This window comes from Serinicoccus hydrothermalis (assembly GCF_001685415.1).
Lineage (GTDB): Bacteria > Actinomycetota > Actinomycetes > Actinomycetales > Dermatophilaceae > Ornithinicoccus > Ornithinicoccus hydrothermalis.
Genome location: NZ_CP014989.1, coordinates 511,058 through 735,810 on the forward strand (window position 1 = coordinate 511,058; position 224,753 = coordinate 735,810).

The window sequence follows — 224,753 nt, forward strand, 5'->3', positions numbered from 1 at the left end:
CGGCGCTGTCGAACGGGGTGTCACCTGGCGCGACCCGGCTCGCGACCACGAGCTCCTGCAGGTCCTGCTCCCCCAGCTCCCCCAGGTCCGCGCCCCAGTGGCGCACCACGGGCAGCAGGTCGTCGGCGAGGTCCAGGACGAGGGAGGTCCCTGCGGAGCGCAGGTGCAGCAGCTGGGTCACCCCACCACCCCACTGCACCGGCCGGTCCGATGTCCAGTCGGGGTGCGGACCGCCTTCGGCCGGACCCACGCACCGGCGCACCATTGCGCGTCTTAAACGATTTAGATACAGTGTTGGCACCCTACGGACGGAGCGAGCAATGACGCACTCGGCCCCCCGCACCAGGACCGCCCTCTGGGTGGGCGCCCTCGGAGCGAGCCTGACACTGGTCGGTCCCCCGGCCCTGGCCGCCGACACCACCGGGACTCCACCCTCCGACTCCGGTGGGTGCGCCGCGCCGGAGGTCGTCGGCCACCGGGGCTCGGGCGGCACCAGCCCGGAGAACACCGTCGCCAGCATCCGCGACGCCCGCCGCAGCCACGCCGCCTCGATCGAGATCGACGTGCAGCTGTCCGCCGACGGCACCCCCTTCATCTTCCACGACGCCACCGGGACCCGGACGACGGACGTCGGCGAGGTCTACCCCGACCGTGCGAGCTCCCCGATCGTCGACTTCACCTGGGCCGAGCTGCAGCAGCTGGACGCGGGCAGCTACTTCTCGCCGCGCTACGCGGGCGAGGGCATACCGCACCTCGACGACGCCGCGAGGGCGCTCGGGGGCGGCCGGACGACGCTCAACATCGAGATCAAGAGCCCGGAGGACTCCCCCGGCGTCGAGGCGGTGCTCGCCGAGGCACTCACGCAGGACCGCCGCTGGCAGCGCCTCGTCGCCCGGGACCGGGTCGTCGTGAGCTCCTTCGACGAGGCGTCGCTGACCGCCTTCCACGAGCTGGCGCCCCAGATCCCGGTCCTGCAGATCGGCGACATCCCGGCCGACGACGCCACCCTGGACCGGTGGGCAGGCTTCGCCGACGGCGTGGTGACCAACTACCGCATCCTCGACCCCGCCGACATCGACCGGGTCCGCGCCCGCGACCTGGAGCTCGGCCTCTACACGCTGAACTCGCCGGAGGCCGTCGACGCGGCCGCCGACCTGTGCGTCGACGAGGTCATCACCGACTTCCCCACCGAGATGGTCCGGCTGCTGCGCGGGCGCGACCCGCTCCCGCGCGCGAACGGCATCGAGGTCAGCGAGGTCGTGGCGAACCCCGACGGCGACGACCTCCAGCCCGAGACCGGCGAGCACGTCGTCCTCACCAACACCTCCCGGCGCACCATCGACGTGAGCGGCTACCAGCTGCAGGACGCCGTCATCAACCGGCTCGTGGTCGGCGAGGGCTACACCCTGGCGCCCGGCGCCGAGCTGCGCGTCTACACCGGTCCCGGCACGGACACGCCGGACCGGTTCTACAACGACCTGGGCCGCAACGTCCTCAACAACACCGGTGACTCGGTGGCCGTGCTCGCCCCCCGGCTCCGCCTGCTGGACCTGTATGCCTACTGATCTCCGGGCCGGCCGGTGAGCTGGCCCCTGCTCGTGGCCGCGGTGGCCTTCGCCCTCGTCAACGGCGCCAACACCGGCGCCACGCTGCTGTCGGTCACGCACACCCTGGACTCCGTCGGGCACCTGCTGGCGCTGCTGCTCCTCGCCCTGGGCGTCATGGCCGGCCCGTGGCTCTTCGGCACCGCGGTGGCCGCGCGCTTCGCCCAGAAGCTCCTGCCCGGGGGCGGCGGCGAGCGCTCGGAGCTGAGCATGCTGGTGGCTGTCGTCACCACGCTGGTGGTCGTCCTGGCGCTGACCAGGATGAGCGTGCCCACCGGACTCACCCTCGCCTTCGTCGGCTCGCTGGCCGGCGTCGGCGCCGCCTCGGGCGCCGGCGTGCCCTGGGGCTCGGTCCTCGTCGTCCTCGGGACCATGGCCCTGGCGCCGGTGCTCGGTGCCCTCATCGCCGCAGCGGTCGTCGCGGGACTCGCGCGGCGGCTGCACTCGCGCCACGTCAGCCGCAGCCTGGGGCGGGTGCACGCCGTCTGCTTCCCGGCCCTGGCCCTGGGCTACGGCGCCAGCGACGGGCAGAAGATGCTCGCCATCGCGGCCGTGGCCCTGGGGCTGAGCAGCAGCGCCGGCGGCGACGCCGTCCCCGCACCGGCACCGCTGCTCGTGGCGACCGGAGTGCTCTTCGCCCTGGGCAGCGCGATCGGGCACCGCCGCATGTCGCGGCGGCTGGGTCGCGGGCTGCTCCCGGTGCGGCCCCTGTATGCCGTCACCTCGGAGATCGCCACCACCGGCGCCCTGCTCGGGTCGGCCGGCGTGGGGGCGCCGGCGGGGGTCGCCCAGACCCTCACCGGCTCTCTCGTCGGCGCCGGGGCGAGCCAGGGCCTGGGGCGGGTGCGCTGGCCGCAGGTCTCCGCGATCGCCGTGGCCTGGCTGGTGACCCTGCCCACCACCTTCGGGCTGTCCGCCGCCGTCACCGGTGGCCTGCGGGTCGGAGGTGTCTGGTGAGGCTGTCCCGGGTCCTCAACCGCCGGCCGGACCGGGCGCTGGTCGACCTCCTGGTGGCCCAGGTGGGCAGCGCCATCGCCGGGGTGCAGGTGGCGCGGCAGGCCGTGACCCAGAAGCTGACCCCGGAGCAGGCGCGACCGCTCATGGCCGAGGTGGAGCACGAGGGCGACCGGCGTCGGTCGGCCACGGTGACCAGGCTGGCCAACGCCTTCGCGAACCCGATCGACCGCGAGGACCTCTTCCGGCTCTCGCGCTCCATCGACGACATCCTCGACAACCTGCAGGACTTCGTCCGCGAGCTCGACCTCTTCGCGGTGACCCCGGACCCCGGGCTGGACACGGTGCTCCAGGCCGTCGGGGAGGGCCTCGCCGACCTCGAGGTGGCGATCAGCGCCATCGCGGACAACCCGCTGCAGATCCGCGCCCGCTCCCTGGCCGTCCGCAAGAACGAGATCCGCCGGCGCTACCAGGTCGCGGTCGCCGAGACCCTCAGCGGCGCACCGGACGAGACCACGTTGAAGAACCGGGAGCTGCTCCGCCGCCTCGACGTCGTCGGGCTGCGCCTGGGCGAGGCCGCCGACGCCCTGGCCGACGGCGCGGTCAAGCGCAGCCACTGACCGAGCACCGACCACACCGACCCTTGGGAGCCTCATGAACGCCGACGCCGCCGACGCCCACGGCCTCGACCACCGCGGCCCCCTGGACCGCCCGGTGGTCCGCGGGGAGGTCCTCACCCAGGGCAGCCGCGCCGCCTTCCACGGCCTGTCCGCCGGGGCGCGCGAGCACCACGTCGTGCGGACCGACCTCACGAGCGGGACCCTGTCCTCGCGTCCGCGCAGCCTGTGGCACGTCGCCCACCTCACCGACGTCCAGCTCATCGACGCCCAGTCCCCCTCCCGGCTGGAGGCGGTGCACGCGCTGGGTCGGCGCCCGGAGACCCGGCTCATGCTGCCGATGCAGCGCCCGCAGGAGCTGCTCGCCGCCCACGCCACCGAGATGCTCGTGCGCCGCATCAACGAGCACCACGGCTCCCCCGTCACCGGTGCACCGCTGCAGGCCGTGATGACCACCGGCGACAACGTGGACAACATGCAGCACAACGAGCTGGTCGCCTTCCTCCGGCTGCTCAGCGGCGGCACGGTCGACCTCGACTCCGGGGGTGCGGCATACCAGGGCGCCCAGGACGGCAGCGTCGACTGGGCGTGGGCGCCGGAGGACCCGCACAACCGCTGGGGCCGGGACCACGGCTTCCCCACCGTCCCCGGCCTGCTGGCCCGCGGCCTCGAACCGTTGGCGGCCAGCGGTCTCGAGATCCCGTGGCTCACCTGCTTCGGCAACCACGACGGCCTCATCCAGGGTCGGGTCCCGGCGAGCCCGGAGCTGCGGCAGATCACCCTGGGTCACCGGAAGGTGAGCAGCGTCCGGGCCGAGGACGTCGCCGACTTCACCGGGGACCCGCTGCCGGCCTTCACCTCCCTGACCTGGCCGGTCGAGGCCGACCCGGAGCGGCGCCCGTTCAGCCGCGAGGAGTACGTCGCCGCGCACTGGGACCGGGGCCTGCCCGACGGGCACGGCTTCACCCGGCGCAACGTCGAGGACGGGACCGCCTACTACTCCTACGACGGCTTCGAGGGGCTGCGCCTCGTCGTGCTCGACACGACCAACCCGGCGGGCGTCTTCGAGGGGAGCATCGACCGGGAGCAGCTCTCCTGGCTGCGCGAGCAGCTCGACCAGGCGGCGGCGCAGGACCTCCTGGTGGTCGTCGCCTCGCACCACCCGCGCACCTCGATGACCAACGACCTGCTCGCCCCCGGCGCGGACCCGCAGCAGGAGGCCAGGGTGCTCGGCGAGGAGGTCGCCGACCTGCTCCTGGGCCACCCCCACGTCATCGCCTGGTTCAGCGGGCACATCCACCGCAACCGGGTCGCGGCCCACGTGGGCGCGGACGGCCGGGGCTTCTGGGAGGTGAGCACCTCCTCGGTCATGGACTGGCCGACCCAGGGTCGGCTGGTCGAGCTGGTCGACCACGGGGCGGGTCTGCTCTCGCTCCGGCTGACGATCCTCGACCACGACGGCCCGCTGCGTCCCCGCTCGGTGGAGACGGTGGCCGACCTGGCCGGCTGGCACCGTGCCCTGGCCGCCAACGACCCGTACGGGGTGGGCGGCTTCGAGGCGCACGGGTCCACGGTCGACCGCAACGTCGAGCTGCTGCTGCCCGACCCCCGGCGCGGCACCTCAGGGGCCGCCGGGTGAGCGGGTCAGCGCGGCGGAGCCGTCGAGGAGCGCACCACCAGCTCGACCGGCTCCACGTGGTCGGAGGTGTCGGCGCCAGGCCGGAGGCGCTGCACGATGGCCCGTCCGAGCTGGAACCGGTCCAGCCGCACCGTGGTCAACGGCGGGTCCAGGAGCTGGGAGGTCGCCAGGTCGTCGTGCCCCACCACCGACAGGTCGGGTCCGACCCGCACCCCGTGGTCGCGCGCCGCGCGGTAGACGGCGTGGGCGGTGAAGTCGGAGTTGGTGACGATGGCCTGCGGCGGGTGGGGGCCGCGGAGCAGGTCCGTCGTCACGCGGTATGCCTCGTCCAGGTTGAGCGCCGTCTCCACCGGGTGGGGCGTGACGCCACGCTCCCCGCAGCGCTGGAGGAAGCGCTCCAGGCGGTCGTGGTCGGCCATGACGCCCGCCGGTGCGGAGTAGAAGGTGATGTGCCGGTGGCCGAGGTCGTGCAGGTGGTCGACCGCCAGGTCCACCGCCGCGACGTTGTCCGGGCCCACCCTGGTCACCCCGTCCTGGTGCGCGACGGCGTTGACCACGACCGTGGGGCGACCGGGGCACAGCTCGTGCCACAGGTCCACGGCGTCGCCGGAGCCCACGGGCGCGATGGCGAGGCCGTCCACCCGCTGCTGTGCCAGCCGGCGCACGTGCTCGCGCTCGCGCTCCACCGAGTAGGCGGAGTCCACGGCGAAGACCGTGCCGCCGCTCTCGGAGGCGGCGTCCTGGGCGCCCCGCAGCACCTCGAGGAAGTAGGGGTTCTGCATGTTGCGGACCAGGACCCCGTAGCTCCCGCTCAGCCCGGTCCGCAGGGCCCGTGCGGTGGGGTCCGGCCGGTAGCCCAGCTCGGCGGCCACCTTGAGGATCCGCGCCTTGGTCTCCTCCGCGACCCCGTCGCGGTCGTTGAGCGCGAAGCTCGCCAGGGCCGACGACACCCCCGCCTGCTCCGCCACGTCGCGGATGCTCGGTCGTCCAGGGCCCATCGCCGCTCCTCCACCGTGTCCTGCCCGACTGTCGTCCCTACGTGGCACCAGGATGCCCTGTTGACGATCTTAATCGATTTAGATAGCGTGCGTCCATCGGCGGCGTGCACCGGCGCGCGACTCCCCCGACGGCTGAGCATGGAGGCCTGATGTCCGAGGTGCAACTGAGCGGCGTGACCAAGTCCTTCCCGGACGGGCACGGGGGTCGCACCGACGTCCTCCACGGCGTGGACATCCTCGCCCCCTCCGGCGAGTTCGTGGTCCTCCTCGGTCCCTCGGGGTGCGGCAAGTCCACCTCGCTGCGCATCATCGCCGGCCTCGAGTCCGCCACGGGCGGCGACGTCCTCATCGACGGCGAGCGGGTCAACGACGTCCCGGCGGCGAAGCGCTCCATCGCGATGGTCTTCCAGAACTACGCGCTCTACCCGCACCTCAGCGTCATGGAGAACATCGTCTTCGGGCTGCGGGTGCGCCGGGTGGGGCGGGCCGAGCGCCAGGAGCGCGGCCTGGAGGCCGCCCGCAAGGTCGGGCTCGAGGCCTACCTCGACCGCAAGCCGAGCCAGCTCTCCGGCGGGCAGCGGCAGCGGGCCGCCCTCGCCCGGGCCCTGGTCTCCGACGCCAAGGTCGTGCTGATGGACGAGCCGCTGTCCAACCTCGACGCCAAGCTGCGCCACCAGATGCGGATCGAGCTGCGCACGCTGCAGCGCGAGCTCGGTCTCACCGTGATCTACGTGACCCACGACCAGGTCGAGGCGATGACGATGGCCGACCACGTGGTGGTCATGCGCGACGGCTTCGTGGCCCAGGCGGCCGCCCCGGTCGACCTCTACACCGAGCCGGCCGACACCGACGTCGCCTCCTTCATCGGCTCGCCCCCGATGAACCTTCTACCCGCCCGCGGGAGCGACGCGGGGCTCACCGTGTCCGGCCACCCCCGGCCGTGGTCGCTGGACGCCCCGGTGGACACTGACGTCGTCGTCGGCATCCGGCCCGAGTCCCTGGCCCTCGACGGCACCGGGCCGCTGGAGGTGCTGGGCCGGGTGCGCACCGCGGAGGTCCTGGGCGCCGAGACGCTGCTCACCCTCGAGGGGCCGGGGGGCGACACCTTCGTGGCCCGCCTGCCCGGCATCTCGCGCATCGGCACCGGCACCGACGTCCGGCTCACCACGACGCCCGACGACCTCCGCTTCTTCGACCCGCGCACGGGCCGGAGCCTGACCACCCCGGCATCCGCCTAACCCCAGAGAGGTACCTGTCATGTCTGCTCCTCGCCGCACCCTCGCCCTGGCCGCCACCCTGTCCGCCGGCGCGCTCGTCCTCACCGCCTGCGGCGGTGGCGGTGGCGCCGGCTCGGACGGCTCGGTGGACCTGACGATGTACTACCCCGTGGCCGTCGGCGGGCCCCTGACCGACGTCGTCGACGACCTCATCGCCTCCTGCACCGAGGAGAACGAGGGCATCAGCGTCGAGGCGGTCTACAGCGGCACCTACGCCGACACCATGACCAAGGCCCAGACCGCCTCCCGCAGCAACCAGGGCCCGGACCTCGCGGTGCTGCTGACGACCGACCTCTACACGCTCATGGACGGCGAGCTCATCGTCCCGCTCAGCACGCTCGACGACGACCTCTCCTGGACCGAGGACCGCTTCTACCCGGCATACCTCGCCTCCGGGCAGGCGGAGGACGAGCTGTGGAGCCTGCCCTTCCAGCGGTCGACGATCGTGCAGTACCACAACAAGGACGTCTTCGAGGAGGCCGGGCTGGACCCCGAGGCCCCGCCCACCACCTGGGACGAGCTGGAGGAGCAGGCGGCCACGATCCAGGACTCGGGGGCGGCGGAGTACGGCCTGGAGATCCCCTCGACCCAGTTCGGCAACTGGATGTTCCAGGCCATGGCCATCCAGAGCGGGGTGGAGGACACCGCGGGCGTGGACGGCATCGTCGACTACCTGGACGCACCCGGGTCGGTCGAGGCGCTGGAGTGGTGGCGGTCCATGACCGAGAGCGGCATCATGCCCAGCGGCACGACCGAGTGGGCCTCGACGCCGGAGGACTTCCTCCAGGGCAGGACCGGCATCATGTGGCACACCACCGGCAACCTCACCAACGTCCGCAGCAACGCCGACTTCGACTTCGGGGTCTCGATCCTGCCGGCCAACACCCAGCCCGGCTCGCCCACCGGCGGCGGCAACCTCTACGTCTTCGACCGCGGCGACGAGGAGACGCGGGCGGCGGCCTACACGATCGCGCGGTGCCTCACCGAGCCCGAGCGCGCGGCCGAGTGGTCGATGCGCTCAGGGTACGTCGCGACCGGCCCCGAGGCGTGGGAGACCGACACGATGGTCGACTACGCCGAGGAGTTCCCGCAGGCCGCGGTCGCCCGGGACCAGCTGGAGGTGGCGGTCGGCGAGACGACGTCGCACGAGAACGGCCGCGTCTCGCAGATGATCAACGACACCATCGCGGCGGTGCTGACCGGCCAGGCCGAGCCGGAGCCGGCGCTGACGCAGCTGCAGAGCGACATCGACGGCGTCCTGGCCCCCTACCAGGGACGATGACGGCGACGACCCCCGCCGCCCGCCGGGGCGGGCGGCGGCTGGGCGACCAGGCCTTCGCCTGGGCTCTGCTGGCGCCCGCCTTCGTCGTGCTGATCGCGTTCACCCACTACCCCATCATCCGGTCGGCGTGGTCCTCGGCCCACGGCCGCAACGGGGACCTGGGGACGGCGCAGTACGAGCGGCTGGTGCAGGACCCCGTCTTCTGGCAGGTGTTGCGCAACAACCTGTGGTTCGCCGTGGGAACGGTGCCGACGTCCATGGCGCTGGCGATCCTCATGGCGGTGTGGGTCAACAACAAGCTGGTGGGCAAGTCCTTCGTCCGGCTGGCCTACTTCACCCCCACCATCCTGCCCATGGTCGCGGTCGCCAGCATCTGGCTCTTCTTCTACTCCCCCGGCATCGGGCCGATCGACCAGGTGCTCTCGGCGCTCGACATACCCACGAGGAACTGGTTGGGCAACCCCGACACGGTCCTGCCTGCGCTCATGGTGATGATGATCTGGAAGCAGGCCGGCTTCTTCATGATCTTCTACCTCGCCGGGCTGCAGAACCTCTCGCCCGAGCTGGAGGAGGCCTCGAAGCTCGAGGGCGCCTCCCGGTGGTACCACTTCCGGCGGGTCACCTTCCCGCTGCTCATGCCGACGACCCTCTTCGTCTTCGTGGTGGCCCTGACCGACGCCTTCAAGATCATCGACCACCTGTTCATCATGACCGGCGGCGGACCCAACAACGCCTCCAACCTGCTGCTCTTCTACATCTACGACACCGCCTTCTCCTTCTTCGACCCCAACTACGCGGGCGCGCTGACGATGGCCCTCGTGGTCATCCTCGGGCTGGCGGCGATCCTGCAGTTCACCGTGCTCGAGAGGCGGGTGCACTACCGATGAGTGCCGACGTGGACACCGTGCCCGGCCGGGGCGGCCTGCGGATCGGTCGCGGCCTGGAGACCCTCGGGGCCTGGCTCCTGGGCATCCTGTGGCTGCTGCCCCTGCTGTATGCCCTCTGGGCCTCCGTGCACCAGCGCGAGGCGGCGACGACCTTCGACCTCACGGCCCCGCTGACCTTCGACAACTTCGTCTCGGTCTGGCAGGGGGCGCCCTTCGGTCGCTACTACGTCAACACGATCCTGCTCGTCAGCGGGATCCTCGTGGGCCAGCTGGTGCTCGGCGTGCTGGCTGCCTACGCCTTCGCCCGGTTCCGCTTCGTCGGCAGCAACATCGCCTTCGCCCTGGTGCTCGTTCAGCTCATGATCGCCCCGGACATCCTCATCTCGGAGAACTACACGACGATGGCCTCGCTGCAGCTGGTGGACACCATCCCGGCCATCGGCCTGCCCTACATCGCCAGCGCCTTCGGCATCTTCCTGCTCCGGCAGACCTTCAAGTCGATGCCCATCGAGCTGGACGAGGCCGCCGAGATCGAGGGAGCCGGACGACTCGGACGGTTGTGGCGGGTCTACGTTCCCCTCGCCAAGCCGACGCTGGTCGCCTACGGGCTGGTCTCGGTGAGCACCCACTGGAACAACTTCCTGTGGCCCCTGGTCATCACCAACAGCGTCAACGCCCGACCGCTCACGGTGGGGCTGGCCGTCTACAACGGCACGGAGTCGGGCATCGACTGGACGTTGCTGTCCGCGGCCACGATCCTCGTGGTGGCACCCCTGCTGGTCGCCTTCCTCATCTTCCAGCGCCAGTTCGTCCAGAGCTTCATGCGCGCGGGCATCCGCTGACGTTCACGTCGCGTCCACCCCGCTGTCACCCGGGCGGACTACGTTCGGCCGGGTGGCCAAGGAGCTGGAGTTCATCAAGGGCGTCGACAAGCTGCACGCGTTCTACACCGAGCACGTGCGGATGCTGGCGCACGCCTACGACCTGAGCGACGAGGACGCGGCGCGGATCCTGGACCGCTTCGACTTCAAGAACGTCTCCCGCTCGATCCTCGCCCCGGCGCGCGTGGACCTCTTCGCGGCGCCGCCCGAGCTCTGAGCGGGCGGGCTCAGAGGGAGGGCTCGACCAGCTCGACGTAGCGCCGGGCCATCGTGGCGACGACGTCGGCACCTGGTGCGGCCCACACGTCCGCGTGGAAGATCTCGACCTCGACGTCGCCGGTGTAGCCGGCGGCGCTCACCTGGGCGGTGATCCCGGGGAAGTCGATGTGCCCGTCGCCCATCATCCCGCGGCTGAGCAGGGCGTCAGCGGGGAAGGGCGTGATCCAGTCGCACACCTGGTAGCTCGCGATCCGTCCGGCGGCGCGCGCGATCTGTTGCTCGAGGCCCGGCTCCCACCACACGTGGAAGGTGTCGACCACGACGCCGACGGTGGCGGGGTCGAACTCCTCGGCGATGTCCAGCGCCTGCCCGAGGGTGGACACGACACCGCGGTCCGCGGCGAAGATCGGGTGCATCGGCTCGATGGCGAGCAGGACGCCGTGGTCGGCAGCCACCGGCGCGAGCGCGGCGATCGCCTCCACGGCGCGCTCCCGGGCCGCCGGCAGGTCCTTGTCGCCCTCGGGCAGGCCACCCGGCACGAGGACCAGGGTGGCGGCCCCGAGGGCGGCCGTCTCCCGGACCGCCTCGACGTTGGACGCGTGCGCGGCCGCGAAGGCGTGCGGGTCGCTGACGGTGAAGAAGCCGCCCCGGCAGACCGAGGACACCCGCAGGCCGGCCTCCCGGACCCAGCGCACGGCCGTGTCCAGGCCGACCTCGGCCACCGGCTCGCGCCAGACGCCGATCGAGCCCAGCCCGGCCGCCACGCACCCGTCGACCGCCTCGCGCAACGACCACCCGGCGCACGTCCGCTGGTTGAGCGAGAGCCGCCGGAGGCGCGGGTCCCCCGGCTCCGGGGTGGGGATCGTTGCCGGCCGGCCGGACGGGACGTCGAGGGCGGGCGCGGCCTGCGCGACCGAGGTCATGGGCGCAGCCCTGCTCCCGCGAGCCAGGTGAGCATCCGCTCCGCGGCGAGGTCCGGGTCCGGCAGCAGGCGGGCCTCGTTCGCCAGCTCGAAGACCCGGGCGAGGTGAACCGGGCTGCGGGCGGACTGCATACCCCCGACCATGACGAAGCCGGGCTGCTGGCCGGTGAGCCAGGAGAGGAAGGCGATGCCCGTCTTGTAGTGGAAGGTCGGGCTCTCGAAGATGTGCCGGGACAGCGCCACGGTCGGCGCCATCTCCCGGTCGTAGGTCCCCAGGTCGCCCTCGTCCAGCGCGGTCAGCGCCGCCGACGCGGCCGGCGTGATGGCTGCGAAGGCCCCCAGAAGCGCGTCCGAGTGGTGCTCCCCGTCGCCCCTGATGAGCTCGGGGTAGTTGAAGTCGTCGCCGGTGTAGAGCCGGACCCCCTCGGGCAGCGCTGCCCGCAGACCGACCTCGTGCTCGGCCGAGAGCAGGGACACCTTGACCCCGTCGATGTCCTCGGAACGCTCGTGCACGAGGCGCAGGAAGGCCTCGGTCGCGGCCGGGACGTCGGGGCTCCCCCAGTAGCCGGCCAGCGCGGGGTCGAACATCTCCCCCAGCCAGTGCAGGATCACCGGCTGCTCGGCGCGGTCCAGCACGGGGTCGAGGACGGCGCGGTAGTCCGCCTCGCCCGAGGCGGTCGCCGCGAGCTGGCGCGAGGCCATGACGATGACCTGCGAGCCGGTGCCCTGCACGAAGTCCACCTCCTCGAGGTAGGCGTCGCGCACCGCCCCGAGGCTCGAGGCGTGCGGGGCGTGGTCGGTCCCGGCGCCGCTGGCGATCCGGGCGCCGAGCTCAGCCGCTTGGGCCGCGCTGCGCGAGACCAGCTGCTGCACCGCGACCCAGTCCAGGCCCATGTTGCGCTGGGCGGTGTCCATGGCCTCGGCGACGCCGAAGCCGTAGCGGAACAGCCCCCGACGGAAGGCCAGGGTGGAGTCCCAGTCGACACCGGCCGGCGACCCCGGCGTGTTGTCGGCATACGGGTCGGCCACGACGTGCGCCGCGGCGAAGGCGACCCGGCTGGAATAGGGCTCCGGGTGGTCGGCCCAGTCCCGGGGCTCGTGCAGCCGCACCGGGCGCCACCGTCCGTCCGCGCCGGGGAGCCGGATCGCGGTCGAGGTCGTGCCCGCCGGCGCGGTCTGCGCCGTCGCCGTGCTCACGCGACCGGCTCCGGGGTGCGCACCGGCTCGGGTGCGGGGGCCGCGACCTCGGCCAGGTCGACGGTGCGACGCTCCTGCGAGGAGCGCAGACCGGCCTCGACCAGCTGCAGGCCCCGCACGCCCGCCGCGAAGTCGTAGGGGTGCGGGCGACCGGCGTGCACGTCGGCGAGGAACTGCTCCCACTGGGCGCGGAAGCCGTTGCCGAACTCGGTGTTGTCGGGGATCTGCTCCCACTGGGCGCGGAAGTCCTCCTCGGTCGGCAGGTCCGGGTTCCAGACCGGCTTGGGCGTGCTCACGCTGGGCTGGATGCGGCACCCGAACAACCCGGCGACAGCCGATCCCCGGGTGCCGTCCACCTGGAACTCGACGAGCTCCCCGCGGTCCACGCGCACCGCCCAGGAGGAGTTGACCTGGGCGATGACGCCGCCCTCGAGCTCGAAGATGGCGTAGGCCGCGTCGTCCGCCGTCGCGCGGTACTCCCGGCCCTGCTCGTCCCAGCGGGTCGGGATGTGGGTCACGGCGCGCGCCGTGACCGCCTCGACCGCGCCGAAGAGGTTCTCCAGCACGTAGTTCCAGTGGCAGAACATGTCGAGCACCATGCCCCCGCCGTCCTCGGCCCGGTAGTTCCAGCTCGGGCGCTGGGCGGGCAGCAGGTCGCCCTCGAAGACCCAGTAGCCGAACTCCCCCCGGACCGAGAGGATGTCCCCGAAGAAGCCGGAGTCGATGAGCCGCTTGAGCTTCATGAGGCCGGGCAGGTAGAGCTTGTCGTGCACGACGCCGTTGATGACGCCCGCCGCGGCGGCCGCGTCCACCATCTCCTGGCCGTCGGCGACGCTCTCGGCGATGGGCTTCTCGGTGTAGATGTGCTTGCCGGCGGCCATGGCCTTCAGGATCGCGTCCTTGCGCCGGCTGGTGACCTGCGCGTCGAAGTAGACGGTGGCGCTGTCGTCGGCGAGGGCGGCGTCGAGGTCGGTGGTCCACTCGGCGACGTCGTGCCGGCGGGCCAGCTCCTCCAGCTTCTCGGCGTTGCGGCCCACGAGGATCGGCTCGACCTGGAGGCGGTCGCCGGAGGGCAGCTCGACCCCCCCGGCGTCGCGGATCGCGAGGATGGACCGCACCAGGTGCTGGCGGTAGCCCATGCGGCCGGTCACGCCGTTCATGACGATGCGGATGAGATGGGTGGCCATGGTGTCAGGTCCTTTCGGGGGCGGTCGTGGTGAGCTGGTCCGGACGCCTGTCGTCGCTGTCCGGGGTGGGGTCCGAGGGACCGGTGTCGCGCTGGCCGCCGCCGAGGTAGAGCTCGGCCAGCTGGGGGTCCCGGAGCAGCTCCGGCGCGGGACCGGTGATGTGGACCCGTCCCAGGTCGAGGACGCAGCCGATGTCGGCGGTCTCCAGGGCGCGGCGGGCGTTCTGCTCCACGAGCAGCACGGCGATGCCGGCCTCGCGCATGCGCACGACCTGCTCGAAGACGACCGACGTGGTCTTGGGGTCCAGCCCCATGCTCGGCTCGTCCAGCAGCACCACCTTCGGGCTCACCATGAGCGAGCGCGCGAACTCGACCTGCTTCTGCTGCCCGCCGGACAGGGCACCGGCCAGGGCGGCCCAGCGGTCGGCGACGACGGGGAAGAGGTTCTTGACGAACTCGGTGCGCTCCTGGACGGTCGCCCTGTCCTTGACTGTGTAGGCCCCGAGCGCGACGTTCTCCGCGACCGTCATCTCCTTGAAGACGCTGTGCCCCTGGAGCACGTGCGAGAGACCGTGCCGGATCATCATCTGCGGCCCGGAGCCGGTCACCTCCTCGCCGTCGACGACGATCGACCCCGAGCGCGGGGTGAGCATGCCGCTCGCGACCTTGAGGACGGTGGACTTGCCGGCCCCGTTGGGGCCGACAAGGCAGACGACGGAGCCGGCCGGCACCTTGACCGTGAGCCCGCGCAGCACCAGCGCCGCGCGGCCGTAGCCGGCCTCGATGTCGTTGAGCTCGAGAAGGTTGTCAGACGCCAAGGTAGGCCTCCAGCACTCGGGGGTCCTGCTGGACCTCGGACGGCGTGCCCTCCGCGATGGGGGCACCTCGGTCGAAGACGACGATGTGGTCGGACAGGCTCATGACCATGTCCATGTTGTGCTCGACGATGATGAAGGTCCGACCCTCGGCGTTGAGCTCCTGCACCAGCGTGCCGATCCGGCCGATGAGGGCCGGGTTGACGCCGCCCGCCGGCTCGTCGAGCAGGATGGTGTCGGGGTCGCCCATGAGCACGCCGGCCAGCTCCAGCAGCTTCTGCTGCCCGTAGGAGATGTCCTGCGCGAGGGAGTCCTCCAGGTGGTCGATGCCGACGCGTCGCAGCAGCTCGCGGGCCCTGGCCACCTGGGCGCGGTTCATGCTGGAGCCGACCAGCTGGCCCCACCCGGTGGGGCGGACCGCGACCAGGAGGTTCTCCAGGACGGTCATCCGCGGGAAGGTCCGGCACAGCTGGAAGCTGCGTCCGATGCCGGCCGCGCAGATCCGGTGCGGCGCCCGGCGGGTGATGTCCCGGCCCCGGAAGCTGACCCTGCCGGAGTCCGGGGCGATCATGCCGGTGACGATGTTGAAGAACGTCGACTTGCCGGACCCGTTCGGGCCGATGAGGGCGTTGACCTTGCCGTCGTGGAAGGTCACGCTCGCGCCGTTGACCGCCTGCACGCCGCCGAAGGCCTTGGAGAGCCCCTCGGTCTGCAGGCTGGGGCGCACGTCCTGCTGCACGCTCATGCTCGTCCCTTCCCGGTGCTCGCGTGGGGCACCTCGCGGTCGCCCGCATCGGTGCCTGAGTCGGTATGCCCGTCCGCGGCCTCGTCGGTCGCGGCCCGGCGCTGGGCGTCGATCGCGCGGTTGCGCTCGAGCAGGTCCGCGGCGGTCTCCTCCCGGATGGAGGTGGACGCGGGCCGGAAGCGGTGCACCAGCCCGAGGAGCGCGGGCACCACGCCCTCGGGCATGAAGAGCACGACGACGGCCAGCAGCAGCCCGAGCGCGACCAGGTGGAACTGGCTGTCGCCGTACTGCGCCTTGAAGACCTCCATGGCGTAGCCGACGACGACCGCACCCACCACCGGCCCGACCAGCGAGCGGATGCCGCCGAAGAGGGACATGAGCACCATGTAGGAGCCGGTGAGGATGGAGAACTGGAAGACCGGGTCGAGGTTGCCGAACCACAGCGCGTACAGGCCTCCGGCGAGGCCGGTGAAGAAGGCGGAGATGACGAAGACCACCAGCTTGTAGCGGAACGTCGGCACCCCGAGCGCCTCGGCCTTGTCCTCGTCCTCGCGGATCGCCTTGAGGCCGGCCCCGAACTGGGAGCGGTCGATGAGCCACCACACGAGCAGCGCGAGGCCGATGAGGACGAGGAAGAGGAAGTAGAAGCGGGTGTGCTGCTCCGGGCGGAGCACCGAGCTGTCGAACGGACGCGGCACGCGCAGCCCCTCCGACCCGCCGGTCACCGACGCCCAGCTCTGGAAGACCAGCAGCAGGATGAGGACCAGCGCGATGGAGACGATGACGAAGGACGCGCCGCGGACCCGCAGCGAGGCGATGCCGATGGGGATCGCGAGCAGCGCCACCGCCACGGCCCCGAGCACCAGCGCGACCCAGGGGTTGACCCCGGTGTGCGTGGTGAGCAGCGCGACGGCATACCCGCCGAGGCCGGAGTAGGAGGCGTGGCCGAGGGACATGTAGCCGGTGAATCCGCCGACGAAGTTCCAGCCGACGGCGAGCGCCGCGTAGCTGGCGATGACGACGGCCACCGAGAGGATGAAGGCGTCCGGGGCCAGCCAGGGCACCATGAGCGCGAGGACGAGGGCCACGACCCCGAGCCCCACCTTGGCCCAGCGCAGCCGGGTGTCGAAGCGTCGGCCGGCGCTGTCGTCCGGGCGGGACGGCGCGGCGGGCTGGCTGGTGGCGGTGGTCGAGGACGTCGACGCGGACGATGACGCGGACGTCGCGAGGTCAGAAGCGTTGGGCAAGGCGACCTCCGAAGAACCCCTGCGGGCGGACCATCAGGGTGAGGAACAGGGCGACGTAGAAGACCGTCTGGGCCCAGGTGGTGCCCATCGGGATCTGGAGCAGGCTCTGGCCCAGGCCGAGGACCATCGCCGCGATCGCGGCACCCGGGATGCTCCCGAGACCGCCGACCACGATGATCGCCATGAGCGGACCGATCCAGTGCCAGTGCAGGGACGGGTAGATGGTGGAGTCCAGGGCCAGCGCCGTCCCGCCGACCGCAGCGGTCGCCAGGCCGAGCCCGAAGCCGTAGCCGGCGACCTTCTCGGTGTCGATCCCGAGCAGCGCCGCGGCCTCCTTGTGCTGGATCGTCGCGCGCAGCGCCTGCCCGAAGCTCGTCGCCTTCATGAGCAGGTAGAGCGCCAGCAGGCTGACCGCCGCGAGCCCGAAGACCACGAGCTTGACCACCGCGACGTTGGCCCCGAGGACCTCGAAGCTGGCGGTCGAGTAGCTCAGGCTGATGCGCCGCTGGGTGCCGGTCCAGACGAAGCCGAGCATCCCCTCGATGATGAGGGCGATGGCGAAGGTGAGCAGCACCGACATCATCGTGAGCGTCGCCGGCTTGAGCCGGGAGAGCAGGAAGCGCTGCATCACCACGCCGAGCACGAAGAACAGCGGCACGCTCGCGACGAGCGAGAACAACGGGTCGATGCCGGTGGCCCGGTGGAAGGCCCAGGCCAGGTAGGCGGCCAGGATGAGGAACGCCGAGTGGGCGATCATCACCACCCGCATGACCCCGAAGTAGAGGGTCAGTCCGGCGGCGAGGAGGGCATACAGGCCCCCCAGCAGGATCCCGAGGATCACCGCCTGGGTGATCAGAGCCGTCACGGGGTCATCCCTTCTGTGGTGGGGTGGGGCAGGTGGTCATCGGTGGTGCTCACCAGTCCTGCTTGGGGTAGCTGAGCTCGGCGTCGCTGGTGTCCTCGGGCAGCACGATCCGGATCTCCCCGTCCTGCCACTGCTGGATGAGGTGGGCGGCCTGCGGGCGGCCCTCGGCGTCCCAGGAGAGCGGGCCCACGACGGTGTCGACCGTGTTCTCGCGCAGCCAGTCGATCATCGACTGCTGGCACTCGGGGCTGGGGTCGGCGCACTCGTTGGCCTCGGCGGCGGCCGCGACCACCTGCATCGTGGTCCAGGCGTTGGCCTCGTCCTCGTTGGGGGCGTTGCCGTGTTTGTCCGTGTAGAACTCGACGAACTCGGCGTTGGTCGGGTACTCCGCCTCCGGGGTGTAGCCGGTCGGCGAGATGATCCCCTCCGTCTGGTCCCCGATCGCCTCCGGGAACTCCGGGTTGGTCGGGGCGGTGGAGAAGGCGGCCAGCTGCGGCTGGTAGTCCAGCTGCTGCAGGGCCACGATGAGGTTGACCGCGTCCTGGTACTGCGTGCCGCCGACGAGGATGTCGGCGTCGCTCGCCGCGATCTTGTTGGCGATGCTGGAGAAGTCGGTCGTGTTGGGCGGGTAGACCTCGTCGGCCACCGTCTCGATGCCACCCTCCTCGAGCTTCTCCTTGAGCCCGTATGCCGTGCCCTGGGCGAAGGGGTCGTCCATCGAGGCGTAGGCCGCGGTCGTGGGCCGCTCGTCCTCGGGCATGGCGAGGATGTAGTCGGCCAGGTAGTTGTAGTGGTCGTTGGCGATGGCCGGCGCGGCGTAGAAGAGGTTGTCGAAGCCCTGGGTGAAGACCTCCTCGGCGGCACCGGCCGGCTCGACGAAGAGGAAGCCGTAGTCCTGGGCCACCTGGGCCGCGGGCACCACCAGACGCGTGGAGAAGGGACCGACGACGATGTCGACCTGGTCCTGGTTGATGAGCTTCTCGTAGTCCGAGGCGACCCGGTCGGCGTTGGACTGGTCGTCGTAGATGGTGAGCTCGACGTCGCGCCCGAGCAGCCCGCCGTTGGCGTTGGTGTACTCCGCCCAGGCCTCGTAGCCGCGCTGCACGCCTTTGCCGGGCTCGGAGAAGTCGCCGGTCAGCGGCAGCGAGATGCCGATGGTGACGGGACCCTCATCCTCGCCCCCCTCGCCTCCGCCGCCGCCGGCGGAGGCGCCACCACCGCCGCCGAGCCCGCAGGCGCTGAGCGTGAGCGTCCCGGCGGCGGCCAGGGCGACCGCTGCGCGGCGCGGTGCAGGGCGGGGTCCGTGGGGCCGGACCCCGGTGACCCGGTCGGCTCCGGACGTCGTGACGGATGTGCGGCTGCTGTGCTTCATCTGGCGGCTCCTTTGCGGCCCACGGGTCTGGGTCACCGTTTACGCAAACGTTTGCACAAACGATTGCGCTGTACGATAACGTCCTCCTGCGCCGTTGACAAGTGACGGCCCGCCGCGAGTCCTCCGGGCCCGCGGCGCAGGTAGGTTGAGCGCCGGAGGTCTCGGGAGACGAGCCCTCGGGGAGGAGTCGAGGATGACCGGAGCCGCACCACGGTTGGTGGACATCGCCGAGTCCGCGGGCGTCTCCGTGGCCACGGCGTCCCGGGCGCTGAGCGGTCGTGAGGGCGTGAGCGCCGCCGTCGCCGAGCGGGTCAAGCAGATCGCCGAGTCCCTGGGCTACATCGCCAACGTGCACGCCCGGTCGCTGGCGGGGGGCACCACCTCCAGCGTCGGCCTGGTCATCCACGAGGTCGCCGACCCCTACTTCTCCGAGATCGCGAGCGGCGTCATGCGCGTGGCCGGCCGACAGGGGCTGTCGGTGCAGATGTGCCACAGCGGCCGCGACCCCCAGATCGAGCTGCGCCAGCTGCGCACCCTCATCGCCAACCGGGTCGGCGTCATCGTCGTGGCCGGCTCGGGATACCTCGACCAGGAGGCCGAGCGCAGCATCCACCGCGAGCTCACCCGCTTCACCCAGGCCGGGGGCCGGGTCGTCGCCATCGGGCGGCACCAGCACGCGACCGACGCGGTGCTGCCGGCCAACACCGACGGCGGGCACGCCGTGACCCGGCACCTGCTCGAGCTGGGGCACCGGCGCATCGCCGTCATCGCGGGGTCCCTGGGGCTGACCACCGTCGCCGACCGCCTCACCGGGGTGCACCGCGCCCTGAGCGCCGCCGGGCTGGGCGAGCAGGATGTCCCGGTCGTGGAGGCGCCCTTCACCCGGGAGGGCGGCAAGGCCGCGACCCTCGAGCTGCTGGAACGCTACCCCGACCGCACCGCCGTGCTCGCGCTCAACGACGACATGGCCATCGGGGCGCTGTCGGTCCTGCGGTCCCGGTCGTTGCGGGTGCCGGACGACATGTCGGTCACGGGCTTCGACGACGTCCCGGTGGCCGCGGACCTCTCCCCCTCGCTGACGACCGTCCGGCTGCCGATGCAGCAGATGGGCGAGAAGGCGCTGGAGCTCGCGCTGCGCCCGCCCGCCAAGCGCCCCCGGCGGGTCGTCATGCCCGCGACCCTCGTGGAGCGCGGCTCCAGCGGTCCCCCGCGCTCCTCCTGACCCGGACTGCGGTCAGCCTCCTGCAACCTCCATCGCGCTGTAGGGCGATGGAGGTTGCAGGATGGCGACCGCACTCCGGGTCAGGGGCGGGCGAGGGTCAGGGGCGGGCCAGGGTCAGGAGCAGCTCACCGCCTCGTGCTCCACCTGGTAGCGCTGGTAGTGCCCGACGCCGTCGTAGAAGGCGTAGCCCGCCACGGTGAGGGTGCCGGCCTCGACGTCCGCGCTTCCGGAGCGGAAGCCGTGGTAGACGGCCTGGCCGTCGGCCACACCGCTCCACTTCTTGTCGGCGAGCGAGGTCGTCGCGCGGATGTCGGCGCGGTGACCGTCCTGGTTCACGACGTGGACGGCCACCACGGCCTCCTCGCCCCAGCACTGGGCGCGGGCCGAGACGCGCAGGTCCACCCGGTCGGTCACCGGCGGTGACACGACCCGCACCGACTCGGTGTCCGAGGCGTTGCCGTGGCCCTTCGAGCGCACCGACACCTTGATCGTGTAGTCACCGGGCTCGAAGGCCGAGACGTCGAAGGACGTCGCGAAGGTGCCGTCGGTGACCGGGACCTCGCGCCCGACGACCTTGCGACCCTCGGAGTTCTGCAGCTCGGCATACACCGCCTCGACGTCCTTGCGCCACCCGGTGCTTCCGGGGTCGGCCTCACCGGTGACGTCGACCGTCTCCTCGGTGGTGACCTCGCCACCACCGCCGGTGATCGTCACGCTCGGCTGCACCACGGGCTCCTGCGCCGGGTCGCCGGTGACCGTGACGCCGCGGATCCGGCCGGTGTTGTCGAAGGAGCCGAAGCCCGCCCGGCCGGAGTCGCGGTTGTGGTCGTAGGCCGCCACCGGGTAGGTGAAGAACTGCTCGGCGTCGTCCTCGGGCAGCGGGAAGATCTGCCGGTTCTGCGCCACGAACGGTCCCTCGCGGTCGGACCAGCCGAAGTTGTCGCCCGGCTCCACGGCATACACCGACTCGACCTGTCACTCGCCGATGTGGCCGAGGTACATCGTGTGGTCGCCCTCGGGGTCCCAGCTGATGCGGTGCGGGTCGCGCATCCCGACGGCATAGATCTCGCCGAGCGCGCCCTCCGTGCCGACGAACGGGTTGTCGGCCGGGATGCCGTACTGGCCGTTGTCGCTGTCGTCGCCCAGCGGGTCGATCCGGAAGATCTTGCCGTGCGGCGTCGCGAGGTCCTGCGGGTTGTCGTTGCCGACCCCGTTGCCACCGTCGCCGGACAGGATGTAGAGCATCCCGTAGTCGGGGTCGCCGGGGCTGACGGTCAGGTTGAACGCGATCTGCTGCAGGGTGTGTACGCGACCCGCGAACGGCACCCGCATGAGCTCGCGGCTGGTGCCGGAGAAGACCTCGGCCGCGGGGTCGTCGGCGGTCCACTCGGTGACGACGCTGTGGTAGTTCACGCCACCGTAGGCGGGGAAGTGCGGCTCGTCCTCGGTGAGCGCGCTGCCGGCCTCGGTGTGGACCGTGTAGAAGATCCCGTTCTCGGCGTACTCCGGGTGGTGCTCGACGAAGCCGAACCCGGTGCCGAGCCCCGCGTGGTTGTGGAAGTTGTCGACGAAGCGCTCACGGACGTCGAGGTACGGGGTGTAGTCCCCGGTCTCCTTGTCCACCATGTAGAGCATCGCCTTCATGTCCGGGACCGCGAGACGACCGGAGCCGTCCGGGACCTCGTCGAGGTGGGTGATGCGGTTGTGCCGGATGAGCCGCTGGTCGCTCGCGGCCGGGGTGGTCGAGGACTCCGGGAGCTGGACGAGCTCCTCCACCTCGATGCCGAGGGTGGAGGGCTCCGGGTCGGGCAGCGGGTTCAGCAGCGGCTGCTCGGGGATCTCCCCGGCCTCGCAGTCGGCGGGGTTGCCGCTGGGGATGGCGAGGTTCTTCCCCGCGGTGTCGATGCCCACGTCGTCCAGGTAGAGGTCGCCGGGGCTGCGCGAGCCGTTGATCCAGAAGAAGCGGTCCAGGCCGCGGGAGACCGGCACCCGGAAGTCGAACTGCTCCTCGGCGCCGTCCGGGAGCCGGGTCTGCTCCTCGTAGGGACCCCCCTGGCTGTAGACGCTGACCTGGTCGCTCGCGTTGTCCGCGACGATCCAGACGCACTGCCACGAGTCCTTCCCCCACGTTGCCGATCGACGCGAACGCGCCGCCGTCGCGGGCCCGCAGGATGTCGTCGTTCTGGTTGTTCACGTAGGCCCGGCTGTCCGTGTAGGTGCCGCGGACGTCCACGTCGGTGATGCCGAACGAGGTGTCGACGGTCTCGGTGCGCAGGAACCGGAAGAACAGCGTCCCCGTGTCCCCGTCCTCGATCGCCGGGATCTCCCAGTATGCCTTCTCCCCCGGGCCGTTGAGCTGGCCGACGAAGTTGTTCTGGTTGAGCGGGTCCTGCACGACGGCCGCGGCGGCCGAGCCGACCCACCCGTCCTGGCCGTCCAGGCCCCCCAGGGTGTAGGTCTCGAAGTCGAGCAGGGTGGTGAAGTCGGCGGCGGCCTCCTGGGCGAGGTCGTCACCGCCCTCGTCCGGGGCGGCCGGGGCCGCGACCGCGGCGGGCGCGAGCCCGGTGATGCCGAGCGTCGTCGCGAGCGTGAGGGCTGTCCATCTCCGGGACCGGTGTGGTCGGAGCCGTGACATCATTGTCTCTCCTCAAGATGCGTCAACGTTCGCGTGCCTGGCCAGGTGAAGGTCAACGTGGAGGGGCCTCACAAGGGTTTGCGTGAAATTACGTCCGGGAAGGCCGCGGGGAGTCCCTCACCGGGGCGGCGTCGCACCGGCCGGGCGGGCCCCTGCACGCAGGAGGAGGACCACCCCGACCGTGGCAGCCCCGAGCGCCACGAAAGCGCTGGCCAGGCCCCGTCCTTGGGCCAGGAGCCCCAGCACGAGCGGGCCCGCCCCGAGACCGACGTCCACGAGCACCCCGAAGGTCGCACCGACCGCACCGGGCCGCCCGTCGGGCAGGCGTTCGGTGAGCAGCCGGAAGAAGGCGGGGGTGAGCAGGACGGCCCCGAGGGCCAGCACGACGGTCCCGGCCGCGAAGGCCCACGCGCCTCCCGCAAGGCCGAGCAGCACCAGCCCTGCCCCGCTCAGGACCAGGGCGGCCGCGGAGAGCCGCGTCGCGGCATACCGGTCGGTGAGGCGTGCCAGGAGCAGGCGGCCGGCCACGACGACGCCGCCGTAGAGGGCCAGCGGCCACCCGGCCCCGTCGAGACCGACCTCCCGGGCCCGCAGGGCCGCGAAGGCGAGGAAACCCGCCGACCCCACCATCCCCACCACGAACGCCAGCCCGGGCAGCCGCACCGCGCGGGGGAAGAGCGGCGCGGCGCCGTCCGGCGGCTCCTCCGGCCGGGCGCCCGGCAGCGCCGTGCCGACGGCCGCGGCCAGCACGCCGAGGGCGGCGACGCCGAGCCAGGCGGTGCGGTAGCCGCCGAGGTCCACCAGCCGCTCACCGAGCGCAGGACCCAGCGCGATGCCGACGAAGAGCGACAGCGAGCTGTAGCTGAGCGCCTCACCGCGGCGCTGCCGCGGCGCGACGTGGAGCAGAACTGCCATGCCGGCGACGAAGACGATCGCCTCGGCGACCCCGGTGAGCGCCCGGAGCAGCAGCAGCACCGGCACGCTGCCGGCCTGGGTGTGCGCGACCAGCACGACCGCCAGCAGCAGCGAGGCCCCGACGAAGGGACGCCGCGGTCCCCACCGGTCCACCACCCGGCCGGCGGCCGGTCGCAGCACCAGCGCGGTGAGGCTGAAGGTGGCGACCGTGAGGCCCACCACGAGGGGGCCGGCTGCCAGGCGGTCGGCCGCGTAGACCGGGACGAGGGGGATGAGCGCGCCGATGCCCACGAAGTAGGCCAGCTCGGCGAGGACCAGGGCGAGGAAGGGCCCCGTCAGGAGGCGAGCACCCGACGGCGGGCCGTCCCCTGGCGCCGCAGCCACCCGGCGATGGTAGCAGCGGGACGCCGCGCGGAGCCGGTGTCGACCGGTGGGCCTGCGACCCCGCCCAGGGCCGGTCGGGCACCCGGCCCTGGGTAGGCTCGCTGGGTGGAGACCGCCCGCCGCCTCGTCGAGGACGCCCGGACCCTGCTCGTCGACTTCGACGGGCCCCTCGCCCGGCTCTTCCCTGGGGCCCGGTGGGCCGAGCTGGGCGACCGGCTGCGGGCGGAGGCACGCAGGCTCGGCGGCTCCGAGCTGGCGCAGCGGCTGGAGGGCGAGGCGGACCACGTGCAGTGCCTGAGGCTGGTCGGTGACCACTCGCCCCGGCTGCTGGAGGCCCTGGAGGCCCTCGTCACCGAGCTCGAGCTGGAGGCCGCCGCCCGGGTGTCCCCCCGGACCGGGGCGGTGGCTCTCGTCGAGCACACCCTGGGTCGAGGTGCCTCCGTCGCCGTGGTCACCAACAACACCCCCGCCGTCGTGGCGGGCGTGCTGGACCGCGCCCGCCACGGCGTCACCGCGCGCCTGCATGTCGTGGGCCGGTCGGCGGGGCAGGTGGCCGACCTCAAGCCGCGGCCCGACCTCCTGGTGCGGGCGCTGGGGCTGACCGGATCGCGCCCCGAGGAGTCGGTCTTCCTGGGGGACTCGGTGACCGACGTGCAGGCGGGCCGTGCGGCGGGAATGGCCGTCGTCGGGGTCGCCGAGGAGGAGGGCCGACGCCACGAGCTGCTCGCCGCCGGCGCGGTGGGTGCGGTGGACGGGGTCGACGCCCTCGTGCCCCCGCGGTAGGACGGGCGTTCAGCCGGACGCCACCGCGACGACCACCAGCAGGACCAGCACGGCGACCGGGACCGGGGCGGTCTCGACCCGGTCGAGGAGGAGCATCGTGCGGCGACGGGCAGGGCCGCGACCACCCCCAGGACCGTCGAGGCCACCCGCAGGCCCAGGGCCAGCACCACCCCCACGAACGGGTGCGGGTTCCTTGCGGCTCCGACCCTCGGAGGCCCGACGGACCCATTCTGTCACCTGTCTCACCTCCAGCACTCCTCGTCGACACGCTGCTCGCCCCTCCGCAGGAGAAGATCGCCGGTCACGACCATAATGTGGAGGATGGCTGAGCAGGCGAGAACCGCACCGCGGCAGGTCGAACGGGTGGCCGACACCCGGCTCCCGACCGACCACGCGACCTTCCGGATGACGGCATACCGCGACGACACGGGGACGGACCACGTCGTCCTCAGCCTCGGGGTCAGCGACGACGACGGCCCGGACCTTCCGCCGCCGCTCGTGCGCGTGCACTCCGAGTGCCTCACCGGCGACGCGCTGGGGTCGCGGCGCTGCGACTGCGGGGAGCAGCTGCAGCATGCGCTGCAGCTGGTCGCGCGGACGGGGCGCGGGGCCGTGGTCTACGCCCGCGGTCACGAGGGGCGGGCGATCGGCCTGGCCGAGAAGCTGCGTGCCTACGCCCTGCAGGACCGCGGCGTCGACACCGTCGACGCCAACCTGGCCCTGGGCCACCCCGCCGACGCCCGCACCTACGACCACTGCGCCGCCATGCTGCTCGACCTGGGGATGCGACGCGTCCGGCTCCTGTCCTCCAACCCGGCCAAGGAGCTGGCATTGAGCGCGCTCGGCATCGAGGTCGTAGAGCGCGTGCCGCTGGTCGTGCCGGACCGGGAGGAGAATGCCTTCTACCTCGCCACCAAGCGCGCCCGCATGGGCCACGACGAGGCCGACCAGGACGAGTGGGACCAGCTGCTGGCCGGGCGCATCCCGGCGGCTGGTGAGCTGGCCCAGCGCTACGGCGACCTGAACCGTGCGGACGGGCCGCGCGTGCTGGCCCAGCTCGGGCAGAGCCTGGACGGCTTCATCGCGAGCCGGACCGGCGACGCGGCCTTCGTCACCGGTGAGCTCGACCGTGAGCACCTGCACCGCCTGCGGGCGCTGGTGGACGCCGTGGTCGTCGGCGGGGCGACGGTGGCCTGCGACGACCCGCAGCTGACCGTCCGCGCGGTGGACGGCCCGCACCCGACCCGGGTCGTCCTCGACCCGCGCGGGACCACACCGGCGGACGCCGTGGTGCTCACCGACGCCACCTCCCCCACCCTGTGGGTCGTCGGGGCCGACGCCCGGGTCCGTCCGGTCGGCGACCACGTGGAGGTCGTCCGGTGGCCGGACGCGGGCCCGATGGAGCCCCGCGCCGTCCTCGACCTGCTGGCGGCCCGCGGGCTGCACCGGGTGCTCGTCGAGGGCGGCGGACGGCTGGTGTCGGCCTTCGTCCGGGCCGAGGCCGTGGACCGTCTCTACCTCACGACCGCGCCGGTGCTCATCGGCGACGGGGTGCCCGGGCTGCGGGTCGACGGTCAGGACCGGCTCACCGACGCCCTGCGTCCTACCGCCCGCCGCTACCGCCTCGGCGACGACGTCGTCACCGAGCTGGACCTGCGGCCGCTCACCGCCACGGCGCCGACCCTCGCCGACGACGTGCAGGACGCCAGCTGATGGCGGCGCCGTCGAGGACCCCATGACACCGACGCGCACCGTCGGTCCGCTTGACGCACGGCGCGGATCCACGGGTGGGGTCGAGTCCGCGGTCGTGCTGCTGCCGATCGGGGTGTGCATCGGCCTCCTCGCCCTCGTCTGGCCCTCGCCCGGCGTCACCACCCTCGCGCTCGCAGCGGGCCTCCTCGTGCCGGGCGTGGCGACCGCGGCCCTGCTCCGCCGACGCCCGCGTCCGGTCACCGCGGCGGATGTGGTCACCCTCGGACGGGTGGCGCTGACGGGGGTCGTCGCCACGGCGACCGTGCTCGTCCTGGCCGGGGAGCTCCCCGGCCGCGGCTGGGCCCTGGCGGCCGCGGTCGGGCTGGCCCTGGCGCTCGACGCCGCCGACGGGTACGTCGCCCGTCGGACCGGGACCGCGAGTGAGGCAGGGGCACGGTTGGACATGGAGTCCGACGCCGCGCTGCTGCTGGTGCTGTCCGTGCTCGCCGGCCCGACGCTCGGGTGGTGGGTGATCGCGATCGGGGCGATGCGCTATCTCTTCGTCCTCGCGTCGTGGGTCCGGCCGGCGCTGCGCGGGCCGCTCGCGCCGCGAGGGTGGCGCCGGGTCGTCGCGGCGCTGCAGGGGATCGCCCTCGTCACCGTCCTCGTGCCGGTCGTGCCGGTCGCCCTGGCCGGCACCGCCTGCGTGGTCGCGCTCCTGCTCCTGGCCGGCTCCTTCACGCGGGACGTCGTGGACCTGGAGACACGAGCGTGAGCACCGCAGCCCCCGGGACGGCGCAGGCATACTGGGCCACCGCGCCGGGCGAGGGCGAGGTGCGCACCGAGCCGCTGCGCGCCCCGGGACCCGACGAGGCGCTCGTGCGGGCGCTGGTCAGTGGCATCAGCCGCGGGACCGAGCTGCTCGTCCGTCGCGGCGGGGTGCCGCCCTCCCAGGCGAGGAGGATGCGCGCGCCGTTCCAGACGGGCGACTTCCCCTTCCCGGTGAAGTACGGCTACCTGTCGGTCGGCGTCGTCGAGCAGGGCCCCCACGACTGGACCGGGGCCCGCGTCTTCTGCCTGCACCCGCACCAGGACCGGTATGTCGTGCCCGTCACCGCGCTGACCCGGGTCCCGGATGCCGTCCCCACCGCCCGCGCCGTGCTGACCGGCCCGGTCGAGACCGCGCTCAACGCCCTGTGGGACGCACCGCCGTGTGCGGGCGACCGGGTGGCGGTCGTCGGGGGCGGGCTCATCGGCGGCGCCCTCGCGCTGCTGCTGCGGCGGTTCCCGCTGTCGCGGCTGCAGGTGGTCGAGGCCGACCCCGATCGACGCGACCGCCTCGTCGCCGCCGGTCTCGACGCCGTGGACCCCGACGTGGCCCAGGGCGACTGCGACCTGGTCCTCCACGCCTCGACGACGGCACCTGGCCTGGCGCTCGCCCTGCGGCTGGCCGGCGACGACGCCCAGGTGGTCGAGCTGTCCTGGTTCGGCTCGGCGGCACCGCAGGTGCCGCTCGGCGAGGACTTCCACTCCCGTCGCCTCACCCTCGTCGGGAGCCAGGTCGGACGGGTGGGCGCCGCCCGGCGACACCGCCGCGACCCGGCGGAGCGGCTGCGGGTCACCCTGGACCTGCTCGCCGACCCCGCCTTCGACCTGCTCCTCGGCGCGCAGCGCCCGTTCACGGGCGTCGTGGCCGCCGTCGAGGAGCTGGCTCGACGGCCCGACCTCACCGGGTGCGTCGTGCTGACCTACCCCGAGCCGGGCGACCCCCGGCCCTGACCCTCGAAGGAGCACGATGTTCGGACTCACCGTCACCGATCACGTCATGGTGGCGCACAGCCTGCCCGACCCGTTCTTCGGCCCGGCCCAGGGTCTGCACGGGGCGACGCTGGTGGTCGAGGCCACCTGGCGGCGGCGCGAGCTCGACGCGCACGGCGTCGTCGTCGACATCGGGGCCGCGTCGCAGGCCCTGTCAGAGGTGCTGGACCCGCTGCGCTACGCCAACCTCGACGAGCATCCCGACTTCGCGGGCCGGTTGAGCACCACCGAGGCGGTGGCCGCGCACGTGGCCCACGCCCTGGCCGAGCGGGTCCGGGCCGACCCGGACGCCGACCTCGACGGCCTCGGCGTCGTCGTGCGGGAGCACCCCGGGGCGTGGGTGACCTATGACCTGGACCTGCGAGCGTGACCGTGGCCGGTCGCCCGCCCTGGTCGTCCCGGCCGACCTGGCGGGCCCCAGCGGGGGCACCCGCTACGACGAGCGCATGATCACCGAGCTGGCCGAGACCGGTCTCGACGTCACCGCCGAGCCGGTGCCCGGCGCCTGGCCGTCCCCCACGGAGGACGACCGCGCGGCCCTGCGGCACGCGCTCGGGCGGCACGACGAGGTGCTCGTCGACGGCCTGATCGGCTCGGCCGCACCGGAGGAGATCGAGCAGGCGCGGGCGCGGGGTGCGCGGGTCGGGGTGCTCGTGCACCTGCCGTTGCCCGCCGAGGGCGGTCTCGACGAGCGGGAGCGGGCACGCCTCGCCGCCCTCGAACGGCGGGCCCTGCACGCGGCGGGCACGGTGGTCGCGACCAGCGGCTGGGCCGACGCCGACCTGCGGGAGCGCTACGGCCTCACCCATGTCCACGCGGTCGCCCCCGGCACGGACCGGGCCGAGACCGCGACCGGCAGCACGCCACCGCACCTGCTGGCCCTGGGCTCGATCACCCCGCGCAAGAACCCGCTCGGCCTGCTGGAGGCGCTCGGCGGGCTGCAGGACCGCCACTGGAACTTGTCGCTGGTCGGACCACGAGGGTCCGACGAGGGGTATGTCCGTGCCGTGACCGCGCGGGCGGAGGCCCTGCAGGGTCGGGTCCGGATGCCGGGGAGCCTCGAGGGCGACGCGCTCGAGGCGCTGTGGCGCACCGTCGACCTGCTCGTCCTGCCCTCCCAGACCGAGACCTACGGGATGGTCGTCACCGAGGCGCTGGCGCACGGCATACCAGCTCTGGTGCCTTCCGGGACCGGCGCCGTCGAGGCGCTGCACGGCTCGGGCGAGCGGGACGGCCTGCCCGGGGCCGGGGCGGTCGTGGCGGGGACGCGCGAGGAAGGATGGGCGGAGGCCCTGCGGGGTTGGCTCGACGACCCCGGGCTGCGGGACCGGTGGCGCCGTGCCGCCGCCGGGCACCGGGACCGGCTCCGCGGGTGGGACACCGCCGCGGCCGAGCTCCGGGCGGTGCTGCGGTGGTGAGCCGCCCTGTGCCCGCCGACTGGCTGGCGCTGCGCCGCGCCGCCGACCACCGGGCCCGGGAGCGCGCCGCCGGGCTGCTGCGCCGGCTCGGCGACCACGTCGGCGAGCGGACGGGTCAGGAGCTCGTCGTGCTCGACATCGGCGCGGGCACCGGCTCCAACCAGGCCTGGCTGGCGCCACGGCTCCCGGGGCCGCAGCGCTGGGTCCTGGTCGACCACGACCCCGACCTCCTCGGGCAGGCGGGCGCTGCCGTGCCCGGCGCGGACGTCACGACCCGCCGCGCCGTCGCCACGGTGGAGGAGGTCCACTCGCTCGTGCCCTCCGGCGGGGAGGTGCTGGTCACCTGCGCCGCGCTGCTCGACCTGCTCACCGTGGCGCAGCTCAACGCGCTCGCCGACGTCATCGCTCCAACGGGCCGACCCGGGGTGGCCGCGCTCCTGAGCCTCACGGTGACCGGCGACGTCGAGATCTCCCCGCCCCACCAGGCGGACGCCGCCGTCACGGCGGCCTTCGACGACCACCAGCGCCGTGAGGACCGGCCCGGGCCCAAGGCGACGGAGGCGATGGCCGCCGCGCTGCGCCGCCGGGGCGCGGACGTCGAGCTGGCCGCGACCGACTGGGAGCTGGACGCCTCGGACGAGTCGCTGGTGCGCCGCTACCTCCAGGACCGGGCGGCCGTGGCGGTGGAGCAGGACGCCACGCTGGCACCCCTCGCCCGCGAGTGGTTGGCCGCGCGCGAGGGCTCGCTGATGGACGGCTCGCTGCGGGTCAGGGTCGGCCACCTCGACCTGCTCAGCCTGCCCAGCGAGCCGGGGAGCGGGTCGGGTGGCTGAGACGGCGGTGGGGCCCCGGCCCAGGGTCGCGTCCTCCTCGCGAGGTCTGCAGGTGGTGTTGGTCGCCTCGCTGCAGGTGCTCGTCACCGTCGGGGTGCTGGGCTTCGTCGTCGCGCGGTGGGGGCTGGAGCCCATCACCACCGCCCTCGGCTCGCTGCCCTGGTGGGCGCTCGCGGGAGGGCTCGTGCTCGGGGCCGCGGGCGTGCTGGTCCAGGCGCTGCGCTGGCGGCTGGTCGCCCACCACCACGGCATCCGGCTCCCGGTCGGACCCGCCGTCGCCCGCTGCTGGCAGGCGTCCTTCCTCAACAGCCTGCTGCCCGGCGGGCTCGCGGGAGACGTCCTGCGGGCCGCGGACGACAGCAGCGACGCCGAGGTGAGCGCTGGTCGCCGGGCTCTGGCCAGCGGCTTCGCGGCCGTGGCCGCCGAGCGCCTGTGCGGCACGACCGTCGTCCTGGTCGCCGCCTCGGCCGCCCTCGCGCCGCACCGGCCGCTGCTGGCGGCGCTCTGCCTCGCCGGTGGCGTCGTCACGGCTGCCGTCGCGTGGCGCTGGCTGCGCCGGCTGCCCGCGCGGGACCTGCTCGGTGTCGGGATGCTGTCGGTGGTGGGGTGGGTGGCCTTCGCCGGCATCTTCGCGCTCGCCCTGGTCGCGGTGGCGCCCTCGACCGACCCGCGGCTCGCGCCGGGTCTCGCCGCCGTCTCGATCGCGGGCATGTCGGTGCCGGTCGGCGTCGGCGGCTGGGGAACGCGGGAGGCGGCCACCGCCTGGGTCTTCTCGGTCGTCGGGCTCGACCCGGCCGCCGGGGTGGGGGTTTCGGTGGGGTATGGCGTCCTCGCCCTGGTCTCCACGCTGCCTGGTGCCGTGGTGCTGGCGGCGCGGCTCGCCCCACGGGTGCGGGAGGTAGGTCGCTCCCGCGACCGACGCCATGCCCGGGCCGGGCGCGAGCACGCCGGCGCGTAGGCCGGCCGCGCGGCTCAGATCACGAGCGTGATCCGGGCGCTCCCCTCACCCGGGACCAGCACCGTGCACCGGCCGGACCCAGCCTCGCCGTGGGCGGTGACGGCATACTCCCCCGCACGGGGGACGTCGAGCGAGAAGGTGCCGTCCTCGCCGGTCAGCAGCGCAATGTCGGGCAGCGGCACGGGCCCCGCCTCCAGCGCCACGCGAGCGCCGGGGACGGGGCTGCCGTCGGCATCGGTGACGATGCCGTGGATGCGTGCCGTCATGCGGTGCGCTCAGCCCTTCCAGAGCTTGAGGTTGTCGAACACCGGCTTGTTGATGCGGGTGCCGCTGTTGCTGCCGGACCCACCGTAGGCGTGGATCGCCACGGCATACCGTCCGCCATCCTTGATGACGTAGACCCCGCCGCCGCTCTGGCCGCCGGCGGTGTCCAGCGTGTAGTAGACCTTCCGCGCGCTGAGCGAGGCGACGCCGCTCCAGTGATACCACTGGGTGCCGGTGGGCTTGTCGCCCGGGTAGCCGGACATGTTGAGGGTCGTGCCGTCGAGCGTGGCGTCGGACCAGTTGGCGAAGCCGAGCCAGCCCGTCTGGTTGCCCTTGGGCTCGGTCAGCACCATCGCGCCGTAGTCGTACTCGTGGTTCGGGCTGCTGGTCCAGCCGTGCACGCTGCGCAGCTGGGCACGGGGCACGACGAACTTGCCGTAGGGCAGGCTCGCGCCGTTGCGACCGGGCATGACCTCGACGCTGCGCACCCAGCCGTGCCGCTGCGTGCCCGGGTTGTGGATGAAGACGCAGTGGCCGGCGGTGATGATGCTCTTCGGGCCGTTGAACCAGCCGGTGCCGATCCACTTGCTGCCGTCGTTGGCGGTGATGAGCAGCGAGCAGTGGACCCGCCACGGGTAGCTGCTCGTCGCGGTGATCTGGATCCGGTTGTCCGGGCCCTGGACCGACTCGGTCGAGGGGTCCGGCGGACCGTAGGTGGCCTCGCCGACCGGCCGCAGGCCGGAGGTGTCCGGGGCGGTCTCCTCGACCGCGAAGGCCTCCGTCATCGCGGCGGCAACCGGCTCGATGTCCCCGTCGACGCCCTGCTCGGTGCTTCCCTCGCCCGCCTGCGGCGCCTCGGTGAGCTCCTCGGTGCCGACCTCGTCGGCGGCTTCCGGCTCGGGGCCGACCGGCTCGTGGGGGTTGGTGGTGTCGTGCGACATGTGCTTCTCCTCTGTGCTGCGCACCGGCCCCTGCGCCGGTGCGTCGAGGAGGGAGAGGCGCGGGTATGCCCTCAGATACCTTCGCGCTGCTCCAGCACGACCATGGCGTCGAGGAAGCGCGGGCCGGGGCCCTGCGCGGCCAGCACTCAACGCCGGACGGAGCCTGGGCGGCTCCTTCCTCGACACCGACATCGAGGGCGAGCTGGCCAGGATCTCGCTCAACATCACCTCCCAGGTCCTGCTCGCCAAGCACGTCAGCGCCGCCATGGCCGAGCAGGACCAAGGCCGGATCCTCATCACGTCCTCGCTGTCCGCGCTCACCCCGACCCCGTACGAGTCGATCTACGGCACGACGACGGCCTTCATGCTGAGCTTCGCCCAGGGCCTGCGCGAGGAGATGCGCGAGTACGGCGTCTCGGTCACGGCGCTGCTGCCCGGTGCGAGGGCGACCGACTTCCACCAGTCGGCGGGGATGGGCAACACGGTGTTCGGCTCCAACGACTGGAAGAACGATCCGGCACAGGTGGCGCGCCAGGCGTGCAGGCGCTGATGCGGGGCAGGGCCCAGGTGGTGGGTGGCGACCTGGCGACCCGTAGGGGTGCTGCCCTTAACGCGGTGCTCCCCGGCGAGGGGAAGGCACGTCGGATCGCCCGGAGCAGCAGGCCCGACTGAGGTCGCGCACGCTTGTCTTACGCGGCCACGGAGCGTGCCCGCAGGACGCACGACAAAGCCCCTGACCGGCATACCTGCAGGTCAGGGGCTTGCTGTGCTGGTGGACGATACTGGGATCGAACCAGTGACCTCTTCCGTGTCAAGGAAGCGCGCTACCGCTGCGCCAATCGTCCCTGCGCGATGAAGATCGCGAGTGCGAGGTGGAGACGGGATTCGAACCCGTGTATACGGCTTTGCAGGCCGCTGCCTCGCCTCTCGGCCACTCCACCGTGAGGCATCTGGTGGTGGTGCCTCAGAGCGGATGACCGGGCTCGAACCGGCGACCTCAACCTTGGCAAGGTTGCGCTCTACCAACTGAGCTACATCCGCCTGCTCCGCTGCTACCAGCGGCGCGAGGCAAAACACTAGCCGACGGCGGCGGGCGTTTCCAAATCACCCCCACGGCGCGTCACCCGCCCCTCAGCGCGGCCCCGGTATGCCGTCCATCGCCACCAGCCGCCGCTCCTCCTCGTCCACGGACTCCGCGTCCCGGGCCCGCAGCTCCTCCTGCTCAGCCCGGCGCAGCTCGCGGTGCGCACGGCGCTCCTCCCACCACTCGTTGACCCGCGCCGTGGGACCGCGGTACTCCGGCGGCGGCCACAGGCGGCGGATCCCCGCGTTGAGCGAGGCGCCGACCAGGACGGCGAAGGAGAGGAAGTAGAGGTAGACCATGAGGATGATCGGGGCGGTGAGCGGGCCGAAGACGGAGAACCCGCCGGCCGCCAGCTCGGCCCAGCGCCGGATGAGGACCGAGCTCACCACCCAGAGGACGACGGTGAGCAGGGCGCCGGGCAGGTCCCGCCAGAACGGCGAGCGAGCCGGCGTCGCGACGTGGAAGAGCCCGGTGAGGCTCATGATCCCGAGCACGCCGACCAGCGGCCAGTAGAGCTCGACGAGCATGTCCATGCGCTCAGGCAGCCAGCGCAGGAGATAGCCCGGTCCGATGAGCAGCAGCGGCAGCGTGAGCCCCATGACCACCACCGAGGCGAAGTATGCCGTGAGCGACAGTACGCGCGCACCCACCGGACCGCGGTCCCCGCCCTGGCCGTACATGATCGAGATCGCGTCGAGGAAGATGTGCAGCGCCCGCGAGCCGGACCACAGGGCGATGATGAAGCCGACCGACAGGTAGTCACCCCGACGGGCCGTGAGGGTCTGCTCGAAGGTCGGCATGATGACGCCGTCGACCGCCTCCGGGGTGAGGAAGGTCAGCGACCACCGCTCCAGAGCGCTGCTCATCCGCATGAGCGTCTCCGGCCCGAGCCACTCCGAGGCGAAGCCCGCCCCGGCGACCAGGGCCACGAGCAGCGGTGGCAACGAGAGCAGCGTGAAGAAGGCCGCCTCCGCCGCGAGCCCGGTGGCGCGGTAGCGGAAGGCCACGACGGCCGTCTCGGCGGTCAGCCGGACCAGCGGGACCGCCCCCGGGACCGGCGCCAGCACCCGGCGCAGGCTGCGCCGGAAGGTGGGTGCCGTGGTCACACCTTCGACGGTAGCCCCGCCCGGGCCGCGCACCGGCGCGACGTGCCGGGAGGTGCCGAACCCTGCGGCGGCGAGGGCACGGCATACACTGAGATGTTGGTGACACCGCGGTCAGCCTTCCGTGAACCCCTGACAGAAAGGCCCGCACCCCCCATGGAACTCTGGCCCGGATCGGCCTATCCCCTCGGCGCGACCTTCGACGGCCGAGGCACGAACTTCGCCCTCTTCTCCGAGCACGCGACCGGCGTGGACCTCTGCCTCATCAACGACCGCGCGATCGAGACGACGGTGCCGCTCACCGAGGTCGACGCCCACGTCTGGCACGGCTACGTCCCCAACTGCCAGCCGGGTCAGCGCTACGGCTTCCGGGTGCACGGGCCCTACGAGCCGTCCGAGGGCCACCGGTTCAACCCGCACAAGCTGCTCATGGACCCTTACGCGAAGGCGGTCGCCGGCCAGATCCGCGGCCACCAGGGTCTGTTCGCCTACGACTTCGGCGACCCCAGCTCCTACAACACCGACGACTCGGCGCTGCACACCATGACCTCGGTCGTCATCAACCCCTTCTTCGACTGGGGCCACGACCGGCCGCCCCAGCACGCCTACCACGACAGCGTCATCTACGAGGCGCACATCAAGGGCCTGACGATGAACCACCCCGAGGTGCCGCCGGAGATCCGCGGCACGTATGCCGGCGTCGCGCACCCGGCCGTGGTCGACCACCTCGTCAAGCTCGGGGTGACCGCGGTGGAGCTGCTGCCGGTGCACCAGTTCGTCGACGACCCCCACCTGCAGGACCAGGGGCTGTCGAACTACTGGGGCTACAACACCATCGGCTTCCTCGCCCCGCACAACGGCTACTCCGCCTACGGCCACCGCGGCCAGCAGGTGACCGAGTTCAAGTCGATGGTCAAGACGCTGCACGAGGCGGGCATCGAGGTCATCCTCGACGTGGTCTACAACCACACGGCGGAGGGCAACCACCTCGGCCCGACGCTGTCCTTCCGCGGCATCGACAACGCCAGCTACTACCGGCTCGTCGACTTCGACAAGGCGCACTACTACGACACGACGGGCACCGGCAACAGCCTGCTCATGCGCAGCCCGCACGTGCTGCAGCTCATCATGGACAGCCTGCGCTACTGGGTCACCGAGATGCACGTCGACGGCTTCCGCTTCGACCTCGCCGCCACTCTGGCCCGGCAGTTCCACGAGGTCGACAAGCTCTCGGCCTTCTTCGACATCGTCCAGCAGGACCCGGTGATCTCGCAGGTCAAGCTCATCGCCGAGCCGTGGGACCTCGGCGACGGGGGCTACCAGGTCGGCAACTTCCCGCCGTTGTGGACCGAGTGGAACGGCAAGTACCGCGACGTCGTCCGCGACTACTGGCGCGGCGCCCCGGCGACGATGGGCGAGTTCGCCTCCCGCATCACCGGCTCCAGCGACCTCTACGAGCAGAGCGGCCGCCGCCCGTATGCCTCGATCAACTTCGTCGTCGCGCACGACGGCTTCACCCTCGCCGACCTCGTGACCTACAACGAGAAGCACAACGAGGCCAACGGCGAGGGCGGCAACGACGGCGAGGACCACAACCGCTCGTGGAACTGCGGCGTCGAGGGGCCGACCGACGACCCGCAGGTCCGGGCGCTGCGGCTGCGGCAGCAGAAGAACTTCCTGGCCACGCTCATGCTCAGCCAGGGGGTCCCGATGCTCGCGCACGGCGACGAGATGGGGCGCACCCAGGACGGCAACAACAACGTCTACGCCCAGGACAACGAGCTCGCCTGGATGGACTGGGACCTGGACCCGGACCAGGCCGAGCTGCTGGAGTTCACCTCACGGCTCATCGAGCTGCGTCGCGAGCACCCCGCCTTCCGGCGTCGTCGCTTCTTCGCCGGGGACGCCGGGCACGGTGGTCAGAGCGAGCTCGGTGACATCCAGTGGTACGCCCCCGGCGGCGAGGTCATGACCGAGGAGCGCTGGCACAGCCGCGAGCAGGCGGTCATGGTCTTCCTCAACGGCGAGGCCATCAGCGAGCGGGACGAGACCGGCCGCCCGGTCACCGACGACCACTTCCTGCTGCTCTTCAACGGCCACCACGAGGCGGTCGACTTCACCGTGCCGGACGGGATGAACACCCCGACCTGGCAGGTCGTCGTCGACACCAGCGGCGACGACCTGGACGACGAGGTGCCCTGGGAGACCGGCGGCACCCACCAGATGCCGGCCCGGGCCGTGGTGGTCCTGCAGGCCACGCCGCAGCCCGGGCTCTCCGGGGACTGATTCCCCGGGCTCAGAGGTCGGCCAGGCGCTCCTGCTGCTCGGCGACGTCGAAGTCGGCCTCCGGCCAGGCGAGGTCGAGCCCGCGCAGGTGCTCCAGGAGCAGCTGCTGGACGGCGAGCCGGGCATACCACTTGCGGTCGGCGGGCACGACGAACCACGGTGCGTGCCCGGTGCTGCACCGCTCCAGCAGCACCTGGTATGCCTCCTGGTAGTCCTCCCAGTGGGCCCGCTCGTCGAGGTCGCCGGGGTTGAACTTCCAGTGCTTGTCCGGGCGGTCGAGCCGCTCGGCGAGGCGCTCCTTCTGTTCCTGCGGCGAGATGTGCAGCATGACCTTGATGACGGTCACGCCGTCGGCGGCGAGCTTCTCCTCGAAGGAGTTGATCGTGGCGTAGCGCCGCTTCCACTGCCCCGGCGGCACGAGATCGTGCACCCGGACGACGAGGACGTCCTCGTAGTGCGAGCGGTCGAAGACGCCGATCATCCCCGGCCCGGGGAGGGCCTTGCGGATGCGCCAGAGGAACGGGTGCTTCTTCTCCTCCGCGGTCGGCACCTTGAAGGCGGTCAGCTCCAGGCCCTGGGGGTCGACGGCCCCGACGACGTGCCGCATGATGCCGCCCTTGCCGGAGGTGTCCATCCCCTGGACCACGAGAAGCACCCGCTTGCGCCCGCCCGCCCTGGACTCGGCGTAGAGCTTCTCCTGCAGCGCGTCCAGCTCGTCGTCGGCGGCGGCCAGCGCGTCCTTGCCGGCCTGCTTGTCACCGGAGAAGTGGGGCGTGGAGCGCGGGTCGACGTCGGCGAGGACGAAGCCGTCGGTGACCTGGAGCGCCTCGGTGAAGGACGAGGTCGACGACGACGAACCCTTCCTCGCCTTGTCCTTCTGCTTCTTCTTGTCCTTGTCCTTCTTGCCTGCGGACTTCTTCGACTTCTTCGCCATCGCCGCAGTCTGTCACGCCCCCAACCGCAGCCGCAGCAGCAGATCGCCCTCCCACTCCAGCAGGTGCGTGGCCCGGCCCAGGAGCTCGGGCAGCCTCACGTCGGCCGGGAGCAGCGAGGGACCCTCCCCGCCGGCGATCACCGGCCGGACGGTGAGGCAGAGCTCGTCGACGGCCCCCGCCGCGACCCAGGCCCCGAAGAGCGCCGGGCCGCCGTCGACCACCACCCGGTGCAGGCCCCGCTCCCCGACCGCCTCCAGCACCCGCGCCGGGGTCACCTCGTCGCCGTCGCCGCCGACCACGAGGACGTCGGGGTGGTCGCGCAAGGACTCCGGCACCTTCCCCGAGCGGGTGACGACGACGAGCAGGCACCCCTCGAGCGGCCCGTAGCCCTCGCTGCGCGCGGTGCCGGCCCCCACCACCACCGCCTGCGCCCAGCGACGCTGCGTCCCGAAGGCGGCGTGGTCCCCCGCCGAGCCCTCGTTGAGCCCGCCGCTGAGACCGTCCGGTCCGGTGACCCTGCCGTCCAGCGTGGCGATGAAGCTGCCGCGCACCCAGCGGGCACCGGGATCCGCGTCGTCCGGCACGGCATACCAGTCGTCCAGCTCGCCCTCGGTGAGCGGCCCGCGGGCGAGCTCGAGGGCGGTCATCGCTGCTCCCGTCGTCAGCGCACGAAGGAGGCGACGAGGTCCTCCCAGAGCGAGGGGTTGGTGTTCCACTCCTGGCAGTGCCGGGCCTGCGGCCAGACGAAGGTCTGGACGAGCCCCGGGCGGCGCCGGGCCAGGTCCTGCGAGGGCCCGTAGGGGACCGTCTCGTCGGTCATCGAGTGGATGATGAAGATCCGGTGGCTGACCTCGTCGGCCCGGTCCACCCAGTTGGTCGCGGCCACGTCGACAGGCTCCGCGACGCGCAGCAGGTGGCGGGAGGCCTTGCTGCGCAGCAAGCTGCGCGCGAGCTGCTCGATCGGGCGGGGGATGAAGTGCAGGTCCGCCTGGTGCGCGAGCACCGAGCCCCAGTCGATGACCGGGCCGTTGAGCACGACCCGCTGCACCCGGTGCGCGACGTCCGAGCGGTTGAGCGCCTGCAGCACGATCGCGCCGCCCATCGACCACCCGAGGAGCACGAGGCGGCGGGCGCCGTGGGCGAGGGCATACCGCATCGCGGCGTCGATGTCGCGCCACTCCGAGAGCCCGAGGCTGTAGCGGCCGTCGGACGACGGCGGTGCCCCGATGTCGTTGCGGTACATCGGGATCAGGCAGGTGTAGCCCAGCCGGTGCAGGACCGGAACGGCACGCAACGTCTCGCCGCGCTGGGCGCTGCGCCCGTGCACGAGGATCGCCCAGTCCTCGCCGTGGGCGCCCGCCGGGTCACCGGGCACCCGCCACGCCGGCAGGTCGCCGATGTCGGAGGCGACCAGCACGTCCTCGTGCTCCAGCCCGAGCGAGCTGCCGGGGTCGCCGCAGTAGAAGTACTTGTTCCACCGCGCGGGGCCGGGCACCATCTCGCCGGCGTCGACCCCCAGCAGCCGGCGGGTCACGACGGTATGCCGCCGCTGCCCCCGGCCGTGCTCCTCCGGCTCGGTGCGGGCCGGCCCGACCACCTCGCCGAGCCGGGCGTGCCCGCGCCCGTGGTCCAGCCACAGCCCGTAGCGCCCGGCCGAGGTCGTCTGCGGGTCGGCCCGCAGGGTCACCGTGCCCGCATCAGCGTCCACCGACACGACGGTGACGTCGTCCTTCTTCTCGTGCTCCGGGGTGATGATGCGGTGGGCGAAATAGGTCGCGGTGCCCATCGACACCGCCCCGCCCAGGGCCGCTCCCCCGGCGACGGCCGTCCCCACCGCCGCCGCGCGGCTCGCGGTGCTCGTCATCCGCGTCACGTCAGGCCCCCTCACTCCCCCACCACGGGCGCGCCCAGCACCTGCGCCAGCGGGTAGTCGACCGGCTGGTCCAGCTGGTCGTAGGTGCAGCTGCGCGGCTCACGGTCCTCCCGCCACCGCAGGAACTGCGCGGTATGCCGGAACCGGTCACCCTCGAGGTAGTCGTACTTGACCTCGACCACCCGCTCGGGCCGCAGCGGGGTGAAGGACAGGTCCTTGCCCGCCGCCCAGCGCGAGCCCTCGCTCTTGCGCGGCGTGTCCGCCTGGAGCTGGGCGGCCCAGTCCCACGGGTGACCCTCGAAGTCGGTCACGAGCGGCTGCAGCTCGGTGAAGAGCTCCCGGCGCCGGGCCATGGTGAACGAGGACGAGACGCCCACGTGCGCCAGCCGACCCTCGTCGGTGTAGATCCCCAGCAGCAGCGAGCCGATCGCGTCGTCGCCCGACTTGTGCGTGCGGTAGCCGGCGACCACGGTGTCGGCGGTGCGGGTGTGCTTGAGCTTGGTGAGGACGCGCTTGTTGGGCTGGTAGGTGGCCTCCGGGTCCTTGCCGATGATGCCGTCCAGGCCGGCGCCCTCGAAGTCGGTGAACCACCGCATCGCTTCCTCCGCGTCGTCGGTGAGCGGCGACAGGTGCACCGAGCCCTCCGAGACGGCCGGCAGGATCGACTCCAGGCGCGCGCGGCGCTCGCGGAAGGGCATACCGGTGAGGTCGTCGTCACCCAGGGCGAGCAGGTCGAAGGCGACGAAGGCGGCCGGGGTGCTCTCGCTGAGCATGCGCACCCGCGAGGCGGCCGGGTGGATGCGCTGCCCGAGCGCCTCGAAGTCCAGGCGGGAGCCGTCCGGCGAGGCGAGGACGATCTCGCCGTCCACGACGCACCGCTCCGGCAGCTCGGCGAGGGCCGCCACCACGAGCTCGGGGAAGTAGCGGGTCATCGGTTTCTCGTTGCGCGAGCCCAGCTCGACCTCGTCGCCGTCCCGGAAGACGATCGAGCGGAAGCCGTCCCACTTCGGGTCGTAGCTCCATCCCGCGGGCAGCGTGGCGGCCGGCTTGGCCAGCATCGGCTTGACCGGGGGCATCACGGGCAGGTCCACGGCGTCAGTCTGCCTGATCCCACCGACAGGCGTCCGCAGCACCGACGTCTGTCGGAGGGGGAAGGCATACTGGCGGGCCAGACCGGGAGGACCGGTCGGGACCGCACGACCGACCCCAGGACCGCACGACGAAGGACGGTGGCATGTCGGAGGACCTCATCCGCCGGCTCGAGGAGCAGAGCGGGGCCGCCTCGTGACCGGGGCGCGGGTGCTGCCGCTGACCGGGGTGGTGAGGGACTACGCCTGGGGCCGGGTCGGGGGGATCTCCGCCGCGCTCGGGCAGGAGCCCGGCGACGGGCCCGAGGCCGAGCTGTGGCTCGGCGCGCACTCCGGCGCCCCGGCCAAGGTCGTGGACGGCTCTGGGCAGTGGGACGACCTCGCGCAGTGGCAGGAGAGCAACGGGGAGGACCTGCCCTACCTCATGAAGCTGCTCGCGGCCGCCTCCCCGCTGTCGCTCCAGGCGCACCCGAGCACCGAGCAGGCCCGCGCCGGGTATGCCCGGGAGGAGGAGCGCGGTCCCGCCCGGGACGCCCCGGACCGCAGCTACAAGGACCCGCACGCCAAGCCGGAGGTCGTCGTCGCGGTCGAGGACGGCTTCGACGCGCTGTGCGGCTTCCGCCCGGTCGAGGAGGTGCTCGCGCTGCTCGACGCCCTGGGCGGCCAGGTCGACGCGCAGGGCCTGGAGACCTGGCGGTCGAGGCTCACGGGCAGCGCCGACCCCGCCACGGGCGTGCGTGACGCCGTGGCCTGGCTGCTCTCCGGCGACCCCGCCGTCGAGGAGCTGGTCCGCGCCCTCGGGGAGGCGGACCTGACCGGGCCGGCCGGAGGTGAGGCGGAGCTGGTGCGGCTGCTGGCCGGGCACCATCCCGGCGACGCCGGCATCGCGGTCGCCTTCATGCTCAACCGGGTCACGCTGCGGGCCGGGGAGGCGCTGTGGCTGCCGGCGGGCAACGTGCACGCCTACCTCTCCGGCCTCGGGGTCGAGGTCATGGATCCCAGCGACAACGTACTGCGCGGCGGCCTGACCGGCAAGCACGTCGACGTCCCCGAGCTGTTGCGCGTGCTCGACTTCACGCCGGGGCCACCGCCACGGCTGGTGCCGGTCGAGGTCGCCGCGGGGGTGCGGGCCTACCGTCCGAGCACCCAGGCGAGCGGCGCGGACGTGCCCTGGCAGCTGCTGGAGGTGACCGGCCCCGCCGAGGTGGGGACCGGCAGCCCGTCGATCGCCCTGGTGCTGGGCGGGGAGTTCACCGTGGCGGCGGGCGCCGACGACGCGGAGGACGCCACCCTCACCCTCGGCCGGGGCGGGACCTGCTTCGTGGACCGGCCGGCGAGCCTGCGGATCGAGGGTCAGGGAAGGCTCTTCCTCGCCACGACTCCTCCCTGACCTGCGGCGTCAGCCCTTCTCGACCCGGTTGCCGTGCTCGTCCCAGTGCTCGGCCACCTTCTTGCTCGGCTGCACCCGGGGCGGCTCCCCCGGCATCTTGGGGTGGTCGGGCGGGAAGTTGAGCTCACCCAGGCCACGCTCCAGGTCGGCCTCCCACAGCGCGTAGGCCCCGTCGATCGTGCCGGGCTCCTCGTGCAGGCCCGCCCACGCGTCGCCGTGCTCGGCCAGGAAGTCCGGCACCGTGTGCAGGGTCAGCGCAGCCGGGTCGACCTCGCCCAACTGCTCCCAGGTCAGCGGCACCGACACGGGAGCGCCGGGCAGGATCCGGGTGCTCCAGGCCGCCGCGAGCGTGCGGTCGCGGGTGGCCTGGTTGAAGTCGACGAAGATCCGCTCCCCCCGCTCCTCCTTCCACCACGCCGTCGTCACCAGCTCAGGCATCCGCCGCTCCAGCTCGCGGGCGATCCCGATGACCGCGTGCCGCACCTCGAGGAACTCCAGCCGCGGCTCGATCGCGGCGAAGACGTGCACGCCGCGGTTGCCCGTGGTCTTGACGAAGGGCGTGAGCCCGACGTCGCTCATCACCTCGCGCAGCCCCCGCGCCGCCTCGACGACGTCGCCGAATCCGCGTCCCGGCTGTGGGTCCAGGTCGATCCGCAGCTCGTCCGGGTGGTCGTTGTCGCCGCTGCGCACCGGCCACGGGTGCCATGTCACGGTGCCCATCTGCGCGGTCCACAGCAGGGTGGCGAGGTCGATCTCGTCGATGACGAGCTGCGGGTGGCTGCGGCCGGAGGGGTACGTGCACACGGTCGTCCGGGACCACTCGGGCACGCCCTTGGGCGGGTTCTTGGAGTAGAACTCCTCCCCCTCGATGCCGCCCCGCACGCGCTGCAGGGTCACCGGGCGGTCCGCGAGGGCGCGCAGCATGGGCTCGGCCACGGCCTGCAGGTATGCCGCCAGGTCGGCCTTGGTGATCGCCGCACCCGCGTCCGTGGCCGGCCACACCACCTTGTCCGGGCTGGACAGGCGCACCTGCCGCTCCTGCCCGTCGGGGCCGGGGGCGGTCAGCGTCTGGGCGTCGGCGGGCATACCGCGAATCTAGCGCGACCCTGCGTGTCAGGGGCGAGGTCAGGAAGCATCAGGGGCGTTCGGTCGTTGTCCTGTGCATGAGGCATCACAGCACCCCCGCGACCGACGCGACCCAGCCCGACGCCACGGCATACCAGAGCGCCAAGAGCGAGCAGGAGTGGCGCGACCAGCTCTCCCCCGCGGAGTACAACGTGCTGCGCGAGGCCGGCACCGAGCGGCCTTTCGTCGGGGAGTACACCAACACCACGACCGAGGGCGTCTACGCCTGCCGCGCCTGCGGCGCGGAGCTCTTCCGCAGCGAGACGAAGTTCGAGAGCCACTGCGGCTGGCCGAGCTTCTACTCCCCGCTGGCCGAGGACCGGGTGGAGTACCTCCGCGACGACTCCCTCGGCGCGAGCCGCATCGAGGTGCGCTGCGCGTCCTGCGGCTCCCACCTCGGGCACGTCTTCGAGGGCGAGGGCTACGACACCCCCACCGACCAGCGCTTCTGCATCAACAGCATCGCGATGACGCTGGAGCCCAAGGCCGGCTGAGGCTTCCGCCCCGCTGACCCTGGAGCTCGGGGCCCGCTGAGGCTTCCACCCCGAATTCGACCTCTCGAAACGTCGCCATGGCGACGTTTCGAGAGGTCGAATTCATGCGTGGCTCAGCCGTCGGAACTATCTGCCTCGTAGGCGCCGCCGGTCTGCCGGCGGAAGATCTCGTCGAGGCCGGCCCGGGTCGCCTCCGGCACCCCCGCCTGGCGCAGCAGCGTCGCGAGCTGCTCGTTGCCTCCGCCCGGGGTGGCATGGCCGCGCAGGAGCTCCTGCATGTCGAGGCCGTCCTGCGCCAGCGGCGCCGCGACGTGGGCGAAGCTCTGGCCGAGCAGCCGGTCGGCGTCAGCCTGCGGCATACCGTGGTCGACGAGGAAGCGCGCCACGGTGGCGAGGTAGTCGAAGAAGGGGGCGACCGTCCCGAGCGCCGTGGCGACGGCATCGAACTGCTCGTCGCTGCCGACGGCCACGACCCCGCCCGTGCGCTCGAAGACCTCGCGCGCAGCCGGCAGGTCCGGACGCAGCGGCGTGGCCCAGGCCCGTTGCGCCGTCGCGACCATCGGGACGGCCCGGGCGACCTGCGACGCGGGCGCGACAGCGGCAGCCAGATCCGCGCCGGTCAGCCCGGCGACCGCGCTGACGACGGTCTGCCCGGGGCGCCAGTCGAGGTCCGCCAGCAGGTCCGCGTCCCGCAGCCGCAGGCAGACCAGCACCACGTCGGCCCGGTCGAGGACCTCCTGGTTGTCGCCCGCCACCACGACGGAGGGGTATGCCTGCGTCAGCCGGGCGCCCGCCTCCGCGCCGCGGGGCGAGAGCACGACCGGTGGCGCGTCGTCCACGCCCTCGCACAGGCCGGTGACGACGGCGGAGGCGAGGGCGCCGACGCCGAGGACGCCGATGGTGAGTGGGGGCATACCCCTAGGGTGGTCGTCCATCGGGACCTGGGCAAACTTGTGCACCGGACGCGGCGTCGAGAGAGCTGCATCAGGTGCACAACCTTGCCCAGGTCGCCCAGGTGGGCTGCCGGTCGGGTAGGCCTTCCCCCGGCCCTCCCCTCAGGGGAGCGAAGCGACGATCTGCTCCACGCCGACGCGCGGGCCGGTGAAGAAGGGGATCTCCTCACGGACGTGCAGCCGCGCCTCGGTGTTGCGCAGCTCGCGCATGAGGTCGACGATCCGGTGCAGCTCGTCGGCCTCGAAGGCCAGCAGGAACTCGTAGTCGCCCAGCGCGAAGCTCGCGAGCGTGTTGGCCAGCACGTCCTTGTAGTCCCGCGCCGCCATCCCGTGCTCGCGCAGCATCCGGGAGCGGTCGTCGGCGTCCATGACGTACCAGTCGTAGGACCTCACGAACGGATAGACGCAGAGGTATGCCTTGGGCTCGGCCCCGGAGAGGAAGGCCGGCACGTGCCCCCGGTTGAACTCCGCGGGCCGGTGGATCGCGACGTTGCTCCACACCGGAGCCAGGTGCTGGCCGAGGTCGGTCTGGCGGAAGCGCTGGTAGGCCCGCTGCACCGTCTCGACCCGCTCGGCGTGCCACCAGATCATCAGGTCGGCGTCGGCGCGCAGCGCGGACACGTCGTAGACGCCGCGGACCACCAGGCCCTCATGCTCCATCTCCCGGAAGACCTGCTCGACCTGCGCCACGAGGCTCGCCCGTGCCTTGCCCTGCGGCAGTGGCGCGGCGGAGCGGAAGACGGAGTAGGCGGCATACCGGATCGAGGCGTTGATCTCCTCGGCCTGCTCGGGGGTGGGGTGGGTGTAGTCGGCCATGCCCCTCATTGTGCTGGGTGCAGCTGCGCGACGGCACGGCGGGCCGAGGCGATGCAGGCCGGCACCCCGACCCCGTCGTAGGTCGCGCCGCAGACCGCGAGGCCCGGCACCTGCGCGACCGACGCGCGCACGTCCGCGACCAGGTCGACGTGGCCCACGGCATACTGAGGCAACGCCCCGCCCCAGCGCTGGACGTGGGCGTCCACCGGCTCCGGCAGCCGCCGCCCGAGGATGCCGCCGAGGTCGTCGAGGGCGGTGGCGAGGAGGTCCTCGTCGGCCCGCTGCAGGGCGGTCTCCTCCCGGTGCCGGCCCACGGACGCGCGCAGCAGCGTGAGGTCGGACCCGCCCGGCCCGGCGCCGTGCCCGAGCTCACGCACCCAATCCCACTTGGTGGCGCTGAAGGTGGCGGCCTTGATCGTGCGCCCCTCGACCGGCGGCACGAGGACGCCGGAGCCGCTCAGCTCCCCCAGCTCGGCGGTGTCGAGGGCGAAGGTCAGGACGGCGGTCGACGCCGTCTCGACCGAGGCGAGGCGACCGGCGGCGTCGGGGGCGACCTCGCGCAGCAGCCGGGCGGTCGCCGCGGCCGGGGTCGCGAGCACCACCCGGTCGGCGCGGTATGCCGTCGGCCCGGGCCGCGGGCCGGTCACCACCTCGAAACCCCCGTCCGTATGGTGGCGCAGCTCGCGCGTCAGGGTGCCGGTGCGCACCTGTCCCCCGGCGGCGCGGATCCGCTCGGCGGCGGCCTGCGGCAGCCGGTGCAGCCCGCCCGACACCGTCGCGAAGACGGGGGCGCTGCCCTGCGACTGGGTGCCGTCCGAAGGTGCGGGCAGCGCCCGGGCGGCGGCGTCCTGGAGTCGCTCACCGGCCTGCGCGGCCCGCAGCAGCGCGGGCAGGGCCGCCCGGGCCGAGATGAGGTCGGCGTGACCCGCGTAGACCCCGCCGAGCAGCGGCTCCACGAGCCGCTCGGTGACGGCACGGCCGAGCCGGTCGCTGACGAGGTCCCCGATGCTGGCGTCCTCCGCCGCGAGGGTCTCGGCCCGCTCGTCGAGCGCCCGCGCGACCTCCTCGGCCGTGAGCAGACCCCCGAGCGCGGCCGGGTCGGCCGGCACCCCCATGAGGGTGCGGCGCGGGAGCGGGTGCACCACGCCGCGGCTCCACACCTGGGCCGCAGCCCGCGTGGGGTGGACGATGCTCTCGGCCAGCCCGACCTCGCGCACGAGGTTCACCGCCTCCGGCCGGCGCGCGAGCACCGCCTCGGCCCCCACGTCGACCTCGCACCCCGCGACCCGGGCACCGCGCAGCTTGCCCCCGGCCCGGTCGCTGCCCTCCAGCACCGTCACCGCCGCGCCGGGGTCCTGCTCGAGCACCGCCAGCGCCGCCGCGAGACCGCTGATGCCGCCACCGATGACCAGCCAGGACGTCATACCGCCCAGCGTCTCATCACTCGTACGTCACCACGTCGTGACCCCGGCCCGGCCATCGTGACGCGATCGTGACCCGAGGGGTGGAACGTCCCGCCAGGACGATGCCGTCGCAGGGGCAGTGCCGCAACGGCCAGCGTGCGGGCGAGACGGAGGGAAGGCGGGACCATGAGGACCAGGACGATCACGGCGATGGTGCTGGTGCTGCTGATGCTGCTCGTGGGCGGTTGCAGCATGAGCGGGGGCACCGACTCAGCAGGGGGTGACGCCGCGGATCAGGCTCCCGCCGGGGACGAGGCGGTCGGGGAAGAGGCGGCCGGCGACGACGGTGGGGGCGAGGCCGGCAGCGAGGCCGCTGAAGCCGCCGCGCAGATCGGCGAGGGATCGGTCGCCGCCGACAGTGAAGCACCGCTCATGGTGCGTCGCGTCGAGCTGGAGGTCGTCGTCGAGGACGTCGGTGCCGCCGTCACCCGGGCCCGCGCCACCGCGACCGGGGTGGGTGGCTACGTCTCCTCCGAGGACGTGCGACCCGGGACGCCGGAGCGCGACGGCTACGGATCGGTGGTGCTCCGGGTGCCCTCGGCCGAACTCGACGCGGTCGTGACCAGCCTCGGCGAGCTCGGCGAGGTGCAGTCGACGAGCAGCAACGCCGAGGACGTCACCACGGAGTACCGCGACGTCGAGGCCCGGATCGCCACCCTGGAGGCCGGAGCGACCCGGCTGCGCGACCTCGTCGAGGAGGCCCCCGACGTCGAGTCGATCGCCGCCCTGGAACGCGAGCTGTCCACCCGCGACTCCGAGCTGGACGCGCTCAAGGCGCGGATGCAGGTGCTCTCGGACGACGTGGCCCGATCCACCATCACCCTGCACCTGGCGGAGGGGTCCGCGGACCTGGCCGAGGTCGCTTCCGACTCCGGCTTCGTCGCCGGGCTGGCCCAGGGGTGGTCGGCCTTCACCACCTCGGTCACCGTACTGCTCACGGCGCTCGGGGCGCTGCTCCCCTTCCTGGTCCTCGCCTCCGTCGTCCTCCTCCCGGTGCTGGTGTGGCGCCGTCGTCGCAAGGCCGGCGCCGTCCCCGACCGTGGGACAATCGAGGGGTGACCTCACCCTCGACCCCCACGCTCGACCCGCACCGCGCCACCTCCGACAGCACCCTGGTGCGGGCCGCCCGGCAGCTCCCCACGACGCACACCCCGGTGTGGTTCATGCGGCAGGCGGGACGGTCGCTGCCGGAGTACCGCGAGGTGCGCCGGGACGTGCCCATGCTCACCGCCTGCCGCACGCCGGAGCTGGTCACCGAGATCACGCTGCAGCCGGTCCGGCGGCACGGCGTCGACGCGGCGATCTTCTTCAGCGACATCGTCGTGCCGCTCATGGCGGTGGGCGTCGACCTCGACATCGTCGCCGGCACGGGGCCGGTCATCGCCGAGCCGATCCGCACCCGCGCCGACCTCGACCGCCTGCCGGAGCTGACCCCGGAGCACGTCCCCGACATCGCGGAGTCGGTGCGGCTGCTCGTCGGCGAGCTGGGGCATACCCCGCTCATCGGGTTCGCCGGCGCCCCCTTCACCCTCGCGTCCTACCTCGTCGAGGGCGGCCCGTCGAAGAACCACGAGCGCACCAAGGCGCTCATGCACGGCGACCCGCAGCTGTGGAGCGACCTGTGCGCGCGGCTGGCGCAGATCTCGGGCGCGTTCCTGCGGGTGCAGGCCGAGGCGGGCGCGAGCGCGGTGCAGCTCTTCGACTCCTGGGCGGGGCACCTGTCGCGCGCGGACTACCTGCGCCACGTCGAGCCGCACAGCCGCACCGTCCTCGAGGGCGTCGGCGACCTCGGGGTGCCGCGCATCCACTTCGGGGTCGGCACCGGCGAGCTGCTGCCGGCGATGGCCGACGCGGGCGCCGACGTCATCGGGATCGACTACCGCGTCAGCCTCGCCGACGGCGCGCAGCGGGCCGGCGGGCGGTATGCCGTCCAGGGCAACCTCGACCCCGCCCTCCTCTTCGCCCCCTGGGAGCCGCTGGCCGCCCGGGTGCGCGAGATCGTCGACGAGGGGCGGGAGGCACCGGGTCACATCTTCAACCTGGGCCACGGCGTGCTGCCGGACACCGATCCCACCGTGCTGACCCGGGTGGTCGAGCTGGTGCACGAGCACTCCGCTCGCTGAGGGCCACCATTCCGGACGTCCGGTGCGGGTCGCGGCCACCAGAACGGACGTCCGGTGCGGGTCGCGGCCGCCAGGACGGACGTCCGGTGGGCTCAGGGGTGCGCGGCGAGCGCCTCGACGAGGATCGGGACCACGAGCTCGCGCTGCCACGGGCGGGCACCGAGCTCGGCGGTCGCGGCGTCGACCGCCTGCGCGTCCCGCTCGTCCGGCGTCCGCCACAGGACGCGCCTGACGACGTCGGGGGTCATGAGGTTCTCGACCGGGATCTCGAGGCGCTCGGAGAGCTCGGCCAGGCCGGCCCGCACCCGGGTGAGCCGCTCGGCGGCGGCGGGCTCCCGCTCGGCCCAGGCGCGTGGCGGCGGCGGGGTGTCACCGCGACGGGCGGGCTCGGGTAGCTCCTCCTCGGGCAGCTCGGCGGCGGTCCTGACCGCGGCCAGCCAAGCCCTCTGGTGGCGCAGCAGCCCCTGCTCGGCCCGTCGCTGCCGGGTCCGCGAGCTCTCCTTGCGGCCCGAGGCCAGCCCCGAGGCCTGCGTCGGCATCCGGTGCGCGAGGTCGACGAGGGTCCCGTCCGGCAGCACCCGCCCCGGGGGCACGTCGCGCTCCCGGGCGATCTCGTCCCGGGTCTCCCACAGCTCGCGCAGCGCCGCGAGGGAGCGCGGCTTGCGCACCCGGTGGATGCCGGTGGTGCGCCGCCAGGCGTCCGGGTCCTCGGGCCCGGGAGGGCCGGTGAAGTCGCACAGCGCGGCGAACTCCTGCTCGGCCCACTCCAGCTTGCCCTGCTCACGCAGGTCCCGCTCCATCCGCTCGCGCAGCTCGACGAGCAGCTCGACGTCGAGCGCCGCATACCGCAGCCAGGGCTCCGGCAGCGGCCGGGTGGACCAGTCCACCGCCGAGTGCTCCTTGGCGAGCGTGACCCCGAGGTAGTACTCGAGCACCGCCGACAGCCCGACCCGGGGGAGCCCGGCCAGGCGCGCGCCCAGCTCGGTGTCGAAGAGCGCCCGTGGGCGCATCCCGACCTCGGCCAGGCACGGTATGTCCTGGGTCGCCGCGTGGATCACCCACTCGGCCTCGGCGAGCGCGGTGTCGACCCGGGCCAGGTCACCGAAGGGGACCGGGTCGACGAGCCAGGTCCCGGCGCCGCCGCGCCGCAGCTGGATGAGGTAGGCCTTCTGGCCGTAGCGGTAGCCCGAGGCCCGCTCGGCGTCGACGGCGACCGGGCCCTCGCCCGAGCGGAGCGCGGAGAGCAGCTCCTCCAGGCCCGCCTCGGTGTCCACGACGACGGGGACGCCACCGGGCGGGGTCTCCAGACGGTCGAAGTCGCTGCTGGGGTCCTCCTCGCTCACACCGCTCATCGTCAGCGGCGGACCCCGGAGAGCGCCACGACACCGTCGGGCAGGGGCGGCAGCCCGGCGAGGGTGCAGAGCAGGTCGCCCCAGGCACCGAGGTGCGCCGCGAGCTCGCGGGCCTCGTCCCCCTCGCTGAGCACCGGCGTCCAGGACGCGCGGATCTCCAGCTCGACGGTCGGCTCCCGGTCGGCCAGCGCACCGAAGCTCTCCGAGGTGACGCAGGTGACGGTGCCCGCGGCGGCGGCCCAGCCCAGCTGCGCCTCGTCGAGGGCGTCCGTCAGCCACGACCACCCGGCCTGCCCGGCCAGCGGGTCGTGACCCACCTCCGGCTCCATCTGCGCCTTGGCGTAGGTCACCGCGCGCCACGTGCCCTCCCACGGCTCGGGCGCGTCGGGGTCGTGCAGCACGACGAAGCGGCCGGTGGCGATCGGGTCCTCGTCCTCCACCCGGGACGGGACGACCTCGCCGGACAGCGCCACGGCGTGCGGCGCCAGCCGGGTCGGGGCCGGCACCTCCTCGAGGACGAGCTCGGGCCGGACCTGCGCGGCGCGTATGCCCTGCAGGCCGCGCGCGAAGGCACCCGGCTCGGGCGCACCCTGGCCGGCCGCGGAGCGCTGCCGCGGTCGCTGGTCGGAGATCCGGCTCACCACAACGTCCAGCCTAGGACGCGCTAGCCTGTCCAGGAAGGAACGCAACGCCGCGAGCGGCGCAGCAGTCCTCATCCGGACCCTCCCGACACCCCGGCCATCCACCCAGACTTATCTCATATATGTGATCTACAGTGGCGGGATGACCGAGAGCTACCTCTCCCGCATCGGCGGGCTCATCCGTGATGCCCGTCGCCACAAGGACCTCACCCAGGCCGAGCTGGCCGAGCTGCTGAGCACGAGCCAGAGCGCCGTCGCCCGCATCGAGCAGGGCAAGCAGAACCTCTCCCTGGAGATGATCGCCCGCATCGGCGAGAAGCTGGACTCCGAGATCGTCCAGGTCTCCTCGGGCATACCCCAGAACCTGCGGATCGAGGGCGGCACCAAGCTGTCCGGCGGCATCGACGTGCGCACCTCCAAGAACGCCGCCGTCGCCCTCCTCTGCGCCTCCCTGCTCAACAAGGGCCGCACGACGCTGCGCAACCTCGCGCGGATCGAGGAGGTCAACCGCATCACCGAGGTGCTGACGAGCATCGGCTACAAGATCCGCTGGCTCCCCGACTCCTCCGACCTCGAGATCGTGCCGCCGGAGAAGATCGACCTCGCCTCGATGGACGAGGCGGCGGCACGGCGCACCCGCACGATCATCATGTTCCTCGGCCCGCTCATGCACGAGTTCGGCACCTTCGAGCTCCCGTATGCCGGGGGCTGCGACCTCGGCACCCGCACCGTCGAGCCGCACATGATCGCGCTGCGCCACTTCGGCCTCGACGTCACCGCGACCACCGGCAGCTACCACGCGACCGTGGACGACGCCGTCTCCCCCGACAAGCCGATCGTGCTCACCGAGCGCGGCGACACCGTCACCGAGAACGTCCTGCTCGCCGCGGCCCGGCACACCGGCACCACGGTCATCCGCAACGCCAGCTCCAACTACATGGTCCAGGACCTGTGCGTCTTCCTGCAGCAGCTCGGCGTGCGGATCGAGGGCCTGGGCACCACCACCCTCACGGTGACCGGCGTCGAGGAGATCGACACCGACATCGAGTACGCCCCCTCCGAGGACCCCATCGAGGCGATGAGCCTGCTGGCGGCCGCGGTCGTCACCGGCAGCGAGATCACCATCCGCCGGGTGCCGATCGAGTTCATGGAGATCGAGCTGGCCGTCCTCGGCACGATGGGTTTCGAGTGCGAGCTGTCGGACGAGTACGCCAGCGCGAACGGGCATACCCGGCTGGTCGACCTCACCACCTCCCCCGGCCCGCTCAAGGCGCCGCTGGACAAGATCCACCCGCTGCCCTTCCCCGGGCTCAACATCGACAACCTGCCGTTCTTCGCGATCATCGCGGCCTGCGCGCAGGGGTCGACGCTCATCCACGACTGGGTCTACGAGAACCGCGCGATCTACCTCACCGAGCTCACCACCCTCGGTGCCAAGGTGCACCTCATGGACCCGCACCGGGTGATGATCGAGGGGCCGACGCGGTGGCGCGCCGGCGAGATCATGTGCCCGCCCGCGCTGCGCCCCGGCGTCGTCATCCTGCTGGCGATGCTCGCGGCGCCCGGCACCTCGGTGCTGCGCAACGTCTACGTCATCAACCGCGGCTACGAGGACCTCGCGACCCGGCTCAACGCCCTCGGCGCGCAGATCCAGACCTTCCGCGACATCTGAGGTGGAGATCGTCCGGGACGAGCGCGGTGGCGCCACGGTCGTCCGGGACGGCCACCCGCAGTCCTACGTCGACCTCGACGACCCCGAGCTGCTCGTCTTCGAGTACGTCGAGCACCTGGCGCTCGTGCTGGGCGCGCTGCGCCCCGACCCGGCACCGCTGGCGGTGACGCACGTCGGCGGCGCGGGTATGACGCTGGCCCGCTGGGTGCACCGCACCCACCCCGGCTCGCCCCAGATCGTGCTGGAGCCGGACGCCGCGCTCACCGAGCTGGTCCGTCGGGAGCTGCCGCTGCCCCGTGGCCACCGCATCCGGGTGCGACCGCAGCGCGGCGAGGAGGGTGTGACCGGGCTGCGCGACGGGTCGGCCGACGTCGTCGTGGTGGACGCCTACGACGAGGGCCGGGTGCCCGGCGCCCTCGCGGGGCAGGCCTTCGCCGCCGAGCTGGCCCGGGTCGTGGCGCCCGACGGGCTCGTCCTCGTCAACGGCGCCGACCTGCCCGGGCTGCGCTGGGCCGCACGGCTGGGCGCCACGCTGCGCACCGTGCTGCCGCACGTCGGGCAGCTCGTGCTGCGCGAGGTGGCCACCGGCAAGCGCTACGGCAACGTCGTGCTCGTGGCCTCCCCCCGCCCGCTGGACGACGTGACGCTCACCCGGCACGCCGCACGCGCCACCTTCCCCACCCGCTGGCGGACCAGCGCAGAGCTCGCCCGCGCCGAGCGCGGGGTCCGGCCCTTCGGGGACGTCGGGGAGCCCTCACCCCCTCCCCCGGACTCCGGGCCGCTGCGGCTGCGCTGAGCCCCACGCCCCCGGGGAAACCTCGCCGTCATCTGCCGGGCCTAGCCTTGGACCATGCGGACCCGCGACGACATCGACGCCTGGCTGACCGACATGGACGGCGTCCTGGTGCACGAGAACCGCGCGCTGCCCGGCGCGCGCGACCTCATCGACCACTGGGAGACGACCCACACGCCCTACCTCGTCCTCACCAACAACTCGATCTTCACCGCCCGGGACCTCGCCGCGCGGCTGCACCACTCCGGCCTGCCGGTGCCCGAGGAGCGCATCTGGACCAGCGCCCTGGCGACGGCCGACTTCCTCGCCACGCAGAAGCCGGGCGGCTCGGCATACGTCGTCGGGCAGGCCGGCATCATCACGGCCCTGCACGAGGCCGGCTTCACCATGACCGAGAAGGACCCCGACTTCGTCGTCATCGGCGAGACCCGGCAGTACTCCTTCGAGGCCATCACCACCGCGGTCCGCCTCGTCGACGACGGCGCCCGCTTCATCGCCACCAACCCGGACGCCACCGGGCCGAGCGCCGACGGGATCCTCCCGGCGACCGGGGCGATCAGCGCGCTCGTCACCAAGGCGACCGGCCGTGAGCCGTATGTCGTGGGCAAGCCCAACCCCATGATGTTCCGGTCCGCGCTCAACACCATCGGCGCGCACAGCGAGACCACCGGCATGATCGGCGACCGCATGGACACCGACATCGTCGCCGGGATGGAGGCCGGGCTGCACACCGTGCTCGTCATGACCGGCATCAGCAGCGCCGACACCCTCGCGGCCTACCCCTTCCGGCCCGACGAGATCCTGCAGGGCGTCGGTGAGCTGGTGCCCCGGGACCCGGAGACCACCGTCTTCGAGCAGCCGCGCAGCGACGTCTGAGCCCCCAGCCCTCCGGAGTGCGGTCACCTTCCTGCAACCTCCATCGCGCTAGAGGGTGATGGAGGTTGCTGGAAGGTGACCGCACTCCCGGGCCGCAGGGAGGGCCGCAGCGGCTAGGCTCGACGGGTGCGGACGGCATACCTGGACCACCCCGGCCCGATCCCGATGGCCCACCGCGGGTTCGACCGGGAGCGCGTGGGCCTGGAGAACTCCCTGGCCGCCTTCCAGGCGGCTGTCGACCTCGGCTACCGCTACGTCGAGACCGACGTGCACGCGACGCGGGACGGCGTGGTCGTGGCCTTCCACGACGAGACCCTGGACCGGGTCACCGACCGGCGCGGCGCGATCCCCGAGCTGTCCTGGCGGGAGGTGTCCCGGGCCAGGATCGGCGGGCAGGAGCCGGTCCCGCGTCTCGAGGAGCTGCTGGCGAGCTTCCCCGACCTGCGGGTCAACATCGACATCAAGACCCCGGGTGCGATCGTGCCGCTGGTGCGCGTCATCGAGCGCGCCCGCGCCCACGAGCGGGTCTGCGTGACCAGCTTCTCCGACCAGCGCCGGGACGCGGCCGTCATGCGGCTGACCCGGCCGGTGGCCACCTCGGCGGGGCAGCGCAGCACCGCCTCGTTCCGGGCCGCCGCCGAGCTCCCGCCGCTCATCCGGGCCTCGGTCGCCGCGCGGGCCCTGCGCTCGGTCGACGCGCTGCAGGTGCCGCCGCAGCACCACGGCATCGAGGTGGTGACCCCCAAGGCGCTCGCAGCGGCGCACGAGATCGGCAAGTCCGTGCACGTCTGGACGATCGACGACCCGGTCGAGATGCATCGCCTGCTCGACCTCGGTGTCGACGGGATCATGACCGACCGGGCCGACGTCCTCAAGGACGTGCTCACCCAGCGCGGCCAGTGGGTCGCGGCCTGACGATCTCTCGGCGGCCCCCTCTCCCCACCAGTCACGACCTGCCGGGATATCCCGATCCGCGCAGGCTATGGCGTGGGCGGATCGGGATGTCGTGGCATCGAGGGACGCGTGGGGCGTCTGGGGTTGGAGGGGTGCGCACGGACCCGCGAGCGCCGGCGGCCGACGGCCGGAACCAGGACCGGCGAGGACGGGGCCTGACTCAGTAGACGTCGCGCTGGTAGCGCCGGTCGTCGCGCAGCGCGGACAGGTAGTCCTCGGCCGCCTCGGCGTCCATCCGCCCGTGCTCGGCGACCACCTCGACCAGCGCCGCGTGCACGTCCTTGGCCATGCGGTTGGCATCGCCGCAGACGTAGACGTGCGCCCCGCGCTCGAGCCAGTCGAAGACCTCGGCGCCGTGCTGGGTGATCCGGTGCTGGACATACACCTTCTCCGCCTGGTCCCGGCTGAAGGCGACGTCCATCCGGGTCAGCAGCCCCGACTTCAAGTAGGCCTGCATCTCGACCTGGTAGAGGAAGTCCTGGGTGAAGTGCGGGTTGCCGAAGAGCAGCCAGTTGTCACCGTCGGCCCCCTGCGCCTCGCGCTCCTGCAGGAAGGCACGGAAGGGCGCGATGCCCGTCCCGGGGCCGATCATGATCGTCGGCACGCCGGGGTCGGGCGGCAGCCGGAAGTGGTCCCCCGGCTCGACGTAGACCCGCACCTCGTCGCCCTCCTGGGCACGCCGGACGTGGCCCGAGCACCCGCCGAGGTGGGCGCGGCCGAAGCCGTGCCACTCGACGACGCCGACGGTGAGGTGCACCTCGTCCTCCACCTCGCTCTGGCTGGAGGCGATGGAGTAGAGCCGCGGCTGCATCTTGCGCAGCGAGTCGACGAGCTGCTGCCCGGTGATCCGCGCGGGGTGCTCGTGCACGACGTCGTAGATCTGCCGCTCCTCGAGGAAGGCGCGCAGGGCCGGCTTGTCCTCGACCAGCTCGGCCAGCGCCTCGACCGGCTCGGCCGCGGCACCGACGTACTTCTCGACGAAGCCGGGGTAGGACTGGGTGAGCTCCAGGTCCTCGGTCAGGGCGGCGCGCAGCGTCTTGGTCTGCTCCCCGAGGGTGACCTCCGCTCCCCCGTCGAGGCCGAGTGCGTCCAGCATGGCCTGGACCGCCTCGGCGTCGTTGTGGAAGAAGACGCCGAGCGAGTCGCCGGGCCGGTAGGTCAGCCCGGAGCCCTCGAGCGAGATCTCCACGTGCCGGACGTCCTTGGAGCTGTCCCGGCCGGTGATCTTCTGCACCTCGGAGATCTCCGCGGTGAACGGGTTCCGCTTGGAGTATGCCGTCGGCGCGGCCGCCGAGAGTCCCGGCAGCTGCACGACGGTGCCCCCGGCGGGGCTCACGGCGTTGAGCTCGGGCTCGAAGACGTCGAGCGTGGACTCCACCCACCCGGGGACCTGGTCCTCGTAGTCGACGTCCAGCAGGAGGCGGTCGGCGACGACGCTCGCGCCGAGCGCGCGCAGCCGGTCCTCGAAGTCGACGGCGGCCTGGCAGTAGAACTCGTAGCTGGAGTCCCCGAGGCCGAGGACGCTCACCTGCGTGCCGGTGAGGTCGGGCGCCTTCTTCGAGGCGAGGAAGGCGTGAAGCTTCTCCGCGCTCTCGGGCGGGTCGCCCTCGCCGTGGGTGGAGACGACGACGGTGAGGAACTTCTCGTGCTTGAGCTGGGTGGGCTTGAGGTCGGCCATGTCGGTCAGCGCGACGGTGAGGCCGCGGGCCGAAGCGGCCGAGGCCAGCTCGCCGGCGACGTGCTTGGCGTTGCCGGTCTGCGAGCCGTAGAGCACGGTCAGGGTGGCCGGCTCCGCCGCGGCCGCCGGGGCGGCGCCGGCCGGCGCTCCCGCCTCCGCGCTGCCGGCGAGGTAGCCGCTGAGCCACACCTTCTGCATCGGCGTCAGCGAGGCCGCCAGCTCGAAGAACTTCTGGTGCTGGTCCGGCGAGAGCGGGCTGGTGCCCTGGGACAGGTCGGTGCTGGTGATCGTCATGTCAGCCCTGCTCCACGTGCAGGCCGCACTCCCGGACGAGCCCGAAGAAGCGGGTGCTCTCCTCGCTGAGCTCGTCCGTGGCCCGGCGCGTCGTGTGCGTGTCGCCGATGCTCAGGTAGCCCTCGTGGAAGAGCGGGTGGTAGGGCAGGTCGTGCTCGGTGAGGTAGCGGTGCACGTCGCGGCTGCTCCAGTCGACGATGGGGTGCACCTTGGCCCGGCCGTTCTGCAGCTCGACCACCTCGCGGTCGGCCCGGCCGTCGGACTGCTCGCGGCGCAGCCCGCTGAACCACGTGCTGATCCCGAGATCCGTCATGGCCCGCTGCATCGGCTCGACCTTGTTCATGCGGTTGTACTCGGTGATGCCGTCCACGCCCTGCTCCCAGAGCCGGCCGAACCTCGCCTCCTGCCACGCTGCGGACATCTCGGGGCGGTAGACGTGCAGGTTGAGTCCCAGCCGCTCGGTCAGCTCGTCCACGAAGCGGTAGGTCTCCGGGAAGAGGTAACCGGTGTCGAAGAGTAGGACCGGGATGTCCGGGACCGCACGCGTCACCAGGTGCAGCATGACGGCGGACTGGACCCCGAAGCTTGAGGTGACGGCATACCCACCGGGCAGACGCTCCATCGCCCAGGCGACGCGCTCCTGCGCGCTGCGCCCGTCGAGCCACGCGCTCGCCGCGCCCAGGTCGTGCGGCATGAGCGGGGTCGGGGTGCAGCAGTCGTCGTTCCTGGCCAGAGCCGTCATGATTCGTCCTCTCGGCTGGTCATGCATGGAAGTCGGTGCGGGAGATCTTGACCTCGGCCACGACCCCGGTGCGGATGAGGAAGTCGCCGAAGCCCTCGCCCTCCTCGCGCCCGGAGACCCACAACCCGATGAGGTGGTCGAGCTCCTCGAGGATGACCTCGGGGCTGACGTTCTCGCGGTAGAGCTTGGGCACCCGGGTCCCGATCCGGTCGCCCCCGAGGTGCAGGTTGTACTTCCCCGGGCCCTTGCCGACGAGGCCGACCTCGGCGAGCATCGCCCGGGAGCACCCGTTGGGGCAGCCGGACACCCGGAGCACGATGTGGTCATCGGGTATGCCGTGGCCCGCCAGGAGCTGCTCCACCTGCTCGACGAAGCCGGGCAGGAAGCGCTCGGACTCGGCCATCGCCAGCGGGCAGGTGGGGAAGGACACGCACGCCATCGAGTTGCGCAGCTGCGGCGTCGTCGTGTCGTCGACGAGGCCGTGCTCGCGGGCGAGCCGGTCGATGACCCGCTTCTGCCGCGGGGGGACGCCGGCGATGACGAGGTTCTGGTTCGCGGTGAGCCGGAAGTCGCCCTGGTGGACCTCGGCGATCTTGCGCAGGCCGGTCTTGATCGGCGCCTCGGGCCGGTCCTTGATCCGGCCGTTGAGGATGAAGACCGTGAGGTGCCAGTTGCCGTCGTGGCCCTTGACCCAGCCGAAGCGGTCGCCGCGAGAGGTGAACTCGTAGGGCCGGGAGGGCTCGAAGGTGACGCCGGCGCGGCGCTCCACCTCGGCCTTGAAGACGTCGGTGCCGACCCGGTCCAGGGTGTACTTCGTCTTGGCGTTCTTGCGGTCGACCCGGTTGCCCCAGTCCCGCTGCACGGTGACGACGTGCTCGGCGACGGCGAGGGTGTGCTCCAGGGGGACGAAGCCGAAGTCGTCGGCCCGGCGCGGGTAGGTCGCGGTGTCGCCGTGGGTCATCGCCAGGCCGCCGCCGACGAGGACGTTCCACCCCACGAGCTCGCCGTCCTCGACGATCCCCACGAAGTTGAGGTCGTTGGCGTGCACGTCGACCTCGTTGTTGGGCGGCAGCGAGACCGTGGTCTTGAACTTGCGGGGCAGGTAGGTGCTGCCCAGGATCGGCTCCTGCGTGCTCTTGGCCTTCTCGCCGTCGAGGAAGATCTCGACGTAGGCCCGGGTCCGCGGCAGCAGGTGCTCGCTGATCCGGGTGGACCACTCGTAGACCTCGGCGTGCAGCTGGGACTCCAGCGGGTTGCTGGTGCAGAGCACGTTGCGGTTGACGTCGCCGGCGGTCGCGATGGAGTCGATGCCCGCGGCGTTGATCGCCTGGTGGGTGTCCTTGATGTCCGGCTTGAGCACCCCGTGGTACTGGAACGTCTGCCGGGTCGTGAGCCGCACCGAGCCGTACATCGTGTGCTGCTCGGCCCAGTCCTCGACGACGAGCCACTGCTCGGGGGTGATGACGCCGCCGGGCATCCGCGCGCGGAGCATGACGTTGATGAGCGGCTCGAGCTTCTGCTGGGAGCGCTCGGAGCGCAGGTCGCGGTCGTCCTGCTGGTACATCCCGTGGAAGCGGATGAGCTGGAAGTTGTCCGGCCCGAAGCCCCCGGTGATCTGGTCGCGCAGGTCCTCCTCGATCGTCCCGCGCAGGAAGTTGCTCTCGCGCTTGAGACGCTCGTTGTCGGACAACGGCCCGTCGACGATCAGCGGGGCGTCCTGCTGGCTCTGCGTCATCTGGTGCGGCTTTCCGTCCGGTCACAAGGGTGAGCAGGCACCCACGTCGGTGTGCCTGCTCATCGGTAAGCAAGGATTATGCCTAACCTTATTCCCTGGCATGGTTGATGCGTCAAACCGGCGCGCCCGTCCGGCGTGGCTTCGGGCGTCCTGCCCGCCGGCCGCACGGTATGCGGGCGCGACCGGCCCGGAGGAGGGATCCTCCTGCGCGGGTGGTCAGCCGAGGGGGACGTTGCGCTCCAGCTCGGCCAGCCAGACCCGGGCGTTGGCGTCGGAGGGTGCGCGCCAGTCCCCGCGCGGCGAGAGCGCGCCGGCGGAGGAGACCTTCGGGCCGTTGGGCAGCGCGGACCGCTTGAACTGGCTGAACGCGAAGAAGCGCTCGACGAAGAGGACCAGCCAGCGCCGGATGGTGGGCAGGTCGTAGGCGTGCCGCCCCTCCTCCGGGAACCCGGGGGGCCACGGGCCGTGCTCCACGTCCCGCCACGCGTGCCAGGCGAGGAAGGCGACCCGGCTGGGCGGCATACCGAAGCGGATGACGTGGTGCAGGGTGAAGTCCTGCAGCTCGTAGGGGCCGATCTTCTCCTGGGTGGACTGGACCTTGCCGTCCTCGCCGGCGGGCACGAGCTCGGGGGTGATCTCGGTGTCGAGGATCGAGGTGAGGACGCGGCCGGTCGCCTCGTCGAACATGCCCTCGCCGACCACCCAGCGGATGACGTGCTGGATGAGCGTCTTGGCCAGGCCGGAGTTGACGGTGTAGTGCGACATCTGGTCGCCGACGCCGTAGGTGCACCACCCCAGCGCCAGCTCGGACAGGTCACCGGTGCCGAGCACGATGCCGCCGCGCTGGTTGGCGGCGCGGAAGAGGAAGTCGGTGCGCAGCCCGGCCTGGACGTTCTCGAAGGTGACGTCGTAGACCGGCTCCCCGCCGGCGAACGGGTGGCCGAGGTCCTCGAGCATCTGCCGCGCCATGGGGCGGATGTCGATCTCCTCGAAGGTGACCCCCAGCGAGGCCGCGAGCTCGGTCGCGTTGTCCTTGGTGTGGTCGCTGGTCGCGAAGCCGGGCATCGTGAAGGCGAGGATGTCGCTGCGCGGCCGCCCGGCCCGGTCCATGGCGCGGGCCGCGACGATGAGGGCGTGGGTGGAGTCCAGCCCGCCGGAGACGCCGATGACGACCCGGGGGTCGCCGATGGCCGCCAGCCGCTGCGCCAGGGCAGTGACCTGGATGCTGAACGTCTCGTAGCAGTCCAGGGCCAGGTCGTCCGGGTCGTCCGGCACGAAGGGGAAGCGGTCGACGGTGCGCCGCAGCCCGATGTCGGTATGCGGCGGGTCGAGCACGAGGTCGACGGTGCGGAAGCGGGTGACCCGGTCCCCGAGCGCGCGCGCGTTGTCGTCGAAGCTGCCGTTGCGCGCCCGGTCGGCGCGGATCCGCAGGAGGTCGACGTCGGCGACGCTGCGGTGCGCCCCCTGGCCGAAGCGCTCGGACTCCACGAGCAGCCGGCCCAGCTCGTGCACCATCGTCTGCCCGTCCCAGGACAGGTCGGTCGAGGACTCCCCCTCCCCTGCCGCCGCGTAGGCGTAGGCGCAGAGCAGCCGCGAGCTGGCCTGCGCCGCCAGGGCGTGCCGCTCGGCGGACTTGCCGACGGTGATGGGGCTGCCGGAGAGGTTGACGACGACGGTCGCCCCGGCGAGCGCGGCCTCCGAGGAGGGCGCGACGGGCACCCAGAGGTCCTCGCAGACCTCGGCGTGCAGGACCAGCCCCGGCACGTCCACCGCCCGGAAGAGCAGGTCCGGGCCGAAGGGCACCTCCACGTGATCCGTGTCGGCGTGGCTCGTGCGCGGCAGCCGGATGGTCTGGCCGTCGGTCCCCGCACCGGCGGCGAAGTGACGCTTCTCGTAGAACTCTCGGTAGTTCGGGAGGTAGGACTTCGGGGCCACCCCGAGGATCCGGCCGCGGTGGACGACGACGGCGCAGTTGTAGAGCCGGTTGCGGTGCCGCAGCGGCGCCCCGACCACTACGACCGGCAGCAGGTCGGCGGTGCCCTCCACCAGCTCCCAGAGCGCCTCCACGCAGCCGTCCAGCAGTGCGTCCTGCAGCAGCAGGTCGTCGATGGCGTAGCCGGACAGGCCGAGCTCGGGGAGGACGGCGACCGCGACGCCGTCCTCGTGGCACTCCCGGACCACCTCGAGGGTGTGTCGGGCGTTCGCGCCAGGGTCGGCGATCTCGACCGGCAGGGTGCAGCTGGCGATGCGGGCGAAGCCCTGGTCGTAGGCGCTGTAGAACTCCACGGGGCCAGTCTGTCAGGCCCGGGGCGGGCCGTCGCTGCCCATCGCCGAAGACACAAGATGTAGGGGTTACATCCGTGTGGTTTTCGTGTATATAGTGTCTCCTGCAGCTGGTTCGACCAGGGCGACCGGGACACTCCGGAGGCTCTGGTCGTCGCAAGAGGGAACCCGGTGAGAACCCGGGACTGCCCCGCAGCGGTGAACGGGAACGACCGTCGCATCAGGCACTGCGCCCTTGTCGGGGCGTGGGAAGCCGCGACCAGTAGGAACCGGGAGGCGAGAGCCCACCGAACGCCCGTGAGTCCGAAGACCTGCCAGTGCACGGGCGCCCCGATGGTGCCCGTGGCTCGCGACCGCGAGGGACGGTCTGGGGCTGGACGCGGCATACCCGCGACCCCCTCGCCTCCCCTGCGTGACCCGAGCGCGTCGCAGCAGTCGAGTTCACGAGGGGTGAACGATGAGCATTGGTGTCATCAAGCGCGACGGGACCCGCGCGGAGTACGACGGGTCCGAGATCGCCCGGTCCATCGAGGCGGCGGCGCGGGGTCTGGACGACGCCGTGGTGCGCGCCACCCAGCTGCAGTCCGAGCTGGAGATCACCCTCTTCGACGGGATCACCAGCGAGCAGCTGGACGAGGCCGTCATCCAGGTGGCCCTGCAGAACGTCAAGGACGACCCCGCCTTCGACACCATCGCCTCGCGCCTGCTGGTGAAGACGATGTACAAGGCCGTCTTCGGCGACACCCGCGACCTGCTCGGCGAGGACGACCCCGAGGTCATCGCCGCCAAGCACCGCCAGTACTTCCCCGGCGTGGTCGCCCGGGGCGTGCGCACGGGCCTGCTCGACCCGCGGCTGACCGAGCTCTTCGACCTCGAGGTGCTGGCCGACGCGCTCGACCCCTCGCGCGACGACCTGCTGCGCTACATCGGCGCGCAGACGCTGCGCACGCGGTATGCCCTCAACGACTCCGACCGGGCGAAGACCGTGCTGGAGACGCCGCAGTTCTTCTGGATGCGCGTCTCGATGGGCCTGGCCCTCAACGAGGCCGACCCCACGACCGCCGCGCTGCAGTTCTACGACGCCATGTCCCGCCTGGAGTACCTCGCGGCCGGGTCCACGCTGGTCAACGCGGGCACCGCCTACAGCCAGCTCTCCAACTGCTTCGTCATGCAGATGGAGGACGACATCGAGCACATCGCCAAGAGCGTGCGCGACGTCATGTGGCTCACCAAGGGCACCGGCGGCATCGGTCTGTCGGTCTCCAAGCTGCGCTGCGAGGGCAGCCCGATCCGGTCCAACAACACCACCTCGACCGGCCCGATCCCCTTCATGCACACCATCGACTCCACGCTGCGCGCGGTGAGCCGCGGCGGCAAGAAGTTCGGCGCCCTGTGCTTCTACATGGAGAACTGGCACCTGGACTTCCCGGCCCTCCTCGACCTGCGCCAGAACTCCGGCGACCCCTACCGCCGCACCCGCACCGCCAACACCGCGGTGTGGTTGAGCGACGAGTTCATGAAGCGCGTCGCGGCCGACGACGAGTGGTTCCTCTTCGACCCGCTGGAGACCCCCGACCTGGTCGAGGCCACCGGCGCGGACTTCTCCGCCCGGTATGCCGGTTACGTCGCCCAGGCCAAGGCCGGCCGGCTGCGGCACAAGAAGCTGCGTGCGCGGGAGCAGTGGAAGGCCATCCTCATCTCGCTGCAGACCACCAGCCACCCCTGGCTGACCTGGAAGGACTCGATCAACACCCGGGCGCTCAACAACAACACCGGGACGATCCACTCCTCCAACCTGTGCACCGAGATCACGCTGCCGCAGGACCGCGACAACGTCTCGGTCTGCAACCTGGCCTCGATCAACCTCTCCCGCCACGTCCACGGCCGGCACAGCACCGGCGAGGTGACCATCGACTGGGACCGCCTGGCCCACTCGGCCCGGCTGGCCGTGCGGCAGCTGGACAACCTCATCGACATCACCATCAGCTCGGTGCCCGAGTCCGAGCGCTCCAACGAGCTCAACCGGGCGCTCGGCCTGGGTGTCATGGGCTTCACCGACCTGGTCGAGCGCTTCGGCCTGTCCTACGAGTCGACCGAGGCCTACGACCTCATCGACCGGATGGTGGAGTTCGTCTCCTGGCACGCCATCGACGCCAGCGCCGACCTGGCCCGCGAGCGCGGCGCATACCCCAACTTCGAGGGGTCGCGCTGGAGCGAGGGCATGGTGCCCGTCGACACCATCGAGCTCATGGAGGCCGACCGTGGCCTGACCGTCGAGGTCGACCGCGGCAGCGCCATGGACTGGGACGTGCTGCGCGAGAAGGTCCGGGGCGGGATGCGCAACTCCACCCTCATGGCCATCGCGCCGACCGCCTCCATCGGCCTGGTCGCCGGCACTACGCCGGGGCTGGACCCGCAGTTCAGCCAGATCTTCAGCCGGGCCACCAGCGCCGGCAAGTTCCTCGAGGTCAACCGCAACCTCGTCGAGGACCTGCGCAAGCTGGGCCTGTGGGAGCAGGTGCGCGAGGACCTGCTGCGGCACCAGGGCGACCTGTCCAAGGTGGAGGGGGTGCCGGCCGAGCTCACCGAGATCTACCGCACCAGCTTCCAGCTCTCGCCCTACGCCTTCCTGCACGTGGCCGCCCGCGCGCAGAAGTGGATCGACCAGGCGATCAGCCGCAACATCTACCTCGCGAGCCGCGACGTCGGCTCGATGCAGGAGCTCTACTCCGCGGCCTGGCGGATGGGTGTCAAGACGACCTACTACCTGCACATGATGCCGCGGCACACCGCGGAGCAGTCGACGGTCAAGGTCAACAAGGCGGCCCAGCCCACCTCGAACGGCGGTGGCGGTGCCCGACGCGGCTTCGGCGCCAGCGGCGGCGGCAGCGCGCCCGCCCGCTCGGGCTTCGGCGCGGCCGCCCGCCCCTCGGCGACCCCGACCCCGGCCCCCGTCGCCGAGGCGCCGCCGCAGGTCGAGCAGCTGCCCGTCGTCGACGAGGTCGACGGCCAGCAGTGCCCGATCGACCCGATGGAGCGCCTGCAGTGCGACTCCTGCCAGTGACCACCCGCCGACCAGACCTCCCGGAGGAGACGACCCCATGACCGACACCCTCGACACGACCACCACCGGCAACGGCATCCTTGGCACCGGCATCCGCGAGGGCCTGCTGCTCAAGCCCGTCACCTACCCGTGGGCCATGGAGCTCTACGACCAGGCCGTCGCCAACACCTGGTTCCCCAACGAGGTGCAGCTGGGCGAGGACCTCGGCGACTTCGAGCGGATGAGCGAGGACGAGCGGCACGCGCTCACCTTCCTCATGAGCTACTTCAACCCCAACGAGCTGCTGGTCAACAAGGCGCTGGCCTTCGGCGTCTACCCCTACGTCAACGCGGCCGAGTGCCACCTCTACCTCGCCAAGCAGATGTGGGAGGAGGCCAACCACTGCATGAGCTTCGAGTACGTGCTGGAGACCTTCCCCATCGACCGGGAGGCGGCATACAACTCGCACGTCGAGGTGGCGTCCATGGCGGCGAAGGAGGAGTTCGAGGTTCGCTTCATCAAGCGGATGACCGAGCAGACGCTGGACATCTCCACGACCGAGGGCAAGCAGGACTTCGTCCGCAACCTGGTCGCCTACAACGTCATCCTCGAGGGCATCTGGTTCTACTCCGGCTTCATGGTGGCGCTGAGCTTCCGGCAGCGCAACCTGCTGCGCAACTTCGGGTCCCTCATCGACTGGATCGTCCGCGACGAGAGCCTGCACCTGAAGTTCGGCATCAACCTCATCCTCACCGTGCTCGAGGAGAACCCGGACGTCGCGACGCCGGAGTTCGCCGACGAGATCCGCGGGATGATCCTGCACGCGGTGGAGATGGAGGAGGCCTACAACCGGGACATGCTGCCCCACGGCATCCTCGGGCTCAACGCCGACTACATCAACACCTACGTCCGCTACCTCGCGGACCGGCGGCTGGAGGAGCTGGGCTTCGAGCCGGAGTACGGCGTCGCCAACCCGGCCAAGTGGATGGCCGCGGCCAACGACACCCTGCAGCTGGTCAACTTCTTCGAGTCGATCAACACCTCCTACGAGGTCAACACCCGCGCCGACTCCTGAGGAGCGGGGATGTCCTGCGTCACCTTCCTCACCGACGAGCAGCGCCGGCGGCTGCACCTGGCGGCGCTGGACGGCACGCCGGTGTCCACCTTCCGCTCGCCGGAGGTGACCGGGTCGACGCTGCGGCGTCTCCGTGCGCTGGCCCAGGACCCCCGACCGGGGATCCGGGCCAGCGCGGCGGCGCACCGGCACGCCCCGGCCGACCTGCTGCACACCCTCGCGGACGACGAGGACACCCGGGTCCGGGTCGCTCTGGCGCGCAACGCCTGGGCCGGCCCGGACCTGCTGGACCGGCTCGCCGGGGACGCTGCCGCGGCGGTGCGCCAGTGGGTGGCGGTGCACCCGGCCGCGCCGGCGCAGGCGCGGAAGAGGTTGGCGCAGGACGAGGACCCGCAGGTGCGTGCGGTCCTCGCCATGGTCACGAGCAGCCGGTGAACTCCCAGAGGGAGGCGTGCCCGCCCTCGTCGACCAGCGTCCAGGCGTCCGCCCCGGCGTCGCCGCCGCTGCCCTTCCCGCCCGCCGGGTCCAGCAGGTAGAGGCCCTGCGTGCCGGCCTCGTACTTCGCGTTGAGCTCGTCGTAGTAGCTGAGCGAGTCGGCATACACGTGCGTGACACCGAGCTCGCGCACCGCCTCGCAGACGGTCGGGTCGGTCGCCCACTGGTCGAAGCGGTCCTCGAGGACCGCCCGCGCGGGGCTGTCCGGGATGGGGCTGAGCTGGGGGAAGACGACGTCGACCCCCGCGCGGTGCAGCAGGTAGGGCGAGCCCGCGACCGGTTCGCCGAGGACGACGGCGTCGTCGGGCAGGGTGTCGGCGGCCCGGTCGATCATCGCGATCTCCTCCGGCTCCAGCATCGTGCCCCAGGCGATGGGGTAGGTCGTGTAGGTCGAGGCCATGACCTGGACCTGGCTGGTCCATCGCAGCCCCGAGGTGAGGACGACGAGGGCCAGCACGAACCCGGCGGCGACCCACTCCACCCGCACCTGCAGGACCCGCGTCAGCCGGCCGCAGAGCCACCCGCCGGCGCCGGCCGCGAGCATGATCGCGGGGACGAGCACGAGCTGGTTGATCCGGGAGGCCTGCGTGTACCAGAAGCCGGCCAGCACGCGCAGCGGCTGCTCCGGCGGTCCGGCCGCCAGGAGCGTGAGGACCACGGCGGCGACGAGGGAGACGACCAGCCAGCGGGCGTGCCGCCACCGCAGCGTGAGCGCGATCCCCAACCAGACGAGCAGCGTGACGACGAGGTTGACCGAGGTGATCTTGTAGACGTAGACGAGCGGGTGGTCGATCGCCAGGGAGCCCAGGCCCGGCAGGTAGCTGTCCTGACCGCCGCGCTGGTAGTCCATGATCGCGAGGACCGGGGGGAAGGTGAGCAGGAAGGCGGCGACGGCCAGCACCCCGACCGCGCCGCCGACGCCCACGCCGATCGCGGCGGCCCGGCGGCCCAGGCGGAACTGCCGCCGCAGCTGGCGCGCGAGCAGCACGCTGAGCAGCGGCAGCGCCAGCAGCGCGAGGGAGAAGAGGCCGGAGGCGTGCGCGAGCACCACCCCGGCCACCGCCCAGGCCAGGCCCAACGCGAGCGAGAGGTGCATCCGCCAGGTCAGGACGCCCCGCAGGCTGGCGATGAGCAGCGCGATGGTGCCCGGCAGGCAGGCGGTGGACAGCGCGAACGGCCACACCGCGAGCATGGAGACGGCGATCGCCGGGAAGGTCACGAAGGTCGCGGCGAGCACGGGGACCAGGACGGTCGGCAGGGCCCGGGCCGGCCAGACCACCCGGGCGAGCGCCACCAGGCCGGCGATCCAGACCACGGAGCCGAGCACCACCGAAGAGGCGTTGGCGGCCTCGGTGACGCCCGCGAAGCCCGGCGCGATGGCGACGAGCGAGTGCCACACGGCGGGGTAGAAGGGTGCGGCCTGGTCGGCATACATCGGGGAGAGACCGCCGAGCGAGCTGGCGTCGCCGCTCTCCCGCACGAACCACAGCGAGTTGAGGTGGAAGACGGCGTCCCACGCCTGGGGCGGCTGGTCCGCGCGCCCCATGCCAGTCATCATCGTCGCGGCCAGGGTCCCACCGCCGAGCGACCAGGTGAGGGCGAGCCAGCCGCGCTCGGAGGGACGCAGCGCGCGCTCCCCCGCGACCGTGACGCCCCTCGGGTCACGGATCGTGCCGAGGGCGGCACCGACGAGGCCGGCGGCGACGACGGCGAGCAGGGCGCCCAGGCCGAAGGTCAGCAGCCGCCACGGCACCCCGAGCAGGGCGTAGCCGATGGCGAGCACCCCGGCGAGCCCGGTGGTCACCGCCGGGGCGGCGCCGAGCGCCAGCAGGCCGCGGGCACCCAGGGCGCGCAGCACGGCATACCCCGGGAGGACCCAGAGGGCCGCCAGGGCGAGGATCCCGGGCGCCACGGCCGCCCAGCCGACGCCCTCGCTCATGCTCCGTGCCTCATGCGGTGACCGGCTCGCCCCCGCCGATGGTCAGCCGGGGGACCCCGGTGAAGCGGTCGGGGTCGGTGACGCGGCGGCCGTCGAGGAGCAGCCGCAGCCCGGGCAGGTCGGCGGCGGACAGGGTGGCGTACTCGGGGTGGTCGGCCTGCACGATCGCCACGTCGACCGGCTCGCCGGGCTCGCCCGGGGCCCAGGCGTAGGGCTCCCAGCCGTAGGCGGACAGCTCCTGCGCGGTGTACATCGGGTCGTGCACGAGCACCTGCGCGCCGCGGGTGCGCAGCGCCTCGACGGTGGCGAAGACCCCGGAGAAGGCGGTCTCCTTGACCCGGCCGCGGTAGGACGCGCCGAGGACGAGCACGCGCAGGCCCTCGAGCCGGCCGAGCAGGGACTCGGCCCGGGCGACGGCATACTCCGGCATGGCGGCGTTGGCCTCGCGTGCGGTGCGCACGACGGTGGCCTCGGCGTCGGTCGAGAGGTAGAGCCGCGGGTAGACGGGGATGCAGTGGCCGCCGACCGCGATGCCGGGCTGGTGGATGTGGCTGTAGGGCTGGGAGTTGCAGGCCGCGATGACCCGGTGCACGTCGATGCCGACGCTGTCGGCGAAGCGGGCGAACTGGTTGGCCAGGCCGATGTTGACGTCGCGGTAGGTCGTCTCGGCGAGCTTGGCCATCTCGGCCGCCTCGGCGCTGCCCATGTCCCACACGCCGTTGGGCCGCGGGAGGTCGTCGCGCCGGTCGAAGTCGAGCACCGCCTCGTAGTACGCGACGGCTCGTCGCGTGCCTTCCACGGTGAGGCCGCCGACCAGCTTGGGGTAGCGCCGCAGGTCGGCGAGGACGCGGCCGGTGAGGACGCGCTCGGGGCTGAAGACGAGGTGGAAGCCGTGGTCGCCCCCCTCGCGCAGCCCGGAGATCTCCTCGATCATGGGCTTCCAGCGGCCACGCGTCGTGCCGACCGGGAGGGTGGTCTCGTAGGAGACAAGCGTGCCGGGGGTGAGGTGCTGGGCCAGGCTCTGGGTCGCCGCGTCCATCCAGCCGAAGTCGGGGGCGCCGGTGACCTCGTCGACGAAGAGGGGCACGACCACGATGACCGCGTCGGCGCCCGGGACGCCCTCCGCGTAGTCCGTCGTCGCCCGGAGCCGGCCGGCCGGCACCAGCTCGGCGAGCTTGTCCGCGAGGTGCGCCTCCCCCGGGAAGGGCTCGTGGCCCTCGTTGATCGTCGCCACCGTCTGGGCGTTGACGTCGATCCCGACGACCTCGTGCGAGGGGTCGGCGTCGGCGAACTGCACCGCCAGCGGCAGCCCGATCTTGCCCATCGCGACAACGGCGATCTTCATCCGTGCTGTGTCCGTCCTGGTCGGCGATCCCTGCCGGGCCAGGATACGTGGGCGGGTGGACCCGGCGGTCCGGCTCCCCGGCGCGCCCGCGCCCGGTCGATCAGGGATCATCGGGGCATGTCCGACAGCACCTTCGTCCTGTCCACCCCCGACGGCAGCCAGGTCCACCTCACCACGTGGCTGCCCGAGGGCGCGCCTCGCGCCGTCGTCCTCGTCGCGCACGGCATGGTCGAGCACGCCGCGCGCTACGAGCACCTCGCGCGGCGCCTCCTCGACCACGGGTATGCCGTCTACGCGCCCGACCACCGGGGGCACGGGCATACCGTCAGCGGGCGGGGCGAGCGCGGGCTGCTCGGGCACATGGCGGACCAGGACGGCTTCGCCTCGGTCGTCGACGACCTGCTGGCGCTCACCGACCGGATCGAGGCCGACCTGCCTGGCGTGCCCGTCGTGCTGCTGGGGCACAGCATGGGCTCGTTCCTGGCCCGCGCCTACGCCGCGCGCTACGGCGACCGGCTCGCGGCGCTGATCCTGTCCGGCACCGCCGGCGCCCCGGGGGTGCTGGCGAACCTCGGCCTCGGCGTCGCCTCGCTCGAGGCGCGACTGCGCGGGCCGCGGGCCCCGAGCCACCTCATGACGACGCTGACGATGGGGCCCTACAACGCGCGCTTCCGCCCCAACCGGACCCGCTCCGACTGGCTCTCACGGGACACGGCGCAGGTCGACGCCTACGAGGCCGACCCGCTGTCCGGCGCGACCGCCAGCGCGGGCTTCTACCGCGACCTACTCACCGGGCTGCGCTGGGTGAGCCAGCGCTCGGTCGCCGCGCAGATGCCGAAGGAGCTGCCGGTGCACCTCGTCGCGGGCGAGGTCGACCCCGTGGGCGGAGAGGCCGGGACCGAGGAGGTCGCCGCACTGTTCCGCGACGTGGGCATGCAGGACGTCACGACGCGGATCTGGCCCGGCGCCCGCCACGAGGTGCTGCAGGAGGTCAACCGCGACGAGGTCGAGACCGAGCTCCTCGCCTGGCTCGACGCCCACGTCCCCACCTCCACCCCCTGACCCCCTCCTAACCGACCGGCCGCACGGTTTGTGTCGACCGGCCGCACGGTTTGTCGCGACCGGCCGCACGGTTTGCGTCCACCGACCGCACGACTTGCCTCGACCGACCGCGTGGCGCGGCCAGTCGGTGCAAAGTGCGCGGCCGGTCGGTGCAAAGTGCGCGGCCGGTCGGGTCAGGGGCGGGGTCGCCGGGAGGCGCGGAGGGAGGCGGGCATGAAGCGCAGCGGCGCCTCGGGGTCCAGGGCGTGCCGCCACGACGAGGGCAGCAGGGTGCGGGGGGTGCCGTGGCGCCGGCGGGCGCGGGCGAGCTCGACCAGGCGAGGCGCGGGGACGCCGGGGTCGAGCGCGGCGGCGAGCAGGTCGCGGTCGGCGAGGCTGAGCGGGGCCGCACACCCCGGCGCGGCCACGAGCACGCGGCGGGTCACCCGGGCCATCTCGGCCCGCTCCTGCGCCGTCCACCACCACGGGTCCGGCCGCCCGAGGATCGCGCCGAAGACCTGGATCCGCAGCACCTTCGTGCCCACCGCGCGCCGCTCCTGCTCGGTGAGCCGCGACATCCACGGCAGGTCCCAGAGGACGTCCGCCGTCTCCAGCTGCTCGCTGATCGGCCGCGGCCGGCCGGTGATCCGGTCGGGCGCGTCCTCGTGGATGAGGTATGCCGGGGCGCCGGTCGCGAGGATCACGCGGGCCTGGGCATACAGCGCGGTCATCATCGGCAGGTCCTCCCCCACCCTGGCCCCGGGGTGCAGCCGCGTGCCGGGCAGGCTGAGCGCGCCCCTGGAGATGAGGCCGAGCGGTGCGGAGCGGTAGCTGAGCCGGTCTCGCACCAGGTCCTGCGCCCGGGACGCGCCGCGGCGCGCGGAAGGGCCCACCCTGCTCGGGGGCGTCGGCACGCGGCGCCCGGACAGCTCCAGCCGCGGCAGCACGACGACGGGCTCGTCCGGGGCGGCGCCGTCGGCGGCGTCCAGCCAGCCGGCCAGCGCGCCGGGGGCCAGCGCGTCGTCGGAGCCCATGATCGCGACCCACGGGGCGGTGGCCGCGTCGATCCCGGCGTTGAACGGCCCGCTCGGGCTCGGTATGCCGTCGCGCACCTCCAGCACGCGGACGCGAGGGTCGTCCGCCTGGTCCCCGAGCTGCTCCCGGACCGTGCCGGCAGGCAGGTTGTGCGCGACGACGCTCACCCGCACGGCCAGGTCCGGCGAGCCGTCGAGCACCGAGCGCACGGCGCGTCCGACGTCGCGCTCCGTGCTGTGCACGGCGATGACGACGTCGACCTCCGGGTCAGCACCGCCCTTCTCCCCCACAGCCACCGCGGTGGCTCCGTGTCGCCGGGGCAGCACCTTGCCACCGCGGTCGGTGCGAGCGGCGCGGTCGGTGCGACTGGCGCGATCGGTGCGGGCAGCGCGGGTGGTGGCGAGGGCATACACCTCGTCGACCCGGTCGGCGTAGGCCTCGGCGCCGAAGCGCTCGCGCAGCGGCCGCGCCACGTCGTCGGCGGCGAGCGCGGCGGCGGCCGCCCAGACCCGCTCGACCGCGTCCGCCCAGTCCCCGGCGGGCGCGCCGGGCGGCACGAGCGCACCCGTCGGGGGCGCGACGAAGTCGCGTGGCCCCTCGACGTCGCCCACGACGACCGGGCGGCCGGACGCCAGCGCCTCCGCCGCCGCGAGGCAGAAGGTCTCGGCCCGCGTGGGCAGCAGGAGCAGGTCGGCACCCTCCAGCGCCGCCTGCACCTCTCCCGGCGGCAGCGACCCGGTCAGTCGGAGCGGCACCGCGTGCGCCCGCGCCTCGCGCTCGACCTCGTCCCGCAGGACGCCCTCCCCGACCCAGGTGAGCCGTGCCTCCACCCCGCGCCGGCGCAGCTCGGCCGCGGCGAGGACGGCCCGCACCGGGTCCTTGCGCGGGATGAGCCCCCCGACGGCCACGAGCTCGAGCGCACCACGCCCGCTCAGCGGCAGGTCGGGGTCGCGCCGGGGCGCCGGCTCGGTCGGGGCCGGGACGATGTTGGGCACGACGCGCACCGGCCCCCGCCGGAGCCGGCGGACCTCCCGCGCCAGGCCCTGCCCCACCACGGCGACGACGTCCGGGCGGGCGAGCAGCGGGCGCACCACCTGCCGCGCCGCCCGCAGCGTCCGCGACAGCGTGCCCGGCGCGGCGAGCCCGGACCAGTGCTCGGTATGCACCCAGGGCTGCGGCGGGCGACGCCCGGCGAACGGCAGCAGCGCCGAGACCGCCATCGTGTGGACCAGGTCGGCCCGGCCCTGCAGCTGCGCGACCCGCCGGGCGGCCCGGGCGACGTGGTCGGGTCGGCGCGGGTCCATGACGAGCTGCTCCACCGGGACCGAGGGCACCGGGTCCCCGGTCGCGACGTCAACGGGGAGCTCGACGGTGGTGGGCCCCCGCGACCCCGCCCGGTCGGCCAGCCGAGGCGCGACCAGGTGCAGCACGACGACCTGGTGCCGGCCCGCGATCGCCGCCACGTCGCGGGCGACGAAGACACCGGTCCCAGGTGACGCCGAGGTCGGCCACCACGTCGTCACCACCAGGACCCGCACCCGGCCACGCTATCGCGGCGCCTCCCGAGCAGCCTCTAGGCTGGCGGACATGTCGATGACGCACACGCGCGACGGAGCGGCGGCCCTCGCGCGCCTCCGTCGGGCGCTGGCCGACGGCTCCCTCGCCGACCTCGCCGAGAGGCACGGGCTCGCCCTCATGGTGCTGTTCGGCAGCGCCGCGGACCCCCGTGAGACATCGCCCGGTGACCTGGATCTCGCGGTGGCGTGGAAGAGCGGGACCGGGACCGGCGATGTCGTCGGCGTGACGAGCGACCTGCTCGCTCTCCTGGGCGACGGGGTCGACGTCCTCGATCTGGACCGCGGCAGCCCGGTCGTCCGCCAACGGGCCCTCACCTGCGGAGAGGTGCTCCTGGAGCGCGAAGCGGGCGCCTTCGCGACCCGTCAGATGATGGCCATCCGGGACCACGTCGACACGGCGCACCTGCGTCGCCGGCAGCTCGAGCTCCTCACGGAGCCGCGCCCATGACTCCCTGTGATCTCGACGCCGACGTCGTCCTCGCGCGGCTCGCGCACCTGGACGAGCTGATGCGCATCCTCACCGACATGGGTCGTCCCACGCTGGCGGGGGACCCGGTGGCCCGGCTGGCCACCGAGCGAATCCTGAGCCAGTCGGTCGAGATCGTGGTGGACATCTGCAGCCACGTCATGGCCACGCAGTCCGGCCGGGCTCCGGCGACCTATCGGGAGGCGGTCGAGGGAGCGGCCTCCGTCGGTGTCATCCCGCCGGAGACCGCGGCCGACCTCGGCCGTGCCGTCGGGATGCGCAACATCCTGGTCCACGAGTACCTCGCGGTCGACGTCACTCTCGTCGAACGGGCGGCGGCCGATGCGCCGGAGCTGCTGGGTGACTTCGGCCGCACCGTCGCAGGGTGGCTGGAGGCTCGCAGGTGAAGGTCCTGTCCGTCGTCGGCGCCCGCCCGCAGTTCGTCAAGCTCGCACCGATCGCTGCCGAGTGCGCGGCCCGCGGGGTGGAGCACGTCATCGTGCACACCGGTCAGCACTACGACCCGATGCTCTCCGACGTCTTCTTCGCCGACCTCGGCATCCCCGACCCGGACGTCCACCTCGGGGTCGGCTCCGGGGGTCACGGCGCCCAGACCGGCGCGATCCTCGCCGCCATGGACGACGTCCTGGCCGAGCACGCCCCCGACTGGGTGCTCGTCTACGGCGACACCAACTCCACCCTCGCCGGCGCGCTGTCCGCAGTGAAGCTGCACCTGCCGGTCGCGCACCTGGAGGCCGGGCTGCGCTCGTTCAACCGGCGTATGCCCGAGGAGCACAACCGCGTCCTCACCGACCACGCCGCCGACCTGCTGCTGGCGCCGACCGCGGTCGCGGCCGCCCACCTGGCCGACGAAGGGCTCGCCGGGCGCACCGTCGTCGTGGGCGACGTCATGATCGACGTGCTGCACCGGGTCCGGGACGAGCTGGTCAATATCGAGGCGGTCCTGGACGACCTCGGTATGCCCGCGGGCGGCTTCTCCGTCGCGACGATCCACCGGGCGGAGAACACCGACGACCCGCAGCGCCTGGCCGCGATCGTCACCGCGCTGCAGCAGGTCGACCACCCGGTCGTCCTGCTCGCCCACCCGCGGCTGCGCGCCCGGGCCACCGAGCAGGGGCTGGACCTCGACGGCGGTGCGCTGCGCACCCGCGACCCCCTGGCATACCCGCAGCTGGTGGGCGCGGTCAGCCGGGCGCGCGGGGTCATCACCGACTCCGGCGGGCTGCAGAAGGAGGCCTTCGCGCTGCGGGCGCCGTGCACCACGGTGCGCACCGAGACCGAGTGGGTGGAGACGGTCGAGCTGGGGTGGAACGTCCTCGTCGAGCCCGGTCCGGCGCTGCGCGAGGCGGCGTCCCGTCCCGCGCCCGGGCCCACGGACGCGGCGCCCTACGGCGACGGCCACGCGGCCGCGGCGGTGCTGGACGCCCTGGCCGACGCCGCGAGGCGCTAGGGCACCGAGTCAGCCGTTGACCCGCGCCGCGAGCGTGTCGACCGCCCGCTCCCAGCCGCGCACCTGCTGCTCGGCGGACAGCTCGTGGGCGGCCTCGTCGGCGGCGGCCTTGAAGCCCGCCACCTGCTCCGCGTCGAGCGAGTCCAGGGTCGCGGCCAGTGCCTGGGCGGTGAAGTCCGCGCTCACGAGCCCCAGACCGTGCCGCCTCACGAGGGCCGACATCTCCGGGCTCGGCCCGACGACGAGCGCGAGCCGCCCCTGGACGAAGTCGAAGATCTTGTTGGGCAGCGCCCACAGGTGGTTGAAGGACACCGGCGGGAGCACGTAGACCCCGACGTCGTGCGCGTTGAGCGTCGCCGGCAGCTCGTGCGGCGCGACCGGGGGGTGTATCTGCACCGAGGCCGACCCGGCATACCGCTCCCGCAGCTGCTCGAGGTAGGCCGGGTCGTTCGGCATGAGGTAGAGGTCGAGGGTCATCGGCCGGGTGACGAGCTCCATCGCCTCGAGGATGACGTCGAGGCGGTGCCGCTGGGCGTTGCCGGAGTGCACCAGGCGCAGCGGTGCACCCCCCTCGACCGGACGTGGGTCGAGGTCGACGAACTGCGGGGCGTTGACCACGACCCCGGCGCGCAGCCCGAAGCGCAGCCGGTACTCCCGCGCGATGCCCTCCCCCACCGTCGTCACCGAGTCGGCGAGCGGCCCGTAGCGCCGCACCAGCCAGCGGTAGTAGGGCGCGACGAAGGTGCGCCAGCGCCGCGACTCCTCGTTCTGCCGGGGGTGGTACTCGTGCAGGTCGGCGTGCACGCCGCCGGTCGGCGCGAGGTCGAGGGCGAGCGGCAGGGTGTCGATGTCGTCGGCGAGGACGACGACGAAGCGCCGCTGCCCCGCGAGCAGCTCGGCCGCCTCCAGCGTCACCGGCGCGCTGCGGTATGCCGCCTCGAACCGGCGCAGCACGAGCAGCCGGCGGTCCTTGTGCCAGTGGACGACCTCGTCGGGCAGGCGCAGGTGCTCCACGACGCCGTCGGGGGCCTCGCCGTAGCCGAGCGTGGTCACGGCGTAGCGCGAGGAGAACAGCCGGATCTGCCGCAGCACGCGAGCGTCCGACCGCAGCGTGCTCCAGGCCATGATGAGCAGCCGGGGCCGCGGGTCAGCCGGCACGGCCACCCCGCGCACCGTCGGCGACGGCCTGGACCGCGCGCACCCAGGCCGGGGACTGGCGCTCGTCGGAGAGCTCCCGGGCGGCCCGCGCCGCGGCCTGCTTCCACCCCGCCACGCGGTCTGCCTGGACCTGCGCGACAGCCGCGGTGACGGCGGCCACGTCGAAACCGTCCGCCACGACGCCCACCCCGTGCTCCCTCACGAGGCGCGCCATCTCGGGGCTGGGGCCGACGAGGAGCCCTAGCCGCGCCTGGACGTAGTCGAAAACCTTGTTGGGCAGCGCGTGCGTGTTGTTGAAGGACAGCGGGGGCAGCACGTGGATGCCGACGTCGTGCGCGTTGAGCACGCCGATGAGGTCGGCGTAGGGGACGGCGTCGTGCACCCTCACCACGCCACCGCTCTCCCGCGCGGCCCGGCGCAGCTCCTCGAGGTGGCCCGGGTCGTTGGAGGTGAGGTAGAGGTCGAGGGTCACCGGGGACCCCGCCGCCGCGGCGGCGACGACGGCCTCGGTCATGACCGGCAGGTGCCGGTTGCGCAGGCACGCGCCGGAGTGGACCAGCCGCACGGGTGCGTGGACCGGGGTCGGGGTGAGGGCGGCATACGGGCTTGCGTTGGTGACCACGCCGACCTCGACCCCGCAGCGCGCGGTGTACTCCGCCGCGATCCGCCCGCTCACCGTGGTGACCGAGGCGCACCGCGGCAGGAAGGTCCGGCACAGCCACTCCTGGTAGGGCGAGATGCGCCGCATCCAGGCCTCGTCCTCCTCGTGCAGCAGCGGGAAGAACTCGTGCAGGTCCGCGTGCACCCCCGCCCGCGGCGCGAGCCACAGCGCCAGCGGAACAGCGTCGAGGTCGTTGGCGAGCACGACGTCCGCCGCGCCGCGCGGCAGGTGCCGCAGCGCCCAGCGGACGCCGGCCTGCGCGGTGTAGGCGGCGCGGTAGCTGCGCAGCGTGATGAGCCGGCCGTCCAGGGCGTTCTGCCGGTCGGCCGGCACCTCGACGTGCCCGACCACCCCGTCCGGCGCCGGCCCGTAGCCGCAGGTCACGACGTCGAACTCCCGCGACAGGTGGCGGACCTGCTTGAGCACCCGGGCGTCCCGCGCAATCGGGCTGAAGGACAGCACGAGCACGCGCGGGCGCTGCGCGTCGTGGAGGGTATGCCGCCCGCCCACCGCGGTGCGCACCTTGCCGACCACGTCGCTCACCGCGGCCTCGGCGTGGGCGCGCACGGTGGCCTCGGGGGCGAGGTTGGCACGGGGGTCGGGGGTGAGCAGGATGTCCCAGCGCGAGGCCTCGCCTCGGGCCGCCGAGGCGGCGGCGAGCGCGTCGGTGTCGGGGGCGACGAGCACCGCGTCGAGCAGGGCCCGGTCGGCGCGGTGCAGGGCGCGCTCCGCTCCCGGGGCCATGGTGAGCAACCCGCGGGTCAGGTCGCGGACGAAGGCGGCCTCGCCGGGCGACCAGTCCAGCGGCGCCGGACGCCGTCGCACGGCAGCCAGCACGTGGATCCGCAGCGTCTTGACCGCGATCGCCTCCCGCGCCGGCTCGGGCAGCGCCCGCACCCAGCGCAGGTCGAGCAGCCGGGCGTGCGCGGCCAGCTCGTCGGCGACCGGGCGGGTGGTCGAGGTCGTCCTGCTCTCGCCGCGGGTCCCGATGACGTAGGCCGGGGCCTCGCGGGCCAGGTCGACCCGCTCCCCGGAGGCGGCGAGCCGCAGCGAGAGCTCGACGTCCTCCCCGGTCTGCAGCCCGGTCGTGAGCGGGCCGTCGCCCTCGAGCAGCCCCAGCCCGTCCAGCGCCTCGCGCCGCAGCAGGCCGAGCGGTGCGGTGCGGTAGGCCAGCCGGTCGGCCACGAGGTCGAGGTCCCGGCTGCGCCCGGGCCGGGTCCGGGGGGTCGGCACCGCCTCGCCGTCCTCGGTCTCGACGCGCGCCATGAGCCACGCCGACCCCAGCTCGTCAGCCAGCCGCACCCATGCGGGGAGCGCACCGTCGGCATACCGGTCGTCCGAGCCGATGATGCTGACGTAGCGCCCGTCGGCGGCCAGGATGCCCGCGTTGAACGGGCCCGCCGGACTGCGCAGCCCGTCGCGCACGGTCAGGTAGCGCACGTGCGCCGCGAGCTCGGAGGCGTCCTCGCCACGACCGGCGAGACCGTCCTCCATGCGACGGCGCACCTCCCGCTCGTCGACCTCGTGGCAGGCGACGGTCACCCGGATGCGCGGCCCCCCGGCGACGACGCCGCGCAGGTCGGCGCCGCGCAGCGCGGAGTGCACCACCTGCCAGACCGGGCGGGCGACGTCGTGGACCGCCACGACGACGTCGACGTCGACAGCGGGCAGCACCGGCCCGGCGACCCCCTCGGCAGCACCCGTGCTCATGCCAGCCCCGACAGCCGCGCCTGGGTCGCGAACTCCGGGTGGGCGGCGACGACCTGCTCGAAGTCGCCGCGGGCGACGATCGTGCCGTCCTTCATGAAGCACACCTGGTCGCTGTGCCGCACCGTGGAGAGGCGGTGCGCGACGGCGATGACGGTGACCTGGCCGTGCAGGTCGCGGATCGCGGTGGCGACGGCGTCCTCGGTCGCGGTGTCGAGCGCGGAGGTCGCCTCGTCGAGCACGAGCACGAGCGGGTCGGCATACAGGGCGCGGGCGATGCCGAGGCGCTGCCGCTGCCCGCCGGACAGGGCCAGTCCGCGCTCGGCGACGCGCACGCGCAGCCCCCCGCGCTCGGTCACCACGTCCATCAGCTGGGCCCGTTCCAGGGCCTGGGTGACCGCGGCCTCGTCGATGTCCTCGCCCCAGGTGAGGGCGACGTTCTGGGCGATGGTCCCGTCGAAGAGGTTGACCTCCTGCGGCACGTAGCCCACCCGCGACCGCCAGGCGCCGAGCACCTCCGGCAGCGGCCGCTCATCGACCCGGATCTCCCCGGCCGACGGGGTGAGCAGGCCGAGCAGGAGGTCGACGAGGGTGGACTTGCCCGCCCCGGAGGCGCCGACCAGGGCCACCGAGGAGCCGAGCGGGATGTCCAGGTCGAGGTCGTGCACCGCGGGCTCGGGGGCACCGGGGTAGAAGAAGGCGACGTCGCGCAGCGCGAGCAGGCGCGGCTCGTCCGGCAACGGCTCGGTGCCGAGCTGCTCGGCCGCCGCGACATAGCCCTGCGCGTCCTGGATGTCGGTGATGACCGCCTCCGCGTGCGGGAGCGTCGAGGCCGTCTGGGTGATGATCGACTGGAAGCGGTTGACGCTGGGGATCATCCGCATCCCCGCGACCGCGAAGAGCGCGACCGCCTCGAAGGCCTGGTCCGCCCCGCCGAGGAGGTATGCCGCTCCCCCCACCACCGCGAAGCCCAGCACGAGCCCGGTGTCGGTGACGAACTTGGGGACGGTGTTGAGGAACATGAGGTGCGAGCGCGCCCGCGTCGCGTGCACCCGGTTGGCGTGCACCTCGGCGGCGACCTCGCTCGCCTTGCCGCGCAGCGTGACCTCCTTGAGCGCGCCCATCATCTCGGTCATGAGCCCGGCCACCTTGAACGAGTAGTCGCGGCCGACGCGCCCGGCGACGACCGCGCGCGGGGAGATGACGACGTACATGAGGACCGCGAGGCCGCCGAGGTAGGCGAAGGTGACCAGCGCGGTGAGTGGCTGGGCGACGAGCAGCACCACGAGCACGGCGCCGAAGGTCGCCAGCTCGGCGGGCAGCGAGGCGGCGGGCAGCAGCAGCCCGGTCGTCGTGTTGGCGATGCCGACGTCGGCGAGCCGCACCAGCTGGGAGGTGTTGCGGCGCAGCCGCTCGGTCCACGGGGCGCGGATGTAGGCGCCGAAGAGCCTGTCGCCGATGACGAGGTCGTAGGCCGCGAGCCGCTTCGCGACCGCCCACTGCAGGGCCATGGTTGCCAGCCCCTTGACGACGACGAGGGCGCAGATGCCGCCCAGCAGCCAGGCATACCGCTCCGGCGGCACCGCCCCGAGCAGCGGCAGCTGCACCGGGTTGCCCTGGATCATCGGGGCCAGGGTGAGCGCCAGCAGCGAGAGCGCGAGGATGTCGACGACGGCGAGCACGCTGGAGGCCGCGGCGAAGCCGAGGAGGAACCAGCGCGTGCTCGGCGGCAGCAGCGGCAGCAGGCGACGCAGGGCCCGCAGCAACCGGATCATGCGGGCCGCCTGGTCATGGGCCCCATCGTAGGCTGCGGGCGTGGCCCTACCCGTCAACCGACTGCGGCGGCTCGCCTGGCGCGGGCTCGCCGCGCTGCCCGCGCCGGTGCGCGACCTGGCCGCCCTGCCGGTGCGGCGGCGGGCGGACGCGGAGCTGCGGGCGCTGGCCCCCATGCCCGCGGCGGCGCGGCGGCTCTACGTCGGGCCGTGGAACACCGCCGGCCAGGGGTATGCCTGGGCGCACGCCGCGCAGGAGCACCTCACCGGCGTGGCGGCCCAGAACCTCGCCGCCGCCCGCTCCCTCGCGCAGCCGGGCTTCCGCTTCCCGGCCGACCACGAGCTGTCGGTGCTCGCGCAGCGCGGGCACGTCCGCTCGATCCACGGCGAGCGGGTGCTGCGGGAGGCCACGCACGTGCTCTTCGAGTCCGGCCGGCCGGTGCTGGGCGACCTGCACGCCCGGTCGATGCTCGACGACGTGGCGGCCCTCGACGCGGCCGGCGTCCGGCACGCGGTGGTCTACCACGGCAGCGAGATCCGTGACCTGCGCCAGCACGCCGCGGCCTACCCGCACAGCCCGTTCGGCGGCGAGTGGGACGACTACCTGCGGACCCTGCAGGAGGTGGTCGGGCGCAACGCGCGCGACCTCGCGGCCTACCCCGGGACGGTCCTCGTCTCCACCCCAGACCTGCTCGACGTGCTCCCCGGGGCGACCTGGCTGCCGCTCGTGGTCGACGTCGACAGGTTCGCCGCGGCGCCCGGGCGACGGGCGCTCGGGCGCGAACGCCCGGTGGTGCTGCACGCCCCGTCCAACCCGCGGCTCAAGGGCACCGAGGTGGTCGAGCGGGTGCTGGAGGGTCTGCAGTCGGCCGGGCTGGTGGAGTACCGCCGGCTCGCCGGGGTCCCGCACGAGCAGATGGCCGCCTTCGTCGCCGACGCCGACGTCGTGGTCGACCAGGTCGTGCTCGGCAACCCGGGCGTGCTGCTCGCCGAGACCCTCGCCGCCGGCCGGCTCGCCGTGGCGCACCTGGCGGCCGGGGTGCGGGAGCGCATGGCCCGCGCCGACCGTGACCTGGGCGGCGACGGGGTGGTGCCGGTGGTCGAGGCCGACGCCGGGACGCTGGAGCAGGCGCTGCGCGACGTCCTCGCCGACCGCGACGGGCATACCACTCTCGCCTCGCGAGGCCCCGCCTGGGCGGGGCGCCACCACGACGGCCGCCGCGCCGCCGCCGTGCTCGATCAGGTGCTCCTCTCCCCCTGATCCCCCACCGAGCGTCCGGTCTGGCGCCGCCCATCCCCCACCGAGCGTCCAGAGTGGCGGCCTGACCCTGCTGTCAGCCCCCGCCTCGCGCCTCCCGCCACGCCTGCACCATCTCCTCTGCGTCGAGGCGCCCCACCACCGGCGGCGACGTCGGACCGGCGGACGGGCGCCGGCGGTCGGCGAGCACCCGCTCGTTGAAGTCCGCCACCACCGTGCGCACCGACTCCTCGTCGGGCAGCGGGAAGAGCGACTGCGGATAGGTCGCCTTCTCCCGGCGCAGCTGCATCACGCCCGGCAGCGCCCCGGAGAGGTCGAGCTGCTCGCGGGCGATGAGGCTCTTGACCCACCAGTCCGGGTCGCTACGGGTGTCGACGTCGCGCAGCGGCTTTCCCGCTCCGGGCAGGTTGTCGAAGGCACCCCGTCGCTGCGCCGCCTCGATGCTCTGGTCCACCCAGCTCTGCACCGCCCGGGCCGTCGTGGCCGCCGGCGGTCGGCGCCCCTTGACTCCCTGGTCGGCCAGCTGGTCCTCGGCCTTGGGCGCACCCGGCCGCTCCCCCGCTCTGCCGAAACGTGCCATGACCGGTCCTCCTCATCGCCGGCCCCCAGTCTACGGGCGGGCCCGCAGCACCACCCGGGCCGCCGCCTCCCCGGTCGCGGCCAGGCTCCGGTGCTCGTGCACCCACCGGACGCGGCGTCCCGCCTCGGCGGGGTCGGGACCGGCCCGCAGCGCCTCGGTCATCGCTGCCGCCACGGGCTGCACGTCGTACTCGACGGCGGCGCCCAGCCGGTGCTCGCGCACGTCCTGCGCGGCGGGGCCGGGACCGGCGAAGACGACGGGGGTCCCGCAGGCCAGCGCCGCGACGACCTTCGTCGGGTAGGCGAAGTCGTAGCCGACCCCGGGCCGGACGCTCACCAGCGCCGCTGCGGCCCCGCGCAACCAGGCCGCCGCCTCCTCCGGCGGCACCAGCGGACGCAGCTCGACCGCTCCCCCGGGCAGGTCCGCGGCGATCCGCTCCAGCGCGCGCCAGGACGACCCCTGACCGAGGAAGACCAGCCGCGCCCCGGGCGCCTCCCGCACGACCTCGCGCATCGCCTCGGCGAAGACCTCGGCACCCTGCCACTCCGAGGCGGTCCCGGCATACACGAGGTATGCCGTGCCCGGCGCCTCCGGGTGCACGTCACCGTCCGGGGTGAAGACCGCGGTGTCGACCCCGTTGGGCACGACGCTCACCGGGGCGTCCGGACCGGCCAGGGCCCGGACACGGTCGGCGACCCCGTCGCTCACCGCGACGACGTCGCGCGCCCCGCGCAGCGCGAAGGCCTCCACCGCCCGCATGAGCCGGACCACGGGCTGTGGTGCCCCCATCGAGGCCGTGGCGTCGGACCAGACGTCGGCGGCGTAGTAGACGTAGGGGGTGCGGCGCCGCGGGGAGAGGAGCGAGCGGAGCCCGAGCGCCACCCGGGTCACGGCCCCGGTCGTGGGCGGCGGCTCGACGACGGCGACGTCGGCCCGCGGACCGATGAGCAGCCGCAGCGCGAGCGGGAGGTCGAAGGACAGGTAGGGCAGGTAGCCGCGGACATAGCCGGTCCGGTCACGCAGCACCGGCCACCGGGAGACGGTGACCTCGCCGGTCGGCCCGCTCCCCCGGCCGCGCAGCGCCGGGGGCGGCGTCGTCGTGAGCACCCGGACCCGGGCCCGGTCACCCAGGGAGCGGACGAGGGCCCGCAGCCGGAAGGTCGCGGCCGCCGCCTCCGGGGCATAGATCCGCGTGGCGAGCACCACGAGCGGCGGACGGTCGGTCACAGGGTCTGGGTGCTGCCGGCGGCGGCGGAGGCGAGCACCGCCTCGACGACCTCGAGGGTGTGCACGCCCTCGGCCATCGACACGACGTCCGCCTCGCGGCCGCGGAGGGCGTCGCGGAAGTTCTCCTGCTCGACGCGCAGCGGCTCGCGGCGGGCGATGGCATACCGGATCGAGTCGCCCTCGGAGACCCCGCGGAAGGTGGCGGCGCGCTCCCACTCCGAGCGGACGTCGCCGTTCGCGACGAAGGTGAGGTCGCCGTGGAGCGTGTCCGCGACGAAGGCGCCCTTCTCCCCCGTCGCGACGGTCTCGCGCACCTTGCGCGGGCTGAGCCAGTTGACCGTGTGGGACACGATGATGCCGTTCTCCAGCCGCCCCGTGGCGAGCACCATGTCCTCGTGCTCCCGGCCCGAGCGGTGCGTGACCTGGGCGGCCACGGTGGCGTAGGGCGACCGGGCGATCCACGCGGTGAGGTCGATGTCGTGCGTCGCGAGGTCCTTGACCACCCCCACGTCGGCGATCCGCGCGGGGAAGGGCCCCTGCCGCGAGGTCGTGATCTGGTAGACCTCCCCGAGCTCGCCGTCGGCGATGCGCCGGCGCATCTCCAGCAGCGCCGGGTTGCAGCGCTCGACGTAGCCGACGCAGCCCAGCAGCCCAGCCTGCGTGAAGGCCTGCTCCACGCGCCGGCCGGACTCCACGGTCGCGGCGATCGGCTTCTCCACCATGGTGTGCACGCCGGCTTCGGCGAGCGCGAGCGCGACCTCCTCGTGCAGGTAGGTCGGCACCGCCACCATGGCCGCGTCGATGCCCTCGGCGATGAGCCCCTCGACGTCGCCGAGGACGGGCAGCCCGCCCGCCACGCCGTGCTTGTCGCCGTAGGGGTCGGCCACCGCGACCAGCTCCATCCCCTCGACCTCGCGGATGACGCGGGCGTGGTGGCGGCCCATCGACCCCAGCCCGATGAGGCCCATCCGGACCGTCTTTCCCTCCTCGATCATCGCGCCTCCCCTACGCACCGGCACCGACGACGGCCTGCACCGCGGTCGCGACCCGCTCCAGGTCACCGGGGGTGAGCGAGGGGTGCACCGGCAGGCTGATGACCTCGGCGGCCGCCCGGGCGGTCTCCGGCAGCTCGCCGGCGGGTGCGAAGCGCGCGAGCGAGACCAGCTCGTGGTTGGGCGTGGGGTAGTAGACGCCGCAGCCGACCCGGTGCTCCTCGCGCAGCGCGGTGACGACCTCGTCCCGCTGCTCGCCCGTCGCACCGTCGATGCGCACGGTGTACTGGTGGTAGACGTGCGTGCACCCCTCCCGCACGGTCGGGACGACGACCCCGTCCACCTGCCCCAGGTGCTCGTCGAGCCAGCGGGCGTTGTCCTGCCGCGCCTCGGTCCAGGCACCGACCTTGGTCAGCTGGACCCGGCCGATGGCGGCGTGGATGTCGGTCATCCGGTTGTTGAGCCCGATCACCTCGTTGGCGTACTGCTTCTCCATCCCCTGGTTGCGCAGCAGCCGCACCCCCCGGGCGATCTCCTCGTCGGCGCAGGCGACCATCCCGCCCTCCCCGGAGGTCATGTTCTTCGTCGGGTAGAGGCTGAACATCGCGAACGAGCCGAACCTCCCCACCGGCTTGCCGTGGTAGGTCGCGCCGTGCGCCTGCGCGGCGTCCTCGAACAGCTGGATGCCGTGCTCGGCGGTCACCGCCCGCAGCGCGTCCATGTCCGCGGGGTGTCCGTAGAGGTGGACCGGCATGACCGCCGCGGTCCGGTCGGTGAGCGCGGCGCGCACGGACTCCGGGTCGAGGTTGAAGGTGTCCGGGCTGATGTCGGCGAAGACCGGGGTCGCGCCGGTGAGCGCCACCGCGTTGGCGGTCGCCGCGAAGGTGAAGCTCGGCACGACGACCTCGTCGCCGGCGCCGATCCCGCAGGCGAGCAGCCCCAGGTGCAGGCCCGACGTGCCGGAGTTGACCGCGACGCAGGCGCGCCCGCCGACCAGCTGCGCGCCGAACTCGCCCTCGAAGGCCGCGACCTCGGGCCCCTGCGCCACCATCCCCGAGCGCAGCACCCGGTCGACGGCGGCGCGCTCGTCCTCCCCGATGAGCGGCTTGGCCGCCGGGATCATGGGCTGCTCGGTCATGCGGTCTCCTCATCGGTCTCGGCTCGGCGCAGGGCACCGTCGCTCTCGAGGTATGCCGTCCCCGTCTGCGGGCAGCGCCACTCACCGGGCGTGCCGCTCGGCTCGAGCGGTCGGCCGGCGTGCCCGACCCAGCCGATCTGCCGGGCCGGCACCCCGATGACGAGCGCGTGCGCGGGGACGTCCTTGGCCACGACTGCGCCGGCGGCGACGGTCGCCCAGGGGCCGATCTCGACCGGGGCGATGCAGACCGCCCGGGCCCCGATCGAGGCCCCGTCGCCCACGGTGACGCCCACGGCGTCCCAGTCGCTCGCGTCCTTGAGCGAGCCGTCCGGGTTCACCGCGCGGGGGAAGGTGTCGTTGGTGAGCACCGCCGCCGGGCCGACGAAGACGCCGTGCCCGAGCTTGGCGGGCTCGTAGACGAGCGCGTAGTTCTGCAGCTTGCAGTGGTCCCCCAGGTGCACCCCGGTGCCGACGTAGGCCCCGCGCCCCACCACGCATCCCGCACCGAGGACCGCGTCCTCGCGCACCTGCGCCAGGTGCCAGATCGAGCTGCCGTCGCCGATGCTCGCGCTGTCCGCGACATCGGCGCTGTCGACGATGCGTGTCGTCACGGGACTCCCGGGGGTGCTGGTGGGGGACAATGCAGGCATGACTCTATCGCCCGTGCAGGAGGACACCTGGCTGGTGATCCCCCTGTTCGACGAGGCGCAGGTCATCGAGGAGGTGCTGCGCGAGGCCCGCGCGTTCTTCCCCCACGTCGTCTGCGTGGACGACGCCTCCCACGACGCCTCCGCCGAGCGCGCCCGCGCGGCCGGGGCGCTCGTCGTGCAGCACCCGTTCAACCTCGGCCAGGGGGCCGCGCTGCAGACGGGGATGCGCTACGTCCTGGACGCGACGGACGCGGCATACCTCGTCACCTTCGACGCCGACGGGCAGCACCGTCCGGCGGACGCGGCGGAGATGGTGCAGCGCGCCCGGGAGGAGGACCTCGCGATCGTCTTCGGCTCGCGCTTCCTCGACGACCGGACCCACCCGGGCCGGCTGAAGAAGGTGGTGCTCAAGGTCGCCGTCTGGCTCACCAACCAGCAGACGGGGATGCGCCTCACCGACGCGCACAACGGGCTGCGGGTCATCCGCCGCGACGCGGCGCAGCGGCTGGACCTGCGGCAGAACCGCATGGCGCACGCCACCGAGATCGTCCTGCAGCTGGGTCGCACCCGGCTGCCCTGGGCCGAGCACCCGGTGCACGTGCTCTACACCGACTACAGCCGGGGCAAGGGCCAGTCGCTCATGAACTCGGTCAACATCCTCGTCGACACCATCCTGAAGTGACAGAGAGGCGCTGACGTGCTCGACCAACCCGTCATCAAGCTGGTGCTGCTCGTCAGCGTCGTCGTCGTGACCGCGATGCTCACCCGCTCCACCGCGGGGGTGCGACACCAGGCCGTGCGACGGCTGCTGCTCGTGGGCTTCGTCGTGCTGGCGGCGATGGCGATCCTCTTCCCCCGACTGCTCACCCAGATGGCCCAGCTGCTGGGCGTCGGGCGTGGGGCGGACCTGCTCCTCTACGGCCTGACCGTCGTCTTCCTCGGGTATGTCGCGGCCTCCTACCGCCGCATGCGCCAGCTGGAGCAGCAGGTCACGACGCTGGCGCGCGAGCTCGCGCTGCGCGCCGCCGTGCACGACACGACCGAGCACGACCCGCCGGGGGCTCAGGAACCCTGAACCAACCGGTCCAGGACCGCCTGGCCGGACGTGGCCAGGATGCCCTCGGGGTCGCTGCGCGGCGTGTATGCCTCCCCCTGCGTCGTCGCGACGACGCCGCCGACCTCGTGGACCAGCAGGGCACCCGGCACGTGGTCCCACGGACGGGTCCCGCGGTAGACCAGCGCGTCGCAGGCGCCCTCGGCGAGGTGGGGATAGTCGATGCCGCAGCTCACCCAGGTCAGCGACATGGGCGGGGTGCCGGCGAGCGACTCGCCCACCTGGCGACGGGAGGAGGTGCGCACCCGCCAGCGCGCGGGGTCGGCGTCGGGGCGCAGGACGGGCAGGCGCTCGCCGTTGCGGGTCGCCCCCGCGCCGCGCTCGGCGACGTAGGCCAGACGGTGCTGCGGCTGCCAGATCCAGGAGCGCACCGTCTGCCCGCCCCGTGTCTCGGCGACCATGACCGCGTGGTCCGGAGAGCCGTGCACGAAGTTGCGGGTGCCGTCGACCGGGTCGACGGTGAAGGCGTGCTCGGCGCTGCGGAATGCCTCCATGATGCCCGGGTCGTCGGCGAAGGCCTCCTCCCCGAGGACGGCGGCGTCCGGGTAGGCGGCCCGCAGCTCCCGGGTGATGAGGACCTCGGCCTCCCGGTCGGCCACCGTCACCAGGTCGCCCGGGTGGCTCTTGGAGCCGATCTCGTCCTCGTCCAGGTCACGGAAGCGAGGGGTGATGACCTCCTCGGCGACCTCCTGGAGCAGGGTCAGGACGGCATCCGTCGTCAGCGCGGCCACAGCACCACTGTGTCACGCCTCACCGGTACGTGAGCACGCGCAGGGCAGGGATCTTCGCGAAGTGCGAGGGGTTGGCCGTGAGCAGGGGTGCCTGCGCGTTGAGCGCGGTGCACCCGATGAGAAGATCCATCACCGCGACCGGGGTGCCGAGGCTCGCCAGGCCTGCGTGCACCGTGGCGTAGGTCCCGGCCAGCCGGGCGTCAGGGAGGACCATCGGCAGATCGCCGCAGGCACGCTCGACCCGTGCGCGCTCGCGCGCCGGGTCCGCGTGCCGCTCGGCCCCCACGAGCATCTCGGCCATCACGAAGACGCTGAGGGCCAGCGCCTCGTCGTCGTGGTCGGCCAGCCACGCGCGCGCCGGCCCCTCCTGGTCGCGGCGGCTCTCGCGCAGAGCGTCCACCAGGAACGACGTATCGAGATGGATCACCACGTAGGTTCGCGGACCGCGTCCAGCCGACGCTCGCCGACGACGTCCGCCACGGCGTCCAGCGTCTCGTCGGAGACGTCAGAGGCGTCGAGGGCCGCCCGCAGGTCCCGCGCTGTGGATCCGGCGGCGGGCAGGTATTTCTTGATGACCTGCGAGAAGGACGTCCCGTCCTTGAGACGACTCAGCCTCTCGTACGCCTCGAGGTCGATGGTGATCGTCTTGACAGCCATGCACTTACCATACACGGACCGCTCAGCGGGGGGCTTTCACGGCGAGCACCGGGGCCCCCGCCTCGAGCAGGATCTGCTGGGCCGAGGAGCCGAGGATGAGCTTGCCGATCGCGGTGCGGTGCTTGACCCCGATGACGATGAGCGAGGCGTCCTCCTCCGCCGCGATGTCGAGGAAGTCGCCGACGACGTCGCGGTCCCGCTCGTCGGGCTCGCGCACCCTCACCTCCACCCCCTCGGCGTCCACCTGGGGCCGGCCCTCCTGCATCGGCACGACCACCAGCCCCAGCGACCTCCGGCGCGCCTCGGCCACCGCCGTCTCCTGGGCGGCCTGTCCCTCCGGCGTGGTCGTCCATGCGAGCACCACGGTCATCGCGGCTCTCCGTCCTGTTGCTTGTCAGTTGACGTTGCGTCAGTGATAGTAGTCGCAGGCTGACCAGCGAAGGAGCAGGATGAGCGGGGAGCAGGCACGCAGCGGACGAGCACGGTGGCCGATGGTGGTGTATGCCGTCGTCGCCGTCCTCGTCGTCGGGTGGGCGTTCGCCCTCTCGGCGCAGTCCGCGCAGGACGGTGACTCCGACCTCCGCTCGAGCCTCACCCTCATCGCGCCGGCCAGCCCGGGCGGCGGGTGGGACACCTTCACCCGCGAGCAGCAGGCCGCGATGCGCGCCGACGGGATCGTCAACAACGTCACGGTGCTCAACATCGCCGGGGCGGGCGGCACGATCGGGCTCGGCAAGTTCTCCACCCTGGACGGCCAGGCGAGCAACCTGCTCACGACCGGCACCGTCATGACCGGTGCCATCGCGCTCAACGACTCCCCCGTCGCGATGACCGACGTCCGGCCCCTGGCCCGCATCAGCGAGGAGTACGACATCATCGTCGTCCCCGCGGACTCCCCCTACGAGACCATCGACGACCTCGTCGCCGACTGGGAGCAGGACCCGGGCGCGTTCCCCTTCACCGGGGGCTCGGCCGGCGGCCTGGACCACCTCATCGTCGCCGACCTGGCGATCCAGGCGGGCATCGACCCCACCCAGATCACCTACCTCCCGCAGTCCGGTGGGGGCGAGGCCATCCAGGTGCTCTCCTCGGGCGACGCCCGGGCGGCGGTGTCGGGCTACAACGAGTTCGCCGACCAGATCGAGGCCGGCCGGATGCGCGGCCTGGCCGTCGTCTCCCCGGAGCGGCAGGAGGGGATCGACCTGCCGACCCTCATCGAGCAGGGCTACGACGTCTCCATGACCAACTGGCGCGGCTTCCTGGCCCCGGCCGGGATCACCGACGAGGAGTTCGCCGAGCTCGAGGCCATCGTCACCGAGACGGCGCAGAGTCCGGAGTGGCAGGAGGCGATGGAGCGCAACCGGTGGACCGACGTCTTCCTCACCGGGCCCGACCTCGTCGACTTCATCGAGGAGGACACGCGCCAGAACGAGGCGCTGATCGAGGAGCTGGGGCTGTGAGCGACACCGGCTTCTGGCACGGCCGCTCCGGACTCGTCGTCCCCGGGCTGCTGGCCGCGTGGACGACCTACCTGCTCGTGGGCGTGCTCACCATGGAGGTGCCCGAGGGCACCGACTTCCCCGGGCCTCGCTTCTTCCCCAACATCCTCATCGTGGCGGGCTACCTGCTCTCGGCACTCCTCGTGCTGCACTACCTGCGCCACCCGGAGCCGGTGGACGCCGAGGACCCCGAGCAGCCCGACGCGCCGCGGTGGCGCACCTTCACCGACTGGCAGGCGGTCGCCTGGTGCGTGGGCGGCTTCCTCGTCTTCGCGCTGACGATCGAGCTGCTGGGCTGGATCATCGCCGCCGCCGTGCTCTTCTGGTGCGTGGCCCGCGGCATCGGCTCCACCCGGCCGCTCTTCGACGCCTCGCTCTCCCTGGTCGTCTCGGCGGCGGTCTACCTCGCCTTCGCCCAGGGACTGGGGCTCAACCTGCCGGCCGGCTTCCTCGTGGGAGGGATGTAAAATGGAGTCGTTGTCGCTGCTCATGGAGGGCTTCTCCGGGGCCCTCCACCCGATCAACCTGCTCTGGGTGGTGCTGGGCTGCCTGCTCGGCACCGCCGTGGGCGTCATGCCCGGCCTCGGCAGCTCCATGGCCGTCGCCCTCCTGCTCCCCATGACCTTCGCCCTGGAGCCGACCGCCGCCTTCATCATGTTCGCCGGCGTCTACTTCGGCGGCCTCTTCGGCGACTCGACGATGGCCATCCTCATGAACACCCCCGGTCAGGCCTCGGCCATCGCCTCGACCTTCGAGGGGCACCGGATGGCCAAGGACGGGCGCGCGCCCCAGGCCCTGGCCACCGCCGCGCTCGGGGCCTTCATCGGTGGGTTCTGCGCCGCCGTCGTGGTGGTCTTCCTCGCCCCGTCCCTCGCCGACGTGGCCGCGAGCTTCGGTGCGGCGGAGTACTTCGCGCTCGCGCTCTTCGCCTTCGTGGCGACCTCCTCGATCGTCGGCGACTCGGCGGTCAAGGGGGTCGCCGCGCTCGTCGTCGGGCTGGGGATCGCGACCGTCGGCATGGACCCCACCTCGGCCACCGAGCGCGCGACCCTGGGCATACCCGAGCTCTTCGACGGGATCTCCATCGTCACGGTCACGGTCGCGGTCCTCGCGCTCGGCGAGGTCTTCCACATCGCCTCACGTGTGCGCCGCGACCCCAAGACCGTGGCGATGAAGACCGGTGGTCGGGCCTGGCTCTCGCGCAGCGAGTTCCGCGAGGCCGCGCCCGCCTGGGCCCGTGGCACGGCGATCGGCCTGCCCTTCGGCATCATCCCCGTCGGCGGCTCCGAGGTGCCGACGTTCATGGCCTACGACGTCGAGCGGCGGCTCGACCGCAAGCGCCCGAGCCCGAAGTTCGGCAAGGGCGCGATCAGGGGGCTGGCCGCCCCCGAGGCCGCGGGCAACGCGACCACGGGCACCGCGATGGGCGCGCTGCTGGCCCTCGGCCTGCCGGTCTCGGCGACCGCCGCGATCATGCTGGCGGCCTTCAACCAGTACGGCCTGCAGCCCGGCCCCCTGCTCTTCGACCGCGCTCCCGACCTGGTGTGGTCCCTGCTCGCGAGCTTCTTCGTCGCGCTCGTGGTGCTGCTCATCATCAACCTGCCCTTCGCCCAGCTGTGGTCCAAGCTTCTCCTCATCCCCGCGCCGTACCTCTACGGCGGCATCACGGTCTTCTGCGGCCTCGGGGTGTATGCCCTCTCCGCCGCGCAGTTCGACCTCTACCTGCTGCTGCTCATCGGCATCGTCGGCTTCGTCATGCGGCGCCACGACATCCCGCTGGCGCCGCTCATGATCGGCATGGTGCTCGGGCCGCTGGCCGAGAGCCGGCTGCGCGAGGCGCTGCTGTCGTCCAACGGCGACTACTCGGTCCTCGTGAGCAGCTGGATCACCTGGCTGCTCTACGGGATCCTCGCGGTCGTGCTCATCCTCACCGTGAGGTCGAAGCTGCGCGGCCGTCGCGGCGCGGACGTCTAGCTCTGGCCACGACTAGTCTGGGCACCACCGCCGCCGAGGAGGCACCATGACCGAGGACCTGCCGATCCTGACGCTGCTGCCGCCGATCATCGCGATCGGGCTGGTCATCGCGACGAAGAAGGTGCTGCTGAGCCTCGGCGCCGGTGTCCTGGCCAGCGCCCTGCTCGTCGCCAACTTCAACCCGCTGGAGACGCTGCGCCTCGTCTGGACCAACTTCTCCGTCATCTTCTGGGAGGAGGGTGCGGTCAACACCTACTACGTCTACATCCTGCTCTTCACCCTCGCCCTCGGTGTCATCGCCTCCCTCATCCTCATGTCCGGCGGCAGCCAGGCCTTCTCCGACTGGGCGATCCAGCGCATCCGCACCCGCCGCGGCGCGCAGGCGCTCGGCGCCGGGCTGGGCATCGCGATCTTCATCGACGACTACTTCAACGCCCTGGCCGTCGGCCAGGTCGCCCGCCCGGTGACCGACCGCCACCACGTCGCCCGGGCCAAGCTGGCCTACCTCATCGACTCCACGTCGGCGCCGGTCGCGGTGCTCGTGCCGTTCTCCAGCTGGGGGGCCAGCATCATCGGCATCATGGCCCCGCTCGTCGCCGCCTCGACGCTGAGCGTGAGCGACGTCGGGGCCTTCCTCGGCGCCGCGGGGATGAACTACTACGCGATCGCCGCGGTCCTGCTGGTCTGGGTCGTCGTCGTCCTCGGCCTCGACTTCGGCCCCATGCGCGGCCAGGAACGCCGCGCGATCATGGAGGGCGAGACCTACGACGACAGCGAGGAGATCCCCGGCGAGATCGCCGAGGACCTCCCGGTCCACTCCCCCGGCGCCAAGCGTGCGCTGGTCATCCCCTTCCTGCTCCTCGTCGCCGGGGTGCTCGGCGGCATCGTCTGGACCGGCTACCGCGGCGCCGTCACCGCCGAGGACCACGTCGCCGGCAGCGGGGTCGGCGTCCTCGACGTCATGGCCTCCACCGACGTCACCCAGGCGCTCATCTACGGCGCCGTGCTCGGGCTGGCGTCGGCCTTCTACTACTACGTGCGCTACACCTCCTCCAACCCCCGCTTCTCCACGAGCACGCTGGGCCGCGGGGTGTGGAGCGGGCTGCAGTCGATGCTCCCGGCCGTCTACATCCTGCTGCTCGCGTGGATGCTCGGCGGCCTCATCGGCCAGCTCGGCACCGGCGAGTACCTCGGCGGGCTGGTCGAGAGCGCCAACATGGCGCCGCAGTGGCTCGTGCCGGTGATGTTCGTCCTGGCCGGCGCGATGGCCTTCTCGACCGGCACCTCGTGGGGCTCCTTCGGCATCCTGCTCCCCATCGCCGGCGACATCATGGTCAACGTCAGCGGCGGTGACGAGCTGCTGCTCGCGGCCTTCGGCGCGGTCCTCGCCGGCGCGGTCTGGGGCGACCACTGCTCCCCCATCAGCGACACGACGATCCTGTCCAGCACCGGCGCGAGCTGCAACGTCATCACCCACGTCATGACCCAGCTCCCGTATGCCATCTCCGGCGCCGTCATCGCGCTCATCGGCTACGTCGTCTTCGCCGCCACCGGCAGCGGCTGGCTCGGCTTCGTGGCGGTGCTCGTCGGGCTGGTCGGCGTCGCCGTCCTGGGCAAGACGGTGCTGCAGCGGCTCGAGGACGAGATCCCCGAGGAGGAGCAGGCCAAGCGCTCGCTCTCCTGACCCCGACCCGGCACAAAACCCGTTGCCGTGGCGGCGATGGCCGCGCCAGAGTTCCAGGGTGCCGACCTCCCACCCCACGGGCGACCTCGACCCGTTCTTCGTCGTCGACTGGACGCCGCTGACCGCGGCGGACGACCTCACCGCCGACCAGCGTGTCACCACCTACTGGGACGTCGAGGCGGGCCACCGCGGCCCCGACCCCGTCCCGTCCTGGGTCGTGCAGGACTCCGGCGCGATCGACACCGAGCTCGGCGTGCTCAAGACCGGTAAGGAGGCCGACGTCTTCCTCGTCGAGCGCAGCGCGAGCACCCCCGGGACGGACGCGAGCTGCCTGCTCGCCGCGAAGCGCTACCGCGACGCCGACCACCGCTCCTTCCACCGCAGCGCGGTGTATGCCGAGGGCCGCGGCGTGCGCCGGTCCCGCGACCAGCGCGCGCTGGCCCGGGGCACGGCCTACGGGCGCGCCGTGGCCGCCGGCCGGTGGGCGCAGGCCGAGTGGGAGGCGATGTGCCACGCCTGGGAGGCGGGCGTCCACGTCCCCTACCCCGTCTCGCTGGAGGGCACCGAGCTGCTCATGGAGTTCGTGGGCGAGCCGAGCGGCGCCGCCGCGCCGCGGCTGGCGCAGGTCCGCGGTGACCACGGGCTCCTGGTCCATCTGTGGGAGCAGACCCGCGACGTCGTCCTCGGGCTGGCGGAGGCGGGCTGGGCGCACGGGGACCTCTCGGCCTACAACCTGCTGGTCCAGGGCGAGACGCTGGTCGTCATCGACCTGCCGCAGGTGGTGGACCTCGTGGCCAACCCCCAGGGGGCGGCGCTGCTGCACCGCGACTGCGCGAACGTGGCCAGGTGGTTCACCCAGCACGGGGTCGCCGCCGACGGCGAGGAGCTCTTCGCCGAGGCGGTCGTGCTGGGGTTCTGAGGTCCGGGCCTCCTCGGGGCGACGCGTGACGCATCCCACAATTAGCGCGGTCCATCCATGCCGAAAGATGACTCAGGTTAGGGTTACCTTGTCGGGCGCGGAGAGGCCGCGGCCGACCACCCGACCCTGGAGGAGAAGGATCATGCACCTGCGACGATCGCGCGGTGGCCTCGTGGCCGTCGCGACCGCCGCCGCGCTCACCCTGGCCGCCTGCGGCAGCGACGAGGGCACCGACACCGCCGCGGAGGGCGAGTCCGCCGCCGACGGCGACGCCGCTGCCGCCGAGGAGACCGAGGGGTCCGCCGACGAGTCGGCCGAGGACGGCGGCGAGGAGGCCGCGTCCGGGACCGTCGAGGTGACCGACTTCCAGGGCACCGTCGAGGTGCCGGTCCCCGCCGAGCGGATCATGGTGACCGACAACCGCGTGGTGCGCGCCATGGACGAGTGGGGCGTCGAGATCGTCGCGGCCCCGCTGGACATCTTCCCCGGCGACCTGTCGTATGCCAGCGACGACGCGGTGACCAACCTGGGCAACCACGGCGAGCCGGACCTCGAGGCGATCGTCGCCGCCGACCCGGACCTGGTCCTCACCGGCTACCGCTTCCAGGACTACTACGGCGACATCCAGGACCTCGCCCCGGACGCGGCGATCGTCGACACCACGACCGACTACGAGAACGCCCCGCTCGACGAGGAGCTCATCCGGCAGCTCGAGCTCGTCGGCCAGTCCCTGCAGCACGAGGACGAGGCCCAGGCGATGATCGACGAGTTCAACGCCTCGATCGACGCCGCGACCCAGGCCTACGACAGCGAGCAGACCGTCATGGGGCTGCTCACCTCCGGCGGCGACATCTCCTACGTCGCCCCGGTGACCGGCCGCTCCATCGGCCCGGTCTTCGAGGTGCTCGGCCTCACCCCCGCCCTCGAGCAGGAGGGTGGCGACTCCGGCCACGGCGACGACATCTCCGTCGAGGCCATCGCCGAGGCGAACCCCGACTGGCTGGTCGTCATGGACCGCGACGCGGCCATCGCGGCCGAGGGCGACGAGTACTCCAGCGCGGAGGAGCTCATCGCGGAGTCCGAGGCGCTGCAGAACGTCACCGCCGTGCGGTCAGGCAACATCGTCTACCTGCCGGCCGACTTCTACCTCACCGAGGACATGCAGGCCTACACCGAGCTGTTCAACTCCATGGCGCAGGCCATGGGTTCGGCCCGCTGACCTGCCGGTGACCTCGGGCACGTCCACGAGACCGACCCCCGACCCCGCCCCTTCCCCCGGCCACGCCACGCCGGGGCGAGGGGGCGCGGGCCGGGGGTCCTCGGCGTGGACCCTGCCCCTCGCCGTCCTGCTCACCGCCGGGCTGCTCGCGGTCTCGCTGTCGGTCGGCGTCTACGACATCACCGCGGGCGAGGACGGCTGGGCGATGTTCGGCATCACCCGGGTGCCGCGCACGATCTCCCTCGTGCTCGCCGGGGCCGCCATGTCCATGTGCGGCCTCGTCATGCAGCTGCTCACCCAGAACCGCTTCGTCGAGCCCACCACCACCGGCACCACCGAGTGGGCCGGGCTGGGGCTGCTGCTCGTCCTCATCCTCGTCCCGGGCGCCAGCCTGCTGACGAGGATGACCGGGGCGGTCGTCATGGCCTTCCTCGGCACCATGGTCTTCTTCCTCTTCCTGCGCCGGGTGTCGCTGAAGTCCTCGCTCATCGTCCCCATCGTCGGGATCATGATCGGTGCCGTCGTCGGCGCCGTGTCGACCTACCTCGCCATGGCCACGGACATGCTGCAGCAGATGGGCATCTGGTTCGCCGGCAGCTTCACCTCCGTCGTGCGCGGGCGCTACGAGATGCTCTGGATCGTCCTCGTGGTGACGGTCCTCGTCTTCCTCATCGCGGACCGGCTCACCGTGGCCGGGCTGGGCAAGGACATCGCCACCAACGTCGGTCTCGACTACGACCGGATCATCCTCATGGGGGTCGCGATGGTGTCGGTGGCCACCGGCATCGTCACCGTGGTCATCGGCTCGCTGCCCTTCCTCGGCCTCATCGTCCCCAACGTCGTCTCCCTCATCCGCGGGGACAACCTGCGCAGCAACCTGCCCTGGGTCTGCCTGCTCGGCGTCTGGGTGGTGACGATCTGCGACATCATCGGGCGCACGATCATCATGCCCTTCGAGGTGCCGGTCTCGCTCATCCTCGGCGTCCTCGGCGCCTTCTTCTTCATCGCCCTGCTCGTCATCAGGCAGCGCCGTGCCTGAGACGAGGACCGCCGCCACCGACGCGCCGACGCAGGCCTCCGGGCATACCTCCGGGGAAAGGCGCACCGGACCCTTCGTGCGCGGCCGCGACCGGGTCCGGTATGCCGTGATCATGGCCGTGCTGGTGGTCCTTGCCGTGGGCTTCACCGCCGGGATCCTCGCCTACGGCAACCCGATGCCGGTGGGCAGCGACGGCTTCTGGCGGATCGCCGAGCTGCGCGTCACGAGCATCGCGGTCATCCTCGTCGTCGCCTTCTGCCACGCCTTCGCCACGGTGAGCTTCCAGACCGCGACGAGCAACCGCATCATCACCCCCTCGATCATGGGTTTCGAGACGCTCTACGTCGTCGTGCAGACCGGCGCGGTCTTCGTCTTCGGCGCCTCGGGCGTCGCGATGGTCACCGGCACGACGCAGTTCCTGCTCCAGGCCGCGCTCATGGTCGTCCTGGCCACGATCCTCTACGGCTGGCTGCTCTCGGGGCGCTTCGGCAACATCCACGTCATGCTGCTCGTCGGGGTCATCCTCGGTGGCGGCCTGGGCGCGCTGTCGACCTTCATGCAGCGGCTGCTCACCCCGAGCGAGTTCGACATCCTCACGGCCCGGCTCTTCGGCAACATCGGCAACGCCGACGCGGACTACCTGCCCTACGCCGTCCCGATCGCGCTCGCCGCCGGGGGCACGCTGTTCTGGCGGGCCCGGCGGCTCGACGTGCTCGCCCTCGGGCGGGACGCGACGACCAACCTCGGGCTGAACCACAAGCGCGAGGTCATCGTCGTGCTCTTCCTCGTCTCCCTGCTCATGGCGATGACCACCTCGCTGGTCGGGCCGATGACCTTCCTCGGCTTCCTCGTCGCCATGCTCGCCTACCAGTTCGCCGACACCTACAGCCACCGGCTGCTGCTGCCCATGGCCTTCCTCCTGGGGTATGTCGTGCTGTCCGGGGCCTACTTCGTGCTGCGGCACGTCTTCTACGCGCAGGGCATGGTCACCATCATCATCGAGCTCATCGGTGGGCTGACCTTCCTCGTCTACATCATGCGAAAGGGCCGCCTGTGATCGAGCTCGTCGACGTCGCCAAGAACTACGGCACCGAGACCCGGATCGGGCCGGTGACGACGCAGATCCCCGCCGGCGGGATCACCGCGCTCATCGGGCCCAACGGTGCCGGCAAGTCGACGGTGCTCACGATGATCGGCCGGCTGCTCGGGCTGGACGAGGGCCGGATCACCGTCGCCGGCCACGACGTGGTCCACACCCCCTCCAAGGCGATCGCGAAGATCCTGTCGATCCTGCGGCAGGAGAACCACTTCATCACCCGGCTCACCGTCCGCCAGCTCGTCGGCTTCGGGCGCTTCCCGCACAGCCACGGGCGGCTGACGCCGGAGTGCGAGCGGCACATCAGCGAGGCGATCGACTTCCTCAACCTCACCGGGCTCGAGCACCGCTACCTCGACGAGCTCTCCGGCGGGCAGCGGCAGCGGGCCTACGTCGCCATGGTGCTCGCCCAGGACACCGACTACGTGCTGCTGGACGAGCCGCTCAACAACCTCGACATGCAGCACTCGGTGCAGATGATGCGCCAGCTGCGGGCGGCGGCCGACGAGCTGGGCCGGACGATCGTCATCGTGCTGCACGACATCAACTTTGCGGCCCGCTACGCCGACCAGATCATGGCGATGAACGAGGGCCGGATCACCGAGTTCGGACCCCCCTCGCAGATCCTCACCGACGCGACCCTCACCCGGGTCTTCCACACCCCGGTCAAGGTCATCGACGGGCCCGACGGCCCGCTCGCCGTCTACTACTGACTCCGGGTATGCCCAGATGCCGCCTCAGCCGCTCCACCCGGGGCCGCGTCGCAGCCGGATGGGCCCGATCGCGGTGGAGGGGTCGACCACGCGGCCGCCCTGGGTGATCTCCACCCGGCCGGAGACCACGAGCCGCCGCGCCGCGCGGCGGGCCGGCTCCATGAGCTCGCGCCAGGCCTCGGGCTCCCCGGCACCCTCGCCGCCCTGCCCCTGGGTGCGGGCGACCTCCCGGGCGGCCTCCGACGGGCAGATCGTCGAGCGGGCGGCGCGTGCCGACAGCAGCCGGACGATCGTCGCCTCGAGCTCGCGGTCGACCGGACGCACGCCCCGCTTCCGGCAGGCGGCGGAGCAGTAGCGCACCTGCTCCCAGGAGCGCTCCCACTTCTTGCGCCACTCGATCCGGCGCCCGCAGGAGGCGCACCACTTCTCGGTGGGCGGGTCCGCGCTCATCGCAGCCCGCTGCGGGAGAAGCCCTGGACGAACCAGCGCTGGGCCAGCAGGAAGACGAGCACCATGGGCGCCACCGTGATGAGCGCGAAGGCCATCGTCGCGCCGAAGTCGGGCCCGAACTGCCCCTGCAGGAAGAGCAGCCCGACGGGCAGCGTGTAGAGCGCGTTCTCCCGCAGCGCGATGAGCGGCCAGGCGAAGTCGTTCCACGTCTGCAGCATGCTCATGAAGAAGAGCACCGCGATGAGCGGACGCGAGAGCGGCAGCACGATCCGCCAGAAGATCTGCAGGTGGGAGGCCCCGTCGATGCGGGCCGCCTCGATGAGCTCGCGCGGGATGGTGAGGATGAACTGCCGGGCGAGGAAGACCCCGAAGGCCGAGGCCGCGGTCGGCAGGATCACCGCCCAGTAGCTGCCGTAGAGCCCGAGGTCGGTGACGAGCCGGAACAGCCCGACCATGATGACCTGCACCGGCAGCATGAGCGTGGACAGCGCCACGAGCAGCAGCACCCCGGAGCCGGGGAAGCGCAGGTGGGCGAAGGCATACCCGGCCAGGAGGTTGACCAGCACGATGATGACCGAGGTCACCAGGGCGATCGCCAGCGAGTTGCCGAACCACGTGAGCACCGGGAAGGAGTCGAAGACGCGCCGGAAGTTGTCCAGCGTCGTCTGCTCCGGCCAGAGCCGGAAGCCCCCTCCGGAGAGCGAGGACCGGCTCGAGAAGGCGACGACCGCCATCCAGTAGAGCGGGAAGAGGATGACCACCGCGGCCAGCAGCACTCCTGCGAGGCGCAGTGCCGCGCCCGTGCGACGCCGTGTGGCAGGACCCTGCGGATAACTGTTCACTCCGTCTCCTCCCGCCGCCGCTCGGCGCGCCAGCGCAGGCCGGTGACGACCAGCGTGACGGCCAGGAGCACCACGCCGATGGCCGCGGCATACCCCTGGTCGCGGGTGACGAAACCGGTGTCGTAGGCGTAGGTGACGAGCACCGTGGTGGCCCGCTCCGGCCCGCCGCCGGTCATGACGAAGACGATGTCGAAGACCTGGAAGGAGTAGATGATGTTGAGGATGACGAGGAAGAACGACTGCGGCTTGAGCTGGGGCACCGTGACGTGGAGCAGCCGCTGCCAGGAGTTGGCGCCGTCGAGCCGCGCCGCCTCGTGCAGCTCGTGCGAGATCCCCTGCAGCCCGGCCAGGTAGATGAGCATGTTGAAGCCCACCCGCCACCACAGCGTCATGATGACGACGGAGGCGAACGCCGCCGGCCCGTGCGTCTGCCAGTCGATCTGGGGCAGCCCCAGGACCCGGGCGGCCTCGGTGAGGAAGCCGCTGTTCTCGTCGAAGATCAGCACCCCCATGAGCGCCGTCGCGACCCCCGAGATCGCCATGGGCAGGATGAGCACCGAGCGCAGCAGCCCTCGCGCCGGGAGCGCCGAGTTCAGCAGCAGCGCCAGGCCCAGCCCGATGGCCATCGCCGCCGGGGTGACCAGCACCGTGTAGAGCGCGGTGTTGACCGTGGCACGCCAGAAGACCGGGTCCTGCACGAGGCGCCGGTAGTTGTCCAGGCCGACGAAGGTGCCCTCGCCGAAGCCGTTGGTCTCCTGCAGGCTGATGGCCATCGCGCCGCCGAGGGGCAGCAGCACGAAGACCCCGAGCAGGAGCAGGGTCGGCGCGGCGAAGGAGTAGCCCGCCAGCGCCTCACGAGCGCGCGCCGTCACTGCGTCGCGGTCCCGATGCCCTCGGACAGCGTGGCGAGGGTGGTCTCGACGTCGGCGTCGCCGAGGAAGCTCGCCTCCAGGCCGTCCTGGAGCACCGTGATGATCGAGGACATGTCCGGCGAGGCGACCTGCCCCGAGTCCTGCGGCAGGACCGCGCTGGACTGCTCCAGGAAGACCTGCGACAGCTCGGGGCGGACGTCGAACTCGATGCCCTCCTCGACGAGGTCGGCGCGGGTCGGCAGGAGCGAGGACCCGGCGCAGAACTCGCGCATCTGCTCGGCCTCGGTGACGAACTCCAGGAAACGGGCGACCAGCTCGGGCTGCTCGGTCTGGGCGGTGGCGACGAGGGCGTTGCCGCCGAAGTCGCCGGCCGAGCGCTCGCGCCGCGGCGGGAAGGTCGCCGCCCACTCCCGCTCGTAGGTCGCCTCGGCGTCCGGCAGCAGGAAGGCCCCGGCGAAGACCATGGGCACCGTCCCCGCGAACCAGCTGTCCGCGGCATACGTCGAGGAGCTGATCGAGTTGTTGCGTGGGACCAGGCCGTCCCGGAAGAAGCTCGTCGTGAACTCGACCGCGGCGGCCCCGGCCTTTGAGTCGATCGCCGGCGTCACCAGGTCCTCCTCCAGGAAGCGGCCGTCGGCCTCGAAGAGCCAGCTCAGCCACCGGGTCACCCCGTTGCCCTGCCAGTTGTAGGCGAAGGGCGAGCGGTCCGAGGACAGCGACTCCTGCAGCCGGCGCGCGACGTCGGCGAACTCCTCCCAGGTCCAGGCCTCCTCCAGCGTCTGCGGGACGGAGTCGATCCCGGCGTCGGCGAGGGCCTGCACGTCGTAGAGGATCGCCGTGGTGTCGGTGTGGTGGGGCAGCCCGAAGGGCGAGCCGCCGCTCTGCACGGCGGCCCACGCCTGCGGGGTGAACCGGTCCGCCACGTCCGCCGACAGGTGCGGTGAGAGGTCGAGCAGCTGGTCGCGCCCGGCGTAGCTGCCGAAGGTGTAGTAGGGCACCCGGAAGACGTCCGGCGGGTTGCCGGCCTGCAGCTGGGCGTCGATGTTGGTGAACATCTGCTCGTAGGGGACGGCGTTGAGGCTCACGCTGGCCCCGTCGTTGGCGGCCTCGAAGGCGGCGATCGCGGACCGGAAGCCGGCCAGCTCGGCGTCCGTCCCCCACGTGGTGAAGGACAGCGTGCCCTCGCTGGAGGCGGACCCGGACCCGGTGGAGAAGCCCCCGCAGCCACCGAGGACGGTGGGGGTGGCTGCCGCTCCCAGGGCAGCGAGGAACGAACGTCTGGTGAGTCGCATGGATACTCCGTTTTCGAGCGCGGTCGAGGGCAGCGCCGTGCGGGGAGCGGCTCGGTCAGCGTATCCGCAGACTCGCCTCCTCGTCGGACAGAACGACCTCGAGGTGCTCGCGCTGCTGCGGGTCGAGGTCGAGCAGCTCCAGCCCGGTCCGGGTGGCGCGTGCGACCTGCTGCGCCTGGTCCGCCGTGAGCAGGCCGAGGCGGTGCGCGTGGGCGGCGGCACCGGCATACGTGTCGAAGACGTGGACGCCGCGCGCGGCCCAGTCGGCACGCGCCTGCGCGTCGAGGCCGGTGACGTCGTGGAGCAGCGTGCCGGCCACGTGGTCGTGCGGGCGGGCGGCCATCTGCGCGCCGACGTCGCCGTCGGCCTGCCCGCTGTCCCCGATGAAGACCATGCGGCACTCGGGGAAGAGCAGGTGGTCGCGCTCCATGTTCTGCAGCTTGCGCTCGGCGATGGCCGCCTTGGTGTGCAGGTTGAGCAGGGACCCGCCGAGGACCGCGTGCGGCGGGAGTCCGAGCTCGGCGAGCCCGTCGCGGGTGTACTCCTCGACCAGGCCCGCCGGGCCGCCGGGGCGGGCGGTGACGAAGGTGAGGTCACCCACCCGGCCCGGGTCCGCGGCGGCACCCTGGTCCAGCTGGGTCAGCAGCTCGACCACGCCCGGGTAGACGGTCCCTCTCGGGTAGCGGTCGTCGTGCAGGGCGCACCGGACCGTGTCGTCGATGTCGCAGAGCACCCGCAGGTCCGACGTGGGGTGGGCCGCCGCCTGCTCGGCGATGTGCTCGAGCACCTGCTCCTGGAGGTCCTCCTCGAGGTCCCGGAAGACGAGGTGCTCCAGGTCGTGGTGGTCCCTGGCGGTGTTGAGGCGGTACTTCAGGTCGTGGAACCGCCGGCCACGCAGGGCGAGCAGCACGCCGGCGATGGCCTCCTGGTGGCCGCGCGGGGTCGGGCCGGCGTGCAGGGAGGCGATCACCCGCGCGAGGGTCGGCGTCGACAGCTCCTCCCGCCGGTCCTGCAGCAGCAGGTCCAGCAGCTGCGTGCGGTGGTCCGGGCCCCAGAGGTGGTCGTCGACGTCGCCGATGACCTTGTCGAGGTCGAGGTCGGCGAGGACCGCGTCGAGCTCGCCGCGGGGCACAACACGCAGGATCTGCAGGATCTGCTCCTCCTGCGCCCGGTCGGTCCGCCAGCCCGAGCTCAGCGCGGCGATCTGCACGGCGCGAGGGTCCATGGGGTCAGCCTCCCAGGCGCGGGCTCAGGGGCGCAGCAGCACCCCCGCACGGCGGGTCGCGAAGGCCGCGAGGTCGAGGTAGGCGAGCAGCTCCTGAAACGGTGTCACGGCCGGGTCGGTCAGGGCCCTCCAGGCCGCGGCCTCGCCGGGCAGCGCGCGCACCGTGCCCCGGTCGTCGCGGATGAGGGTCACCTCGCCGAGGCGGTGCACGACCTCCGGCCCCTGCCCCCGCCGGGTGAGCTCGTCGACGTCGGTGGTCGGGACGGCGACGAGCTCACCGGCGGGCGGTGCGTCGGACAGGGATCGGGTCATGCTCTCCTCCTCGGTATGCCGGGGAAGAGTCCCGGGGCCGGCGCCAGATACGTGCCGGTCCCCTCAGGTCGTCGGCGCCGCCACCCGCAGGCCCCCGGGCCGGATCTCGACCCGTGCGGACACGCAGCCGGGCAGCACGTCGCCGTCGACCTGCACCGGCCCCGGTGCGCCCAGCCGGAGCACGGCGACCCGCCCCTGCCGGTAGCGCAGCGCCGGGTGCTCCCGGTGCGGCGCCCCCAGCCCGGTCGCCGCGACCCGCCCCCAGTCCGCGAGCCGGCGCGGCCCGACGACCGCGACGTGGAGCAGGCCGTCGTCCATCCGCGCCCCCGGCACCAGCCGCGCGCCGAGCGGCAGCCGGCCGCCGTTGACGGCCAGGACGCTCCACGCCGGCTCCTCCTGCTCGGCGGCGTCGTCGACCCGCAGGCCCACCGGCCGCCCCGGACGGCGCAGCCGGCTCAGCCCCGGGGTCACATAGGCCAGCCACCCCAGCCTCCGCTTCGCCTCGGGGATCATCGTCGCGAGCACCTCGGCGTCCTGGCCGACGCCGACCACCACGAGGAAGGGCAGGCTGGTCGATGACCCGTCCTCGTGCGAGGCCTCCACCCGGCCCAGGTCCACCCGGCGCCCCGGCCCGGCGACGGCCAGCCGGGCGGCCGCGGTCGTGCTCCGCAGCGGCAGCCCGAGGTTGCGGGCGGCGAGGTTGGCGGTGCCGCACGGCACGACCCCCAGGACCGCGCGGTCGCCGACGGCACCGGCCACCTCGCGCAGCGTCCCGTCTCCCCCGGCGACGACGACGCGGGTGCAGCCCAGCGCCAGCAGCTCCCGCGCCTGGGCGGCCCCGGGCTCGGCGACGGTGGTGGAGCGGATCTCGGGCGGGGGCATACCGGCCTCGGCGCAGGCGATGACCACCTCGCGCCGGGCGCGCTGCGCGCCGCGCGACGCGGGGTTGAGGACGAGCGCGACCGGGTCCACGGCCACGTCCGTCGGCTCAGCCGAGCCTGGCGGACAGCGAGGTCGCCACCGCGTCCGGCGTCAGGCCGATGCGGTCGAGCACCTGCTCGCGGGACCCGTGGTCGAGGAACTCCTGGGGTATGCCGTAGCCGTGCACCGGCACGTCGACCTCGGCCGCCGCGAGCGTCTGCGAGACCGCGCTGGCGATCCCGCCACCGACGATGTTGTCCTCGATGACGGCCACGCGGCCCGCGCCGCGGGCGAGGTCGACGAGGTCCGGGCTCACCGGCAGCACCCAGCGCGGGTCGACGACCATGACGCGGCGCCCCTCGGCCCGCAGCTTGTCGGCCACCTCCAGCGCGGTCCCGGCCATGGATCCCACGCCCACGAGGAGCAGCTCGAGGTCGCTCTCCGGGCCGTCCTGGTCGTCGAGGTCGCGGAGCACGTCGAGCGTGCCGACCTGGCGGACGGCCTCGATCGGGGCGCCGGCGCTGCCCTTGGGGAAGCGCACCACGCTGGGGCCGTCATCGATGTCGACCGACTCACGCAGCGCGAGCGCCACCTGCTGGCCGTCGCGCGGGGCGGCGACCCGGATCCCGGGGACGATCCCAGTCAGGGTGAGATCCCACATACCGTTGTGGCTGGCGCCGTCGGTGCCGGTGATCCCGGCGCGGTCGAGCACGAAGGTGACGCCCTGGCGGTGCAGCGCGCAGTCCATGAGCAGCTGGTCGAAGGCGCGGTTGAGGAAGGTGGCGTAGACGCAGACCACCGGGTGCATGCCGGTGAAGGACAGGCCGGAAGCCATTGCCACGGCGTGCTGCTCGGCGATGCCGACGTCGAAGACCCGCTCCGGGTAGCGCTCGGCGAAGGGCTGCAGGCCGACCGGGATGAGCATGGCGGCGGTGAGGGCCACGATGTCGTCGCGCTCCCGGCCCAGCCGCACCAGCTCGTCGCTGAACTCGTCGGTCCAGGAGCGCCCGGACACCTCCAGCGGCAGACCGGTCTCGGGGTTGATCTTGCCGACGGCGTGGAAGCGGTCGACCTCGTCGGCGGTCGCCGGGTCGTAGCCGTGGCCCTTCTCGGTGATCGCGTGGACGAGCACCACGCCGCCGAAGTCGTGGGCGCGGCGCAGCGCGGTCTCCATCGCCTCGACGTCGTGCCCGTCGACCGGGCCGAGGTACTTCAGCCCCAGGTCCTCGAACATGCCCTGCGGGCTGACGATGTCCTTGAGCCCCTTCTTCACGCCGTGCAGCGCCTCGTAGACCTGGCGCCCCACCACCGGCGTGCGGGACAGCTGCCGCTTGCCCCAGGACAGCATGTGCTCGTACTCCTGGGTGGCCCGCAGCGAGGCGAGGTACTCCGCCATGCCGCCGCGGGTGGGGGCGTACGAGCGCTCGTTGTCGTTGATGACGATGATGAGCGGCAGGTCCGGCTGGTCGGCGATGTTGTTGAGCGCCTCCCACACCATGCCGCCGGTGAGCGCTCCGTCGCCGATGACCGCGACGGTGTGCCGGTCGGTCTCGCCACGCAGCTTGCGGCCGGTGGCGATGCCGATGGCCCAGGACAGCGAGGAGCTGGCGTGCGAGTTCTCCACGACGTCGTGGTCGGACTCGGCCCGGCTCGGGTAGCCCGAGAGCCCGCCCTGCTTGCGCAGCGTGGACAGGTCGTGCCGGCCGGTCAGCAGCTTGTGGACGTAGGAGATGTGCCCGGTGTCGAAGAGCAGGGTGTCGCGGGGGGAGTCGAAGACCCGGTGCAGCGCGATGGTCAGCTCGACGACGCCGAGGTTGGGGCCGAGGTGGCCACCGGTCTGCGAGACCGAGGAGATGAGGTAGGCCCGGATCTCCTCCGCGAGGGCGCTCACCTGACCCTGCGTCAACCCTTTGAGGTCGGACGGCCCGGTGATGGTGCGCATCAGTGCCACGTGTCGTCCTCCGGCGTCGTCGGCGTCGTGTCCAGCCCCGCCAGTCTACGTGGGCGGCCCTGGGAGGACGCTGCACCCGGCGGGCCGGGCCGGGAGGGCGGGCCGCTCGCGGTGGACGTCCCCCGTCCCGCGCCCGACGCTGGTGGGATGAGTGAGCAGCAGGGTCCGAGGGTCATCGGCGTCTACAACGCCAAGGGAGGCGTCCTGGGCGAGGCGGCCTACGTGTGGGGCAAGGCCCGCGGCAGCTCGCACTGCTCGCTGTGCGACATCACCCACGCCACGGTGCGGCGCAAGAAGGAGTGGGAGCAGATGGTGGCCGGTCTCGAGCTGCGGCACCTCAACGAGCTCACGCCCACGCAGGAGGCCGCGGTCGAGGAGGCCGGCGCCCCGGTGGTCCTCGCCGAGGGCGAGGGCGGCGGGCATACCGTGCTGCTGAGCCGTGCCGACCTCGACGAGCTCGGGGGCGACGTCACGCGCTTCGAGCAGGCCCTGCGCCGGCGCCTTGCGGACCACACCGGCACCTGAGGTATGCCGGCTGCCAGCCGGTTCGTCCTCTGAGCGCCGGTTCGTCACCGGTGAGCCTGTTCGAGGGGGCTCTCACATGACGAAGAGGCTGCCAGTCGGGCTGACGCCCTACGCTGAGGCGATGCCGCCGCCGGTCCGTCTCGTCATCGGCGTCTATGCCGTGTCCACCGGGCCGGCCGCCGAGCTGGAGCACGCGGTGAACCGGCGGACCGGTGGGCCCCGCTGCCCCCTCTTCGAGATCTCCCACAGCGTCCTCGGGCAGCGGCGCGCGTGGCGCCGGATGGAGCAGCAGCTCCCCGTGCCGCTGCGGATGCTGCGGCAGGACCAGGTGCCGCGGGAGCTGGTCCCGGTCCTGCGTCGCAGCGGCCTCCCTGTCGTCCTGGGAGCCTCGGCACCGACGGCCCAGGAGCCGGAGTGCGGGTCGGGCAGTGCCCGGCCGGACGACTACCAGGTTCTCATCGGGCGCACCGAGCTGTTCGGGCTGGCCGGCGATGTCGACGCCTTCGCCGAGCTGCTCTCCTGGAGACTGACGGGGCGGTAGGGGTCAGGCGATCGGGGCGCGCAGGCGCAGCGCCTCGAGCAGCAGGCCGGCGGCCCGGTGGTTGGCGCGCAGCCGCAGACCCTCGCGGGCCAGGGACTCCAGGACGTCGCCGATGGTTCCGGGCGGCAGCGCCGGGCCGAGCTCGGGACGGACGTCGCGCCAGGCTCCGCGCATGGCCTCGAGCTGGGCCTCCAGGTGGCGGGTCGCCATCCAGGCGAGCGCGGCCGGGTGCCGGCGCCAGGCGGCATACGCCCGGTAGTCGGCCGGGCACTGGTCGAGCAGCCAGGAGACCGCGGCCTGCTCCCAGCCGGCGACCCCGGCCGGGGGGACCCGATCGGGCCATCCGGGCGGTCCGCTGCTCATGCGAACAAGTGTACGACGACCTGCCCACGCCCCGCTGCTCGCCATCCGCAGCACGCCTCCTCTATTATGAGCACGCAGATCTTCGCTATTTCGACGAACGGGACCACCATGACCAGCGCCGCCCCCGCCGCCCTGCAGCGGAGCCGTCAGCTCCACCCGCTCCACGTCCGCCGCGCCGGCGTCAGCCACGTCGAGCAGCTCGGCGGGCGGATGCGGCGCATCACGCTCGGGCTCGAGGCCGGCGCGCCGCCGATCCCCTGGGTGCCGCTGGCCGTCGGCGACCACGTCAAGGTCGCCTTCCCGCACCCGACCACCGGCGAGCTCACGCTCCCGACCGTCGTCGACGACCGGCCCAGCCTCCCCGAGGGCGCGCAGCGCCCGGTGACCCGCGACTACACCGTGCGCGGGGTCCACGACGCGGACCAGACCCAGCAGGTCACGATCGACTTCGTCGTGCACGGCACCGGCCCGGCGAGCACCTGGGCGAGCGGCGCCAGGAAGGGCGACGTCGTCGGCCTGCTCGGCCCGCGCGGGTCGATGACCGAGCCGGCCGACGCGCGGCGCTACGTCTGCCTGGCCGACGAGACCGCCCTGCCCGCCGTCGGACGCTGGCTCGAGGAGGCTCCCGCCGGCATACCCCTGGAGGTCGTGGTCCAGGTCCCGGACGCGACCTGCCTGGTGCCCCTGCCCCAGCGCGCGGACGCCCGCGTCACCTGGCTCATGGACGAGGAGGAGGGCACGCTCGCCGAGTCGCTGCGGTCCCTGCCCCCAGAGCCGGGCGACTACGTGTGGGCCGCGGGCGAGGCCGGCGCGATGGTCCAGGTGCGCCGTGCGGCCGCCGAGCTCGGCGTCGGTGGGGAAGCCCTGCAGCCCAGCGCGCTGCAGGTGGACGGCTACTGGCGGCGCGGCGTCGCCGGACGCGACCACCACGAGCCGCTGGAGAGCTGAGCCTCTTCACGACGCGCCGTCGTAGTGGCACGATGACCCCATGGCGACGCGCAGCAACGCGAAGAAGACCGAGGGGACCACGGGCGGGAGCACCGCAGGACCGGTGCCGCGGCTGAACAAGAAGGTCTACGAGGACGAGCTGCTCCGGCTCCAGGAGCAGCTCGTCGAGATGCAGACCTGGATCAAGGAGACCGGCCACCGGCTCGTCGTGGTCTTCGAGGGTCGGGACGCAGCCGGCAAGGGCGGGGCGATCAAGCGGGTCACCGAGTACCTCTCCCCCCGCGACGCCCAGATCGTGGCCCTGCCGACCCCGACCGAGCGGCAGAAGACGCAGTGGTACTTCCAGCGCTACATCGAGCACCTGCCCGCCGCCGGCGAGACCCGGCTCTTCGACCGCTCCTGGTACAACCGCGGCGGGGTCGAGCGGGTCATGGGCTACTGCACCCCGGAGGAGCACCGGCGCTGGCTGCAGCAGACCCCGATCTTCGAGCGGATGCTCATGGACGACGGGATCATGCTGCGCAAGTACTGGTTCTCCGTCTCCGACGACGAGCAGGAGCGCCGCTTCCGGTCCCGGATGGAGGACCCGATGCGCCGCTGGAAGCTCTCCCCCACCGACCTGGAGTCGCTGACCCGGTGGGAGGACTACAGCCGGGCCAAGGACGAGATGTTCGTCCACACCGACATCCCCGAGGCCCGGTGGAACGTCGTGCCGTCCGACGACAAGCGCTCGGCCCGCATCAACATGATCGCCCACCTGCTCTCCACGGTCCCCTACGAGCAGGTGGACCAGGACGAGCTGCGTATGCCGGAGCGCCCCGACTCGACCGGCTACCAGCGCACCGACCGGCGGCTGCAGCTGCCGGTCCCCGACCACGCCGCGGCGGTCGGGGAGGCGGCGGGCAAGCCGGTGGAGCGCCGCTCCCAGCAGGACCTCAGCTAGCCGCCGCGCTCAGTCGATCTGCAGCTCGCCCATCGGCTCCCAGCCGTCGCCCTCGACCTGCCGGGAGACGATCTGCGGGGTGCCGGTGAGGTGCGGGCGCATCGCCTCGATGCCCTCGGTGAAGTGCGGGCTCTCGACGTGCTTGGCCGCGCCCTCGTCGGTGAAGGCCTCGACGAGGACGTACTGCAGCGGGTCCTCCAGGCTCCGGGACCACTCGAAGGAGATGTTGCCCTCCTCGCTGCGGCAGTCGGCGGTGTAGTCCGCGACGATCTGCGGCCACTGCTCGGCCGACTCGGGCTTGACGGGGAACTTGACGACGATGAAGTACATGCGCCCGATCGTGGGGTGCCCCGCGCCGGACGTCAAGCGCGGCTGCCCCATGATGGGGGCGTGAGCACGACACCCGCCGGTGCGCGCGCCGTGGAGCGCACCTTCGCCCTGCTGGAGCTCGTCGCGGACCGGGGCGGCGCCACCGCGCGGGAGCTCGCCGACGAGCTCGGCCTGCCGCTGTCCACCGTCTACCGGCTGGCCGCGGACCTCGTGGCGAGGGACTACCTGCTCCACCTGCGCCACGAGGGCCGCTTCGAGCTCGGCTTCAAGCCGCACCGCCTGGGGCTGGCGCTGCACCGTCAGATCGGGCTGTCCGCCCAGGTGCGTCAGCGGGTCGTGGACCTGCACCGCGCGACCGGCTGCGCGGCATACCTCGCGATCCGCAGGGGCGCCACGCTGGCGCTGGTCTTCGTCGCCGACTCCCCCGAGTGCCCGCGCCTGGAGCCCATGACCTTCGGCTTCCACGAGGCGCCGCACGCGACCGCCTTCGGCAAGATCCTGCTCGCCGACCTATACGACACCGAGCGGCAGGTGGAGCTCGCCCGCCACGGGCTGCCCGCCCTCACCCCGCGCACCATCACCGACGCCGGGGTGCTCGAGGCCCACCTGGCGCGGGTCACCCGGCGCGGCGTCGCCTGGGAGTTCGAGGAGTTCCTGCCCGGCAGCAGCTGCGCCGCGGTCGCGGTCCGCCGACCGGACGGCGGGCTGCTCGGCTGCGTGGCCGTCTCCGCGGGTGCCGCGCGCTTCGACGGACCGGACCTGCGCATCGAGCACCGGCTGCGGGTGGCGGCCGGCGACGTCGCCGCGTACTTCCGTCGCGTCGACCCCGACGTTCTCACGCACTGAGAACACCCGTGGCGGGCTCCGCCGGACGCGCCTAGCGTGGGCGACACGTCGCACGACGCGGTGCGACGGGGACGAGGAGGCTCCATGGCGGACAAGGACTCGGCAACGATCAAGCGCGACACGAGCTCTGCGCTGCGCGGCGGCCCGGCCGCCCTCACCTCCCGGCAGCGGCAGGTGCTCGTCCGGCTGCTGCGGGTGGCCTACCCGCACGACAGCTTCCCCGACGGCCCCTACGAGCGCACCGCGGACGCCGTGGTCGAGGCCACCGCCGACGACCGGCGCCTCGCCGCCACCCTCGGCCCCGACCTGGACATGCTGGACACCATCTGCGGCGGCGACTTCCTCGGCGCACCGGACGAGGAGGCGACGCTCATCCTGCGCGAGTATGCCGACGAGCCCTACTTCCGGCAGATCCGCGGCGTGGCCGTCGTCGCCCTCTACGACGACCGCGAGGTGTGGGAGCTGCTCGGCTACGAGGGCCCCAGCTTCGACCAGGGCGGCTACCTGCACCGGGGCTTCGACGACCTGGACTGGCTGCCCGACCCGCGGATCACCGAGTTCGACGGCGAGCCACGGACCGAGCTGCGCACCCCCGAGGAGGACTCCCGATGACCACCCACGGCAAGACGATCCCCCAGGACGAGCCGGTCGTCGTCGTCATCGGCTCCGGCGCCGGTGGCGGCACGATCGCCCACGAGCTGGCGACGCAGGGCGTCAAGGTCGTCGTCCTCGAGGCCGGCCCCTATCTCACCGCGGACGACTACACCAACGACGAGTGGCCGGCCTTCAACCAGATGGCCTGGCTGGACATGCGGACCACGTCCGGGTCGTACCGCGTGGCGCGGGACTTCCCCAACCTGCCGGCCTGGATCGTCAAGGCGGTCGGCGGGACCACCACGCACTGGGCCGGCGCGACGCCACGCTTCATGGCGCACGAGTTCGCGGCGCGGAGCACCTACGGCGAGGTCGAGGGGGCGAACCTGCTGGACTGGCCGATCACGCTCGAGGAGATGGAGCCGTGGTACGACCGGGCCGAGAAGGCGATGGGCTCCTCGCACCGGCACGGCCGGCCGCCGATGCCGGCGAACAACAACTACAAGGTCTTCGCGAACGGCGCCGAGCGCGCCGGCTACAAGTACTACGCCACCGGTCCCTACGCCACCAACGCCGAGCCCTACGACGGCCGCCCCGCCACGGTGCAGGACGGCTTCAACTTCCAGGGCGACAAGTCCGGCGCCAAGTGGTCCACCCTCGTCCGGGAGATCCCGCGGGCCCTGGAGTCCGGCAACGCCGAGCTGCGCCCGCTGTCCCAGGCGGTCCGCATCACCCATGGCTCGGACGGACGGGTCGATGCGGTGGAGTACCTCGACTCCGACGGCAACCTGCACCGGCAGGCGGCGCGGGCGGTGTGCGTCGCCGGCAACTCCATCGAGACGCCCCGGCTGCTCCTCATGAGCGACTCCCCCTCGCACCCGGACGGCCTGGCCAACTCCTCCGACCAGGTGGGCCGCAACTACATGCGGCACCTGACCGGCTCGGCCTACGCCCGCTTCGAGCAGCCGGTGCGGATGTACCGCGGCGAGACGATGGCCGGCATCATCGCCGACGAGGCGGTCTACGACCCCTCGCGCGGCTTCGTCGGCGGCTACTACATGGAGACCCTCTCGCTCGGCCCGGCCTTTCTGGCCAGCTTCGTCGAGCCCGGCAGCTGGGGACGCGAGTTCACCCGGCTCATGGACGCCTACGCCCACACGGCGGGTATGTGGCTGGTCGGCGAGGACATGCCGCAGGAGTCCAACCGCATCACGCTGGACCCCGACGTCAAGGACCAGTGGGGCCTCCCCGCGCCGCACGTCCACTTCGACGACCACCCGAACGACATCGCGATGCGACGGCACGCCTACCGCGCCGCCGACTCGATCTACCGTGCCGCCGGCGCCCTCGGGGTGCACCACACGCCGCCCTACCCGGCGACGCACAACCTGGGCAGCTGCCGCATGGCCGCCGACCCGGCGGACGGGCCGCTCAACGGCTGGGGGCAGGCGCACGACGTGCCCAACCTCTTCGTCTCCGACGGTTCGGTGATGACCACCGGCGGCGCGGCCAACCCGACGCTGACCATCGTGGCGCTCGCGATGCGGCAGGCGGACCACCTGCGCGAGCTGCTCCGCACCGGCGAGCTCTGAGTACTGCTCTGTAGCCGCTGAGGCTGTCCTGGCCTCGAGCGTCAGCGGATCAACTGCACACAGGATCACTGTGGATTCCTTCACCGTCCGTGAACGCCGCACCCTCGACGCATAGTCGTTGCACCGGCGAATCCTTGACGATCAGCATCGTGTAGGCGCCGGCAATGTCAGGCTCGACGGCTTGCTGACGAGATGGGCCCTCCGGATCGTCACGATCATAAATGGCGACCTCGATCCGATTGCCGTGACCTTGATCGTCGTGGCGAGCGATTCGTCCCCAAGCAGCATCACACGCGGGCGAGAAAATAATTTCGACGGTGAATCCGTCTTCGTCCAGTGCGCCAACGATCCGAGCGTCATCTACACAGCGGGTATCAGCTGGGTCATCCCCGGTCTGCACTGGGTTCTCAGAGGTTTCAACCGTGTCAGACGCCGTGGCGGCAATCGTCTGGATCGCTTCCCCGCCTGGCCCTTCCTGCAGCCAGAAGATCCACCAGATAGTCGAGGTCACAACGGCTCCCGCGGCCGCGCCACTAGTCAACCACCTCGCCCTCGAACGAGAGGACGGTTGTTTCGTGACTGAGAGCTCGTCCTCCGGCGTCGCCCGCCCGCGACCTGCTGCACGGGATAGCTGAACAGCAAGATCCGAGCGCCGCTGCTCCCACCGCTGAGCCGATCCGCTGTCGAGTTCTTCCACGAGTGAGGACAGGACCGTCTCGGACGGAAGCCTGTCAGTGCGCCGCATCGCATCGTTGAGGCTTGTGCGACTGAGGTGTGTCTTCGCAGCGAGTGACGAGAACGACGGTCTACCGGCCCGGATCCACAATTCACGGAGGTCGTCCGTGAATGCCTCCACCGAATCGTCACCGTCGTGCATGAGAACCCTCCACCAGGAAAGCCGGCCAGTCGATGGGCGAACCGTACCGCGGAGTAGTCGTCCGGGCTCCCTCGATCGCACAAATCCCTCGGGTCACGGCTGATGGCCGGTCCGGGCCCGCCGCGCCACGGCGGACCCGGACCTAGCGATCACCTGGCGTTCCAGGAACTGAGCGATGCACCTAGCGGGTAGGAAGTTCCCCGCTCCTGAGTCTTCAGAATGGTGAGACTCTTCTGGGTGCTGCAGTACACGACATTCATGTGGAGGTGAGGGGCGTAGTACCCCTGCTGACCGTTCCCGGAGCCTCCCGACTTGCCGATGACCTGTCCTCTGATGACCTTCTGCCCGTCGTTGATGTAGGAGGCAGACTGGTGGGCCAGCTGGTAGCAGGTGTTGGACGTTCCCGGCTTCTTGATGAGCGTGACAATCCCGCCCGGGCCGGACCAGCCCTCGAAGTACACCTTGCCGGTGATGGGCGCGCGCAGCGTCGTTCCATTGGGCAGGCCCACATCGACGGCGTGCCGGTTGTAGCTGTCACCGTGCGAGTACCCCGATCCAGGACTCTGCGTGACGGGATACGCCTGCCCTTCCGTCCAAGGCAGGTTGGCATCACAGCGCGGTACAACAGGGTCGTTGCTCCCTGTGTCGAGGTCGATATCGGCCACCCAGACTCCACCATCGCCGATCGTCTGATACCAGAGATCCGACTTGCCCACCCAGGGCGAGTAGTAGCCCGACACCAACTGGCCCCGTTCGTAGCACCTCAACTTCAGACTCTTCCCACGCTGGAAGGTGCGGTGCTGGTACGAGTTCAGAGTTGGGCCGGCCATCCCTTGCGTGGAGGAAGCCTTGACGGTGACCGTCGGCGCGGCCTGCGCCGGAATCGGTTGAAGGACCACAGCCAGGCCCAACGCGATCATCACACTGAGAACCCTCATGAACTGTGCCATCCAGGTTCGCCTTGTTCGTTCCATGGTCGCCATTCCCTTCTCCGGCGAACTGTGGTCGCTCACCGGGATCACATCGGCGAGAGTGCCGATAGCCACATCGTGCGATCATGGAGAAGCCCCTGACCAGGGAAAACGTCGCCACGGATGTCAATGGACAGCGCGCGGACGAAGGCGGACGCACCTGCTGCTGCCGTGGACGGCGACCAAGGTCGTCTCACCCGTTGGACCGCGGTCCATCCGGTCGATGCATATCGGGCAGTGACGACAGCGGCGCCCCGCCGGCCGGACGGCTGGCGGGGCGCCGAGGTGCGGTATGCCGGGGCTCGCCTCAGGCGGACACCAGCGAGCGCAGGACGTACTGCAGGATGCCGTCGTTGCGGTAGTAGTCGGCCTCTCCCGGGGTGTCGATGCGGACCACCGCGTCGAACTCGACGGTCTCGCCGCCGTCCTTGGTCGCGACGACCTTGACCGACTTCGGCGTGGAGCCCTCGTTGATGGCGGTCACGCCCGAGATGTCGAAGGTCTCGGTGCCGTCCAGGCCCAGGCTCTCCGCGCTCTCGCCCTCGGGGAACTGCAGGGGCAGCACGCCCATCCCGATGAGGTTCGAGCGGTGGATCCGCTCGTAGGACTGCGCGATGACCGCCTTGACGCCCAGCAGCCGGGTGCCCTTGGCCGCCCAGTCGCGGGAGGACCCGGAGCCGTACTCCTTGCCCGCCAGGACCACGAGCGGGGTGCCGGCCTCGGCATACGCCTGGGCCGCGTCGTAGATCGAGGTCTGCTCGCCGTCGTTCGTGAAGTCGCGGGTGAAGCCGCCCTCGACGCCGTCGAGCAGCTGGTTGCGCAGCCGGATGTTGGCGAAGGTGCCGCGGATCATGACCTCGTGGTTGCCGCGGCGCGAGCCGTAGGAGTTGAAGTCCTTGCGGTCGATGCCGTGCTCGGAGAGGTACTTGCCCGCCGGGCTGTCCGCCTTGATCGAGCCCGCCGGGCTGATGTGGTCGGTGGTCACCGAGTCGCCCAGCAGCGCCAGGACGCGGGCCCCGGAGATGTCCTCGACCTGCTCCGGCTCGGCGCCCATGCCCTCGAAGTACGGGGGCTTGCGCACGTAGGTCGACTCGCCGGCCCACTCGAAGGTGTTGCCGTCCGGGGTGTCCAGGCTCTGCCAGCGCTCGTCGCCGGCGAAGACGTCGCTGTAGTCCTCGGTGAACATGTCGCGGCTGATCGAGGAGGCGATGGTCGACTCGACGTCCTCCGGCGCGGGCCAGATGTCCTGGAGGAAGACGTCGTTGCCGTCCTTGTCCTGCCCGAGGGGCTCGGACTCGAAGTCGAAGTCCATCGTCCCGGCCAGGGCGTAGGCGATGACCAGCGGCGGGGACGCGAGGTAGTTCATCTTCACGTCCGGGTTGATCCGGCCCTCGAAGTTGCGGTTGCCCGAGAGCACCGAGGTGACCGCGAGGTCGTTGTCGTTGATGGCCTGGCTGATCTCCTCGACCAGCGGCCCGGAGTTGCCGATGCACGTCGTGCAGCCGTAGCCGACGAGGTGGAAGCCGAGCTCCTCCAGGAAGGGCCACATGCCGGCCTTGTCGAAGTAGCCGGTGACCACCTTGGAACCGGGCGCCATCGACGTCTTGACCCAGGGGGCGACGGTGAGGCCCTTCTCCACGGCGTTCTTGGCCAGCATGGCGGCCGCCATCATCACCGACGGGTTGGAGGTGTTGGTGCACGAGGTGATCGAGGCGATCGCGACGATGCCGTGGTCGATCTCGAAGGTCTCGTCGTCCATGGTGACCTGCACCGGCTTGGACGCACGGCGTGCGTCGCCGTCCTTGGCGCGGCCCGTGCGCATCGGGCGCTCCTGCTCGTGCGACGCGTCGCTGGCGTCGTGCGAGGGGGCGTCCGAGGCCGGGAAGGTGTCCTCCAGCTCCTGGTCCACCCCGGACAGCTCGGTGTCGTCACCGTTGTCCGCGTAGTTGTCCAGGTCGGCGCAGAACTGCTCCTTGGCCTTGGCCAGCTCGATGCGGTCCTGCGGGCGCTTGGGGCCGGCGATCGAGGGCACGACCGTCGACAGGTCGAGCTCGAGGTACTCGCTGTAGCGCGCCTCCTTGTCCGGGTCGGCCCACATGCCCTGCTCCTTGGCGTAGGCCTCGACGAGAGCGACCTGCTCGTCCGAGCGACCGGTGAGCCGCAGGTAGTCCAGGGTGACGTCGTCGATGGGGAAGATCGCGCAGGTGGAGCCGAACTCCGGGCTCATGTTGCCGATCGTGGCCCGGTTGGCCAGCGGCACCTGGGTGACGCCCTCGCCGTAGAACTCGACGAACTTGCCGACGACCCCCTGCTCGCGCAGCATCTCGGTGATGGTGAGCACCACGTCGGTCGCGGTCGCGCCCGGGGGCACCGCGCCGGTGAGCTTGAAGCCGAGGACCCGCGGGATGAGCATGGAGACGGGCTGGCCGAGCATCGCGGCCTCGGCCTCGATGCCGCCGACGCCCCAGCCGAGCACGCCGAGGCCGTTGACCATCGTCGTGTGGCTGTCGGTGCCCACGCAGGTGTCGGGGTATGCCTGCACCGCGCCGTCGGTGCCGGACTCCCGGGTCATGACGGTGCGGGCCAGGTGCTCGATGTTGACCTGGTGGACGATGCCGGTGCCCGGGGGCACGACCTTGAAGTCCTCGAAGGCGGTCTGGCCCCAGCGCAGGAACTGGTAGCGCTCCTCGTTGCGCTCGTACTCGATCTCGACGTTGCGCTCGAAGGCGTCGGGACGACCGAAGACGTCGATGATGACCGAGTGGTCGATGACCAGCTCGGCGGGGGCCAGCGGGTTGATCTTGGTGGGGTCGCCGCCGAGGTCGCCCATGGCCTCGCGCATGGTGGCGAGGTCGACGATGCAGGGTACCCCGGTGAAGTCCTGCATGATGACGCGGGCGGGGGTGAACTGGATCTCGGTGTCCGGCTCGGCGTCGGCCTTCCAGCCGGCGAGCGCGTTGATGTGGTCGGCGGTGATGTTGGCGCCGTCCTCGGTGCGCAGGAGGTTCTCCAGCAGCACCTTGAGCGAGTAGGGCAGGGTGTCGGCGCCCTCGAGCCCACCGATCCGGAAGATCTCGTAGCTGGCGTCCCCCACCTCCAGCGTGCCCTGGGCATCGAAGCTGTTCGGATTGGTGCTCAACGTAGGTCGCTCCTTCGCTCACCGGCAATTTATCTTGACATCAAGATATCTCATCCAGGGTGCCCGCCGCAACGCGGCGCGCCCGCTTGCCGTCCATCCTGCCGCACCGCCCGCCCCGGCGTCAGGTGAGGCTTGCCTGCCTCCGCGACCGGGCCCCTGACTCAGCTCAGCCCGTGCCGGGTGAGGGGCCCGATGAGCTCGCGCTCCTCGTACGCGAGGTGGGAGAGCAGGGTGTCGGTGAGCAGGTCCAGCGAGCGCTGCACCCCCTCGAGGACCTCCTCCCCCGCGCGGCCGGTCCCGTCCTCGCTCACCAGCTGCACCAGCGCCCGGTCGAACTCGTCGAGGACGTCGTGGATGACCACGTGCTCCTCCTCCAGCCGGTCCAGCACCGGCGCCAGACCGGGCTCGCTGCGCCGCAGGTGCGGGAAGACGCTGCGGTCCTCCAGGGTGTGGTGCCCGGTGACGATCCGGCAGTAGGACTCGCAGTAGGCACCGAGGGTCCAGTTGTTCTGCCGCATCGTCATGGTGTTGATGACCGAGCGTGCGGCCCCGACGGTGAGGTGCCCGCGCCGCACCTGGTCGAGCACGTCGCGGACCTGGCCGAGCTCGGAGCGCAGCCCGTCGTGGATGTCGACGAGGTGCTGGGCCTGCTCCGGGTGCCGGCCGGCCTCGCCGTCCGGCGCGGTCGGGCGCGCGCCCTCGTCCCACGGCATCGAGGGCGAGAGGCGGGTCCCGTCGTCCGGGGTCGCGGCGACGGTATGCCGCACCTCGACGAACTCCTGCTCCGGCACGGCCTCCTCGGTCCCGGTGGCCACGCGCTCGGCTCCGTCGTCGGGCTCGGGCGCCGCGGCCCGCCGGGCGCGCTCGGCCTCGACCAGCTCGCGGGTCGCGGGGGCCACCTCGGCGGCATACCGGCGGACCATGTCCGGGTCGTCGGTCCCGAGGATGTAGGAGCTCATGCCGACCTCGAGGGTCAGCCCGGCGAGCTGCTCGGCCCAGTCCTGCGGGCGGCCGCGCAGGAAGCCGCTGCCGGTGCCGAAGGATCCGTTGACGTTGTAGATGCGGCGGACCGCGGCGGGCGGGCGGCCGGCCTCCAGCGCCGCCTCGTCGACCACGGCCGCGAGCCCGGCGAGGGCGGGCGGGTCGGCATACCCCATGCTCGGGACCCACCCGTCGGCGACGCGCCCGGTGAGGCGCAGCATGCGCGGCTTGTAGGCGCCGAGCCAGATGGGGATGCCGTGGGCCGGGACGGGGCCGGCGTGCAGACCCTTGGCGCGGTAGTGCTCGCCCTCGAAGCGCACCGTGCCCCCGGCCCAGAAGGCCCTGATGAGCTCGACCGCCTCGGCCAGCGCCCCGACCGCCTCCCCCGGCGTCCGGCGCGGGCCGCCCGCCGCGACGATGGCGTCCCAGAAGGCGCCGGCCCCGAGGCCGAGCTCGACCCGCCCGTCGGTGAGCAGGTCCAGCGAGGCGGCCGCCTTGGCCAGCACGACCGGCGGGCGCAGCGGCAGGCTGGCGACGTTGGGGGCGAGCCGGATCGTCGTGGTGCGCGCCCCGAGGACCGACAGCAGCGTCCAGGTGTCGAGGAAGGCGTCCTGGTAGGGGTGGTCCTGCACCGAGACGAGGTCGAGGCCCTCGACCTCGGCCAGGCTCACCAGGGAGAGCAGGTCGGGGATGCGGCGGGCGTCCGGCGTCGGGAAGACGCCGAACTCCAGCTGCTGGTCCAGGTCGGGCATCGTCGGCTCCTCGCTCGGTCAGCGCGGGGCGGCCGGGCGCAGCAGCGCCAGGCACTCCACGTGGTGGGTCATGGGGAAGGCGTCGAGCACCCGGAGCGCCTCCAGCTCCAGCCCGGCCTCGCGCGCGGTGGCGACGTCGCGGGCCAGCGCGGCCGGGTCGCACGCGACGTAGACCACCGCCCGCGGGCCTAGCGCGGCCAGGTCGCGCACCACCTCGGCACCCGCACCGCTGCGCGGCGGGTCGAGGACGACGAGGTCGACCCGCTCGTCCTCGGCGACCAGGCGGCCCAGGGCGCTCGCGGTGGGCTCGGCGACCGCCTCCGCCCAGGGGTATGCCCCGAGGTTGCGTCCCGCGGACCGGGTCGCCTCCTCGTCCGCCTCGACCGCGAGGACCCGTCCGTCGGGACCGACCGCCGCGGAGAGCGGCACGGCGAACAGCCCGACACCGGCATACAGGTCCAGGACGGAGTCCCCCGGTCGTGGGTCGAGCCAGTCCAGCACCTGCTCGGTGAAGGTGGCGGCGGCGCCGGGGTGCACCTGCCAGAAACCGCGGGCCGAGACGGTGAAGTCGTGCCCACCGACCCGCTCGGTGACCTCGGGGACCGGCCCGAGCGGCGCGGGGGGACGCCGGGAGCCGCGGCGGGAGGCCGGCCGCCCACCGCGTCCACCGCGCGGGCGACCCTGCCCCGGCGCCGCCAGGAGCACGACGACGGGCTCGCCGACCGCTGGGGCGACGACGTCGAGGGCGGTCACGACGTCCGCCCGGCGGGAGCGGTCGTGGGTCGCGGGCACCAGCGACGCGGGGTCGGTGAAGGCACCGGTGGCGGCCACGCCCGGCGCGGCGATGCGGCAGTCGTCGACGTCGACCACGTGGTGCGAGCGGTGCGCCCGGAGCCCGGAGACCGGCGGCCGGCCGGGGACGTGGTGCAGCGCCACCTCGACCCGGGTGCGCCAGCGCAGGCCGCGCTCGTCGCCGGGGACCGGCTCGCACACGAGGTCCGCTCCACCGCCGAGCCGGAGGATCTCCTCCTCGTCCAGGCCGGCGACCCGGGCGAGCTGCTCGGTGACGACCTGCGCCTTGAGCCGGCGCTGCGCGTCGAGGTCGGCGTGCTGCCAGTCGCACCCGCCGCAGCGTCCCGGGCCGGAGAACGGGCACGGCGGCTGCACGCGGTCCGGCGAGGCCTCGTGCACCGCGACGGCGTCGGCCCGCAGGAAGCGGCCGCCCCCGCCGGTGCCGGTGACCCGCACGCGCACCCGCTCACCGGGCAGGGCGTGCCGGACGAAGACGACGAGCCCGTCGTCGGCGTCGCCGACGCGGGCGACGCAGTGACCGCCGTGCGCCACCGGGCCGACGAGGAGGTCCAGCTCGTCGCCGACCACGGGCGTGGCGCCGGGCGCACCAGCCGTCGGCGCCGGCGCCACCTCAGCGGCCCTGGGTCGGGTCGATCGCCGCGGTCCCGCTCGAGGCGTCCTCCGGCTGCGCCTGCGTGCGGCCGGTCGCGAGCATCCAGCCCATGACGACGACGGCCAGCAGGTAGGCCGGCCAGCTCAGCAGGATCTTGGTCACGCCCAGCCAGGCCACCTGCTCGGTGAGGTAGAGCGGGAGCATGATGACGACCCGCAGCGCGAAGAGCGCGACGAGGACCCAGGTGAGGCGGGCGCAGACCGCGACGAGGCCGGGGTCGCGCCGCCAGGCCGTGGGCCGCTCGGCGAAGTCCGGGTCGCCCAGGGCGACGATGAAGCCGAGCAGCGGCCACCGGGTCACGATGGAGACCAGGGCGACCACGCCGTAGAGGCCGCTCACGAGGATCCCCGGGAGGAAGGCGTCCTGGGCCTCGCCGGAGCGCAGGGCGAAGAAGGCGGCGATGCCGGTGGCGAAGATCGCCGAGCCCAGGAAGCGCCACGACCCGCCCAGGAAGCCCCGGATGACGGTGAGGACCACGAGCAGCGCGGCCGCCGCGATCACCGCGGGCCGGACCGCGTCGGTGACGAGCCAGGTGGTGACGAAGGCGACCGTCGGCAGGGCGGTCTCCAGCGAGCCGTACCACCCGCCGAGGGCGTCGCTGATCCGGCGCCGGATGACCTGCTCGACGGTCTCCTCCGCCGTGCCGCCCGACCCGACCGCGGTGGCGTCGGGCTGCGGCTGCGGCTCGGGCTGGGGCTTCGGCTCGTCGCCGCTCATGTGAAGTCGGGGTTGCGCGGCGCCTTGGGTGCGTCCGTGGGCTCCGGCTGCGGGGTCGCGGGGGCACCGCCCCCGGTGGGCGCGTCCTCCCCGCCCCCGGCGGTCAGCCCGACGCCGGCGACCGCCGTGGCGTCGCTCGACCCGCCGGCCGAGGGCGCCTTGCGCACCGCGTCGGCCGCAGCCGCCCGGCGGGCCTGGTCCTGCTGCTCGCGGCGGGCCTCCGCCTCCTTGGCGACGGCCTCGGCGAAGCCCTTGGGCGGGGTCAGCGTGAGCACCTCGCGCGGCGGGCGCGGCTCGTCGCCACGGCTGACGACGATCCGGCGGACGAAGGCGAGGACGCCGCGGGCCTGGTTGTCGTCGCTGGCCGCAGGGCCGCCGATCACCACACGCAGGAACCACCGGGGTCCGTCGATCCCGACGAACCGGGCCGGCTGGTAGGCGACGCGTCCGTCCGGGGCGCGTCCGGGCATACGGGCGCGCAGCTCCTTGCCCATGCGCCCGTCCACCGCTTCGGCCGCCCCGCCGGAGTCGACCAGGCCGCGGGCGATCTCGGCGCGCAGCTCGTCCCAGATGCCCTCGCTGCGGGGCGCGGCGAAGACCTGCACCTGGGCCTGCGAGGCGCCGAAGCCGAGGGTCGCGCCGATGACCCGGCCGGAGTTCTGCTCGATGTCCAGCCGCAGCGACATCCCCTTGACCGAGGGCAGGCGCAGGGCGCCGAGGTCGATCCCGCTGTCCACCTCGGGCCACTCGGTGATGTCGTAGGGGCCGTCCTCGGCGCGCACCCAGTCGCGGTCGACGCCGGGCTCGCCCTCGGCCGGTTCGGGCCGGACGGCGGTCGCCTCGTCCTCGTCGAGCTCGAGGAGCTCGTCGTCGCTGAGCTGCTTGGTCTTGCGTCGGCCGAAGAGTGCCACGGGTGGCTCAGTCCTTCCGGGTCGGCCCGGCGGTGGCCGGGAGGGTGGTGGAGGTGCCGGTATGCCCGTGGCCGCCGGCGCCCCGCGCCGACTCCCCCAGGTCCTCGACCTCGGTGAAGACGGGACGGGCGACCTGCTGGAGGACGAGCTGGGCGATGCGGTCGCCCCGCTGCACCTCCACGGGCTCGCGCGCGTCGGTGTTGAGCAGGTTGACGAGGATCTCGCCGCGATAGCCGGAGTCGACGGTGCCCGGGGCGTTGACGATGGTCAGCCCGTGCCGGGCCGCGAGCCCGGAGCGCGGGTGGACGAAGGCGGCATACCCCTCGGGCACGGCGAGCGCCACCCCCGTGGCGACGAGCACCCGCTCCCCCGGGGCGATGCTGACGTCCTCGCGCGCGTGCAGGTCCACCCCGGCGTCGCCCGGCCGCGCCTGCGTGGGCACGGGCAGGCCCCCGTCCAGGCGTCGCAGCGCGACGGGGACGGTCTGGGGCTCGGGGGGCATGGTCATCGAGGGTAGCCGCCCGTCGGGCGGGGACGGTCCGCGACCGTCCCCGCCCGCGACGGCGTCGTGGTGCTGGTCAGGCCGCGCACTCCGTGCACACCGGCATCCCCCCGACCTCCTTGGCCAGCTGGCTGCGGTGGTGCACGAGGAAGCAGCGCGAGCAGGTGAACTCGTCCTGCTGCCGGGGCAGCACGTGCACCGACAGCTCCTCGTTGGACAGGTCCGCCCCCGGGAGCTCGAAGCCCTCGGCCTGCTCGGTCTCGTCGACGTCGACGCTGCCCGAGGACTTGTCGTTGCGTCGAGCCTTCAGCTCCTCGATCGAGTCCTCGTTGAGCTCGTCGTCGTTCTTGCGTGGTGCGTCGTAATCGGTCGCCATCTCGCCTCTCTTGCCTTCCCGCGTGGTCTCGTCGTCGTGAACGCCGCGACCACCGATTTTGTGCCCGCCGCCGGCGCTCGGTGCACATCCGCCGCGCGGGAGTATGCCTTATCGCCCGTGACCCGCGCGAGGCGGTATGCGACGGGCGGTCAGGAGCCCTGGCCGAGCCGGTCGATCTCGCCGCTCAGGAGAGGGTGGAGGGTCGGGTTGGCCGCCACGACGAGCTCGCTCGAGGGCGGGCGCGAGCCGCCGGGGCCGCTCACCACGCCGCCCGCCTCGGTGACGACGAGGCACCCCGCCGCGAGGTCCCACGGCTGCAGGTTGCTCTCCCAGTAGCCGTCCACCCGCCCGGCCGCGACGTGGCACAGGTCCAGCGCGGCCGCGCCCATGCGCCGCACGTCGCGCACGCGGGGCAGCAGGTCGGAGACGATCGCCGCCTGGGTCCGCCGGACCTCGCGGTCGTAGGAGAACCCGGTCGCGAGCAGGGCCGACTCCAACCGGGTCTGCGTGCCGACGGCGAGGGTCCGGGTGGTGCCGCGGCTGCGCACCCGGGCGCCGCCCCCGGCGTGCGCGTGGAAGATCTCGTCGGTCCGCGGGTTGATGACGGCTCCGGCCACCGGGGTCCAGGCCCCGGGCGTCGTCGGGTCGCCGAGGACGACCGCGACGGAGACGGCATACGAGGGGAGGTCGTAGAGGTAGTTGACGGTGCCGTCGATGGGGTCGAGCACCCAAGTGAGGCCGGTCGTGCCCGCCCCGAGGCCGCCCTCCTCGCCGAGGATGCCGTCACCCGGGCGGGCGGTGGCGAGCCGGTCGCGCAGCAGCGCCTCGGCGCGGGTGTCCATCTCGGTGACGACGTCGAGGTCGGTGCTCTTGGTGTGCGCGACGCCGAGCCCCTCCGGGCGCTCCTCCCGGATGAGCGTGCCGGTCTCCGCGGCGAGGTCCACCGCGAGCCGCTCCAGCTCCGCGCGCTGCTCGGCCGGCACCTGCCCGGGGTCGGGCGCCGTCGGGGCCTGCGGGGCAGAGGGCATCAGTCGCTCCCGCAGGCAGCCGGCTTCGCCTGGCGCAGGTTGGGGCAGCAGCCCGGCAGGCAGACCGCCGGGCGCGGCGCGTCGCCGGGCCACGTGGGCAGCTCGACCTCCTCCTCGCGGGCCTGGGTCGCCCGCTCCATCGCGAGGTCGACCAGGCCCATGACGAACTCGGTGTCGGTGCCGACCGTCGGGACGCGCAGCAGGTCCATCCCCAGCTCCTGCGCCGTCTCCGCGGCCTCGGTGTCGAGGTCGAAGACGACCTCCATGTGGTCGGAGACGAAGCCGATGGGGGCCAGCACGACGTCGCGGACGCCCCGGGAGGCGAGCTCGCGCAGGTGGTCGTTGACGTCCGGCTCCAGCCACGGCTGGCTCGGCGGGCCGGAGCGCGAGCAGTAGGTGAGGTCGTGCTCGACCTCGACGCCCAGGGTGGCGCGCACCTCGGCGGTGATCGCGGCCGCCAGCTCGGTGTGCTGGGTGGAGTAGAGGTTGCCCTCCTCGTCGCCCGGGCCGGAGGTGTCGTCCATGGAGTCCGGCAGCGAGTGGGTGACGAAGACGAGGTGCGGCGCCGCCCGACCCGGGCCGGCGTCGGCGTCCCCTTCACCGGCCTCCATCCGCTGGCGCACCGCCTCGGTGACGATGCGCGCGTTGGTGGCGGAGAAGCCCGGGTGGTTCCAGTACTGCCGCACCTTGTCGACGTGCACCTCGTGGCCCTCGGCGAGCAGCTCCTCCTGCGCGGCGGCGATGTCCTCGCGGTACTGCCGGCACGAGGAGTAGCACGAGTAGGCGCTGGTCGTGATGGACAGCAGCCGGGTCATGCCCTCGGCCGCCGCCTCGCGGAAGGCGTCGGCGAGGAAGGGCTCGGAGTTGCGGTTGCCGAAGAGGACGGGGACCGGCAGCTCGCGGCGCTCCAGCTCGGCCCGGATCGCCTCGATGAGCGCGCGGTTCTGGTCGTTGATCGGGCTCTTGCCCCCGAACTGGTAGTAGTGCTCGGCCACCTCCTCGAGCCGCTCGTCGGGGATCCCCCGGCCGCCGGTGACGCGGCGCAGGAAGGGCATGACCTCCTCGGGGCCCTCGGGTCCGCCGAAGGAGGTGAGCACGATGGCCTGGTAGGGGAAGAGGTCGTTCTCCTCAGTCTCCTCCAGGGACTCCTCGAGCTCGGCGACGACCTCGTCCTCGACGGAGGAGACGTCGTCGGGGCTGGCCGCCGGGTCGGCGACCCCGGGCTCGGCAGGCTCGCTCGGGTCGGTCACGGGGTTGCTCATGCTGCTTCTCCTCGGGAGGGGATGGGCGTCGGGGCGTTCAGGTCGAAGACGATGGCGGCGATCCGGATCCCCAGGACGAGGGCCACGGCGGACCAGACCACCACGAAGGACAGCTGCCCGAGCTCGGCCGCGACGACGACGATCGCGGCACCGAGCAGGGCGGGGACGGCATACAGGTCGCGGCGGAGCACCTCGGGCACCTGGCCGACGAGGACGTCGCGCACCACGCCGCCACCGACGGCGGTGATGCCGCCGACGAAGACCGCGGCGAGCGGCGGCGCCCCCAGGACCACCGCCTTGAGCGCGCCGGCCACGGCGAAGGTGGCCAGGCCGACGGCGTCGAGGTACTTCACCGACTCGCTGATCCGCTGCAGACGCAGCTTGGGCCGGTGCCGGGAGAGGTCGACGAAGAGGCCGTGGAAGGCGAAGACGACCAGGCCCGCGACGAGGACGGTGACGACGTACCAGGGGTTGCTGATGCCGGCCGGGGGGACGTCGCCGAGGAAGACGTCGCGGACGATGCCGCCGCCCAGGCCGCTGACCCAGGCGAGGACCGCGACGCCGAACAGGTCGAGCCGCGCGCGCACCGCGACGAGCCCCCCGGAGAGCGCGAAGACGAAGATGCCGACGAGATCGAGGGCGAGTCGCACATCGGCGGAAGCGGCGATCATGGCCCGTTCAGGGTATCCCGCGCGGCGTGCCCTCCCGCGCGCGGTCCGGGCGGGGTGGCACAGTGGTCAACCATGCAGCAGCTCCAGTTCGTCGAGCTCGACGAGGGTGGTCGTCTGGTCCTCACCGACGACGACGGGTCGCAGTATGCCGTGCGCGTCGACGACCGGCTGCGCGCCGCGCTGCGCCCCCGGTCGCGGCAGCCCGAGCAGGGGGTCAGCGGCCGTCGGGCGGCGAGCCCGCGCGACGTCCAGGCGATGATCCGGGCCGGGCAGCCGGCCGAGGACGTCGCCTCCTCGACGGGGTGGGACCTGGAGCGGGTGCGCCGCTTCGAGGGGCCGGTGCTCGCCGAGCGCGAGCACGTCGTGGGCCTGGCGCAGCGCGCGCCGGTGCGCGCGAGCGGCCGCACCGACGGGTCGCACACGCTGGACCGGCGGGTCCGGGAGCGGTTGCAGAGCCGGGGCGTGGACCTCACGGCGGTGTCCTGGGACGCCGCCCGGGGCGAGGCGCACGAGCCGTGGACGGTCATCGTCGCCTTCGGCGCGGGCGGCCGGGAGCGGCGCGCTGCCTGGCACTACGACGTGCGCGCGCGCTCGGTGGAGGCGCTCGACGACGAGGCACGCTGGCTGAGCGAGGACGAGCAGGCGCTCCCGGGCGGGCTGTCGGGGCACCCGCTGCTCGGCGGGCACGGGGAGGACGAGGCAGCGGCCGGCCTCATGGCCACGATGCGCGAGCGTCGGCAGCGCCGCGGGCGGCGCAGCCAGCCCGCCTCGCGGGCCGGCGCCGACGACCCGGGCCACCTGCCGGGCCAGCGCGACATGCCGGACGAGGTGCTGCCGCTGGAGGACCTGCCCTACGACCCCGACACCATGGGCGACCCGCCCGCGGCCCACCCCCGCGGGTCGGCAGCCGAGGCGCCCGCCCCGGTCGGCCTGGAGGACGAGCAGGTCGAGGACGCCGTCTCGGTCGAGCCGGAGCCCGAGGTGCTCGAGGAGCCGGACGTCGCCGAGACGTCCGAGACGCCCGAGGTGGTGCTCGAGCCGGAGCCCGAGCCCGAGCCGGTCTCGCCCGAGGAAGCCAAGCGCGCCGTCGGCCGGGGACGGGGCCGCAAGCGGCGCCGGCTGCGGCTGCCGAGCGTGGCACCGGCGCAGGACGACCTCGACGACGAGCCCGAGGGCAGCTTCGCCCGCACCCGGCACGACCCGCGCGAGGTCACCTTCGACGAGTTCTTCGGCGTCGAGGACGAGGACGACCTCGAGCCGGAGATCGAGCGGGAGCCGCAGGTCCGGGAGAGGGTCGTCGAGGAGAGCGTGGTCGACGACGTGACCGCCGAGGACCCGGTCGACGACGAGCCGGTGGAGGACGAGGTCGTCGAGGACGAGGTCGTCGAGCCGCTGGTCGACGACGAGCCGGAGCAGGAGGCCGAGGCGGAGATCGAGCCCGAGTCCGAGGCCGGTCAGCCGGTCGGTGAGCCGGAGGCGGACGCCGCCCCCGAGGACGACACGGCTGCTGAAGCCACCGCTGCGGACGAGGCTGCTGCCGACGAGGTCGCCGAGGAGCCGGCGAGCAAGCCGTCCGGGCGCAAGGGCCGGACCAGCGTCCCCAGCTGGGACGACATCATGTTCGGCTCGCGCCCTCCCCGCGACTGACGGGAGACGACTCGGGCGAGCCCGGCAGCGGGCAGAGGTCGAGGTCGAAGGGCAGCAGCTCCGGGGAGCTCGAGGCCGAGCGCGCTGCGGCGGAGTTCATGCGGCGCATGTAGTGCCGGCGGCAGAGCACCTCGTACTCCACCACCGGTACACGGGCGCCGCCCTCCACGTCGCCGTCGGTGCCGTCGCCGTCGCTGCCCGCTCCCCCGACGTCGCCGACGACCACCTGCTCCCCCTCGACGACCATGTGGCCGTCGACGACGCGGGCATTGACGGTGGCCGGCTTGCCGCACCAGCACAGGGCGCGCACCTGCAGCTGCTCGGTGCGGTCCGCGAGCTCGATGAGGCGGCGGGAGCCGGGGAAGAGCTCGGTGCGGAAGTCGGCGGTGATGCCGAAGGCATACACGTCGATGCCCATCTCGTCGACCAACCGGGCCAGCTGCTCCACCTGCTCGGGCCGGTAGAACTGCGCCTCGTCGCAGATGACGTAGTCGACGGCGCGGCCGTTGGTGCGCTGGCGGACGACGAGCTCCCAGAAGTCGAGGTCGTCGCCGACCTCGAGGGCGTCCTTGGCCAGGCCGAGCCGGGAGGAGACGACCGCCGCCCCGGAGCGGTCGTGCTGGGTGAAGAGCAGGCCGCGGCGACCGCGCTGGTGGTGGGTGTGGTTCATCTGCAGCGCGAGGGTGGACTTGCCGCAGTCCATCGTTCCGGTGAAGAAGACGAGCTCGGCCACCCCGGCAGTCTACGGACCGGCGAGGGCCGCGCCGGGAGGGGTCAGGTGGTCGCGACGAGCAGCGGGATGGCGGTCTCGGCGTCGGTGATGGAGCCGTGGTGGCCGCGCAGGCGCAGCACCTCCGGCCGCAGCAGCCGCGAGTCCAGGAGCGTGGCGTGGCCGAGCATGGCGACGACGACCTCGCCGATGCGGGAGGCATACCCCTCGCGCACCGGGCCGAACCAGCCGGCCTCGACCGCCTCCTCCCGGGTGAGCACGATCGCGCTCTCCCCCAGCTCCTCCCGCCAGGTCGCGACGACGTCGTCGAGCGCGCCCGGGCGGCACCAGGCCTGCGGCGCCCGCGGCTCCCCGGCCAGCAGCGCCACCCCCTCGTCGAGCACCGGCTCGAGCGCGATGTCCCGGCGCAGGTCGTGCGGCGCCTCGATCATCCCGTGGTCGGCGGTGACGAGCACCGTCGTGCCCGAGGGAAGACGGGCGAGCAGCCCGGCGAGCCAGGTGTCGAAGACCTCGACCGCCTCGCCCCACTCCAGCGAGTCCGGACCGTGCACGTGGCCGGCCTTGTCGATCTCGTCCCAGTAGGCATACACCAGGGCCCGGCCGCGCCGGCCCGCCTGCATGAGGGTCTGGAGCACCCCGCTGGTGCGCTCGTCGTGGTCGCCGGCACCGACGAAGCCGCCACCGCGCAGGGAGGCGCGGGTGAGGCCGGAGCCGGAGAAGGTCGGCTGCGACACCGAGGTCATGGAGATGTCGCGCCGGGTCGCGTGCTGGAGCAGCGTGGGCAGCGGCTGGTGGGTGTGAGGGTCGGGCCCGTCCTTCCACGCGAGGTGGCTGAACAGCCTTCCCCGGTAGTTCGTCTGCCAGCCGACGATGCCGTGCCCGCCCGGCAGGTGGCCGGTCCCGAGGCTGGTGAGGCTGGAGGCGGTCGTGGACGGGAAGCCGCAGGCGAAGTCCTCCGCGCCCTGCGGCGTGGCCAGGGTGCGCAGGGTGCGCGCGTGCCCGCTGCGCCGCTCCAGCTGGCGGGCACCGAGCCCGTCGGCGAGCACGACGACGACGCGGCGGGTCGGCTCCAGCGACCAGGTCGCGGGGGCGACGCCCTCGGGCAGGTCGTCCACGCCCAGGGCCGCGAGCGCGCCGGGCAGCACCGAGGCCAGGCCCGACCCCGGCGCCGGCGGCTGGTATGCCTCTGCGTCCCGGGCGATCACCGGTCTCAGTGACCCAGCCTCGCCGAGAGCTCGCTGGCGAAGAGCAGCGTCTGCTCCAGCCGCTGCTCGCCGTGGGTCTCCGTGGCGACGCGCAGCGAGATGTCGTCGCTGGAGACGGTGCCCTCGTAGCCGTGGTCGCCCTCGCACTGCGGGTCCTCGCAGATCGCGGGCAGCAGGTCGACCCGGGAGACGGCGCCCCAGCCGAGGGTGAGGGTGACGCCGCGCCCGCCCAGGCCCCCGTCATACCGCTCCGGGTCGGGGACGGTGTGGGTGAGCATGACCCCGCGGACCGAGCGCAGCGGGACCGTCTCGGTGGTGGCGGTCGCCATCCGCTGGCCCTCGGGGCCCTCGTGGTCGTCGGCGTGCGCGATGACCAGGCGGCGATCGGTGAGGACCAGGACGGTGAGGTGGTTGCGCACGGCCATCTCGTCGAACGTCGTCTCGTCGTGGACGAGGTGCGTCACCACCGTGTCACGCCCGACGGCGGTGACGATGACGTCGTGCACGACCGCCGGCAGGTAGCCCGCCGCCTGGATGTCGGCGACGAGCGACTCGGGCAGGGACGACCTCGTACGACGGACCATGGGGCCATCGTCTCAGACGTCGGCGAGCAGCGTCCGCCGCTCGGCGTCGGCCCGGGTCGGGGCAGGGGCGACCCGCACGCTGGCGCCGAGCACCTCCACCCCCTCCTGGTGGGCCAGCACCGGGTTGAGCCGCACGTGCGCCAGCTGCGGGTGGTCGTCGGCGAGCACGCTCACCCGGGCGATGAGGTCGTGCAGCGCGGCGTGGTCGACCGGCATGGCGCCGCGGTAGCCGTCGAGCATCGGCGCGGCCTTGATCGAGGACACCATCTCGGTGATGTCGACGTCGGTCAGCGGCGGGAAGCGCAGCGCCTCGTCGCCGAGCAGGTCGATCGGCAGCCCGGCCACCCCGAAGCCGACGACCGGCCCGAAGAGCGGGTCCTCGGCCGAGTTGACCTCGACGCTCACCCCCGAGGGCGCCATCTGCTGCACCGCGATGCCCTCGACGCCGATCGGCTCCAGCTGCCCCGCGAGGTCGAGGTATGCCTCCCGCACCGCCTCCGGGCTGCGCAACGAGAACCGCACCCACCCCTGCCCGGGCTGGTGCTGCAGCAGCGGGGAGGTCGCCTTGAGCACCACGCCGTCGAACCGGTCGGCCACCTCGACCGCCTCGTCGGCGGAGCCGACCGGGACGCGCGGCCACACGTGGATGCCGTAGGCGGCGAGCAGCGCGGTGGCCTCCTCGGGCTCCAGCTCGGTCCCGCGGGGCGAGCGGGCGAGCGCCGCGTCGAGGATCTCGCCGGCCGCGGCGCGGCGCACCCCCTCCAGGCGCACCCGCTCGCCGTGGTCGCGGCGGCGCCACTGGGCATACCGGACGGCGGCGGCCAGGGCGCGGACCGCGTCCTCGGGCATGGGGTAGGACGGGACGCCGGCCCCCGGGGTGACCCCGCGCATCCCGACGAAGGTCGCCACGCACGGCTTCACGTGCCCCTCGGCGGCCGCGGACACCGCCTGGACCACCTCGGGGTCGATGTCGGCGATCGGGGGGACGAAGCAGGCGATGAGGGCGTCGACGGCCTCGTCGGCGAGCGCGGCGTCCGCGACCTCGCGGAACTGCTCGGTGAGCGCCTCGGCGGGGACGGTGACCGGGCCGTGGGTGACCTGCAGCCCCCGGGCGGAGGCCGCGTCGGCGGCCAGCGAGCCCAGCGCGTCGTTGTTGCTCACCACCGCGACCCGCTCCCCCCGGGGCAGCGGCTGGTTGAGCACGAGCTGGGCGACGTCGAAGAGCTGGTGGGCGTTGTCGACCCGGATGACCCCGGACTGGCGCAGCATCTGGCCGAAGGTCTCCGGCCGCTCGTGGGTGAGGCGCACGCGGTGCCCCTGGGGGATCGCGTGCTGGCCGATGCCGGACTTCACCACGACGACCGGCTTGGTCATGGCGAGCTTGCGGGCGATGCGGGTGAACTTGCGCGGGTTGCCCATGGTCTCGAGGTAGAGGCCGACGGCGGTGGTGCTGTCGTCGTCGGTCCAGTACTGCATGAGGTCGTTGCCGGAGATGTCGACCCGGTTGCCGGCCGAGGCGAAGGTCGACAGGCCCAGGCCCCGCCGGCGGGCGGAGTTGAGCAGCGCGATGCCCAGGCCGCCGGACTGGCTGAACAGCCCGAGGCTGCCGAAGGGCGGCAGCTGGTCGGCCGAGGCGATGGAGGCGTTGAGCCGGATCTGCGGGTCGTTGTTGATGAGCCCGAAGCTCGTCGGCCCGAGCACTCGCATCCCGTGGTGACGGGCGCGGACCAGGAGCTGGCGCTGCAGCGCCCGGCCCTCGGTGCCGGCCTCGGCGAAGCCCTCGGAGGCGACGACGAGGGCCTTGGCCCCGGCGTCGGCGCACTCGTCGACGATGCCGAGGACCTCCTCGGCCACGACCGCGACGACGGCGAGGTCGATCCCGCCCTCGATGTCGCGGACCGAGGCGACGGCGGGGTGGCCGTTGATGAGGGTGCCGGGCTCGGCCGCGTTGTTGACCGGGTAGACGCGGCCGGTGAAGCCACCGGCGACGATGTCGTCGAAGAAGGCCCGCCCGATGGTCGCCGGGCGGCGGCTCACGCCCACCACGGCCACCGACTCGGGGTGCAGGACGGCGCTCATCGAGCGCACCTCGGACCGGTGCTCGCGGGACATCCGCACCGCCCGCGACTCCTCGGTCGGCTCGATGTCGAAGGCCACCGCGATGACGCCGTCGTCGAACTCGTGCGAGACCTCGAAGCCGGCGTCGCGGAAGACGCCGATCATCTTGCGGTTCTGCGGCAGCACGTCGGCCACGAAGCGGGTCACCCCGCCCTCCCGGCCGATGTCGGCGAGGTGCTCGAGCAGGACCGAGCCGATGCCGCGGCCCTGGTGGTGGTCGGAGACGTTGAAGGCGACCTCGGCGACGCTGCCGCCCTCCCGGATCCGGTCGTAGCGGCCGATGCCCACGAGGTCGTCACGGACATACATCACCAGCGCCACGCGGTCGGAGTAGTCCACGTGGGTGAAGCGGTGCACGTCCTTGTCCGAGAGCCGCTTGATGGGCGCGAAGAAGCGCAGGTAGATCGACTGCTCGGACTGCGCCGCGTGGAAGCGGTGGATCGCCTCGGTGTCGTCGGGGCGGATCGGGCGGACGTGGGCGACCCTGCCGTCGGAGAGCACGACGTCGGCCTCCCACTCGCGGGGATAGCCCGGTGGCAGCACGTCGGCCTCGCTCATGCGCCCCATCATCCCACCGTCGGCCGACACCGCCCCCGGACCTCGTGAGCGCGACGTGTCGGAACGACGACCGTAGGCTGGTGGGGGACCGAGCCCGCCGTGCCGACCACCGAACGAGGATGTCGTATGCGCCGCCAGCCCGCCCGCCGTCCCTTTCTCCTCCCCCTGTGCCTGGCCGGCGTGGTCGTGAGCGGGTGCTCGACCGCCGGCAGCGGCGGCCCGGCAGAGGGTGGGGAGGGTGAGACGCAGCAGACCCTCGCCGCCGAGTCCGCGGCCGCCGGGTCCTCCGGCTTCGTCGTCGAGGAGGTCGACCAGTTCGCCGAGCCCTGGGCCATGGCCTTCCTGCCGGGCAGCGAGGACCTGCTCGTCACCGAGCGGAGCGGGGAGCTGCACCTGCGGCCGGCCGACGGGGGCGAGCGCATACCGGTGGAAGGGGTGCCCGAGGTGGTCCACGAGGGCCAGGGCGGACTGGGCGACGTGCTGCCCGGGCCCGACTTCGCGCAGGACCAGGTCGTCTACCTCAGCTGGGTCGAGGCCGGGGACGGCGGCACCGGTGCCGTGGTCGGCCGCGCCCGGCTCGTGCAGGACGGCGGCAGTGCCGCGCTGGAGGACCTGGAGGTCATCTGGCAGCAGACGCCGAAGGTGGACGGGACGGGGCACTTCTCGCACCGGCTCGCGCTCGACCCGGACGGGGAGCACCTCTTCGTCAGCTCCGGCGACCGGCAGCAGATGGACCCCGCCCAGGACACCAGCAACACCCTGGGCACCGTCGTGCGGCTCACCCTCGACGGCGAGGCTGCCCCCGGCAACCCGCTCGAGGACGAGGGCGGGGTCACGGCGCAGATCTGGAGCTGGGGGCACCGCAACCCGCTGGGCCTGGAGTTCGGCCCGGACGGCACCCTGTGGTCCTCGGAGATGGGTCCGGAGGGCGGGGACGAGCTCAACGTCGTCGAGGCGGGCGGCAACTACGGCTGGCCCGAGGTGTCCGACGGCAACCACTACGACGGCGGCGAGATCCCCGACCACGCGGAGGGCGACGGCTTCGTCGCGCCGGTGACGTCGTGGGTCCCGAGCATCTCGCCGGGCAGCCTGCTCATCTATTCCGGCGAGATGTTCCCGCAGTGGCAGGGTGACGCCCTGCTCGGGGCGCTGTCCGGGCAGGCGCTGGTGCGGGTCGACCTCGAGGACGGGCAGGCGCAGGGCAGCGAGACCTTCGACCTGGGGCAGCGGATCCGGGCGGTCGAGCAGGGACCGGACGGCGCGGTCTGGCTGCTCGAGGACGCGGGCAGCGGGCGGCTGCTCCGGCTCACCCCCGAGGAGGCCTGAGGGGCCGCTGCGGCAGGATCGGGCGGTATGGAGCTCCGCGACGTGGTGCGCGCCCGCCGGATGGTGCGGGCCTACGACCCCTCCCGACCGGTGCCGACCGAGGTGATCGATCGGGCCCTGGATCACGCGGTGCGGGCGCCCAGCGCCGGCTTCTCCCAGGGCTGGGACTTCGTGGTGCTGACGACCGAGGAGGAACGCCAGCGCTTCTGGTCCGCCGCCACGGGCACGCAGGCGCAGGAGCGCATGGACGCCTGGCTGCGCGGGGTGCGCACCGCCCCCTGCCTGGTCGTCTGCCTGTCCGACAAGGAGGCATACCTGGACCGGTATGCCGAGGCGGACAAGGGCTTCACCGACCGCTCCGAGGAGCGCTGGCCGGTGCCCTACTGGGACGTGGACACCGGGATGGCGGCGCTGCTCATGCTGCTCACCGCGGTGGACGAGGGGCTGGGCGGGCTCTTCTTCGGGGTGCCGCCGGAGCGGCGGGCGAGCACGCTGGCCGCCCTGGAGGCGCCGCCGGAGCGGCGGATCGTGGGCGTCGTCGCGATGGGGTATGCCGCGCCGGACCGGCGCTCGCCCTCGCTGCGCCGTGGGCGGCGGCCGGTCAGCGAGGTGGCGCACCGGGGCCGCTTCGGGCAGCCCTGGACGGGCTGAGGTCGCGGAGCCGGGTCAGGAGTGGCGGAGCAGGCTGACCGTCGCGAGGACCGCCAGGGTGACGCCGACGAGGAGAAGGACCACCGAGGCCCCGGCCACCACCGCGCTGGTCGGGGCGAGCGCGCCGGCCACCGGGCCGGCGACCACGACGAGCAACGCGGCGAGCGCGAGCTGGACCTCGGGTGCATACCGGGTGGGGTCGAGGGCCGCGACCGCGCCCCGGGCCGTGCGGGCGCGGCGGGCGCGCGGGGTGATCGTGGGCCGGTGCTGCGAGCGCTCCATGTCGATCCTGTCTCCGAGGGGGGCCGGCGCCCCCTGCGCGCCAGCCTCAGTCCTCCAGACGTCCAGCATGACGGCTGCCGTTGCGTCCGCGGGGAGAACGTGACCGGATCGTGACCTCGGGGCCGGATCCGGGCCGGCGGGTCAGCGCGAGGCGAGGAAGTCGTCGACCTCTTCGGCGGTCGGCGCGGTCGCCGGGCCGCGGCGGGTGACCTTGATGGCCGCCGCCGCGTTGGCGCGCCGGGCCGCCTCGACCCAGTCCCGGCCCTGCGCCACGCCGGCGCACAGGACCCCGGTATGCGTGTCCCCCGCCCCGTTGGTGTCGACCGGCGTCTGCGGGAAGCCGGGCACCCGGGTGGTGACCCCGTCGGCCCGCACCACGCACCCCTCCGGCCCGTCCCGCACCACGACCACCGCCCCCTCCGGCAGCCGCCCCGCCACCGCCTCGCACAGCCCCGCGAGCCCAACGCCCCCTGTGACTCCTGCGCCTCCTGTGACTCCTGTGTCCCCCGTGCCCTCTTCCCCGTTTTCGACCTCTGATTTGTTCGCCATGGCAGCGAAACCAATAGTCGAATTCGTGCCCTGCTGCCCGTTTTCGACCTCTGATTTGTTCGCCATGGCAGCGAAACCAGTAGTCGAATTCGAGCGGCTGGGGGCGTCCAGGAGGGCGCGGGCCTCGGCGGCGTTGGAGGTCCACACGGTGGTGCGGGCCAGCACGCGCTCAACGAGGTCGGCGTCGAAGGTCGCGAAGGGCTCACCGGGGTCGAGCACGACGTCCACGCCCTCCGGTATGCCCTCCAGCCAGGCGAGCAGCGGGTGGCGGGTGGGCTCGAAGAGGGTGTAGCCGGACAGGCATACCAGATCGCCGGTGACCGCCGCGCTCGTCGCGAGCGAGTCCGTGGTGATCCGGCGCTCCGCCGCCCGTGTCGTGACGAAGGTGCGCTCCGCGCTGGGCTCGACCAGCACCACGCAGACGCCGGTGTCCAGGTCCTCGACCGGCGGTGCGCTGACCTCGACCTCCTCGCCGGCCAGCACCTCCCGCACCAGGTCGCCGTTGGGCCCGGTGCCCACCGCCCCGGCGAGCACCGCCGGAGCACCCGAGCGCGCCGCGGCGACGACGATGGTGACGGCACCACCGGCATACCTCGTCGCCCGGTCGGCCATGACGTTGCCGCCGCGCGCCGGGAGCGAGCCCACCTCGAGGACGAGGTCGACCATGGCCTGCCCGGTGTGGATGACCCTGCGCGGCGTCTGCGTCATGGGTCGTACCCTGCCACCCCCGCCGGGCCGGGCGAGCGCATACCCTCACCGCATGAGCTCGCCCACCGCCGCCGTCCTCGCCCCGCTCCCCGACCTGCGGCCGTGGGTCGAGGACCTGTACCGCCACCTGCACGCCCACCCCGAGCTGTCGATGGCCGAGTACGAGACCGCCGCGCGGGTGGTCCAGGAGGTCTCCGGTATGCCCTCGGCCGACGAGCTCGAGGTCCACACCGGGATCGGCGGGACGGGCGTGGCCGTGGTCGCCCGCAACGGCGAGGGACCGACGGTGCTGCTGCGGGCGGACATGGACGGGCTGCCGGTGGCCGAGGACACCGGGCTCGACTACGCCTCGACCGTGACGACGACGAACGCCGCGGGCGAGCAGGTGCCGGTCATGCACGCCTGCGGGCACGACACCCACGTCGCGACGCTGCTGGCGGCGCTGCGGCTGCTGCTGGAGGGGCGGGAGCACTGGGGCGGGACCGTGGTCGCCGTCTTCCAACCGGCCGAGGAGCAGTACAACGGCGCGGACGCCATGGTGGCCGACGGCCTGACCGACCTGCTGCCGCGGCCCGATGTCGCGCTGGGGCAGCACGTGCTGCCCGGCGCCGCGGGGTCGGTCGAGGTGGCGCCGGGTCCGATCATGGCCAGCTGCGACGACTTCCGGATCACGCTGCACGGCAAGGGCGGCCACGGCTCGGCGCCGCACACCGCCATCGACCCGGTGGTCATGGCGGCCTCGCTGGTGATGCGGCTGCAGACCGTCGTCGCGCGGCAGGTGTCGCCGCAGGCCACCGCGGTGGTGACGGTGGGGCGGATCAGCGCCGGCACGAAGACCAACATCATCCCCGCGCAGGCGGTGCTGGAGGGGACGGTGCGCACGTATGACGCGGACGTCGCCGCGCACTGCCTCGAGGTCATCGAGCGGACCGCCCGCGCGGAGGCGCTCGCGTGGGGCGCTCCCGAGCCCGGCTTCGAGACCTTCGACCACCTGCCGGTGACCGACAACGAGCCCGGCGCGACCGACCGGGTGCGGGCGGCGCTGGAGGCCGAGCTCGGCGCGGACCGGGTCGGCGACTTCACCCCGGAGATGGGCTCGGAGGACTTCGGCGCGCTCCCGGGCGCGTGGGGCATCCCCTCCTGCTACTGGGCGTTCGGGGCCTTCGACGCCGAGGAATGGGCCGCGGCCCGCGAGCGGGGCACCGAGCAGGCCGACTTCCCGGACAACCACTCGGCGCACTTCGCGCCCGTGCTGCAGCCGATGCTCGACACCGGGGTGCGGGCCATGGTTGCCGCGGCGATGGCCTGGATCGGGCGGTAGCCCGGGCGCCCTCGCGGAGTTTTCCACAGGCGCGGGTGAGCGCTCAGCGGGGCGGGTGAGTTCCGGCATACCGTCGGGACATGAGGGGAAACCACCGCTTCGCCGTGGGTATGGGGGCACTCGCCCTGGTCACGCTCGTCCTGTCGAGCTGCACGGGGTCGGCCGAGGAGGAACCGTCCGAGCCCACCACCGGGACGGCCGCGCAGACGGCAGCGCCTCCCGGCGAGCCTGCGGAGGCGGAGGTGGCCACCTCGACGCCGGAGCCCCCACCTCCGCCGCCCGAACCGGTGTGGACCTTCGACGGGACGATTCTGTCGAACCCGGTCGCGCACGACGGCGACCTGCTGCTCCACGTCGACCCCGAAGGTGGGGAGGCCATGGCCCTCGTCTCGCTCGACGCCGCGACCGGCGAGGAGAACTGGCGCCGACCGGTCGGCCACTCCGGCCTGTTCTCCGCGGGTCCGCCCTCGCTGCGGGACGACCTGGTCTATGTCTTCGAAGACACCGGGCAGGACGACCAGGCCTTCGTCGTCGCGCTCGACGCGGTGACCGGCGACGAGGTCGCCCGGTCCGACCAGGAGCTCCGCGGCTACCAGCTGCCCCGGGCCTGCGGCGAGAGCGAGGTATGCCTGGGCTACCGCCTCCCGGGCGCGGACGAGGTCTCCTCCGGTCACCTGGCCCGCGAGGGTGACGTGCTGCGGCTGGTCGAGGGTCAGCCGCTCGGGTCCGGGGAGCAGGACGCCCCGGACGGGACGTCGGGCGAGGAGGCCGAGGATGGCGAGGACGTCGAGGCGCTGCCCGAGGTGGATATCGACCGGGACTGGGAGACCGGTGAGGAGCGGATCGAGGGCCGGCGCGGTGACGAGGTCGTGTGGTCGGTGTCGGTCGACGAGGTCGGGGTGCGGGCCGACCCGGAGCACGCCGGGGTCGCGGGCTGGTCTCAGGACGTGGGCGGGGTCTACCTGCACGACACCTACTACGGGCCGGAGCTCGGGACCTCCGAGGCGCAGGCCTTCCCGCTCGAGGACCATGTGCTGCTGGCCCTCGACCGGGAGGACGGGACCGAGCTCTGGCGACGGGAGGGTGCCAGCCTGTGCGCGACCGTCGGCCCGGACGCGGCGGTCGTCGTCGTGTGCTCGGGCGAGGGCGAGCTGCGCAGCGACGGCTTCGAGGACACCAGCGTCGACGCCGACCGTGTGCAGCTCACCGGTGTCGCCGTCCGGTCCGGGGAGCAGGTGTGGAGCCACGAGATCACCGACGCGGACTGGAGCGCGCGCTACGGCGACCTGCCGGTCGCGCTGGACGAGGAGCAGTCCCTCGTCACCGTGGACGGCGACCGGGTGGCGGTGGAGCTGACCACGGGAGAGCTCATCCCGGCGGCGGATGCTCGCGTGGTCGAGGGCTTCGCGTGCTGGTGGGCGGTCCCCTGGGACGCGCCGACGAACCTCGAGGACGGCTCGGAGCGCCAGAGCGAGCGCTTCTGGTTCCCCTGCGACGCCCAGGGCGACCAGGTCCCGGTCCCCACCGAGGAAGGGGTCGAGACCTTCGCCGAGACGGTCGGTGAGGCACGGCTGGTGGTGGGCCCGGACCGGGTGACCGCCTACCCCGGCTGAGGTCCCCGGGGGCTGGTGACGGTTCCGCTGGCCCCGGGGTGTCGGCGGGTGCGCCTACGATCGAGCATCGTGAGCATCATCGAGGCGCAGGACCTGCGCAAGACCTACCACCCGCGCTCCGGCGACGTGCACGCGCTCGACGGGCTGTCGCTGAACGTGCCCGAGGGCAACGTCAAGGGATTGCTCGGCCCCAACGGCGCCGGCAAGACGACCGCCGTCAAGGTCCTCAACACCCTGCTGCGACCGGACTCGGGCACCGCGACCGTCGCCGGGGTCGACGTGCTGCGCGACCCGGAGGGCGTGCGCCGGGTGATCGGCGCGAGCGGGCAGTACGCCGCGGTCGACGAGCACCTCACCGGGCGGGAGAACCTCGAGATGGTGGGGCGGCTCTACCACCTCGGCGGCAGCACCGCGAAGGCTCGCGCGGTGGAGCTGCTGGAGCAGTTCGACCTCGTCGACGCGGGCGACCGGCCGGTCAAGGGCTTCTCGGGAGGTATGCGCCGGCGCATCGACCTCGCCTGCGCGCTGGTCAACAGCCCGCAGATCCTCTTCCTCGACGAGCCCACGACCGGGCTCGACCCGCGCAGCCGGCTCGGGCTGTGGGAGGTCATCAAGACCCTCGTCGGCCAGGGCACGACGGTGCTGCTCACGACGCAGTACCTCGAGGAGGCCGACTACCTCGCCGACGACATCAGCGTCATCGACCACGGCCGGGTCATCGCCGAGGGCACCGCCGACGAGCTCAAGTCCCAGGTCGGCGGGCACCGGGTGGTCGTCACGCTCGTGGACGCCGGGCAGGCCGACACCGCCCGCGAGGTGCTGCGCCGCCACGGGACCGACGACGTGCAGGCCGACTCGGCCGGGCGCACCCTGTCGGTGCCGGTGGACGGCGGCCCGCAGACGCTGCAGCAGGTGCTGTCGGCGCTCGGCGAGGCCGGGGTCGAGCTGCACGACGCCGGGATGCGGCGCCCGACGCTCGACGACGTCTTCCTCACCCTCACCGGCCGCGAGCAGGCCGACGACAGCGACGCCGCAGGCGCCCAGGACGTCAAGGAGAGCGCATGAGCACCCAGACCGTTCCCGCCCCGGCCACCGAGCGCGCGACCTCGTCCTCGGGGATGGGGTCGTGGGCCTCCGACGTGTGGACCGTGACCTGGCGCAACCTCATCAAGTTCCGCCGCAACCCCGAGATGCTGCTCTTCGCGGTCCTGCAGCCGATCATGTTCGTCCTGCTGTTCAGCCAGGTGTATGCCGGCTCGATCGAGATCGAGGGCGGCAACTACACCAACTACCTCATGGCGGGGATCTTCGGCCAGACGGTGCTCTTCGGCTCGACCTTCTCCGGCTTTCAGATGGCGCAGGACCTCAAGGAGGGGATGATCGACCGGTTCCGGACGCTGCCGATGCACGACTCGGCGGTGCTCTTTGGCCGGACGAACGCCGACCTGGCCCTCAACGGCATCTCGATGGTCATCATGATGCTCACCGGCCTCGCCGTGGGGTGGCGCTTCACCGACGGCTGGGTGTCCTTTCTCGGCGGCGTGCTCATCCTGCTCTTCTTCAGCTATGCCTTCAGCTGGGTGATGACGGTGCTCGGCATCATCGTGCCCACGCCCGAGGTCATCAACAACGCGTCGTTCATGATCCTCTTCCCGCTGACCTTCATCTCCAACGCCTTCGTGCAGACCGACAGACTGCCGCGGGTGCTGGAGGTCATCGCCAACTGGAACCCGATCTCCGCCCTGGTCCAGGCGGCCCGGGAGCTCTTCGGCAACACCGGGGACGTCCCGACACCCGACACCTGGCCGATGCAAAACCCGGTGATCACGGTCATGGCCGGGTCGATCCTGCTCATGGCGATCTTCATCCCGTTCTCCGTCAACCGCTTCCGCCAGGCCTCCTCGCGCTGAGGAGGGGCTTTCCAGCCTGCTGGAGCGACGCCACGCCGTCGGCGGGACTGCCTCACGCCGTGCCTCGACCGCTTTCGCGCTCCTTCTCCCGCTCTTCGGGCATGCCTGTGAGCCGGCCCGCCTGGGGCCGGCTGCGGGGCGGGGTGGTCACAGGTGCCAGGTGACGTGGCCGCCGTGGACGGTGGCGTCCAGGTCGTGCTGGTGGACGTGGGTGTGGTGACGCCCGCACAGCAGCGCCATCCGGTCGACATCGGTCTTCCCGCCGCGGGCCCAGTGGTCCAGGTGGTGGCTGTCGCACCACTGCGGCGGCATCGTGCACCCCGGGTAGGAGCACCCCTGGTCCCGGACCGCGAGGGCCTTCCACTGCGAGGGTGTGGCGAACCGTGCGTCATGGCCCAGCGCCAGCGGCTCCCCGCCCGCGCCCAACCACACGGGTGTGACATCCGCGGTGCACGCGGCCTGGGCGGCCGCCCCGGGCGGGACGTAGTCCCCGCTCGGTGTCGTCGCCGGACCGTTCGGGACACCCCGGTCGGGGTCGAACGGGATCAGCAGCATCACCGAGGCCCTGGCCGTCGACGGCGGCGCACCGGGGTTGCCGACACCTCGCTCGATCACGGCCAGCAACGCGTCGAACCGCCGCTGTCCCGGCATCCGCAGATCCGCCTCGGTGACCTTCCCGTGCTCGTCCTTCAAGGGCGCCGGCGCCGCGAGGGCACCGGTGAGGACCCCGTTGATGGTCGCCGCCGCCCCGTCCGGGGCATCGATGGTGAACCGGGTCAGGCCCGAGGCGATCCGCCGCCGCGTCACCCGCCGCAGCTCGTGCGCGGCCCGCTCCCGCTCTTTCGGCTCCTTCTCCTGCAACAGGTCCTCCACCAGCTGGTGGCACACCCGGGCCAGGTCACGATCCGACAGGTCCGCTCTCGCCGCGGCCGCGGTCGCGATGTCGGCATACGCCTGTGCCTGCTCCACGTGCAACGACCCCGCAAGGCGTCTCATCGTGCGCGCCACCATCGCGCCCCGGTGCAACGCGACCCGGCCCGCGGCGACCGCCTCCCCGATCTGCGCCGTCGCGGGGGAGTCCGCGACCGCGACCACGTCCTTGATCCGTGCCGCGTCCTCGACCGGCAACCACGGGCACCGCACCCGCAACCAGTCCACCAACGACAACGCCACGTCCTGGTGCAACCCCCGCGAGGCGGCCTCCCGCGCCAACGTGTACCCCACCGCGCACAGCTGAGTGTGCAACCGGCCCACCGACTCGATCGCCTCCCGCAGAGGTTCGTCCAGCACCGTGACCGCCTCGCTGCCGGTCAACCCCGCCCGACCCAAACAGACCCGCGCCCCCTCCAGGCCGCCCGTCAGCTCCCGCACCGGCAGGTCCGGCACCCACCCCGCCAACGACTCCTCCACCTCGTCCATGAACACCTGGTACTCCGCCGGGCCCATGCCCTCCAACCCCTCCGGCGGACACCACCCCTCATCGTCCTGCTCATACCCCTCATAGCCCTGGTGGCTCGGCACCCCACCCGCCGGCGCACTCACCCACTGCACCGGCCCCGCAGCCGCGATCGCCTCAGCCGACCACACATCCTCCTGATCGGCCCTCACGCCCCCGCCCGTCTCCATGAAACTACTCAAGCACCCACCACCGACATACCCGCTGACCTGCACCGATGCGGGAAGGAGTGGGGAGAAGCGGGTCGCAGGGACCGGCCCGTCAGTCCTGTGGCAGCCCGACAGCCGGGGCGCTCAGCCCTCCCGGGAGCGCAGGACCAACGCCGCGGCGGCGAGGTCCTCGGCAGCCGTCCCGACCGAGACGAAGGCGGTGACCTGCTCCGCCTCCTCCCGCCCCGGCTCCCGCCCACCGGCCAGGTCGGCGAGCGTCACCCGGACGTCCTCCTCGCCCAGCACCCCACGCTCGAGCGGCCCGGCCAGCTCCCCCGCCGTCTGCCGAGCCTCGGGCACGTCGACGACGATCCGGGCACGGGTCATGAGCGCCTCGTCCGCCTCGACCATCTGCGGGCTGAAGGAGCCGATGAGGTCGATGTGGGTGCCCGGCGACACGTCCTCCCCCAGCACCAGCGGGCTCGTCGCCGAGGTGGCGGTGGTGACGACGTCGGCCCGGCGCACCGCGGCGCGCAGGTCGTCGGCGACGTGGACGGCATACCCCTGTCCGCGCAGTTCCTCGACCAGCCGCTCGGCGCGCCCGCGGTCGCGCGCCCAGACGCTGGTGTGCCCGACATCGCGGACCGCGGCGTAGCAGGCCGGGACCGCCGCGGCGACGTTGCCGGCTCCGACGATCAGGTGCTCCCCCACCTGGGCGGGGGCGAGGTGGTCGGCCGCCAGGGCGCTGGCGGCCGCGGTGCGCCACCGGGTGAGCTCGGTGCCGTCGAGGATCGCGCGCGGCACGCCCGTGGCGTGGTCCAGCAGCAGGTAGGTGCCGTGAATCGCAGGCAGCCCCCGCTCACCGTTGCCCGGGTGGTGGGTCGCCACCTTGACCCCCAGCAGGTCGCCGTCGCGCCACGCCGGCATGAGCAGCAGGGTCGCCTCGTGCCGGTCGTCGAGCGGGACGTGGCTGCGCTCCGGCGCCTCGACGCCACCCCGCGCGAAGACCTCCCGCAGCGCCTCGACCAGGGCCGCCGGGTCGAGCGCGTCACGCACCGCCGCGGCGTCGAGGGCGGCGGGCACGGTCATACCTGCTCCGCGTCCGACCCCCGGCCGGCCTCCCCGGACAGGTCCGGCCCCGCCGCCGGCTCCCCCGCGAGCCACACCGAGCGCACCCGGTCACCGAGCCCCGCCAGGTCGTCGTAGCTCCCGTCCAGGACGACCACGTCGGCGACCTTGCCCGGCTCCAGCGTGCCGTGCTCCTCGTCCACCCCCAGCAGCTCGGCGGCGACCTGCGTCGTGGCGTGCCACGCCTCCACCTCGCTCATCCCGAGGTCGCGCATGATCGCCAGCTCGTCGAGGTTCGTGCCGTGCGCGCCGACCCCCGAGTCCGTCCCCATGGCGACCTTGACGCCGGCGTCGATCGCGCGGCGCACCGAGTCGACGTGCGCCTCGGACACCATGCGCGCCTTGGCCACCACCGCGTCCGGGAGGGGTATGCCCGCATCCGCCTGGGCGAGCACGGCGCGCGGTGCGAGCAGGGTCGGCACCAGCCAGGTGCCGCGGTCGAGCATCATCTCGATCGCCTCGTCGTCGAGGTAGATCCCGTGCTCGATGGAGCGGATACCGGTGCGGATCGCGGCCTTGATGCCGTCGGTGGCCTGGGCGTGCGCCATGACGTGCAGCCCCGCCGCGCTGGCCTCGGTGACCAGCGCCTCCAGCTCGTCGTCGCGCAGGTGGCCGTGCAGCGGGTTGCTGCGCGGCGACAGCACCCCGCCGCTGGTCGCGACCTTGAGCACGTCGGCGCCCGCGCGGATGAGCTCGCGCACCTTCTTCCGCATCTCGACCGGCCCGTCGACGACGGCCGAGGGGCAGCCCGGGTGCTCCTGGATGAGCCCGACGTGGGCGCCGCAGGCCTGCCAGTCGTCGCCGTGCCCGCCGGTCTGGCTGATCATGTTGATCGCGATCTGCATGCGCGGGCCGGGGATGAGGCCGCGGCGCACCGCCTCGGCGACCCCGAGGTCGGCCCCGCCCGCGTCGCGCACCCAGGTGACGCCGGTCGCGAGGGTGCGCCGCAACCGACCCGCCGCCTCGTAGAACGGCAGGCTGAAGGGCGTCTGCAGCATCCGGACGGTGCTCGGCTCCTCGAACATCACGTGCACGTGGCAGTCGAAGAGGCCGGGCGTGACGAATCGGCCGGTGCAGTCGACGACCGTGTCCGCCTCGGCGCCGAGCGAGGGGCCAACCTCGGCGATCCGCCCGTCCCGGACGAGGACGTCCGCCTGGCGCGGCTCGGTCAGGGTGCCGTCGACGACCGTGCCGCCGCTGAAGAGAGTGCTGGTCATGGCCTCGAGGCTAACCCCGACCGGTCTGCGATGATCGGCGCCATGCTCGCCATCCTCGGGGCCATCGAGACGGAGGTGGCCGACAACAGGTCCCTGCTCGAGGATCCGGTCGAGCTGCGGGCGGGTCACCTCGCCGTCCACCAGGGGCGGCTGCACGGGGTCGAGGTGCTGCTGGCCCGCTGCGGCGTGGGCAAGGTCAACGGCGCCATGGCGACCACCCTGCTGCGCTCCGCCGGCGCCACGTCGCTGCTGTTCACGGGGGTCGCCGGTGGGGTCGCGCCCGCTCAGCGGGTCGGGGACCTCGTGGTCGCGACCGACCTGGTCCAGCACGACGTGGACGTGACGGCGCTGGGCCGCCCGCCCGGGCAGCTCCTCGGCGAGCCCCGCTCGTGGCCCGCGGACCGGGCGATGAGCGAGCGACTGCTGGCGGCCGCAGACGCCTGCGCCGCGCGCGACAGGCGCCAGGTGCACGAGGGCCGCATCGCCTCGGGCGACCAGTTCGTCGCCTCCGCCCCGCGAGCGGCGGCGATCCACACCGACTTCGGCGCGCTCTGCGTGGAGATGGAGGGTGCGGCAGTGGCCCAGGCGGCGACGACGCTCGGTATGCCGTTCGCCGTCCTGCGGGCGCTCTCCGACACCGCCGACCACGGCGCCGCGCAGGACTTCCCGGCCTTCCTCGTGGGGTCCGCGCGGCTCATGGCCGACGTCGTCCAGCACTACCTGCGCTGACCGGGGGCGGACCATGGAGCCGGCGCACGGCATACCCTCCGGCGCGGCTCGCGCCTCAGTCGAAGATGGCGCTGTAGGCGTTAAGGGCGAGCTGCCCGCCGAGGTGGGCGTAGAGCACGGTCGAGTCCGCGCCGATGGTGCCGTCGCCGACGAGGTCGATGAGCCCGGCCATCGACTTGCCCTCGTAGACCGGGTCGAGGATGACGCCCTCGAGCCGGCCGACCGTCCGGATCGCCTCGACCGTGCTCTCGTCCGGGATGCCGTAGGCGGGACCCTCCCACCCGGGCAGCACGGTGACCTCGTCCTCGCGCAGCTCCCGCCCCAGCTCGAGCAGCCCCGCGGTATGCGTGGCGATGCGGCGCACCTGGTCACGGGTCTGGTCCAGGGTGGCCGAGGCGTCGATGCCGATGACCCGGCGCGGCCGCCCGCCCGCCTCCTCGATCTCGGCGAAGCCGGCGATCATCCCCGCGTGCGTCGATCCGGTCACGGTGCAGACGACGACGGTGTCGAAGAAGACCCCCAGCTCGGCCTCCTGCGCGACCACCTCGTGCGCCCAGTTTGCGAAGCCCAGCCCGCCCAGGTGGTGCTCGGAGGCACCCGCCGGGATGGGGTATGCCGTGCCGCCCGCCTCCTCGACGTCCGCGAGCGCCGCCTCCCAGCTGGGCCGGATGCCGATGTCGAAGCCGGCGTCATCGAGCCGGACGTCGGCGCCCATGATCCGGGAGAGCTCGATGTTGCCGACCCGGGCGTTGCCCGGGTCGTCCCAGTCCACCCAGCGCTCCTGCACGAGGACGGCCTTGAGGCCCAGGTGGGCGGCGACCGCGGCCACCTGCCGGGTGTGGTTGGACTGGTAGCCGCCGATGGAGACGAGGGTGTCGGCGACGGAGGCCAGGATATCGGGGACGAGGTACTCCAGCTTGCGGGTCTTGTTGCCGCCGAAGGCGAGCCCGGAGCTGACGTCCTCGCGCTTGGCCCAGATGCGCGGTCCGCCGAGGTGGTGGCTCAGCCGGTCCAGCCGGTGGACCGGGCTGGGCCCGAAGGTGAGGGGGTGACGGGGGTAGTCCGACAGTGCCATGCGCGTGCTCTCTTCCCCGGTCCGCGGGCCGGACCTCACGGCAATATATTGCATATCGCCGGGCGATGGCGTCTAGTGTGGGCGGGTGCCGATCCCCTCCACCCCTGCGTCCACGGCGGGCCGCCGCCTGCTGCGCGACGACGTCTACGGCCGGATCCGCGACGCCATCGTGCGGGGCCGGCTCGCGCCCGGGGAGAAGATCAACGACGCGGAGCTGGCCGTCTGGCTCGGGGTCTCGCGCACGCCCGTCCGGGAGGCGCTGCTCCGGCTCTCCCGCGACGGCCTGGTGCACGCCCGCCCCGGCCGGGTGACGACGGTCGCCCCCGAGGACGAGACCGTGCTGGCCGACGCCCGCGAGGTGGTGGCCGAGCTGCACGGGCTCGCGGTCCGCAGCGCCTCGGCCCGCCTGGGCGCCGAGGAGCTCGATGCCATGGACGAGGCCACCGCCCGGCTGCGCGAGGCGCTCGAGGGGCCTGACCCGGCCGCTGCGCTGCAGGCCGACGACGACTTCCACGCGGTGCCGGTCCGGGTCGCCGGCAACCCGATCCTCGCCGCCCAGCTGGACGCCGTGACGGCGATGCTGCGCCGTGCCGAGTTCCTGCACTTCGGCTCGCTCACCGGGAGCGACTCTCCCGCCGAGCACGACCTCATCGTGCGCCGGCTGCGCGAGGGCGACGTGGCGGGTGCCGTCGAGGCGACCCGGGCCAACTGGCTGGGCCTGGGCCGGCCCCGTCCACAGCCCGCCGCGCCTCCCCGGTGATCCCGGGCGCACGGCATACCCTGAGTCGACCCTGGCGCGCCCGCCGGGACCCACCGTGAGCACGAAAGGTCGCACCACCCCCATGGCCCGCCGCAAGCGCCCGCAGAGCGAGGACCTCTTCGACGTCGAGGAGAAGATCCTCGAGGTCGACGCCGTCCAGGAGATGGAGGGCGCGTTCCTGGAGTATGCCTACTCGGTCATCTACTCGCGGGCGCTGCCGGACGCGCGGGACGGGCTCAAGCCGGTGCAGCGGCGGATCCTCTACGGGATGCACGAGCTGGGTCTGCGGCCGGACCGGCCGCACGTGAAGTGCTCGCGGGTCGTCGGTGAGGTGATGGGTAAGTACCACCCGCACGGCGACACCGCGATCTACGACGCGATGGTGCGGATGGCGCAGCCGTTCACGATGCGGCTGCCGCTGGTGGACGGGCACGGCAACTTCGGCTCGCTGGACGACGGCCCGGCGGCCAGCCGCTACACCGAGGCGCGGATGGCGCCGGCCGCGCTGCTCATGACCGGCAGCCTGGACGAGAGCACGGTCGACTTCGTCCCCAACTACGACGACCAGCTGTTCCAGCCCGACGTGCTGCCCGCGGCATACCCGAACCTGCTGGTCAACGGCGCCACCGGCATCGCGGTCGGGATGGCGACCAACATGCCGCCGCACAACCTCGTCGAGGTCATCGGCGCGGCGCGTTACCTCATCGCGCACCCGGAGGCCGACCTGGAGGCGCTCATGCGCTTCGTGCCCGGCCCGGACCTGCCGCTGGGAGGGCGGATCGTGGGGCTGGACGGCATCCGTGAGGCCTACGAGACCGGGCGCGGGTCGTTCAAGACGCGGGCGACCGCGCGGATCGAGAACGTCACGCCCCGCAAGAAGGGCATCGTCGTCACCGACCTGCCCTACCTCGTCGGGCCGGAGAAGGTCATCGAGAAGGTCAAGCAGCTCGCGCAGAGCAAGAAGCTGCAGGGCATCTCGGACATCATCGACCTCACCGACCGGACCAAGGGGCTGCACCTGGTCATCGAGATCAAGACCGGCTTCAACCCCGAGGCGGTGCTGGAGCAGCTCTACAAGCTGACCCCGATGGAGGAGTCCTTCGGGATCAACAACGTCGCGCTCGTCGAGGGGCAGCCGCGCACGCTGGGGCTGCGCGACCTGCTGGGCGTGTATGTCGACTTCCGCACCGACGTGGTGCGGCGCCGGACCGAGCACCGGCTGGGGAAGAAGAAGGACCGGCTGCACATCGTCGAGGGCCGGCTGCTCGCGATCCTCGACATCGACGAGGTCATCCAGCTCATCCGGTCCAGCGACGACGCCGCCGAGGCGAAGACCCGGCTGATGCAGGTCTTCGACCTCTCCGAGCGGCAGGCCGACGACATCCTCGCGATCCCGCTGCGGCAGCTGACGAAGTTCTCCCGGATCGAGCTGGAGAGCGAGCGGGACGAGCTGCAGCGCGAGATCGAGGCTCTGGAGGCGATCCTCGCCGACCCGCAGCTGCTGCTCAAGGTGGTCTCGGACGAGCTGGCCGCGGTCGCGGCCGAGCACGGGACCCCGCGGCGGACCGTGCTGCTGGAGAGCGACGGGACGGGCGCGTCCTCCTCCGCTGCCGGCCCGACGACGGGTGGCAAGGCGTCGGGGATGGACCTGGAGGTCGCCGATGACCCGTGCTGGGTGCTGCTGTCGTCGACCGGGCTGCTGGCCCGCACCGCGAGCACCGACGACGAGCCGCTCGGGACCGGCGGGCGGCGGGCGAAGCACGACGTCATCACCTCCAGCGTGCGGACGACCACCCGCGGGCACGTCGGGCTGCTCACCACCGCGGGGCGGGTCGTGAGCCTGTCGGTCGTGGAGCTGCCCTCGCTGCCGCCCTCGGCCGACGCGCCCAACCTGTCCGGCGGCGCTCCGCTGTCGGCCTTCGTCGACCTGCCCCCGGGCGAGCAGGTGCTCGGGCTGTGCTCGCTGACCGGTGAGGGTCCGGGCCTCGCGCTCGGCACGAAGCACGGCGTGGTCAAGCGGGTCAACCCGGACTACCCCGCCCACCGTGACTCCTTCGAGGTCATCTCGCTCAAGGACGGCGACAGCGTCGTCGGCGCGATGGAGCTGGCCACGGGCGAGGAGGAGCTGGTCTTCATCACCTCGGATGCGCAGCTGCTGCGCTTCTCCTCGTCGCTGGTGCGGTCGCAGGGGCGCTCCGGCGGTGGCATCGCGGGCATCAAGCTCGGTGCGGGCGCCGTTGTCGTGGGCTTCGCCGCCGTCGACACCTCGGCGGAGAACGTCGTCGTGACCGTCGCTGGCACCTCCGGCTCGCTGCCCGGCACCCAGACGGGCTCGGTGAAGGTCACCGACCTGTGGGCATACCCCACGAAGGGGCGCGCGACCGGCGGCGTCCGCTGCCACCGTCTGCTGCGCGGCGAGGACGCCCTGGTCCTCGGCTGGGCCGGCGCCGCTCCCCCGCGTGCCGCCTCCGGCAACGGTGTCGCCGTCGAGCTCCCGGAGACGAACGACAAGCGCGACGGCTCAGGTATGCCTGCAGCCGCCCCGATCGCTGCTGTCGGTTGACGCGACCCGCACGTCTACGGACGCCAGGGAGACATCCACCAGGGTTCGCCCGAGGACGCCGACGCCACCTCGGCCGAGATGCTCAACGTCGCGCCGCCGGTGAAGTCCAGGCGGAGGCGGCCGTCACTCTCTGCCGTCGCCCTCGAGACGGTAAGGCCGTTGAGATCGTCAGCTGCCACCAGCCAATCCTCCGTAGCCCCCGAGCGTGGTCCCCTCTCATCGTTGATCGACCAGGAGGCGTCCAGGTAGAGGCGGGCCTCCTTGCTCGGGGCCTCGCGGTTGTCGCAGAAGCCGAGGAAAGGCCACGCCTGCCGGATGCCGACCTCCACGACGAAGGCACCCACGAGCTGGTCGACATCCACCGCGACATCATGCAAGGAGACCGCGGCGACGCGCCACCAACGCAGGCAGGTGCCCAACGCTCAGTCGGTGGCGATGCGCGGCAGGTCTCGGTTGGGGCGCGCTCGCGTGTCCTCGACCCCATGCTCGTTCAGGCCGTCGAGCACCGCCCGAACGCGCCGCTCGTATGCTCGCGCCTTCGTGGCGGCGAGCACCTCCTCGGCGAGCTCCCGCGCCTGGGCCAGCCACTCCCGCAGTGCCCCGGCATGTGAGTCCGAGGACTGCGCGATCTCCTGCATACGAGCCACGACCCGAGGGTCGTCTGCCACGTCGCTGCCTCGCGCCGGTTCGAGCCGCTCGTGCACCCTCGCCAGCTGAGTGAGGTGCAGGACCAGCTCGTCATTGGGCAGCAGGCTCTCGAACCCCCACGCATCGATGTCCTCGTCTCCCACGACGAGACCGGCGAGGAACGCGCCTACCTCCGCCAGGACAGCCTCAGATTCTGTGATCCCGGCCGTGTCACGTGCAGGAGCAACGAGCGTGCGGGTTGGCTGCGTGACGGGCTGCCAGACCGGCTCAGTGGCACTACCGAAGCGCATACCGAATGCGACGCGGTTCACCGCCCGCTGCAGATGAATTCGTACCCGACCATCGTCAGTCGGGTCGATACGCAAGAGCGTCACGCTGTCCTTCGGGTCATCGGCGAGGGGCAGAAAGAAGTAACCGTTCTCGCGCTGCCGCTCCGCGTCCTGCTCCACCATCCCCACACGATATGGCGCTGGCACCCACGTGCCGACATCTCCTCGACCGTGCCTGCAGCACCCCAGATCGGATACCACCTAGCCACGCAGCAGTCGCGTCTCCCTGATCCTGCGCAGTGCGCCATGTATGTTGTCCGGGCGTAGCACCAGAGGCACGGCCGGCTCAGACCCTCACCCGGAGGCCACACCCATGACGTCCACCTCCGCTCTTCCTGACTTCCCCAGCGAGGCTCGCGCCCTCGCCGACGACCTCACCGCGCTGCGGCGTGGCCTCCACCAGACACCCGAGCTCGGCAACGACCTGCCCCAGACCCAGGCGCGCGTTCTCGCCGCCCTCGATGGTCTGCCCCTGGAGATCACGACGGGCACCGCCCTCACCTCGATCGTGGCGGTCCTGCGCGGGGCGAACCCCGGTCCCACCGTCCTCCTCCGCGGGGACATGGACGCGCTGCCCGTCGCCGAGGAGACCGGTCACGACTTCGCCTCGACCAATGGCAACATGCACGCGTGCGGGCACGACCTCCACACCGCCGGCCTCGTGGGCGCGGCGAGGCTGCTGGCCGCCCACCAGAATGAGCTGGCCGGCAACATCGTCTTCATGTTCCAGCCCGGGGAGGAGGGGCCAGGGGGTGCCGCACCGATGATCGCCGAGGGTGTGCTCGACGCCGCCGGCGCCCGGATCGACGCGGCCTACGGTGTCCACGTGCTACCTGGCGAACCCGGTGTGTTCGGCACCCGCCGAGGCGCCATCCTTGCCGGGGCCAACGAACTGCGCATCACGTTCCACGGCGCGGGCGGACACGGTTCGCAGCCCCACCGCGCGCTCGACCCGGTGCCACCGCTCCTGGAGTTCTGTCAGGCCCTGCAGGTGATGATCTCTCGCCGCTTCGATGTCTTCGATCCCGTGGTCGCTTCGATTACCAACCTCTCCGCAGGCGACGCCATCAACGTGATCCCGGCCTCGGCATCGATGGGGGCCTCCGTGCGCACCCTCTCGCAGGGCACGACCGAAGCCTTCCCCCGGTATGCGGCCGAACTCGCGCAGTCGGTCGCCGCTGGTCATGGCTGCACCGCTGAGGTGGACTGGAAGAGCCTCTACCCGCCGACCATCAATGACCCTGGCGAAGCGGACTTCGCCCTCGCCACGCTCCGCACGGTGTTCGGGGAGGACCGAGCCGTCGAGACCAAGGACCCACTGATGGGCTCTGAGGATTTCTCCTACGTCCTGCAGAACGCTCCGGGCGCCTTCTACTTCTTTCAGGTCTCTCCGCCGGAGATCGATCCGCAGACCGCCGCCTTCAACCATTCCCCGCACGTGCTGTTCGACGATGCACACCTCGCGGACCAGGCGGCTTCCCTGGCAGCGCTGGCGTTCGCGCGCACCGTCCGGGACGTCTGACACGCATCCACCTGTCACTGAAACTCCCGGCGCGGTGACCCGGAGCAACAGAGAGGCACTTCCATGGAACCCATCTACGCAGCGGCCATCATCCTGGCGTTCATCGCGCTGGGCGAGTTGGTCTCGATATGGTCCAAGGCGCGCGTCCCGGGCCTCCTCGTGGCGATGCTCGGGGCTTTCGTCTTCGCGCAACTAGGGCTCATCCCCACGGACACTGTCGACCAGTCGTTGCTGACGCAGGTCTACGTGATCCTCGTCGGGCCCCTGCTCTTCCACATGGGCTCTCTCATACCGCTGCGGACGATGTTGCAGCAGTGGCGGTCGGTGGTCATCGCGCTCGCCGGCATGCTCGGCGCGGTGCTCCTGCTGGCCGCGACCATCATCCCGCTCTTCAGTTTCGAGCACTTCGTCGCGGGCGCGGGGCCGCTGGCCGGCGGCATCGTCTCTACCGGACTCACGACGCAGGGTCTGACGGCTGCCGAGGTCTCGACCGCGATCATCGTCCTGCCCTCGCTCGTGCTGATGATGCAGTCCCTGCCGGCGATGCCCCTGACGAACTTCCTGCTCCGCCGCTACGCGCTCAGCCTCCGCGAGAGCGGTGAGCTGACGAGGCTCGCGACGGAGGCACAGCATGTGGACACGACGACGAAGAAGAAGCTTGTCACCCTGCCGGACTCTCTCGCCGGCAATGAGTTGTTCGTCCTCTTCCTGATCCTGGTCGGTGGCTCGGTCGCCACTCTTCTCGCTGGCCCGACCAACATCCCCTCATCCATCATCGCGCTGCTGCTGGGTATCGCCTCGACCGCGATCGGCCTCACACCCGAGCGCGCGATGGAGAAGTCCAGCTCCTTCGGCATCGCGATGGCCGGGGTGGTCGCGATCGTCATAGCCCCGCTGCTCACCGCCTCTCTGGCCGACGTGCTCGCGGCCCTGGTGCCCATGGTCGCGATCCTCCTCATCGGCGGAACGGGCATCCTGTTGGGCGGACTCATCGCCACCAAGCTGCTGCGGTGGCGGCCGATGCTGGGCATGTCCGTCGCTCTCACCGCGATGTACGGCTTCCCGGCGGACTACCTCCTCACCAACGAGGTCGCACGCTCCACCGGCCGCACCGACGAGGAGCGCCAGCAGCTCACCGACGCCATGCTCCCGGCGATGCTGGTGGGCGGGTTCACCTCCGTGAGCGCCGGATCCGTCGTCATCGCGAGCATCCTGGTCAGCTTCCTGTGAGGCCGCCCGACGGCATACCGGACGTCGGTCATCCCGACGGCTAGCGTCTGCTCCAGCACTGCGAGCCGTGGTCAGTCGGCGGCGAGCCGAAAGATCTGCGGGTCAGGCTTGACCAGTCCCTCCTCGAAACTGAGGGCGACGGTGTCGAGTATGCGAGCAGGCCCAGCTCCGCCAGGCGTGGTCGAAGGTCGATCCCCGTGTTCGACACCATCCGATCCGGTGACCGCCTGCCCTCAGTCGCTCCAGCAGCTCGATGGCGCCCGGGACGGCCACCCAGTGGTCGGACATCGTGTCGTAAAGGATGTCCGCCAGCGTCCGGGTGCAGCTGGCCTTACGCATGAGGACTTCTCGGAAGACGGCACGGTGCAGCCCCGGGTCCAGAACCCAGCGCGTGTCTGGATAGCGGAGAGCTGCCCGGGCCCAGACCGACCGCAGCGCCGCGAGAATCTCCGCGTCCGCGACATCGTCCTAGACCGAGGCATCGACGGACTGGCGCAACCACGACTCGAGCGAGCCGGCCACCACCAGTGTCTTGTGGAAGTCGAAAAGCACACCCGCGAACCCCATACCGTGCATCCTCACCCAGACGACGTCAACGCTGCCATCGCACACCGTCGCGAGCGAAGGAGGATTTCCATTCAGGTCGTTCCCTCACGGGTTCGCGAAGGGCTGCAAGTAGACCCCGGTGGTGCGCCGCCAACTTTCGCTACTGCCGCCGTCCGCGGGCCCGCGCTAGTGCCACGTGGCCAGGTGGCCCGCGCCGTTCGGCCGCCTCACCGCGACGTCCACATCTACAGTGCCGGAATGTTGCACGTCACCTCGACCGTGCCCGAATACCTCGCTCTGCTCGACGTGGCACCGGGCGATCGTGAGCGCGCTTGGGTCAGGGAGTACGAGCAGGCGCATGCCGATCTGTTCGAGATGTACTACGCCGGCTACGGACACCGGGACGGTCGCCCCGCCGCCGTAGCGCTCGTGCCCGACCTGGCCCCCGAGGTCCGCGAGCGCGAAGCGCGCGCCCTACTTGCCCTCGAGCATGCCGCCAGTGACTTCGAAGGCCTGGGTCTACTGCCTGGTGGCACCGACCTTCACGTGACGCTGATGGTCGGGACCGGTCACTCCAACGCCTGGGTCAGACCCGTCGACGGCACTCCGGTCCTGTTCGTCGCCCTGGAGCTGCTGCCACCTGAGGGCTATGAGGACATCCTGGTGGTGCACGAGCTCGTCCACGTGGTCCACCTGCAAGCCCTACTGCCCGCCCTGGCCCGGCGAGCCGAACTGGAGAACCACCTCGGTCTGCGCATCTGGCTCGAGGGGCTGGCCGTCGCCGCTACGCGCCAGTTGCTGCCCGACCGGCCCGCCCACCACTACTTCTTCGTGGCCGGCTACGACTGGCCCGAGCAGTGCCGGACGGCCCTACCTCAGATCGCCCCGACGCTGTTGCGCAATCTGGAGGTCTGCGACGCCACCCTCACCTACGCGTTCGTCGGAGTCACTGAGGACCAACCGTGGCCCAGCCGCGCCGGGTACTGGATCGGTGATCAGGTTGTCACCGAGGTCATGCAGGCCGGAACCGAACTCGACGAGCTCTTGGGCTGGCAGCCAGACCGCATCGTCCAAAGCCTCCGAGCCAGCGCCCTCCTGACGGGTCGATCCTGACCCGGACTCCGATATGCGCTCAAGCATCTGCGCTCGGTTGCGACCGCCAGATCTGCCATGCCCTAGTCCTGGGCTCCGACTCGCATCGCTCCTATGCCATGGGCGGACGCCCACATCTCTCAGCTCCTGCGCTCGGTGCCTGCCCGCCACTATCCAGGCGTGGCCCGCTGACGCAGCTCCTGCAGTCGGGGAAGGTCTGCCGGCGGGACGCCCGCCAGGGGCACGGTCGAGCCATCCACCAGGTGCGCCTCCACGACCTCGGCCCACCGGTTCGGCTGATCGGCCCACAGGTCGCTCACCTGCTCCCACGGGATGCGGCGGGCCCGCACGCCCCGTCCCGTCGTCTCCAGGTCGCTCGTCGTGGCACGAGTACCGAGCCGCGAGAGCACGATCACGCCGACAGCCGTCAGGCCCGACAGAGCGCGCCCCAGCGAGCCCCACGTGAGCGCGCCTTGTGACACCACTGAGATCAGAAAGATCACCAGGGTCGCCGCGAGCAAGATCCATCCCAACCGGCCCAGCCAGCGCGGGCCTCCCCATCTGGACGAGTCCCCGTCATCGGTACGCCTCAACGGCCCACCTCCTTCTCAGCACCGCCGGTGGCGATCCTGAGATACCGCCACCGGGCCAGGAGTGCCGTGCGCCCATCGGCCCTACCGGCGGTGCCACTGGGCGTACGCGAAGGCCACTGCCACAGACACGCATACGAGCGAGCCGACCAGCAACCCCAGGAAGACCAAGGGCGGGTTCGCCTCGATGGAGCTCAAGTAGGTGTTGACGCCTGCGAATGCCATCGCGACTGCCAGCAGCAAGACGACGGCGAGAGCCAGCGCCACGTGCTGCCCCGGCGTCAGGCGTGACGCGGAACCCAGCGCCGGAGCGAGCGCCCACACGATCAGCAGGACGAGCTCGCCAGCGACGGCGCAAGCACCCAGGATCACGAGGAAGGGAACCCTGAGATAGTCAACCTCGGGAAAGCTCGTGGCAAACGACTCCGCCCACAAGGGCAGTGATACATGCGCGACCGCGAGTATCGCCGCGATCCCGAGAAGCACCCACCGGTGTCGAACCCAGGCCGGTCGCGGGAGTTCCTCAATGCCCCACTGGGCCCGCCTTCGGGCTGCTACTACGTCCGGAGCTGCCATAGGTCAGTCTAACCCGCCAACAATTGCGGATCTGTTGACGAGCACCAGCCAGTGCCCACGAATGGGTCGTCGGCTACTCGGGCGATGTCAGGCGGCTGAGCGAGCGAAGGCGAGACTCTCTTCGATGATAGAAAGCACCGTGCCGAGTTCATCGCCATCGCGGGGACCGAAGATCAAGAACTCGGTGCCGAAGTCCGCGTACTGTTGCGGTTCAGCCCAGCCCAGGGGCACCAGCTCCTCACCACGAGCCATCGGCAGCACCAAGTGCACGCTCGTGTCCTGCACGCCATGCAGATGCACCGGTTCGAGGCGCCCCCCGGGCGCCAGTGACCTTCCAGGACCAGCCTCTTCATCGAGATCCACTAGGTAGACCGCTCTGGAAGAAACGGGAGAAACCTGGCTGATGCCCTCAACGACGCCCTCGAGCGTGAAGACCTGAGCGACCAGCTCACCCCAGATCGCCGGCGGCGCTTGCTGATCAAGCTGCCGATGCGGGCCTTCCGAGGACGTGGCCGGCCGGGCTCCAACCCGTGGTTCTAGGTGCACCTGACGACTGTATCGGGCCCTGCAGCACGACTCGCCACGGAGCAGGACCGTCAGCGCGCATCCGACGGGACTGAGTTCGTGCTTGTGCGACGGTGCTGTTCCCGAGAGGTCGGGTGATCACGCAGTTGGTAGAAGGCACGGAACCCGACGATGGTCAGCCACGTGATTGCCAGCGGCTGCGCGTCCCCATAGGTCATCGCGGTGACCCAGGATCCGCCGATACCGAGCCACAGGACCCAGGCTATGGGCGGCACGATGGCGATGACGGCAGCGACCACTGCCTCGACCGCCAGCACGAGCCACCGATGCGGCAGACGTCGACCGATCAAGGCCACGACGACGAAGACGAGGCTGAGAACAAGCGAGATCGCCCACGGCCCCCAGTAGTCCTCCATCGAAATCATGGCAAGCGCCGACATCTTGGCCTCCGCAACGGATCCCATCGCCAGCAGAAGAATCAACAGCACGGGTATCCGGGCGAGCATAAACACTTCACGCTTCGAGCCCATGGGTTACGCCTCCTCCAGCCACTCTGCTGGTGCTCTTTTGCACGTCAGAGTGTGAACCTGTGTGCCTTACCACCCTGCCCGATCCTGCTCGCGACCACAAACGCTAGACCAGCACCGGGTTTGCCCCCTCGGCAGAAATCCCATTTCGACACGAGCGTCAGCTATGGCTTGACCAGGGCCACCCGCTGCTCTGGGCCCCAGCGATAGGTGTCGTCGCAGCGGTACCCCCTCAACCATGCCTCGTCGTCGACCATGCGCAGGTAGAAACCCTTGGGGTATGCCTCATCGTCGCTGAGCGCCTCGGACGCGATATGGACGGCGCCGGTCGGGGGTCTTCCAGCGGACAAGATGGAGTCTGGCGCGTTGGGCTGACCCAGTGTGGCCAGTCGGAGGAACGGGCCACTGATCATGGGGCATAAGTGAAGTCCCGCCGCTCGTGCGGCGTCGAACACCTGCAACTGCGTGCCACCGGTCGCCAGCCCGAGCTCATGCACAGTCCGTTCGACGAAGCGCAGGTCTTGTCCTGCAGGGTCGTCGAAGACCGTGTGACGAAGAAGCGTCTCGGCGTGGACGTTGAGCCGTATGCCCGCTGTCTGCAGAGCGCGCATGAGCTCGTCTCGGCGCCGCCCACCGACCCGAATGGTGCGGTCCTCCACGCCGAGCGCGTCCGTCATGGTCACCCATCCTCTCTGCACTGGCTATCGGCATCGGGTCCAGCCGTGTCCATCCGACCCGACGCAGATCAGCGAGCGACACAACCTTGCACTGCAAGATAGATGCCGCTACCTTGTGACGCATGGCAACCGACAGGGCGGTCACACAGCTTCGGCGGGGGGTTCTTGAGTACTGCGTCCTGGCACTGCTCAGCGACGAGGAACGCTACGGGTACGACCTCGTGGTCGAACTGTCCGCAGCCGGCCTGGTCGCCAGCGAAGGCACCATCTACCCACTGCTCAGTCGGCTTCGCAAGGACGAACTCGTCAGCACCGTCTGGCGGGAGTCCCCGACCGGCCCACCCCGGCGGTACTACGCCCTCACGAGACATGGCCGAGCGGTCCTGGACGACTTCGTACGCTCTTGGACCACGTTCAAGCTCTCGGTCGACCACATCCTCACGCGGGAGGCACAGAAATGACCACCGGACAGGAACACCCCTTGGCCCAGGACTATCTCGAGCGGCTGCATGCAGAGACCGTCCGGCTACGCGTCGACGAAGGGCGAGAGCTCGAGGCGCAGATCCGAGAGCACCTCACCGAAGCCCTCCCGGACAAACCGAACGACGCATCGGTGCGTCAGGTGCTCGACCGACTGGGCGAACCCGCCCTGCTGGTGGACGCGGCAGGAGGGGCACCGCCGGGGCCAGGCCGGCGCACCGAACCCGTCGACCAGACCTCGCCTGCGCGCGAGATAGGGGCCTTGTTGGCGCTCGTTGCTGCTGCCGTGCTGTTCTGGCTCCCCGTGATCAACATCTTGTTGTGGGTGGGCGGGCTCATCCTGCTCATCCTGGCGCAGCGGTGGACCCTGACCGAGAAGGTCTGGGGATTCCTCGTCCTGGGACTATCCGTCTGGTTCCCGATCCTTGGGGCCGGGATGGCTTTCTTAGTCGTGGAGGGGCCTGCCTGTACGACCGACGAGGCGGGTGCGAGCGTATGCCCCGGTGACGAAAGGGGCCTCACCACGATGGACATCCTTCTCATCTCAGCGGCGGTTCTCTGGCTGGCCATCTACATCTGGACGATCGTCCGCCTCGCCCGATCCGCAGCGCGCCCCCGACAGTAGGCTGTATTGAGCTTGTTCTCGACACCAGAGCGGTAGCGTTCCGACGTGCACTTCACCGAGTACGACACCCGGTTGGCCGCCTATGCACTCCTGACCACGGACGATCAGCAGGTCCTGCTCACGTGGTTCAACGGAGGAGCTCGAGCACAGAATGCCGCATGGTCGCTGCCAGGTGGCGGGGTCGAGTTCGACGAGTCCATCCATGACGCTGTCGTGCGTGAGGTGTTCGAGGAGACCGGCTACACGGTGACGGTCGGACAGATTGTCGCCGAGCACCACTTTACGGTCCCCCGCACCGCCTCCCGCCGACCCCTGCGCTCACAGCGCTTCCTGCTCGACGCCGCCATCACCGCCGGTGAACTGGGCACCACGGAGTCGGGCGGCACGACAGACTTCGCGAAGTGGTTCCCCCTCAGTGACGTCCCCGACCTGCACCCACGAGCCGACATCGTCGACCTGGCTGTCGAGATCCTCGAAGAGCGGCTTCCCTAGTCAGCCCGAGCCGAAGACCGCCATGTGTCACAGCTGGCGCGGTGTGGCCGGCACCACGACCGGGCCTCGGTCTTCGTGCATGACGACGACTGCGGCGTTCCGCCGATGGAGTTGCGTGACCAGGACGGAGTCCCCTTCGTCCAGCTCAGACGTCACGCCACCGCGCCCGATGACGAGCACCTCGTCCCCGGCGCGAATGTGCAGGACGCCGAGCTTCACCGAGATCACGACGCCGTGCGCCAGAACGCTGGGAGGCCGCCGCACCCAGGTCGGCATCGTGAAGAACCACCAGGCCAGCCCTATGAAGACGGCGAAGATGGCCGCCCCCAGCACGGCCACCGCGAGAGACCACGAGTTGACGACGGCCATGAACGCCGCCCAGATTCCAGCGGCGACCAGCACGACGGGCAGCATCAGCACGCGCTGCTTCTTCGCGGCTCGGCGGAGCGCAGCGACCGCGGCTGCATCATCCACGTCGCTGACCGGCATACCGTCGCCACCATCCATGGCTCTCCGCTCTTCCACTCAAGATCGTCCCAGACAACCGCGGGCCAGGCTCCCCAGTGAATCCCACTTCGGGATTCACCCACCCGAGGCGGTCCGACCCAGGCTCATCCACCCCGCGCTATCCCCTACCATAGGTAGTAGATCGACCCGGGCTCCCCGCCTGGCCGCCGTGGTCAGCAGACCGGCCGATCCGGACGGAGGAGAAGCATGCGCGCGATCGTCTTCACCGACTACCAGACGTTCCCCGAGCTGAGGGAGGTCGAGCGCCCGACGCCCGGCCCCGGCGAGGTGCTGCTCAAGGTGGCGGGCGCCGGCGCCTGCCACTCCGACGTCGGCCTCTTCGCCGAGTTCCAGTCCGACCCGACCGGGCTGCTCACCCCGCCCTTCGTCCTCGGTCACGAGACCTCCGGCTGGATCGAGGAGCTCGGACCGGGCGTCACCGGCCTCGAGAAGGGCGACGCCTACCTCGTCTATGGCCCGATCGGCTGCGGCCGCTGCCCCGCGTGCTCGCGCGGGCAGGACACCTACTGCGCCCAGCCCCAGACCGTCGGGTATGCCGCCGCCGGGCTCGGGCGCGACGGCGGCATGGCGGAGTACCTCGCCGTCCCGGCGCGCAACCTCGTGCCGCTCGGCGACGCCGACCCGGTCGCCGCGGCCCCGCTCGCGGACGCCGGCCTCACGCCCTACCACGCCATCAAGCGGGTGCTTCCCCACCTGGACGGCGGCGGCCGCACCGCCCTGGTGATCGGCCTGGGCGGCCTGGGGCTCGTGGCCGTCCAGATCCTGCGCGCGCTCACCGGCGCCACCGTGATCGCCACGGACTCCAAGCCCGCGGCCATGGCGGCCGCCGAGGAGCTGGGCGCCGTCACGGTGCCCTCCGGCGAGGGCCAGGTCGAGCGGATCCGCGAGCTGACCGGCGGCCGTGGCGTGGACGCCGTCTTCGACATCGTCGGTGTCGATGCCACGATGCAGCTCGCCGGCGCGACGGTCGCCCAGCGCGGCTCTGTCACGATCGTCGGGATCGGCGGCGGCACCTTCCCCTGGAACTTCTTCACCGTGCCCTACGAGGTCAACTTCTCCTCGACCTACTGGGGCACCATCGAGGACCTGCACGAGGTGGTGGCGATGTACCGCGCCGGCCAGATCACGCCCGCGATCGAGCGCTACTCGCTGGACGACGGGCTCGAGGCATACCGACGCCTCCGGGACGGCGAGCTCGACGCGCGCGCCGTCATCGTGCCGCACGAGTCGTGAGGCGCTGAGGCGGGGGCGGATCGCTCGCTTCCCTGGCGTCGGCCACACTAGGAGGATGCCGATCGCCACAACAACGAGGAGTCTGTCGTGACCGAAGGAACCGTGCGGTGGTTCGACGCCGACCGGGGGTTCGGCTTCATCGCCCTCGCAGAGGACGCCGAGGACCTCTACGTGCACGCGTCCGAGATCGTCGGCAACGACTCGACGAGGGTCCTGCGAGAGGGCCAGGTCGTGGAGTTCGAGATCGGCGAGGGTGACCGGGGCCCGCAGGCGCGCCGCGTCAGGGTCACGGCCGAGCAGCCCGCGGACGCCCCGCTGGGTCTGCTCGGCACGGTCTCCTGGTACGAGCCGAGCAAGGGATATGGCTTCGTGACCTCGGACGACGGCGGTGACGAGATCTTCCTGCACAGCTCGGCGATCGTGCCGGGCGGTCTGGTCTCCGAGGGCCAGCGGGTCGCCTTCCTCGTCGTCGACGGGGAGAAGGGGCCGCAGGCGGACCACCTGCTCCCCCTGGCAGGCCAGGGCGCCGGGCAGCCCGGACCCTCGGACGGGGCGGACGGCACCGTGTCCTGGTACGACGACGACAAGGGCTTCGGCTTCATCGCTCCCGAGACGGGCGGCCCCGACGTCTTCGTCCACGCCCGAGCACTGCCCGCCGACCTCACCGGTCTGGACGAGGGTGACCGGGTGACCTTCGACACCGTCGACAGCGAGAGGGGCCCGCAGGCTCGCGACGTGCGGCTCGTCGGTGGGTCGCCGCGTCGGGGCGCACCCGCGCGCTCGAACTCCCCGCGCCCCCGCTCGGGCCCGCGGCGGACGTCCGACGGCCCGGCCCGCGGCGGCCAGGGCGTGGTCGCTCGCTACGACGCGGACCGGGGCTTCGGCTTCATCACCCCGGACGCCGGAGGCGCGGACCTCTTCGTGCACGTCTCCGTCCTGCGCGACGGCGAGACGCTGTACCCGGGTGACCGGGTGCGCTACCAGGTGCGGCAGAGCGACCGAGGACCGCAGGCCGACCGGGTCGAGCTGCTCTAGTCCGTCGGCGGACGGTATGCCGCTCGCCCCGGGTATGCCCGTCGCGTGGCCAGGCGCGAAGTCCTTGCTCCGCGTCAGCGTCCTGGAAACCGCTGTCACGTTCTTCTACAGATGGTTCAGACTCGCATAGGTGCCTCTAGGTTCATCGAGTCGTGAGCGCGTACCGCGATCTTGACGGCGACCTCCACGGAGTGAACGCCTGGCCGGCCACAGGGGTCGACCTCCAGATCTACGAGGAAGGACTCGACGATGGCCAAGATAGTTGATCCCAAGTTGATCTCCGAGATGCGTGAGGAGTCTGAGCTCACCAAGGACGACCCCTATCCGACGCACACCCAGGGCAAGCGGCCGAACCGGTCGCAGGTCTACTCCGTCCGACTGAGCGCAGAAGAGCAGGCCAGGGTCCAGAGCGTGGCCGACGCCAAGCACTTGCCCGCATCCACGCTCGTGCGCTCCTGGATCCTGGAGCGGCTGGACCAGGAGAGCGCCTGAGCTGCGCGTCATGGCTGCATGACCCGACCCCGCCACTCCCAGCTATGCCCGTAGCGTGGGCAGCATGACCTGGTTGCGCTCGCGTGTGGCGTGGTTCGCGGCCGTCATCTCGCTGTGGGCGCTGCTGCGCGCCCTGCGCCGCCTCGTGGAGCCGGACGAACGACCGGTTGCGCTCGCCGTCGCGGTCGTCGTCATCGTCGCCGCCGCGCTGATCCCTCCCGCCCGAGGTCGCGGCCGCGTGACGGCCGAGCAGGCGGGCTGGCGCAAGGTGGTGCAGCTCTTCCTCGCGGCAGCGGTGACGGCCCTCGCCGCGCTGGTGGGCGCCGGCGTGCTGGTCGCCGGGGTGCTCGGTGTCGTCACGGCCGCGGTGGTGCCGCTGGCCTGGCCGGCACCGAGAGAGCCGTCCTGACCCCGACCCGACCGCGTCAGTCCTCGGGGTCGGCCAGCACGCAGAACTCGTTGCCCGACACGTCGCGCATCACCGTCCACGGGTGCTCCTGCGCCCAGTCCTCGCTCGCCAGGGAGGCGCCGAGCGAGAGGGCGAGGTCGACCAGACCGCGCTGGTCCGGCCCGTCGGGCGTCGGCCGGACGTCGAGGTGCGCGCGGTTCTGCCGCACCTTCGGCTCCGGCTCGGGGCAGAGCTCGAGCAGCGGACCGCGCAGGCTCGGGTGCCGCAGCGTGACGAGTCCGACCCCTTCGACCGGGACCCAGCCGGTGATCGCGGCATACAGCTCGGCGTCGCGCGCGGGGTCGGCGCTGTCGAGCGGCAGCGCCGCGATCGGCCCGGTGTCGGCATAGGCGGCGCGCTCCTCCATGACGCAGAACGGGTTGCCGTCCGGGTCGGCGAGCACGACCCACGGCACGTCCACCTGTCCGATGTCGGTATGCCTGGCGCCCAGTCCGTGGAGCCGCTCCACCACCTCCGCCTGCTGGGCACCGCCGCGCAGGTCCAGGTGCAGGCGCCACCCGGGCGGCGGTGGCTCGGTCACCGGTTCGATGCAGACGTCCAGCCAGACGTCGTCGTCGATCCGCAGCCGCCCTTCGTAGTCGTCCGGGCTGCCGGGGCTCAGGTCCTCGAGCCCGAGCGCCGCCGACCAGAACCGGCCCGTGGCCTGCGGGTCCCGGGCCTGCATGACGATGTTCTCCAGCCGCATGGTCGTGACCCTAGGCCGTCCGGAGGACAGCGGCGGTCCGCCAGCCGGACACCACCAGGGGCTGCGTCTCATAGCCCCTGCCAGTCGGGCTTGTTCGCCCACGCCTCCCGGTAGTACCCGGCAAGCCCCAGCCCGGCCGCGGCCGCCTCGTCGAGCAGCACGCTGACGTGCGGGTGCCACTGGAGCACGGTCGCGGGCCAGCGCGCAGAGACCGCACCCTCGACGAGCTGGGCGACCGCCCGCGCCTTGCCCTCCCCCGTCGCGACGAGCACGACGTGCCGGGCCTGCATGATCGTCGCCAGCCCCTGGGTCAGGCAGTGCGTCGGCACCGCGTCGGTGTCGCCGTCGAAGAAGCGCGCGTTGTCCTCCCGCGTCCGCCGGGTCAGGGTCTTGATCCGGGTCCGGCTCGCGAGCGAGCTGCCCGGCTCGTTGAAGGCGATGTGCCCGTCGCTGCCGATCCCGAGCAGCTGCACGTCGACGCCGCCCGCCGCCGCGATCCGCTTCTCGTAGGCCCGCGCCGCCGCGGGCAGGTCCCCCGCGCTCCCCTGCGGGCTGTGCACCCGCTCCGGGGGGATGCCCGCCGGGTCGGTCAGCTCGCGCCGGATCTCGGTGCGGTAGCTCGCCGGGTGTCCCTCGGGCAGCCCGACGTACTCGTCCAGCGAGAACGTGCTCACCCCGGACAGGTCGAGCTCGCCCGCTCGCACCCGGGCGACGAGCTCGGCATACACCGGGCGCGGGCTGGAGCCGGTCGCGACGCCGAGCACCGCCTCCGGCCGGGTCCGCACGAGCCGGCTCACGACGTCGGCGCCGAGCCGCCCGATCTCCTCCTCGTCGCGGCAGATGACGACCTCCATCAGCCCACCACCTCCAAGCGCGTCGGGGCGACCTCCGCGGGCTCGGGCAGCCGCAGCGGCCCGTGACCAGGGGTGATGCGCCCGGCCAGGCGTGCCTCGCGGGCCCCGGTGACGCCGGGCAGGGTGCCGGGCACGCCGTGCCAGGTGAGGAAGCCGAGCAGCGCGAAGAGGCAGGCCTCCTTCGCGTCGACCGGTATGCCGTGGCTCTCGCTCGTCGTCACCCGCACCTGCGGCATCGCCTCGGCGAGCATCCTCATCAGCGTCGGGTTGTGCGCACCGCCGCCGCTGGTCACGACCTCCTGCGGCGCGAACGGCGCCAGCGCGTCGGCCACAGTGCGGGCGGTCAGCGCGGTGAGCGTCGCGAGCAGGTCGGCGTCCGCGACGGGGCGACCGCGCGCGGCCAGCGCGGCGTCGACGTGCCCGAGGTTGAAGCGCTCCTTGCCGGTCGTCCTCGGCGGCTCCCGCCGGTAGTAGTCGTCCGCCAGCAGGACCGCGAGCAGCCCCTCGTCCACGCTCCCCGCCGCGGCGCCCGCGCCGTCCGCGTCGTAGCGCGCCCGCCCCGCGGTCTGCCGCGCGACCACGGCGTCGACCAGCGCGTTGGCGGGCCCGGTGTCGAAGGCCAGCACCTCCTGCGGGCCGACCACGGTGACGTTGGCGATGCCCCCGAGGTTGAGCGCGGCACAGGTATGCCCCTGCCCGCCGAGCCACAGCGCGTCCCACCGGCTCGCCAGCGGCGCACCCTGCCCACCGGCAGCGACATCGGCGACCCGCAGGTCGGAGACCACCGGTCTACCCGTGCGCTCGGCGATCCACGCCGGCTGCCCGAGCTGCAGGGTCCCGGCGACCTGCCCGTCCACGACGTCGTGGAAGAGGGTCTGCCCGTGCGAGGCCACGAGGTCGGGCGCTCCCCCGGCCAGCTCGGCGCCGAGCCCCGCCACAGCCCCGGCGAAGGCCTGGCCGAGCCCGGTGTCGAGCCGGCACACCTGCTCCATCCCGACCTGTCCCGGCGGGTATGCCGCGAGCACCTCCTCCCGCAGCGCGTCGTCGAAGGGCACGGTCCCCGAGCCCAGGATCCGCGCCTGCACGACCTCGCCGCGCAGCTCCAGGTCGAGGGCCACGACGTCGATGCCGTCGACGCTCGTGCCCGAGCCGACCCCGAGGACGATCACGCGTGCACCTGCCCGAGCGCCCCGCGCACCGAGTCGCCGCCCCGGGCGAGCAGCTCGCGCGCCCGGTCGGCGTCGTGGTCGCCGAGCACCATGACCACGGCGACCTTGGTGCTCCAGCCGGACAACTCCAGCGCCTCGGTCGCGCGGTCCGCCCCGCAGCCGGTCACCCTCTGCACCATCCGCACCGCCCGGTCGCGCAGCTTCACGTTGGAGGCCTGCATGTCGACCATGAAGGGCCCGTGCGTCTTGCCCAGTCGCACCATGACCGCCGTCGACAGCGCCCCGAGCAGCATCTTCTGCGCCGTGCCCGCCTTGAGCCGGGTGGAGCCGCTGATGACCTCCGGCCCCGTCGGCACCTCGATCGCGTGGTCGACCCCGGCCGACGCCCTCGCCCCGCTGTTGCCCGACACGGCGACGGTCAGCGCACCCCTCGACGACGCCTCGGCCAGCCCGTGCAGGACGTAGGGCGTCCGCCCGGACGCGCTGATCCCGACCACGACGTCGTCCGGGCCGACCCCGGCGCCGCGCACCATCTCGGCCCCGGCCGGCCCGTCGTCCTCGGCGCCCTCGCGCGCCTGCACCATCGCCTCCACTCCGCCGGCGGGCAGCGCCCGCACCAGGTCGGGCGTGGTGCCGTAGGTCGGTGGCAGCTCCGAGGCGTCGACGAAGGCCAGCCGGCCCGGCGTGCCGGCCCCGAGGTAGAACATCCGCCCTCCCCCGCGCAGCCGCTCGGCGATGTCGTCCACCGCGGGGGCCACGGTCGGCACGACCCGCAGCAGCGCGGGCGCGACGGTCGCCTCGGCCTCCCACAGCTCGGTCAGCACCGCCGCGGAGTCGCGCTCGTCGAGGTCGAGCAGGTCCTCCCGCACCCCCTCGGTCGCGAGCGCGCCGATGACCTCAGGCACCTCCACCCCGTCCGCATCTCCCTCGACCACGGCACCCTCCGCCGCGCTCCCGGAGGCGCGCACGACGCTCACCTGGTCCGCCACGACCGGGCTCACCCGGCCCGACCACACCTGACGCGCCAGCGCCTCCGCCCCGTCGAGCGAGGTCCCGGCCGGAGAGACCACCTCCCCGCCCACCGCGGCCGCGAAGGGCTCGGTCAGCAGAGCGCCCACCCCGGCCAGCCCACCTGCCAGGCAGACCGGCAGCCCGGGGTCGAGCGCCTCGCGGCACGCCCGCGCCGTCCGCGCCAGCGCCGCTGCGGCGTCCTCCCAGATCTGCCGTGCCACCTCGTCGCCCTCCTGCGCCGCCCGCGCCACCTCGGTGGCGAAGGAGGCGATGAGCCGCGAAGGGTGCTCCGCGGAGTGGACCGCCGCCGGCAGCCCGACGAGCTGGCCGAAGCGCTCCGTCGCCGCCCGTTCCAGCGCCGCCGACCCGCCCCGGCCGTCCCGGTGCTCCAGGGCGGCGCGCAGGCCGGCGCGACCCACGGCATACCCGCTGCCGTCATCCCCGAGCAGGAACCCCCAGCCGTCGCGCACCGCGGTCCGCCCCTGCGCGTCCGCGCCCAGGGCGACGGCCCCGGTCCCGGCGGCGACGACCACCCCGGGACGGTCGCCGAGCGCACCGACGTAGGTCGTCGTCACGTCCCCGGTCAGGACGGCGACGTCGGCGAACTCACGCACCACCGCTGCCGCGAGCGCCCCCCGCCGGGCGCTCGCAGCGTGGTAGCCCACCAGTCCCACGGCCAGCACGTCGACCCGCCCGACGTCCAGACCGCCGGCGTCCAGCGCCGCGCGCAGGGCGCGCACGACCTCACCCACCCCGTCGGCCGCAGCGAGGCCGACCACCCCCGGCCCCTCGCTCTCGCGCACCCCCTCGGGTCCGCACCAGCGCACGCGCGCGCCGGTCTTGCCCAGGTCGACCGCCAGCAGGCTGGGCGACTCGCCGTCAGATCTCGTCGTCGTTGACACCACGGGAGGCAGTATGCCAATCTCTGGACCGTTGGTCTAGCACCGTTGGTCTAGAGATGCCTCTGACAAGGACGTGAGAGCACATGCCCCAGCCGAACCGCCGACGCACCCGCAACCGGGTGGCCCTCGCGCTGACCCTCCCCCTCGGCGCGACCCTGGCGCTGGGCGCCCCCGCGCTCGCCTCCGACGACGCGACCGAGGGAGGCTCCTCCGCAGAGAGATCGACCGGCGAGCGCTCGACCGCGACCCTCACCCGTTGCACCCCGGCGCCCGAGGCGCCGCTGCACGAGATGCGCGGGGTCTGGATCGCCAGCGTCGGCAACATCGACTGGCCGTCCCAGCCTGGCCTCAGCCCGGAGCAGGCGCAGGCCGAGCTCGAGGCGTGGTACGACGAGGCGCTCGCCTCCGGGCTCAACAGCGTCGTCGTGCAGGTCCGCCCCACGGCCGACACCTTCTGGCCCTCCGACCTCGAGCCGAGCAGCGCCTGGCTCACCGGCGAGCAGGGCGCGGACTTCGGCGGCTGGGACCCGATGGCCTTCGCCGTCGAGGAGGCGCACGCCCGCGGCCTGGACTTCCACGCCTGGTTCAACCCCTACCGCGTCACCCTCACCGGCACCGACCCCTCGGTGCTCGCCGAGGACCACCCGGCCCGGGTCCACCCCGACTGGGTCGTCCCCTACGGCGGCAAGCTCTACTACGACCCGGGTGTCCCCGCGGTCCGCGAGCACACCACCGCCGTCATCATGGAGGCGGTCGAGCGCTACGACATCGACGGCGTCCACTTCGACGACTACTTCTACCCCTACCCCGTCGCCGGCGAGGACTTCCCCGACGACGACAGCTTCGCCGCCTACGGCGACGGCTTCAGCGACCGCGGCGACTGGCGCCGCGACAACGTCAACCAGCTCATCGAGGGCCTGCACCAGCAGATCGAGGCGGCCAAGCCGCACGTCGCCTTCGGCGTCAGCCCATTCGCCGTCTGGCGCAACGCCGGCACCGACCCGGAGGGCTCGGACACCACCGCCGGCGCCCAGACCTACGACGACCTGTATGCCGACACCCGCCTGTGGGTGCAGCAGGAGTGGCTCGACTACGTGCTCCCGCAGGTCTACTGGGCGATCGGCTTCGAGCCCGCGGCCTACGACGTGCTCGTCCCCTGGTGGAGCGATCAGGTCGAGGGCACCGACGTGGCGCTGTGGATCGGGCAGGCGACCTACAAGGTCGGCACCTCCACCCAGAGCCCGGAGTGGTCCGACCCGCAGGAGATGGTCCGCCACCTCGACCTCAACGAGCAGTACCCCCAGGTCACCGGCGACGTCTACTTCTCGGCCAAGGACGTCCGGGCCAACCGGCTGGACCACTGGCCGCTGCTGCAGCAGGCGCACTACGCCAACCCGGCGCTGCCGCCCGCGCTCCACCCCGGCACCACCGAGGAGGTGGCCGCCCCCACCCAGCTGCGCACCGCACGCGCCGCGGAGGGCACCCGCCTGTCCTGGTCGCACGCGGGCGAGGACGCCGGCTTCGCCGTCTACCGGGTCGACGACGCCCGCGGCCCCGGCCGCGTGGACTGCGACGACCTCAACGCCGACACCCTCGTCGCCGTGCTCGGCGACGGCGACACCGACTGGGTCGACCCCGACGGCGACAAGCACGACGTCTACGTCGTCACCGCCCTGTCGACCGACAACACCCAGTCCCCCGCCTCCAAGCCGAGGCGCGGCCGGTGAGCGCCGAGGCGACGACGAGCGACGCCGCCCCCGCCGCGGGGCTCGCGGCCGGCGCCCGCGTGGGCAAGGCCGAGGTGGTCCGACAGCGGCTCGAGGACCTCATCGCCCCCATGAGCCCGGGCGAGCCGCTGCCCGCCGAGCGCGACCTCGCCGCCGAGCTCGGCGTCGCCCGGATGACGCTGCGCCGTGCGGTCGAGTCCCTCGTCGCCGACCACCGGCTCATCCGCCGGCCCGGCGCGGGCACCTTCGTCGCCCCGGCGCGCGTCGACCAGCAGCTGTCCGCCACCTCCTTCTCCACCGACATGCGCTCGCGCGGGATGGCACCGGGCGCGCATACCGTGTGGGCGCGGGAGCAGCCGGCCGGGATGATGCTCGGCTCCGTGCTCGGGATCGAGCCGACCGCGAGCCTCGTCCACGTGCGGCGCGTGCGGACCGCCGACGGCGAGCCGATGGCCCTGGAGGACCTGCACGTCCCCGGCGACCTCGTGCCCGGGCTCACCGGCGCCGACCTCGAGGACTCCTCCTTCTACCAGCTGCTCGAGTCCCGCTACAGCCTGACGATCACCGCCGCGACCCAGACCATCGAGCCGCACCTGATCACCGCCGAGGAGTCCGAGCAGCTCGCCACCGACCCCGGCTCCCTGGCCTTCCTCTTCGAGCGGACCTCACGCGTCGCCGACGGGCGCGTCACCGAGTTCGTCCGCTCGGTCTACCGCGGCGACCGCTACCGCATCCTCGTCGACATCTTCCCCACCTCCACCGGCGAGCGCCGGTGACCCCACCCCGCCCCAGCGGCACCCCTCGAAAGGACACACCATGAAGAGCACATCCCGCGCCCTGCTCGCGCTGGCGGCCGCCGGCGCGCTCACCCTGTCCGCCTGCGGCGACGACTCCGGCTCCGGCTCGGGCGGCGACGGCGGCGGCGACGCCTCGGGCGAGACGCTGACCGTCTGGATCATGGAGGGCACCAACCCCGACCCGACCGCCTTCTTCGACGAGGTGAGCACCGCCTTCGAGGACGAGACCGGCGCCACCCTCGACATCCAGTTCGTCCCGTGGGCCTCGGCGCACGACAAGTTCACCAACTCCATCGCCGGCGGCACCGGCCCGGACGTCGCGGAGGTGGGCACCACCTGGACCCCCGAGTTCGGCGACGCGGGCGCGCTCATGGACCTCTCCGGCCACATCGAGGAGGCCGGGCTCGGCGACGCCTACGTCGGCAGCGTGCTCGACGCCGGCACCTACGACGACGCCGTCTACGGCGCGCCCTGGTATGCCGGTGTCCGCTCGATCATCTACCGCACCGACCTGCTCGAGGAGGCGGGCGTCGAGCCGCCCACGACCTGGGACGAGCTGGTCACGGTCGGCGAGGCGCTCAAGGAGTCCGACCCCGACCTCATCCCCTTCCCGGTGCCCAACTCGACGCACACGACGACCCCCTTCATCTGGGGCGCCGGCGGCGAGGTCGCGGTGCAGGACGGCGACACCTGGACCTCCGGTCTGGACTCGCCGGAGTCGGAGGAGGGCCTCACCTTCCTGGAGAGCCTGGCCGGCGAGCACGACCTGTCCACCCCGGCGGCCAGCACCTGGAACGAAGCGGACACCCGCGACGCCTTCGCCCGCGGCGAGGCCGGCATGATCATCAGCGGCTCCTGGACGCCGAAGTCGATCATCGAGGCCAACCCTGACCTCGAGGGCAAGCTCGGCGTCGTCCCGATCCCCGGCCCGGACGGCGGCATGTCGCCCTCCTTCGCCGGCGGCTCCCACCTGTCGGTCTTCGAGACGACCGACAACGAGGACCTCGCCTGGACCTTCGTGCAGATGATGACCACCGGTGAGTTCGCCCAGAAGTGGGGCGACCAGACCGGCTTCTTCCCGGCGACCACCGACCTGCTGACCCAGCTCGAGGAGGCCGACGACCCGCTCGTGGCCCCCTTCGCCCAGCAGATGGTCGACGGCAGCGCCACCCTGCCGGTCACCCCGCTGTGGGGCCAGGTCGAGGGCGCGCAGACGATCCCGGCGATGATGGAGTCCATCCTGGGCGGCAAGGCCAGCGTCGACGACGCCGCCACCACCGCCTCGGACGAGATGAACGAGATCTTCGGCTCGTGAGCTCGCCCGCCCTGGGGTCGGCGCGGCGGCCGTGGCTGCTGCTCGCGCCGACCCTGGCCGTCATCGGCATCCTGCTGCTGTGGCCCATGGTCCGGGTGGGCATCCTGTCCTTCCAGGACTTCGGCCTGCGCGAGCTGGTCCGCGGCGGCGCCGAGTTCGTGGCCTTCGACAACTACCGCGACGTCCTCACCGACGAGCGGCTGTGGAAGGTCGCCCTGCCCAACACCGTCGTCTTCGCGCTGGTCTGCGTCGTCCTGACGGTGCTCGTCGGCACCCTCGTCGCGCTGCTGCTGCACCGGCTCTCGCCCGGCTGGCGGGCGCTGGTGACGATGTCGGTCATGGCCGCCTGGGCCGTCCCCGCCGTGACCGGGACGTATGTCTGGGTCTACCTCTTCGACGCCCGCGCCGGCTTCCTCACCGGGCTGCTCGGCCAGCTCGGTCTCGTGGACGTCGCCACGCAGAACCTCTTCACCGAGCGCGGCTGGTTCTACGCCATCGCCACCCTCAACGTCGTCCACCACGGCTTCCCCTTCGTCGCGGTCACCGTGCTGGCCGGGCTCCTGACGATCCCCTCCGAGCTGCCCGAGGCGGCGATGATCGACGGCGCCAACGGCTGGCAGCGCTTCTGGCACGTCACGGTGCCGATGCTCAAGCCGGTCTTCGCGATCGTCACGATCCTGTCGACGATCTGGGACTTCAAGGTGTTCACCCAGATCTACCTCATGCCCGGCGGCGACGGCTCCAACCGTGAGGTGCTCAACCTGGGCACCTGGAGCTACATCACCGCGATGTCGCAGAACAAGTTCGGCCTCGGCGCCGCCATCGCGGTGCTGCTGACGCTGCTGCTGCTCGTCATCACCGCGGTCTACCTGCGCACCCTGTTCAAGGAGGAGGAGCTGTGAGGCGCCTGCTCGGACGCAGCGGGCTGGTGCTGGCCAGCCTCGTGGTCGTCGTCTTCAGCATCTTCCCGGTCTTCGTCATGCTCGGCACCGCCGTCGACCCGGCCGCCAACGCGGGCGGGCGCGGGGTCATACCCGCCGGCATCTCGTTAGAGCACTTCGCCCGGATCTTCACCCAGACCCGCTTCCCGGACTACCTGCTCAACTCGCTCATCGTCGCCGTCGTGACCGTCGTCGCGAGCGGGCTGCTCGCGCTCTTCGCCGCGGTCGCCGTGGCGCGCTTCCGCTTCTCCGGGCGCACCAAGATCCTCATGATGATCCTCATCGTGCAGATGGTGCCGATGGAGGCGCTCGTCATCCCGCTCTTCCTGCAGGCCAAGACCCTGGGGCTGCTCAACAGCCTGCTCGGGCTGTCGGTGGTCTACATCGCCTTCAGCCTCTCCTTCGCGATCTGGACGCTGCGCGGCTTCGTGGCGGCGGTCCCGGTCGAGCTGGAGGAGGCGGCCTACCTCGACGGCGCGAGCTGGTGGCAGATGTTCTGGAAGGTGCTCTTCCCGCTCGTCGCCCCCGGGCTCGTCGCGGTGAGCGTCTTCAGCTTCATCCTGGCGTGGAACGAGTTCATCTTCGCGCTCACCTTCATGGCGGACGACGACATGTATACCGCCGCCGTCGGCCTGCGCACCTTCTTCACCCGCAGCGGCACCGACTGGGGCGCGGTCATGGCCGCGAGCTCGGTCATCACGGTGCCGGTGATGATCTTCTTCGTCGCCGTGCAGTCCCGGCTGTCCGGCGGCCTCATGGCAGGAGCGACCAAGGGATGAACCAGACCGACCTCCCCGCCGAGGACCTGCGGCGGGACGCGCTCGGCGTGCTCGCGCCCGGCTTCGTCGGCACCACGCCGCCGCCCTGGCTGGAGCAGCTGCTCGACGAGGGCCTGGGCGGGGTATGGCTCTTCGGTCACAACGTCGAGGACGAGAAACAGGTGCGGGCGCTCACCGGCGCCGTCCACGCCCGCCGCGCCGAGGCGCTGGTGTGCGCCGACGAGGAGGGCGGCACCGTCACCCGCCTTCACCACGCCGAGGGCTCGCCCTGGCCGGGTGCCTGGGCGCTCGGGGTCGTCGACGACGCGGAGGCGACGCGGACGGTATACCGGTGGCTGGGCGAGCAGCTCGCCGCGGCCGGGATCGACCTCACCGCGGCGCCCGACGCCGACGTCAACACCGAGCCGGAGAACCCGGTCATCGGGGTGCGCTCGTTCGGCCCGGACCCCGACCTGGTCGCCCGGCACGTCGTCGCGGCGGTGGAGGGGCTGGCGGACGCGGGTGTCCTGTCCTGCGCCAAGCACTTCCCCGGCCACGGGTCGACGACCCTCGACTCCCACCTCGACCTGCCCGTGCTCGACGTCGACGCGCAGACGCTTGCGGACCGTGAGCTGGTGCCCTTCGCCGCGGCGGCCCGGGCGGGTGCCGACGCCGTGATGACCGGGCACCTCGTCGTGCCCGGGCACGGCGACCTGCCGGCGACGCTCAACCCGTCGGTGCTGCGGGTGCTCCGGGAGGAGCTCGGCTTCTCCGGGGTGGTGTGCACCGACGCGCTGGACATGAAGGCGGTGGCCGACCGCTACGGCCGGGAGCGCAGCGCGGTGCTCGCCCTCGTCGCCGGGGCCGACCTGCTGTGCATCGGCAACCCGGTCTTCCCCGGTGACTACGACGCTGCCGCCGACACCGCGCGCCTGGTCGACGCGGTCGTGACCGCGGTCCGCGACGGCGAGCTGCCGGTCGAGCGGCTGCGCGAGGCCGCCGGCCGGGTCCGCGACATGGGCGCACGGCACGCCGCCCGCCGCGCGGACCGGGGCGACGGTATGCCCCATCCCGGGGCAGACGACGCGGGGCTGACCGTCGCGGCGCGGGCTGTGTCGGCGACCGGCGAGGGCGCCGACCTCACCGGCGCCGAGGTGGTCGCGCTGAGCACCAAGGGCAACATCGCGAGCGGGGCGCGCCAGGAGGTCGTGAGCCGGGCGGTCGCCGAGGTCCTCGAAGGCGAAACCGGCGGGGTGGCAGACGTGACCGCGGGGACCGACCGTGGTCCACTTGTCCTCGTGAGCGACGACCACAGCCAGTGGGACGACCCCGCGATCCGCGCACTCCTGCGCCGGGCCGACGCACTTGTGCACACCGGCATCCGTGAGCTGCCCGCCGACCTGGCCCTCCCCCGCGTCGTGCGGACCTTCGGCGGCGGCCACGCCAGCGCCCTGGCCGGGGCGCATACCCTGCGGGGCGCCGGGGGTGAGCGGTGAGGCTGATCTCCGCGGAGCAGGTGCTCTGGCCCGACGGCACCCTCTCCGGCGGCTGGGTGCTGTGCGACGGGAGCCGGATCCTGCGGGTGGGGCGTGGCGCCCCCGGCGAGCCGGCGGACCGGCACACCGCCTTCCTCTCCCCCGGCTTCGTCGACATCCACTGCCACGGCGGCGGTGGGCACAGCTTCGCGACCCTCGACCCGGACGAGGTGAGCCGCGCGGCCCTGGCCCACCACCGCGCCGGCACGAGCACCGTCGTCGCCTCGCTGGTGTCCGCGGCCCCGGACACGCTGCTCGCCCAGGTGCGGGCGCTGGCGCCGCTGGTGCGCGGGCGCATGATCGCCGGGATCCACCTCGAGGGCCCGTGGCTCAACCCGGCCCGGCGCGGCGCGCACGACCCCGCGGTGCTGCGGCACCCCGACCCGGCCGAGATCGACGCCGTGCTGGAGGCCGGTGGCGGGAGCATCTGCATGGTGACGATCGCGCCCGAGCTGCCCGGGAGCCTGGAGGCGATCCACCGGCTGGTGGGCGCCGGGGTGGTCGTGGCGGTCGGGCACACCGACGCCGACGCCGACCAGCTGCGCGCCGCGGTGGACGCCGGCGCGGAGGTCGTCACCCACCTGTGCAACGCGATGCGCCCGATCCACCACCGGGACCCCGGCCCGGTCATCGCCGCGCTCGGCGACCCGCGCCTCACCCTGGAGCTCATCGTCGACGGCGTGCACCTGCACGACGACGTCGTCGACCTGCTCCACCGCAGCTCGCGGGCGCGGATGGTGCTCATCAGCGACGCGATGGCCGCGGCCGCCGCCGAGGACGGCCGCTACGCGCTGGGCTCGATGGAGGTCGACGTCGTGGACGGCGTCGCGCGCTCGGTCGACACCGGGAGCATCGCCGGGAGCACGCTCACCCTGAGCCGGGCCGTGCAGCGCGCCGTCGGCGCCGGGCTCGCCCCCGAGGACGCCCTCGTGGCCGCCAGCAGCGACCCGGCGCGCACCCTCGGGCTCGACGCCGGGAAGATCACCGTCGGCGGCCGCGCCGACCTCGTCGGGCTCGACGCCGACCTCGAGACCCGGCTGGTCGTCCGGGGCGGGGAGATCCTGCACGACAGCTGACCGCCCTTGGGGGCTCACGGCGCGAGGTCGCGCCGCCTCCGCTCCAGGTGGGCGCGCTCGGCCTCGTTGCGGCACAGCCCCAGCGCCAGATCGAGCTCCGCCAGGGCGGCGTCGGCCCGGCCGCAGCGTGCGAGGAGCTCGGCGCGCACCGCGGGGACGCGGTGGCTGCCCGGCACGTCGACACCGTCGAGCGCCTCCAGCCCGGCGGCCGGACCCCGCGCCTCGGCCACGGCGACGGCCCGCGCCAGCAACGCCGCCGGTCCCGGGTCGAGCCGGACCAGCTGGTCGTAGTGCCGCACCACGCGGTCCCACCGGGTCGTCGCGGCCGAGGTCGCGGTCGCGTGCTCGGCGGCGACGAGCGCCTGCAGCAGGTAGGTCGCCGCCCGGTCGGGCAGCTCGGCGTCCACCAGCGCGGGCGAGGTGAGCAGCCCCAGAGCCTCGTTGATCTCCCCCCGGTGCCAGCGGCCGCGGTCCTGCTCCCCCAGCAGCACGAGCCGTCCCTCGTCGTCGACCCGTGCGTCGCGCCGCGAGTGCTGCAGGAGCACCAGCGCCAGCAGCGCGCTGAGCGTCGGGTCCTCCGGCCGCAGGTCGCGCACCGTCCGGACCAGGCGCACCGCCTCGCCGGCGAGCGCGGGGCGCAGCAGGTCGGGGCCGCTGGCCGGGGCATACCCGGCGGTGAAGGCGAGGTATGCCGTCTGCGCCACCGTCGCGAGCCGGCCCGGCAGCGCGTCGCGGTCGGGGATGGCGAAGGGGATGCCGGCGGCGACGATCTTCCTCTTCGCCCGGGTGAGGCGGGCGGCCATCGTCGGCTCGGGGACGAGGAAGAGGCGGGCGATGTCGTGGGTGCTGACGCCGAGCACGAGCCGCAGCGCGAGGGCGCTCGCGGCCCCCGGAGCCAGCGCCGGGTGGGTGCACATGAGCACCAGCCGGAGCAGGTCGTCCTCGACGAGGCCGCCCGGGTCGGCCATCGCGGTGGGCGGCCGGCGGTCCAGGTCGGTGGCGACCAGGGCGTGGCGGCGGTGCGCCATGGTCTCGGCGCGGAGCCGGTCGACGACACGGCGGCGGGCCACCGTCTGCAGCCACCCGGCGGGGTTGTCGGGCACGCCCTCCCCCGGCCAGCGCCGGGCGGCCGCCTCGACGGCGTCGGCGAGCGCGTCCTCGACGAGGTCGAGCCGGCGGAAGCGCGCGAGGAGCAGGGCCACGAGACGGCCCCACTCCTCGCGCACCACGCGGTTCAGCTCGTCGGGCATACCGGTCAGTAGGGGTCGACCACCGGGCTGACCTGCATGTCGTAGGCCGGCAGCACGGTGAGCAGCTCCAGCACGACGTCCAGGTCGGGCGCCTCGAGCAGGTAGAAGCCGCCGAGCTGCTCGACCGCCTCGGCGTAGGGCCCGTCGGTGACGACGCGCTCGCCGCCGCGGGTGCGGACCGTGGTCGCCGTGTCGCCGGCACCCAGCGCCTCGCCGCCCAGGATCTCGACCCCGTCGCGGGCCTCGCAGGCGCGGCCGAACTCCTCGAACTGCTCGATCATCACCCCCTGCTCCTCCTGCGACATGCCGGACCAGGACGGGAGCTCGCCGTCGGCCATGAGCAGCACCAGGTACTTCATGAGGTCACCGCGTCCGCGCTGGGACGGTCCTCGGGGACGACGTTGGGACGGACCTCGATGCCGTCGCCGGTGCGGGCGATGATCTGGAAGCACTCGATCATGCCGTCCAGGTCCTCGGTCTCGATCTGGTAGTAGCCGCCCACCTGCTCGACCGCCTCGGCATACGGACCGTCGGTGACGGCGCCACCCCCGGCCGGGATCGACCTGGCCTGCGCGGTCTGGGTGAGCTCCGCGCCGCCGACGACGGTGTGCCCACCGGCAGCCAGGGCCTCACCGAGCTTGTGGTACTGCGCATACCCGTCCGTGCGCTCGGCCAGGCTCATCGAGGTCCACCACCGATCGGCAGCCCCGATGATGAGAACTGTGTACTGAGCCATGCGTCTCGTCTCCTTCGATCTCGGGCCGCCGGGCGCGACCTCACCAGCATGTCGGACGGGAGGGGCGCGTCTCGACAGCTGCCTCGAAGTTTTTTCGGGACCTCCGCCGGGATGCCTTACATTGCCTGGCGTGAGTGCCCAGGCCCCGTCGTCCGTCATCCTCATCCGCGCCGAGAAGTTCGTGCCCAACCCGGCCACCGCCGCGGACAACGCCTTCCAGCACGACGTGCCCGTCGGGCAGTCGACGGAGGCCACCTCGGCGGCGGCGCTGGCCGAGATGGACGCGGTCGCGCAGGCGCTGCGCGACGCCGGCGTGCGGGTGCACGTCTTCGGCGACTCCGACCACACCCGCCCGGACAGCGTCTTCCCCAACAACTGGCTCTCGACGCACCCCGGCGGCTACGTCGCGGTCTACCCGATGTATGCCTCGAACCGCCGGCACGAGCGGCGCGGCGACATCCTGGAGATGCTCAAGGCGGACTACCGGCTGCAGACGATCGTCGACTACTCCGGGCTCGAACCGGACGGGATCTTCCTGGAGGGCACCGGCGCGATGGTGCTCGACCACGTCTCGCGGGTGGCCTACACCGCGGTCAGCCACCGCGCCGACACGCACGTGCTGGAGCGCTTCTGCAGCGACTTCAACTACGAGCCGATGCCCTTCGACGCGGTCGACGCCGGCGGGGTGCCGGTCTACCACACCAACGTCATCGCCTGCATCGGCACCGAGGTCGCGCTCGTCGCGCTGGACCTCATCGCCGACGAGCAGCGGCGGCGCGAGGTGCGCGAGCGGCTGGAGGTCACCGGGCGCGAGATCGTCGAGCTCAGCGAGGAGCAGGTCCGCGAGTTCGCCGGCAACGCCGTCGAGCTGTGCGGGCGCACGCCGGAGGGGCGCAAGCGCTACATCATGGCGATGTCGGGACGGGCCCGCCGCAGCCTCACCGGGGAGCAGCTGACCGTCATCGAGCGCTCCTGCGAGATCGTCTCGGTCGACATCCCCACCATCGAGCTGGCCGGCGGGTCGGTGCGCTGCATGATCGCCGGCGTCCATCTCGACCCGCGGCCCACCGGGGCTCCGACCCCGACCGCCACGGCCGAGGCGATCGACGAGCACCCGGTCAGCGCCGACGGCCAGGTGGAGGACGCGCGTCGGTCCGGGAGGCGGTCGTCAGGTCCAGCATGACCTTGCTGGAGCCGGTGCCCCGGTCGGCGGCGAGGGCGAAGGCCTCGACGGCGTCGGCGAGGGGGAAGCGGTGCGTCATGAGCGGGCCGACGTCGACCCCGGACGCCATGAGCTGCAGCGCGTCGCTGATCTCGTCGACGAAGCGGTAGGAGCCGCGGTAGTCGATCTCCCGCGTCACGATGTTGCCGAGGGCTGCGCTCATGTCCCCGAGCGGGAGGTTGCCCACCTGCACGAGAACCCCGCCGCGGCGCACCGCCGCGATGACCCCTCCGAGCGCGGCCGGCGCCCCCGAGGCCTCGATGGCGATCTCGACGTCGGTGGGCAGCGCCTCCCCGTCGGCGAGGCGGACCACGGTGTCGGCTCCCATGCGAGCCGCGATCTCGAGCGCCGCGTCGGACAGGTCGGCGGCATACACGTGCGCCGCCCCGGCGGCCTTCGCCGCGGCCACCGCGAGCGCCCCGATCGGACCGGCCCCGTTGACGAGCACCGACCGCACGGCGACGTCCCCGGCGCGCCGCACCGCGTGGAGGGCGACGCCGAAGGGCTCCGCGAGCGCACCCTCCCGGGTGCTCACCGACCCGGGCAACGGACGCAGCTGGTCCGGGCGGACGGCCCGGCGGGCGCTGAAGCCGCCCTGCTCGTGCGGCCGGAACGCGGCGGACCCGAGGTAGCGCACCTGCGGCCAGAGGTTGGTCCGCGGCAGCAGTTCCTCGGCGACGTCGTGGTCCCCGACCAGCGTTGCCGGGTGCAGCGTGACCGCTGTGCCGACCTCGACCCCCCTGACGTCGGACCCGACCTGGGCCACCCTGCCCGCCACCTCGTGGCCCAGGACGAGTGGCTCCGCGAGCACCGCGGTTCCTGAGGCGCCGGAGCGGACGTACGCGACGTCGGAGCCGCAGATCCCGCCCCACTCCATGGCGACGACGACCTCGCCCGGCCCGCACGTCGGCTCGGGGACCTCCTCCACGCGCAGGTCGCCCGGTCCGTGGACGACGACAGCCAGCATCAGCGGTCCCTCCCGAGCGTCAGAACTGGTCGACCAAGGAGATGACCCCGACCCCGAAGATGGCGATCGCGGAGATCACGAGCAGCACCATGAAGGCGCTGCCGTCCTTTACCCGGGTATCGGTCTGGGTGAACGACAGGAAGAGGGTCGCGACGGCGACCCCCATGAGGAAGACGGCGTTGAGGATGCCGGCCACGATCACCAGCGCCAGCGGGGACTGGACGGCCACCGCCAGGGTGCCCCAGGTGATCGGCAGGATGATCATGATGGCGCGCATCCACCGGTCCCGGACCACCCTGTCGGTCCACTCGAACGCACCGAAGACGGATAGCGTGTTGGCCACCTGCCGGCCCAGGCTGGGGACGTTGGCGATGATCGTCTTGAAGAGCGCGACCCCGGCGCCGAAGAGGAAGAGGACCGAGCCCCACTCCCCCACGGCCGTCGAGAAGATGCCGGAGATGACCTCCATGACGTCGTTGCCGGCGGGGTCGAGGCCCTGGGGGTTCAGCACCGCGGCCCCGAGCATGTAGAACGCCGCGGTCGAGATGGTGTAGATCGCCCAGGCGACCCAGGCGTCGATCTTCATGACGCGGATCCAGCCCCGCGCCCGCTGCACCCAGGCGTCGGACCCGTCGTTGGGCCCGGCCCACGCGGCATACCCCTTCTCGACGACCCAGTAGGTGTAGGCGGTGATCTCGCCGGCGCCCACGCCGGTCATGCCGAACATCGCCAGCGCCACCCCCATGCCGCCGGCCGCGACCTGGAAGCGCAGCCCGTCGCCGATGTCGCCGGCGCTCCAGGCGAACTCGGTGAACTGGACCATGAAGACCATGAAGATCGCGAAGGCGGTGATGAACATCACCAGCACGGTCGAGATGTTCTCGACGATCGTGTAGCGGTTGGCGATGTGGATGAGGATCGCGACCACGACGAGGATGAGCACCCACACGCCGATGGACAGCGCGGCGAAGGGGTCGCCCCCGATGGGCAGCAGCATCGAGAACGCCAGGGCGGCACCGCCGATGACCCCCGCCTGCCCGATGAGGAACTGCAGGAACATGAGCAGCACCAGCCACGCGACCCAGCCGCGCCCGGCGATCTTGGGCGGCACGTCGGCATACCCGGAGATGGCGGGACGGCCGGTCGAGATGGACCAGCGCGCGAGCTCGACCTGCACCCAGACCTTGACGAAGGTCGAGACGAAGACCAGCCAGAAGAGCATGAAGCCGACCTCGGCGCCCAGGGTGGTCGCCGTGAGCAGCTCCCCGGAGCCGACGACCGCGGCGCTGGTGATCATGCCCGGGCCGAGGAAGCGCAGGCCCGCCCGGAAGCCGGTCGGCGGCTCCCTGATGTCGCGCTCGTCCAGGACGTAGGGGTCCCGGGTGGCGTCGAAGGTCGTCCTCGTCTCGTGCCTGACCGGTTCGACCGTCATCGCTGGCTCCCTCGCTCACCGTGCGCTCCTCCCGCACAGTACACACGCAGAGCCCCCTCAGGGCGGGTCAACAGGAGGCAGCAGCGGCGCCCTCGCCCGTGCTCACCGCCCTGGGTGTCACCCCGTCCCGGCGCCGACGTCCCCGAGGCGCGCTCGCATCAGGCTTGTCAGCAGGTCGACCGGCAGGTCGATGTCGTACGGGAGCTTGACGAAACCGGCACCGGAGTCGAAGCGGGCCTCGGTCACGCGGTCCCTCTGGGTGGCGAAGAACTCGGTGGAGAAGCGCAGCGAGCAGTGGCGCTTGAAGTTCTGCAGCATCCACAGGTGCGTGCCGTCGTCGGCGAGGTAGGTGGGCAGGTTGTACTTCAGCTCCTCCCTCGCCTCCGGCGCGACCTCGCGGCTGAGCGTGCGCAGCTGCTCCAGGTGCGGACGCTGGTGCTCCTCGAGGCGGTCGAAGTAGTCGTCGACGCTGGAGCGCCTCGGCATCGGCATGGGTGGTCACCTTCCGTCGTCGTCGCGGTCGTCGTCGTCGCGCTCCGGGGGCGCCGGGAGGTCGCGGCGCAGCGGCCCGGCGCCCTCGAGGTCCTCCAGCGTCATCCGGGCGAGGTCGAGCTGCTCGGTGTCCTCGCGCGCAACCCGCAGCTCCTCCAGCGCCACCTCGATGCGGCTCTGCCGGGCCGCCCGGGCCTGGGCGAGGGTGCGGACCGCCGAGGTGCCTGCGGCGACGAAGCTGCGCGCGTCGTCCTCCTGCGCGATCGGGAGGCGCGCGGTCTCGGCCCAGCCCGGGTCGCTGACCCGGACCCGCACGACCCGGTCGTCCTCCGGGGTGATCCGCAGCCCCTCCTCCGCCGGGACGGTGCCCCACCGGGGCTCCCCCACGACCTCCATCGCGAAGGTGGTGTCCGGCGTGAGCCAGCGCCGCTGCCCGGAGGCGAGCACCGACATACGGCAGAGCTCGAGGTCGCCGAGGGTGCACACGCTCCGGTCGAGGCCGGCGTCGGTCAGCCGGTCCTGCGCCGCCTCGACCGCGCGGGCGTGGGCGGCCTGCGCGTGCTGCAGCTGCTCGCGGGCCGCCGCCACCGCCTCGTCGTGCCGAGTGGTGGTGGTCGGGGGAGGGCCGTGGGCGACCGTCTGCGGCTGGCCGCGTCGACCGGTGCCCAGGAGCCAGATCGCGAGCACCAGCGCGATGACGAGCAGCGGCAGGAGACGCAGGAACACCAGAGCCCACCTCCGCTCGCGCTCGCACCCACAGGTGCCCTGCGAGAGACTGTATCCATGACCGCCGCCGGAGCCACCCGAGCCGTCGCCCTCGTCCTCTACGACGCCGACTGCGGCTTCTGCACCCGCGCCGCCGGGTGGATCCCGCGGCTCGGGGCGCAGGTCGAGGTGTCCTCGTTGCAGTCGCACGACCTGGAGTCCCTCGGGGTCGACGAGGACCGTGCCGGCCTGGAGATGCCGGTGGTGCTCGAGGACGGCACGATCGCCTACGGCCACCACGCGTGGGCGCAGGTCCTGCTGCGCTCGCCGCAGCCGTGGCGCCTGCTCGGGGCCGCGCTCGACTCGCGCGTCATGGAGGTCCCGGGGGCAGCGGTATACCGGCTGGTCGCCGCGAACCGTGGCCGCCTGCCCGGTGGCACCGCGGCCTGCGCCCTGCCCCCGTCGTCGGGTGCGTGAGGCACGGCGCTGGATCCACGCCAGCGGGCCGCTGCCGGTCGACGAGGCGTGGGAGCGGTATGCCGACCCCGACCAGTGGTCGTCCTGGGCGCCGCACCTGCGGGGTGTCGAGATCGAGGCGAGCGGTGAGGACAGGCGGCTGCACCCCGGGCTGACCGGTGTGGTGCTCGGACCTGTGGGGGTGCGGGCTCACTTCGTGGTGAAGGCCGTGGACGAGGCGGCCCGGCGCTGGTCCTGGGAGGTGCGTGCGCTGGGCGTCACCCTGCAGCTGCTCCACACCCTCGACGCGTCCAAGGAAGCCACCCACGCCGGGCTGGTGCTGCAGGGGCCGTTGCCGGTCGTCCTGCTCTACCGCCCGGTCGCGCGGTGGGCGCTGCGCAGGCTGGTTGCGGTCTCGGCCCGCCCACGCCGCGGATAGTCTGACGAGACGAACCACCGACCGAGGGGAGCACCATGGCACGCCACGACGTCGTCGTCGTCGGAGCCGGCAACGCCGGCGTCTCCCTGGCGGCGCGGCTGCTGCGGGTCGGCGCGAAAGACGTGGCCATCGTGTCGCCGGACCGGCCGCACCTGTTCCGCCCGCTGCTCAACTACGTCGCCGGTGGGCAGGCCACGATGCCCGACCTGACGCGCAGCACCGCCTCGGTCATCCCGACGGGTTGCACCTGGGTCCGCGACAGCGCGGTGGCCGTGCACACCGACGAGCGCGAGGTCGAGCTGTCCGACGGGGCTCGGGTGGGCTATGGCGACCTGGTGCTGGCTCCAGGCCTGGAGGAGGACCTCGACGCCGTCCCCGGGCTGGCAGAGGCGATGACGACGGGCTGGTCGCTGACCGCCCACCTGGAGTCTCAGGCGCCGGCCGTGTGGGACGCCGTCAGGGGTATGTCGCGCGGCCGGGTCGTCTTCACCATCCCGCCCGAGCCCTCCCCCTGCGGCGGCACGGCACTCAAGCCGCTCTTCCTGGCGTGCGACGAGTGGCGTCGGCGCGGCGTCCTGAGCGACCTCGACGTGCACCTCGTGACGCCCTTCACCGGGATCCTGGGCCTGCCGTTCGTGGACGGCCGGCTGGACACCCAGCTCGGCGAGCTCGGGGTCAGCGTGCACCACGAGAGCACGGTGACAGCGGTCGACCACCGGCAGCGGACCGTGACGGTGGACGGGCCGGCCCCCACGGTGCTCGACGGGGTCGACCACGCCTTCGTGGTCCCGCCCTACCGGGGCCAGGGGTGGCTCGCGCCGCTCGCCCGAGAGGGCGCGGCCGGGCAGGTCGACGTCGACCCGGAGACGATGGCCCACCGCTCGGCACCGCGCGTCTGGAGCCTGGGCGACGCCGCCGCGCTCGACACCCGGCCGTCCGGGGGCGCACTGCGGCGGCAGGTCGAGGTGCTGGCCGACAACATCGCCAGCAGCCGGTTGGGGCGGCCGCTGCGTCGCTACGACGGCTACACCATCGTCCCCGTCACGCTCGACCGGCGCCGGCTGCTGCTCGCCGAGTTCGACCGGACGGGCGCGCAGGCGCCGACGACGCGGCTGGTCGACCTGAGCGTCCCGCGCCGCGCGCTGTGGCTCTTCGACCGCTACGTCGAGCCCCTCCTCTACTTCCGCGCGCTCCTCCGGGGGCGGCTCCTCCCCTGAGGCCTCGCTGCCGGGCCGGGGCCCGCGGCGGCACCCTCCGCCTCGAGGTGCGCTCCCGTGTGCACGGGCGCACGATGGATCGATGGAGCAGATCCAGTCCCAGCCCGTCCCCGCCGTCGTCCGCTGGACCAGGCGCCTGGAGCAGACCGAGGCGCTGGACGGCGCGGTGAGCGCCGTCGAGCCGACCATCACCTCCCTCTTCGGGTCCGGCACCACCGGCTGGGTGCTGCGCGGCGAGTGGCTCGGGCACGCCCTGCACCCGCTCCTCACCGACATCACCATGGGGTCGTGGACCTCGGCGACCGTCCTGGACGTCGTCGGCGGGCCCGGCTCCGCGCCGGCGGCACAGCGGCTGGTGGGCCTCGGGCTCCTCACCGCCGGACCGACGGCGTGGTCCGGCTGGGCCGAGTGGTCGGAGACCGGCACCCGCGACAAGCGGGTCGGCCTGGTCCACGCGGCCGGCAACGCCCTCGCCGCCAGCGCGTATGCCGCGTCCTGGCTCGCGCGCCGCGGTGGCCACCACCGGCTCGGTGCGCTGCTCGCGGTGGGAGGTGCCGGGGCGTCGGGAGCGGCGGCATACCTCGGCGGTCACCTTGCCGTGGCCCGGGACGTCGGCAGCCGGCATCCGGCCTTCGACGACCCGGCCGAGATCGTCGCCTGACCCGGGCGACCGGGTCAGCCCTGCGGCGTCCGCTCCCCCTCGAGCGAGCCGATGACCTGGTCGAGCAGCAGCCGCAGGTCCCGGCCCTGCGCCTCGCTCATCCCCATGCCGCCGGCCAGCCGTTCCGGCACGTCGGCCACGTCGTCGCGCAGCCGCCACCCGCTGTCGGTCACCCAGACCAGGACGCGCCGCTCGTCGCGCTCGTCACGCACCCGCCGGACGAGGCCCGCGGTCTCCATCCGCTTGAGCAGCGGGGTGAGCGTGCCGGAGTCCAGGTGCAGCCGTGCGCCGAGGTCGCGCACGCTGAGTGGCTCGCCCGCGTCCCACAGGGCCAGCAGGGTGAGGTACTGCGGGTAGGTCAGACCGACCTCGGCGAGCAGTTCGGCATACCGGCGTGTGACGGCGCGGGAGGCGGCGTAGAGCGGCAGGCAGAGCTGCTGGTCGAGCGCGAGCTGGGGGTAGCCGTCCATGCGCCCAGTCTACCGTTTGCGCCATTCGATTGCGCGCAATAGAGTTGCGCGCATGGACACTCTCTACACCGCCACCGCCCTCGCCACCGGAGACGGCCGCAACGGCCGCATCGAGTCCAGCGACGGCATCCTCGCCGCCGACGTCCGCGCCCCCAAGGAGATGGGCGGCTCGGGCGGCGCGACCAACCCCGAGCAGCTCTTCGCCGCCGGGTATGCCGCGTGCTTCCACTCCGCGCTGCGCGGGGTCGCGAAGCGCTCCGGCGCGGACACCACGGACTCCGAGGTGGTCGCCGACGTCTCCATCGGCCCGAACGGCGAGGGCGGCTTCGGCCTGGCCGTCGGCCTGGAGGTGACGCTGCCCCACGTCGGGCGCGCCGACGCCGAGAAGCTCGTCGAGCAGGCACACCAGGTCTGCCCCTACTCCAACGCCACGCGCGGCAACATCGAGGTCACGCTCTCCGTCGCGTGACGCCCGTCGGCCGGGCGCCCGGGTATACCACCGGGCGCCGCGGGCCGACTCAGACCTCGGCGGCCAGCAGCTCGCTGAGGTGCTTGTCTACCTCGCCGAGGTAGGACTCCTCGAAGCCGAAGAGCCCGAAGTGGCCGGCGATCGAGTGCAGGGTGCGCAGCTCGCTGCCGGGGACGAGCTCCTGCTCGCGCGCGCAGTCGCGCGGCGGGAAGAACATGTCCTCGTCGATGGGCATGACGAAGGTCTTCGCGGTGATGCGGCCGAGCGCGGCCGTGAGGTCACCGCCGGTATGCCGCGCGACGTCGCCGCGCTGCCACTTCCACGCCATGCTCAGCAGCGCATTGGGGTCCATGGCCCCGAAGGTCGGCCGCAGGAAGCGGTCGCGGAACTCCTCGAAGGTGTCCCAGGTGACGTCCGGCAGCTCGATGTTGCGCCAGAACTCGGAGCGCCAGAACTCCGTGGACAGACCCACCACCGCCCAGATGTCGGCGTGCCGGCGCAGCCCGTCAGCGACGTCGGCCGGTGAGGCGTAGTCGCCGCCGTTCCAGCCCGGGTCGGAGGTGATCGCGTCCATGAGCGTCTGGGTGAAGAGGAAGTCGTGCGGGGTGTTCTGCGCGGTGCCGGCGATCATCGCCGCCCGCTGCACCTTGTCCGGGAAGCGGACCGCCCACTCCCACGTCTGCTGGGCACCCATCGACCCTCCCACGACGAGGGCGAGCCGCTCGATGCCGAAGACCTCGCGCAGCAGCTGCTCCTGGGCACGGACGTCGTCGCCGATGCGCACCTGCGGGAAGCCGGCCATGGCGATCTCGCCGTCGGCGGTGTGCGGGGAGGTCGAGAGCCCGTTGCCGATCTGGTTGACGACGACGATGAAGTACGTCGACGGGTCCAGCGCGCGGCCCTCGCCGATGTAGGCCAGCTCCCAGGTCTGGTGGGTGCCGGAGAACCAGGTCGGGATGAGGATCGCGTTGTCCCTGGCCTCGTTGAGCTCGCCGAAGGTGGCGACCGCGAGCTGCAGGTCCGGGATGACACCTCCCTCCTCGAGCTCGAAGGAGCCGAGTGAGTGCAGGTCGTATGCGCCCTGCACCTCGGGCGTGTAGAAGGGGTTGTCGATCGGCATGGCGGACTCCTCGTCGAGTGCGGTCACGGTGGTCGCGAGCCTACAGGTGCCCGTGAAGTGCTGCCGTCCGACCCAACCCAATGATATCGTCGATGATATCTCTACGACAGGAGGGCACCATGGCATCGATCGTCATCCGGGGCCTCGACCAGTCCGTGAAGGAGCGGCTGGCCGCTCAGGCGAGGGAGCACGGCCGGTCGATGGAGGCCGAAGCCCGTCACATCCTCACGAGAGGCACACAACACCCCAACGTCGGGCTCGCACTGTTCTGGGCCGCGCAGGAAGTCGGCGGCATCGAGAATCTCCCCGTCCCCGAGCGCACCGATCGTGCCCGAGCGGCAGATCTCGGGTGATCGTCCTCGACACCAACGTCCTGTCCGAGGTGCTCCGGCCGCAGCCTGACGGGCGTGTCCTGGCGTGGTTGCAGACGATCACGGGTCAGGTCGCCATCACGTCGATCACTCTTGCTGAGCTGCTCGCTGGCGTGCGCGGGCTGCCGGATGGCCGGCGCAAGACGGTGCTGGGCAGCCAGCTCGAGCAAGCGCTCCGGCCCTACCGCGGGACCAGTGCCGTCCTGGCCTTCGATGATGTAGCCGCAGATCACTACACAGACGTGCTCGCGGCACGAGAAGAGGCGGGGTTGCCGATCAGCACCGCCGACGCGCAGATCGCGGCAATCTGCCGAGCGCACGCCGCGACCTGCGCGACGCGCAACACCAGGGACTTCGAGCTGACCGGCATCCAGCTCGTCGATCCTTGGGTGGCCTGAGCACCCGCGCACCGCGACGGCCGTCGGGTGGGTCGCCACTGCGTCCTGGAGAACCACGAACAGGTCAAGGTCGACATCGAGGGCGCCGGCCGCACCCAGTCCCCCGCCGACATGCGCAAGCTCGCGCAGCGGCTGGACGTCGGGGGTCTGCGGTGGCTGGCGCCGGCCGCAGCCGGGCAGAGCTGGTATCCCTACGGCTTCATGGAGGAACGACCGGACGACGACCCGTGGCTCGCCTGGTCGCTCGAAGCGGTCGACGAGCATCTGGGTCGCCTCGGCGCCGCGGGGTGGACGCCGGAGCGGGTGGTGCTGCTCGGGTTCTCCCAGGGGCCTGCCTGCTCGCGCACTGGGCGCTCCTGCACCCCAGGAGGTATGCCGGCCTCGTCGTCCTCACCGGTGATTACGTCGGGACCGAGCGCGAGGAGGTGTCGTTCACGGGCGACTTCGGCGGCACGCCGTCCCTGCTGGCCAGGTGCGAGGCCGACCCCTGGGTGCCTCGCACCCGGATGGCGCAGACCGAGGAGCAACTGCGAGGTATGGGCGCTCACCTCACCTCGATCGTCGAGCCGGGCGCCGAGCACGAGGTCAGCGCGACGGCGAGCGAGCTCACCGGGCGGTTGTTGCGGCATACCGTGAGCGCGGCCGGACACCGATGACCGCGCCGCCGGTGCGGGACGAGGTAGAAATCGTATGGAGATCAGGTTCGACCACACCACCCTGGGCCAGCGCGTGCTCTTCGGCGCCGGGGCGGCCGCGGCGAACATCGCCACGGCCCTGCGGGACCTGGGGGCCTCCCGGCCCCTGCTCGTCGGAGGGGGTCACACTGCCGGGGTCGTGGACCAGGTCTCTGAGGAGTTCGGCGTCGCGGGCCACATCCGCGAGGTCGTCCAGCACGTGCCGGCCGAGCGGGCCCGCGAGGCGGTCGCCCTGGCCCAGGACGTGGGTGCGGACGCGGTCGTCGCCATCGGCGGCGGCTCGGCCACCGGACTCGCCAAGATCGTCGCCCGGGACACCGGCCTACCGGTCGTCGCGGTGCCGACCACCTTCTCGGGGTCGGAGGCGACCGACATCTGGGGGATGACCGAGGACGAGCGCAAGACCACCGGGACCGACCTGCGGGTGCTGCCGAGGGTCGTGGTCTACGACGCGGAGCTGACCCTGGGTCTGCCGCCCGACCTCGCGGTCCACTCCGGCCTCAACGCCCTGGCCCACGCCGTGGACAGCCTGTGGGCCCCGCGCGCCGACCCGATCAACAGGGCCATGGCCGGCGAGGGAATGCGCGCGCTGGTTCCGGGGCTGCGCCGCCTCCGGGCGGACCCGGAGGACGTGGGCGCCCATGAGCAGGTGCTCTACGGCACCTACTTATCGGGGGTTGCCCTGAGCTCAGCGGGGGCCGGGATGCACCACAAAATCTGCCACGTCCTGGGCGGGACGTTCAACCTGCCCCACGCGCCGACCCATGCGGTGGTGCTGCCCTACGTCGCGGCGTACAACGCCGAGGCGGACCCGGAGTCTGACGCGCGTATCGCGGAGGCCCTCGGGGCCCCGCACGGTGCCGCCGGGTTGTGGGACCTCGCCCGGGAGGTGGGTGCGCCCGACTCGCTCGGCAAGATCGGCCTCACCGAGGACGACGTGGACCTCGCGGCCGAGCTGGCGACCGCCGCGATCCCGGAGTCCAACCCTGCCCCGGTGAGCCAAGAGAATGTGGCACAGCTTCTCCGGTCGGCGCTCCGAGGTGATGACGTCCGTCGATGACTCAATCGCCCGACACGAAAACACAGCGTGGCGCCGGGGGCGTGCACGGCCTACGACATTTGCGGCGGAAGGACGCACGGCCCCGAACCTCGACTCTCGCTGGGACGGTCGCCACATCACCCCGCCGCCACACTGCTCCAGCTCGGCGCGTGCTGAATCGAGTCCCGCTGATCAGCCACAGGCCGTAAGGGCGACCTTCAGATTACGCTGTGCCCATCACCGGCAGGTCGCCGGCAGGCACAGAAGTGGTCAAACACCCCGAGACCAAGCACGGAGGACCCGTCGGTGACCCGCAGGTCGAAGCCCCGAATCTGGGCGATGGAAGGCACGTGGTCATCCAGGATCGAGGACGTGCGGACGGTCAAGCCAGTGCTGCAAGCTCTTGAACACACCGGTCAGGTAAGAACGACGCACCAATCCATCAACAGGCCGGAGGACATCTTCGATTCGTTTCGACGGTGGGGTCAGAATCAGCATGCCGGCTTCACCGTCGGCTACCTAGCTTTGCACGGTACTCCCGGGAGCGTGTACGTGGGGCGTCGAAAGGTGGGCTTGGTCGATCTCGGTGAGCAACTCCGGGCGGCTGGCACCAAGCTGCCGGGCCGGACGTTGCACCTGGGTTCGTGCGCTGTTCTCGAAGATGAGGACGCCGTCACGACCTTCCGCAGGGCGGTAGGACTCAAGGCCATCACTGGTTTCACCGAAGATGTCGACTGGCTCGAGAGCCTCGCGTTCGAGCTGCTGCTCCTGGATGTGCTGACGTACTACCGACGAGTCGACGCGGTAGAGCGATACATAGAGAACAACCACAAGGAGTTCGCCAAGCGGCTGGGCTTCACGCTGCTCAGGAATTAGGGCAGGGGCCGTCGCGACGTGCGGGCGGACGTTCCCGTTCCCGTCCTGGTCCACGTCCAGTCGCGGCGGAAGGACGCATGTCCGTAACACTCTGTGCTGGAGTGATGGGCTACTCGTCGTTATACGACGTGTTTGCTGGGGCTTCCGGGTCATCGATCGTCAGATTGCCGTACACGTCGATGTCTACGTAGACAGGCTGCTTGGTGAACGTCGTGGGTGTACCGCTTACGCGCAGCATCGTGTTACCGTGACCCGCCTCCCCTGGGACCCCAATCTCGATGAAGAGGTCTTCGTACTCAGCGGCATAGAGCTGCTCGAACATTTCGAGCTCCGTGAGCGACCAGAGTTCTTCAAGCTCTTCGTCCAGTGCGGCACCGACAGCAGCTCGTCGCTCGTCCCAATGGCCGTCGTCGACGAAGAGGCGTAGGAATCGCGAGGGCGTCATGCCGGTGAGAAGATTGCGGACTGAGTCGCGGGAGACAACGCCGGCGCCGCATGCGATTGGGTCGATCCAGGGGCCCGTTTCGGTCGCGGCCAATAGAACGCGCAGCACCCAGTCTGGGCCATAATCGAAGGCGACGTAGACCTCATGCTGACCGGCGTAATCCATGACCCGAGTCAGGCACTTGATTCGCCGCACAGTCGCCCCCGAGTACCTGAGGGAACCCGCAGGGAAGACCGCCCGGCCCAGTCGCATGGAAACCAACGAATCGACTTGGCTTTGCGTGAAGTCGCTGTCGATGTGAGCGAGCCGAGACGGTCTTGGCATCTCAACCAAGCTCTTTCCGGCGTAGGCCGCACTCGCTTCCGAGGTCAGGCTCTGGAGAAGGGAGCGGATCCAGACACACAGAACTGCCACGCGTGCTGCAGCGAGGCTCGTTCCAGGGGTCGACTGCCCGGTGGGATCAGTGCCGTCCGCGGCAAGGGTTGGCTTGGGCCCGTCGGCGGTGCCGCGGCCGGAGCAGTCAAGCGCCAGACCGTTCGAGCCGCACGCGGCGACTGAGATGACACTCCGTGCACATGCAAGGTCGCTTAGCGTTCCCAGGCCCGGCCCCCAGTTCCCCGCGGCGGCCACCACGATCCGGTTCTTGTCGCGCAAGAACCGGGTGGCGTATGCCAGCGCGTCCGCCTCAGGATCGCGTGACCGAGTGACGGCCAGGCTGAGGCGGTACACGTGAGCATTGTTGGCCTTGGCCGCGTCCAGTGCGTGGAGGATCTTGAGCCTGGCCCGCGGGTACCGGAGCCAGCTCCGTAGCACCTCAAACCGCGCCCCCGGTGGGTCGCCGGTCGGCAAGGCCACGAAGGGGAGTCCCCGGAAAACGATCCCACCTTGGGGTATGTCGTACGGGTCGCCGTCTTGCGGGACCGGAGGCTCAGCCAGCAGGTGCACGTCGAAGTGCTTAGCCATGATGCCCACCACCTTCCTGCCCACGAGGCTGTACGTATAGGGCAGCGTGGAGTCGTCACTCGTCAGGCTTGAACGTGACCTTGGCGGCATGCGCCTTCGCACGGCTTGCTTCGCCACCCAGGACCAAGCTGATCTTGCCTTCTATGGTGGTCTCGAACGCGACCACGACGGTCGCTTCGGACAGCACGTAGTCTGCATCGAGGACCGCGATGGCTGCTTCGATGACAGCGAGCGCGTTCGTGAGCTCATCGTCGACGTACGCGGCACCGACCGCATCGCTGGGTTCCATCGTGAGCGAAATCGTGGTCGTGTCCTTGACACCGCCACCGCCGCCCATCTTTACCAGTTTCAGGTCGATCTCTCCAGATGCCTTCTTCTCCAGCACCGTCTCGAGGTCGACACCGAGTTCGGTGACGCGCATGCCCAAGTCGCCTATCCGACCAGTCGACTGGGCAACGGCTGCTTGCAGGTCTCGGATGACGGCCTGGACTTCTTCAGACGCACCCATCGATCTCTCCCGTTCTCGCGAGTAGCTACCACGATGAGCTCACGGCCCTGTGTCTGGCACGCGCACCCGTGCTGCGTGTGCTGTTCAGAGTGGCGTTTGCCCGACGACATTGTCAACCGTTGGCATCTGCAACGACTGAGCCGGCCGTTTCGCGGCGGAATGACGTGCAAGCTGCCACTGAGGAAATAGCAACAGTGTCGTTTTCGCGCGGTTCTCGAGCGCCGCAAACGCTCAGCTTCTAAGTGCCGCCGGCAGCATGACGTGCCGGTCAGCGAGTCGTGTCAGCGTCGAGGCCACGGACCGCGAAGCCATGTTCCGGGAGCCTTTTGGTCTGCCGACCCCCATGCCTGGCGAGCAGCACCGCAGCCAGGAGCCACAGCACCCAGCCCAGCGCCTCGACGCGCCAGTCGACACCGCCGGAGTCGGCTACCGACTGCAGCTGGAAGACGCGCACGCTGTTGATCGCCCCGTGGACGAGTACGGGTGGCCACACCGATCCAGAGACGAGTCGCAGGGCCACGAGGAAGGGCGCCCATGAGGCGATCCCCAGCAGGTAGGCGGCAGACTCGGCCGAGATTGGGTCGGGCAGGAACGTGAGCGCTGGAAGGTGCCAAAGCGTCCAGGCCCCTGCCGAGATGGCTGCAGCTGCCGGGAACCCGAGGTGTCGGGTCCGGCTGAGCAGCCATCCGCGCCAACCGGTCTCCTCGCCGACGGCGAATGTTGCCTGCAGCACTAGGAGGGGTAGGACGACGGATGCGGCAGTCAGGATCTCGGCGGTTGGTCGTGGGCGCCATCCGAGGAGCAGCCCCGAGACCAGTTGAGCTGCCCCGATCAGCATCAGGATGCCCACTCCCATGGCCGCCCAGCGGCCGGAACGGTTCCAACGAAGCGCCAGCAAGTCACGTGCCCGCCCGGGGCGCAGCACCCGAACGAACACCAGCGCGGCGAGTAGGGGTGTGAGCTGGGCAACCGGAACCAGTGCTGGGGCTAGTTCAGCGTCGATGAACCCCAGCATGGCCGGGGCGATCACGAGCCAGCACAGCCCGCTGGCCAGGGCGACGTAGCCGGCGATCTCATGCCAGGACGGATGGGGGGCGGCCGGTCGGTCGCGCTCACTGTGGGTGTTGGAGGGCTGGTTGCCGTGTGTCTGCATGGTGCATCTCCTCGGTGCAGCGAAAGCGGGAATGGTCGTGCGAGGATCTCGGATGCCTTGGGATGTGGTGGCTCACTGGCCGTCAACGTCAGTAGTGCTGAGCCTGAACCCCCGGACGGGGACTTGGGAGGGCTAGGGAGCCAGGAAGAGCATCAGGACGAGAGTGAAAAGGAACAAGCTCTGCCCGCTGTGGGTGATGATCCCGACGAGGGCGCTTTGGTACCGGCGAGACGGTAGTGACAAGAGGAACGTGTCGATGAGGGCGATCGGGATCACCCAGGGGACGTGCAGGTGATAGACGGCGAAGAGGACACCGTTGGCGATCCAGTCCCACGATCCAAAGACGCCCCTCATCCGGGGCAAGAGGTAGCCCCGGAAGAGCAGCTCCTCACCCAGGACTGTGTTGAAGACGAAGAAGGCCAGTAGAACCCCCAGCCAGAGCCAAGAGCCGGAGACCGTTGCCTGTCCGTCAGGGGACCCGAGAAAGTCGCCGAAGTCGCGCCCTGTGGCAGGGGCGAGCTCGAACGGAAGAAACTCCATGAGAGCGAACGCGATGACGCAGATCGGGACGACGAGCCATGTTCGTCCGCCGCGCCGGCCCGTACGCGGGTCACGGGGAGCACGCAGCCAGAGCACGTCCCGGACGACGGACCACTTAAAGGTTCGCTGTTCTTTGAAGACGAGAAGTAGGACCAGGACGAACTGCCAGACCATGCCCGCAGTGGGCACCACGATGAGGGACTGCGCGAGGGCGAGGGGAGAGTCCCATCCGGATGCGAGCAGTGGCGCGAGCACCCACGCTAACCCGGCCATGGGTACAGCGGCCGCTGCCCAGACTCCTATCACCCCGGGGAGGGTGAGTTGCGGGATCGGGTTCTCGGCTGCGATGTCACGCTCCGCGCTGCCTTCGGCTGACGCGGGTGGAGGAAGGGATGTCATGATCTGCTGCTCTCCGGCGGCAGGACAGCGAGGCGGGTAGCAGTCATGCCTGCTGCGGCGCGGGTCGCCCTTCGGAGACCGAGGTCGAGGGTGATGCGGTGCGGCGTGGCCAGGCCCAGGCGGAGCGAAGGATGAAGGCGAGAACGACCACTTCCAGTGCGACGCCCAGGACGTAGAAGTACATCCAGGGCTCGCCCAATTCCCCCACCGCGTTGAACGCCGCGAAGGGGACCTGTAGCGAGGCCACGACCAGGTTCGTGATGCGGTTTGCCCGGGCGGGAAGGGTCATCGAGAGCACGACCATGAGGATGGGTATGGCCAGGAGAGTCAAGGCCGAGATGGCCCAGGTGGGGGTGATGTCGAGCTCCCAGACGACCCCGGCCAGGATGCCGTCGACGACGCCGGGCTTGTAGAGGGCCAGGATGTCCACGTAGACGTAGAGGAACATGAAGCTGGTCCAGGCTGCGGCGAGTTTGGCCTGCACGGGGATCGGTGGGGTATCGAGCTGGTCCGGGGTGTTCGTTCGGTTGGTCATCGGTTCTTCTCCAGGGCAGAGCGGTCCTTCAGCCGCAGTGACGTCAGGTCCGAGGGTGAAAAGGGCACGAGGTGCCGTTCTGGTCGTCGTGGTCCTCAGATGGTGACCACGACCTTCCCCCGGGTGTGGCCGGCCTCGACGTAGCGGAGGGCGTCGGCCGCTTCGTCGAGGGGATAAATGCGGTCGATCACGGGTGTGACCTGTCCAGTGGTGAGAAGGTCGGCCAGGGTGAGCAGGTCTCTAGGCTTCTCGACCGATGCGAAAGGCTTCAGATGCTGACGGGTAAACCCAGACAGCACGCGCGCTCTGACGATCCGAGCGAGGGGCCCGAGCCAGCGGCCGCCGCGTCCACTGTTGGGGATGAGCGTGCCGGCAGGCGTCAGCGCTCTGCGGACAGCTGCCAGGGGCTGGGCCTCCACGTTGTCGAGGATGACGTCGTAGCGACTCTCGGCGCGGGTGAAGTCGGTCCTGGTGTAGTCCACGACGTGGTCGGCACCCAGCGAGCGGACCAGGTCGACGTTGCGGGTGCTGCATACACCGGTCACCTCGGCGCCGAACGCCTTGGCGATCTGGACGGCGAAGGAGCCCACCCCGCCCGACGCTCCCGTGATCAGCACGGTCTGGCCGGGTCGAACCTTCGCGACGTCGCGCATGGCCTGTAACGCTGTCAAGGCCGAGGTGGGGACTGCCGCCGCCTCCACGAGCGATGTGCCGACGGGCACGGGCGCGACGTGGTCTGCCGGGACGCAGGCGTATTCGGCGAGCGTTCCCGCCGTGCTCCAGCCGAACACCTCGTCCCCGGGACGCACAGCGGTGACGTGCTTGCCGACCGCCGCCACGACGCCCGCGAAGTCCCGGCCGGGGATCCCATGGCGCGGCCGGCGGAGCCCGAACACCAGGCGCAGCACGTACGGCCTCCCGCTCATGACGAAGTAGTCGCCGGGATGTACCGAGGCCGCGCCCACCTTGACGAGCACATCGCCCGGACCGGGCAGCGGCAGGTCGACCTCGGTCGTCCGCAGGACCGACGGCGGGCCGTAGCGCTGCTGGACGACGGCCCGCATCGATGCCGGCCTGTCCTCCGCCGCCTGGCGCGCTGGACCATCCGATGACTGCGTGGCTTTCACCGAAGTCTCCTTACGTCATAGGTTCAACAGCCGACAGCGTCGTACGGTGTACGCACCAGTCGTACGACGTACTATCGACGTACGCTGTACGATTGTCAAGAGGGTTGAGGAAGGGAGGTCACCCGTGCCTGTGGGGAACGAACGTCAGCCCGCGTCGGAGACGGGTCTGAGCAGGCATCGGGTCGTGGCCGAGGCCGTCCGGCTCGCCGACCAAGACGGGGTGCACGCGCTGAGCATGCGCCGGCTGGCAGGCGTGCTCGACGTGGGTGCGATGTCGCTCTACCACTACGTGGCGAGCAAGGAAGAACTGCTGGACGCCATGATCGACGTGGTGTTCGAGGAGATCGAACTTCCTCCCCAGGAGAGTGACTGGCAGACGGCGATGCGACGGCGGGCAGTGTCGGCCCGGCAGGTTCTCACCCGCCACCCGTGGGCGACCGGATTGATGGAGTCGCGGACGACGCCGGGGCCCGCGAACCTCCGTCACCGCGAAGCGGTCACCGCCTGCCTGCGCAGGTCCGGCTTCACGGTCCCGATGGCGACGCACGCCAACTGGTTGCTCGACAGCTACGTCTACGGGCACGCCTTGCAGGAAACGACCCTCCCGTTCGACACCGCCGACGAGCTCGCGGACATGGTCGAGGACGTCTACCTGCCCCAGCTCCCTCCCGACCAGTTTCCCTACCTCCACGAGTCCGCCGCGACGCTCGCCGCCACCGGTTACGACCCGGCAGAGGAGTTCATCTTCGGCCTCGACCTCATTCTCTCCGCGCTCGAGCCCCTGAGAACCTCCGTTTAGCCACGCTCGCCGACGCTGCTCACAGCAGCGCCGCTGTGAGCAGCGCAGCGACGTCCCGACGGAGGCATTCACTGACAGTGGTCACATGAGCACCGAATCAGCACCCCCGGGACGATCACTGGACGAAGAGATGTACCGACGTCTGTTCGAGCGTCGCACGCTGCTCCTGGGCGAGCCGCTGGAGGACTGGAACTCCAACCGGCTGTGCAACGGCCTCCTCCTGCTGGCCGTCGAGGACCCGGTGGCGGACATCAGGCTGCTCATCAACTCACCCGGCGGCTCGGTCCCGGGAATGCTTGCCATCCGCGACTGCATGCGAGCGATCGGGAACGACGTGGTCACGATCAACGTCGGCATGGCCTACAGCGCCGGTCAGTTCCTGTTGTCCTCGGGCACCCGGGGGAAGCGATTCGCGATGCCGCTCTCCAAGGTGCTGCTGCACCAGGGGTCGGCCGGCATCGGTGGCAGGGCGATGGACATCGCCATCCAGGCCGACGACCTGCGGCATACCCGTGACACCGTCCTGAGCCTGATCGCCGAGGACACCGGTAAGGACGTGGCCACCGTGGAACGCGACTCGCGTCGGGACCGATGGTTCAGCGCGCAGGAGGCCATCGACTACGGGTTCGTGGACCACCTCATCAACGACATCGACCAGGTGATGCCGGTCGCACACCGGCCGGTCGGCCTCGGAGGGCGTCCATGAGCAGCTACTCGATCCCCTACGTCACGACCCGCACCCACCAGGGAGAGCGCACGGTCGACATCTACTCCCGCCTGCTCGCCGACCGCATCGTCTACCTCGGCACCCCGATCGACGACGGCGTCGCCAACGCGATCATCGCCCAGCTCATCCACCTGGAGTCCGACAACCCAGACCAGCCGGTCCAGCTCTACATCAACTCCCCGGGCGGCTCGATCCCCGCGATGCTGGCGATCTACGACGCGATGCAGTTCGTGCGGGCGGAGGTTCACACCACCTGCGTGGGACAAGCTGCCTCCACGGCGGCTGTGCTGCTCGCCGGTGGCGAGGCCGGGCGTCGGGCGATCCTGCCGCACGGCAGGGTCGTCATCCACGCGCCTGCCGCCGAGGGACGAGGCGCGATCCCCGACCTGATCCTGGAGGCCGACGAGGTCGAACGGGTCCGCACCATGCTCGAGGAGGTCCTTGCCACTCATACCGGCAAGCCACGAGAGCAGATCCGGGAGGACACCGAGCGCGACTTGATCCTCACTGCAGAGGGGGCCGTGAACTACGGCGTCGTCGACGTCGTCTACACCAGCCGCGTCAGCAATGGCGAGTGAGCGTCAGGCCGCCAGGCAGACCGGGCCGCGACTCATCTGCGTGGCAGCCCGCCGCGTGACCTCACCAGCACCAAGGTCCAAAGCGCCGGCGACCGCGCTGAGCACTTCGGAGGAAGGGTCCTTGCGGCCACGCTCAATCTCCGAAAGATACTGCGGCGCAATGCCCGCGCGCTCGGCGACGTCAATGATCCGCTCGCCCCGGTCGAGTCGCTCCTGCCGGACGGTGTCACCCACCGCCTCACGCCACAACGGCTCGGCCAAGGTTGTGTGGCGGCTCGGGAAGCGGATCACCTCGGACACATTGCCCAGCCTACCCAACGGCAACCTGCCATCCGGTCCCACGGGACTGATGCTCCGTTCTGCCGCTTGGCAGCGCATAGGAATGCGGCCCGGGCCGAGCAGCCTGAGCCTGAGCGATCCGCCGGCAAGACCGCACGCGTACCCGTCTCAATGCGCGCGACTGGCGGCGGAATGACGTTCCCTCACCTTCAGACAACTCATTTGAGGCCCGCGGGGTCTTGTGAGCGAGCCCGGGCGGGTAGGTGAGGGCACCTACGTCTTGATCACATGGTGGACCCTTGCCACTGCGACACGGTTTTGGAACCATCTTCTTGAGTCAAGTCGCGGCTGAGGGAGGACGGCATGATCCTACAGATGGTCGTCCGAGGAGTATCCGGTCTGCGCCGTGACCAGGGGAGCGATGAGGTCGCCGAGATCATGAGCAGGTCCGGGCTTCTTTGCGCGGCTGTTCGAAATGGCCGCGTGACGAACACTGACGGTGCTGAGCATCTGCTCGGTCCGAAAGCACTCGATGACCACCGGCACCGTCATCAGTTCATGCGGAACGACTCTCCGTATATCTCGATGACGGCGGGCACCTACGAGGAGCGTCACAAGCAGAACCATGCGGCGTTCGCGATCGACACTGCCTTGGCTTTTGCCACGCGGGGGTTTCAGGCGCCGGGGTGGCTCTTCTACGGGTACGTTTTCCTGCTCGGCAAACCTGCTGGGCTGCATACGGAGTTCAGCGAGGAGGTCCGGGACGTGCACCAGCACCCGGCATGGTCACGGTTCCGGGCTGAGGGCGAGGTCGCGGTCCCGATCCGGGTGCCGCCCCGTCGACTTCGAAGAGCGGAGCTCTACACCCCTGGCGACATTGTGAGCGCCCTGCAGAACCGCATCTGGCCACCGAAGCCGAGCGACATCGTCGACAACGAGGCGGCCGGACGCTACATCCCGCCCGAGGATATCGTCGCTGCACGGGGAGTGGTGTGAGTGCCAGTCCTCCGCGACGCGATCAACCTGCTCGGTTTGCGGCCCGAGGTCGTCGAGACGACCGCAAGCGCCATGCTCATGGCCGCCGATCACGCGATGCGGACGACGGAACCGCGTCGGGGCGAAGTCTCGGACTACATCGCCGCCCATGCGTTGCGTGGTATCGGCATGGTCGCACTTATCGACCAAGAAGCTGCGCGCGACGCGGCCCGGGCCACGACACAATGGCTGGCAGAGGTCAAGCACCCTGGCTGGCCGCTTGCTGCCGCCGCACTTGACCACCACACGCTGCGCGAACTCCTGACTGGCGAGGACGACATCGTGCGCTACAAGGTCGAGGCGACGGGATACCCGGGTGAGCTCTTACGCATCGCCGCGGGACAGGCTGACGACGAGCTCGGCCCGGACGACTTCGCTGGCCTTGAGTACTCACGCAGCGGGCTCGCGCCATACGGAGTGAACCTCCGGCTTCTGCACGGGGTAGTCCGCGGTGGAAATACCACGGAGTTCGGCCTGATCAGTGAGCCGTCCGCGCCAGCGGTGGTCGATGCCCTCCTCGGATCAGTCCAGGACGTCCTCGACCAAGCCCGCCTGGACAAGGAGTCCTGGGACATCGGCGCCGGGCCCATCGCGGCCACTGATCCAGAGGTCCTGCTGACCTTGCACGCGCTGCGGCGCTCACCGTCCAGCTTCGGCCTGCAGTTCGGTGCCGAGCGACGACCGTCAGTCGAGGCTGCCCTCATGGTGGTCGAGCAGCTGGATCCATGGTGAGCGACGTCATCTGGGTAGCGCTGATCGAGCAGGTCGTGCCGCTGATCACGCTGGTGCTTTTGGTGGTGGCCCTGGTCTTGCTCTGGGACCCCATCAAGGGCCTGGCCAAGCGGGCGACGAAGATCGGCATCGCCGGTGTCATCGAAGTCTCTGCCGAGCCATTGCGGGAGGCTCCCGCTCGGCCGCCGGTGTCCGAACGTGAGGTTCGCACCGTCGAGCAGCGGGTGGCGCGCAACCACGAGCAACTGGTGCGATCGCGGGTGCTCTGGGTCGACGACCAGCCGGAAAACAATCGCGTAGAGCGCACCTATCTCCGGGATCTCGGCGTGAATGTCGCCGTCGCCGCGAGCACCGACCAGACGTACGCACTAATGGGTGCGGTCGATCCCACGGTCTTGATAACCGACCTCGCTCGGCCTGAGTCGCCGACCGCCGGTCGAGACATGGCCCTGGCCCTGGCAGGAGAGCGTCCGGATCTTCCAGTGATCGGCTACGTGGGCAGCTTGCAGGCTGGAACACCGGCCGGCTTCTTCGGGATCACGAACCGGCCCGACGAGTTGGTCCACTTGCTGCTGGATGTCGCTGAGCGGCAGCGCTGACCGCCGGGGGTCCCAGTCATCGGCTGCGGGCGCCTTGCAAGGTCAGGGGCGCAACGGTCGCGGCCCGTGTCGCTTCCGGCGGAAGGACGCGCCCGTGTCGGCCGCCCTTGGCGCGTGGTGCCCGGTCCTGATGCAGACTGAGGGGCATGGACTCGTCGCGCGACGGGCTGAGCACCGTGGGCTTCGAGGGGTTCGTCCATTTCGTCGACCTCCCTGCCGCACGCGTACCTCGCGGACCAGGGGTATACGTCGTGCTGCGCGAGCAACCAGAGGGCCCCGCCTTCCTTGACACCAACCCCGCGGGTTGGTTCAAGGGGAAGAACCCCTCCGTCACGCGGGACCTCCTTGACTCGGCTTGGGTAAACGGCGCACCCGTTCTCTACATCGGCAAAGCAAGCGCCCGGGCCTCCGGCAGGCGAGGGTTGTCAACGCGCCTCGACGAATTCCGTAAGCACGGCGCCGGCGCCCCTGTCGGGCACTGGTGCGGGAGGTACATCTGGCAGTTGGCCGAGAGCCTGACCTTCCTCACGGCCTGGTTCGAAACGCTCGACGACGACCCAGAAGACGTCGAGTCTGAACTGATCACACAGTTCGTCTCCGACTGGGGGAAGCGCCCATTCGCAAACAGGAAGGATGGCCGGGTACGCAAGACGGGTTAGTCCGTAGGCGGCGCGATGACGCGACCTGCCTCGGCGCGAGAACTGCGGTGCTTTCGGCTAGCCTCCTGCAAGAAGCGTTCGCATCACGTGACGGAGGCCACTGCATGACGCTTGTATCCCACGGACTGACACATGAGCGTCTGCGCGACCTCGTGCAGGACGCGCACCTGTCATTCCTGCTCGGCGCTGGTGCTTCCGCCCCCATGTTTCGACTGCTCGGTGACATCGAGAACCTCCTCACGAGACTGGATGCCGCCGACGTAGACGATGACGCAAGGGCTTACGCTCGGGCGTCGATCTACTCAGGATTCTTCCGCAGCGTGGTCCTAAGGAATCAGGAGCTGCTCGACGGCGATGGCGACGCCCCAGAAACACTGCGTCGCTACCAGAACTTCCTGCAGACAATCAACCGGCTGCTGCTCGAACGGCGCAGTTCGATCCTGAACAAGCAGGTCAACCTGTTTACAACCAATGTAGACTTGGCGACCGAGATTGCGGCGGAGGCGCTCCAAGTCCATCTGAACGATGGGTTTTCGGGCCGGCTGCGTCCGCGCTTCAGCACCTCGAACTTTGGCTCAGTCGTCTCGCGTCGGAGCCTGCAGTACGACAACCTCTCCGAAGTGCCGACCTTCAACCTGCTGAAGCTGCATGGGTCTGTCAGCTGGTCGGCCGAGAGAGATGGCGAGAACCGCCCCGGGATATCCCTTGATGTCCGCCTTGAGCAAGTGGCGGCGGCAGCCGAAGAACTCGAGAGGGTCGACTTAATCTTGGTCGACGTGGGTAGAGGCACCACGTTGGACGACCTGCTTGCAGGGCCAATCCCCGAGAACGCCGCCGAGGTGTTTAGACCCTTTCTTGACGCGTATGACCAGCTGGCGATCGTCAACCCCACAAAGGCGAAGTTTCAGCAGACAGTGCTGAACCAAAACTATTACGACCTGCTCCGGCTCTTCTCCAACGAACTGGAGAAGGAGAATGCCGTACTGTTCGTCGTCGGGTTCTCCTGCCGAGACGAGCACATTCGTGAACTCATGGTTCGAGCGGCACGCACGAACCCGACGCTGCAGATCGTCATCTTCGCGTACAGCCCGAGCAGCGCGACGGACATCGAGTCGGCCTTCGATGGCTATCCGATCACCAACAGCAATATCCGGTTGGTTGCGCCGCCCGCGCCTCCCGCTGGTGAGGAAGCCTTGCGCTTCGACCTGCCAACGGTTGTCAGTGAATTCTTCGCCAAGATCGTGCCTGCCACCTCCGAAGCGAAGCAAACGCTTGATGTGAGGGTGTCGGTACAAGAGCCCTTGGTCCACCTCGATGATTGACCACGAGCTCCTCACGCGCGACGCCGTCTTTCGGGTTGGTGAGGTGGTCGGTATCCAGGGTCGGACCGTCCGCATTCGCGTCGACAAGGCAAAGAACGGCGCGCACCTCATCTATCGGGGCAGACTCCTCCGAAACGTTGGAGTCGGGGGTTACCTCAAGATCACCAAGGGCTTCGCCGAGTTGGTCGCGAAGGTTGATGGCGAAGAAGTCGCTGAGGCGCGGGGTGGTGACGCCTATCGAAGCTCCCGAGACCGCGTCGAGCGGATCCTCACGGTCAGCCTCATCGGTTTCATGTCCGGCGGCCATTTCCGCCGCGGTGTCCGCGAGCTGCCCCTTGTGGGCAACGAGAGCTTCCTGCTCGATGAAGACGAGTTCGATCGCATTCACAGCTTCGTAGACTCGACGGATCGGGCGGTCACGATTGGCCAGCTCGCGATGGAGCACGGCCAAGATGTTCGCGTCGGTGTGAACGCCCTCTTCGCGAGCCACATCGGAATCTTCGGCAACACGGGTAGCGGCAAGTCCTACACGCTTACGAAGCTCTACCACGAGCTGTTTGCGGCCTACGGTGACTCTCAGTCCTTCAAAAAGGGTGCCCGCGTGTTGCTCATGGACTTCAACGGCGAGTACGTCAACCGACCTGGTGCAGAGCAGGGCGAATGCAACAGTTCGGTGCTCGCCGATAACGAGCTCAAAACCCAGTTCATACTCTCTACTCGCACCGATGACGGCGACCGGCTGCCGCTGAATAAGGTGGCGATGGAGGATCCTGTCATCTGGACTGTCCTACTCGACGCCACCGAAAAGACCCAGGCCCCGTTCGTCCAGCGGACGCTGCAGAGCAATTACTGGGAGACTAAGCTCGAAACTGGGGAAAATCTGGCCTCAGCTGTCGCCGGCATTGTGTATGCAGCGATACGGAGTAGTGATCCCGCGCTGGACAAAGGCCTCGTGGTCAAGTTCCTCGAAGAGGTCGAAGGGTGCATGGGCCAAGGGGCGCCGCACGAACTGAATGAGTACATCCGAGACATCCAATCGCACCTTGGTTATCACTCGATGAGCAAATGTTTCTACTACCGTGCCGGTGGTGTCGCCCGATACGCGAACGACCCGAATCACGACAGCTTCTTCCAAGAGTTGACCTACACCCGCATCGGCGCGCTTGGCATCGACCCAAGCGCCCTGCAGGACGTCGATCGCATCCGCTTTAAGCTCGTACTGCAGTACTACTCCGACATCTTCAACGGCTATGCAAATCGCGAGCACCTTGGCCCGCTGATCAAGCGACTCGAGTCGCGGATGCCCCGTGTCAAGCGACTCATCAAGGTGTCAGACGAACCACTCCTCGACAAACCGCTCACTGTGATCTCGCTCCGGGACGTGAACGTCGAAATGCGCAAGGTCATACCTCTCCTTATCTGCCGTCAACTATACGATGAGAAGAAGCGCGACGCTGATACTTCGCGATACTTGAACATCGTCGTCGACGAGGCGCACAACATCCTCTCCAGCGCGTCTTCACGGGAGAGCGAAGCCTGGAAGGACTACCGCCTTGAGACTTTCGAGGAAATCATCAAAGAAGGGCGGAAGTTCGGCGTCTTCCTTACGATCGCGAGCCAGCGGCCGCATGACATCTCCGAGACGATCATCTCGCAATTGCACAACTACTTCCTACACCGCCTGGTGAACAACCTGGATATTTTGGCCATTGAGCGAGCCGTCGCCTACCTCGACCGTGTGTCGTTCGAGTCTCTGCCGATTCTCCCGACCGGCTCGTGTGTATTATCCGGAATATCGACGCAAGTACCTGTGGTTGTCGATATCACGAGGTTGCCTGCCATCTACGAGCCGAATAACAGGACGATGACTCTCGCCGGCGGCTGGGTCCCCGGCGCCGATCCGTCGGAAGGGCCGGTGCCCCACGAACCGGACAGACCCGTTTTAGGGGATGGGTTCGCGCGAAACGGAACGTTGGCTACCGGGGAGCCACCTCTCAAGTGACCCTGCCGGTCATTGACGATCTCGCCCTTTCTGGGCGGAACTGACGCCAACGGTGGACCATGGACAGGTTCAGACGCCGGCGACGTAGGCGGTGAGGAAGTGAACGCCGTGGCGGTCGAGGTTGCCGCGGGCCCGGTCGTAGTGCTCGGTGGTTCTTGGGTCAGCGTGCCGGGCCAGGATTTGGGCGTCGCGTAGTGGGACGCCGGCGTCGAGGGCGTTGGTAATGGCAGCGTGCCGTAGCGAGTGTGGGCTGCTGTGCCGGGGGATCCGCGCGCTCTTCGCTATGCGTTGCACCATCCGGTAGACGTCGCGTCTGTCGTTGCACCATCCGGTAGACGTCGCGTCTGTCGATCGGTTGCCTGCGAGCGGGTGCAGCACCAGAGGCGCGCTGCTGCGCTCACCACGGCAGGCCTCCAGAACCCGCAAGACGGGGACGGTCAGCGGCATCGTGGCAGGCTTGTTGCCCTTGCCGACAAGGTGCAGCACCCGGTGGCCGCGCAGCACGTCGATGTAGTCCTCGATCCGCACGGCTGCCGCCTTGGAAGCGCGCAGCGCGTTGATGCCCAGCAGGTAGGCCAGTGCGCCGTGGTGGACGGTGATGGTCTGGGCGACCTGGAGGAAGCGGATCAGCTCCAGTCGGTCCAGGCCCTGGTGCGGGACTCGTCCCGGTGGACCTTCGGAAGCTGGGCATACACGGCCGGGTCGGCGGGGATTGTGCCGTCGATGTGCGCGAACCGGAAGTAGCCGCGGAAGGCGTGCATCATCGTGTTCACCGAGGAGTGCATCAGGCCGGCGTCCCCAAGCACGCGGATGTAGAGCTCGACGTGCGCTCGTTGTATCCCATCAGTGGGTCCGACCCGTTGGTCTCGCACCAGGCGAACCAGCGGCCCAATTGTGCCCGGTACAGGGAGTGGGTGGTTCCGGCGTACCGGGCCAGGAACGAGACAGCCGCGAGCTGTGCGGAGGTCATCGAGGACGGCTGGAACGGTAGTGCCGTCGTGGAACTGGTCGTGGTGGACATGGTCGCGTCCCGCGGCGACCAGGATCCGCGCCCAGTCGGTGCCCGCCGCCAACGCGACGAGGCGCGACGAGGTTGTCGGCGCCCACGACGCAACGCCGACCCCAGAAACCCGTCCGGTCGCGGCGGTAGGACGCGGTGCTTCCAACGCGCTACTCGCGGCGAAGAGCGTGCCGGCGCGCCCCTCGGAAGGAGACGACGACACACCGCTCAGGATCCTCGCGAGTGAGGTAGACGTGTATATGATCTATCCATGGAACTAGACGTTGGCCCTGTGGCCACCATTGAGCGAGTTCAGGAGTTGTGCGATGCGGCACGCGAAGCCCTACTCGCCGGGCTCCGCGCGGCGACGGCAACGCACGGACGCCTAGGTTACTCACCCACTGCGGACATGCATCACTTCTATCACTCCGTGCGGCGGGAGGCCATGGAGCAGCTGAAGCAGTTGAACCCTGACCTCGAGGAACAGGACAACCTAGGGTTCGCGATGAGCGGCCTGATCCTCACGACGAGCACCGACGTCGTCCGGGTGTGGCACACAGTCGAACGCCTGATCCCTCCACCGACGAGCGAGCGCGCGCGCAGCTTCGTCACTCAGCGCTCAGCTTGGAGCCCTGGCGCACTCTTTTCCTCCTTGGCTGCCGACGAGGAAGCAGCCGGCGCTCTGCCAGGCACCAAGCGCAACCACCTCATCCTGCAGTGGACCGAGAGCGGCACGGATCTAATGCGGCTGCGGTTAGTGCGTCCACTCCGCATCGGAGGCCGGCCGGCGTGCGTCGAGCCCGACTGGTCCCACGACCTTCACCCCGCTGAGGCGCGCCGCGCAGATCTCACCTACTCTCGACGCGACGACGGTGATAAGCGGGAGGAAGGGCAGGCGTGATCTACGGAGCTCGGCTTCGACAGGCGCGCGAGTTCAGCAGGCTCACACAGCGAGCGGTACAGGTCGAGATCGGGGTTAGCCAGTCGCGCTGGTCTAGCGCGGAGAGCGACGCCTACGAGCTGCCGGAGATCGCACTGAGCAAATTCGCCGACCTCACGGGGTTTCCCACATCGTTCTTCGAGCGGCCACCGAGGATCGAGCTCTCAGGGGACCCGCTCCACTTCCGGAGCCGGAGCACCGTTAGTAAGGCCGAGTTGCGGCAAGCCGAGCGTGCCGGCGAGATCGTCTTTGAAGCTGCGGTCTACCTGCAGAGCCAACTCGACGGTCCACGCCTTGTCCTACCGACCGAGCCGGCGTCCGAGACGACGAGGCTCACAGGCCTCCTTCGGCAAGCGCTGGGACTAACCCCGACAGAGCCTGCGCGCGACCTGCTGCACCTCCTGGAGCATGCGGGAGTGACCGTCGTGGCGGTCCCTGCAGCCGCGACTCGCAAGGACGCTTTCTCGGTGTGGCTGGACGACCGCCCGTTCGTTGCACTGCTCGAGACCGAGGCCGGCGATCGCCAGACCTGGTCCCTCGCCCACGAAATGGGCCACCTCCTGCTCCATCGCGGAGTCGGCGCCAGCCGGGCGCTCGAGTCCGAGGCCGACGACTTCGCGGCGGAACTGTTGCTCCCGCCTGCGGCCCTATCGAAGGAGATGCCGCAACACCCAACACTCCAGGACTTCGCCATGCTGAAGCGCCGGTGGCGGGTCTCCATCGCCGCGCTCATCCGGGCCGCGCGGCGGCTCGAGCGCATAGACGATGACCGTTACCACAGCCTATTTCGGCAGATGAGCGCCCGGGGCGAGCGACTCAGGGAGAAGGCGGCGATCGCTCCCAGCAAGCCGCGAGGCCTTCGGGCTATGGCTGAGGTTCTCTACGGACCGACCCCAGTCCGCGGGCTGGCGGACGTCATGCACTGGACCCTTGAATTCGCGGAGGATGTCATGGTCCGGCACGCCACGGCGGAGGAACTGCCCTTCCGCCGGGAACGCGCCGACACCGTAGTGTCCCTCGATAGTCGCCGGAAAGGCACGCGGTAAGAGGCGCCTTGGATGCCCTCCGTCGCCGGGGGTTTGCATCGCGCCGATAGCCAGTAACGCGCCAGGACAGAGGACCGAAGAGGCTTTGTTGCGCGGACAGAGGGCATGTGCGGCCAACCGACGACACGGCGGTATTGGGATGGGCCGACACCAGCCGTCTGTCCGCTTTCCGTGCCGCCGATGAGGACGTCCTAGTCTAGCGCCGCTACTCACCTTAGGGGTCCTCGACAGCAACTGGAGCGGACGGGTTGATGTGGAAGTGCCAAAGCGGAAGCCGGTCGGATTTGAGGTCGGTCGGAACGAGTCGGGGAAGGGTGCCGGGCTCGACGTCGATGCTGAGCTTTGTCGTCTCGTCCTCGAGGGAGGTAGTGCCGGAGTAGAACATCCGGGTGTAAAGCTCGCTCAGGCTCCCGACCAAGTCGAAGCCTTGCTCGGCGTGGCACTCGTCGGGCGCCATCGTGAACACCATCTTCCAAACGCCGTCGCCGGAGTCCTCCAGTCTTTCATCGCACGGCCAACGCGCGTGCTGAATGAGAAACCAGACCAGCGCGGTCTCGTTCTTGTCGACCATCTCCTCACCGCCAGCGAACATACGGACACCGGTGGTCACCAGCGACAGCTTCCTCGTTCCATCCTCCTCCGGCTCACCTTCGACCTCGGGTGCGCGATCCTCACCCGGTACCTCCTTCATCGTCAGGCGGAACTCCAGCGGTGGCGTCAGCCCAAGCATGCGGTCGTTGAGCAGTGAGGACATGTGGTTGCGCTTGAAGGCCGTCTCGAGGTCGATCTCGAAGTGGTCACCGACCCGGACGTAGTCATCGATCGGTACCAACGTCCACATGCTCACCGCGAGCCAGTGGACCGCGATGTACAACGGACAGTCGTTCAGCTCGGCGTACCTCCTCAACCGGGCGACTTCGACCAGGCGCAGTTTGAATGCCTGCGCGTGATGGTCGTCTTCGGCCTTGACCTCGACCAGGATGTTCTCGCCCGACACGAGGGTCAGCCGCCAGTCCGGGAGCTTCACCTCGTCCTCGTAGAACAGGATGCCGGCGTCCTCCTGCTTCACCAACTTGCACCCTCCCAGGTCGGCGGCGATCAGACCGAACAGTTGGTCGCTCACCCATCCCCGGATGCGTGACGGCGATTCCAGGGAGTCACGGAGGCCCGCTTCAAACTGGGCCACCGTCGCCTCGACCCGAGCCGGGTCGGACACCCGCCGCTGCTCACCGAGCGCGGGGACATCGACCGTAGCGTGGAAGTTGAGGGTCTCGATCTGTTCGGGTCGACGGGACAGTCTCTTCACTCGACTGAGGCTAACGACATCAAGGTCGTCTTGCCGGGACGCAAGAGGCCGCCACGGCGGTCCCCCGGGTACGCGGGATCACGGATGCTATGCGGACTTCACGCTCCTCGGGCTTCTTTTGCAGTGGTTTAGAGCACCGCAGTCAGGGTCCGCAAGTGCCGTTGACCTGCCCCATAGTGGGCGGAATGACGCCCACGGCGGCAGGAGGTCGAACCGTGACCGTCGAGAAGCAATCTCACGCTGACAGGGCATTGAGCGAGGGCTGCAACGCCCTACTTGGACACGCTGGGTCCCCCATCGAGCATTACGCGTGCGCGGTCACGGCAGCGGGGTCGCGGCCTGGACGTATTCGTACCGTCGCGCACCCCACTGAACGACGGCAGCAATAGCAAGCGTTCCGTCGACATCTACTCGGTTCGACTCACCTCCCTCCCCTCACGATCGTGCCCTCGACTTAGAGTGAGCACGTCATAGCGGCCCGACGGGCTTCCTCTCAGGACACGCCCCCACCCGCACGAGTTTCGTGCTGCCTGGGGAGTCCTGCCGGTGTTCTTGCTTCGATCGTCTGCGCAGGGGCTTTCCGTCGTTGAGGCGCAGCTCGCCCAGTACATCGCGGAGCAGATGGCCATCACGACAGGTCGCTCGGCCTCTCCCTCCGAGCGGCGCTCCTGGGAGCGCAGTCTCCCCCGCCTGCGCGCCGATCTCATCGACGCCGGTCTCGGCGATGTCGAGATGCTCGTCGAGTACCAGCTCCCCCTCACCAGCAAGCGCGCCGATGTCGTCCTCGCGGGGCGGCACCCGCAGACCGGGCGCGCGTCATACCTCGTGGTCGAGCTCAAGCAGTGGAGCGAGGCCGAGCGGTTCGAGGACAGCGACGTGCTCGTGCGGATCGATGGCTACGGCAACCACCCCGTGCTGCACCCGCTGGAGCAGGTGCGGGGCTACTGCGACTACCTCACCGACTTCGTCGTCACGCTGGCCGAGGACGAGCACGAGCTCGCCGGCACGGCATACCTGCACAACGCGACCAACCTGGGCATCGCGGACCTGCGCGACATGGCGGCCCCCGACGCCGCGCGCCCGGCACGGATGTTCAGCGGACAGGACCGCAGCCAGTTCCTCGACTACCTGAGGAGCCGGTTCGCGCCCGGGGTGTCGGGCGCCGAGTACGCCGACCGACTGCTGAACAGCCGCGTCGGGCCGTCAAAGCAGCTCCTTGCCCTGGCGGCCGACGAGGTGCAGCGGCGGGAGCAGTTCGTCCTGCTCGACGAGCAGCGCGACGCCTACGAGCTCGTCCTGCACGCGGTCGAGAAGGCACGGCGTGGCACCACCAAGACGGCGGTTGTCGTTGTCGGGGGACCTGGTAGCGGCAAGAGCGTGATCGCGCTTTCGCTCATGGGCGAGCTGTCGCGGCAGGGGCGTGGTGTCATGCACGCGACGGGGTCGCAGTCGTTCACCAAGACGCTGCGCAAGGTGGCCGCCGCGCGGGCGCCACGGGTGCGCAAGCTGTTCGGCTACTTCAACGGCTTCATGGCGGCGGAGCCGAACGAGCTGGAGTGCCTGATCCTCGACGAGGCGCACCGCATCCGGGAGACGTCCGAGTCGCGCTTCACCCGCAAGGAGCACCGGACCGGGCGGCCACAGCTCGACGAGCTGCTCAGCGCTGCGCGGGTGCCGGTCTTCCTGCTCGATCAGAACCAGGTGGTGCGGCCCGGCGAGATGGGCACCGTGGAAGCGATCACCGGGTATGCCGAGTCACTCGGCATGGACGTGCACGAGATCGACCTCGACGACCAGTTCCGGTGCGGCGGGTCGGCGTTGTATGTCGAGTGGGTCGAGCGGCTGCTCGGGCTGGCCCCCGGCGGGCCCTTCGCCTGGGAGGGTGACGGGACGTTCGAACTGCACGTTGTGGACTCCCCCGAGGAGCTGGAGCACGTGCTGGGCGTGCGCCAGGACGATGGCTACACCGCGCGGATGGCGGCGGGCTACTGCTGGCCGTGGTCGGACCCTGAGCTGGACGGGACGCTCGTGCCGGACGTGCGAATTGGTGACTGGTCGCGACCGTGGAACCTCAAGGGTGATCGCTCGGTCGGCGGCGCGCCCGCTGCCGCGCTGTGGGCGACGGACCCTGCGGGCTTCGGGCAGGTGGGGTGCATCTACACCGCGCAGGGCTTCGAGTACGACCACGCGGGGATCATCATCGGCCCGGACCTCGTCTGGCGGGACGGTCACTGGCGCTCGGTGCGCGAGGGCAACCGCGACCCAGCGCTGCGCAACCGCACGAAGGTGTCGGACCACGACTTCGACCGGCTCGTGCGCAACGTCTACAAGGTGCTCCTGACGCGCGGCATGCAGAGTGCCTGGGTCTACTCCCCCGACCCCCAGACCAGGGACTTCCTGCGAGGACTCGTCCGGAGATAGAGAGTCGCTGCGGAGATCAGAACGCAGGTGAGACGACGCCCGGCGTCGCCGGCCTCTCCGCCCATCGTGCGCACGAGCGCCGCGTCGCGGAGTGGGAGGAACGATGCCGGAGCAGGCACCCCAGGCTCGGCGGACTCCTGCTCGCTCTCTCCGACGAGCCGCAGAGCACCAAGGCTTGGGAGACCGGCGCGGTCGGCGGGGAGCGGCTGGGGCTACGGCTCGACGCCACCGCCGCTCCCCTGGTCCGCGTGCTGCGCGACCCCGGCATACCGCGGAGCCGCGCCAACCTCGACCCCCCGATGGTGTGCGCCAGCGGGATCCTCGTCGTGGACACCAAGCGCTGACCACCATCCACAAGCTACTGTCCGCCGCCCTCCCTCCGGCCTGACTCACGTCCGCCGACCGCTCGGACGACCTCATACCGCAACGTGTCACCTATAGGCTGCTGACGTGCGCCGCATCCTGGATCTCCTGGAAGCTCTCAACGAGGCGGGCGTCGACTACGTCGTCGTCGGCGGCGTCGCGGTGGTCCTGCGCGGTCACGCCCGCATGACGGTCGACCTCGACCTCGCGCTCGACCTCACGACCGACAACCTCATCGCCGCCCTCGACGTCCTCAAGGCGCAGGGGCTTGTGCCTAGGCTCCCGGTCGCACCCGAGCAGTTCATCGACCCGGACACCCGACGCACCTGGGTGGAGGAGCGCAACCTGTTGGCCTTCACGCTGCACGACCCCTCCGACGCGCTGCGCGAGGTGGATCTGCTGGCGGACACCCCCCTACCCTTTGCCGCCCTCCGCACGTCCTCCGACATCGTCGACGTCGACGGCGTCCCCGTGCGCGTGGCATCCGTCGAGCACCTGGTGGCCATGAAGCACCGCTCCGGGCGTGCGCAGGACCTGGCTGACATCGAGGCGTTGTCGCAGCTGGCGAGTCCACCTAGGGTGGCGAGGGATGAGCGCGACCCAGGCTGAGGATCTCTGGCGCGGCACCTCGGACGCGAGGTCCGCCATCCAGGCGCGTGCGACGACGACCCCGGCGCAGCGGCTGGCCTGGCTCGAGGAGAGTCTCCTGCTCGCCCAGGCATCCGGGGCGCTGGCGCGAGACCGGGCCAGGCGGCAACGTGAGGCTGACGAGTGGGCTCGTTCCGCTGACTGAGTCCCGCCTTGCACCGGGGAATGGGATGACCAGGTCAGGTTGGTCGACCTATCATGGGCGAATGGAGGTCACGGTCCAGGAAGCGAAGACCCACCTCTCTCGGCTGCTCCGCAAGGTGGAGGCCGGTGAGACCGTCGTGATCCGTCGTGGCCGCACTCGCGTCGCCGTGCTCAGCCCCGCGCCGATGACGACGGAGCAGCGGAGGATCTGGGGCGATCTGCCCGGTGAGCTGACGCCGATGTTCGACGAGCCCCTGGACGACCTCGCGCCATACACGCCATGAGGCTGCTCCTCGACACCAACGTCGTCATCTGGCTCTTGCTCGGCGAACGGCGGTCCGTGCCCCAGGACGTCGCGGACACCCTGGCTTCACCCTCGTCTTCGGTGATCGTGAGCGCCGCGTCCGTGTGGGAGATCGCCATCAAGCGCTCGCTGGGCAAGCTGCGCATCGACGGCGACTAGTACCGCGCACTGATGGGCCTCGATCTCGAGGATCTTCCCGTCTCCGCCGAGCACGCCCACTGTGTGCAAGACCTCCCTTGGCACCACCGGGACCCCTTCGACCGGATCTTCCTCGCCCAGTCCCCGGTCGAGGCCTGCACGCTCGTCACCGCCGACCGGACCCTGGACGCCTACGAGGCGCCCACCTGGTGGGGCGGCCCACTCCCCTGACAGCGTCGGGACATGCCGCCAGCACGACGGCTCTGGCGCGGGCTCGGCAGCAGCCGCGGACGACTTGGCGGAATGCGGGCGGCTTCGGCGCCCTGGGCAGGCACCGTATTCTCGTGCCCGGCGCCCCACCCGCACACCTTCGAGGAGTCACACATGGCTGGCCCGCCGCCCGCCTTCGTGGCACCGGACTGGATCCGGCAGCTGGGCCGCGACGACCTCAGCAGGGTCTTCGGCACGACCACGGTGAAACGGGCCGTCACCTACCAGCGGCGGGGTGCGGTCCACGGTCTGCGGGAGGACCAAGACGGGGTGCTGAGGGCCACGGTCTACGGCAACCGCCGGTACTCCACCACGGTCTGGTCGCAGGCCGGAGCCCGCCGGTCCCCCCGCCGGCCCGCGGGGCTGGCCACCTCGTGTTCCTGCCCCGTCGGCACGCTGTGCAAGCACGCGGCGGCGGTGATCCTGCAGGCGCAGCGCACCGCAGGGGCCGCGACCCCCGCCTCGGGCACACCGCATACCCCAGCCACCGCGGCCTGGGAGAACCTGCTCGCGCCCGTCCTGGCCGAGCTCGACTCCGCCTCCGAGGACCGCAGCGGCACGCCGCTCGCCCTGCAGGTCGAGCTGGCCCAGGCCACCACCGCGCACCCCACCCGGCTACGCCTGAAGCCGTTGGTCCGGGGAGCCTCGGGCGCCTGGATCCAGACCGGGATCTCCTGGGCCGACCTGCACCGGGGCTACGCCTCTGCCCGCACCGACGACCGGCACCGGGCCGCGCTGGCCGCCGTCGTGCAGGCACAGGCGGCCCGCTCGCCGCACTGGTACCACCCCGGGGAGTGGGTCGAGGCCGCTGCCCTCGGGCCGGCCGTCTGGCCGCTGCTCCGCGACGCGGCCCACGCCGGCGTCGCCCTGGTGACCGGGCGTGGTCGACAGTCCGTCCGGCTGGCCGACCCGGTCGAGCTCTCGCTCGACCTCACGAGGGACTCCGACGCGGCCATCACCCTGGCCCCGGTCGTGGACCTGCCCGGCGCCACCGCGCCACCGCAGCTGGTCGGTGACCCCGGCCACGGGCTGGCTGCCGGGGACGAGCACGGGATGGTGCTCGCACCGCTGACCCGTCCGCTCAGCAAGGCGGTCACCACCCTGCTCGGCCAAGCCGGGCGGCTGCGGGTGCCGGCGGCGGACACCGAACGATTCCTCACGGCATACTCCCCCGCCCTGCGCCGTCACACCACCCTCACCTCCAGCGACGGCAGCGTCCTCATCCCCGAGGTCCGCCCGCCGCACCTCGCGCTGACGGTCACCTTCGAGCCCGGGCACCTCACCCGGCTCCGCTGGACGTTCCGGTATGCCGTCGGCCAGGTCACCCACGACGTCCCCCTGCTCCCGCCGCGCAATTCCCAGGACCACCACGCCGGCTCCCCCCAGCCCGTGGTCCGCGACCCCGACCGCGAGGAGGCGCTGCTCTCCAGCCTCGACGTGCTGGACGGGGCGCCCGGGCTGCGCATCCCCCTGCCTGGCAAGGCGCGCCTCGGGGTGGTCCTGGAGCCCGAGCTCACCGGCTGGGCCACCGTGCAGTTCGCCCGCGACGTCCTCCCGGCGCTGCAGGAGCGGGACGACATCGACGTCACCCTCGTCGGAGAGCCCCTGCCCTACGCCGAGGTCGAGGACGGCCCGGTCGTGCAGGTGTCCACCCGGGACCTCGGGTCGGCGGACGGCGCGGACGGCGCCGGGACGGGACAGGTCGGCGACGTCGCCGACCGCGACTGGTTCGGCCTGGGCCTCAGCGTCCGGGCAGGTGACCAGGAGGTACCGCTGCGCGACCTGCTCACCGCCCTGACCCGCGACGAGGAGGTGCTGCTGCTCCCGGACGGGTCGTGGTTCCGGCTGGACACCGACGAGCTGCGCGCCCTGCACCGACTGGTCCAGGAGGCCCTGGCCCTGGACGACGGCGACGGCGACGGTGACGACCTGCGGATCAACCGCTACCAGGCCGGGCTCTGGGAGGAGCTCGTCGCCCTCGGCGTGGTCACCGAGCAGAGCGAGCGCTGGCAGCGCACCGTGGGGGCCTTGCTGGCCCTCGAGGAGCTGCCGCACCCGGACCCACCGGCCACCGTCGAGGCGACGCTGCGCGACTACCAGCTGGACGGCTACCGGTGGTTGTCCTTCCTGCTCGACCATGACCTCGGCGGGATCCTGGCCGACGACATGGGGCTCGGCAAGACCCTGCAGGTCCTCACGGCCGCCGAACGGGTGCGAGCCGAGGGCCGGCTGAGCCCGCGGGAGCCGCTGCTCGTCGTCGCACCGGCGAGCGTCGTCGCCACGTGGCAGCGCGAGGCGGCGAGGTTCACCCCGCGCCTGGAGGTGGCCGCGCTCACCCAGACCACGCGCCGCACGGGCCGACCCCTGGACGACCTGGTGGCGGGCGCCCACGTGGTGGTGACGTCATACACCCTGCTGCGGATCGAGGAGGAGCACCTGGTGGAGCGTGCCTGGGGCGGGGTGGTCCTCGACGAGGCTCAGGCGGTCAAGAACCACCGGTCGCGGACCTACCAGGTCGCCCGGCGGCTGCGGGCGCCGGTGAAGATCGCGGTCACCGGGACGCCGCTCGAGAACTCGCTCATGGACCTGTGGGCGCTGCTGTCCATCGTCGCGCCCGGGCTGTTCAGCTCCCCGGAGCGCTTCAGCACCGTCTTCCGCCGACCCATCGAGTCGGGGACCGCTCCCGAGCTGCTGGACACGCTGCGCCGCCGCATCCGCCCCCTCGTGCTGCGCCGGACCAAGGAGTCGGTGGCGGCCGACCTGCCACCGAAGATCGAGCAGGTCGTCTCGGTGCCGCTGAACCCCGCCCACCGGCGCATCTACGACACCCACCTGCAGCGCGAGCGGCAGCGCATCCTCGGCCTGCTGGACGACGTCGACCGGCACCGGATCGCGATCCTCGCCGCGCTCACGAAGCTGCGCCAGCTCAGCCTCGACGTCCACCTCGTGGTGCCGGACGCCCCGGCCTCCGCCCGACCCAGCAAGGTCGACGCCCTGCTGGAGCAGGTGGTCGAGCTCGCCGCCGAGGGGCACCGGTGCCTAGTCTTCAGCCAGTTCACCCGCTTCCTGCGGGTGGTCCGGGACCGCCTGCAGGCCGAGGGCATCGAGCACGTCTACCTCGACGGACGCACCCGGGACCGGCCGCGCCGCATCGCGCAGTTCACCGACGGGGACGCGCCGGTCTTCCTCATCAGCCTCAAGGCCGGCGGCTCCGGGCTCACGCTCACCGAGGCCGACTACGTCTTCGTGCTCGACCCGTGGTGGAACCCTGCCGTCGAGGCGCAGGCCGTCGACCGCACCCACCGCATCGGTCAGGACAAGACGGTGATGGTCTACCGGCTGGTCGCCAAGGACACCATCGAGGAGAAGGTCGTCGCGCTGCAGGAGCACAAGCGGGAGCTCTTCGACAAGGTCGTCGACGCCGGTGGCGCCCTGGGCGCGGCCCTGAGCGCCGAGGACATCCGCGGGCTGTTGGACGTCCCGGCCGGGCTCAGGTCCTGACCAGGCTGCCGGCCCGGCGCGTTGCGGGGTCGGAAGGCATCACGTGGCAGGGTCGGGACGCAGCGTAGAAGCTGACGAGCGTGGCCTCGGGGGGTCGGTCCGACGTCCTCGCCGCCGACTCGACGGCGCGGGGATGACGCGGTCGGGCCGCTCCCGGTTCTCAGCGAAGTGCCCTGGCGCAGGGGGAAGGGTCTGTCAGACCTGACTCGTACACTTGTTCGCATGAGGGGTAGCTGGGGTGGTGAGGCGGCCGGTGGTCAGGCCGACGGTGCGGTAGCCGTCATGGGTGGTCTGGTCGACGCGGTCGAGCGGTCTGCGTCGGCGTTGGCGTCGCCTGCGCTGTTGCAGGAGCGTGAGCTGGGTGAGGTGCTGGGAGCCCTCGATCGGGTGGCGGCGCGGACGCACGCGTTGCTGGTGGCGGTGGCCCGGGAGGGCCTGGGTCGGGGGTTGCACCAGGGGGCCGGGTTCTCCGACGTCGACTGGGTCCGGGGCGTATGCCCGGGGCTGGCCTCACGGACCGCGATCGAGATCGCGCTGGTCGCCCGCGCCGCCCAGCAGCGCGTGCACGCGCCCCTGGCGGACGCCGTCCAGGAGGGGGAGGTGCCGTTGCACCGCGCGGCGCAGGTCCTGCGCGCGTTGATGAGGATCCGCCCGGCCCTGGGAGAGGCCGAGTACGCCGATGCCACCGACCTGCTGACCACAGCGGCAGGCCGGGCTGAGTTCGACGAGAAGGACCTGGCCAGGATCACGTCCAAGCTCGTCGCGACCTGCCTGTCCGAGAAGGAACAGATCGCCCGGGCCCAGGCGAAGCACGAGCTGCGCGACGTGCACGAGTCGTCGTTGGCGGACGGGTCGCTGCGCCGGTTCGTGGTGACCGTGGGCAGCGACGCCGACTACGAGGCCATCAGGACGGTGCTCATGTCACCTCTGGCCGCGCCGACACCGCCGAAGGGTGCGGGCGAGGACGGCGCGCAGGGCGGCGAACCCGCACAGGGTGGTGTCCCGGGGGCGGGGTCCGAGGCGACGGCACGCAGGTCGAGGGTGTCCAGGGAGGCGGCATCAGCGATGGTGGTCTCTCGGTGGCCGAGCTGGACCTGCGGACGGCGGGTCAGCGGCGCTACGACGCGTTCATGACGGTCTTCCGGCGTGGTGTCGCCGGCACGCAGGGGCAGCCCACGACTCCGAAGGCGCAGGTCATGGTGACGATCGGGCTGCAGGAGCTGCGGGGTGCCCTGGGCGGTGCCGGGCACACCGTGCACGAGGGGGCGATCCCGGTGCACCAGGTGCGGCAGCTGGCGTGCGAGGCCGACATCATCCCCGCCGTGCTCGGCGAGAAGGGACAGATCCTGGACCTCGGACGCGCCAAACGGTTGGTCACCCCGGGCCAGCGGCGTGCCCTGGCCCACCGCGACGGCGGGTGCACCTTCCCGGGGTGTCACGTGCCCGCGACGTGGAGCGACGCCCACCACGTCGTCCACTGGGCCCAAGGTGGCCGATCAGACCTGTCCAACTACGCGCTGCTCTGCCCCCGCCACCACACCTGGGTCCACCAGCACGACACCACCGCCGACGTCGACGCGACCGGTGTCCGGTGGAGACTGCGATGACCCCGCCCCACACCCGGCCCCCCAAGGGCCGGGCCACCGGCCTGCGCCCGGTCGATGACGCGGGACGCCGACGAGGCGGCGGCGTGAGCCGCTGTGGGAGCCCGGCCAAGGACACGGCGTGAGCCTCGGTGAGAGCCCGGCTCAGGTCCGGAGCCGCGACGTGAACCGGGCGAAGGGCCGGTCCAGATGCCGCGCCATGTGGTGCGCGACCGCATACCCTGACCTCGTGCCGGACGACTTCCTCATCGCCCACAACCCCGAGGACGGCTCGCGACTGCCCTACCTGCTGCGCATCCCCCTCGGGCCGGACGGCATCGTGCTCAAGGCACGGGAGACCTGGCCACGCACCGGAAAGGTCTACTGCCACCGCGCCACCGGCTGGCCCGCCGACCCGGACCTGGTCGAGGTCGTGCCCACCCGATCCTGCGTCCGGCGCGGCGCCAGCATCGACCTCGTCCTCGACCGCAGCCGCGAGAACCGCTCGCAGTTCGTCCTGACCCGAGCCCGCGGCCGCGAGGCGGTCTTCTGGCAGACCGCGCGCACCGCCAAGCAGGCCCGCCCCGCGGTGAGCCTCCCCACGGCGCGCGGCTCGGGCATCCCCACCCTCGAGATCGTCGTCGACAGCCACGAGCGGTATGCCTGGACCTTCGACCACCAGCAGGTCACCACCCGCCGCGAGGGCCTCCCCGCGGGGGACTACGCGATCGAGGTCGGCGGCCGGGTGCTCGCGTCGGTCGAGCGCAAGAGCCTGGTCGACCTCGTCTCCACGTTGACCACCGGCAAGATGCGCTACCTGCTCGCCGACCTCTCCTCCCTGCCCACCGCGGCCGTCGTCGTCGAGGACCGCTACTCCGCCGTCTTCAAGCTCGACCGCGTCCGCCCCGCCGTCGTCGCCGACGCCCTCGGCGAGTGCCAGGCCCGCTTCCCCACCGTCCCCATCATCTTCTGCGAGACCCGGGCGCTCGCCCAGGAGTGGACCTACCGCTTCCTCGCCGCCGCCCTCGCCCACGCCGACGAGGAGACCCACGTCAAGACCGAGGCCACACCGCTCACCTCCGCGCGTGCCGCCAGCCCCGGCGAGGTGCGCAAGTGGGCGCGCGAGCACGGGTATGCCCTCGCCGACCGCGGGCGCATCCCACGCGAGATCCGCGAGGCATTCGACGCACGGCGGTAGAGCAGCGCCGAGGCCTTCCCAGCGTAGACATTCCTCGCTACTCTTCCCTTGTCCGACGTCGGAATCCATGACGCCGACGGGACATTCTTGGAGAGGACCAGGGGAATGTCATATCCACATGTACCGGACGAAACAACCGGACCGCAGGGCCAGTGGGCCGATCCACACCAACCGCAATCACCGGCAGCACAGCCGCCCGCCGTGCAGCAGCATGCCTGGGGGCCGCCGCCCGGAATGCACTACCCCATGCAGGTGCAATCGCGTAACCCCGTCTTGTACGCCTTGGCGTCCGCCCTCATCGCGGGCCTCGGCACCATGCTGGGTGGGCGCGTCGGCCGGGGGATCCTCATTCTGTGCACGGTCGCCTTCTTCGGCATCGCCATGTTGATCCCCTTCATCGGATGGCTGCTGTTCCCTGTGTGGCTGGCTGCGTGGGCGTTCTCCATCTACGACGGCTATGCCACCGCGCGCTCCTGGAACACGCGACACGGCATCATCAGCTGAGGGAACCGTCCACCACGCTGGGCGGAGAGCGCCGAGTCGGACCCGGCCCCTGCCGTCTCAGCCAGCGGCATACCTCCCCTCCTCCTAGCCTGAGGTGATGAGCCTCCCCGTCACCCCCCGCCCCGTCTCCCTCGTCGCGGGAGGCTCCCGCGGCCTCGGGCTCCTGGTCGCCCAGGAGCTCGCCCAGCGCGGCTACGACGTCGCGGTCTGCGCCCGCCACCTCGAGGAGACCCGGCGCGGCGCCGAGATCGCCGAGTCCCGCGCCCGGGAGGAGGCCGGGGCGGACGCCGGCCGCGTCCACGCCTACGAGTGCGACGTCGCCGACCGGGAGACGGTCCAGGCGTGGGTGGCGCAGGTCGAGGGCGACCTGGGGCCGGTCGAGGTCGCCATCCACGTCGCCGGCATCATCCAGGTCGGCCCGGCCGAGACGATGACCTTCCACCACTTCGACCAGGCCCTCGGCACCATGCTCGTGGGCCCGCTCAACACCCTCTGGTCGGTGCTGCCCGGCATGCGCGAGCGCGGCCACGGCCGGCTGGGAGTGGTCTCCAGCATCGGCGGCGTCGTCGCCCCGCCGCACCTGCTCCCCTACTCCACCGCCAAGTTCGGTGCCACCGGCCTCACCCAGGGCCTGGCCAGCGAGCTGGCCGGCACCGGCGTCACCGCCACCACCATCGTGCCCGGCCTCATGCGCACCGGCTCGCACGAGAACGCGCAGTTCACCGGCGACCGAGCGGCGGAGTACGCCTGGTTCGCCCCGGCCGCCTCGCTCCCCCTGCTGTCGATGGACGCCGAGCGTGCGGCCCGCCGGATGGTCGACGGCGTCCTCGCCGGCCGCCCCATGGTCGTCCTCACCCCGCTGGCCAAGATAGGTATGCGGGTGCACGGCCTCATGCCCGCCACCACCATCCGCGTCATGGGCCTGACCTCGCGGCTGCTGCCCAGCGCCCCCGCAGACCGCGACGCGGCCCGCCCGGTGACCGGGCGGACCGCGGCGCAGCAGCTGGGGTCCGACGTGGTGAGCCGACTCACCACCCTGGGCCGCCGGGCCGCAGAGCGCTTCAACCAGCGCGGCCCGGGCTCGGCCCCTACGGCGTGAGCACGACCTTCAGGCAGTTGTCCTGCTTGTCGTTGAACGTCTTGTACATCTCCGGCGCCTGCTCCAGCGGCACCCGGTGGGTCGCCAGGTCCTCCAGCCCGAGGACGTCGTCGGGGCCGCTGACGAGGTCGTAGAGCTCGTCGGTCCACCGGCGCACGTGGCACTGCCCCATGCGCATCTGCACGCCCTTGTCGAAGAGCTCCATCATCGGCATCGGGTCGGCCATGCCGCCGTAGACGCCGCTGATCGACACCGTGCCCCCGCGGCGCACCGCGTCGATGGAGGCGTGCAGCGCCGCCAGCCGGTCGACCCCGGCCGTCTCGATGGCGGCCCGGGCGAGCGGCTTGGGCAGGCGCTTGGCCGCCGACACCGCGGCACCGAGCACGGGGCTGCCGTGCGCCTCCATGCC

The 224,753-nt window shown here is 71.8% G+C and carries 223 protein-coding genes, 3 tRNA genes and 1 riboswitch (2 of these 227 running past the window's edge); of the genes, 114 read left to right on the top strand and 112 right to left on the bottom strand.

Annotated features, from left to right (window positions below):
- Positions 1-181: the beginning of an alpha-galactosidase gene (locus SGUI_RS02395; RefSeq protein WP_066635771.1), read on the bottom strand. The gene continues 1,976 nt to the left of window position 1, outside the view; only the first 181 of its 2,157 coding nucleotides appear in the window; the start codon lies at positions 179-181; its stop codon lies off the left edge, out of view.
- Positions 182-320: 139 nt separating this feature from the next.
- Between SGUI_RS02395 and SGUI_RS02400 the strand changes: the two genes are divergently transcribed.
- Genes SGUI_RS02400 through SGUI_RS02415 form a run of 4 tightly spaced genes read left to right on the top strand, consistent with a single transcriptional unit; the run spans position 321 to position 4,814 of the window.
- On the top strand, positions 321-1,565 hold the full coding sequence (locus SGUI_RS02400) for a glycerophosphodiester phosphodiesterase family protein (protein WP_066635773.1): 1,245 nt from the start codon (positions 321-323) through the stop codon (positions 1,563-1,565).
- Between the two features lie 15 nt (positions 1,566-1,580).
- Positions 1,581-2,561 (top strand): inorganic phosphate transporter, encoded by a 981-nt coding sequence (locus SGUI_RS02405; protein ID WP_066635775.1) that lies wholly within the window; start codon positions 1,581-1,583, stop codon positions 2,559-2,561.
- A complete protein-coding gene (locus SGUI_RS02410; RefSeq protein WP_202816603.1) occupies positions 2,558-3,178 on the top strand; it encodes a DUF47 domain-containing protein in 621 nt (206 codons plus the stop codon). The genes SGUI_RS02405 and SGUI_RS02410 overlap by 4 nt, the downstream gene beginning before the upstream one ends.
- Positions 3,179-3,212: 34 nt before the next feature.
- Positions 3,213-4,814, top strand: coding sequence for a TIGR03767 family metallophosphoesterase (locus tag SGUI_RS02415; RefSeq protein WP_066635777.1), 1,602 nt, complete (start codon positions 3,213-3,215; stop codon positions 4,812-4,814).
- Positions 4,815-4,819: 5 nt separating this feature from the next.
- On the opposite strand, the gene SGUI_RS02420 is transcribed toward SGUI_RS02415, so the two are convergent.
- Positions 4,820-5,812, bottom strand: coding sequence for a LacI family DNA-binding transcriptional regulator (locus SGUI_RS02420; RefSeq protein ID WP_066635778.1), 993 nt, complete (start codon positions 5,810-5,812; stop codon positions 4,820-4,822).
- Positions 5,813-5,961: 149 nt separating this feature from the next.
- Between SGUI_RS02420 and SGUI_RS02425 the strand changes: the two genes are divergently transcribed.
- Genes SGUI_RS02425 through SGUI_RS02445 form a run of 5 tightly spaced genes read left to right on the top strand, consistent with a single transcriptional unit; the run spans position 5,962 to position 10,356 of the window.
- Positions 5,962-7,050, top strand: coding sequence for an ABC transporter ATP-binding protein (locus SGUI_RS02425; protein WP_066635779.1), 1,089 nt, complete (start codon positions 5,962-5,964; stop codon positions 7,048-7,050).
- Positions 7,051-7,069: 19 nt separating this feature from the next.
- On the top strand, positions 7,070-8,371 hold the full coding sequence (locus SGUI_RS02430) for an ABC transporter substrate-binding protein (RefSeq protein WP_066635781.1): 1,302 nt from the start codon (positions 7,070-7,072) through the stop codon (positions 8,369-8,371).
- Entirely contained in the window at positions 8,368-9,258 is an 891-nt protein-coding gene (locus tag SGUI_RS02435) for a carbohydrate ABC transporter permease (protein ID WP_066635784.1), read from the top strand. Before SGUI_RS02430 ends, SGUI_RS02435 begins: the two co-directional genes overlap by 4 nt.
- A complete protein-coding gene (locus SGUI_RS02440) occupies positions 9,255-10,100 on the top strand; it encodes a carbohydrate ABC transporter permease (protein ID WP_066635787.1) in 846 nt (281 codons plus the stop codon). Before SGUI_RS02435 ends, SGUI_RS02440 begins: the two co-directional genes overlap by 4 nt.
- Positions 10,101-10,152: 52 nt before the next feature.
- Positions 10,153-10,356, top strand: coding sequence for a hypothetical protein (locus SGUI_RS02445; RefSeq protein WP_066635790.1), 204 nt, complete (start codon positions 10,153-10,155; stop codon positions 10,354-10,356).
- A gap of 10 nt (positions 10,357-10,366) precedes the next feature.
- Here SGUI_RS02445 and SGUI_RS02450 read toward each other — a convergent pair whose 3' ends face one another.
- From SGUI_RS02450 to SGUI_RS02485, 8 genes are read right to left on the bottom strand one after another with little or no spacing between them, the layout of a single operon-like run.
- On the bottom strand, positions 10,367-11,281 hold the full coding sequence (locus tag SGUI_RS02450; RefSeq protein WP_066635793.1) for a sugar phosphate isomerase/epimerase family protein: 915 nt from the start codon (positions 11,279-11,281) through the stop codon (positions 10,367-10,369).
- Complete coding sequence (locus SGUI_RS02455; protein ID WP_066635795.1) at positions 11,278-12,477, bottom strand: dihydrodipicolinate synthase family protein; 1,200 nt, start codon at positions 12,475-12,477, stop codon at positions 11,278-11,280. The genes SGUI_RS02450 and SGUI_RS02455 overlap by 4 nt, the downstream gene beginning before the upstream one ends.
- A complete protein-coding gene (locus tag SGUI_RS02460) occupies positions 12,474-13,664 on the bottom strand; it encodes a Gfo/Idh/MocA family protein (RefSeq protein ID WP_191090934.1) in 1,191 nt (396 codons plus the stop codon). Before SGUI_RS02460 ends, SGUI_RS02455 begins: the two co-directional genes overlap by 4 nt.
- Before the next feature lie 4 nt (positions 13,665-13,668).
- Complete coding sequence (locus SGUI_RS02465; protein ID WP_083190437.1) at positions 13,669-14,481, bottom strand: ABC transporter ATP-binding protein; 813 nt, start codon at positions 14,479-14,481, stop codon at positions 13,669-13,671.
- On the bottom strand, positions 14,471-15,223 hold the full coding sequence (locus tag SGUI_RS02470) for an ABC transporter ATP-binding protein (RefSeq protein ID WP_066635796.1): 753 nt from the start codon (positions 15,221-15,223) through the stop codon (positions 14,471-14,473). Before SGUI_RS02470 ends, SGUI_RS02465 begins: the two co-directional genes overlap by 11 nt.
- Positions 15,220-16,470 carry a branched-chain amino acid ABC transporter permease gene (locus SGUI_RS02475; protein WP_237141430.1) on the bottom strand — a complete coding sequence of 417 codons (1,251 nt, stop codon included), beginning with the start codon at positions 16,468-16,470 and terminating at the stop codon, positions 15,220-15,222. The genes SGUI_RS02470 and SGUI_RS02475 overlap by 4 nt, the downstream gene beginning before the upstream one ends.
- Complete coding sequence (locus SGUI_RS02480) at positions 16,454-17,335, bottom strand: branched-chain amino acid ABC transporter permease (RefSeq protein WP_066635797.1); 882 nt, start codon at positions 17,333-17,335, stop codon at positions 16,454-16,456. Before SGUI_RS02480 ends, SGUI_RS02475 begins: the two co-directional genes overlap by 17 nt.
- 49 nt (positions 17,336-17,384) lie before the next feature.
- Positions 17,385-18,707, bottom strand: a complete 1,323-nt coding sequence (locus tag SGUI_RS02485) for an amino acid ABC transporter substrate-binding protein (RefSeq protein ID WP_083190438.1) — start codon at positions 18,705-18,707, stop codon at positions 17,385-17,387.
- Positions 18,708-18,900: 193 nt separating this feature from the next.
- On the opposite strand from SGUI_RS02485, the gene SGUI_RS02490 reads away from it, so the two are divergent.
- Positions 18,901-19,929: a LacI family DNA-binding transcriptional regulator gene (locus SGUI_RS02490; protein WP_066635799.1), complete on the top strand. Its 1,029-nt coding sequence runs from the start codon at positions 18,901-18,903 to the stop codon at positions 19,927-19,929.
- Between the two features lie 114 nt (positions 19,930-20,043).
- Here SGUI_RS02490 and SGUI_RS17890 read toward each other — a convergent pair whose 3' ends face one another.
- The 3 genes from SGUI_RS17890 to SGUI_RS02510 form a co-directional block, all read right to left on the bottom strand.
- Positions 20,044-20,892 carry a hypothetical protein gene (locus SGUI_RS17890; RefSeq protein WP_066635802.1) on the bottom strand — a complete coding sequence of 283 codons (849 nt, stop codon included), beginning with the start codon at positions 20,890-20,892 and terminating at the stop codon, positions 20,044-20,046.
- Between the two features lie 12 nt (positions 20,893-20,904).
- Positions 20,905-21,918, bottom strand: coding sequence for a PQQ-dependent sugar dehydrogenase (locus tag SGUI_RS17895; protein ID WP_066635804.1), 1,014 nt, complete (start codon positions 21,916-21,918; stop codon positions 20,905-20,907).
- 763 nt (positions 21,919-22,681) lie between these two features.
- Positions 22,682-23,863 carry an MFS transporter gene (locus SGUI_RS02510; protein ID WP_066635808.1) on the bottom strand — a complete coding sequence of 394 codons (1,182 nt, stop codon included), beginning with the start codon at positions 23,861-23,863 and terminating at the stop codon, positions 22,682-22,684.
- Between the two features lie 105 nt (positions 23,864-23,968).
- Here SGUI_RS02510 and SGUI_RS02515 point away from each other — a divergent pair, with 105 nt between their 5' ends.
- The 8 genes from SGUI_RS02515 (at position 23,969) to SGUI_RS02550 (ending at position 31,365) form a co-directional block, all read left to right on the top strand.
- Positions 23,969-24,646 carry an HAD family hydrolase gene (locus tag SGUI_RS02515; RefSeq protein ID WP_066635811.1) on the top strand — a complete coding sequence of 226 codons (678 nt, stop codon included), beginning with the start codon at positions 23,969-23,971 and terminating at the stop codon, positions 24,644-24,646.
- Positions 24,647-24,967: 321 nt separating this feature from the next.
- Entirely contained in the window at positions 24,968-26,359 is a 1,392-nt protein-coding gene (ribA, locus tag SGUI_RS02520) for a GTP cyclohydrolase II (protein ID WP_237141431.1), read from the top strand.
- A 22-nt stretch (positions 26,360-26,381) separates the two neighbouring features.
- Positions 26,382-27,113, top strand: coding sequence for a CDP-alcohol phosphatidyltransferase family protein (locus SGUI_RS02525; protein WP_083190440.1), 732 nt, complete (start codon positions 26,382-26,384; stop codon positions 27,111-27,113).
- The gene (locus tag SGUI_RS02530) at positions 27,110-28,117 is read left to right on the top strand and encodes a zinc-dependent alcohol dehydrogenase (RefSeq protein ID WP_066635816.1); all 1,008 of its coding nucleotides are present in this window, start codon (positions 27,110-27,112) and stop codon (positions 28,115-28,117) included. The genes SGUI_RS02525 and SGUI_RS02530 overlap by 4 nt, the downstream gene beginning before the upstream one ends.
- Before the next feature lie 16 nt (positions 28,118-28,133).
- The gene (locus SGUI_RS02535; RefSeq protein ID WP_066635818.1) at positions 28,134-28,526 is read left to right on the top strand and encodes a 6-pyruvoyl trahydropterin synthase family protein; all 393 of its coding nucleotides are present in this window, start codon (positions 28,134-28,136) and stop codon (positions 28,524-28,526) included.
- On the top strand, positions 28,504-29,574 hold the full coding sequence (locus SGUI_RS02540; protein ID WP_066635820.1) for a glycosyltransferase family 4 protein: 1,071 nt from the start codon (positions 28,504-28,506) through the stop codon (positions 29,572-29,574). The genes SGUI_RS02535 and SGUI_RS02540 overlap by 23 nt, the downstream gene beginning before the upstream one ends.
- Positions 29,568-30,407: a methyltransferase domain-containing protein gene (locus SGUI_RS02545; protein ID WP_066635822.1), complete on the top strand. Its 840-nt coding sequence runs from the start codon at positions 29,568-29,570 to the stop codon at positions 30,405-30,407. Before SGUI_RS02540 ends, SGUI_RS02545 begins: the two co-directional genes overlap by 7 nt.
- Before the next feature lie 52 nt (positions 30,408-30,459).
- Positions 30,460-31,365, top strand: a complete 906-nt coding sequence (locus SGUI_RS02550) for a lysylphosphatidylglycerol synthase transmembrane domain-containing protein (RefSeq protein ID WP_066635824.1) — start codon at positions 30,460-30,462, stop codon at positions 31,363-31,365.
- A 14-nt stretch (positions 31,366-31,379) separates the two neighbouring features.
- Here the strand turns inward: SGUI_RS02550 and SGUI_RS02555 are convergent, their stop codons facing one another.
- Together SGUI_RS02555 and SGUI_RS02560 are read right to left on the bottom strand one after the other, a co-directional pair.
- Positions 31,380-31,631 carry a carboxypeptidase-like regulatory domain-containing protein gene (locus SGUI_RS02555; RefSeq protein WP_066635825.1) on the bottom strand — a complete coding sequence of 84 codons (252 nt, stop codon included), beginning with the start codon at positions 31,629-31,631 and terminating at the stop codon, positions 31,380-31,382.
- A gap of 9 nt (positions 31,632-31,640) precedes the next feature.
- Positions 31,641-32,570, bottom strand: a complete 930-nt coding sequence (locus SGUI_RS02560) for a trypsin-like serine peptidase (protein ID WP_066635828.1) — start codon at positions 32,568-32,570, stop codon at positions 31,641-31,643.
- Between SGUI_RS02560 and SGUI_RS16945 the strand changes: the two genes are divergently transcribed.
- Positions 32,569-33,120 (top strand): SDR family NAD(P)-dependent oxidoreductase, encoded by a 552-nt coding sequence (locus SGUI_RS16945; protein WP_237141432.1) that lies wholly within the window; start codon positions 32,569-32,571, stop codon positions 33,118-33,120. The genes SGUI_RS02560 and SGUI_RS16945 overlap by 2 nt on opposite strands.
- Before the next feature lie 220 nt (positions 33,121-33,340).
- Here SGUI_RS16945 and SGUI_RS02570 read toward each other — a convergent pair.
- The 4 genes from SGUI_RS02570 to SGUI_RS02585 form a co-directional block, all read right to left on the bottom strand.
- Positions 33,341-33,415, bottom strand: a tRNA-Val gene (locus tag SGUI_RS02570).
- 25 nt (positions 33,416-33,440) lie between these two features.
- Positions 33,441-33,511: transfer RNA gene (locus SGUI_RS02575), tRNA-Cys, on the bottom strand.
- A 27-nt stretch (positions 33,512-33,538) separates the two neighbouring features.
- A tRNA-Gly gene (locus SGUI_RS02580) sits at positions 33,539-33,611 on the bottom strand.
- 90 nt (positions 33,612-33,701) lie between these two features.
- On the bottom strand, positions 33,702-34,760 hold the full coding sequence (locus tag SGUI_RS02585) for a YihY/virulence factor BrkB family protein (protein ID WP_066635835.1): 1,059 nt from the start codon (positions 34,758-34,760) through the stop codon (positions 33,702-33,704).
- Between the two features lie 153 nt (positions 34,761-34,913).
- On the opposite strand from SGUI_RS02585, the gene glgX reads away from it, so the two are divergent.
- Positions 34,914-37,043 carry a glycogen debranching protein GlgX gene (glgX, locus tag SGUI_RS02590; RefSeq protein ID WP_066635838.1) on the top strand — a complete coding sequence of 710 codons (2,130 nt, stop codon included), beginning with the start codon at positions 34,914-34,916 and terminating at the stop codon, positions 37,041-37,043.
- 10 nt (positions 37,044-37,053) lie between these two features.
- Here glgX and SGUI_RS02595 read toward each other — a convergent pair whose 3' ends face one another.
- The 4 genes from SGUI_RS02595 to SGUI_RS02610 are packed head-to-tail and all read right to left on the bottom strand — an operon-like array spanning position 37,054 to position 40,942.
- Positions 37,054-37,977, bottom strand: coding sequence for a polyphosphate kinase 2 family protein (locus tag SGUI_RS02595; protein WP_066635841.1), 924 nt, complete (start codon positions 37,975-37,977; stop codon positions 37,054-37,056).
- A gap of 12 nt (positions 37,978-37,989) precedes the next feature.
- Positions 37,990-38,625 carry a dihydrofolate reductase family protein gene (locus SGUI_RS02600; RefSeq protein ID WP_066635844.1) on the bottom strand — a complete coding sequence of 212 codons (636 nt, stop codon included), beginning with the start codon at positions 38,623-38,625 and terminating at the stop codon, positions 37,990-37,992.
- A gap of 14 nt (positions 38,626-38,639) precedes the next feature.
- The gene (locus tag SGUI_RS02605) at positions 38,640-39,842 is read right to left on the bottom strand and encodes an alpha/beta hydrolase (RefSeq protein WP_066635855.1); all 1,203 of its coding nucleotides are present in this window, start codon (positions 39,840-39,842) and stop codon (positions 38,640-38,642) included.
- A gap of 20 nt (positions 39,843-39,862) precedes the next feature.
- The gene (locus SGUI_RS02610; protein WP_066635857.1) at positions 39,863-40,942 is read right to left on the bottom strand and encodes an ATP-dependent DNA ligase; all 1,080 of its coding nucleotides are present in this window, start codon (positions 40,940-40,942) and stop codon (positions 39,863-39,865) included.
- Positions 40,943-41,135: 193 nt separating this feature from the next.
- Between SGUI_RS02610 and manA the strand changes: the two genes are divergently transcribed.
- The gene (manA, locus tag SGUI_RS02615) at positions 41,136-42,329 is read left to right on the top strand and encodes a mannose-6-phosphate isomerase, class I (protein WP_237141433.1); all 1,194 of its coding nucleotides are present in this window, start codon (positions 41,136-41,138) and stop codon (positions 42,327-42,329) included.
- 9 nt (positions 42,330-42,338) lie between these two features.
- Here the strand turns inward: manA and ligD are convergent, their stop codons facing one another.
- Positions 42,339-43,415, bottom strand: coding sequence for a non-homologous end-joining DNA ligase (gene ligD, locus SGUI_RS02620; RefSeq protein ID WP_066635859.1), 1,077 nt, complete (start codon positions 43,413-43,415; stop codon positions 42,339-42,341).
- Positions 43,416-43,492: 77 nt separating this feature from the next.
- Between ligD and msrB the strand changes: the two genes are divergently transcribed.
- Positions 43,493-43,948: a peptide-methionine (R)-S-oxide reductase MsrB gene (gene msrB / locus SGUI_RS02625; protein WP_066635861.1), complete on the top strand. Its 456-nt coding sequence runs from the start codon at positions 43,493-43,495 to the stop codon at positions 43,946-43,948.
- 113 nt (positions 43,949-44,061) lie between these two features.
- Here msrB and SGUI_RS02630 read toward each other — a convergent pair whose 3' ends face one another.
- The 3 genes from SGUI_RS02630 to hemG form a co-directional block, all read right to left on the bottom strand.
- The gene (locus SGUI_RS02630; protein ID WP_191090935.1) at positions 44,062-44,862 is read right to left on the bottom strand and encodes an NAD(P)-binding domain-containing protein; all 801 of its coding nucleotides are present in this window, start codon (positions 44,860-44,862) and stop codon (positions 44,062-44,064) included.
- A gap of 141 nt (positions 44,863-45,003) precedes the next feature.
- On the bottom strand, positions 45,004-45,717 hold the full coding sequence (hemQ, locus tag SGUI_RS02635; protein ID WP_066635866.1) for a hydrogen peroxide-dependent heme synthase: 714 nt from the start codon (positions 45,715-45,717) through the stop codon (positions 45,004-45,006).
- Positions 45,718-45,722: 5 nt separating this feature from the next.
- Positions 45,723-47,141 carry a protoporphyrinogen oxidase gene (hemG, locus tag SGUI_RS02640; protein ID WP_066635868.1) on the bottom strand — a complete coding sequence of 473 codons (1,419 nt, stop codon included), beginning with the start codon at positions 47,139-47,141 and terminating at the stop codon, positions 45,723-45,725.
- Between the two features lie 165 nt (positions 47,142-47,306).
- Between hemG and SGUI_RS02645 the strand changes: the two genes are divergently transcribed.
- Together SGUI_RS02645 and hemE are read left to right on the top strand one after the other, a co-directional pair.
- On the top strand, positions 47,307-48,239 hold the full coding sequence (locus tag SGUI_RS02645) for a DUF4349 domain-containing protein (RefSeq protein WP_083190444.1): 933 nt from the start codon (positions 47,307-47,309) through the stop codon (positions 48,237-48,239).
- Positions 48,236-49,303 (top strand): uroporphyrinogen decarboxylase, encoded by a 1,068-nt coding sequence (hemE, locus tag SGUI_RS02650; RefSeq protein ID WP_066635883.1) that lies wholly within the window; start codon positions 48,236-48,238, stop codon positions 49,301-49,303. The genes SGUI_RS02645 and hemE overlap by 4 nt, the downstream gene beginning before the upstream one ends.
- Before the next feature lie 92 nt (positions 49,304-49,395).
- Here hemE and SGUI_RS02655 read toward each other — a convergent pair whose 3' ends face one another.
- Positions 49,396-50,655 (bottom strand): ribonuclease D, encoded by a 1,260-nt coding sequence (locus SGUI_RS02655; protein ID WP_066635885.1) that lies wholly within the window; start codon positions 50,653-50,655, stop codon positions 49,396-49,398.
- Positions 50,656-50,657: 2 nt separating this feature from the next.
- Positions 50,658-51,299 carry a DUF3000 domain-containing protein gene (locus tag SGUI_RS02660; protein ID WP_066635887.1) on the bottom strand — a complete coding sequence of 214 codons (642 nt, stop codon included), beginning with the start codon at positions 51,297-51,299 and terminating at the stop codon, positions 50,658-50,660.
- A gap of 139 nt (positions 51,300-51,438) precedes the next feature.
- Between SGUI_RS02660 and SGUI_RS02665 the strand changes: the two genes are divergently transcribed.
- The 4 genes from SGUI_RS02665 to SGUI_RS02680 all read left to right on the top strand — a co-directional run bounded on the left by SGUI_RS02665 (position 51,439) and on the right by SGUI_RS02680 (position 55,552).
- A complete protein-coding gene (locus tag SGUI_RS02665; RefSeq protein ID WP_066635890.1) occupies positions 51,439-52,968 on the top strand; it encodes a helix-turn-helix domain-containing protein in 1,530 nt (509 codons plus the stop codon).
- 1 nt (position 52,969) lies between these two features.
- A complete protein-coding gene (locus SGUI_RS02670) occupies positions 52,970-53,764 on the top strand; it encodes a spermidine synthase (protein ID WP_066635892.1) in 795 nt (264 codons plus the stop codon).
- A gap of 54 nt (positions 53,765-53,818) precedes the next feature.
- Complete coding sequence (locus tag SGUI_RS02675) at positions 53,819-54,637, top strand: HAD-IIA family hydrolase (protein WP_066635894.1); 819 nt, start codon at positions 53,819-53,821, stop codon at positions 54,635-54,637.
- 126 nt (positions 54,638-54,763) lie between these two features.
- A complete protein-coding gene (locus SGUI_RS02680) occupies positions 54,764-55,552 on the top strand; it encodes a glycerophosphodiester phosphodiesterase family protein (protein ID WP_083190445.1) in 789 nt (262 codons plus the stop codon).
- Between the two features lie 199 nt (positions 55,553-55,751).
- Here SGUI_RS02680 and SGUI_RS02685 read toward each other — a convergent pair whose 3' ends face one another.
- From SGUI_RS02685 to SGUI_RS02700, 4 genes are all read right to left on the bottom strand, one after another.
- Positions 55,752-57,563 carry an assimilatory sulfite reductase (NADPH) flavoprotein subunit gene (locus SGUI_RS02685; RefSeq protein ID WP_066635897.1) on the bottom strand — a complete coding sequence of 604 codons (1,812 nt, stop codon included), beginning with the start codon at positions 57,561-57,563 and terminating at the stop codon, positions 55,752-55,754.
- Between the two features lies 1 nt (position 57,564).
- On the bottom strand, positions 57,565-58,305 hold the full coding sequence (locus SGUI_RS02690; protein WP_066635900.1) for a phosphoadenylyl-sulfate reductase: 741 nt from the start codon (positions 58,303-58,305) through the stop codon (positions 57,565-57,567).
- Positions 58,306-58,324: 19 nt separating this feature from the next.
- Positions 58,325-60,040 carry an assimilatory sulfite reductase (NADPH) hemoprotein subunit gene (gene cysI, locus SGUI_RS02695; protein WP_066635902.1) on the bottom strand — a complete coding sequence of 572 codons (1,716 nt, stop codon included), beginning with the start codon at positions 60,038-60,040 and terminating at the stop codon, positions 58,325-58,327.
- A gap of 216 nt (positions 60,041-60,256) precedes the next feature.
- The gene (locus SGUI_RS02700; RefSeq protein WP_066635904.1) at positions 60,257-62,326 is read right to left on the bottom strand and encodes an NAD(+) synthase; all 2,070 of its coding nucleotides are present in this window, start codon (positions 62,324-62,326) and stop codon (positions 60,257-60,259) included.
- Between the two features lie 90 nt (positions 62,327-62,416).
- Positions 62,417-62,656: riboswitch (cobalamin riboswitch) on the top strand.
- Positions 62,657-62,780: 124 nt separating this feature from the next.
- Between SGUI_RS02700 and SGUI_RS02705 the strand changes: the two genes are divergently transcribed.
- Genes SGUI_RS02705 through SGUI_RS02715 form a run of 3 tightly spaced genes read left to right on the top strand, consistent with a single transcriptional unit; the run spans position 62,781 to position 66,876 of the window.
- Complete coding sequence (locus SGUI_RS02705; protein ID WP_066635907.1) at positions 62,781-65,387, top strand: ribonucleoside-diphosphate reductase subunit alpha; 2,607 nt, start codon at positions 62,781-62,783, stop codon at positions 65,385-65,387.
- Positions 65,388-65,424: 37 nt separating this feature from the next.
- Entirely contained in the window at positions 65,425-66,441 is a 1,017-nt protein-coding gene (locus SGUI_RS02710) for a ribonucleotide-diphosphate reductase subunit beta (RefSeq protein WP_066635910.1), read from the top strand.
- A gap of 9 nt (positions 66,442-66,450) precedes the next feature.
- Entirely contained in the window at positions 66,451-66,876 is a 426-nt protein-coding gene (locus SGUI_RS02715) for a hypothetical protein (protein WP_066635913.1), read from the top strand.
- On the opposite strand, the gene SGUI_RS02720 is transcribed toward SGUI_RS02715, so the two are convergent.
- Entirely contained in the window at positions 66,860-68,875 is a 2,016-nt protein-coding gene (locus SGUI_RS02720; protein ID WP_066635916.1) for a DUF6541 family protein, read from the bottom strand. The genes SGUI_RS02715 and SGUI_RS02720 overlap by 17 nt on opposite strands.
- A 10-nt stretch (positions 68,876-68,885) precedes the next feature.
- Positions 68,886-70,220 (bottom strand): nucleotide sugar dehydrogenase, encoded by a 1,335-nt coding sequence (locus SGUI_RS02725; protein WP_066635918.1) that lies wholly within the window; start codon positions 70,218-70,220, stop codon positions 68,886-68,888.
- Between the two features lie 117 nt (positions 70,221-70,337).
- Between SGUI_RS02725 and SGUI_RS02730 the strand changes: the two genes are divergently transcribed.
- On the top strand, positions 70,338-71,282 hold the full coding sequence (locus SGUI_RS02730) for an alpha/beta hydrolase (protein ID WP_066635920.1): 945 nt from the start codon (positions 70,338-70,340) through the stop codon (positions 71,280-71,282).
- 173 nt (positions 71,283-71,455) lie between these two features.
- Here SGUI_RS02730 and SGUI_RS16950 read toward each other — a convergent pair whose 3' ends face one another.
- A complete protein-coding gene (locus SGUI_RS16950; protein ID WP_083190446.1) occupies positions 71,456-73,834 on the bottom strand; it encodes a glycosyltransferase in 2,379 nt (792 codons plus the stop codon).
- A gap of 49 nt (positions 73,835-73,883) precedes the next feature.
- Here SGUI_RS16950 and SGUI_RS02740 point away from each other — a divergent pair, with 49 nt between their 5' ends.
- The 3 genes from SGUI_RS02740 to wecB are packed head-to-tail and all read left to right on the top strand — an operon-like array spanning position 73,884 to position 75,810.
- On the top strand, positions 73,884-74,321 hold the full coding sequence (locus tag SGUI_RS02740) for a nucleotidyltransferase family protein (RefSeq protein ID WP_066635930.1): 438 nt from the start codon (positions 73,884-73,886) through the stop codon (positions 74,319-74,321).
- Complete coding sequence (hepT, locus tag SGUI_RS02745) at positions 74,318-74,746, top strand: type VII toxin-antitoxin system HepT family RNase toxin (RefSeq protein ID WP_066635933.1); 429 nt, start codon at positions 74,318-74,320, stop codon at positions 74,744-74,746. Before SGUI_RS02740 ends, hepT begins: the two co-directional genes overlap by 4 nt.
- The gene (wecB, locus tag SGUI_RS02750) at positions 74,743-75,810 is read left to right on the top strand and encodes a non-hydrolyzing UDP-N-acetylglucosamine 2-epimerase (protein WP_066635935.1); all 1,068 of its coding nucleotides are present in this window, start codon (positions 74,743-74,745) and stop codon (positions 75,808-75,810) included. The genes hepT and wecB overlap by 4 nt, the downstream gene beginning before the upstream one ends.
- A gap of 9 nt (positions 75,811-75,819) precedes the next feature.
- Here wecB and SGUI_RS02755 read toward each other — a convergent pair whose 3' ends face one another.
- Genes SGUI_RS02755 through SGUI_RS02765 form a run of 3 tightly spaced genes read right to left on the bottom strand, consistent with a single transcriptional unit; the run spans position 75,820 to position 81,111 of the window.
- Complete coding sequence (locus tag SGUI_RS02755; RefSeq protein WP_237141434.1) at positions 75,820-76,974, bottom strand: glycosyltransferase family protein; 1,155 nt, start codon at positions 76,972-76,974, stop codon at positions 75,820-75,822.
- On the bottom strand, positions 76,958-79,339 hold the full coding sequence (locus SGUI_RS16955) for a glycosyltransferase (protein ID WP_083190447.1): 2,382 nt from the start codon (positions 79,337-79,339) through the stop codon (positions 76,958-76,960). Before SGUI_RS16955 ends, SGUI_RS02755 begins: the two co-directional genes overlap by 17 nt.
- Positions 79,336-81,111: an ABC transporter ATP-binding protein gene (locus SGUI_RS02765; RefSeq protein WP_066635937.1), complete on the bottom strand. Its 1,776-nt coding sequence runs from the start codon at positions 81,109-81,111 to the stop codon at positions 79,336-79,338. Before SGUI_RS02765 ends, SGUI_RS16955 begins: the two co-directional genes overlap by 4 nt.
- 40 nt (positions 81,112-81,151) lie before the next feature.
- On the opposite strand from SGUI_RS02765, the gene SGUI_RS02770 reads away from it, so the two are divergent.
- Positions 81,152-82,369: a hypothetical protein gene (locus SGUI_RS02770; RefSeq protein ID WP_066635938.1), complete on the top strand. Its 1,218-nt coding sequence runs from the start codon at positions 81,152-81,154 to the stop codon at positions 82,367-82,369.
- 73 nt (positions 82,370-82,442) lie between these two features.
- Here SGUI_RS02770 and SGUI_RS02775 read toward each other — a convergent pair whose 3' ends face one another.
- From SGUI_RS02775 to SGUI_RS02795, 5 genes are read right to left on the bottom strand one after another with little or no spacing between them, the layout of a single operon-like run.
- Entirely contained in the window at positions 82,443-82,946 is a 504-nt protein-coding gene (locus tag SGUI_RS02775; RefSeq protein ID WP_066635943.1) for a DnaJ family domain-containing protein, read from the bottom strand.
- 30 nt (positions 82,947-82,976) lie between these two features.
- Positions 82,977-84,173 (bottom strand): glycosyltransferase family 4 protein, encoded by a 1,197-nt coding sequence (locus SGUI_RS02780; RefSeq protein ID WP_066635945.1) that lies wholly within the window; start codon positions 84,171-84,173, stop codon positions 82,977-82,979.
- Positions 84,170-85,168 carry a Gfo/Idh/MocA family protein gene (locus tag SGUI_RS02785; protein WP_157621700.1) on the bottom strand — a complete coding sequence of 333 codons (999 nt, stop codon included), beginning with the start codon at positions 85,166-85,168 and terminating at the stop codon, positions 84,170-84,172. The genes SGUI_RS02780 and SGUI_RS02785 overlap by 4 nt, the downstream gene beginning before the upstream one ends.
- A gap of 10 nt (positions 85,169-85,178) precedes the next feature.
- On the bottom strand, positions 85,179-86,303 hold the full coding sequence (locus SGUI_RS02790; RefSeq protein ID WP_066635950.1) for a DegT/DnrJ/EryC1/StrS family aminotransferase: 1,125 nt from the start codon (positions 86,301-86,303) through the stop codon (positions 85,179-85,181).
- Positions 86,300-86,914, bottom strand: a complete 615-nt coding sequence (locus tag SGUI_RS02795) for an N-acetyltransferase (protein ID WP_066635953.1) — start codon at positions 86,912-86,914, stop codon at positions 86,300-86,302. The genes SGUI_RS02790 and SGUI_RS02795 overlap by 4 nt, the downstream gene beginning before the upstream one ends.
- A gap of 37 nt (positions 86,915-86,951) precedes the next feature.
- On the opposite strand from SGUI_RS02795, the gene SGUI_RS02800 reads away from it, so the two are divergent.
- Together SGUI_RS02800 and SGUI_RS02805 are read left to right on the top strand one after the other, a co-directional pair.
- A complete protein-coding gene (locus tag SGUI_RS02800; RefSeq protein WP_066635956.1) occupies positions 86,952-87,635 on the top strand; it encodes a glycosyltransferase family 2 protein in 684 nt (227 codons plus the stop codon).
- A gap of 15 nt (positions 87,636-87,650) precedes the next feature.
- Positions 87,651-88,028, top strand: a complete 378-nt coding sequence (locus SGUI_RS02805) for a DUF2304 domain-containing protein (RefSeq protein ID WP_157621701.1) — start codon at positions 87,651-87,653, stop codon at positions 88,026-88,028.
- Here SGUI_RS02805 and SGUI_RS02810 read toward each other — a convergent pair.
- Genes SGUI_RS02810 through SGUI_RS02825 form a run of 4 tightly spaced genes read right to left on the bottom strand, consistent with a single transcriptional unit; the run spans position 88,016 to position 89,825 of the window.
- A complete protein-coding gene (locus SGUI_RS02810; RefSeq protein WP_237141435.1) occupies positions 88,016-88,798 on the bottom strand; it encodes an inositol monophosphatase family protein in 783 nt (260 codons plus the stop codon). The two genes, SGUI_RS02805 and SGUI_RS02810, sit on opposite strands and share 13 nt — an antisense overlap.
- Positions 88,799-88,817: 19 nt before the next feature.
- Positions 88,818-89,198 carry a type II toxin-antitoxin system VapC family toxin gene (locus SGUI_RS02815; protein ID WP_066635963.1) on the bottom strand — a complete coding sequence of 127 codons (381 nt, stop codon included), beginning with the start codon at positions 89,196-89,198 and terminating at the stop codon, positions 88,818-88,820.
- A gap of 23 nt (positions 89,199-89,221) precedes the next feature.
- Positions 89,222-89,455 (bottom strand): antitoxin VapB family protein, encoded by a 234-nt coding sequence (locus SGUI_RS02820; RefSeq protein WP_066635965.1) that lies wholly within the window; start codon positions 89,453-89,455, stop codon positions 89,222-89,224.
- 22 nt (positions 89,456-89,477) lie between these two features.
- Positions 89,478-89,825: a universal stress protein gene (locus SGUI_RS02825; protein ID WP_066635967.1), complete on the bottom strand. Its 348-nt coding sequence runs from the start codon at positions 89,823-89,825 to the stop codon at positions 89,478-89,480.
- A gap of 79 nt (positions 89,826-89,904) precedes the next feature.
- Here SGUI_RS02825 and SGUI_RS02830 point away from each other — a divergent pair, with 79 nt between their 5' ends.
- From SGUI_RS02830 to SGUI_RS02870, 9 genes are all read left to right on the top strand, one after another.
- A complete protein-coding gene (locus SGUI_RS02830; protein ID WP_237141436.1) occupies positions 89,905-90,915 on the top strand; it encodes a Bug family tripartite tricarboxylate transporter substrate binding protein in 1,011 nt (336 codons plus the stop codon).
- On the top strand, positions 90,912-91,421 hold the full coding sequence (locus SGUI_RS02835) for a tripartite tricarboxylate transporter TctB family protein (RefSeq protein ID WP_066635983.1): 510 nt from the start codon (positions 90,912-90,914) through the stop codon (positions 91,419-91,421). Before SGUI_RS02830 ends, SGUI_RS02835 begins: the two co-directional genes overlap by 4 nt.
- A gap of 1 nt (position 91,422) precedes the next feature.
- On the top strand, positions 91,423-92,928 hold the full coding sequence (locus SGUI_RS02840; protein WP_066635986.1) for a tripartite tricarboxylate transporter permease: 1,506 nt from the start codon (positions 91,423-91,425) through the stop codon (positions 92,926-92,928).
- A 46-nt stretch (positions 92,929-92,974) separates the two neighbouring features.
- Positions 92,975-94,612 carry a Na+/H+ antiporter NhaC family protein gene (locus tag SGUI_RS02845; RefSeq protein ID WP_066635989.1) on the top strand — a complete coding sequence of 546 codons (1,638 nt, stop codon included), beginning with the start codon at positions 92,975-92,977 and terminating at the stop codon, positions 94,610-94,612.
- 58 nt (positions 94,613-94,670) lie between these two features.
- A complete protein-coding gene (locus SGUI_RS02850) occupies positions 94,671-95,531 on the top strand; it encodes a serine protein kinase RIO (RefSeq protein ID WP_066635992.1) in 861 nt (286 codons plus the stop codon).
- A gap of 142 nt (positions 95,532-95,673) precedes the next feature.
- Complete coding sequence (locus SGUI_RS02855; RefSeq protein ID WP_066635996.1) at positions 95,674-96,750, top strand: siderophore ABC transporter substrate-binding protein; 1,077 nt, start codon at positions 95,674-95,676, stop codon at positions 96,748-96,750.
- 7 nt (positions 96,751-96,757) lie between these two features.
- A complete protein-coding gene (locus tag SGUI_RS02860; RefSeq protein ID WP_083190450.1) occupies positions 96,758-97,789 on the top strand; it encodes an ABC transporter permease in 1,032 nt (343 codons plus the stop codon).
- Complete coding sequence (locus SGUI_RS02865) at positions 97,782-98,846, top strand: iron chelate uptake ABC transporter family permease subunit (RefSeq protein ID WP_418314008.1); 1,065 nt, start codon at positions 97,782-97,784, stop codon at positions 98,844-98,846. The genes SGUI_RS02860 and SGUI_RS02865 overlap by 8 nt, the downstream gene beginning before the upstream one ends.
- On the top strand, positions 98,843-99,598 hold the full coding sequence (locus tag SGUI_RS02870) for an iron ABC transporter ATP-binding protein (RefSeq protein WP_066636007.1): 756 nt from the start codon (positions 98,843-98,845) through the stop codon (positions 99,596-99,598). The genes SGUI_RS02865 and SGUI_RS02870 overlap by 4 nt, the downstream gene beginning before the upstream one ends.
- 24 nt (positions 99,599-99,622) lie before the next feature.
- Here the strand turns inward: SGUI_RS02870 and SGUI_RS02875 are convergent, their stop codons facing one another.
- From SGUI_RS02875 to dxs, 8 genes are all read right to left on the bottom strand, one after another.
- Positions 99,623-100,048 carry a DUF3253 domain-containing protein gene (locus tag SGUI_RS02875; RefSeq protein ID WP_066636009.1) on the bottom strand — a complete coding sequence of 142 codons (426 nt, stop codon included), beginning with the start codon at positions 100,046-100,048 and terminating at the stop codon, positions 99,623-99,625.
- Positions 100,045-100,824, bottom strand: coding sequence for a carbohydrate ABC transporter permease (locus SGUI_RS02880; protein ID WP_237141437.1), 780 nt, complete (start codon positions 100,822-100,824; stop codon positions 100,045-100,047). Before SGUI_RS02880 ends, SGUI_RS02875 begins: the two co-directional genes overlap by 4 nt.
- Positions 100,825-100,886: 62 nt before the next feature.
- A complete protein-coding gene (locus tag SGUI_RS02885) occupies positions 100,887-101,762 on the bottom strand; it encodes a carbohydrate ABC transporter permease (protein WP_066636011.1) in 876 nt (291 codons plus the stop codon).
- Positions 101,759-103,054, bottom strand: coding sequence for an ABC transporter substrate-binding protein (locus SGUI_RS02890; RefSeq protein ID WP_066636015.1), 1,296 nt, complete (start codon positions 103,052-103,054; stop codon positions 101,759-101,761). The genes SGUI_RS02885 and SGUI_RS02890 overlap by 4 nt, the downstream gene beginning before the upstream one ends.
- Positions 103,055-103,109: 55 nt before the next feature.
- The gene (locus SGUI_RS02895) at positions 103,110-104,279 is read right to left on the bottom strand and encodes a phosphatase domain-containing protein (protein WP_157621702.1); all 1,170 of its coding nucleotides are present in this window, start codon (positions 104,277-104,279) and stop codon (positions 103,110-103,112) included.
- Between the two features lie 24 nt (positions 104,280-104,303).
- Positions 104,304-104,591, bottom strand: a complete 288-nt coding sequence (locus SGUI_RS02900; protein WP_066636024.1) for a hypothetical protein — start codon at positions 104,589-104,591, stop codon at positions 104,304-104,306.
- A gap of 63 nt (positions 104,592-104,654) precedes the next feature.
- A complete protein-coding gene (locus tag SGUI_RS02905; protein WP_083190452.1) occupies positions 104,655-105,569 on the bottom strand; it encodes a diacylglycerol/lipid kinase family protein in 915 nt (304 codons plus the stop codon).
- 10 nt (positions 105,570-105,579) lie between these two features.
- Complete coding sequence (gene dxs / locus SGUI_RS02910) at positions 105,580-107,463, bottom strand: 1-deoxy-D-xylulose-5-phosphate synthase (protein WP_066636028.1); 1,884 nt, start codon at positions 107,461-107,463, stop codon at positions 105,580-105,582.
- A 147-nt stretch (positions 107,464-107,610) separates the two neighbouring features.
- Between dxs and SGUI_RS02915 the strand changes: the two genes are divergently transcribed.
- Positions 107,611-107,988: a hypothetical protein gene (locus SGUI_RS02915; protein ID WP_066636036.1), complete on the top strand. Its 378-nt coding sequence runs from the start codon at positions 107,611-107,613 to the stop codon at positions 107,986-107,988.
- A 121-nt stretch (positions 107,989-108,109) separates the two neighbouring features.
- Positions 108,110-108,529, top strand: a complete 420-nt coding sequence (locus SGUI_RS02920) for a hypothetical protein (protein ID WP_066636038.1) — start codon at positions 108,110-108,112, stop codon at positions 108,527-108,529.
- 3 nt (positions 108,530-108,532) lie between these two features.
- Here SGUI_RS02920 and SGUI_RS02925 read toward each other — a convergent pair whose 3' ends face one another.
- Entirely contained in the window at positions 108,533-108,892 is a 360-nt protein-coding gene (locus tag SGUI_RS02925) for a hypothetical protein (protein ID WP_066636040.1), read from the bottom strand.
- A 108-nt stretch (positions 108,893-109,000) separates the two neighbouring features.
- Between SGUI_RS02925 and SGUI_RS02930 the strand changes: the two genes are divergently transcribed.
- Together SGUI_RS02930 and ppk2 are read left to right on the top strand one after the other, a co-directional pair.
- Complete coding sequence (locus tag SGUI_RS02930; RefSeq protein ID WP_066636041.1) at positions 109,001-109,840, top strand: siderophore-interacting protein; 840 nt, start codon at positions 109,001-109,003, stop codon at positions 109,838-109,840.
- A gap of 40 nt (positions 109,841-109,880) precedes the next feature.
- Complete coding sequence (gene ppk2, locus SGUI_RS02935; RefSeq protein ID WP_083190454.1) at positions 109,881-110,783, top strand: polyphosphate kinase 2; 903 nt, start codon at positions 109,881-109,883, stop codon at positions 110,781-110,783.
- A gap of 9 nt (positions 110,784-110,792) precedes the next feature.
- On the opposite strand, the gene SGUI_RS02940 is transcribed toward ppk2, so the two are convergent.
- Complete coding sequence (locus tag SGUI_RS02940; protein ID WP_066636043.1) at positions 110,793-111,113, bottom strand: putative quinol monooxygenase; 321 nt, start codon at positions 111,111-111,113, stop codon at positions 110,793-110,795.
- Between the two features lie 60 nt (positions 111,114-111,173).
- On the opposite strand from SGUI_RS02940, the gene SGUI_RS02945 reads away from it, so the two are divergent.
- From SGUI_RS02945 to SGUI_RS02955, 3 genes are all read left to right on the top strand, one after another.
- On the top strand, positions 111,174-111,959 hold the full coding sequence (locus tag SGUI_RS02945; protein WP_066636045.1) for an IclR family transcriptional regulator: 786 nt from the start codon (positions 111,174-111,176) through the stop codon (positions 111,957-111,959).
- An 84-nt stretch (positions 111,960-112,043) separates the two neighbouring features.
- Positions 112,044-112,571: a hypothetical protein gene (locus SGUI_RS02950; RefSeq protein ID WP_237141438.1), complete on the top strand. Its 528-nt coding sequence runs from the start codon at positions 112,044-112,046 to the stop codon at positions 112,569-112,571.
- On the top strand, positions 112,568-114,145 hold the full coding sequence (locus tag SGUI_RS02955) for a GMC family oxidoreductase (RefSeq protein ID WP_066636047.1): 1,578 nt from the start codon (positions 112,568-112,570) through the stop codon (positions 114,143-114,145). Before SGUI_RS02950 ends, SGUI_RS02955 begins: the two co-directional genes overlap by 4 nt.
- A 49-nt stretch (positions 114,146-114,194) precedes the next feature.
- Here the strand turns inward: SGUI_RS02955 and SGUI_RS17605 are convergent, their stop codons facing one another.
- The 12 genes from SGUI_RS17605 to SGUI_RS03010 all read right to left on the bottom strand — a co-directional run bounded on the left by SGUI_RS17605 (position 114,195) and on the right by SGUI_RS03010 (position 127,797).
- The gene (locus SGUI_RS17605) at positions 114,195-114,656 is read right to left on the bottom strand and encodes a DUF2690 domain-containing protein (protein ID WP_191090937.1); all 462 of its coding nucleotides are present in this window, start codon (positions 114,654-114,656) and stop codon (positions 114,195-114,197) included.
- 515 nt (positions 114,657-115,171) lie between these two features.
- Entirely contained in the window at positions 115,172-116,068 is an 897-nt protein-coding gene (locus SGUI_RS02960; protein ID WP_066636050.1) for a peptidoglycan DD-metalloendopeptidase family protein, read from the bottom strand.
- A 232-nt stretch (positions 116,069-116,300) separates the two neighbouring features.
- Positions 116,301-119,132, bottom strand: coding sequence for an aconitate hydratase (locus tag SGUI_RS02965; protein ID WP_066636053.1), 2,832 nt, complete (start codon positions 119,130-119,132; stop codon positions 116,301-116,303).
- 161 nt (positions 119,133-119,293) lie between these two features.
- Positions 119,294-120,865 carry an LLM class flavin-dependent oxidoreductase gene (locus tag SGUI_RS02970; RefSeq protein WP_066636055.1) on the bottom strand — a complete coding sequence of 524 codons (1,572 nt, stop codon included), beginning with the start codon at positions 120,863-120,865 and terminating at the stop codon, positions 119,294-119,296.
- 18 nt (positions 120,866-120,883) lie between these two features.
- Positions 120,884-122,287 carry a class I SAM-dependent RNA methyltransferase gene (locus tag SGUI_RS02975; RefSeq protein WP_191090938.1) on the bottom strand — a complete coding sequence of 468 codons (1,404 nt, stop codon included), beginning with the start codon at positions 122,285-122,287 and terminating at the stop codon, positions 120,884-120,886.
- A 1-nt stretch (position 122,288) separates the two neighbouring features.
- Positions 122,289-123,047, bottom strand: a complete 759-nt coding sequence (locus SGUI_RS02980) for a DUF3159 domain-containing protein (RefSeq protein WP_083190457.1) — start codon at positions 123,045-123,047, stop codon at positions 122,289-122,291.
- Complete coding sequence (locus tag SGUI_RS02985) at positions 123,044-123,958, bottom strand: DUF3710 domain-containing protein (RefSeq protein WP_066636057.1); 915 nt, start codon at positions 123,956-123,958, stop codon at positions 123,044-123,046. The genes SGUI_RS02980 and SGUI_RS02985 overlap by 4 nt, the downstream gene beginning before the upstream one ends.
- A gap of 7 nt (positions 123,959-123,965) precedes the next feature.
- Positions 123,966-124,466 carry a dUTP diphosphatase gene (dut, locus tag SGUI_RS02990; RefSeq protein ID WP_066636068.1) on the bottom strand — a complete coding sequence of 167 codons (501 nt, stop codon included), beginning with the start codon at positions 124,464-124,466 and terminating at the stop codon, positions 123,966-123,968.
- A gap of 70 nt (positions 124,467-124,536) precedes the next feature.
- Positions 124,537-124,836: a DUF4193 domain-containing protein gene (locus SGUI_RS02995; RefSeq protein WP_066636069.1), complete on the bottom strand. Its 300-nt coding sequence runs from the start codon at positions 124,834-124,836 to the stop codon at positions 124,537-124,539.
- A 149-nt stretch (positions 124,837-124,985) separates the two neighbouring features.
- Positions 124,986-125,864, bottom strand: a complete 879-nt coding sequence (locus SGUI_RS03000; RefSeq protein ID WP_066636070.1) for an inositol monophosphatase family protein — start codon at positions 125,862-125,864, stop codon at positions 124,986-124,988.
- Positions 125,864-127,126, bottom strand: a complete 1,263-nt coding sequence (locus SGUI_RS03005) for a ferrochelatase (protein ID WP_083190459.1) — start codon at positions 127,124-127,126, stop codon at positions 125,864-125,866. The genes SGUI_RS03000 and SGUI_RS03005 overlap by 1 nt, the downstream gene beginning before the upstream one ends.
- Positions 127,123-127,797 (bottom strand): trimeric intracellular cation channel family protein, encoded by a 675-nt coding sequence (locus SGUI_RS03010; protein WP_066636071.1) that lies wholly within the window; start codon positions 127,795-127,797, stop codon positions 127,123-127,125. The genes SGUI_RS03005 and SGUI_RS03010 overlap by 4 nt, the downstream gene beginning before the upstream one ends.
- 72 nt (positions 127,798-127,869) lie before the next feature.
- On the opposite strand from SGUI_RS03010, the gene sepH reads away from it, so the two are divergent.
- Positions 127,870-129,444, top strand: a complete 1,575-nt coding sequence (gene sepH / locus SGUI_RS03015) for a septation protein SepH (protein WP_066636073.1) — start codon at positions 127,870-127,872, stop codon at positions 129,442-129,444.
- On the opposite strand, the gene SGUI_RS03020 is transcribed toward sepH, so the two are convergent.
- From SGUI_RS03020 to SGUI_RS03035, 4 genes are read right to left on the bottom strand one after another with little or no spacing between them, the layout of a single operon-like run.
- Entirely contained in the window at positions 129,413-130,177 is a 765-nt protein-coding gene (locus tag SGUI_RS03020; protein ID WP_066636076.1) for a thymidine kinase, read from the bottom strand. The genes sepH and SGUI_RS03020 overlap by 32 nt on opposite strands.
- Positions 130,178-130,218: 41 nt before the next feature.
- Positions 130,219-131,379 carry an alkaline phosphatase family protein gene (locus SGUI_RS03025; RefSeq protein ID WP_157621704.1) on the bottom strand — a complete coding sequence of 387 codons (1,161 nt, stop codon included), beginning with the start codon at positions 131,377-131,379 and terminating at the stop codon, positions 130,219-130,221.
- Positions 131,380-131,384: 5 nt separating this feature from the next.
- Positions 131,385-131,963: a DUF5998 family protein gene (locus SGUI_RS17305; protein WP_066636079.1), complete on the bottom strand. Its 579-nt coding sequence runs from the start codon at positions 131,961-131,963 to the stop codon at positions 131,385-131,387.
- Positions 131,964-131,975: 12 nt separating this feature from the next.
- Positions 131,976-134,639: a bifunctional acetate--CoA ligase family protein/GNAT family N-acetyltransferase gene (locus tag SGUI_RS03035; protein WP_066642668.1), complete on the bottom strand. Its 2,664-nt coding sequence runs from the start codon at positions 134,637-134,639 to the stop codon at positions 131,976-131,978.
- Positions 134,640-134,765: 126 nt separating this feature from the next.
- On the opposite strand from SGUI_RS03035, the gene SGUI_RS03040 reads away from it, so the two are divergent.
- Together SGUI_RS03040 and SGUI_RS03045 are read left to right on the top strand one after the other, a co-directional pair.
- On the top strand, positions 134,766-135,965 hold the full coding sequence (locus SGUI_RS03040; protein ID WP_066636082.1) for a PQQ-dependent sugar dehydrogenase: 1,200 nt from the start codon (positions 134,766-134,768) through the stop codon (positions 135,963-135,965).
- A gap of 27 nt (positions 135,966-135,992) precedes the next feature.
- On the top strand, positions 135,993-136,616 hold the full coding sequence (locus SGUI_RS03045) for a nitroreductase family protein (protein WP_066636084.1): 624 nt from the start codon (positions 135,993-135,995) through the stop codon (positions 136,614-136,616).
- Between the two features lie 15 nt (positions 136,617-136,631).
- On the opposite strand, the gene SGUI_RS03050 is transcribed toward SGUI_RS03045, so the two are convergent.
- Both SGUI_RS03050 and SGUI_RS16965 read right to left on the bottom strand, forming a co-directional pair.
- Entirely contained in the window at positions 136,632-136,898 is a 267-nt protein-coding gene (locus SGUI_RS03050; RefSeq protein ID WP_066636086.1) for a hypothetical protein, read from the bottom strand.
- Positions 136,899-137,039: 141 nt separating this feature from the next.
- Positions 137,040-138,155 carry a PfkB family carbohydrate kinase gene (locus SGUI_RS16965; protein WP_083190461.1) on the bottom strand — a complete coding sequence of 372 codons (1,116 nt, stop codon included), beginning with the start codon at positions 138,153-138,155 and terminating at the stop codon, positions 137,040-137,042.
- 52 nt (positions 138,156-138,207) lie between these two features.
- Between SGUI_RS16965 and SGUI_RS03065 the strand changes: the two genes are divergently transcribed.
- From SGUI_RS03065 to SGUI_RS03080, 4 genes are all read left to right on the top strand, one after another.
- On the top strand, positions 138,208-139,476 hold the full coding sequence (locus tag SGUI_RS03065; RefSeq protein WP_066642671.1) for an amidohydrolase: 1,269 nt from the start codon (positions 138,208-138,210) through the stop codon (positions 139,474-139,476).
- A gap of 80 nt (positions 139,477-139,556) precedes the next feature.
- Positions 139,557-141,089, top strand: a complete 1,533-nt coding sequence (locus tag SGUI_RS03070; protein ID WP_157621705.1) for an outer membrane protein assembly factor BamB family protein — start codon at positions 139,557-139,559, stop codon at positions 141,087-141,089.
- Between the two features lie 69 nt (positions 141,090-141,158).
- Positions 141,159-142,154 carry an ATP-binding cassette domain-containing protein gene (locus tag SGUI_RS03075; RefSeq protein ID WP_066636090.1) on the top strand — a complete coding sequence of 332 codons (996 nt, stop codon included), beginning with the start codon at positions 141,159-141,161 and terminating at the stop codon, positions 142,152-142,154.
- Positions 142,151-142,999, top strand: coding sequence for an ABC transporter permease (locus SGUI_RS03080; RefSeq protein ID WP_083190462.1), 849 nt, complete (start codon positions 142,151-142,153; stop codon positions 142,997-142,999). Before SGUI_RS03075 ends, SGUI_RS03080 begins: the two co-directional genes overlap by 4 nt.
- A gap of 147 nt (positions 143,000-143,146) precedes the next feature.
- On the opposite strand, the gene SGUI_RS03085 is transcribed toward SGUI_RS03080, so the two are convergent.
- From SGUI_RS03085 to SGUI_RS03095, 3 genes are all read right to left on the bottom strand, one after another.
- Positions 143,147-144,445, bottom strand: a complete 1,299-nt coding sequence (locus SGUI_RS03085) for an HNH endonuclease signature motif containing protein (protein ID WP_157621706.1) — start codon at positions 144,443-144,445, stop codon at positions 143,147-143,149.
- A 303-nt stretch (positions 144,446-144,748) separates the two neighbouring features.
- The gene (gene lhpI / locus SGUI_RS03090; RefSeq protein WP_066636096.1) at positions 144,749-145,693 is read right to left on the bottom strand and encodes a bifunctional Delta(1)-pyrroline-2-carboxylate/Delta(1)-piperideine-2-carboxylate reductase; all 945 of its coding nucleotides are present in this window, start codon (positions 145,691-145,693) and stop codon (positions 144,749-144,751) included.
- Complete coding sequence (locus SGUI_RS03095) at positions 145,690-146,949, bottom strand: metal-dependent hydrolase family protein (protein ID WP_066636099.1); 1,260 nt, start codon at positions 146,947-146,949, stop codon at positions 145,690-145,692. The genes lhpI and SGUI_RS03095 overlap by 4 nt, the downstream gene beginning before the upstream one ends.
- 42 nt (positions 146,950-146,991) lie before the next feature.
- Between SGUI_RS03095 and SGUI_RS03100 the strand changes: the two genes are divergently transcribed.
- Positions 146,992-147,678, top strand: coding sequence for a 5'-methylthioadenosine/adenosylhomocysteine nucleosidase (locus SGUI_RS03100; RefSeq protein WP_066642674.1), 687 nt, complete (start codon positions 146,992-146,994; stop codon positions 147,676-147,678).
- Between the two features lie 55 nt (positions 147,679-147,733).
- Here SGUI_RS03100 and SGUI_RS03105 read toward each other — a convergent pair whose 3' ends face one another.
- Positions 147,734-148,753, bottom strand: coding sequence for a 1-aminocyclopropane-1-carboxylate deaminase (locus SGUI_RS03105; protein WP_066636102.1), 1,020 nt, complete (start codon positions 148,751-148,753; stop codon positions 147,734-147,736).
- Positions 148,754-148,838: 85 nt separating this feature from the next.
- Here SGUI_RS03105 and SGUI_RS03110 point away from each other — a divergent pair, with 85 nt between their 5' ends.
- Both SGUI_RS03110 and SGUI_RS03115 read left to right on the top strand, forming a co-directional pair.
- Entirely contained in the window at positions 148,839-149,513 is a 675-nt protein-coding gene (locus SGUI_RS03110; protein WP_066636104.1) for a GntR family transcriptional regulator, read from the top strand.
- 82 nt (positions 149,514-149,595) lie between these two features.
- Positions 149,596-152,076 (top strand): DNA gyrase/topoisomerase IV subunit A, encoded by a 2,481-nt coding sequence (locus tag SGUI_RS03115; protein WP_066636108.1) that lies wholly within the window; start codon positions 149,596-149,598, stop codon positions 152,074-152,076.
- A gap of 14 nt (positions 152,077-152,090) precedes the next feature.
- On the opposite strand, the gene SGUI_RS03120 is transcribed toward SGUI_RS03115, so the two are convergent.
- Positions 152,091-152,438: a hypothetical protein gene (locus SGUI_RS03120; RefSeq protein WP_066636110.1), complete on the bottom strand. Its 348-nt coding sequence runs from the start codon at positions 152,436-152,438 to the stop codon at positions 152,091-152,093.
- Between the two features lie 60 nt (positions 152,439-152,498).
- The gene (locus SGUI_RS03125) at positions 152,499-153,176 is read right to left on the bottom strand and encodes a hypothetical protein (protein WP_157621707.1); all 678 of its coding nucleotides are present in this window, start codon (positions 153,174-153,176) and stop codon (positions 152,499-152,501) included.
- Positions 153,177-153,366: 190 nt separating this feature from the next.
- Between SGUI_RS03125 and SGUI_RS03130 the strand changes: the two genes are divergently transcribed.
- The 3 genes from SGUI_RS03130 to SGUI_RS03140 all read left to right on the top strand — a co-directional run bounded on the left by SGUI_RS03130 (position 153,367) and on the right by SGUI_RS03140 (position 157,464).
- Entirely contained in the window at positions 153,367-154,575 is a 1,209-nt protein-coding gene (locus SGUI_RS03130) for a M20 metallopeptidase family protein (RefSeq protein WP_066636115.1), read from the top strand.
- Between the two features lie 63 nt (positions 154,576-154,638).
- The gene (locus SGUI_RS03135) at positions 154,639-155,805 is read left to right on the top strand and encodes a spermidine synthase with an N-terminal membrane domain protein (RefSeq protein ID WP_066636122.1); all 1,167 of its coding nucleotides are present in this window, start codon (positions 154,639-154,641) and stop codon (positions 155,803-155,805) included.
- 804 nt (positions 155,806-156,609) lie between these two features.
- The gene (locus tag SGUI_RS03140; RefSeq protein ID WP_157621708.1) at positions 156,610-157,464 is read left to right on the top strand and encodes a DUF2268 domain-containing putative Zn-dependent protease; all 855 of its coding nucleotides are present in this window, start codon (positions 156,610-156,612) and stop codon (positions 157,462-157,464) included.
- A gap of 149 nt (positions 157,465-157,613) precedes the next feature.
- Here SGUI_RS03140 and SGUI_RS03145 read toward each other — a convergent pair whose 3' ends face one another.
- The 5 genes from SGUI_RS03145 to SGUI_RS03165 all read right to left on the bottom strand — a co-directional run bounded on the left by SGUI_RS03145 (position 157,614) and on the right by SGUI_RS03165 (position 160,338).
- The gene (locus SGUI_RS03145; RefSeq protein WP_191090939.1) at positions 157,614-157,964 is read right to left on the bottom strand and encodes a PH domain-containing protein; all 351 of its coding nucleotides are present in this window, start codon (positions 157,962-157,964) and stop codon (positions 157,614-157,616) included.
- 153 nt (positions 157,965-158,117) lie between these two features.
- A complete protein-coding gene (locus tag SGUI_RS03150; protein ID WP_157621709.1) occupies positions 158,118-158,609 on the bottom strand; it encodes a DUF2975 domain-containing protein in 492 nt (163 codons plus the stop codon).
- Positions 158,610-158,696: 87 nt separating this feature from the next.
- A complete protein-coding gene (locus SGUI_RS03155) occupies positions 158,697-159,155 on the bottom strand; it encodes a luciferase domain-containing protein (RefSeq protein ID WP_237141439.1) in 459 nt (152 codons plus the stop codon).
- A 50-nt stretch (positions 159,156-159,205) separates the two neighbouring features.
- Positions 159,206-159,664: a hypothetical protein gene (locus tag SGUI_RS03160; RefSeq protein WP_066636133.1), complete on the bottom strand. Its 459-nt coding sequence runs from the start codon at positions 159,662-159,664 to the stop codon at positions 159,206-159,208.
- A gap of 161 nt (positions 159,665-159,825) precedes the next feature.
- Entirely contained in the window at positions 159,826-160,338 is a 513-nt protein-coding gene (locus SGUI_RS03165; protein WP_066642678.1) for a hypothetical protein, read from the bottom strand.
- A gap of 122 nt (positions 160,339-160,460) precedes the next feature.
- Between SGUI_RS03165 and SGUI_RS03170 the strand changes: the two genes are divergently transcribed.
- From SGUI_RS03170 to SGUI_RS03180, 3 genes are read left to right on the top strand one after another with little or no spacing between them, the layout of a single operon-like run.
- A complete protein-coding gene (locus SGUI_RS03170; RefSeq protein ID WP_066636152.1) occupies positions 160,461-160,799 on the top strand; it encodes a PadR family transcriptional regulator in 339 nt (112 codons plus the stop codon).
- Positions 160,796-161,443, top strand: coding sequence for a hypothetical protein (locus tag SGUI_RS03175; RefSeq protein WP_066636155.1), 648 nt, complete (start codon positions 160,796-160,798; stop codon positions 161,441-161,443). Before SGUI_RS03170 ends, SGUI_RS03175 begins: the two co-directional genes overlap by 4 nt.
- A gap of 45 nt (positions 161,444-161,488) precedes the next feature.
- Positions 161,489-161,935: an NUDIX hydrolase gene (locus tag SGUI_RS03180; protein WP_066636164.1), complete on the top strand. Its 447-nt coding sequence runs from the start codon at positions 161,489-161,491 to the stop codon at positions 161,933-161,935.
- A 27-nt stretch (positions 161,936-161,962) separates the two neighbouring features.
- Here the strand turns inward: SGUI_RS03180 and SGUI_RS03185 are convergent, their stop codons facing one another.
- Positions 161,963-162,442, bottom strand: coding sequence for a hypothetical protein (locus SGUI_RS03185; RefSeq protein WP_157621710.1), 480 nt, complete (start codon positions 162,440-162,442; stop codon positions 161,963-161,965).
- Positions 162,443-162,649: 207 nt separating this feature from the next.
- Between SGUI_RS03185 and SGUI_RS03190 the strand changes: the two genes are divergently transcribed.
- From SGUI_RS03190 to SGUI_RS03205, 4 genes are all read left to right on the top strand, one after another.
- Positions 162,650-163,696, top strand: coding sequence for an NAD(P)-dependent alcohol dehydrogenase (locus SGUI_RS03190; RefSeq protein WP_066636168.1), 1,047 nt, complete (start codon positions 162,650-162,652; stop codon positions 163,694-163,696).
- An 87-nt stretch (positions 163,697-163,783) separates the two neighbouring features.
- Positions 163,784-164,731: a cold-shock protein gene (locus SGUI_RS18290; RefSeq protein ID WP_066636170.1), complete on the top strand. Its 948-nt coding sequence runs from the start codon at positions 163,784-163,786 to the stop codon at positions 164,729-164,731.
- A 285-nt stretch (positions 164,732-165,016) separates the two neighbouring features.
- Positions 165,017-165,223: a DUF6290 family protein gene (locus SGUI_RS03200; RefSeq protein WP_157621711.1), complete on the top strand. Its 207-nt coding sequence runs from the start codon at positions 165,017-165,019 to the stop codon at positions 165,221-165,223.
- 64 nt (positions 165,224-165,287) lie between these two features.
- The gene (locus SGUI_RS03205) at positions 165,288-165,632 is read left to right on the top strand and encodes a hypothetical protein (protein WP_157621712.1); all 345 of its coding nucleotides are present in this window, start codon (positions 165,288-165,290) and stop codon (positions 165,630-165,632) included.
- A gap of 16 nt (positions 165,633-165,648) precedes the next feature.
- On the opposite strand, the gene SGUI_RS03210 is transcribed toward SGUI_RS03205, so the two are convergent.
- The 4 genes from SGUI_RS03210 to SGUI_RS16970 all read right to left on the bottom strand — a co-directional run bounded on the left by SGUI_RS03210 (position 165,649) and on the right by SGUI_RS16970 (position 170,316).
- Complete coding sequence (locus SGUI_RS03210) at positions 165,649-166,377, bottom strand: VOC family protein (RefSeq protein ID WP_066636176.1); 729 nt, start codon at positions 166,375-166,377, stop codon at positions 165,649-165,651.
- A 68-nt stretch (positions 166,378-166,445) separates the two neighbouring features.
- Positions 166,446-167,231: a glucosamine-6-phosphate deaminase gene (nagB, locus tag SGUI_RS03215; RefSeq protein WP_066636180.1), complete on the bottom strand. Its 786-nt coding sequence runs from the start codon at positions 167,229-167,231 to the stop codon at positions 166,446-166,448.
- Positions 167,231-168,400, bottom strand: coding sequence for an anhydro-N-acetylmuramic acid kinase (locus tag SGUI_RS03220; protein WP_066636184.1), 1,170 nt, complete (start codon positions 168,398-168,400; stop codon positions 167,231-167,233). Before SGUI_RS03220 ends, nagB begins: the two co-directional genes overlap by 1 nt.
- Complete coding sequence (locus SGUI_RS16970; RefSeq protein ID WP_083190464.1) at positions 168,397-170,316, bottom strand: N-acetylmuramic acid 6-phosphate etherase; 1,920 nt, start codon at positions 170,314-170,316, stop codon at positions 168,397-168,399. Before SGUI_RS16970 ends, SGUI_RS03220 begins: the two co-directional genes overlap by 4 nt.
- Before the next feature lie 80 nt (positions 170,317-170,396).
- Here SGUI_RS16970 and SGUI_RS03230 point away from each other — a divergent pair, with 80 nt between their 5' ends.
- From SGUI_RS03230 to SGUI_RS03260, 7 genes are read left to right on the top strand one after another with little or no spacing between them, the layout of a single operon-like run.
- Positions 170,397-172,040, top strand: a complete 1,644-nt coding sequence (locus tag SGUI_RS03230) for a glycoside hydrolase family 10-like protein (RefSeq protein ID WP_066636187.1) — start codon at positions 170,397-170,399, stop codon at positions 172,038-172,040.
- Complete coding sequence (locus tag SGUI_RS03235; protein ID WP_237141440.1) at positions 172,037-172,816, top strand: GntR family transcriptional regulator; 780 nt, start codon at positions 172,037-172,039, stop codon at positions 172,814-172,816. The genes SGUI_RS03230 and SGUI_RS03235 overlap by 4 nt, the downstream gene beginning before the upstream one ends.
- 40 nt (positions 172,817-172,856) lie before the next feature.
- Positions 172,857-174,152, top strand: a complete 1,296-nt coding sequence (locus SGUI_RS03240; protein WP_066636190.1) for a sugar ABC transporter substrate-binding protein — start codon at positions 172,857-172,859, stop codon at positions 174,150-174,152.
- Complete coding sequence (locus SGUI_RS03245) at positions 174,149-175,054, top strand: carbohydrate ABC transporter permease (protein ID WP_066636193.1); 906 nt, start codon at positions 174,149-174,151, stop codon at positions 175,052-175,054. Before SGUI_RS03240 ends, SGUI_RS03245 begins: the two co-directional genes overlap by 4 nt.
- Positions 175,051-175,872, top strand: coding sequence for a carbohydrate ABC transporter permease (locus SGUI_RS03250; protein WP_066636201.1), 822 nt, complete (start codon positions 175,051-175,053; stop codon positions 175,870-175,872). Before SGUI_RS03245 ends, SGUI_RS03250 begins: the two co-directional genes overlap by 4 nt.
- Positions 175,869-177,347 (top strand): glycoside hydrolase family 3 protein, encoded by a 1,479-nt coding sequence (locus SGUI_RS03255; RefSeq protein WP_066636203.1) that lies wholly within the window; start codon positions 175,869-175,871, stop codon positions 177,345-177,347. The genes SGUI_RS03250 and SGUI_RS03255 overlap by 4 nt, the downstream gene beginning before the upstream one ends.
- Positions 177,344-178,462, top strand: a complete 1,119-nt coding sequence (locus SGUI_RS03260) for an N-acetylglucosamine-6-phosphate deacetylase (protein ID WP_066636206.1) — start codon at positions 177,344-177,346, stop codon at positions 178,460-178,462. The genes SGUI_RS03255 and SGUI_RS03260 overlap by 4 nt, the downstream gene beginning before the upstream one ends.
- Before the next feature lie 14 nt (positions 178,463-178,476).
- Here the strand turns inward: SGUI_RS03260 and SGUI_RS03265 are convergent, their stop codons facing one another.
- Genes SGUI_RS03265 through SGUI_RS03275 form a run of 3 tightly spaced genes read right to left on the bottom strand, consistent with a single transcriptional unit; the run spans position 178,477 to position 180,448 of the window.
- Positions 178,477-179,712 carry an RNA polymerase sigma factor gene (locus SGUI_RS03265; protein ID WP_066636209.1) on the bottom strand — a complete coding sequence of 412 codons (1,236 nt, stop codon included), beginning with the start codon at positions 179,710-179,712 and terminating at the stop codon, positions 178,477-178,479.
- A 5-nt stretch (positions 179,713-179,717) separates the two neighbouring features.
- Positions 179,718-180,071: a YciI family protein gene (locus SGUI_RS03270; protein ID WP_066636212.1), complete on the bottom strand. Its 354-nt coding sequence runs from the start codon at positions 180,069-180,071 to the stop codon at positions 179,718-179,720.
- A complete protein-coding gene (locus tag SGUI_RS03275; RefSeq protein ID WP_066636215.1) occupies positions 180,068-180,448 on the bottom strand; it encodes a YciI family protein in 381 nt (126 codons plus the stop codon). The genes SGUI_RS03270 and SGUI_RS03275 overlap by 4 nt, the downstream gene beginning before the upstream one ends.
- A 130-nt stretch (positions 180,449-180,578) precedes the next feature.
- Between SGUI_RS03275 and ctlX the strand changes: the two genes are divergently transcribed.
- Positions 180,579-181,631, top strand: a complete 1,053-nt coding sequence (ctlX, locus tag SGUI_RS03280; protein ID WP_066636218.1) for a citrulline utilization hydrolase CtlX — start codon at positions 180,579-180,581, stop codon at positions 181,629-181,631.
- Here ctlX and SGUI_RS03285 read toward each other — a convergent pair.
- From SGUI_RS03285 to SGUI_RS03300, 4 genes are all read right to left on the bottom strand, one after another.
- On the bottom strand, positions 181,567-182,637 hold the full coding sequence (locus SGUI_RS03285; protein ID WP_066636220.1) for an L-idonate 5-dehydrogenase: 1,071 nt from the start codon (positions 182,635-182,637) through the stop codon (positions 181,567-181,569). The two genes, ctlX and SGUI_RS03285, sit on opposite strands and share 65 nt — an antisense overlap.
- Positions 182,638-182,656: 19 nt before the next feature.
- Entirely contained in the window at positions 182,657-184,069 is a 1,413-nt protein-coding gene (locus tag SGUI_RS03290; protein ID WP_066636222.1) for an Nramp family divalent metal transporter, read from the bottom strand.
- 117 nt (positions 184,070-184,186) lie between these two features.
- The gene (locus SGUI_RS03295; RefSeq protein ID WP_066636230.1) at positions 184,187-184,561 is read right to left on the bottom strand and encodes an iron chaperone; all 375 of its coding nucleotides are present in this window, start codon (positions 184,559-184,561) and stop codon (positions 184,187-184,189) included.
- A gap of 6 nt (positions 184,562-184,567) precedes the next feature.
- Complete coding sequence (locus SGUI_RS03300) at positions 184,568-185,287, bottom strand: hypothetical protein (protein ID WP_066636233.1); 720 nt, start codon at positions 185,285-185,287, stop codon at positions 184,568-184,570.
- A 57-nt stretch (positions 185,288-185,344) separates the two neighbouring features.
- Between SGUI_RS03300 and SGUI_RS03305 the strand changes: the two genes are divergently transcribed.
- From SGUI_RS03305 to SGUI_RS03320, 4 genes are all read left to right on the top strand, one after another.
- Positions 185,345-185,743: a thiol-disulfide oxidoreductase DCC family protein gene (locus SGUI_RS03305; RefSeq protein WP_066636236.1), complete on the top strand. Its 399-nt coding sequence runs from the start codon at positions 185,345-185,347 to the stop codon at positions 185,741-185,743.
- Complete coding sequence (locus tag SGUI_RS03310; protein ID WP_066636239.1) at positions 185,736-186,161, top strand: SRPBCC family protein; 426 nt, start codon at positions 185,736-185,738, stop codon at positions 186,159-186,161. Before SGUI_RS03305 ends, SGUI_RS03310 begins: the two co-directional genes overlap by 8 nt.
- Before the next feature lie 35 nt (positions 186,162-186,196).
- Entirely contained in the window at positions 186,197-187,378 is a 1,182-nt protein-coding gene (locus tag SGUI_RS03315; RefSeq protein ID WP_066636242.1) for an NAD(P)/FAD-dependent oxidoreductase, read from the top strand.
- 82 nt (positions 187,379-187,460) lie between these two features.
- Complete coding sequence (locus tag SGUI_RS03320) at positions 187,461-188,039, top strand: (2Fe-2S)-binding protein (RefSeq protein ID WP_066636244.1); 579 nt, start codon at positions 187,461-187,463, stop codon at positions 188,037-188,039.
- 14 nt (positions 188,040-188,053) lie between these two features.
- Here the strand turns inward: SGUI_RS03320 and SGUI_RS03325 are convergent, their stop codons facing one another.
- Positions 188,054-188,509 (bottom strand): MarR family winged helix-turn-helix transcriptional regulator, encoded by a 456-nt coding sequence (locus tag SGUI_RS03325; RefSeq protein WP_066636246.1) that lies wholly within the window; start codon positions 188,507-188,509, stop codon positions 188,054-188,056.
- A gap of 52 nt (positions 188,510-188,561) precedes the next feature.
- Between SGUI_RS03325 and SGUI_RS03330 the strand changes: the two genes are divergently transcribed.
- Positions 188,562-188,978 carry an organic hydroperoxide resistance protein gene (locus tag SGUI_RS03330; RefSeq protein ID WP_066636248.1) on the top strand — a complete coding sequence of 139 codons (417 nt, stop codon included), beginning with the start codon at positions 188,562-188,564 and terminating at the stop codon, positions 188,976-188,978.
- 49 nt (positions 188,979-189,027) lie between these two features.
- Here the strand turns inward: SGUI_RS03330 and SGUI_RS03335 are convergent, their stop codons facing one another.
- Positions 189,028-190,125 carry an alpha/beta fold hydrolase gene (locus tag SGUI_RS03335; RefSeq protein ID WP_269465837.1) on the bottom strand — a complete coding sequence of 366 codons (1,098 nt, stop codon included), beginning with the start codon at positions 190,123-190,125 and terminating at the stop codon, positions 189,028-189,030.
- A gap of 92 nt (positions 190,126-190,217) precedes the next feature.
- Here SGUI_RS03335 and SGUI_RS03340 point away from each other — a divergent pair, with 92 nt between their 5' ends.
- The 5 genes from SGUI_RS03340 (at position 190,218) to SGUI_RS03360 (ending at position 193,477) form a co-directional block, all read left to right on the top strand.
- On the top strand, positions 190,218-190,451 hold the full coding sequence (locus SGUI_RS03340) for a FitA-like ribbon-helix-helix domain-containing protein (protein WP_066636260.1): 234 nt from the start codon (positions 190,218-190,220) through the stop codon (positions 190,449-190,451).
- Positions 190,448-190,867 carry a type II toxin-antitoxin system VapC family toxin gene (locus tag SGUI_RS03345; RefSeq protein WP_066636262.1) on the top strand — a complete coding sequence of 140 codons (420 nt, stop codon included), beginning with the start codon at positions 190,448-190,450 and terminating at the stop codon, positions 190,865-190,867. The genes SGUI_RS03340 and SGUI_RS03345 overlap by 4 nt, the downstream gene beginning before the upstream one ends.
- A gap of 287 nt (positions 190,868-191,154) precedes the next feature.
- Positions 191,155-191,523: an alpha/beta hydrolase gene (locus SGUI_RS03350; RefSeq protein ID WP_066636264.1), complete on the top strand. Its 369-nt coding sequence runs from the start codon at positions 191,155-191,157 to the stop codon at positions 191,521-191,523.
- 34 nt (positions 191,524-191,557) lie between these two features.
- A complete protein-coding gene (locus SGUI_RS03355) occupies positions 191,558-192,622 on the top strand; it encodes a maleylacetate reductase (RefSeq protein ID WP_066636273.1) in 1,065 nt (354 codons plus the stop codon).
- 351 nt (positions 192,623-192,973) lie between these two features.
- A complete protein-coding gene (locus tag SGUI_RS03360) occupies positions 192,974-193,477 on the top strand; it encodes a DUF6642 family protein (RefSeq protein WP_157621713.1) in 504 nt (167 codons plus the stop codon).
- A gap of 109 nt (positions 193,478-193,586) precedes the next feature.
- On the opposite strand, the gene SGUI_RS03365 is transcribed toward SGUI_RS03360, so the two are convergent.
- The 6 genes from SGUI_RS03365 to SGUI_RS03390 all read right to left on the bottom strand — a co-directional run bounded on the left by SGUI_RS03365 (position 193,587) and on the right by SGUI_RS03390 (position 199,147).
- Entirely contained in the window at positions 193,587-194,885 is a 1,299-nt protein-coding gene (locus tag SGUI_RS03365; protein WP_191090940.1) for a S8 family serine peptidase, read from the bottom strand.
- Between the two features lie 55 nt (positions 194,886-194,940).
- Positions 194,941-195,393, bottom strand: a complete 453-nt coding sequence (locus SGUI_RS03370; RefSeq protein ID WP_066636286.1) for a trypco2 family protein — start codon at positions 195,391-195,393, stop codon at positions 194,941-194,943.
- Positions 195,394-195,661: 268 nt separating this feature from the next.
- Positions 195,662-196,546 carry a CPBP family intramembrane glutamic endopeptidase gene (locus SGUI_RS03375; RefSeq protein WP_066636289.1) on the bottom strand — a complete coding sequence of 295 codons (885 nt, stop codon included), beginning with the start codon at positions 196,544-196,546 and terminating at the stop codon, positions 195,662-195,664.
- A gap of 132 nt (positions 196,547-196,678) precedes the next feature.
- Positions 196,679-197,485: a CPBP family intramembrane glutamic endopeptidase gene (locus tag SGUI_RS03380; protein WP_083190466.1), complete on the bottom strand. Its 807-nt coding sequence runs from the start codon at positions 197,483-197,485 to the stop codon at positions 196,679-196,681.
- 43 nt (positions 197,486-197,528) lie between these two features.
- A complete protein-coding gene (locus tag SGUI_RS03385; RefSeq protein WP_058891260.1) occupies positions 197,529-198,020 on the bottom strand; it encodes a DUF6326 family protein in 492 nt (163 codons plus the stop codon).
- A 95-nt stretch (positions 198,021-198,115) separates the two neighbouring features.
- Complete coding sequence (locus SGUI_RS03390; protein WP_237141441.1) at positions 198,116-199,147, bottom strand: NAD(P)-dependent alcohol dehydrogenase; 1,032 nt, start codon at positions 199,145-199,147, stop codon at positions 198,116-198,118.
- Positions 199,148-199,331: 184 nt separating this feature from the next.
- Between SGUI_RS03390 and SGUI_RS03395 the strand changes: the two genes are divergently transcribed.
- From SGUI_RS03395 to SGUI_RS03405, 3 genes are all read left to right on the top strand, one after another.
- A complete protein-coding gene (locus SGUI_RS03395; protein ID WP_237141442.1) occupies positions 199,332-199,946 on the top strand; it encodes a TetR/AcrR family transcriptional regulator in 615 nt (204 codons plus the stop codon).
- A gap of 85 nt (positions 199,947-200,031) precedes the next feature.
- Positions 200,032-200,652 carry a ClpP family protease gene (locus tag SGUI_RS03400; RefSeq protein WP_066636300.1) on the top strand — a complete coding sequence of 207 codons (621 nt, stop codon included), beginning with the start codon at positions 200,032-200,034 and terminating at the stop codon, positions 200,650-200,652.
- Positions 200,649-201,251: a ClpP family protease gene (locus tag SGUI_RS03405; RefSeq protein WP_066636303.1), complete on the top strand. Its 603-nt coding sequence runs from the start codon at positions 200,649-200,651 to the stop codon at positions 201,249-201,251. The genes SGUI_RS03400 and SGUI_RS03405 overlap by 4 nt, the downstream gene beginning before the upstream one ends.
- Positions 201,252-201,254: 3 nt before the next feature.
- Here the strand turns inward: SGUI_RS03405 and SGUI_RS03410 are convergent, their stop codons facing one another.
- Positions 201,255-201,551, bottom strand: coding sequence for a helix-turn-helix domain-containing protein (locus SGUI_RS03410; RefSeq protein WP_028130775.1), 297 nt, complete (start codon positions 201,549-201,551; stop codon positions 201,255-201,257).
- A 342-nt stretch (positions 201,552-201,893) separates the two neighbouring features.
- Between SGUI_RS03410 and SGUI_RS03420 the strand changes: the two genes are divergently transcribed.
- The 6 genes from SGUI_RS03420 (at position 201,894) to SGUI_RS03445 (ending at position 207,879) form a co-directional block, all read left to right on the top strand.
- The gene (locus tag SGUI_RS03420; protein WP_157621715.1) at positions 201,894-202,526 is read left to right on the top strand and encodes a hypothetical protein; all 633 of its coding nucleotides are present in this window, start codon (positions 201,894-201,896) and stop codon (positions 202,524-202,526) included.
- Positions 202,527-203,297, top strand: a complete 771-nt coding sequence (locus SGUI_RS03425) for a hypothetical protein (protein WP_066636309.1) — start codon at positions 202,527-202,529, stop codon at positions 203,295-203,297.
- The gene (locus tag SGUI_RS03430) at positions 203,291-203,896 is read left to right on the top strand and encodes a DNA-binding transcriptional response regulator (protein ID WP_066636321.1); all 606 of its coding nucleotides are present in this window, start codon (positions 203,291-203,293) and stop codon (positions 203,894-203,896) included. The genes SGUI_RS03425 and SGUI_RS03430 overlap by 7 nt, the downstream gene beginning before the upstream one ends.
- A gap of 146 nt (positions 203,897-204,042) precedes the next feature.
- Complete coding sequence (locus tag SGUI_RS03435; RefSeq protein ID WP_066636323.1) at positions 204,043-204,555, top strand: hypothetical protein; 513 nt, start codon at positions 204,043-204,045, stop codon at positions 204,553-204,555.
- A 104-nt stretch (positions 204,556-204,659) separates the two neighbouring features.
- Positions 204,660-205,877: an SIR2 family protein gene (locus SGUI_RS03440; protein WP_157621716.1), complete on the top strand. Its 1,218-nt coding sequence runs from the start codon at positions 204,660-204,662 to the stop codon at positions 205,875-205,877.
- Entirely contained in the window at positions 205,870-207,879 is a 2,010-nt protein-coding gene (locus SGUI_RS03445) for an ATP-binding protein (protein WP_066636328.1), read from the top strand. The genes SGUI_RS03440 and SGUI_RS03445 overlap by 8 nt, the downstream gene beginning before the upstream one ends.
- 69 nt (positions 207,880-207,948) lie before the next feature.
- Here the strand turns inward: SGUI_RS03445 and SGUI_RS03450 are convergent, their stop codons facing one another.
- Together SGUI_RS03450 and SGUI_RS03455 are read right to left on the bottom strand one after the other, a co-directional pair.
- Entirely contained in the window at positions 207,949-208,524 is a 576-nt protein-coding gene (locus tag SGUI_RS03450; RefSeq protein ID WP_083190468.1) for a tyrosine-type recombinase/integrase, read from the bottom strand.
- Positions 208,506-208,664, bottom strand: a complete 159-nt coding sequence (locus SGUI_RS03455; protein WP_157621717.1) for a hypothetical protein — start codon at positions 208,662-208,664, stop codon at positions 208,506-208,508. Before SGUI_RS03455 ends, SGUI_RS03450 begins: the two co-directional genes overlap by 19 nt.
- Before the next feature lie 507 nt (positions 208,665-209,171).
- Here SGUI_RS03455 and SGUI_RS03465 point away from each other — a divergent pair.
- A complete protein-coding gene (locus SGUI_RS03465) occupies positions 209,172-209,780 on the top strand; it encodes a hypothetical protein (RefSeq protein ID WP_157621718.1) in 609 nt (202 codons plus the stop codon).
- On the top strand, positions 209,777-210,865 hold the full coding sequence (locus tag SGUI_RS03470) for an XRE family transcriptional regulator (RefSeq protein ID WP_066636343.1): 1,089 nt from the start codon (positions 209,777-209,779) through the stop codon (positions 210,863-210,865). The genes SGUI_RS03465 and SGUI_RS03470 overlap by 4 nt, the downstream gene beginning before the upstream one ends.
- Positions 210,866-211,079: 214 nt before the next feature.
- Here the strand turns inward: SGUI_RS03470 and SGUI_RS03475 are convergent, their stop codons facing one another.
- On the bottom strand, positions 211,080-212,171 hold the full coding sequence (locus SGUI_RS03475; RefSeq protein WP_066636346.1) for a hypothetical protein: 1,092 nt from the start codon (positions 212,169-212,171) through the stop codon (positions 211,080-211,082).
- A 621-nt stretch (positions 212,172-212,792) separates the two neighbouring features.
- Between SGUI_RS03475 and SGUI_RS03480 the strand changes: the two genes are divergently transcribed.
- From SGUI_RS03480 to SGUI_RS03530, 11 genes are all read left to right on the top strand, one after another.
- Positions 212,793-214,592, top strand: a complete 1,800-nt coding sequence (locus tag SGUI_RS03480; protein WP_083190469.1) for a DUF2075 domain-containing protein — start codon at positions 212,793-212,795, stop codon at positions 214,590-214,592.
- Positions 214,593-215,042: 450 nt separating this feature from the next.
- Positions 215,043-215,564 carry a nucleotidyl transferase AbiEii/AbiGii toxin family protein gene (locus SGUI_RS03485; RefSeq protein ID WP_066636353.1) on the top strand — a complete coding sequence of 174 codons (522 nt, stop codon included), beginning with the start codon at positions 215,043-215,045 and terminating at the stop codon, positions 215,562-215,564.
- Positions 215,565-215,809: 245 nt separating this feature from the next.
- Positions 215,810-216,031 carry a type II toxin-antitoxin system Phd/YefM family antitoxin gene (locus SGUI_RS03495; protein ID WP_028130947.1) on the top strand — a complete coding sequence of 74 codons (222 nt, stop codon included), beginning with the start codon at positions 215,810-215,812 and terminating at the stop codon, positions 216,029-216,031.
- On the top strand, positions 216,028-216,210 hold the full coding sequence (locus SGUI_RS16975) for a PIN domain-containing protein (protein ID WP_083190470.1): 183 nt from the start codon (positions 216,028-216,030) through the stop codon (positions 216,208-216,210). Before SGUI_RS03495 ends, SGUI_RS16975 begins: the two co-directional genes overlap by 4 nt.
- 63 nt (positions 216,211-216,273) lie before the next feature.
- On the top strand, positions 216,274-216,420 hold the full coding sequence (locus SGUI_RS16980) for a type II toxin-antitoxin system VapC family toxin (protein ID WP_157621719.1): 147 nt from the start codon (positions 216,274-216,276) through the stop codon (positions 216,418-216,420).
- 153 nt (positions 216,421-216,573) lie between these two features.
- Positions 216,574-219,960, top strand: coding sequence for a DEAD/DEAH box helicase (locus SGUI_RS03505; RefSeq protein ID WP_083190472.1), 3,387 nt, complete (start codon positions 216,574-216,576; stop codon positions 219,958-219,960).
- A gap of 222 nt (positions 219,961-220,182) precedes the next feature.
- Complete coding sequence (locus tag SGUI_RS03510) at positions 220,183-221,094, top strand: hypothetical protein (protein WP_157621721.1); 912 nt, start codon at positions 220,183-220,185, stop codon at positions 221,092-221,094.
- Positions 221,040-221,567: an HNH endonuclease signature motif containing protein gene (locus SGUI_RS03515; protein WP_066636358.1), complete on the top strand. Its 528-nt coding sequence runs from the start codon at positions 221,040-221,042 to the stop codon at positions 221,565-221,567. The genes SGUI_RS03510 and SGUI_RS03515 overlap by 55 nt, the downstream gene beginning before the upstream one ends.
- Positions 221,568-221,793: 226 nt before the next feature.
- Positions 221,794-222,741 (top strand): ERCC4 domain-containing protein, encoded by a 948-nt coding sequence (locus SGUI_RS03520; protein WP_066642687.1) that lies wholly within the window; start codon positions 221,794-221,796, stop codon positions 222,739-222,741.
- Positions 222,742-222,942: 201 nt separating this feature from the next.
- Entirely contained in the window at positions 222,943-223,245 is a 303-nt protein-coding gene (locus SGUI_RS03525) for a hypothetical protein (RefSeq protein WP_157621722.1), read from the top strand.
- Between the two features lie 97 nt (positions 223,246-223,342).
- On the top strand, positions 223,343-224,344 hold the full coding sequence (locus tag SGUI_RS03530) for an SDR family NAD(P)-dependent oxidoreductase (protein WP_066636360.1): 1,002 nt from the start codon (positions 223,343-223,345) through the stop codon (positions 224,342-224,344).
- Here the strand turns inward: SGUI_RS03530 and SGUI_RS03535 are convergent.
- On the bottom strand, positions 224,334-224,753 hold the 3' end of the coding sequence (locus SGUI_RS03535; protein ID WP_066636362.1) for a zinc-dependent alcohol dehydrogenase. The gene runs 762 nt beyond the window's last position; the window shows 420 of its 1,182 coding nt (coding positions 763-1,182); the start codon falls outside the window, past its right edge; the stop codon is at positions 224,334-224,336. The genes SGUI_RS03530 and SGUI_RS03535 overlap by 11 nt on opposite strands.

Excerpts from the sequence above, each read along its gene's own strand:
- hemG (WP_066635868.1), bottom strand. The coding sequence starts at position 47,141 with ATGACGTCCTGGCTGGTCATCGGTGGCGGCATCAGCGGTCTCGCGGCG.
- SGUI_RS02710 (WP_066635910.1), top strand. The coding sequence starts at position 65,425 with ATGACCGACACCCTCGACACGACCACCACCGGCAACGGCATCCTTGGC.
- SGUI_RS02655 (WP_066635885.1), bottom strand. The coding sequence starts at position 50,655 with ATGAGCGGTGTGAGCGAGGAGGACCCCAGCAGCGACTTCGACCGTCTG.
- SGUI_RS03385 (WP_058891260.1), bottom strand. The coding sequence starts at position 198,020 with ATGACCAACCGAACGAACACCCCGGACCAGCTCGATACCCCACCGATC.
- SGUI_RS03375 (WP_066636289.1), bottom strand. The coding sequence starts at position 196,546 with ATGCAGACACACGGCAACCAGCCCTCCAACACCCACAGTGAGCGCGAC.
- ligD (WP_066635859.1), bottom strand. The coding sequence starts at position 43,415 with ATGCCCGCCGACGCCCAGACGCTGACCGCCCCCGGCCCCGACGGGCAG.
- SGUI_RS03100 (WP_066642674.1), top strand. The coding sequence starts at position 146,992 with ATGCTCGCCATCCTCGGGGCCATCGAGACGGAGGTGGCCGACAACAGG.
- hepT (WP_066635933.1), top strand. The coding sequence starts at position 74,318 with ATGACTCCCTGTGATCTCGACGCCGACGTCGTCCTCGCGCGGCTCGCG.
- SGUI_RS16965 (WP_083190461.1), bottom strand. The coding sequence starts at position 138,155 with ATGACGCAGACGCCGCGCAGGGTCATCCACACCGGGCAGGCCATGGTC.
- SGUI_RS03010 (WP_066636071.1), bottom strand. The coding sequence starts at position 127,797 with ATGATCGCCGCTTCCGCCGATGTGCGACTCGCCCTCGATCTCGTCGGC.
- SGUI_RS03035 (WP_066642668.1), bottom strand. The coding sequence starts at position 134,639 with ATGAGCGAGGCCGACGTGCTGCCACCGGGCTATCCCCGCGAGTGGGAG.
- SGUI_RS02665 (WP_066635890.1), top strand. The coding sequence starts at position 51,439 with ATGACCGAGAGCTACCTCTCCCGCATCGGCGGGCTCATCCGTGATGCC.
- SGUI_RS02840 (WP_066635986.1), top strand. The coding sequence starts at position 91,423 with ATGGAGTCGTTGTCGCTGCTCATGGAGGGCTTCTCCGGGGCCCTCCAC.
- glgX (WP_066635838.1), top strand. The coding sequence starts at position 34,914 with ATGGAACTCTGGCCCGGATCGGCCTATCCCCTCGGCGCGACCTTCGAC.
- SGUI_RS02645 (WP_083190444.1), top strand. The coding sequence starts at position 47,307 with ATGAGGACCAGGACGATCACGGCGATGGTGCTGGTGCTGCTGATGCTG.
- SGUI_RS02855 (WP_066635996.1), top strand. The coding sequence starts at position 95,674 with ATGCACCTGCGACGATCGCGCGGTGGCCTCGTGGCCGTCGCGACCGCC.
- SGUI_RS03420 (WP_157621715.1), top strand. The coding sequence starts at position 201,894 with ATGATCCTACAGATGGTCGTCCGAGGAGTATCCGGTCTGCGCCGTGAC.
- SGUI_RS02425 (WP_066635779.1), top strand. The coding sequence starts at position 5,962 with ATGTCCGAGGTGCAACTGAGCGGCGTGACCAAGTCCTTCCCGGACGGG.
- SGUI_RS03165 (WP_066642678.1), bottom strand. The coding sequence starts at position 160,338 with ATGACGGACGCGCTCGGCGTGGAGGACCGCACCATTCGGGTCGGTGGG.
- SGUI_RS03005 (WP_083190459.1), bottom strand. The coding sequence starts at position 127,126 with ATGAGCAACCCCGTGACCGACCCGAGCGAGCCTGCCGAGCCCGGGGTC.
- SGUI_RS03185 (WP_157621710.1), bottom strand. The coding sequence starts at position 162,442 with ATGGATGGTGGCGACGGTATGCCGGTCAGCGACGTGGATGATGCAGCC.
- SGUI_RS02540 (WP_066635820.1), top strand. The coding sequence starts at position 28,504 with ATGACCTGGACCTGCGAGCGTGACCGTGGCCGGTCGCCCGCCCTGGTC.
- SGUI_RS02690 (WP_066635900.1), bottom strand. The coding sequence starts at position 58,305 with ATGACGGCTCTGGCCAGGAACGACGACTGCTGCACCCCGACCCCGCTC.
- SGUI_RS03495 (WP_028130947.1), top strand. The coding sequence starts at position 215,810 with ATGGAGGTCACGGTCCAGGAAGCGAAGACCCACCTCTCTCGGCTGCTC.
- SGUI_RS02420 (WP_066635778.1), bottom strand. The coding sequence starts at position 5,812 with ATGGGCCCTGGACGACCGAGCATCCGCGACGTGGCGGAGCAGGCGGGG.
- SGUI_RS03380 (WP_083190466.1), bottom strand. The coding sequence starts at position 197,485 with ATGACATCCCTTCCTCCACCCGCGTCAGCCGAAGGCAGCGCGGAGCGT.
- SGUI_RS02450 (WP_066635793.1), bottom strand. The coding sequence starts at position 11,281 with ATGACCTCGGTCGCGCAGGCCGCGCCCGCCCTCGACGTCCCGTCCGGC.
- SGUI_RS03200 (WP_157621711.1), top strand. The coding sequence starts at position 165,017 with ATGCGTGAGGAGTCTGAGCTCACCAAGGACGACCCCTATCCGACGCAC.
- SGUI_RS02845 (WP_066635989.1), top strand. The coding sequence starts at position 92,975 with ATGACCGAGGACCTGCCGATCCTGACGCTGCTGCCGCCGATCATCGCG.
- SGUI_RS03340 (WP_066636260.1), top strand. The coding sequence starts at position 190,218 with ATGGCATCGATCGTCATCCGGGGCCTCGACCAGTCCGTGAAGGAGCGG.
- SGUI_RS03325 (WP_066636246.1), bottom strand. The coding sequence starts at position 188,509 with ATGGACGGCTACCCCCAGCTCGCGCTCGACCAGCAGCTCTGCCTGCCG.
- hemQ (WP_066635866.1), bottom strand. The coding sequence starts at position 45,717 with ATGGCCGACTACACCCACCCCACCCCCGAGCAGGCCGAGGAGATCAAC.
- SGUI_RS03070 (WP_157621705.1), top strand. The coding sequence starts at position 139,557 with ATGAGGGGAAACCACCGCTTCGCCGTGGGTATGGGGGCACTCGCCCTG.
- SGUI_RS02675 (WP_066635894.1), top strand. The coding sequence starts at position 53,819 with ATGCGGACCCGCGACGACATCGACGCCTGGCTGACCGACATGGACGGC.
- SGUI_RS03290 (WP_066636222.1), bottom strand. The coding sequence starts at position 184,069 with ATGACGGTCGAACCGGTCAGGCACGAGACGAGGACGACCTTCGACGCC.
- SGUI_RS03230 (WP_066636187.1), top strand. The coding sequence starts at position 170,397 with ATGCCCCAGCCGAACCGCCGACGCACCCGCAACCGGGTGGCCCTCGCG.
- SGUI_RS03505 (WP_083190472.1), top strand. The coding sequence starts at position 216,574 with ATGGCTGGCCCGCCGCCCGCCTTCGTGGCACCGGACTGGATCCGGCAG.
- SGUI_RS03400 (WP_066636300.1), top strand. The coding sequence starts at position 200,032 with ATGAGCACCGAATCAGCACCCCCGGGACGATCACTGGACGAAGAGATG.
- SGUI_RS16955 (WP_083190447.1), bottom strand. The coding sequence starts at position 79,339 with ATGAGCACGGGTGCTGCCGAGGGGGTCGCCGGGCCGGTGCTGCCCGCT.
- ribA (WP_237141431.1), top strand. The coding sequence starts at position 24,968 with ATGGCTGAGCAGGCGAGAACCGCACCGCGGCAGGTCGAACGGGTGGCC.
- SGUI_RS02535 (WP_066635818.1), top strand. The coding sequence starts at position 28,134 with ATGTTCGGACTCACCGTCACCGATCACGTCATGGTGGCGCACAGCCTG.
- SGUI_RS02725 (WP_066635918.1), bottom strand. The coding sequence starts at position 70,220 with ATGAAGATCGCCGTTGTCGCGATGGGCAAGATCGGGCTGCCGCTGGCG.
- SGUI_RS02830 (WP_237141436.1), top strand. The coding sequence starts at position 89,905 with ATGAGCGGGGAGCAGGCACGCAGCGGACGAGCACGGTGGCCGATGGTG.
- cysI (WP_066635902.1), bottom strand. The coding sequence starts at position 60,040 with ATGACGCAGAGCCAGCAGGACGCCCCGCTGATCGTCGACGGGCCGTTG.
- SGUI_RS03440 (WP_157621716.1), top strand. The coding sequence starts at position 204,660 with ATGACGCTTGTATCCCACGGACTGACACATGAGCGTCTGCGCGACCTC.
- SGUI_RS03430 (WP_066636321.1), top strand. The coding sequence starts at position 203,291 with ATGGTGAGCGACGTCATCTGGGTAGCGCTGATCGAGCAGGTCGTGCCG.
- SGUI_RS02525 (WP_083190440.1), top strand. The coding sequence starts at position 26,382 with ATGACACCGACGCGCACCGTCGGTCCGCTTGACGCACGGCGCGGATCC.
- ppk2 (WP_083190454.1), top strand. The coding sequence starts at position 109,881 with ATGGCGACGCGCAGCAACGCGAAGAAGACCGAGGGGACCACGGGCGGG.
- SGUI_RS03170 (WP_066636152.1), top strand. The coding sequence starts at position 160,461 with ATGGCAACCGACAGGGCGGTCACACAGCTTCGGCGGGGGGTTCTTGAG.
- SGUI_RS02560 (WP_066635828.1), bottom strand. The coding sequence starts at position 32,570 with ATGTCGCACGACACCACCAACCCCCACGAGCCGGTCGGCCCCGAGCCG.
- lhpI (WP_066636096.1), bottom strand. The coding sequence starts at position 145,693 with ATGACCGTGCCCGCCGCCCTCGACGCCGCGGCGGTGCGTGACGCGCTC.
- SGUI_RS02940 (WP_066636043.1), bottom strand. The coding sequence starts at position 111,113 with ATGTACTTCATCGTCGTCAAGTTCCCCGTCAAGCCCGAGTCGGCCGAG.
- SGUI_RS02995 (WP_066636069.1), bottom strand. The coding sequence starts at position 124,836 with ATGGCGACCGATTACGACGCACCACGCAAGAACGACGACGAGCTCAAC.
- SGUI_RS02685 (WP_066635897.1), bottom strand. The coding sequence starts at position 57,563 with ATGACGATCACCAGCACCGACCTGTCCCAGGGCACCAGCCCGCTCTCG.
- SGUI_RS03240 (WP_066636190.1), top strand. The coding sequence starts at position 172,857 with ATGAAGAGCACATCCCGCGCCCTGCTCGCGCTGGCGGCCGCCGGCGCG.
- SGUI_RS02825 (WP_066635967.1), bottom strand. The coding sequence starts at position 89,825 with ATGACCGTGGTGCTCGCATGGACGACCACGCCGGAGGGACAGGCCGCC.
- SGUI_RS03405 (WP_066636303.1), top strand. The coding sequence starts at position 200,649 with ATGAGCAGCTACTCGATCCCCTACGTCACGACCCGCACCCACCAGGGA.
- SGUI_RS03115 (WP_066636108.1), top strand. The coding sequence starts at position 149,596 with ATGGCCCGCCGCAAGCGCCCGCAGAGCGAGGACCTCTTCGACGTCGAG.
- SGUI_RS02630 (WP_191090935.1), bottom strand. The coding sequence starts at position 44,862 with ATGCCCCCACTCACCATCGGCGTCCTCGGCGTCGGCGCCCTCGCCTCC.
- SGUI_RS03085 (WP_157621706.1), bottom strand. The coding sequence starts at position 144,445 with ATGGGCCCGGCGGAGTACCAGGTGTTCATGGACGAGGTGGAGGAGTCG.
- SGUI_RS02730 (WP_066635920.1), top strand. The coding sequence starts at position 70,338 with ATGTCCGACAGCACCTTCGTCCTGTCCACCCCCGACGGCAGCCAGGTC.
- SGUI_RS03315 (WP_066636242.1), top strand. The coding sequence starts at position 186,197 with ATGGCACGCCACGACGTCGTCGTCGTCGGAGCCGGCAACGCCGGCGTC.
- SGUI_RS02955 (WP_066636047.1), top strand. The coding sequence starts at position 112,568 with ATGACCACCCACGGCAAGACGATCCCCCAGGACGAGCCGGTCGTCGTC.
- SGUI_RS16945 (WP_237141432.1), top strand. The coding sequence starts at position 32,569 with ATGTGCTTCTCCTCTGTGCTGCGCACCGGCCCCTGCGCCGGTGCGTCG.
- SGUI_RS02915 (WP_066636036.1), top strand. The coding sequence starts at position 107,611 with ATGAGTGAGCAGCAGGGTCCGAGGGTCATCGGCGTCTACAACGCCAAG.
- SGUI_RS03455 (WP_157621717.1), bottom strand. The coding sequence starts at position 208,664 with ATGCACTCCTCGGTGAACACGATGATGCACGCCTTCCGCGGCTACTTC.
- SGUI_RS03480 (WP_083190469.1), top strand. The coding sequence starts at position 212,793 with ATGGCCATCACGACAGGTCGCTCGGCCTCTCCCTCCGAGCGGCGCTCC.
- SGUI_RS03210 (WP_066636176.1), bottom strand. The coding sequence starts at position 166,377 with ATGCGGCTGGAGAACATCGTCATGCAGGCCCGGGACCCGCAGGCCACG.
- SGUI_RS03125 (WP_157621707.1), bottom strand. The coding sequence starts at position 153,176 with ATGGTGGAGCAGGACGCGGAGCGGCAGCGCGAGAACGGTTACTTCTTT.
- SGUI_RS03255 (WP_066636203.1), top strand. The coding sequence starts at position 175,869 with ATGAACCAGACCGACCTCCCCGCCGAGGACCTGCGGCGGGACGCGCTC.
- SGUI_RS02790 (WP_066635950.1), bottom strand. The coding sequence starts at position 86,303 with ATGACCGAGCAGCCCATGATCCCGGCGGCCAAGCCGCTCATCGGGGAG.
- SGUI_RS03160 (WP_066636133.1), bottom strand. The coding sequence starts at position 159,664 with ATGGGCTCGAAGCGTGAAGTGTTTATGCTCGCCCGGATACCCGTGCTG.
- SGUI_RS03530 (WP_066636360.1), top strand. The coding sequence starts at position 223,343 with ATGAGCCTCCCCGTCACCCCCCGCCCCGTCTCCCTCGTCGCGGGAGGC.
- SGUI_RS03510 (WP_157621721.1), top strand. The coding sequence starts at position 220,183 with ATGAGGGGTAGCTGGGGTGGTGAGGCGGCCGGTGGTCAGGCCGACGGT.
- SGUI_RS03150 (WP_157621709.1), bottom strand. The coding sequence starts at position 158,609 with ATGGCAGCTCCGGACGTAGTAGCAGCCCGAAGGCGGGCCCAGTGGGGC.
- SGUI_RS03190 (WP_066636168.1), top strand. The coding sequence starts at position 162,650 with ATGCGCGCGATCGTCTTCACCGACTACCAGACGTTCCCCGAGCTGAGG.
- SGUI_RS03285 (WP_066636220.1), bottom strand. The coding sequence starts at position 182,637 with ATGCTGGCTGTCGTCGTCCACGGACCGGGCGACCTGCGCGTGGAGGAG.
- SGUI_RS03140 (WP_157621708.1), top strand. The coding sequence starts at position 156,610 with ATGTTGCACGTCACCTCGACCGTGCCCGAATACCTCGCTCTGCTCGAC.
- SGUI_RS02435 (WP_066635784.1), top strand. The coding sequence starts at position 8,368 with ATGACGGCGACGACCCCCGCCGCCCGCCGGGGCGGGCGGCGGCTGGGC.
- SGUI_RS03320 (WP_066636244.1), top strand. The coding sequence starts at position 187,461 with ATGGAGCAGATCCAGTCCCAGCCCGTCCCCGCCGTCGTCCGCTGGACC.
- SGUI_RS02890 (WP_066636015.1), bottom strand. The coding sequence starts at position 103,054 with ATGCGACTCACCAGACGTTCGTTCCTCGCTGCCCTGGGAGCGGCAGCC.
- SGUI_RS03065 (WP_066642671.1), top strand. The coding sequence starts at position 138,208 with ATGAGCTCGCCCACCGCCGCCGTCCTCGCCCCGCTCCCCGACCTGCGG.
- SGUI_RS02875 (WP_066636009.1), bottom strand. The coding sequence starts at position 100,048 with ATGAGCGCGGACCCGCCCACCGAGAAGTGGTGCGCCTCCTGCGGGCGC.
- SGUI_RS03080 (WP_083190462.1), top strand. The coding sequence starts at position 142,151 with ATGAGCACCCAGACCGTTCCCGCCCCGGCCACCGAGCGCGCGACCTCG.
- SGUI_RS02460 (WP_191090934.1), bottom strand. The coding sequence starts at position 13,664 with ATGGCCACCCATCTCATCCGCATCGTCATGAACGGCGTGACCGGCCGC.
- SGUI_RS03295 (WP_066636230.1), bottom strand. The coding sequence starts at position 184,561 with ATGCCGATGCCGAGGCGCTCCAGCGTCGACGACTACTTCGACCGCCTC.
- SGUI_RS02705 (WP_066635907.1), top strand. The coding sequence starts at position 62,781 with ATGAGCATTGGTGTCATCAAGCGCGACGGGACCCGCGCGGAGTACGAC.
- SGUI_RS03355 (WP_066636273.1), top strand. The coding sequence starts at position 191,558 with ATGGAGATCAGGTTCGACCACACCACCCTGGGCCAGCGCGTGCTCTTC.
- SGUI_RS02415 (WP_066635777.1), top strand. The coding sequence starts at position 3,213 with ATGAACGCCGACGCCGCCGACGCCCACGGCCTCGACCACCGCGGCCCC.
- SGUI_RS02400 (WP_066635773.1), top strand. The coding sequence starts at position 321 with ATGACGCACTCGGCCCCCCGCACCAGGACCGCCCTCTGGGTGGGCGCC.
- SGUI_RS02765 (WP_066635937.1), bottom strand. The coding sequence starts at position 81,111 with ATGATCCGGTTGCTGCGGGCCCTGCGTCGCCTGCTGCCGCTGCTGCCG.
- SGUI_RS03040 (WP_066636082.1), top strand. The coding sequence starts at position 134,766 with ATGCGCCGCCAGCCCGCCCGCCGTCCCTTTCTCCTCCCCCTGTGCCTG.
- SGUI_RS02950 (WP_237141438.1), top strand. The coding sequence starts at position 112,044 with ATGGCGGACAAGGACTCGGCAACGATCAAGCGCGACACGAGCTCTGCG.
- SGUI_RS02970 (WP_066636055.1), bottom strand. The coding sequence starts at position 120,865 with ATGCCCGACCTGGACCAGCAGCTGGAGTTCGGCGTCTTCCCGACGCCG.
- SGUI_RS03330 (WP_066636248.1), top strand. The coding sequence starts at position 188,562 with ATGGACACTCTCTACACCGCCACCGCCCTCGCCACCGGAGACGGCCGC.
- SGUI_RS03105 (WP_066636102.1), bottom strand. The coding sequence starts at position 148,753 with ATGGCACTGTCGGACTACCCCCGTCACCCCCTCACCTTCGGGCCCAGC.
- SGUI_RS02490 (WP_066635799.1), top strand. The coding sequence starts at position 18,901 with ATGACCGGAGCCGCACCACGGTTGGTGGACATCGCCGAGTCCGCGGGC.
- SGUI_RS02800 (WP_066635956.1), top strand. The coding sequence starts at position 86,952 with ATGACTCTATCGCCCGTGCAGGAGGACACCTGGCTGGTGATCCCCCTG.
- SGUI_RS03135 (WP_066636122.1), top strand. The coding sequence starts at position 154,639 with ATGGAACCCATCTACGCAGCGGCCATCATCCTGGCGTTCATCGCGCTG.
- msrB (WP_066635861.1), top strand. The coding sequence starts at position 43,493 with ATGAGGCATCACAGCACCCCCGCGACCGACGCGACCCAGCCCGACGCC.
- SGUI_RS03000 (WP_066636070.1), bottom strand. The coding sequence starts at position 125,864 with ATGCCCTCTGCCCCGCAGGCCCCGACGGCGCCCGACCCCGGGCAGGTG.
- SGUI_RS02980 (WP_083190457.1), bottom strand. The coding sequence starts at position 123,047 with ATGAGCGGCGACGAGCCGAAGCCCCAGCCCGAGCCGCAGCCGCAGCCC.
- SGUI_RS02785 (WP_157621700.1), bottom strand. The coding sequence starts at position 85,168 with ATGATCGAGGAGGGAAAGACGGTCCGGATGGGCCTCATCGGGCTGGGG.
- SGUI_RS03050 (WP_066636086.1), bottom strand. The coding sequence starts at position 136,898 with ATGGAGCGCTCGCAGCACCGGCCCACGATCACCCCGCGCGCCCGCCGC.
- nagB (WP_066636180.1), bottom strand. The coding sequence starts at position 167,231 with ATGGAGGTCGTCATCTGCCGCGACGAGGAGGAGATCGGGCGGCTCGGC.
- SGUI_RS03435 (WP_066636323.1), top strand. The coding sequence starts at position 204,043 with ATGGACTCGTCGCGCGACGGGCTGAGCACCGTGGGCTTCGAGGGGTTC.
- SGUI_RS16975 (WP_083190470.1), top strand. The coding sequence starts at position 216,028 with ATGAGGCTGCTCCTCGACACCAACGTCGTCATCTGGCTCTTGCTCGGC.
- SGUI_RS17305 (WP_066636079.1), bottom strand. The coding sequence starts at position 131,963 with ATGGTCCGTCGTACGAGGTCGTCCCTGCCCGAGTCGCTCGTCGCCGAC.
- SGUI_RS02720 (WP_066635916.1), bottom strand. The coding sequence starts at position 68,875 with ATGAGCGAGGGCGTCGGCTGGGCGGCCGTGGCGCCCGGGATCCTCGCC.
- SGUI_RS03445 (WP_066636328.1), top strand. The coding sequence starts at position 205,870 with ATGATTGACCACGAGCTCCTCACGCGCGACGCCGTCTTTCGGGTTGGT.
- SGUI_RS03305 (WP_066636236.1), top strand. The coding sequence starts at position 185,345 with ATGACCGCCGCCGGAGCCACCCGAGCCGTCGCCCTCGTCCTCTACGAC.
- SGUI_RS03130 (WP_066636115.1), top strand. The coding sequence starts at position 153,367 with ATGACGTCCACCTCCGCTCTTCCTGACTTCCCCAGCGAGGCTCGCGCC.
- SGUI_RS03045 (WP_066636084.1), top strand. The coding sequence starts at position 135,993 with ATGGAGCTCCGCGACGTGGTGCGCGCCCGCCGGATGGTGCGGGCCTAC.
- SGUI_RS02715 (WP_066635913.1), top strand. The coding sequence starts at position 66,451 with ATGTCCTGCGTCACCTTCCTCACCGACGAGCAGCGCCGGCGGCTGCAC.
- SGUI_RS03270 (WP_066636212.1), bottom strand. The coding sequence starts at position 180,071 with ATGAAGTACCTGGTGCTGCTCATGGCCGACGGCGAGCTCCCGTCCTGG.
- SGUI_RS02775 (WP_066635943.1), bottom strand. The coding sequence starts at position 82,946 with ATGGCACGTTTCGGCAGAGCGGGGGAGCGGCCGGGTGCGCCCAAGGCC.
- dut (WP_066636068.1), bottom strand. The coding sequence starts at position 124,466 with ATGACCATGCCCCCCGAGCCCCAGACCGTCCCCGTCGCGCTGCGACGC.
- SGUI_RS02920 (WP_066636038.1), top strand. The coding sequence starts at position 108,110 with ATGCCGCCGCCGGTCCGTCTCGTCATCGGCGTCTATGCCGTGTCCACC.
- SGUI_RS03265 (WP_066636209.1), bottom strand. The coding sequence starts at position 179,712 with ATGCCCGACGAGCTGAACCGCGTGGTGCGCGAGGAGTGGGGCCGTCTC.
- SGUI_RS03095 (WP_066636099.1), bottom strand. The coding sequence starts at position 146,949 with ATGACCAGCACTCTCTTCAGCGGCGGCACGGTCGTCGACGGCACCCTG.
- SGUI_RS03370 (WP_066636286.1), bottom strand. The coding sequence starts at position 195,393 with ATGGGTGCGTCTGAAGAAGTCCAGGCCGTCATCCGAGACCTGCAAGCA.
- SGUI_RS02600 (WP_066635844.1), bottom strand. The coding sequence starts at position 38,625 with ATGACCGCCCTCGAGCTCGCCCGCGGGCCGCTCACCGAGGGCGAGCTG.
- SGUI_RS02555 (WP_066635825.1), bottom strand. The coding sequence starts at position 31,631 with ATGACGGCACGCATCCACGGCATCGTCACCGATGCCGACGGCAGCCCC.
- SGUI_RS03365 (WP_191090940.1), bottom strand. The coding sequence starts at position 194,885 with ATGGCTAAGCACTTCGACGTGCACCTGCTGGCTGAGCCTCCGGTCCCG.
- SGUI_RS02930 (WP_066636041.1), top strand. The coding sequence starts at position 109,001 with ATGACCAGCGCCGCCCCCGCCGCCCTGCAGCGGAGCCGTCAGCTCCAC.
- sepH (WP_066636073.1), top strand. The coding sequence starts at position 127,870 with ATGCAGCAGCTCCAGTTCGTCGAGCTCGACGAGGGTGGTCGTCTGGTC.
- SGUI_RS02605 (WP_066635855.1), bottom strand. The coding sequence starts at position 39,842 with ATGACGAGCACCGCGAGCCGCGCGGCGGCGGTGGGGACGGCCGTCGCC.
- SGUI_RS02430 (WP_066635781.1), top strand. The coding sequence starts at position 7,070 with ATGTCTGCTCCTCGCCGCACCCTCGCCCTGGCCGCCACCCTGTCCGCC.
- SGUI_RS02820 (WP_066635965.1), bottom strand. The coding sequence starts at position 89,455 with ATGGCTGTCAAGACGATCACCATCGACCTCGAGGCGTACGAGAGGCTG.
- SGUI_RS02900 (WP_066636024.1), bottom strand. The coding sequence starts at position 104,591 with ATGACCCGATCCCTGTCCGACGCACCGCCCGCCGGTGAGCTCGTCGCC.
- SGUI_RS02485 (WP_083190438.1), bottom strand. The coding sequence starts at position 18,707 with ATGAAGCACAGCAGCCGCACATCCGTCACGACGTCCGGAGCCGACCGG.
- SGUI_RS02440 (WP_066635787.1), top strand. The coding sequence starts at position 9,255 with ATGAGTGCCGACGTGGACACCGTGCCCGGCCGGGGCGGCCTGCGGATC.
- SGUI_RS03275 (WP_066636215.1), bottom strand. The coding sequence starts at position 180,448 with ATGGCTCAGTACACAGTTCTCATCATCGGGGCTGCCGATCGGTGGTGG.
- SGUI_RS02895 (WP_157621702.1), bottom strand. The coding sequence starts at position 104,279 with ATGGACCCTCGCGCCGTGCAGATCGCCGCGCTGAGCTCGGGCTGGCGG.
- SGUI_RS02470 (WP_066635796.1), bottom strand. The coding sequence starts at position 15,223 with ATGAGCGTGCAGCAGGACGTGCGCCCCAGCCTGCAGACCGAGGGGCTC.
- SGUI_RS02740 (WP_066635930.1), top strand. The coding sequence starts at position 73,884 with ATGTCGATGACGCACACGCGCGACGGAGCGGCGGCCCTCGCGCGCCTC.
- SGUI_RS02595 (WP_066635841.1), bottom strand. The coding sequence starts at position 37,977 with ATGGCGAAGAAGTCGAAGAAGTCCGCAGGCAAGAAGGACAAGGACAAG.
- SGUI_RS02925 (WP_066636040.1), bottom strand. The coding sequence starts at position 108,892 with ATGAGCAGCGGACCGCCCGGATGGCCCGATCGGGTCCCCCCGGCCGGG.
- SGUI_RS03175 (WP_066636155.1), top strand. The coding sequence starts at position 160,796 with ATGACCACCGGACAGGAACACCCCTTGGCCCAGGACTATCTCGAGCGG.
- SGUI_RS03205 (WP_157621712.1), top strand. The coding sequence starts at position 165,288 with ATGACCTGGTTGCGCTCGCGTGTGGCGTGGTTCGCGGCCGTCATCTCG.